Source organism: Klebsiella sp. GFKo11 (assembly GCF_056490265.1).
Window position 1 is genome coordinate 4,127,511 of the sequence record NZ_CM151369.1, and the last position, 230,686, is coordinate 4,358,196.

Consider the following 230,686-nt stretch of genomic DNA (forward strand, 5'->3'; position numbering starts at 1 on the left):
CTGCCACAACCCAACCGGTATCGATCCGACGCTGGAACAGTGGCAACAGCTGGCGCAGCTGTCCGTAGAGAAAGGCTGGCTGCCGCTGTTTGACTTCGCCTATCAGGGTTTTGCTCGTGGTCTGGAAGAAGATGCTGAAGGCCTGCGTGCGTTTGCCGCGCTGCATAAAGAGCTGCTGGTTGCGAGCTCCTACTCGAAGAACTTCGGCCTGTACAATGAACGCGTAGGCGCCTGTACGCTGGTTGCTGCTGACCAGGAAACGGTAGACCGTGCTTTCAGCCAGATGAAGTCCGTTATTCGCGCTAACTACTCTAACCCACCGGCTCACGGTGCTTCGATAGTGGCGACGATTCTCAGCAATGACGCGCTGCGCGCTATCTGGGAACAAGAGCTGACCGATATGCGCCAGCGTATTCAGCGCATGCGTCTGCTGTTCGTAAATACCCTGCAAGAGAAAGGCGCGAGCCGCGACTTCTCCTTCATCATTCAGCAGAACGGGATGTTCTCGTTCAGCGGCCTGACCAAAGAGCAGGTTCTGCGTCTGCGTGAAGAGTTCGCGATTTACGCCGTGGCATCCGGGCGTATTAACGTCGCCGGTATGACACCGGACAACATGGCCCCGCTGTGCGAAGCGATTGTTGCCGTGCTCTAACCTTGTCTTAAAAAAACAAAAGGCCGCATCTGCGGCCTTTTTTACATCCTTCAATCCGGCATCATTACCAGACCGGCATTTCATCCTGCAGAAAAGGGTTATGCAGGCGCTCATAGCCCAGAGTCGACATAGGACCGTGACCGGGAATAAACGACACGTCATCGCCCAGCGGCAATAATTTGCGTTTTATCGCCTCGATCAACTGATTGTGATCGCCGCGCGGGAAGTCGCTACGCCCTACTCCGCCTTTGAAAATCACATCACCAGAAATCAGTAGTCTGGAAGCATCGTCAAAGAAGACCACATGCCCGGGGGTGTGGCCAGGGCAATGCAGCACCTGCAGGGAAATATTCCCCACGCTAACCACATCGCCCTCATTCAACCAGTGATCCGGTTGTAGCGGCTGGCACTCATCCAGACCAAACATCCGGCTTTGCGCGGGTAATCCTTCCAGCCAGAACTCATCTTCTTTTTCCGGACCGATAATCGGCACGCCGTAATGTTGTGCCAGTTCCGCCGCGGCGCCTACGTGATCGAGATGACCGTGAGTGAGCAGAATCTGCATCAGGCTAACACCTGCCGCCGTCACTTCCTGTTTGATTCGCTCAGCGTCACCGCCAGGATCGACCAGAGCCGCCAGCCGGGTTTGTTCACACCAGATCAAAGAACAGTTCTGCGCGAACGCGGTAACCGGAATAATACGATAGTTCATGATGCTCCTTTCGTTACCAGTGCCGTACCGGCCCGGTATCAATATGCACAAAGTTGCTACGTGGGTAATATCCTACACCACCTGTGCGCATAGATAACGCCGCTTTGCGAACATTGCTTAACGAAATGCCTTCAATATGAAAATCCATAGCCTGGCCCTTAGTGTGGTAGCTATGCTTCGCCACACCACGGCTTCGTGCCCGAAGTTCATCATTAGTATCGAGGGAACGATAACCAGAGATGAGCTGGACAGGCTTGTTGGTGCCAATTAATCCCTGCAAGCGATAGAGTTGATCGAACAAACCAGGATCGATGGATTTAATTTTATTCGCGCGGTAGTCGCGGAAAAAATGATTAAGTCTTGCTAATTCATCCTGAATATAGCCTCTGCCATCGAAAAACTCCGCCTTGAGTGATTCACCAGTATGCAGGTTGTTCAGCGTCAAAATACGCGGTCGGGGGGTCGAGAGGGTGGCAAATGCCGGCGCAGGCAGAATGGCAGCAGCACCGAGCGCAGCTCCACCTAACGCCAGCAGTTTGCGGCGATTAGCGTCAAATTTGTCCATGATAATCAGGTCTACAGGTAAATGAATCGTAATATACTTTTCCCGCAATCCGCCTGTTAGCCGCCAGCACGCGCTCACCTCCCTGACAGCCAATAAATATCAGCCACAGAGAATTTGCTGCTTACCGCCACACGCATTTGCAGGATTATATGTATATGCACTTCTGGCGCACGAAAGGCACCTTACCGGGCATTATTGCCAACGTCAAGGTAGCCCAACCCCAGTAAACTCGGGCCTTGCAGACAACAAGGCCCGTTTTCACACAAAGATAGGACAACCGAATCCGTTGAACTACTTCATTTATCTGATTAATTGTTCAGCTTTAGACAGGATTTGTGCGCTGGATCGCGCGGTGAGATCGTAATTGTAAATATCTGTTCGATATTGTGTACGTCCATCCGTACCAACAAAGGCGGTCAAATAATAGAGATTAACCGGGATATTCTGGCGAATATTCACGTAGCGGGTATTGCCCTGCTTGAGCGCATCTGAAATTCGCGCATCGTTCCAGCCAGCATCCTGCAGCAGCATATTCGCCAGCTCCGAAGCTTTATTAACGCGCACGCATCCGGAGCTCAAAGCTCGACCGTCTCTCTGGAACAGATTATGGTTCGGCGTATCGTGCAAATAGATAGCATCCGAACTCGGCATATTAAATTTATAACGCCCCAGCGAATTACGCGCACCAGGTGCTTGCTGGAAGCGGAACGGTAAATTCGATGCCGTTATGGTCTCCCAATCAACCTGCCACGGATCAATCGCTTCTTTACTGTTCCAGCCGCGCATAAGCGTATAACCATGCTGCTCAAGATAGCCTGGATTATTGCGCACCTTCGGCAGGATATCTTTACGCGCCAGCGTCGGCGGCACATTCCACGGCGGGTTAACCACCACGTTGTTCAGCGCGCTGCTCATCATCGGCGTTTTGCGATCCGGACGGCCAACGATAACCCGCGATGCCAGCACCTGGCTGCCATCCTGGTAGTAGACCAGCGAAAACGCCGGGATATTGACCATAATTCCGGTCGACAAATTGCCCGGCAGCAAGCGCAAACGCTGAATATTCAGCGCCAACACGCCAGCACGCTGCGCTGGTGAAACATTGAGCCAATCACGAGTTGCCGGGCCAATGACCCCATCAGCCCCTAAACCTTGCCACGCCTGGAAGCGCTCAACACCTTCAACTAATTGCCGATCGTAAACGCCGCGACCGCTGCTTTTGGCCGTTTTCTCAGCGGATGGACTAACAGCTTCATCGCCAGGCAAAGCAATTTTGGCAGAATCATCCAGCATGCCAGTGCGCTGTAAAATTTCACGCAGCGCGCCTGCATCGTTGCTCCACTCCCCAGGACGCAGCGATGCCTTACTGGTGAGCTGCGGCCATGGACGCGAATCGGCAACCTGGGCTAATAACGCCTGGTGCATAGCAGCATACTGCGGATGCTGTGGCGAAAGACCGGCGATAAACTGCGGTAGCGAACCGTTATCCAGCGCCTGCTGCCACAGGTTAATGACTGATAGCGGCGGCGTCGACATCGTGTACGGTTTAGTACCATACAGCCAGCGATTACCCTGCGTCGGAATACCGCTAATAAAATGCAAATAACCCATCATGGCATCGGATAAGACAACGTCACGCGCCAGGCCGTTGACCGCCGGGTCGGTCAGCAGCTCTACCCATTTAGTGAACTGCGGTTGAAAACCGGCGATAGCGACTTCAGCCAGCTGTTGTTGAAACGCCTGCACCGCCTCACGATTATCCCACATCGGTTTCATGTCCCTGGCCGCATACAGCGATACCAGTGGATTCATAAATACCGGCTGATAACCGGACGGCAGAACGGCCTGAATATCGGCACGACTTTTTATCGCCGCATCGGCGGGAAGCGCCTGCTCACCGGCCATTTTGGCGACCGCTGCAGATTGGCCTTCGCTCTGGCCCAGCGCAGAAGAGAGCTCTCCGATAGTTGCAGAGCTGTCTGTTGGTACAACTTCAGGCTCTTCGGCCTGGACATTGAACAGTGGAGCAAATGCAAAAGCCAGGCTCAGGCTGAGCACCGACAATTGACGACCATACCATTTCTTTAGCAACATCCCTTGCCCCCTGTTAACACATTGCCGCCCGCAAAATTGGGGCTCACTTTCAGTATATGAAGACGAAAACGCTTTTGCCTTCCCAAATGTAAAGAAGTTAAAAGATTATACAATCCTAAAATACAGGAACGGATAACAAAAAGGGCGACATCATGCCGCCCTTTGACTGGTCACCGAATAGACCTACGAAGCATCAGCCGTTCCCGGCAGCGTTTCAGGTAGCTGTGGGGCAAAGCCACGCAGCCCAACGACATGCACATGCTCGTGGTTATTCACCACTTTACGCACCAGTTTGTAAGTCGTCCCTTTTTCCGGGCTGATATTTTCAGGTGCCGCGATAATCAACTGCATTTCCAGACGATCGCACAGCTCGAACAGCGTCGCGATAGAACGGGCATCCAGACGCGCCGCTTCATCAAGGAACAGCAGACGACACGGCGAGATATCTTTGCCGCGCAGGCGCAGGGATTCATCTTCCCAGCTTTGCACCACCATCACCAGAATCGACATCCCGGTACCGATAGCCTCACCAGTTGACAACGCCCCGGACTCCGCACGCAGCCAGCCGTCAGAACCACGGTTAACTTCGACTTCCATCTCCAGATAGTTACGGTAATCGAGCAGCTCCTCGCCAATGGTTTGCGGCGTGCGCTGGCCCATATCTATCTGCGGATTCAGGCGCTGATACAGCTTCGCCAACGCTTCCGAGAAGGTCAGACGGTTGCTGTTAAACAGGTCCTGATGCTGCTCGTGCTGCTCAGACAACACGTCCAGCAGCGTCGAGTGGGTCTCCCGTACATTGACGTTCAGACGCACGCTGTTGACCTGACCGAAGGAGACGCTCTGCAGCCCCTGGTTGAGCATACGAATACGGTTCTGCTCGCGCTGGATGGTCTTGCGGATGATATTGGCCACGCTGCGAGAGCTAATAGCCAGCTTCTGCTCGCGGTTGGTCAGCTCTTCCGTCAGACGGCTGAGTTCAATCTCCATCTGCTCAATCGCTTCGACCGGATCGTCGGTACGGATGATGTCCTGGCGAATACGCTCGCGCAGATGCTGATAGACGGCGACGAAGAACTGAATTTTACGTTCCGGGCGCTTCGGATCTTCAGAAACACGCAGTACATCGCGTAGATGCTCGTTATCCGATACCGCCAGACGCAGCGCGCCGAGCGCCTTATCCGACATTGAACGCAGCTCGTCAGCAGAAAGGTAAGCCAGCTCACGGCGATGCAGACGACGTTCTACGCCGTTGTCTTTCACCAGGCGCATCACCGCGCACCAGCCCGCTTTGGCGCTCACCACCTGTTCGCGCATTTCGCAGTAATCGCGCTCCAGCTTACGCAGCTTGCGGGTCAGGTTGTCCATTTCTGCTTCGCAGAAGGTCAACGCTTTCTCGAGCTGATTACGCCGCGAACGATTGTTGCTGAGCTGAGCATGCAGCTCATCACGACGCAGGCGGGCGCGCTCTTCAGCACCCGCATCAGCGCGTACGCCGATATCCTGCAATTCTTTATGCAGATCGTTGAGCAGCTCTTTTTTGGTGTCGTACGAGCTTTTCAGCGATGCCAGTACCTGGTTGTACTGGTTGAGCTGCGCGGCGTGGGTACGTAGCGCTTCACGAGTTCGGGCGCGTTCCGCTTCCGCCTGCTCAAGACGCTGACGCAGCTTCTCGTTCAGATCGCTATTCCCACTCAGCATCTCTGCTGAATCCGAGTAGCTAAAGTGGGCACGGCGCTGCACCACTTCGGTCAGCGCAAACGCCTGTTGACGCGCATCGCGTTGAGTCTGCTGCGAATACGCGTAATCTTCTTTTAACTGTTCAAACTGTTCCGGGTCGCTCTGGAGAACGGAAACTATCGGCTCCAGTTTCGCCAGTTGGTTTCCATGCTGCTGGACGAAACGCGCGGCTTCCTGCGCTTCATCAAGACGCTCCTGGATTTCATCAACACGATCGGCCAGCGAGTCGTCGGCCAGCAGATTCAGGCGCGGTAGCAGACGGTTGAGCGCCGAAACGCCCTCTTTCGCCTGATCATACTGTACCCGGTTTTGCTGGTTATCGCTCTCGTGCGCGCTAAGCGCCCGTTCCAGCTCGCCGCGACGGGTGTTGAGTTTACGAATTTCTTCTTCCGGATCGTCCTCAAAAGCGACAGCCAGATGATTGCCGATAAAGCGGCTGAACGCCTGATGCAAACGCTGAGTTTTCTGCACATCAAACGACAGCGTCGCAAAACGTTCTGACAGACCTTCACGCTCAGCGTGCAGCGTTTCAACGCGACTTTCGCGCGCGGCGCGGCCAAACAGCGGCAGCGTCGGAAAGCGTGAATAGCGCCACTGGCGATCGGCAATCTTAACGACAACCGCTTTTTCCAGTTCATCAACGCTGAATACGCTGTCATCAAACGACTGCGGATCCCCCTCGATCAGATAGAGATCTTCCGGACAATCTTCCAGCCCTTCCAGCTGTTCAGCAATGCGCGACAGGTCCGGTACCACAATCGCGTGGCGGGACGGTCCGTATAGCGCGGAGTAATACGGTGCATCGTCGAGGCTAACGTCATCATAGATTTCTGACAGCAGCACGCCGCCGAAACGCTCGGCTAACGCATTCAGGCGCTGATCTTCAGAGCCGCCCGGCTGACTGAGACGCTCAATTTCATCGTCGATAGCGCGCTTGCGGGCACCGACTTCGTCACGCTCGACGATGGCCTCGCGTTCACGCTCCAGCAACTGCTGGAGATATTCAGTGACGTCCTGGCTTGATTCAAACTGCTCACCGCTCTGCTCGCAAAGCTGGTTGAGACTGTTCTGCGCTGCCAGCCAGATTGGCGCGCGGCGCATCAGAGTCTGGGTGCGCGATTGCAGCTGCTCCAGTTCCTGACGCAGGGTCATGCGCCGTTCACTGGCGGAAGAGACGCTGTCAGACAACGAAGCAATACGGGCTTCCAATTCCTGATGCAGCGCTTCCAGCTCGTCGATATCGTAGCGTTTGCCCTGACGTTTGCAGAACTCGGTCAGCTGGCGCTCGGCATCCTGCTGCTCACGCAGGCGCTGTTCAAGTTCAGTCAGGCGACTGCGCAGCCCGTGGGCCTGCTCAGCCTGATGCCGCTGATTGACGCCATCGCGCAGGAGTTCGCGTGCTACGTCCCAGGCCTCGTTACGCGCCAGCGGGCCGTTGATCGATGCCACCAGCTGATACGCCTGCTCGAACTGGCTGTGCGCGGTTTGCGCCACGCTCATTTTCTGGTCCAGCGACAGCATTTTCTCCGTCGCTTCCTGCTCTTTCGCCTGGAAGGTTTCCAGCCACTCGTCGGCGCTCTCCGGGGTTAAGTCCGGCAGATGGCAGAGGGCTTTTGCCCGCTCCAGCGCCTGCAGCGCCTGGTTATACTGAATCGCACGAGTCTGCTGCACATCCAGCGCCTGCTGGTAGTCGGCCAGCTGGTTTTTCAGCTCATCCACTTCCAGCTCAGCGGCTTCGGCGCGGGCTTCGTTCTCTTCCTGCTGGTCAGAAGCTTCCGCCACCACTTCATTTTGTTCTTCGAGGCGAATCTGCAGCTCATCAAGATCCGCTTCATAACGCTCGATTTTTTCCTGCTGGCGCAGAGCGGTTTGCACCAGGTTCAGGTGGTCGCTGGCGGCCTGGTAATCGGCTTCCAGATCGCCTTCCGCTCCGTTATGTTCCTGCAGTTCGCGCGCCATATCGACGTGTTTGTACTGCTCGGCGGCAAGCTGGGCGCGGGAAGTAAACAGATCCCGGCGGTATTCCAGCGCTTTGTCGAGATGAATACGTCGCTCGTTGGCGTGGCGCATATAGTCAGCCGCCACGTAGTTGGTGGCTTCGCTGATCAGATGTTTGAACAGATCGCGGTCGGACTGCGTGACGCGAATCGCTTCCAGCGTCATGCGGTTTTCGCGCAACGCTGCTTCCATATCCTGGAACGCTTTACGTACGCCGCTGTTTTCCGGCAGCAGGTAATCGCGCAGCGAACGGGTAATGGTGCTCGAAATCCCTCCGTACAGAGAGGCTTCGATCAGGCGATAGTATTTGCTACGGTCCGAGGCCGAACGCAGGCGACGAGCCACCACGCCCAGGTCAAACATCAGCGAGTGATATTCGGTGATAGAGTTGAACTGCTTGAACTGCACCCCTTCCATCGCTTCGAGTTTATCTTTCAGCTCGTTGAGCGTAACGACACGCGCCTGGCGTTCGTTAAGGGTTTCAGTTAGCAACTGAGTCGGCTGAATGGAGGTCGGCAGGCCCTGAATCGCAAAAGGTTTGATATCGACTTTACGATCGCGACCAGCGACCTGCTGTAGACGAACCCCAACCACCACGCGCTGGTGACGAGAGTTGATAACGTCCAGCACTGAGTAACAAACCCCGGCGCGCAGCTTACCGTGCAGACCTTTGTCGCGCGAACCGCTGGTGGCCCCGGCTTCCGTGGTGTTACGGAAGTGCAGCAGCGTAAGGTCCGGGATCAGCGCCGTAACGAAAGCCGCCATGGTTGTGGATTTACCGGCACCGTTACCGCCCGAAAGCGTGGTCACCAGTTCATCGAGATCAAAAGTACGGGCAAAAAAACCGTTCCAGTTAACCAGCGTCAGCGAGCGAAATTTACCGCGTTCAATCATTACTCTTCCTCCCCGCTATCCGGCTGATTCTCTTCATTCTCATCATTGAGCTGCAGGCGATTTTCCAGCGCCATGGCTTCGCCGTCGCGGATCATGCGCAGCTGCGCTTCGCGTGGATCGTCTCCAGCACGTACGTCAGCCCCGAAGCGGAAGACCGATTCAGTGATGCGGAATTTGCTGCTGTCATGGCCCATAAACCACACCATGCCAAGACGGCGCAGACGGTTAAGCGAGGCGCGCATTTTTTCCTGCAGTTTCTGACGGTCAAGGTCGGAACCAGTGGAGCGATTATTCACCAGCTTCAGCAGTTTCGCTTCATCCGCCAGAGTCAGCAGCTCATCATAAAGCTCCTGCTGGGTGAAGATACCTTCATTCGCCAGACGTTCCGGGCTCAGGTAGAGGTAGCAAAGAATTTTACCCACCATCATATCCAGCTCGGAGAGCACCGAACGCGGGATAAGCGTGGTGGAACGCGGACGCAGGTAGAAAAATCCCTCCGGCGCGCGAATCAGCTCAACGTTATAGCGAGCATAAAACTCTTCCAGGTAATCCTGAAAATCCATTAAAAAGGCGTGATTATCCAGCTCGTCGAGACCGACGTGACGGCCCGCGCGCAGGGCGCTATCCAGCGCCGGGAATAACGGATTAGCCAACGCTTGCGCCAGTTTAACCGGCATCACTTGTTCAATATTTGTCGATGACATGCGCCTGTACCTTGGCTCCGTAATCATTAATCGGCTGCCATTTGGCTGGCAGTCCGGTGAAATCTGCTTGCGCTACGCCCAAACGTACCGCCTGGTCGACAACGATTCGCGCAACGTCAAAGTGGCGCGCACGCGGATACTGCGCCAGATATTCGCGTACCACCAGACCGAGATCCAGCGGCAGGCCTTTATCTTTATAAATCGCCAGTTGAGATTCGATGAGCGCCGCAAGCTGCTCGCGAATTTCGTTAAACTCTTCGTACTCAAGATCCGCAGGAAGTTCCCCGGTTACTTCTTCATCATGCAGCGCCATCTCTTCATCGCGCATATCAAGCAGGCGATCGGCGCTAGCATGAGTGAGTGCCCACGGTGCATCAAAGTAGGTCTGAACCGACTGACGCAGGCGCTGAGCGAAGACGCGGTTCTTATCCATATCAATCGCGGTACGGATAAACTTGTGCACGTGGCGATCGTAGCCAATCCACAGGTCAATAGCCTGTTGGCCCCAACTGACGATACGGTCCAGCTTGCTTTGCAGATCGAAAACCAGGCGATCGACGAAGTTAAGATCGTCGCGGGCCATGGTCGAATCCTGAATGCGCAGCAGGTTTGCCTGCAGCTTATCGCCGGCTGCATCCAGCGTATCCTGCAGTTCACGCAGAGTACCGGAGGTTTCCGACAGCAACAGTTCACAGCTGGAAATCGCCGCCCGCCAGTCTTTGTTCAACAGCTGAGCAATGTCGTCTTTCACCAACTGCTGCTGTTCGTCCATGATTCGTTGGGTGAGATCGATACTGTCGAAAATTTCCGCTACCGAGTATTTCAGCGGTGCGAACACATTACGGTGCCAGTGGAACTCATCGCCTCCCTCTTCTGCAGAGTCAGCGGCACGCTTTAGCTCACCGGCAACGATCGATAGCTGCATCGACAGACGCAGGGTGGAGAACTCACGCTGGCGAATATAGTAATCGGTAATGCCGATGCCTAAAGGCGTCAGGCGATAAATGGCATTGCCTTCGGTAATTTCGCTGGTAAAGCGGTTCAGCAGACGCTGGCGCACCATATCATTAATGGCATTATTGGCACGCTGGCTGATGGTTTCGCTGGTCTGCTCAAACGCATCACTGACGTGGCGGAACGCGTCCACCAGTTCTCCCTCGGTCATTTCCCCTTCCATCCGCTCACCGTTCAGCGTGGCAATCGCCAGCAGGAAAGAGAGTCTGTCGACCGGCAGCGAAATAGAAAAATCATTTTTCCTGGCCCAGGCAACCAGTTCGGGGACTGTCTGGGAAAATTCACTCATAGTTTATCCTTGCATCTGCGGCTTAAGCGCGGTGACATGAATGTAACGACCCAGGCTGATATACGGCTCCTGGCGACAGTAGCGCGTTTCCAGCTCCAGTAGCGCCGCAAACTTGTCGTGCTGTTGGCGTTTTTCACGCAGATAATCATGAAACACTCGCACTCCGGTCTTACCGGTAATCTGCCAGCCAATTTCTTCCAGCCAGCCATAAACCTGCTGCGGATCGCGCGGGTAATCCGGCGATAGCGTGCGTTTTTTCTTTTTCGGCATACCTAATTGCACATAGTCTAAATTTCCGACAACGATATTGCGCATCAATAGACCGTTAGCATTGTAGAACATGAGCGACAACGCGCCGCCGGGACGTAACATTGACCACAGCGTACGCAGCATCGCCTGCGGCTCGGCTACCCATTCCAGCACCGCATGAAACAGTATCAGATCGACAGGACTTTCCAAATGCTGCTCAATATCCTGAGCTGCGCATTGTACAAAATGCATGTTGTCGATCACACCTTTATCGGTAGCAGCCTGTCGGGCACGAGCCACCATTTCGCCGGAAAGATCGCATAATGTGACATGGTGGCCCATTTCCGCCACTTTGATTGCCGTTTGCCCTTCGCCGCCGCCCGCGTCAAGAACCCGCAGTGGTCCCGGCCCCATCTGGCTGAGCAGCGGTTGCAGATCCTGCCAGAGGATCGCCTGCCGCAGCTGGCCCTTGGTGGTACCGTAGATATTGCGCGAGAGCTTATCAGCAATATCATCGAAATTACGATCCTTCACGGATGACTCCACACGCCAACACAAAGCCGCTATTTTGTCATACCCGCGCGGAGAATGGAGCGATCTGTTATAAGATCCGGGCATATCTTTGGTTATATGGTTAAAAAGGAACCATCCGGCATGCTTTTTACGCTGAAAAAGTTTTTAGGCGGCATGATGCTCCCGCTCCCCCTCCTGTTATTGCTTATCGCCCTGGGGATAGCGTTGCTGTGGTTTAGCCGTTTCCAACGCACCGGCAAGCTCTGCGTGAGCCTCGGCTGGCTACTGTTGTTGCTTCTTAGCCTGCAACCCGTGGCCGACAGTTTGCTCAAACCTATTGAGGATAAATACCCGACGTGGCGCGGCGAAGAGCGTGTGCAGTACGTGGTTGTGCTCGGCGGAGGCTACACGTGGAACCCTGAGTGGGCTCCCAGTTCAAACCTCATCAGCAATAGCTTGCCGCGGTTAGCGGAGGGGATCCGCCTGTGGTATGCAAACCCGGGTGCAAAATTGATCTTTACTGGCGGGAGAGCAAAAACTAACCCGATGAGTTCCGCAGAAACCAGCGCCAGAGTTGCAGAGAGTCTGGGCATACCGCGCAGCGAAATTATCGTGCTGGATAAACCCAAAGATACTGAAGAAGAGGCTGCGGCGGTGAAAGAAGCGATTAGCGATGCCCCATTCCTGCTGGTGACCTCCGCCTCACACCTGCCGCGAGCGATGATTTTCTTTCGTCAGGCCGGACTGAACCCTTTACCCGCCCCCGCCAACCAGTTGGCGATCGAGTCACCACTCAATCCGTGGGAACGCGCAATTCCGTCCCCCGTGTGGCTGATGCATAGCGATCGGGTTGGCTACGAAACGTTAGGCCGCATCTGGCAGCGGTTAAAAGGATCCTCAGGCGAGCCAGGGCAAAATTGATTTTGCCGCAAGGTCGAAACGGGCGCGCTCAAAGCGCCCGGTATTCACCAGGTTTTCCACTTCATCCCACAACAGATACAACCAGCGCCGCCAGAGAAAAGCCTCAGCTACCGGCGCACGACGCAGATAGTGCCACAATAGCTGCTCTCCTTGCCCACCATCGGCCAGACGAAATAACTCAAATTCACGCGGAGCCCACAGCATCATGCCCGGCCCCACCATCGCCAGCAGCTGATCGCTACGCGCATCTTTCAGCATGCTGCGCAGCGTAAAGCTACCGTGCACCAGAACACAGTTATCATTAAAGTCTTTAAACAGATCTGCAAGGCATTCGCGAGTACGGAACAAAATACGTTTGTCCTGCATGGTCAGGCCGGTATCCTGATAGAGATTCAGCGTGCTCCATAACACCTCGATCCGTTGGCGATACCAGTGCGGCCAGAGGTTTTCCTGAGTGCTATCAACCATCCCTACGCAACCACCGCTATCCTGCCGATGCCAGGCCAGTAGCGCTTCAACGATTTGCTCCTGCAATTGTTCCCAGCGTTCCGGGGTACGGGTGGGCGCTTCAACCGAAACGCCACGCAGTCGTTCAATCAGCAGGACATCGGGCCCAGGTTGCTCTTCATGCGTCATCACGCCATAGACAACCGGCATGCGTACGGTTCCACTACGCGCCAGAGTCGAGATTTTCCACGCCAGCTGACGCGCTATACCCGGCGTCGTAAAACTACGCGCCAGCAGCGGCATTGGGTTTCCTTGAGCATCATATAGCGACCACAGCGCCGACGAAGGCTTTTCACTGACGCACTCCACGCGGCTTAGTTTTTCACCAAGCAGATGGCTCAGTTCGGTACGCAACTGTTCCATTTCAGATTACCCCTATGAATACTATCGATTTCATAATGAGCGTCTGCTACGGGGTTGTCATCGGGTAAGATCAAAATTGCCGCAAAAAAGTATGGAAAAATGGCCTGAATATATCCCCTCCAGACGGAGGGGATGAAAAGATTAACGCAACTCCGCGCGAACGCGTTCCAGATCTTCCGGCGTATCAACGCCCGTACCTGGAACCACTTCAGCCACCGCAACATGGATTTTTTCGCCGTACCATAGCACGCGCAGCTGCTCCAGCATTTCAATCTGCTCCAGCGGACTTGGCGCCCAGCTGACGTAGCGACGAATAAAACCGGCGCGATAGCCGTAAATACCGATATGGCGCAGCAGAGAGTCGCCGATAGTTTCGCGGGATTGAGCAAAACGATCGCGATCCCACGGGATGGTGGCGCGGGAGAAGTAGAGCGCGTAGCCCGCAGCGTCCATCACGACCTTCACCGCATTCGGATTGAATGCTTCTTCGGAATCATGGATTGGTACCGCTAAGGTTGCCATACCGCTGGTGCTGGCCGCCAGATTTTCAGCGACCTGACGCACTATCGCTGGCGGAATCATCGGCTCATCGCCCTGAATGTTAACGATGATAGTGTCGTCACTAAAGGCGCATTTCTCGACCACCTCGGCAAGGCGCTCGGTACCGGATTGATGATCTTCACACGTCATACATACTTCACCACCAGCAGCTTCAACCGCGCGGGCAACGTCCGGATGGTCAGTAGCAACGATGATACGGTCGGCTCCGGACTCACGTGCACGCTCCAGCACATGGACAATCATCGGTTTGCCATTGATATCCTGGAGCGGTTTTCCCGGCAGGCGAGTCGAAGCAAAACGCGCGGGAATGATAACCACGAAGTTCATGACTGGCTCTCTTCTACGGCAAGCGGACGGGCTTCAGTTTCTAACAGTACAGGAATGCCGTCTCGCAGCGGGAAAGCCAGGCTATCAAGTTTGCAGATCAGTTCTTGCTTATCCTGGCTGTAATACAGCTTACCGTTACAAACCGGACAGGCGATAATTTCAAGTAAACGATGATCCATGATTCCTCCAGATGGACCGAATAGATTCCGCAGAAGCATACCACACGCAGGCTCAGGCGGCGTCAATTTCCCAACCCTGTCGTTGCCCGGTAAAGAGCTCCGCCGGCAGCTGCCCGCAGGCCACCTGCGTCGCGTCCTGCCAGCGGGCGAAATCATCAATCGCCCGTTTTAATCCCTTCTCCAGACCCGATGTCAGCTTGACGCCATCCTCCAGCCACAGTGAGAAAATTTCCAGTACCTCGGTTTTGCGATGCATTTTACTATCCATCCGCCCCACCAGCTTTCCCTGGTGCAGAAGCGGTAAAACAAAATAGCCGAACTGGCGCTTCGGTGCGGGCGTGTAGCACTCCAGCCGATAGCTAAAGTTAAACAGCTGTTCGGCCCGTTTACGATCCCATACGACCGGATCGAAAGGCGAAAGTACGGCGCTATGGCTGGCAGACAGCCTACCGCCAGGTGCTGACTCCAGTTGCGCTAGCGCATCGCGATGGAGCCACATTTCACCCAGCGCTTCTACATTCACCGGTACCACCAGCCCTTCTTCCTGCCATTTCGCCAGCAAACCAGGTAGCGAGGGTTGGCGCAAGCGATAATAATCCGCCAGCCACTGCGGGCGAAAAATCCCCAGGCTACGGGCGCTGTTGCGCAGCATAATGTCTTCTGCCTGCTCTTGCGAAAGCCCATCCCGCTCATCATTCCAGTGCGGCATTACCCGATGCATCAGGTCATAAACCCGCTGAAAATTGCGCCGTTCGACAACCATAACTTCGCCTGCGGTAAATAAACCTTCAAGGTGACGTTTATGCGGTTTCCACTCCCACCAGCCGCTGGTGCCTTTGCGCGGATGCTCGAAATCTGCCGAGCGGACCGGGCCGTTTTCAGCGATATGATTCAGTAATTCCTGAATGCTCTCGGCATGTTCGTCCATCCACTCTTTATGATACTTCCAGCCCATTTTATCCGGCGTCAGCATACGGTGACGTACCAGCGAAAAGTCACTACGCGGTAAAAAGCAGGCCTCATGGGCCCAGTACTCCATCAGTTCACCCGTGCGTAGCGCCTCATCCAGCCAGCCCTGTTGATAGTGACCGAGGCGGCTAAAAAGCACCAGGTATGGGCTACGGGCGACAACGTTAATGGTGTCGATTTGCAGTAAAGACATCTGCTGGATAGTCTGCAAAATATCTTCGGGTCGCGCGCGACGGCGGGGCTTTTTCAGCAGCCCCTGCGCGGCAAGATGGAGATGGCGGGCTTCTTTAAGCGAGAGGGACAATACCGACATGCAGGTTCTCCATTAAGGGCTCCAGCGCAACGGTATGGCAAAACTAACGTTGCGCCAGCGTAACTAAGTCCGTGAGCAGCCGCTGTGCGCGTTCATCAGCCATTATGGCGTCGACGGGTAAATACCACCAGTTAGCTTGTGCAAACTCCCGGCATTTGACCGCGTCTTTTTCGGTCATCAGCAGGGTTTGCTGTGACGTCGCCAGGGCAGCGACGTCGCTTTGATTCAATGCCTGATGATCGGCTAAGGCCACAGTTTTCACTGGCTGCACGCCACAACTCTCAAGCGTGGCAAAAAAACGCGGCGGGTGACCGATTCCTGCCATCGCCACCACATTGTCGAATGCCGCGACGTTTCGACGTTCGCCAGTCAGCAGATTCACCGCCAGTCCAGGACGGAGCTGCATCGGGATCTCTCCCGGTCGGGCCACACCGCCATTAACGATAATCGCATCCACGCTGTGTAAACGTGAGGCGCGCTCGCGCATCGGTCCGGCGGGCAGCCACCAGCCGTTGCCAAAACGGCGCACGCCGTCTATCACCACGATTTCTTTATCACGCGCCAGCTTGTAGTGCTGTAGACCATCATCAGTGACGATAATCTGCAGATCGTTTGCTGCCAGTAAAGCCTGAACCGCATCGCTACGAGATGGAGAGACGGCGACTGGTGCACCGGTACGCTGGCGAATCAGTACTGGCTCATCGCCTGCTTCAACAGTACCGGTATCAGCATTCAACACGAGCGGATAGCTTGCCGCTTTACCGCCGTAGCCGCGAGAAACAACGCCAACGCGAATGCCGCGCTGCTGGAGCTGCTCCACCAACCAGATCACAACCGGCGTTTTACCATTACCGCCGGCGGTCAGGTTTCCCACCACCACGACCGGGACCGGCGCTCGCCAGGCTTTGCGCCATCCCAGCTTATAGCTAAGCCGTATTAACCCGCTCACCAGGCCATACAGCCAGGAGAGCGGCAGCAACAACCACCATAAAGGCGATTCACCGGACCAGATGCGAGCAATCATGCGCCGAATTGCATCTTATGCAGTTGAGCGTAAACGCCCTTATGCTCCAGCAGATCGGTATGGCTGCCGCGTTCAACGATTTGGCCATCTTCCACCACCACGATCTCGTCAGCTTGCTCAATCGTCGACAGGCGGTGGGCGATAACCAGAGAGGTGCGGTTTTTCTGCAGTTCGTCCAGCGCAGCCTGGATAGCGCGTTCGGATTCAGTATCCAGCGCCGATGTGGCTTCGTCGAGAATCAGAATCGGGCTGTTACGCAGCAGCGCGCGCGCGATAGCAATACGCTGGCGTTGTCCGCCGGAGAGCATCACGCCGTTTTCACCGATAATCGTATCGAGGCCATTATCCATTTTGTTAATAAAGTCCATGGCGTAAGCCATGCGTGCCGCTTCTTCAATCTGCTCACGGCTGTACTCTTCGGTACGCGCATAGGCAATGTTATTTGCCACCGTATCGTTGAAGAGATGGACGTTTTGCGACACCAGCGCGACCTGATCGCGCAGGGAAGTCAGCGTGTACTCGCGCAGGTCATGACCGTCCAGCAATATCTGGCCTTCATCGACATCGTAGAAACGCGTGATAAGGCTGGCGATAGTCGATTTACCTGAGCCTGAACGCCCAACCAGCGCCACGGTTTTCCCTTCGGGTATGTTCAGGTCGATATTGCGCAGCGCAGCAACTTCGCGTCCTGGGTATCTGAAGGTGACGTTTTTAAATTCCAGATTGCCCTTCGCGCGCGCGATCTCCAGCTTGCCTTCGTCTTTCTCCTGCTCGGAATCAAGGATAGCGAAAAGCGTCTGGCACGCCGCCATCCCACGCTGGAACTGGGCATTGACGTTAGTCAGCGACTTTAAAGGACGCATTAAAGCAATCATTGAGGAGAAGACAACGGTGATGGTACCGGCAGTCAGCGTCTCCATTACGCTCGGGAAGCTCGCAGCATAAAGCACAAAAGCCAGCGCCAGAGAGGCTATCAGCTGAATGATCGGATCCGAAATAGAGGACGCAGAGACCATTTTCATCCCTTGCAGACGCATCTTGTTACTGACCTTATCAAAACGCTTGGTTTCCACCTTCTGGCCACCAAACATCAGCACTTCTTTATGCCCTTTCAGCATTTGCTCTGCGCTGGTCGTCACCTGACCCATCGTGTTCTGCATATTCTTACTGATGTTACGAAAACGCTTCGACACCACGCGGATAGCGATCGACACAATCGGCGCGAGCACGATAAGAATCACCGAGAGCTGCCAGCTGTAATAGAACATCATGATAAACAGGCCGATAATCGATGCTCCTTCACGCACGACAGTGATCAGCGCGCTGGAAGAAGAGGATGCGACCTGTTCGGAATCATAGGTAATACGAGATAACAACGTACCGGTGGACTGTTTGTCAAAGAAGGAGACCGGCATTCCCATCATGTGGCTGAATAAACGGCGGCGCATCGTCATAACGACTTTGCCTGAGACCCATGAGATACAATAGCTCGAAACGTAGCTGGTAACACCGCGCAGAATCATCAGCCCGATAACCACCAGCGGCATCCATATCAGCACTGAGCGATCCGTTTTACCAAAACCATCATCCAATAACGGTTTAAGAAGCGATAGCATGAAGGTATCACTAGCCGCGTTAAGCACTAGCGCCACTGCCGCAACGATTAGCCCGGGTTTAAACGGCGCTATAATCGGCCAGAGTCGGCGGAAGGTCTGCCACGTGGAGAGATCTTTATCGTTCTGCATTCAATAAACCAGCTTGTGTTGAAATAGCCGCATATTCTACCCGTTCTACGCCTTCCCGCCAAACCACTGATGATACCAACGAGGTAAAACTTGATCCCGTAAGCCATAGATTTGCCAACTATCTGTGGAAAAAACAACCGTAATTTGCCCCTGGTGCGGGGTATCGAACCATTGATAACCCAAGTTCCGATAACGCTGAATCACTTTACTGGAGGGCATACGCCATGCGTTAAAGCGTGAAGCTGAGGCAAGCGCCGCTTCGCCTCCCACGCTCTGAAGTAAAGCTGTCCCTGACGAGGTATTGCTACCGTGATGCGGAACCTGGATAAGTGTAGACGCAAGATGCTGCCAATAGTGGCTGATCATCGCCATTTCCGCAGGGGTTTCGATATCACCCGTAAGCAGAATACTGTGCTTGCCGTCATCAATTCGCACTACGCAGGAACGATTATTTCCCTGCTTTGTCACTCCCGACAGTGGCCACAGAGCACGAAAAGTTAGCCCTCTCCATTGCCAGGTTTCACCGCGCTGACAGGCTAAATGCCCCGCCCAGCCCAACGGGCTACGAACCCATAGTTGCGGCCATGCTTTCTGTATCGAATTCAATCCGCCGCGATGATCGAGATGTTCATGACTCAGAATGATCCCCTCCGGTTGCAAATGATGCCAACGCAGCCAGGGGATAATAATTTGCTGACCACTGTCACCGTCTGGCCACGCCAGCCCGGTATCATAGAGAAGCGCCGCTCCCTGACGTTCAATAACCATAGCCAGCCCCTGCCCCACATCCAGCATCGTCACTCGCCATTCATTAGCGTCGGTATTACGCCCAAAAGGCCGACTCAATAACACAAGACACCCTAAACAAAGCGCAGGTAGCGTCCGCCAGGCATGAAAGCGCCAGGCTATCAATGCCAGCCAGGGTATTATGCTTACGCCAAGCCAGCGAACATCCAGGCCCAACCAACCGGGTGGCAGCTGGCGTAATGACCAGAATAACGCGGCCAGAATCCGGTCCGTCAGTTGCCACAAGGCCATCTCTACAAATATCGGCCCGCAAAGATGCAACAGCATTGCTACCAGAATCAGCGGGACAACAACGAAGGTAACCAAGGGCACAGCAATCAGATTGGCGATGATGGAAGTCATACTGATGCCATGAAAGAGAGCAATTTGGATGGGGATAAGTAAGAACATCAATCCAATCTGCAAATGACACAGCGCAAGTATCTGACGTAGCAACCAATGCCTTTCACGAAGTGAAATCGGCGCCAACTGGTACCAGAATATCAACGCAGCGACGGCAAACGCTGATAACCACAGGCTTTCGGATAAAACAGCTAACGGGTCAGCGAACAAAATCGCGCCAATGCAGCAACACCATATTTGCCACGGCGACCAGCGTTTACCGGATAACCGGAGCCAGCAGCCGACGGCTAATGCGGCGCAGGTACGCAATGCAGGCGGCTGCATACCAGTCAGCCAGGAGTAGAAGATGGCGCATCCCAGGCCAATAAGCAACGGTGCCCGCCAGCCAAGCCAGCGGCATGGGAGAAAGAACTGCAGCCCTCTCAGTAATAACCAACCAAGCGAAGCCCCCAGCGCAATATGTAAACCCGAAATCGCCATCAGATGCGACGTGCCGGTTTCCTGCATCAAGGTCTTAATCTCACGAGGAACGGCCAGACGCTCTCCCATGCCTAATCCTAGTATCACCGACCGCCATGGTAATGTATCAAGTGTTTGGTTTAGCGATGCCAGATAGCGTGCCCGCAAACTACAGCGTCTGTCCCGGGCTTCGGCGGTAAGAAATCGTCCAGTCAGCGGGCGATGCTGCGACAAGGCATAGCGTTGACTATCAAATCCGCCATCGTTGAGTTGTCCGTGAACCGGGCGAGCGCGAAGCGTCATTGCCCAGACCTGACCCGCGCAGGGTGTTTCAGGTAGATAGTTGCCGTAGAGACTCACTCCAGGAGCGGGAAATAGCCGCCGCCCATCCAGACGAACGATCTTTCCCTGATGGACTGTCTGTCCATCGGTTGCGGTAAGTTCAATTTCAACCTGTCGATTTCTGTCTAGTAATGTTTCGGTTGGCCATAACACCTGTCGGGCACTGAGTATCCCCCAAACCAGGAACAACATTATCAACGCGACATATTGCGCAGTGCCGTGACGGCATTGCGCAATAAGTAATGCAAGGGCAATGAGTCCCCAGACAACAAAGCGTCCGGGCAAAACGGGTAACCAGAGCAGCGGTAAGATACCGACAATCACACAGCCAGCGAGTTGTGGTAAACGCATTGACACCTCCTTGTCGGCAGAAGTGTCGCGCCAAATAGAAGATATGTCTTACACGGCGTAGATGAGTTGCATGGTGCTTTCCAGTGAATTTACTCTGTTACCAGAAAACGACCTGTGTTTTGTGAGGAGAGATGGAGAAAATACAAAAAAAAGCACCCGAAGGTGCTTTTTCAACGTTTAAGTATGTTGTCGCCGCTCAGCGAAACTTACTCTTCGTAAATATTGGCGCGGTCGCGTAATTCTTTACCTGGTTTAAAGTGTGGAACGTACTTACCTTCCAGTTCAACTTTGTCGCCAGTTTTTGGATTACGCCCGGTGCGGGGTGCTCGATAATGCAAAGAGAAGCTGCCGAAACCGCGGATTTCAATGCGCTCACCTTGAGCAAGCGTTGAGGCCATATGCTCCAGCATTTCTTTAACAGCATCTTCTACTGCTTTCGCAGGAATGTGAGATTGCTGGCTGGCAAGTCTTTCTATCAATTCTGACTTGGTCATTATTCCTCCGGTTTCCTTCAAGGCAAAGTTATCTAACAGCTTAAACAAGGGCGGCCGTAGCCGCCCTTTGTGCTTGATTACAGGACGAATCCTACAATCTGTCAAGTAAACTCGTCATAATTCAGGTTGTTGTAACCCGAAAGACTAAGATTACTCGCCTTTAGCTGCTTTGAAAGCTTCAGCCATTGCGTTGTTAGAGAAACCTGCTTCTTCCTGTTTGTTAACAGTAGCGATAGCATCTTTCTCATCAGCTTCGTCTTTAGCACGAACAGACAGGCTGATTGCACGGTTCTTACGATCAACGCCAGTGAATTTAGCTTCAACGTCGTCGCCTACGCTCAGAACCAGAGTTGCATCTTCAACGCGGTCACGTGAAGCTTCAGAAGCGCGCAGGTAACCTTCAACGCCGTCAGCCAGTTCTACGGTTGCGCCTTTAGCGTCAACTGCAGTCACTTTACCGTTTACGATTGCGCCTTTCTTGTTCAGTGCAACCCAGTTGTTGAACGGATCTTCTGCGAGCTGTTTAACGCCCAGAGAGATACGCTCACGTTCTGCGTCAACCTGCAGAACAACTGCTGCGATTTCGTCGCCTTTTTTGTATTCACGTACTGCTTCTTCGCCTGCAACGTTCCAGGAGATGTCAGACAGGTGAACCAGGCCGTCGATGCCGCCGTCCAGGCCGATGAAGATACCGAAGTCAGTGATAGACTTGATTTTACCTTCAACACGGTCGCCCTTGTTGTGGGTTTCCGCGAACTGCTGCCATGGGTTGTTTTTGCACTGCTTCAGGCCCAGGGAGATACGACGACGTTCTTCGTCGATATCCAGAACCATAACTTCCACTACGTCACCAACGTTAACAACTTTGGATGGGTGGATGTTTTTGTTGGTCCAATCCATTTCGGAAACGTGAACCAGGCCTTCAACGCCTTCTTCGATTTCAACGAAGCAGCCGTAGTCGGTCAGGTTGGTCACGCGACCAGTCAGTTTGGTACCTTCCGGATAACGCTTAGCGATAGCTACCCATGGATCTTCGCCCAGCTGTTTCAGGCCCAGAGATACACGAGTACGCTCGCGGTCGAACTTCAGCACTTTAACAGTGATTTCGTCGCCAACGTTTACGATTTCGCTCGGATGCTTAACGCGTTTCCATGCCATATCGGTGATGTGCAGCAGGCCGTCAACGCCACCCAGATCAACGAATGCACCGTAGTCAGTGAGGTTCTTAACGATACCTTTGACTTCCATGCCTTCCTGCAGGTTTTCCAGCAGCTGATCGCGTTCTGCGCTGTTTTCGGACTCGATAACGGCACGACGAGAAACAACAACGTTGTTACGTTTCTGGTCCAGCTTGATGACTTTGAATTCAAGCTCTTTGCCTTCCAGGTGCAGCGTGTCGCGCACCGGACGAACGTCTACCAGGGAGCCTGGCAGGAACGCACGAATACCATTCAGCTCAACAGTGAAGCCACCTTTAACTTTGCCGTTGATAACACCGACTACAGTTTCAGCTTCTTCGTAAGCTTTTTCCAGCGTGATCCAAGCTTCGTGACGTTTAGCTTTTTCACGGGACAGCAGGGTTTCACCGAAGCCGTCTTCTACTGCATCCAGAGCAACGTCAACTTCGTCACCAACCTGGATTTCCAGCTCGCCCTGGGCGTTTTTGAACTGCTCTGCCGGAATGGCAGACTCAGATTTCAGACCGGCGTCAACCAGTACGATATCTTTGTCGATAGCAACAACAACACCACGAACGATGGAACCCGGACGGGTTTCGATTGTTTTTAAGGATTCTTCAAATAGTTGAGCAAAAGATTCTGTCATGTTTAATCTTCAGGTTTCATATTTAACGTCCACCTGGCTCCATGCCGGATGGGGTTGTTTAACATACCCGCTAACACTCCATTGCTGCGGGGGTACTGCTAAAATTCGGAGGCTATTGCGCTTCACCGATGAACAATTAAGCGACTGCCAGTTTTTCGCGCGCATATTGTAGCGCTTTTTCAATCACTTGCTCAATGTTTAGTTCTGTGGAATCAAGAACTAAAGCATCGGCTGCCGGGACAAGCGGCGCCACTGTGCGATTACGATCGCGGTCATCGCGTTCTTTTATCTCGGATAAAAGGCGATCAAAGTTAACACTAAAGCCCTTCTCCTGCAACTGAAGCATGCGGCGCTGAGCACGTTCTTCCGCTGAGGCATCAAGGAAAATTTTCACCGGCGCATCAGGGAACACTACGGTCCCCATATCACGCCCGTCGGCAATCAGGCCGGGGAGATCGCGGAAGGCGCGCTGACGGCGCAGCAACGCTTCTCTTACACGTGGGAAAGCGGCCACTTTTGATGCCGTATTGGCCACTTCCTGAGTGCGAATTTCAGCACTAACATCCTCGCCTTCAAGAATCACTTCCAGGCTACCGTTAGTAGAAACAAAACGCACATCCAGATGCGCGGCCAGTGGAACCAGCGCGTCTTCAGATTCAACATCTACGTGGTGATGCAATGCCGCCAGAGCCAGAACACGATAAATCGCCCCAGAATCCAGCAGATGCCAGCCCAGCGTTTCCGCCATTGCCTTGCACAATGTGCCCTTACCCGCACCGCCAGGCCCATCAATGGTGATTACCGGAACAGCTACCGTCATCTTTTTCTCCTTCAGCAAGGCGCATAAATATATAAACGCCGCGCATTATACGCATCTATACGACGGAAAGTGAGTGTTGCTTGCAAATTACGGACAACAGGAAATGGAATGCAGAAGAATTACGCAATTATAGCGGGCTGATGGAGCATCAGCCCGAATTGGGGCAAAGTTTTACTTTTTATCAGCGGCGATGCGGTCGCGAATATGCTGCGCACGTTCAGCTGAAGGCGGATGTGAATCGAACAAAGATTTACTATGTCCGGCGTCAAGGCTGGCCAGTTTGTCGAAGCTTCCCACCAGACCCTGGGTGCTGATCTTACGTTTCTTCATCAGATCGTAAGAGAAATCATCGGCATCCGATTCCTGAGAACGAGAGAAGGCTGAGTTAATCATTCCCTCGGCGATATCACCCAACTGAGATTTAGACAAACTCGCAGCCGCTCCACCAGTTGCTGAAACAGCATCACGCGCGGCGATAGTTGCATAAGCGGTTTGCATCGCTTTACGCGAGTGACCCAGCGCAACGTGACCCAGTTCATGGCCCAGTACGCCCTCGACTTCATTATCGGTCATCATGTCCATCAGACCGCTATAGACGCGCACGCAGCCGTTAGCCATTGCCCAGGCATTCACGTCTGATGTCACGTAAACTTTGTAGTTCACCGGGGTGCCATCGATATTATTGCCTAACGCTTTGGCAATTTTATTCAGGCGTTTGGTGTACTTGCTTGAAGAGCCCGCCAGTTGATTTTCGCCATCCATTTGCTTACAGGCATCATCGGAAAGTGTTTTGACTTCAGCGTCAGAGAGGGTCGCTGCTTTGTAGGCCGTCATCCCGGAATTGACCAGGGCGTTGGTATCCACACCTTGCATATTTTTACAACCTGCCAACAACGTGGCAGAAACAGCTAAAGCCAGCATTAATTTTGTATTTTTCATATCAATCATCCATTGATTTTTCATATTAATTGCTTATAAATCCTATATTTACAAGCACTCAAGGCTAGCATTTAGTTTATCTGCCGACAAGCACGTAAAAAAAACGCCGACCTCCTGGCCGGCGTTTTTATAGGACTTGCGTCATTCAAGCCAGTGTGCTGATACGCGCCAGTTGCTCAAAGTAATCCGGGAAAGTTTTCGCCGTACACTTCGGATCGAGGATCGTGACTGGGGTATCGGAAAGCGCCACTAACGAAAAACACATCGCCATGCGGTGGTCGTTATAGGTACCGATGTCTGCAAACTGCAGCTTCACAGGTGGCGTAATGCGGATGTAATCCTCACCCTCTTCAACTTCAGCGCCCACTTTACGCAGCTCTGTTGCCATAGCAAACAGGCGGTCGGTCTCTTTGACACGCCAGTTATAAATGTTGCGCAGCGTGGTGGTACCTTTCGCAAACAACGCGGCAGTGGCGATAGTCATCGCAGCATCCGGGATATGATTCATGTCCATATCAATGGCGTTCAGCTCGCCATGAGTACAGGCAATAAAATCGTCCCCCCAGGTAACGGTTGCGCCCATTTTCTCCAGCACATCGGCGAAACGAATATCGCCCTGCACGCTGTTACGACCGATACCGGTCACTTTCACCGTACCGCCCTTAATCGCGCCAGCAGCGAGGAAATAGGATGCCGAAGAGGCGTCCCCCTCAACCAGATAGTCGCCTGGTGATTGATACTGCTGATTGCCGCGTACCACAAAACGCTGATAAGACTGGTTTTCAACCTCAACGCCAAACGTCTTCATCAGGTTGAGCGTGATATCAATGTAAGGTTTAGAAACCAACTCGCCTTTAATAGCAATAACGGTATCCTGCGGAGCCAACGGCGCGGTCATCAACAGCGCAGTGAGGAACTGGCTGGAAACGCTGCCGTCAACTTCAACATGACCACCGTTGAAACCACCGCGCAGACGCAGAGGCGGATAGTTTTCCTGCTCCAGATAATCGATTTGCGCACCGCCCTGACGCAGCGCATCAACCAGGTGGCCAATCGGACGCTCTTTCATTCGCGGCTCACCGGTCAGCACAATATTATTGCTACCCAAGCATAACGCCGCCGCCAGCGGGCGCATTGCGGTCCCGGCGTTACCGAGGAACAGTTCCAGCGCCTGGTCAGACTGTAGTGGGCCCCCGTTACCTGTCACTTCGCAACGAGTACGATCGGAGGACAGGGTGTAATGAACTCCCAGGGCGTTGAGGGCATTCAGCATGTGGCGCACATCGTCGCTGTCCAGCAAATTGGTCAGCACCGTAGTGCCATCGGCTAATGCCGCCAGCAGCAAGGCACGATTGGAGACACTTTTGGACCCGGGCAGGTTAATAGTGCCATCTACACGTGCGATGGGTTGTAACGTCAGGGATTCCATTAAACTCAACTCTCAAACAAACAGAATAAAAACCCCGCAGGCTGGCTGCGGGGATGAAAAACAAGGCAACGATTAACCGTGACGGCGTTCGAAGTCCTGCATAAAGTCAGTCAGCGCCTTCACACCGGCCAACGGCATCGCATTATAAATGGAGGCTCGCATGCCGCCCACGACGCGGTGACCTTTCAACGCATGCAGACCGGCTGCAAAAGACTCTTCAAGGAACAACTTGTCAAGAGCGCTATCCGCCAGTTGGAACGGCACGTTCATGCGAGAGCGGTTCGCCACAGCAACGTCATTGCGATAGAAACCACTGCGATCAATCACGCCATATAATAAGTCGGCTTTTTGCTGGTTAATTTTATCCATCACGGCGACGCCGCCCTGCTCTTTCAGCCACTTAAACACCAGGCCTGACAGATACCAGGCAAATGTCGGCGGCGTGTTGAACATCGAGTCATTCTCAGCCAGGATGGAATAGTCAAGAATCGACGGGCAGGCTACGTTGGCTTTACCCAGCAGATCTTCGCGAACAATAATCAGCGTCAAACCGGCCGGACCGATGTTTTTCTGCGCACCAGCGTAGATCACGCCATAACGGCTAACGTCGATTTCACGAGATAAAATAGTCGAAGATAAATCCGCCGTGACTATCACATCGTCAGCAAAGTTCGGCGCTTCTTCGATGGCAATACCATCAATGGTTTCATTCGGGCAGTAGTGCAGGTACGCAGCGCCAGGCGTCAGTTGCCATTCGCTCATTGGTTTAACCGCGCGCAGGCCGTCAACGGTGATTTTGGCGTCGATTACGTTCGGATTACAGTATTTATGCGCTTCTTTAACCGCGCTGGCGGCCCAGTAACCAGCATCAACGTAGTCGGCAACGGTTTTATCGCCAAGCAGGTTCAGTGGGATGCCCGCAAACTGCCCGCGGCCGCCGCCATGACAGAATAAAACTTTGTAGTTGGAAGGAATATTGAGCAGGGAGCGAAAATCCTGTTCCGCCTCTTCAGCCACCTTAATGAACTCCTTCCCACGGTGGCTGATTTCCATCACCGACGTCCCCAAACCGTTCCAGTCGCACAGCTCCTGCTGCGCCAGTTTGAGTACTTCCGCCGGCAGCATTGCCGGGCCCGAACTGAAGTTATAGACCTGAGCCATTTACCCTCACCACGTTGCTATGTTATTTGCCCGCGAACCGTCGCGGGCATAAGTTATTCCTGTGGCTATCGGTTTTATCATTCAGTGACACGTACCGCAACGGCTAAAACTGAACAGTGGCAAAATGCGGCCTTGCTCACACAAAAGAATCTGCCAGCTTGACGTCATATAACCGACATAATTGCTGTCAAGTGACTCTTTTTGCTCGACTGACCTTCGACCATTCTGCATTTGCACAGCGTGGGCATAATTGCTTATCCCCGGCACGAAGCGTAAGGATTGCACTACAGCGGACGCAGGCGTACTCATCATCCTGCGGAACGGTAGTAAAACGCTCAGTAAAGCGTGAAGGTAGAATAGAGAGTCCGGCTTTAACATCCGGATCCGGGTAGTAATAAAGGCTAATTTGTCCGTTGGTTTCCAGAATAGCCAGCCGTACCTGCCCCAGTTGCTCCACGCCGTTGGTGCGAAGCTCCATAAAAAACTCAAATTCGGTCATGTTTTCCGCCTGGAGCTTTTCCCATGCCAGCTCGCCGTTTTCCACCACCACAATCGGCTTACCTTCGAGTAAATCCTCCAGCTTTTCACTGTGCCCCATCAGCCACATGACTAGCCGGTACAGGAGCGCCAGGGTGATAAAAACGGCCAGCACCGGCAGCATGGGGACATCATCATAGAATGCGACATCACCCGCCGCCGAGCCCAGGGTCAGAATAATCAGTACTTCAAACAACGACATCTGTCGAACGCCGCGCCGCCCGGTGATTTTAAGGAAAATAAATACCAGCACGAAGGTATAGAGGCTACGTAACGCCACCTCGGCAAGAAATTCCACTGGCACCTTATCCAGTGCCATACGATGCCAATCAAAAGTCTTCATGGTTAACGCCTGAACAGTTATCGAGTGACATAAGCATAGCCAGACGATGGAGATAGCACCTGTCATCTAAAACCCGTATGATTGCGCGCTTTACGTACGATAAAAGTGATTGCCATGACTCAAACATTTATTACCGGCAAAGATGCCGCCCTGGAAGATTCCATCGCCCGCTTCCAGAAAAAATTGCTCGACCTCGGATTTGATATTGAAGAGGCCTCATGGCTCAACCCGGTACCGCACGTCTGGTCAGTGCACATCCGCGATAAAGAGTGCGCCTTGTGTTTCACCAACGGTAAGGGCGCAACCAAAAAAGCCGCGCTGGCTTCCGCGTTAGGGGAATACTTCGAGCGTCTCTCCACTAACTACTTCTTCGCCGATTTCTGGCTGGGCGACACCATCGCTAACGGCCTTTTCGTTCACTATCCGAATGAAAAATGGTTCCCGCTAACCGACGATGATGAAGTGCCGGAAGGCTTGCTAGATGCCCGCCTGCGTGCGTTCTACGATCCTGACGATCAGTTAACTGCCAGCATGCTGGTGGATCTGCAATCAGGTAATGACGATCGCGGCGTGTGCGGCCTGCCGTTCACTCGCCAGTCTGACGGCGAGACGATTTATATTCCGATGAATATCATTGGCAACCTGTACGTTTCGAATGGCATGTCTGCGGGCAATACCCGTAACGAAGCCCGCGTTCAAGGCCTGTCAGAAGTATTTGAACGTCATATTAAAAATCGCATTATTGCTGAAAGCATCAGCCTGCCGGAAATTCCGGCGGAGGTGATGGCGCGTTATCCGGGCGTTGTGGAGTCGATTAATAAACTGGAAGCCGAAGGTTTCCCGATTTTCGCTTATGACGGTTCACTGGGCGGCAAATATCCGGTTATCTGCGTTGTGCTGTTTAACCCGGCTAACGGAACTTGTTTTGCGTCTTTCGGCGCGCATCCTGATTTCGGCGTCGCGCTGGAACGTACCGTTACCGAGTTACTGCAAGGCCGCAGCCTGAAAGATCTCGACGTATTTACGCCGCCGACCTTCGATGATGAAGAAGTTGCCGAACACGCCAATCTTGAGACTCACTTTATCGATTCCAGCGGTCTGATCTCCTGGGATATGTTTAAGCAGGATGCCGACTACCCATTCGTGGACTGGAGCTTCTCCGGAACGACGGATGAAGAGTTCGCCACCCTGATGGCTATCTTCAAACAAGAAGATAAAGAAGTTTATATCGCCGATTACGAACACCTGAGCGTCTACGCTTGCCGAATCATCGTTCCGGGCATGTCCGATATCTACCCGGCGGAAGATCTCTGGCTGGCGAACAACAGCATGGGTGCACACCTGCGGGAAACTATTCTTTCCCTGCCGGGAAGCGAGTGGGAAAAAGAAGATTATCTGGCGCTTATCGAACAAATGGACGATGAAGGCCTTGATGATTTCACCCGCGTTCGCGAGCTGCTTGGCCTGGCGACTGGCAAAGAGAATGGTTGGTACACGCTACGCATTGGTGAGTTAAAAGCGATGCTGGCGCTGGCGGGAGGTGATATTGAGCAAGCCTTGATCTGGACCGAATGGACCATGGAGTTCAATGCTTCAATATTTAGCGCTGAACGCGCTAATTACTACCGTTGCCTGCAAACGCTACTGTTGCTCAGCCAGGAAGAAGAGCGCCAGCCGCTGCAATACCTGAACGCCTTTGTGCGTATGTACGGCGTTGAAGCAGTAGAAGCCGCCAGCGCCGCGCTTAGCGGCGAAGCTCCTTTCTACGGTTTGCAGACAGTAGACAGCGATCTGCTGGCTTTCCCGGCTCATCAGTCTTTACTGAAGGCCTATGAAAAGTTGCAGCGCGCAAAAGCAGAATTCTGGGTTAAATAACGCCTCTTTATCTATCAGAATGTCAGCATCACGGGGTCAGTTGTGACCCCGTTTTTTTATGCTTTTCGCAAGCCCTCGATTATTTGTGGCAACAAAGTTAATTAATAGTAAAAAATAACGAATAATCGCTGAGAATATTGTTAGTTTTAATAAAAATACCCCATTTTAATTAACCGCTACAGAGGGCAAAAATGAAAAAAATCAACATAATTTGCAAATTTTAAAATTTATTTTTTACATAAAAAACAATAGATTAATTGCATTTTAAGCCAAAACCATACACTGAAAAGGCCTATAGTTCCGGTAGGATATGATCTACATCAAATTCCCTTCTATAATGCTTTGTTAGTATCTCACCGCCAACTTACATAAAGAGAGAGTTAGTGTGAAAGCTGACAACCCTTTTGATCTTTTACTCCCTGCTGCAATGGCGAAAGTTGCCGAAGAAGCGGGTGTCTATAAAGCGACAAAGCATCCGATAAAGACGTTTTATCTGGCTATTACCGCTGGTGTCTTCATCTCTATCGCTTTTGTTTTCTATATTACGGCAACAACCGGCGCCGCTGGGATGCCTTTCGGTGTTGCCAAACTGATTGGGGGCGTCTGCTTCTCACTAGGTTTGATTCTCTGCGTCATTTGCGGTGCCGACCTGTTTACCTCAACCGTACTTATCGTCGTGGCGAAAGCCAGCGGACGAATTACATGGGGTCAACTGGCAAAAAACTGGCTCAACGTCTATGTTGGTAACCTGATCGGCTGCTTACTGTTTGTGTTATTGATGTGGCTTTCAGGCGAATATATGACCGCCAACGGTCAATGGGGACTTAACGTCCTGCAAACCGCCGACCACAAAATGCACCATACTTTTATTGAAGCCGTGTGCCTGGGTATCCTGGCAAACCTGATGGTCTGCCTTGCGGTATGGATGAGTTACTCCGGCCGTAGCCTGATGGATAAAGCCATGATCATGGTTTTACCGGTGGCAATGTTTGTTGCCAGCGGATTCGAGCACAGTATCGCTAATATGTTTATGATCCCGATGGGCATCATAATCCGCGACTTTGCAAGCCCGGAATTCTGGACCGCGGTCGGTTCAACTCCGGAAAGTTTCTCTCACTTAACCGTCATGAACTTCATCACTGATAACCTGATTCCGGTAACTATCGGGAACATCATCGGCGGTGGTCTGCTGGTTGGGTTGACATACTGGGTCATTTACCTGCGTGGCGACGACCATCACTAAGGGTTGTTTCAGGCAGTAAATAAAAAATCCACTTAAGAAGGTAGGTGTTACATGTCCGAGCTTAATGAAAAGTTAGCTACAGCCTGGGAAGGTTTTGCGAAAGGTGACTGGCAGAAAGAAGTCAACGTCCGCGACTTTATCCAGAAAAACTATACCCCGTACGAAGGTGACGAGTCCTTCCTGGCTGGCGCAACTGACGCGACCACCAAGCTGTGGGACAACGTAATGGAAGGTGTTAAACAGGAAAACCGCACTCACGCGCCTGTTGATTTTGACACTTCCCTTGCATCCACCATCACTTCTCATGACGCTGGCTACATCGAGAAAGCTCTCGAGAAAATCGTTGGTCTGCAGACTGAAGCTCCGTTGAAACGTGCGATTATCCCGTTCGGCGGCATTAAAATGGTTGAAGGTTCTTGCAAAGCGTACGATCGCGAGCTGGACCCAATGCTGAAAAAAATCTTCACCGAATACCGCAAAACCCATAACCAGGGCGTATTCGATGTTTACACCAAAGACATCCTGAACTGCCGTAAATCTGGCGTTCTGACCGGTCTGCCGGATGCCTACGGTCGTGGTCGTATCATCGGTGACTACCGTCGCGTTGCGCTGTACGGTATCGACTTCCTGATGAAAGACAAATACGCGCAGTTCCTGTCTCTGCAATCCGATCTGGAAAATGGCGTAAATCTGGAAGCAACTATTCGTCTGCGTGAAGAAATCTCTGAACAGCACCGTGCACTGGGTCAGATCAAAGAAATGGCAGCAAAATATGGCTGCGATATCTCTGCTCCGGCAAAAACTGCTCAGGAAGCAATCCAGTGGACCTACTTCGGTTACCTGGCTGCCGTTAAATCTCAGAACGGCGCGGCAATGTCCTTCGGTCGTACTTCCAGCTTCCTGGATATCTTCATCGAACGTGACCTGAAAGCAGGTAAAATCACCGAACAAGACGCTCAGGAAATGATTGACCACCTGGTCATGAAACTGCGTATGGTTCGTTTCCTGCGTACTCCTGAATATGATGAACTGTTCTCCGGTGACCCGATTTGGGCAACTGAATCTATCGGTGGTATGGGCGTTGATGGCCGTACGCTGGTAACCAAGAACAGCTTCCGCTTCCTGAACACCCTGTACACTATGGGGCCGTCTCCGGAGCCGAACATCACTATCCTGTGGTCTGAAAAACTGCCGCTGAGCTTCAAAAAATACGCTGCTAAAGTGTCCATCGATACCTCTTCTCTGCAGTATGAGAACGATGACCTGATGCGTCCGGACTTCAACAACGATGACTACGCTATCGCTTGTTGTGTAAGCCCAATGGTTGTTGGTAAGCAAATGCAGTTCTTCGGTGCTCGTGCAAACCTGGCGAAAACCATGCTGTACGCAATCAACGGCGGCGTTGATGAAAAACTGAAAATGCAGGTTGGTCCTAAATCTGAACCGATCAAAGGCGATCTTCTGAACTTTGATGAAGTGATGGATCGTATGGATCACTTTATGGATTGGCTGGCAAAACAGTACGTCACTGCGCTGAACATCATCCATTACATGCATGACAAGTACAGCTACGAAGCTTCTCTGATGGCGCTGCACGACCGTGATGTTATCCGCACCATGGCATGTGGTATCGCTGGCCTGTCCGTTGCTGCTGACTCCCTGTCTGCAATCAAATATGCGAAAGTTAAACCGGTTCGTGATGAAAACGGTCTGGCTGTTGACTTCGAAATCGAAGGCGAATACCCGCAGTTTGGTAACAACGACCCTCGCGTAGATGACATGGCGGTTGACCTGGTTGAACGTTTCATGAAGAAAATTCAGAAACTGACCATGTACCGTAACGCTATCCCGACTCAGTCAGTTCTGACCATCACCTCTAACGTTGTGTATGGTAAGAAAACCGGTAACACCCCTGACGGTCGTCGCGCCGGCGCTCCGTTCGGACCAGGTGCTAACCCGATGCACGGCCGTGACCAGAAAGGTGCTGTTGCCTCTCTGACCTCCGTTGCTAAACTGCCGTTTGCTTACGCGAAAGATGGTATCTCCTATACCTTCTCTATCGTTCCGAACGCGCTGGGTAAAGACGACGAAGTTCGTAAGACTAACCTGGCAGGCCTGATGGATGGTTACTTCCACCACGAAGCCTCCATCGAAGGCGGTCAGCATCTGAACGTCAACGTCATGAACCGCGAAATGCTGCTCGACGCGATGGAAAACCCGGAAAAATATCCGCAGCTGACCATTCGTGTATCTGGCTACGCAGTACGTTTTAACTCCCTGACTAAAGAACAACAGCAGGACGTTATCACTCGTACCTTCACTCAGACCATGTAATTCCCTGTCTGACTGAAAACGCGTACAATAAAGGCTCCACGCAAGTGGGGCCTTTTTAGCACTCCCCTCTGCCATAGTCTCTTTTGTCTGCTGTCTATACTCAATGGATAACCGCCAAAACAGACTTAACACAGCCGGTTTGAGCTGTGCATCCACAGGCCCCGAACGGGCCGAATCTGGAGATATCACTGCAATGTCAACTATTGGTCGCATTCACTCCTTTGAATCCTGTGGCACCGTCGATGGCCCGGGGATCCGTTTTATCACCTTCTTCCAGGGCTGCCTGATGCGCTGCCTGTATTGTCATAACCGTGATACCTGGGATACCCACGGCGGTAAAGAGATCACCGTTGAAGAGCTAATGAAAGAAGTGGTGACCTATCGCCACTTCATGAACGCTTCCGGAGGCGGAGTGACGGCATCCGGCGGCGAAGCTATTTTGCAGGCTGAATTCGTTCGCGACTGGTTCCGCGCCTGTAGGAAAGAAGGCATTCATACTTGTCTCGACACTAACGGTTTTGTGCGCCGCTACGATCCGGTTATTGATGAACTGTTGGAAGTGACTGACCTGGTGATGCTCGATCTCAAACAGATGAACGACGAAATCCACCAGAACCTGGTTGGTGTTTCTAACCACCGTACGCTGGAGTTTGCACGCTATCTATCCAATAAAAACATTAACGTCTGGATCCGCTACGTTGTGGTTCCGGGCTGGTCGGACGACGACGACTCCGCTCATCGTCTAGGCGAGTTTACCCGCGATATGGGCAATGTCGAAAAAATCGAGCTGCTGCCGTATCACGAGCTGGGCAAGCATAAATGGGTCGCAATGGGCGAAGAGTACAAGCTAGATGGCGTTCATCCGCCGAAGAAAGAGACCATGGAGCGCGTGAAGGGTATTCTTGAGCAGTACGGCCATAAGGTGATGTACTAAACAAAATATCCCCCGGTAAACTTTGCGTTACCTGGGGATTTTGCAAGTGGCTGGCGTCAGGACATAAAATATTCCGACAGCTTATTCGCCACGCTCTCAATCGAGAAAATACGTTTCTGATGCGCTTTGCGGTACTCAGCATAGCGTTCATCCTGCTCTTCCAGCGCGCTCAGGATCCGATCAGCCACCATCATTGCGCCCGCAATTTCTGCAAATCCGGATTCGCCCTCCCCTTGTAAAGCAACGGCTGCCTGAAGGTTCCAGTCAGACAGGCGGGCTAACGGCGTAAACGTCCCACGCGTTAGCGATAATATTTTAACCCCCTGCTGTTTTGCCAGAGACAGGGCCTGCATCATGTCCGCCGATGCCTGCTCGGTATGAATGACAATAATGCCGATTTTTTGATTATCAGCCAGCAGTGGCATCGCCGCCGGATAAGAGCGATCGACAAAACTTGCCGCTTTACCCATGTTGATTAAATTCATTTGCAGGAACAACGCGACCGGCACCGCCGTGCCTACAGCATAAATAGCAATGTTATTCAGCGAATTAAGCCAGTCTGCGGCGGCTTTCAGCTCCTGATTATCAACAATGGCATTACTGTCGCGGATGCTCGCCAGTACCGGAGCGATCTCTTCATTGCCATTGTCTTCCGAGCGTGCAGCACCCTGCTCCATCGCCAGCGCCGTTCTGAAATCCGAAAAGCCTTTAAAGCCGAAAGCCCGACAAAAACGGGTGATACTCCCCTCACTGGTATCAATGGAGTCAGCCAGTTCTGAAATCGTGTGACGCATCACAAAATCAGGATTTTCCGTAATAAAGCGGCCGACTTTCTCCAGTATCGGGCTTAGCCCCGAAGCTCCATTTCTTATGTTTATCAACAAGTTATTGTCTATCTGGCTCATTTTTTGCCTTATTTGCTCAAAATGCAAACACAGTCACATCTTTCGTCCTGTGGTAAAGATAATAATTATTATCTCATACAAACAAATAAAAATAATTATTTTTACAAACAGGAGAACATCTCATGAAAGGTCTCATAGTCTGTCGTACCGGTATGGGTAGCTCGCTAATGCTCAAAATCAAAGCCCAAAAAATTATCGACAAACATGGCTGGGATATCGATCTGGAACACGATGTCCTTTCGGGTCTGAGGACCTGGCGAGACATTGATTTCGTCATCACTATGCGCGATCTCACCGATGAAGTCGAAGCAGCCGGATTCAGAGCTATCGGCATTACCGATCTGATGAATAGTGAAGAAATGGAATCTGCCCTCACTCGCGTCGTTCAAAGCAACTAACCTCTCCCGGAGGCAATATGGATCTCCTCAGATTTATTGTATTCGACATTCTGGGCGTAACCCCACTTTTAGTTGGCTTTATCGCATTAATCGGCTTGTTAATCCAACGTAAGCCGATTGAAAAAGTCCTTTCCGGCACCTTCAAAACTATCGTCGGCTTTTTGGTGTTCGCCGGTGGTGCCGGGCTCGCGGTGACCTCTCTGGGTAATTTTCAGACGTTATTTAGCGATGGATTTGGTTTAAAAGGTGTTATGCCGCTCGCGGAAGCACTAACCGGGCTGGCGCAAACCAAATTCGCAATGTGCGTGTCGCTTATCATGGTGATCGGCTTTGGCTGGAACCTGTTCTTTGCACGCGTCACGCCGTTTAAATACATCTTTCTTACCGGACAACATAACCTTTATCTCTCCGCGCTGCTTACCGTCACGCTGAAAGCGCTCGGCTATAGCGACATGACGACCATTATTGTCGGCTCCGTGTTATTAGGTCTGGCGGCCTGTCTTTATCCGGCGATTGCGCAACCCTGGATGCGAAAGATCACCGGTAACGATGAGATCGCGATGGGGCACTACGTGACCCTGGCTTACGCCGCGTCCGGCTGGATCGGTTCGAAGGTCGGCGATCCTAAACAATCCACCGAAAAGCTGAACCTTCCCGGCTGGTTGGGGATCTTTAAGGATTACATCGTCTCTGTGTCGATCTCGGTGAGTATTTTCTACTACATCGCCGCGCTCGCTGCCGGGAAAGAGGCGGTAACCGCTGCAGCAGGTGGAATGCACTGGCTAGTTTATCCCCTCTTCCAGTCGCTGACCTTCACCGCTTCGCTGTACATCATTATTACCGGCGTGCGTCTGCTGCTGTCAGAGATTGTTCCGGCTTTCCTCGGCATTTCGGAGAAGTTTATTCCTAACGCCAAACCCGCGCTCGACTGCCCAGTGGTCTTCCCGTATGCCCCCACCGCCACGGTTCTGGGATTTATTTCTTCGTTTATTGGCGGGCTGGTGGTGATGGGCTTTCTCGCGATATTGGGGCAAACCGTCATTATTCCCGTGGCCATTCCTTATTTCTTCATCGGCGCCACCGCAGCGGTATTTGGTAATGCCTCTGGCGGCTGGAAAGGTGCGATTGCGGGAAGCTTCGTCACCGGGATCCTCATCGGCATTGGCCCTGCGCTGATTTACCCGATTATGGAGTCTGTGGGTCTGTCAGGCACCAGCTTCCCGGAAACCGACTTCGTTGCCCTGGGCCTGGTTGTGTACTACATCGGTAAAATGCTGCCATAAGAAGGAAAAAACATGAACATTGATGAACTGAAATCTCATGCGCTCGCCGCTCGCCGCGAGATAGTCACTATGATTTACGAGTCCGGAATCGGTCATCCAGGCGGAGCGTTATCGATCATCGACATTCTGACCTGGATCTATTATCAAGAAGTCGATCTGACAGCCTCTCCGCGTTCGCGAGTGGTGATGAGCAAAGGGCATGCCGTCGCTGCGCAGTACGCCATGCTGTACCAAAAAGGAAAAATCGATCGCAGCGAGTTTAGTACGTTCCGCCAGATTAACTCACGTCTGCAGGGGCACCCCAGCATCAAATCACTGCCGGATGTCGATGCAACAACCGGTTTGCTGGGCCAGGGATTATCTATTGCTTTGGGTATGGCAGCGGCAAAAAAACGGCACAACGATCCCCATCGGGTATTCGCCATTATTGGCGATGGCGAAATGCATGAGGGGCAAATCTGGGAAACCTTGCAGCAGGCCGGGCATATGAAGATGGATAACCTGGTTGCCATTATCGATTACAACGGCTTCTCTTCTCACGATCCGGTCAACGAAGTCATTAACCTCGAACCGCTGGCGGATAAAATCCGCAGCTTTGGCTGGCACGTACTTGAACTTCATAACGGCAATGATATGCATCAGGTGGCCGACACCCTGATGTTATCCCGCCATCTGAAAGGCAAGCCAATTGCCATCGTGGCGCACACCACGAAAGGTTCCGGCGTCAGCTACATGGAAAACAACGGCGACTGGCACTCAAAAACCCCGAGTAAAGAACAGTATCAGCAGGCAATGGAGGAGTTACAGTGATGAAAGCACCCCGTGATGAGATCGGTAATGCCCTGATTGCCCTGAAAGAAAAAGGCTACCCCGTGGTTGCTATCGACAGCGACTTAGCCAGCTCAACGCGTACCGACCAGTTTCAGGCAATCTACCCTGAGGCCTTTTTCGAAATGGGCATTGCGGAAGGTTCCGCTATGAGCTTTGCAGTCGGTCAGGCGCTGGAGGGCTTTATGCCCTTCTATGTCAACTTTGCGATGTTCGTAACCGGAACCGCCTGGACTCAGCTGCGGCAGGCCTGCTATGCCAAAGCGAATATCAAGCTCGTCGGCAGCCATCCTGGCATGGATGATGGCCCGGACGGCGCATCGCATCACGCGCTGGAAGATCTGGCGTTAACCCGCGTACTGCCTGGCTTGACTATTCTGACGCCTGCTGATGCCGAAGAAATTGCCGAAGCCTTTGAACAAGCCGCGAAAATTAATGGGCCAGTCTATATCCGCGTCGCGCGAGAGCCGATGCCGGTTCGCGATAAGAGCGCGATCCCGCGGGTGACCGATATCGCCGCCATCGCCGATAGCGGCAACGATTTCGCCATTATCTTCGAAGGAACCGTGCTCGAGCAGGCTACCGACGGCTACGAAAAACTGCTCGCCAGCGGCAAAAAGGGCAAGCTAATCCATGTGGCTACGCTCAAGCCTTTCAATCAGCAGGCATTTTATCAGCTGGTCGAAGACTGCCCGCTCATCGCCACACTGGAAAATCACAGCGTCAACGGCGGTCTCGGTGGGTTGATTGCTGAAACCATGGCGCAGGCGGCTCACCCTGCCCGTCTTGCACGACTGGGGACGCAGGATACGTTTACTGAATCGGGTAATAGCAGGCAACTGAAAGCGAAATATGGTATCTCGGGCGAGGCGCTGTTGAACGCACTTCGTTAACCGTCACGCGAGCCGATCGCATTGCCGATCGGCTCCGTTATTAAAGAGGTCCAATATGGAAAAAGCGTTATTTTCCGCCTGTCAGTATGCCAGTAACGGTCTGGACTGGCGCAATGCCATTCAGCTCGCCTGCCATCCTTTGGAGCAGCAAGGAAAAATCACCTCGGAATATGCTCAGGCAATTATCAGTGCCACAGAACAGCACGGCCCCTGGTACATACTCAGCCCGGAATTTGCGCTACCGCACGCGCGTCCGCAAGAAGGCGTATTAAGCCAGAGCAGTGTACTTTCGTTGCTTTGTTGCGAAGAAGGCGTTGAATTTCCCGGCTATCCCGGTATACGGCTGATAGTGGTGCTGGCGGCAGCGGATAGCGAACAGCATATTCAAACGATCCAGCGGTTAGTGTGCTGGCTGGATGAGGGGGACAGGCTACAACAATTCACTACGGTTCAGGATAGGGCCCAGTTTGCGGCGCTTATCGCTTCTCACCAATAGTCAGGGGATGTATCCCCTGACTATTGCTTGAATCAGGCATGCGCCACCGGCGTCGGATGATGTCCGGCTTTGCGCAGCAGCGTCAGAAGGTAGATAAAGGAGACGCTGGCAATCATGATAAACAGCAGATTGTCTGAGAAATTTTGCATCAGCATGGCGGTAAGCGTCGGACCAAGCAGGCTACCAACGGTGTAGCTCATCAACAGCGCCTGGTTCATCGCCACCAGCTGATGACGTTCCACTTTTTCACAAGCCCAGGCCATAGCGACTGGGTAGAGCGTGAAGCCGGAAGCGCCAAGCACGAACAGCGCAGGCGCCATTGCGGCCTGGCTTAGCATAGCCAGACAGCCCAGAATCACCACAAAAACCTGGACACGCAGAACCATCAGGCGACCATAGCGATCGGCCAGTCGACCAATGGGCCACTGCCCAACAATACCCGCACTTACCATCACCGCCATCCAGAAGCCGATACCCGAATCGCTGACGCCCTTATGGTTCAGCCATAGCGGCATCAGTCCGTACAATGAACCGAGGACTATGCCGGAGATAATGCAGCCGTTAACTCCGTGACGCGCCTGGCGCAGCCTTAACATTGGCCAGATACGTGCGGGTTCATGCTGCTCATCAGCTTGATTTGCCACGCGGGTGAACAGCAGCGGCAGAATGCCCGCCAGGGCCAGCGCAGTCACCCACGGTAGTACGCTCATCAAATCCGTCGGCAGTTTGCTGACCATTAATTGGCCCAGCACTGTGCCGATATAATAAATCATCATATACGCCGCCAGCAGGCGACCACGGCTACGTGAGGTGCCGCTACAGACCAGCGCGCTCTCAACCACCACCCAAATCATCGCGCAGCCCACGCCCGCGATAAAACGCCAGCTAAACCACGTCCAGAAGCCAATGGTGATACCAAGACCCACGCAGCCAACGGCAAAAATCATCGATGCCAGATAATAGCTACGGTTAAAACCCAGACGCTTAATCACCCATCCGGCCAACAGCGTTCCCACCAGGTTGCCAGTGAAATAGGACGATCCCACCATCCCAACCTGCCAGGTAGGCATATTTTCATGGGCGAGCCAAAGCGGGACGAGCGTATTTAAAACCGCTATCGCCAGGGTCAATAAAAGCAGGCCACAGAGCAACATTTGCACTGGCCGGGTGTAGATGGTCATGGGTATAAACCGTGATGGAGTTCAGATTTCGTGCGCATCATGCCACTGCTGTAAACATTGTCAATCTACCTGAAGTCAGGCCTGACGCGGTTTGCGGGCGAACGATAGAAGTTTTTTATCCAGCGGTTCGACAACAGAATGGTTATTTATATTATTCCATTGTTTTTATTAATTTATTAGAAAATAGAGGAAGGAATATCAGTAGAAATATTTCATGAATCGACCGCACTTTTTATCGCGCCAGAGTACTTATTTCTGGCGCGATAAAGGTCATTAACTGGCGATAGCCATCCCAACGGTCATATGCAGACCGTAGAAGACGCCGCGGCCAATCATCTCACCCACCAGAACCAGCACAAATGCCAGCCCCAGCAGCGGTAAAGCAGGCTGATAGCCTTTGAGCTGCGGTGCAATCCAGCATACTAGCGCCATTACTAGCGCAACGACACGCCAGGCCATCAGCGAACCGTAATCCGGCACCAGCGCCGAGGCCTGCTGAATAGAGCTATGAATGGTGGCCAGCTCGCTCCCCTGCATCAGCACAACGGTCACGCTAACCACCAGCGCCAGCAGAGTCACTGCAGGTAGCAGACGCATCGCCCAACCATCAACGCCCGCAACGCGCAACAGCAGATACCCCAGCAGTGGGCCGCCGATAAACAGCGTCAGGAAGAAGCTAAGCGGCGTCCAGACCGTGTACCAGGTAGGCACCGTATCAATGGTGTTATACACGCGAACCATCATCCAGACGAAGATAACCCCCAGCACCATAGTAATGACCAGCCAGAGGCTACGCAGTCCCGATGGTAGCTTATTGACCACCGCTAACAGCCAGCCAATACCACCAACGGCAAAGAACAGCGCCCCGCTGGCGATTTCGTTGCTGAGCGATGAAGCCCCCACGCGGTTCAACGAATTAAAAGCACGCATCGGCGACCCCAGATGCAGGGTCGAGGCAATAAAGCCAACCCCCATCAGCACCCACAAGCCGAACATGCTCCACACCACTCGCTGCTGCTGCTCTTGCGAAAGGTCACCCTTCATTAGCGCAAGGGCCAGCACAATAAAGCCCCCCACAACGCATTGACCAAAGACCGTGAAAATCATCAACGGCCATTCATGCCATCCACTCCCCATTTCACACCTCCTTCGGGTTGGCCAGATAGCCGGTGGTATCACCACACGGACGGCTGTTGGCGTTAGGTTTTATTACAATGCTCGGCTTAGTGAAATGCGCGGCAGGTAGCGGCGCAACGGCAGCCAACTGACCGTGTTTTTTACGCAGTTCTTCAATAGGGCCAAAATCGAGCGCGCGCAGCGGACAAGATTCCACGCAGATCGGTTTTTTGCCTTCAGCTACGCGTTCATGGCAACCATCACACTTGGTCATATGCCCTTTCGCCGCATTGTACTGTGGCGCACCGTACGGACAGGCCATATGGCAATAGCGACAGCCAATACACACATCTTCATCCACCACCACAAAGCCATCGTCACGCTTGTGCATCGCACCGCTTGGACAAACCTTGGTACAGGCCGGATCCTCACAATGGTTACAGGCGATAGAGAGATAGTAGGCAAAAACGTTTTGCTGCCAGACGCCGTTATCTTCCTGCCAGTCGCCACCGGCGTATTCGTAAATGCGGCGGAAGCTCACATCCGGCGTGAGATTTTTGTAGTCTTTACAAGCCAGTTCGCAGGTTTTGCAACCGGTGCAACGGGCGGAATCAATAAAAAATCCATATTGAGTTGTCATCGGTCACTCCTTACAGCTTTTCAACCTGGACAAGGTTGGTATGCGATGGGTTGCCTTTCGCCAGCGGCGACGGGCGTTGGGTGGTCAGCACGTTAATGCTGCCCGCCTGATCCACGCGACCTGCATCCGGGTTGTACCAGGCCCCCTCTCCCAACGCGACAACGCCAGGCATCATTCGCGGTGTCACTTTAGCTTCGATATGCACTTCACCACGGTCGTTGAAAATGCGGATACGTTCGCCATTGGCGATCCCGCGTTTCTTCGCATCGAGTGGGTTAATCCACATCTCCTGACGGCAAGCGGCTTGCAGTACATCAACGTTGCCATAGGTTGAGTGGGTGCGCGCTTTGTAGTGGAAACCGGTAAGTTGTAGCGGATAATTTTTAGTCAAAGGATCGTTATAGTTTTCGAACCCTGGGCTATAGATCGGCAGCGGATCGATAACGTCTTCTTCTTTTAGCTCCCAGGTCGCGGCAATCTCCGCTAGCTGTGCAGAGTAAATCTCTATTTTCCCTGACGGAGTGGTTAACGGGTTAGCCACTGGATCCTCGCGGAAAGCCTTGTAGGCTACGTGATGCCCTTCAGGATCGCGCTGTTTGAACATTCCTTGTTTACGGAATTCATCAAACGGCAATAGCTCAGGAATCGCTTTACGGGATTGCTCATAGAGATGACGTAACCACTCTTCCTGAGTACGCCCTTCCGTAAACTGTTGCTCAACGCCCATGCGTTTTGCCAGTTCCGTCGTCATGTCGTAGATGGTCTTGCACTCAAAGCGAGGTTTGATCGCCTGGTCGGCAAAAATAACGTAAGACATGTTGCCGCAGGAAGCATCCAGGGCAAAATCCATCTGTTCCGAAGCCGTACAATCCGGCAGCAGAATATCGGCATATTTCGCCGACGAGGTCATATGGCAATCGATGACCACGATCATCTCGCACTTTTTGTCATCCTGCAGGATCTCATGGGTGCGGTTAATTTCTGAGTGCTGGTTAACCAGGCAGTTACCGGCATAGTTCCAGACCATTTTGATGGGCACATCGAGCTTATCTTTGCCGCGCACGCCGTCGCGCAGCGCGGTCATTTCGGTCCCGCGTTCAATAGCATCGGTCCACATAAACATGGAAATGCTGGTCTCGATCGGGTTGTTCAGCGTTGGCATGCGCTCAAATGGCAGCGAATATGAACCTTCACGTGCACCGGTATTCCCGCCGTTGATCCCTACGTTGCCCGTCAAAATTGCCAGCATAGAGATTGCGCGGGAAACCAGCTCACCGTTGGCGTGACGCTGCGGGCCCCAGCCCTGAGAAATGTAGGCAGGCTTGGCACCAGCAATCTCACGCGCCAGTTGCACAATACGCGCCTGCGGGATGCCGGTAATCGTCGACGCCCACTCAGGGGTTTTCGCAATACCATCTTTGCCCTGACCGAGAATATAGGCCTTATAGTGGCCATTGGCTGGCGCACCTTCCGGCAACGTTTTCTCGTCATAGCCTACGCAGTACTTATCCAGGAAAGGCTGATCAACGAGATTTTCGCTAATCATCACCCACGCTAGCGCGGAAATCAGTGCGGCATCAGTACCAGGTCGGATGGGGATCCACTCGTCTTCACGTCCGGCGCCGGTATCGGTGTAGCGAGGATCGATAATGATCAGCCGGGCATTAGATTTCTCTCGCGCCTGCTCCAGGTAGTAGGTCACCCCGCCGCCGCTCATTCGGGTTTCACCGGGGTTGTTGCCAAACAGCACCACTAGCTTACTGTTTTCGATATCCGAAGGGCTATTGCCATCAGCCCAGCCGCCGTAGGTGTAATTCAGGCCCGCGGCAATTTGTGCGGTAGAGTAGTCGCCGTAATGATTGAGATAACCGCCGCAGCAATTCATCAGGCGGGCAATCAGGGTTTTCCCCGGTGGCCAGGAACGCGTCAAGGTACCACCCAGTGTTCCGGTACCGTAGTTCAGATAGATCGATTCGTTACCGTAGTCTTTAATCAAGCGCTGCATATTGCTGGCAATAGTATCGAACGCTTCCTCCCAACTGATGCGCTCAAACTTACCTTCACCACGTTTGCCAACGCGCTTCATCGGATATTTCAGGCGATCGGGATTATAGACGCGCCGACGCATCGAGCGACCGCGCAGACAGGCGCGAACCTGGTGCAGACCATCATAGTTATCATCGCCGAGATTATCGGTCTCGACATATTTGATTTCGCCATCAACCACATGCATACGCAGCGGACAGCGGCTACCACAGTTAACCGTACAGGCGCTCCAGGTGACCGTTTCGCTAACAGGAATTTGGGTGTCCGCAGCACAGGCAATGCGCGCGAAGGGTAAGGTAAAAGCGCTACTGGCCATCGCCAGCCCGCCAATCGCCGTGGTTTTCATTAAACCACGCCGGCTCACCTCGGCAGCCAGTAAAGCATCGGGGGTTTTGGTTTTCATAGATACTCGCTTTGGTTGCTCACAATTAACTGAAAACCGCTATATAGATTAATATATAACGAAATTAGCCTTTATTAGTTTTTTATACTGGTTAATCCAAAGGGAGTATCTTCGTATTCACTGAGGCGATTATTGCCCGGTATCAAGAAGGGGGTAAAAAAAAAGCGCCTGAAGGCGCTTTTAGGACGATTATCGAAAATCAGCCGATGAATTCGAGGCCGCGCATATATGGGCGCAGAATTTCCGGGATCTCAATGCGGCCATCAGTCTGCTGATAGTTCTCCATCAGGGCGACCAGCGTGCGTCCGACCGCCAGGCCAGAGCCGTTCAGCGTGTGCACCAGGCGAGTTTTCTTATCAGACTTGCTGCGGCAGCGAGCCTGCATGCGACGCGCCTGGAAATCCCCGACGTTGGAGCAGGAAGAAATTTCGCGGTAGGTGTTCTGCGCCGGAACCCACACTTCCAGATCGTAGGTTTTGCATGCACTAAAGCCCATATCACCAGTGCACAAAGCCACTTTACGATACGGCAGACCCAGCAATTGCAGAACTTTTTCCGCATGCCCGGTCATTTCTTCCAGCGCTACCATTGAATCTTCCGGACGCACGATCTGTACCATTTCAACTTTGTCGAACTGGTGCATACGAATCAGGCCGCGAGTGTCACGACCGTAGGAGCCCGCTTCGGAGCGGAAGCACGGCGTATGCGCGGTCATTTTGATCGGCAGATCGTCTTCGTCGATGATCTCATCACGAACCAGGTTGGTCAGCGGGACTTCCGCCGTCGGGATCAACGCGTAGTTGCTGCTGTCCGCTTCTTCTTCCAGCGGACGAGTGTGGAACAGGTCACCGGCGAACTTCGGCAACTGACCCGTACCGTACAGCGTCTCCTGGTTAACCAGGTACGGAACATAGTTTTCACTATAACCGTGCTGTTCAGTGTGCAGGTCCAGCATAAACTGCGCCAGCGCGCGATGCAGGCGAGCCAGTTGGCCTTTCATCACCACAAAACGGGAACCGGTCAGCTTCACGGCGGCGGCAAAATCCAGGCCTCCGTGCATTTCGCCCAGCGTCACGTGATCGCGAACGTCAAAATCAAACTCACGCGGCGTACCCCAGCGGCTAACTTCAACGTTATCGTTTTCATCGCGACCGGCCGGAACATCGTCGTGCGGGATATTAGGGATAGTCAGCGCGATATCACGGATTTCCGCTAGTAGTGTATCCAGTTCGGCCTTCGCAGCATCGAGCTGTTCACCGAGCTTATTCACTTCCAGGCGTAATGGCTCGATATCTTCCCCACGCGCTTTCGCCTGGCCTATGGATTTCGATCGGGAGTTGCGCTCCGCCTGCAGGTTTTCAGTTTGAACCTGCAGAACTTTACGACGCTCTTCCAGAGCGCGAAGTTTATCTACATCCAGCTTATAGCCCCGGCGTGCCAGTTTTTCTGCGACTGCGTCTGGCTCGGTACGCAGCAGATTGGGATCGAGCATGCTTATCCTGTGCTTATCGAATTAATAAAGAAAAATGGCCGCAGATGCGACCACGGAAATATTGTGACAACCTTACCGCAACGCCCCAATTATCGGTAGCGTTTTATCGGGCTATTTTGATCCTGTTCGGTTAACCAGGCGAGCTTTTCGCCTATTTTGCCTTCCAGGCCCCGGTTTGTCGGCTGATAATAGCGTGTTTGTGCCATTTCCTGCGGGAAATACTGCTCTCCCGCGGCATAAGCATTGGGTTCATCGTGCGCATAGCGATACTCTTGCCCGTAGCCCATTTCTTTCATCAGTTTAGTTGGTGCATTACGCAAATGCACCGGTACATCATAGTCAGGGCGCTCGCGAGCATCAGCCATCGCCGCTTTAAATGCCGTGTAAACCGCGTTGCTTTTTGGCGCGCAGGCAAGATAGACAATCGCCTGCGCAATCGCCCGCTCGCCTTCAGCCGGGCCGACGCGGGTGAAGCAGTCCCAGGCGGAAATGGCGACCTGCATCGCCCGCGGGTCGGCATTGCCGACGTCTTCCGAAGCAATCGCCAGACAGCGCCGAGCCACATACAGCGGATCGCCACCGGCAGTAATAATTCGTGCATACCAGTACAGGGCCGCGTCCGGTGCGCTCCCGCGAACCGATTTGTGTAGTGCGGAGATTAAATCGTAGAAACGGTCGCCTTTATTATCGAACCGCGCGCTGCGTTCTCCGGCAATTTCAGTCAACAACTCAACGTTCAGCACTCGATTACCGGAAGCATCGGTTTCGGCCATATCGGCCATCATTTCCAGAGTATTCAGCGCCCGGCGCGCATCACCGTTTACCAGATCGGCAATGGCCTTGCGCGTCTCGTCCGGCAGAACGATATTTTGCCCGCCGTAGCCGCGCGTCTTGTCACTCATTGCCTGGTGAAGCACCTGCTCAATATCATCGCTGGTTAACGATTTCAGCAAATAAACACGTGCGCGGGATAGCAGTGCAGAGTTGAGTTCAAAGGAAGGGTTTTCCGTTGTCGCGCCGATAAAGGTGATGGTCCCGTCTTCAATATGCGGCAGAAAAGCATCCTGCTGGCTTTTATTGAAACGGTGAACTTCGTCGACAAACAGGATCGTGCGGCGGCCTGCGTTGCGGTTTTGACGCGCCCGCTCGATGGCCTCACGGATCTCTTTCACGCCGGAGGTCACTGCCGAGATGCGTTCTACGTCGGCGCTGGCATAGCGGGCAATGACCTCAGCCAGCGTAGTTTTTCCGGTACCCGGCGGTCCCCACAGGATCATGGAGTGCAGATGACCGGCTTCAATTGCCCTCGGCAACGGCTTACCGGTTGCCAGCAGATGCTGCTGGCCAATGTACTGTGCTAAATTTTCTGGCCGCATACGGGCGGCCAGTGGTTGAAATGCGTTGTCGGAAAAATCGAGCGACAGATTGCCCACATTCGCCTCTACTTACGTTGATCGTCCACCGTAACCCCTTGCGGCGGCGTAAAGGTGAACTTAGATGCGTCGATAGCACCATTTTGTTGCGATTTCAGCTGATAGCTGCTGCGTTGATCGTCCTGTTCCACGGCGCTGAACTGATGAATCGTACCGTCACGGCCGACGTTGATGGTGAACTGCTTCAGGTTACCACTGCCGTTTTTCGGCGTCAGAACAAAATCATCACCATTCTGTTTGATGTTGTAGTTCTGCCAGTCGCTGGACTGGTTACGGGCAATCAGCATAAACGGCGTGTTGCTGGTGGCGTCTTTCAGCCAGGTGGCGGTAGCCTGCTCGACAAATGGGTTGTAGAACCACAGGGTTTTACCATCAGAAACCAGCACGCTTTCATCCGGCTGAGTCATATGCCAGTTGAATAGATTTGGGCGCTTGACCCACAGGTCACCCTGCCCGTCCTGCACGGCATTGCCGCTACCATCGGTCACTTTCTGCGTGAAGCTGGAGTGGAAACTGCTCACTTTATCAAGGCGGCTTTTTAAATCGCTGGCGGCATCCGCCCATACCTGGCTTACGACAAAACCGGACAGTAATGCACAGGTGATTGCGAGTTTTTTCATTGTTATTCCTTAATGTGCGTCACTCCCGACGCGGGAGCCTCTTCTGCTCCTAATGTAGGACCACCAACGGCGGCGTAACAGCAGAACAGGCTGATTTTCACTTATTTACCCAACTTTGCCGTTACTCGAAAGGCGGCGGAGCCAGCACTTCACGGTTACCATTATGACCTTGTTCGCTAACAATGCCCTGAGCTTCCATCTGTTCGATGATACGCGCAGCACGGTTATAGCCGATGCGGAACTGACGCTGCACCCCGGAAATAGAGGCTTTGCGTTTTTCCGTTACAAAGTTGACGGCCTGATCGAATAGCGGATCAAGCTCTTCGCCGCCCTCGTAGCCACCGCCGCTGCCTTCGCTCTCGCTATCGGAGGTAATTCCATCAACATACTGCGGACGTCCACGAGCTTTCCAGTCCTGAACCACAGCATGCACTTCCTCGTCGCGAACAAAGGCACCATGAACACGCACTGGGATCGTCGAGTTTGGTGCCGAATAGAGCATATCACCCATACCCAGCAGTGATTCCGCTCCGCCCTGGTCAAGGATGGTGCGCGAGTCAATTTTACTCGACACGGTAAAGGCAATACGCGTCGGAATGTTCGCTTTGATAAGGCCGGTAATAACGTCAACTGAAGGACGCTGGGTCGCCAGTACCAGATGAATCCCTGCGGCACGCGCCTTCTGCGCCAGACGAGCAATCAGCTCCTCCACTTTCTTGCCAACGGTCATCATCAAGTCAGCAAATTCATCGACCAGAACCACAATATAAGGCTCTTTTTTCAGCACCGGATGGGTGGCATCCATGCTATCGCCGGGTTTCCAGTACGGATCAGGAATTGGCCGTCCCATGCGTGCGGCTTCAGCAATTTTCTCGTTGTAGCCCGCCAGGTTGCGCACGCCCAGAGCAGACATGAGCTTATAACGACGCTCCATCTCATTAACGCTCCAGCGCAGTGCGTTGGCTGCATCTTTCATATCCGTAACGACTTCCGTCAACAGATGCGGGATCCCTTCATAAACCGACAGCTCTAGCATTTTCGGGTCGATCATGATGAATTTCACATCTTCCGGCTGCGCTTTATAGAGCATGCTGAGGATCATGGCGTTGACCCCGACCGATTTACCGGAACCGGTGGTACCGGCGACCAGCAGGTGCGGCATTTTTGCCAAATCAGCGGTAACCGGATCGCCTGCAATGTCTTTACCCAGAACAACGGTCAGCGGCGAAGGATTGTCGCGGAATTTCGCACAATCCAACACTTCGCGCAGGTAAACGGTCTGACGCTTTTTGTTCGGCAGTTCCAGACCCACGTAAGGCTTGCCTGGAATAACTTCCACGACGCGCACAGCGGCGGTAGACAGCGAACGCGCCAAATCTCGCGACAAGTTGGAAATTCGCGCTGCTTTCACCCCAGGAGCCAGATTCAGCTCAAAGCGGGTGATAACCGGGCCTGGCGAGTAGTTCACCACATCGGCTTTGATACGGAAATCAGCCAGACGTGCTTCGACCAGCCGCGCCATTTGCTCCAGCGCGAAAGTATCGACTGGCTCAACTTCAGACGGCGGCGGCGTCAGCAGATCTAAAGACGGCAGTAACGTAGTCGGTTTTTGTAGCGGACGGCTATCGCCATTACGCATCAACAGCGGATGAATCAGACTTTCCTGCGGCTGTGGTACTGGCTGTTGCGCCACATGACTCTGAGGCGCAGGCTGCTGCGGATAACCACCGGGAACCTGCGTCATCTGAGGAGCCATTTGCGGATGCTGTACCGGTTGCTGTTGAACCGGCTGATAAACCTGCTGCTGCACAGGCTGAGGCGGCATCTGTTGCTGAGGCATCTGCGGATGTGCCGCATGATGTACAGGTTGTTGATGCTGGATTGGCTGCTGATACTGATGAGCAGGCTGTTGCACTTCCGGCATCGGCGTGAACATCGGCTCGCTCGGCGTATCATCAACTAACGCTTTCATCGGCGAAAATTCATAATCTGCCGGAGAGAACGGATGAGAACCCGGTGGTTGTTCGCTTGCATAGCGCTGCTGCTGAGTCGCAGCAAACTGACGAGCGAGTTCGGCCTCAGCGACAGAATCTTCATCATCGTCTACTTCATCTGCAACGTCAGCACCGTAGGTTTCGCTATAACGCTGGTTTTGAGAGGCGGCAAACTGACGCGCCAGTTCACCCTGCTCAAGTTCAGCAACTTCTTCATCGGTTAATGGCTCATCATCGTAGTGCTGGTGCTCAGCCTGACGAGCACGTTCCTCAGCCATTCGTTGCGATGGCAGTTTAATGCCATAGGAGGCGAGCTCACGACGCGTTGGCACACGAACACGATTTGGGCGCGGCAATTTCGGACCTATGCCCTCTTTTACCTGCACGCGAGGACCACCAGAGACGGGGCTAAATAACGGCGCAGCGCTGGACGCCGCAGATGCGGCGGAAGCCACCACAGAGCTAGCGGCACCTGCGCCAGTTGCTTGATGGACGCCTGCAGCCAGCGTGCTGACTGCTGCGGCATCAACCGGCGATGGCGTTGGCGGAGCGATCGGTTTTGTCGCTACCGGACTAACAGGCTCTGGAATGGGCTGATACCACGCTGCAAGCTGTTCACGTTCACGCGCGCGCTTCTCTTCAACCTCTTCAAAGTAATACATAGGCGGACGCTGCGGCTTCACTTCCTCTTGCGGGGCCTCAGGCTCCACGACAGGAGCGGGAGCGTACGGCTCAGGCTGATAAGCTGGTTGCTGCATCGGGGCCTGTTCCGGCTGATATGCATGCTGCGGCTGGTAAGCGGGCTCAGGCTGATAAGCTGGCTGCTGCATCGGGGCCTGTTCCGGCTGATATGCATGCTGCGGCTGGTAAGCGGGCTCAGGCTGATAAGCTGGCTGCTGTATTGGGGCCTGTTCCGGCTGATATGCATGCTGCGGCTGGTAAGCGGGCTCAGGCTGATAAGCTGGCTGCTGCATCGGGGCCTGTTCAGGCTGATATGCATGCTGCGGCTGGTAAGCGGGCTCAGGCTGATAAGCTGGCTGCTGCATCGGGGCCTGTTCCGGCTGATACACGTTCTGCGGCTGGTAAGCGGGCTCAGGCTGATAAGCTGGCTGCTGCATTGGGGCCTGTTCCGGCTGATACGCATGCTGTGGCTGGTAAGCAGGTTCGGATTGATACGTTGGCTGGGCCTCATGTCCTGCCACCGGTTCAGCCCACGGTTGCGGCGCGCTGGTTGCCAATGCAGCGGTTGCAACCGGGTCGGCAACGCTGTGGCCATTCAGTAGCGGATCGTATGGGTCAAAATCACCCGGCCGTGCCGCGCTAGCGCCAGAAAATAGTACATCATCAGCATCCGCCGGACGCGCAGCGCTGGATCCAGAGAAAAGTACGTCTTCAGCCGCCACGGGTGCGCCGCTAGCGCTGTACTGAACGTCTTCTTCGGCATCATCCATACGCCTGCCGGAGAACAACGCCGCATCGGTCTTGCGCCCCATCGGGTTGGAAAACTTCTCAGCCAGGCGCTGACGGCGTGCTAAAGCGCTACGTAAAATTCGTGCACGACGCGACTCTTGCGGTTTCGCAGAATCATCGTCTTCATATTCATCTTCATCATCTTCATATTCCCCTTCATCGACCCAGGTATCGTCGCGACGGGTACGGTTGCTGGCGAAAGTTAACACCGAAAGGATCGCGCCGCCTAGCTTTTCAGCGATGCTAACCCAGGACCAGCCGGTAAACAGCGTCAGACCAGCCGCCCAGATGCATAGCAGCGCGATCGTCCCACCGCTGCTGTGGAGCAACGGCTTTAACGTGGTGCTCAGCAGGCTACCAATCACGCCACCAGAGGCGAAATACCAGATATCATCAGCATTAATGGCCGCCAGCCCACACGAGGTGAGGATCAGTGCTAATGCGCCAATCAAGCGTAATGACACGGCGAAGTAGTCGATATATTCGTCGTTTTCCTGATGACGCCATGCAAACCAGCAGCCACCGATGATGATGACCGGGATGGTGTATGCCATTACGCCAAAAATGAAAAATAGCGTATCGGCAAGCCAGGCGCCTGGTATCCCACCTATGTTATGAATAGGTTCATGCCATGCAGTTTGTGACCAGCTCGGATCCGAGGGATTAAAGCTGAGTAAGGCCGCCATCAACCAGATGGCAAAAAGGGAGCAAAGAATGAGTAACGCCTCAAGGAGTCGACGCCCACTACTAAGCTTTGTAAATTTGACTTCTTTGTCTTCAGTGTATTCCTGGCTCAAGAAAGGCTCTCCAGGTATCAGGCTGTTTCCTGCCTGCAGCTAAAACGGACAACAGTGCCGGGTCTCCCCGGCACTGTTGCTGTATGGATTAACAGGAGTGTAATCAAACTACGTCGATTTTGCACCTGTTCCGTGTTAGCGCGTCTTGATTACCAGACGATTACTTTGCTTGACTTCTTCCATTACCACGTAGGTACGGGTGTCATTTACGCCCGGTAGGCGCAGCAAGGTCTCGCCCAGTAACTTACGATACGCTGACATATCCGGTACGCGGGTTTTCAACAGATAGTCGAAATCTCCGGATACCAGATGACACTCTTGAATTTCTTCAAGTTTTTGCACAGCGGAGTTAAATTGCTCAAACACATCCGGCGCGCCACGATTCAGAGTAATCTCAACAAATACCAGAAGTGATGCATCCAGATAATGCGGGTTGAGCAGCGCTGTATAGCCCTGAATAAAACCCTGTCTTTCCAGTCGACGCACACGCTCAAGGCAAGGCGTCGGAGAAAGTCCCACCCGTTTAGAAAGCTCGACGTTGGAAATACGCCCGTCTTTTTGCAATTCATTCAAAATATTACGATCGATGCGGTCGAGATCTTTGCCAGGGCGCTTCTTGCTATCTACCATTATTATTGTCTCTCTGTATTCCTTCCCTACTCCTGTTCTGACCCTGGCCTTCACTGCCAGAGTCCATCCTGTTATTACCCGTACGACATTGGGTAACCCAGGGGTACGTGAGAAGTCCGTTGCCTGAAGGCAGCCACCGACATCACGCATGGCGTCTGTCCACACCATGCGTAGATTTCGCTGACCCGGATAAAAATGGCATTTGCGTGCATGAAAATTCGCCACACGCGAAACACTGCTTTTCTTCTTCCATGAATGTTTTCGCAAAAGCACAGGGGATTGTCAAAGCAAAACATCGATTTTTAGTACAAGATGCCAGATATTCATTATCCTCCCCCGTTGATTCTCATGTTTTCCTCTTATAATTGTCCCGCTGACAGTAGAATTAGTTATATTCTTCGTTCGTTAAATCGCCAATTCATCGGCAGCTTCTATTGCACATATCGTTAACAAAACCGCTGCGCTCTTTTTTTACGACAACAAATTCCCTACAATCCAGCACATGTATGCCAATAAATTACGGGGTTCTCATGGGCACGGCCAAACACAGTAAACTGCTTATTCTTGGTTCTGGACCTGCGGGATATACCGCTGCGGTCTACGCAGCGCGCGCAAATCTTCAGCCGGTACTGATTACCGGGATGGAAAAAGGCGGTCAGCTGACCACCACGACGGAAGTGGAAAACTGGCCTGGCGATCCAAGCGATCTGACCGGACCGCTGCTGATGGAGCGCATGCACGAACACGCAACCAAGTTTGAGACCGAAATTATTTTCGATCATATCAACAGCGTCGATCTGCAAAACCGTCCATTCCGCCTGGTGGGTGACAGCGGCGAATATACCTGCGATGCGCTGATTATCGCTACCGGTGCGTCTGCGCGCTATCTGGGACTGCCATCCGAAGAAGCCTTTAAAGGCCGCGGCGTTTCCGCCTGCGCCACCTGCGACGGCTTCTTCTATCGCAACCAGAAAGTTGCCGTTATCGGCGGCGGCAATACCGCAGTAGAAGAAGCACTGTATCTGTCTAACATCGCTTCCGAAGTCCACCTGATCCACCGCCGTGACGGCTTCCGTGCGGAAAAAATCCTTATCAAGCGCCTGATGGATAAAGTGGCAAGTGGCAATATCGTGCTGCATACCCACCGTACGCTAGAAGAGGTGACGGGCGATCAGATGGGCGTGAGCGGTCTTCGCCTGCGCGATACGCAGAATACTGACAATGTTGAATCGCTGGAAGTCGCGGGGCTGTTCGTCGCTATCGGCCACAGTCCGAACACAGCAATTTTTGCAGGTCAACTGGAGCTGGAAAACGGCTACATCAAAGTTCAGTCCGGTATCCACGGTAATGCAACTCAGACCAGTATTCCGGGCGTCTTCGCTGCCGGTGACGTGATGGATCATATCTATCGTCAGGCCATTACTTCAGCCGGTACAGGCTGTATGGCCGCGCTGGATGCCGAGCGTTATCTGGATGGTTTAGCCGACGCTTGTAAATAATCTTTACAAGTCAGTAACAAAGGTAAAGAAGGCGACGAAAAGTCGCCTTTATTTTTGCCCCGTTGTAACATTGCCGAGCCCAAAAAACTCATAACTACACCTGCTAAGCGCGCAATGAATAAAACCCGTCAACAAGAGTTAACCCGTTGGTTAAAAGATCAAAGTATTATCTCCCGTCGCTGGTTGATGATTTCCCGTGCACTCGGTGTCATTAGCGGTCTGCTGATCGTTGCCCAGGCCTGGTTCCTCGCGCGGATACTCCATCGTATGATCATGGAAAATATCCCCGCCACGGCGCTGTTGCTGCCCTTTACGTTGCTAGCGCTGACCATCGTGCTTCGTGCCTGGGTGGTATGGCTGCGCGAACGAGTCGGCTTTCAAGCTGGGCAACACATCCGCGTTGAGATCCGCCGCCAGGTTCTGGATCGTCTGCAGCAAGCAGGCCCGGCATGGATTCAGGGCAAACCCGCGGGAAGTTGGGCCACGCTGATTCTTGAACAAATTGACGATATGCATGACTACTATGCGCGTTATTTGCCACAGATGACGCTGGCAGCCTGCGTGCCGTTATTAATTGTCATCACCATTTTCCCGATTAACTGGGCTGCGGCGCTCATTCTGCTGGGTACCGCGCCGCTTATTCCGCTGTTTATGGCGCTGGTGGGAATGGGGGCGGCTGATGCCAATCGGCGTAACTTCCTTGCTCTGGCGCGATTAAGCGGCCATTTCCTCGACCGCCTGAGAGGGATGGAAACGCTGCGAATTTTTCATCGCGGCGAAGCAGAAACGGACAATATTCGTGAAGCCTCCCAGGATTTCCGCCAACGGACGATGGAAGTGCTGCGTCTGGCCTTTCTCTCTTCCGGCGTACTGGAGTTTTTCACCTCGCTCTCTATCGCTCTCGTCGCTGTCTACTTTGGTTTCTCCTACCTTGGGGAGCTCAATTTTGGCCATTACGGCGTCGGCGTGACCTTAATGTCCGGCTTTCTGGCGTTAATTTTGGCCCCAGAATTTTTCCAGCCGCTGCGCGATTTAGGCACTTTCTATCACGCAAAAGCACAGGCCATTGGCGCTGCGGATAGCCTGAAAACCTTTATGGAAGCACCGCTGGCACAGGCCGAGCGTGGTGAAAAAGTATTGAGCGACAATGAAATGGTGAGCCTTGAAGCGCGCGATCTGGTGATTAAATCGCCTGAAGGTAAAGTGCTGGCCGGGCCGCTGAACTTTTCATTGCGCGCAGGTGAGCGCGTGGTCCTGGTTGGTCAAAGCGGCTCCGGCAAAAGTTCTCTTCTCAATACCTTGACTGGTTTTCTTCCCTATGAGGGGTCTCTCAAAGTCAATGGCGTTGAGCTACATACCCTGGACGCCGACCGCTGGCGGCGCCTTCTGAGCTGGGTTGGACAAAACCCACAGTTACCCGCTGCAACGCTGCGCGAAAACGTTCTGTTGGCATGGCCCGAAGCCACAGAGGCCCAGCTTCAACTGGCGCTGGATAAGGCCTGGGTCAGCGAATTTGTCTCTCTCCTGCCCCAGGGCATTAATACTACTGTCGGCGATCAGGCCGGTCGTTTGTCTGTTGGGCAAGCCCAGCGTGTCGCAGTTGCGCGCGCGCTGCTGGTTCCTTGCCGTATGCTGCTGCTGGATGAACCCGCCGCCAGCCTTGATGCGCATAGTGAACAACGAGTGATGCAGGCCCTCACCAATGCCTCAACCCAACAAACCACGTTGATGGTGACCCATCAACTGGAAGGCCTGGCAAATTGGGACGCCATCTGGGTTATGCAGGATGGCCAAATTGTCGAGCAGGGCCGTTATTCGCAGTTGGCAACCGCAGGTGGCCCTTTTGCTACCCTGCTCGCTCACCGTCAGGAGGAGATTTAAATGCGCGCATTATTGCCTTACCTGGCGCTCTACAAACGGCACAAATGGCTGCTGATGCTCGGCGTTGTACTGGCGATCGTTACGCTGCTGGCCAGCATTGGTTTGCTGACGCTCTCGGGCTGGTTCCTGTCGGCATCCGCCGTTGTCGGCGTGGCAGGCATCTACAGTTTTAACTATATGCTGCCTGCCGCTGGTGTACGCGGCGCGGCTATTATTCGTACCGCAGGACGCTACTTCGAGCGTCTGGTCAGCCACGACGCCACCTTCCGTGTTCTCCAGCATCTGCGCGTATTTACCTTCAGTAAACTTCTGCCGCTCTCCCCCGCCGGACTGGCTCGTTTTCGTCAGGGCGAACTGCTCAACCGGGTCGTTGCCGACGTCGATACTCTGGACCATCTCTATTTGCGCGTGATATCGCCGCTGGTGGGTGCCCTGGTGGTGATCCTGGTGGTAACTGCGGGTCTGAGCGTACTGGATGTGCCGCTGGCCCTGACCCTCGGCGGCATTATGCTGATCACCCTACTGGTACTGCCACCGCTGTTCTATCGCGCCGGTAAACCCGCAGGTGAAAGTATGACCCAGCTGCGTGGCCAGTATCGACAGCAGCTCACTGCATGGCTTCAAGGCCAGGCTGAACTGATGCTGTTCAATGCCAGCGATCGCTACCGGGAGCAGATGGAGAAAACCGAAGTCCGCTGGCAGGATGCACAGCGTCGCCAGGCAGAACTTACCGCACTCTCCCAGGCGTTAATGCTGCTGATTGGCGGAATTGCGATCATCGCTATGCTATGGCTCGCCTCGGCGGGCGTCGGCGGTAATACTCAGCCTGGCGCGCTAATTGCCTTGTTTGTCTTCTGTGCGCTGGCGGCATTCGAAGCGTTAGCGCCAGTAACCGGTGCATTTCAGCATATGGGACAGGTTATCGCCTCGGCAAAACGCATCACGCAAATTACCGAGCAAGAGCCGGAAGTGACCTTTACGCAAGGTGAAGGTCAGAAGCTGGAGCAGGTCGCGTTAACCTTAAATCAGGTTACCTTCAGCTATCCACAGCAACCCTCCCCTGCGCTGGATAATGTTTCACTGCAGGTCAAGGCCGGGGAACATATCGCCATTCTGGGCCGCACCGGCTGCGGTAAATCGACTCTATTACAGCTACTGACCCGCGCCTGGGATCCGGCTCAGGGTGAAATTTTACTCAACCATCAGCCGCTAACTCAGCTTGATGAGACAACGTTGCGTCAGGCAATGAGCGTCGTGCCGCAGCGCGTGCATCTGTTTAGCGCCACGCTGCGTGACAACCTGCTGCTGGCATCGCCGCAGTCCAGCGATGCACAGCTTTCAGAAACGCTGGAGCGCGTTGGCCTGGGGAAATTACTGGAAGACAGCGGCCTCAATAGCTGGCTGGGTGAAGGCGGACGTCAACTTTCCGGCGGCGAATTGCGTAGGCTGGCTATCGCCAGGGCCCTGTTACATGATGCGCCGCTCATGCTGCTTGACGAACCAACCGAAGGCCTCGACGCGACGACAGAAAGCCAAATCCTTGATTTACTGGCCGAAGTGATGCGTGACAAAACCGTGTTGATGGTTACCCACCGACTGCGCGGATTGGCGCGTTTTAATCAGATAATAGTCATGGACAACGGCAAAATTATTGAGCAAGGTAGTCACGCAGAACTGCTGGCTGAACAGGGGCGTTACTACCAGTTTAAGCAGCGCCTGTAGGCTACTATTGAATCATCGCCTAATGTGTTGAGGTAAAAATGCGGCTGGTTCAGCTCTCTCATCATTCCATCGCCTTCCCTTCGCCGGAAGGCGCACTGCGCGAACCCAATGGCTTATTAGCGCTAGGCGGCGATCTCAGCCCGGCGCGTTTACTTATGGCCTATCAGCGCGGTATTTTTCCCTGGTTTTCGCCCGGCGATCCCATTTTATGGTGGTCGCCAGACCCTCGTGCGGTACTGTGGCCGGAGAAATTTCACCTCAGCCGCAGCATGAAGCGCTTTCACCAGCGCTCACCGTATCGTGTCACTCTGAATCACGCTTTTGGGCAGGTGATTGAAGGCTGCGCCGACTATCGCGATGAGGGGACATGGATAACGCCCGCTATCGTTCAGGCCTATCACCAACTTCATGAGCTAGGCCATGCCCACTCTATTGAAGTATGGCAAGGAGATGAGCTGGTCGGCGGTATGTATGGCGTAGCGCAGGGCGCACTCTTTTGCGGTGAGTCGATGTTTAGCCGTGCGGAAAATGCCTCTAAAACCGCGCTGCTGGTATTTAGCCAGGCGTTTATGCAGGATGGCGGAAAATTAATTGATTGCCAGGTGCTCAATAATCATACGGCCTCGTTGGGCGCGGTAGAAATTCCCCGCCGCGATTATCTGGATTATCTCTCTGTACTGCGAACTTATCGTCTTCCAGAGCGATTTTGGGTGCCTCGGATGCTATTTGCGGGCGAAGTATAAATGTTTTCAGCACATTTTTTGTTGGGATGGTATAATTGCGCGGTAGAGTAGCTTCTGCCTGTTGCCCCGCCGCCGTTTGGGAATAATAAGAGTCAGATAACGCCCATCGTTCTGTCACTCCCCTTTACGTTTGCGCCTGTCATGCGGTTTATCCGCGTGAATTCCGGGCAATACGCCAAAACTACTTCGGCGATTTGACGTAAAACTTTACTTACTTGCTGAACTTCGGCATTATCTTGCCGGTTCAAAACTACGGTAGTGATACCCCAGAGGACTAGATGGCCAAAGAAGACAATATTGAAATGCAGGGCACCGTACTTGACACGTTGCCTAACACAATGTTCCGCGTAGAACTGGAAAACGGTCACGTGGTAACTGCGCATATTTCCGGTAAAATGCGTAAAAACTACATCCGCATTCTGACGGGCGACAAAGTGACTGTTGAGCTGACCCCGTACGACCTGAGCAAAGGCCGCATTGTCTTCCGTAGTCGCTGATCGTTTTCGCCCCTAAGGCGCCAGATGCTGAAGGCCGGGATATTTCCCGGCCTTTTCATTTCTGCTATTCAAGCCTCATTTCCTCACCCTCAGTTTTTGTCAGTTGTAATACCGATTCCGGAATCGCGATATTTGCGCTTTTTCCAGACTGCCTGTACGGCAGTGAACACCGAAAACTGACACCGGCAATGCTGAATGCTTTTCTAAGCTGCCTTTACGGCAGTGAACGCGCTGCTGGGCCGGGTGTCGGTTAACGGCACTTTCTAAGCTGCCTGTACGGCAGTGAACTCAGGATTGTTTCCAAATTCTTTGCGAATTTTTTTCTAAGCTGCCTGTACGGCAGTGAACTCTCGTGAATGGGCGATCCGTTGTACTCACGATTTCTAAGCTGCCTGTACGGCAGTGAACGGCCTCGTAAAACGAGAATCTGGCATTGTTGGTTTCTAAGCTGCCTGTACGGCAGTGAACATATCTTGATACAGCCGCCGCCGCTCTCGGGCTTTCTAAGCTGCCTGTACGGCAGTGAACTACCAGGGGCGCGCATACTACTGGAGCGGCGATTTCTAAGCTGCCTGTACGGCAGTGAACGAAGACGATAGCCAGGTGAAGCGTATGTCCGTTTTCTAAGCTGCCTGTACGGCAGTGAACAGAGCTTCAGCTTGTTTACGGAGGGTTTCTGGTTTCTAAGCTGCCTGTACGGCAGTGAACTGGAGCAATTTAGCAACAACCATTTGATTTAAATAAAAAACACCCACATTTACCCAATAAACCCTTTTCTGACCAGTGCATAGCTGTCATTTAAAATCAACAACATAGCATCACGTTCTAAAAAAGGGTTTTCTGATTACCCAGCGAGGAATTCTGCGTAGCGCCGGTTGATTCCCATCCCTCGCCAACGGCAGCGCTAAAACCAGGGGATAGTCGCGACGTTACTTAGCCCGTAGCTGCTAAATTTTCCTGACACGCGCAGCCCCCTCAGTTCACCGTGACAAACAAACAGCGGGAACATCTGTCCATTAGAGAGACTTTTCATATTCAGCCACGGAAGCGTTGTCGACTGTTCCCGCATGGTAAGCAATCGCGCATCCGCTTCATCCTGCGTCAGCCAGCCTTTTTTCACTGAACGGCGCATTAGCCGTTCGGGGCTGCTTTTTACCTGCACCCGGCTGACGCATCGCCAGCCTTTTATCTCGGGTACCGGCATCACTCTCCCGCTCTGACAATAATCATTTAGCCCCTTGCGCCAGAGCGTTTCTTCAAGCTCAGACAGTGCAGATTCCTCACCATGTAAGCGTAATAATGGCCCTGGTTTTATTGAGAATTCAGGAAAACTTACGCCAATATCACCCCGACCACTGGCCCCTAAAGCACGGTGTAGCTTTGCAAATAGGGCGGCCATAAGCATCTCCTCGCCAAATTCAGGGTCAGGTAAAACGCGGATATCCATGAAATAGTCCACGGCGGCTCCTTATTCGCTTTTCTCACCAAATACGCCACCGCGGATGAGAACCGCCATCACGTAATGCTGTTGTTCAACATCCGGCTTAACGCCCTTTGTCACCCAATTATCCAGCAGGGTGTAAAAATCCATCTTATCCTTCGGCTGACGACAGGCTACACCGCGGCTGGTCACCGAGCCGTACGGCTCCACCGCAATCGCCCCCAGTTCGTCAACTTTAGGGTGCCAGGTATCAATGGTGCGCAATGCATTACCGATTTTTTGCGAGTGGATCCCGGCAATACCCGCAACCTGATACAGCACACGGCTTTTACTGCTGTTGCTATCCAGCACCAGCTCTTGTGATGGGAAGACCTCTTGTCCTGCCCCCAGACGAACCTGAGCGGTGACCGTTAGCATTACCCATTCCTGGCCACGAAGCCCTTTTTCAATTAACGCAGAGAGAGAGGTGACCGCCGCATCGTCCTGCCCGAACTCACGCAGCGAGTAGTCATGACTGTTAAATACCCACGTCTGCTCTTGCGCGCTCACGCTAACCTGAACCTGTTCAGCGCCAATACGGTTGCGCCACAGAAAACGTCCGTTGGCGAGGTTAGCGGCGTAACGACGAGCCAGTTCAGCAAACCCCTGCTCGCTCACGTAGCCCTCAATCACCTGCTGAAGCGCATCCTGGTAAGCCATGTCGTTACATACTGATGGCGTAGATAAATTGCCCAGCACGCGTAGGGTAAAAACCACTTTCAAGGTGTCGGCATCGGCGGGTAACGCTGCCGTGTCTACACGCTGCAGGTTTGCTTTTTGGATCTCAGCATCCAATTTTGTCGGATCGCTGGCGATCGCATTTTTAAGTCGGTTCGAGATGGTTCCGCGAACCGCTTTTTCCTGAACGTCGATCGGTTTCCAGCATTCACTCTGCCAGTTCCCCGCATACATCATTGCATCGGAGGTAGCGAGCTTGCGCTCAAATGCCAGTACGGAAGCCGTTTTTACAGATACAGGGGCCTTTGCCATAGTTATGTCCTTATTCGAAATCGTCGTCTTCATTGAACGTAAAATCATCAGCAACAGGCGTAGCAGAACAGTAGTAGCCTGTGTCCTTCGTGCGATAGCGCCAGAAAAGCGGCTGAATATCGGCTACGCGATGTAGCCCGCGCCATTCACCTACGCCATAAACGGCCTCAGCGAACGCAAAGGGCGTCGTCGTATCGCGAACGTTGCCAACCTCGCCGGGAGCATACAGTTGAGAAATGCGCTGATACCCGCACATCAGCGGTACCAGGTAGCCCGGCATGGGTTTGGGTTGATAGTCCCAGCGCGCACTATCCCCTTCTGCCAGCGGTACGGCTTGATATTTGATTGCGGCAAAATCCAGCCAGGCATCCAGTAAAGTGCTTTCCGGGTGCTGCTGTCGTCGTGCATCATGATGCTCCATCAACCATTCGCTGCGATCGTAGAGCGCAAAACCCGGCATTAGCCGCCAGAGGATCTGACGCAGTTGCTGTTCATTATCAGGTGCATGAAATATCTGCGGATCGCGCATACTGACAATGCTTCCCCCCGCCAGCTTCTGGCTCTGACAGAGCATTTTCAGGTCTGAACACAGTGCAGTTTTGCCATAATCGCCATTGGTTATCTCCCCCTGACACTCAATCAGCAGGGAGACCGTGAGGTGCATTCGCCCCTCTTCGTTAAAAGAGGCCGTTTTTCCCTCTTTGGTCAGCGGGTTGCGGGTTAACGCAAACTGGTAGTCCCGCCCGGAGGTATAAGCCTGGACATGTTGTTCATGACTGATAACCGCACAGCCTGTGAATCGCACGCGATACCCGGCGTTAACCTTACGGGAAAGTGCGTGAACGTAGCCCAGAAAGTGGGTCATCGCCGGGAAACCCCAGGTCAGTCCGGATACCGCATTGGCATTCTCAACACGTACATGGGGCAATAAAACCAGGTAACTCATTTCAGCGCCTCCTGCACAATAGCTTCCATTTCGCGCATCCGCTTGCGAAATAGCGATTGGGTTCGCCATTCCCGACGTTCCACAATACCGACATCCAGACGCGCTTTGTTCAGACGCTGATTCAGCCAGCGCGCAAAATCATCCGCGACATGTAATTGCCAGTCACCTTTTTCACGCTCAAGGCGAAAGGTTTCGTCTATTTCACCGCGCCAAGGATCGAGCCAAAGCTGCTGATGAAGGGGTAAATCAGGGCTGTTGTCGCTCCAGCCCTGCCACTCTTCCTGCTGGAAAGTGGAGGCATGCATAAACAGCAGATCGATAAGTTCGTCGACGTATCTCGCTCGTGCACCGCGAATATGGCGATTATTTTTATCGGCATTCTCTTTCAACAGAAAAACCATTTGCGAAACAATCCCGGATGCAGCGCGGTTAAAGACCCCGCGTAGCGCAAAGAGATTAGCCATATTTTTCGGCGCGCTTTCCAGCGTCCTCCACTTAGGCGGTTGCGACGCCAGCAGCCAGACCCGCCCACCGCGCGAGCTGTTTAGCGCAGAAATATTCTGCGGCTTGGTGCCGCCAAAATGCATTTCGGCAAGATTGGTATAGCGCACATCGGGCTGCTCATGCCATTTGCCAGCCCGGTGAGCCTCACGCACCGCTTTTGCCTCTTCGCCAAATCGCGCTGCGACCATCTTTTCATGCATCGCCTGGGCCAGAGACGTGGCAAACAGCGGGGACAACAGGTGATAACCCTCACCAACGGGAAAATAGATCTGTTTGGCGAGTTTATGCGAAGAGGGTTGAGCCGGAATTAACGCCTGATTAAACCCAGCAACCCACTGCGCCAGTTGAGCTTCGTTTTCGGCAAAAGCCATCAGCGGACGATGTTCACCGCGTTTCAGGCACGCCAGCAGCGAGTCGCCATCCACATTGGTTTGCAGCAGTTTTGCCACATCCAGGGCTGCTGCGTTTCCGACCGCATCGGCGGAGAGCTGAGGTAACGCTGCGGTGCTTAAATAGCCCTCATCGCCCGGCGTTTTGCGGTAAATGCTGCTGCTTTTTGAGTCGCCGTGGGTGAACTTCGCCGCATGGGTGACAAGGCTGATTTGCCCTGCCCGTCTTGCCGCATCCGTTAGCCAGCTGCGCGGCTGATATTTTACTTCAAGGTCTTGGCGCTCCTGCGCAATCGCGCTGGCGTCTTCACCCTGAGCCAGCCGTTTTGCCGCCTCTTTTTCGAAGGCTTCTAATTTGGGTTGCCTTCGAGAGGCGATGTAGTCGGTAATAAAGGTGGTCAGTGCTTCGTTTGTCATAACTGCTCCTGACATCGTTAATGTATATCCCTGTAAACACCCAGCCACGGGTGATAATTCCAGTCGCTGATAGCGTCCTCCTCATGACTCACTGGTACCCGAATCTCGCCAAACATGGCTCCCACGCGGTCAATTTCAACGTCCTGCGCTTCTGCCAGCGCCAGCATCACCTCTCTGTAATCCACGCTCCCCCAGCAGGCTACGCCGTCGGCATATTCCTGGGCCTGAAATACAAATTTATCAGAGGCTTTGACGCTGCCGTCTTCAGCGAAATAAGCAAAGCAGGGCTCACTCTCCTCATCATCCATATAAAGGAAAAATGGGGCGTCCGGCTGCGACTGACGAAACGGCGTTTTGCGCTGCATCCAGCCGCTCCAGGTCACAGGCTCACGCCACCAGCTTGCTGCAATCACCTGCCGACTTTTGCTGCTCAGTAATTCATTCTTTAGCCGTTTATGTTCCAGCCCAGCCAGTTGGTTTTCACCCTTTGCAGGCAAAATTCTCGGCAGCGCGTTAATCGTTTGATAATCCTGCAGCGGCAGCAGTTCGCGCAGATCGTAGCTCATTAGCAGATGGGTTTTATTTTCAAATCCCGGCTTGCAGAAGGCGGGGGACTGATTGCGTAAGGTCCGAATATTGTGGCTCAGGATCGCCAGATTCTCCCTCTCAGGAACCTGGCGACGGTGGCGCTGAACACGACCGGCAAACTGAATGATGGAACGCATCGAGCTGGGCTCAATAATGCCCCAGCTGGCGTCCCAATCGCGCCCGACCTCCATGACGGATGTCCCTAGCACCACGAAAAGATGATGTTTTTCAGGGTGGCTGCGAAGCGCTTTTTCAACAGCCGGGTGCTGCCAGAGCAAATCGGGCTGGTGGCGAGTAAAAGCATCGTCCAGGCACGTTTCGATAGCTGAACGGACCGCCAGCGGATGCCGACTGTGATATACACAATAATGAATACAAACGTCTTGTGGGGAAGGCATCGCAAAAAGCGCTTTTGCTACCGCCACCAGCGGATTGATATTCGCCAGACGCACCAGACCCAGCGATACGGTTTTACCGCTTTTGTGCAGTTCCTTGTGCGCCTGATGAAGGCTCAACATTTGCGTATGGATGGCTTGTGCAACGCTCGCAATAACATCAGCAACCTCAGAAGATTCCTGGCATACAGGTGCAATCCGGCCAAAATGCAGCCTCGGTTTCGCCGCCAGCATCTTTGCACGTTGTCCAATAAACGTTTTATGCGTCTCGCTAAAAGCCCGCCCATCAGCTATCTGCTCAGCACACGCATTTTTCTCATCAAACCAGGCACAGCAGAGATTGACGGGCCTGTCGCTAATCCCGCAGGACGCTTGCCAGATTTTTCGCCCAGCCAGATACGCGGCAAACAGCGCCTGGATCAGGTCCGGCGGCAGCGTAGCCGATAACAGCAGCACGCGGCTTCCCAGCATCCCGGCCCAGTTCACCAGGCGGCAGACCGCATGAAGATCGGCAATATCAAAATCATCTGGCTCGTCCAGCACCAAATCGCTGGTCAGCAACCGCAGCATCCCGGGAAGCTGCTTTCCGCCCCGCACGCCTTCCGTCGCCGGGATCAGGTGATCGAGAGTGGTAACCAGCACGGGCGCACTGACCAGCGCCGATAATTTATCGTCGCCGCTCAGCCATTTTTCCAGAACCCCTGGCTGTGTACTGCCCGCATACTGCACATACTGTCGCTCCTCAGACAAACTTTCCGCCGAGGCGCTACCCCGGTCGGGTTCCGTTCGCTGCTTCTGCTGCCATAATTGCGTTACCGCCGCCGAACCGATCAGCACCGCCAGGTCGTCGTCATCCAGTTTCAGACGACTACGCAAAGCATCTCCGGTCTGTAGCGTCAACGTTCGCAGCCCCAGCGCGACGGTAAAGCGGCAGCCTTCCTGTTCATCCGCTAGCGCATACATAATTCGCGCATTGGCGAACGTTTTTCCGCAGCCGGTAGAGGCCATATTGACGCCAACAAATCCTTCTTCCCGGCTCCGCTCACGCAGCGCGACGGCCACGTCCCACGCTTTATTCTGCCAGTGGAATAGCGGATTTGCCGCCCGTTCCCGGAAGCCTTTGTGCCGCGCAATGGCCGGAAGTGAGGAACGAACGCGCATCAGTTGCCGCCCCAAAAGTAACGCATGATGTGCCACACCACAAAGATGCTCATCCACCCGCTGTTTCAGCGCACCGCTGTTACGATCGCTGTTGGCCCAGATACAATATTTCGGATCCTGCCATCGTGGCTGTGGATCGCTGGCGGAATAAAAGTGATCGGCCAGCATCAGACAAAAACGCGCCATATGCAGCGTGAACAGCCGATCCATCTGCCCCCAGTGCTGCAATGCCACAGCATTTTTAGCGCGTCGGGCAATCTGCCTGGCTTTTTCTCGCCAGGTGAGACTTTGCAACGGCGTTCCCTGCATAAAGGTCCAGACCTTACGAAAGTCGATTTCTGACCATTCGTCGCCGTCATGATTCAGGGCATTCCAGTCAGCGTTAAGCTGGTTCTCCAGCCAGCGGCCGCAATCCTCCGACGACTCGTGGCACTTACTGCGTAAATTTTCGGGCAGACGATGATGGGACAACATCAGCCAGGCAATCACTTTCGCCAGCGGAGGAAGCGTGCGGAAAGGACTGTCGGAAAAGTGCGGATTATCTTTACGCAGCCTGGCGAGTAGTTCAGCGTCATCATCCGGCGAAAGCGTTTCAAGTTTAGCCAGCCATTGCTCATCATCTTGTTCGCCGACAAATGCCTGAAACAGACGAACAGAAACCCATTCATGCCGGTAAGGCTGGAAGCTTTTAGCACTTTTACCCGTCAGGCTTTCCTGAAAACAGCGACCCGATTTACCAAAATCATGAAACAACCCGGCAATAGCGGCCAGCAATGCGATACTTTCGGTGCATTGCCAACGCTGGCCCTCATCAGAAACCCAGCGCGAAGAGGTGGTGCGATGAGTCGGTACTCTCCCCTGCGCATTAAAACGACGGGAATTGCCGACGATCCACATTAGCTCAGACTGCCCGCTCTTTTTTATCCAGTGGCAGGCAACCGCCGTATTGCGTCGCGCGGTTTTGCGTAGCAATTTGCGAAGGGTTGTGAGCCCTTCCATCGTGATAGCAGTTTGCCAGGCGCTGCTTCCCATACGCTCAGCAAACTGATCGATAATACGACAACTCTCTTCTCTGGCCTTCTTCGTGCATTGCGAGATAATCAGTACATTCATTCTGTACTCCCGCTCACTTCGGCCGCGGTTTCCTGAAGCGCGGTAATCATTAAATCAAGCGCGTCTGCCTGCTGAAAATGATTAATGCAGGCCTGCCTGAAAGCCTTATCATCATCACCCTGCATGGCGGAGATAAATGCCTGCGACATCACCAGCGCATCTTTTATTAAATCGGCAATATCAAAGACCAGCCCGCCGCGCCGGGTTTTGCCATGCATAACGGCCAGACCGTGAGGGATACCGGTGACCCACGCGGCGACGGCTGCAAGTCCATAGGCCAGGTAATTCCCCTGATCGAGGAAACGATTCGCCAGATCAATACCACCACCGCGTTTTGCGCGTTTAAAATCGCTATAACCAACGGCCTGACTCACGAGCTTATATAAGGCCTTTGTTAGTTGCGCTTCCTGCAGCATCAACGCAGTATGATCGGTGGCCTCATCCATTCCGATACGCGCACGTTCAGTTAATATTAATAATCTCTCATTATCGATAGAGAACATTTTTTCGCGCTGCATTCGGTTGCCAGACCAGTGTTTTTTAATTTGTGCGAGACGGATATTTTGAAAACATTTCGCCGCCTGTAAGCGCTTTGACTCCGTAAACCAGAATGAGACCCAGCGCTGCAAATACTCCGTTGGTCGATATTCACTTTGTGGCGATAGCCAGGAAACATCAATATCGACTTCATTTGCCGCATATAACGGTGTTCCATCCGTACCGCAAAACCCCACCATGACGCCCGCGCGGGCGAATTCAAGCATTGCCGCCTGGCTTACCGATGTTCCCATCCCTAGCATAATTGCCGTGGTGTTCGCGATCGGGATATTCCAGTAATAAGATTCGCGCCCCTCGCTGGTGACATATTCCACCCTACCCCCATTGACCTGCACCCGACATTTTTCCAGGTAGTAAATATTGGCGCGTTTTGAATGAAGAATCGTTTTTAAATCAGAGGGGGCAATATATTTCGCGGTCATAGTCACGTCCTGTGGCTCAATGTCGATGACTGTTTATAAAAACAGTATATTAGATATAATATTTTGACATTAATCCCAAATTTGAAAATAAATTATTATTTTTAGTTCCCGATTCGGGGATGGAAATTGGGTTTTTATGGCTGCCTGTGCGGCAGTGAACTTCCTCAAACCGGCACATGGTTATTGCAGAAATTTCTAAGCTGCCTGTACGGCAGTGAACCCTGACGTGCTCGTGGGCGGTACGCCGTGCCATTTCTAAGCTGCCTGCACGGCAGTGAACTTTCAGCGCCCGGCCAAACGCCTGAGTGATTATTTCTAAGCTGCCTGCACGGCAGTGAACTGCTTTTTTTACAGACATAGAGCACCGCATCATTTCTAAGCTGCCTGCACGGCAGTGAACAAGAATCCCCGATAGTGTAAAAGCCGATTTTTTTTCTAAGCTGCCTGCACGGCAGTGAACACCGTAGGGGATGAATATACCTTCATGCCTGGTTTCTAAGCTGCCTGCACGGCAGTGAACTGGACAGACCACGCCCTACCATATTGTTATTACTGAAATTAATCAACAAACCCCTCTATAACCCTAATTTTCCCCCATGATCCCCCTCTATTTAAAAATCAAAGAGTTAAAAAAACGCCAATAAAAAGGGTCCAGTGCACAGGCGTAAAAAAACCGGCCCTCGGCCGGTTCAGATTGCTGACAAAGTTCGTTCTTGTGGAATTGCCCGGTGGCGGCTAGTGCCTTACCGGGCCTACGGAAAGTGCATAACTTGATGATATTGGTGGTTTTGTAGGTCGGGTAAGGCGCTAGCCGCCACCCGACAAGAATACGGCACCTTATCTAAATCATCAGTCTCAACCGGCCCTGAGGCCGGTTTCCCGTGTTTAACACAAGAGCATGTTAATGCGCCGCTTCCGGTTTGTGCTTCTGCGCACTCTGGAACTCGTAGGTCAACGCGTTTTTCTCTTTATCCAGCTCAACGGTCACCTGGCCGCCGTCAACCAGTGAGCCAAACAGCAGCTCGTTGGCCAGCGGTTTCTTCAGATTGTCCTGAATCACCCGCGCCATCGGACGTGCGCCCATAGCCCGGTCGTAGCCTTTCTCTGCCAGCCAATCACGAGCTTCCTGGCTGACTTCCAAAGACACGCCTTTCTGATCCAGTTGAACCTGCAGCTCGACGATAAACTTATCCACCACCTGATGAATAACCGTCGTAGACAGATGATCGAACCAGATAATGTTGTCGAGACGGTTGCGGAACTCCGGCGTAAATATCTTCTTGATCTCATCCATCGCATCCGGGCTATTGTCCTGATGGATAAGGCCAATGGATTTACGCTCGGTTTCACGCACCCCGGCATTGGTGGTCATCACCAGCACCACGTTGCGGAAATCCGCTTTGCGACCGTTATTATCCGTCAGCGTTCCGTTATCCATCACCTGCAGCAGCAGGTTAAAGACGTCCGGGTGCGCTTTTTCGATTTCATCAAGCAGCAGCACCGCGTGCGGATGTTTGATAACCGCATCGGTCAGCAGCCCGCCCTGATCGAAGCCAACGTAGCCCGGAGGCGCACCGATTAAACGGCTGACGGTATGACGTTCCATATATTCGGACATATCAAAACGCAGCAGTTCAATACCCAGCGACTTCGCCAGTTGCACGGTCACCTCGGTTTTCCCAACCCCGGTCGGCCCGGCGAACAGGAAAGAACCAACAGGTTTATGATCATGACCCAGTCCGGCGCGCGCCATCTTGATGGCTTCGGTTAACGCTTCAATCGCCTTATCCTGGCCAAAGACCAGCATTTTCAGACGATCGCTGAGGTTTTTTAGCGTATCGCGATCGCTGCGGGAAACACTCTTCTCAGGAATACGCGCAATGCGCGCCACCACGGATTCGATATCCGCCACGTTGACCGTTTTTTTACGCTTGCTGACCGGCATTAAGCGCGCACGCGCACCGGCTTCGTCAATCACGTCAATTGCCTTATCCGGCAGATGACGATCGTTAATATATTTCACCGCCAGCTCGACCGCCGCACGCACCGCTTTCGCGGTATAACGCACGTCGTGGTGCGCTTCGTACTTCGGCTTCAGGCCGTTGATAATCTGCACCGTCTCTTCCACGGAAGGTTCGGTTATATCAATTTTCTGGAAACGACGCGCCAGCGCGCGATCTTTTTCAAAGATATTGCTGAACTCCTGGTAGGTCGTCGACCCCATAACCCGAATTTTACCGCTGGAGAGCAGCGGCTTAATCAGGTTAGCGGCATCGACCTGCCCGCCAGAAGCGGCGCCCGCACCGATAATGGTGTGGATTTCATCAATGAACAGAATGCTGCTGGTATCTTGTTCCAGCTGTTTAAGCAGCGCTTTGAAACGTTTTTCAAAATCGCCGCGGTATTTGGTGCCTGCCAGCAGTGAGCCGATATCCAGCGAGTAGATAGTGCAATCAGCCATCACTTCCGGTACGTCACCCTGCACGATACGCCAGGCAAGCCCTTCAGCAATGGCGGTTTTACCGACACCGGATTCCCCCACCAGCAGCGGGTTGTTTTTACGACGACGGCACAGTACCTGAATAGCGCGTTCCAGCTCTTTCTCGCGACCGATCAGCGGGTCGATACCGCCAACGCGGGCAAGCTGATTGAGGTTGGTGGTGAAGTTTTCCATACGATCCTCCCCGCCTGCTTGCTCTTCGCTGCTGCTGGGCTGGCTTCCGCTGTTATCGGAAGACTGGCTCGGCTCGTCTTTACGCGTACCGTGAGAGATGAAGTTCACCACATCAAGTCGGCTGACTTCATGTTTACGCAGCAGGTATGCCGCCTGGGATTCCTGTTCGCTGAAAATCGCAACCAGCACATTGGCGCCGGTGACTTCGCTACGACCAGAAGACTGAACATGGAAAACGGCACGCTGCAACACGCGCTGGAAGCTCAGCGTCGGCTGAGTATCGCGCTCTTCTTCCGTTGCAGGCAGAACGGGTGTGGTCTGTTCGATGAAGGCTTCAAGTTCCTGACGCAGCGCGACCAGGTCCACGGAACACGCTTCAAGCGCTTCGCGGGCCGAAGGGTTGCTAAGCAGCGCCAGCAACAAGTGCTCGACGGTCATGAACTCATGACGGTGCTCGCGCGCTCTGGCGAAAGCCATGTTTAAACTGAGTTCCAGTTCTTGATTGAGCATAGGCACCTCCCCCAATTTTCGTTGCCTGAATTCAGGCTTTTTCTAGCGTACACAACAACGGATGCTCGTTCTCCCTCGCGTATTCGCTCACCATCGCAACTTTGGTTTCCGCGACTTCTGCGGTAAACACGCCGCAAATCGCTTTACCTTGATAGTGAACTGTAAGCATCAGTTGCGTTGCACGTTCAACATCATAAGAAAAGAATTTTTGTAACACGTCAATAACAAACTCCATTGGAGTGTAGTCATCATTGACCAATATCACTTTATACATAGATGGCGGTTTAAGCGCATCTTTAACTTCGTCCTCTACTAGCTGATCGAAGTCTAACCAGTCTCTCTTACTCATCGTCAGTGTTCATCATCGGTTGCTGTTGCCAACAGGCGGCCGCCTGTCGATGACCAGAGGCTATGCACATCACAAATCTACAATAGATCATAGATAACTATCATCTATTACTTCCATCCGCGATGTCTGTCACATTCCCCGGCAATAGCGTTAACTGCTTCAAATTTTGACGCATTTTTCACCGTCCCCCAACGTCAATTGCTTGACGCATTTCCTGATTTCTCTAAATTGTAGTGGCGAGAGTTGGCGAGCAAATGAACAACTCGTCACTCCACTACCGGTTCATTCCATCTTACCTATAAGATTTACGAAGGATGTCGAAGTATGGAAATGGGTACTGTTAAGTGGTTCAACAATGCCAAAGGGTTCGGTTTTATTTGCCCTGAGGGCGGCGGCGAAGACATTTTCGCCCATTACTCCACCATCCAGATGGATGGTTACAGAACGCTAAAAGCCGGACAAGCCGTTCGGTTCGATGTTCACCAGGGGCCAAAAGGTAATCACGCCAGCGTGATTGTCCCTGTAGAAGTAGAAGAAACGGAAACGGCCGCATAACTCTTTTGCTTCATTGTGTACATCCCGCCAGTAAAATGCCAGTCCTTCTGACTGGCATTTTTTTATCACTACTCGCGGGCCAGCGCATCAACAGGATCCAGTCGCGCGGCGTTGCGCGCCGGTAGCCAGCCAAATAAAACCCCGGTCAGCGTTGAACATAAAAATGCGGTTAATAACGCCAGCGGTGAGAAACCAATCTCCCAGCCGGGTAAAAACAGTTGCAACACAAAGGCTATCAGCAATGATAGCGTCACGCCCAGCGCGCCGCCGACCAGGCAAACCAGCACCGCCTCAATCAAAAATTGTTGCAGCACATCGCTGGCTCGCGCCCCGACCGCCATACGGATGCCAATTTCTCTCGTGCGTTCAGTCACCGAGACCAGCATGATGTTCATCACGCCAATCCCGCCGACCACCAGCGCAATCACCGCCACCAGCGTCAGAAACAGCTGTAATGTATGTGTGGTCCGTTCTGCGGTTTTCAAGATGTTGTCCATATTCCAGGTGAATACATCTTTTTTGCCGTGACGGAGCTCCAGTAAACGCAATAGCTGCTGCTCGGCAATCGTGCTGTCATAACCATCCCGCAGGCGCACGGTGATTGAGTTTAGCCAGGACTGTCCCATGACCCGGCCAGCCATTGTGGTATAGGGCAACCAAACGCGCAAAATTTTATTGCTGCCAAACATCGACTGTTTTTCTGCTGCGACGCCAATCACCGTCGCGGGCATATTGCCCACCAGAATGACTTCACCAACCACCTGAGCTTTATGCGGAAACAGCTGTCGACGCGCATTACTATCAAGCACCACCACCTGCGCGCGGCTATTTAACTGCAGCGCATTGAAGGTGTTACCTTCGCTAAAGGTCATGCCGTAGACGTTAAAATACTGCGCTCCCACGCCCTCTGCACTGGCGGCGACGTCAATATTGTTTGCCCGCAGGCGTAGGCTTTTTGATACCGCAGGCGTCGCCGAACTGACCCACGGCTGTTTCTGAATCGCCAGCAGGTCATCGTACTTCAACGCTTGCTGATAACGAGGGTCGTCGTCGCCAAAATCTTTACCGGGATAGACATCGATAGTGTTGGTGCCAATAGCACGAATATCCGCCAGCACCATCTGTTTGGCCGCATCGCCCACCACCACAATTGACACGACTGACGCAATGCCGATGATGATCCCGAGCATCGTCAGCAGGGTGCGCATTTTATTCGCCGCCATCGCCCGCCAGGCCATCACCAGCGCCTCACGAAAGCCGCTGCTGAACTGACGCCATGCCGAAGGCTCAGCCGCTGTGCGCTGGCGCAGCACGCCGCTTTGCGCGAAACTCAGGGCGGGAGGATTACGCACGATTTCGCCATCGTGGATTTCGATAACCCGCTCCGCCTGCGCCGCCACCTGCGGGTCATGGGTGACGATAATCACCGTATGTCCCTGCGCTTTCAGCTGGTGAAGGATCCCCATGACTTCTTCACCTGAACGACTGTCCAGGGCGCCAGTAGGTTCATCCGCCAGGATCACTTCGCCGCCGTTCATTAAGGCACGAGCAATACTCACTCGCTGCTGCTGGCCACCGGAAAGCTGCGAAGGCTGATATTCGGCCCTGTCGCCAAGCCCCAGCCGCACCAGTAGCTCATGAGCCCGGGCAAGGCGCGCTTTACGCTCCGCTCCGGCATAGACTGCCGGAACCTCCACGTTCTGTGCCGCAGTCAGATGTGATAACAGATGATAACGCTGGAAGATAAAACCAAAATGTTCCCGCCGCAGACGCGCCAGCTCATCGCCGTTAAGGCGGGCGACATCCGTCCCCGCCACCTGATAAGTGCCGCTGGTGGGCTTATCCAGACAGCCCAGAATATTCATCAGCGTGGATTTACCAGACCCGGATGCCCCGACGATCGCTACCATCTCTCCGGCGGCAATGCTCAACGTGATGCCTTTTAGCACATCGACGCTGCCTCCCCCGGATGGATAGCTGCGGCGGATATCACGCAGCTCCAGCAGCGCCGTCATTTCGCCGCTCCAGCCGCGCCTTCGCCGATAATCACTTCATCGCCCTCTTCCAGCCCTTTTACCACCGCCACATCGGTGTCATTACGCGCGCCAATGACGATTTCACGCTCTTTGGCTTCACCGTTTCGCAGCAAACGCACGTGGTAGCGGTTATCGCCGATGGCATCCCCTAGCGCACTCAGTGGAATCGTGATCACGTTTTTCACTTCAGAGAGCTGGATATGCACCTGAGCGGTCATCTCCAGGCGCAGAATACCCTGCGGGTTCGGTACTTCAAAACGGGCATAATAGAAAATGGCGTCATTGACCTTTTCCGGGGTCGGAAGAATATCCTTCAGCGTTCCTTCATAGCGAGTGAGCGGGTCGCCCAGCACGGTAAACCAGGCCTTTTGTCCCGGCTTAAGATGAATCACATCCGCTTCGGAAACCTGCGCTTTCACCAGCATGGTGCTGAGGTCTGCGAGAGTCAAAATATTCGGCGCCTGCTGGGCGGCGATGACCGTCTGCCCTTGTAGAGTGGTGATTTGCGTCACTTCCCCGGACATGGGCGCCAGAATTTTGGTGTAGTCGAGGTTAGTTTTCGCTGTATCCAGCGTTGCCTGATTGCGCTGAATTTGCGCTTCAATCGTGCCGATTTGCGCCTCTTTTACCGCTAAATCAGTCGCCGCAGTATCCAGGTCCTGGCGTGAAACCAACTGCCGTTGCGCCAGCTGCTGCTGGCGGCCCAGAGTGACTTCAGAGAGCTTACGTTCAGCCCGCGCCTGATTTAGCTGCGCCCGCAGCTCCATCAGCGTCGCCTCAACTTCTTTAATCTGGTTTTGCGCCTGCTCCGGGTCGATAACCCCCAGCAGTTGATCTTTTTTCACCTTATCGCCAATCTCGACGCGCAGCGTTTGTAGCTGCCCGCTCACCTGCGCGCCAACGTCCACTTTTTGTAACGCATCCAGCTTACCCGTCGCCAGTACGCTCTGCTGCAGGTCGCCTTTACGCACTACCAGCGTTTGATACTGCGGCAACGGCGCATTCAGTATTCGCCATCCCCAGATGGCGAGGGCCAGCACGACTATCGCCAGCAGCCACCAGACTTTCCTGCGCTTTCCATTTAATTTCATAAAAATTCCCGATGTTTTAACCCGCAGATCCAGACGACGATTCTATCGAAACCTGCAAACAACATAACTCTCATTTTTAGCTGTGCTTAATTTTTGTTTAACTGGAGTTGAAGCAAAGATAAGAAGAAGGGAGTGCCGGACGGGTGCCCGGCACCGATAAAACAGGTTAATCTGCCCGCCCGCGCGCCAGCCATAGGACGCGAGAAAACATTTTTTTCAGCAGCGCAGGGATAGCATCAACGCCGCGACGCCCGGCCTCCATTGCCACTTCAATCGCCAGATCTGGTTTTGACGAACGATGAATAGCTTTGGTTATCACCCGCCGCATGTTCATAGGAATATTCATCGGCAACTGCGCCACCCGGTGATAAACGTTATCAAACCCCTGGCGATACATAAAATGTTCCATATCCATCGCCGGTAACGTCGTCAAATGATCGCGCTCAAGAGTCCTGTCGTCGTTCAGCAGCCCACGAACCGTCGCGGCATATTTCTTCCCAGCCTCATCACCATCTACCAATACATGCCACTCAATTCCCATTCGCCGGGCGAATTTGATTAGCGGTTTTAACCCCGACTGGGCAAACTCAATGACCTTGACGCCTTCCGCATCAAAGTGATGACCACACTGGCGGGCCAGCTCGTTGATAACCCAAGTTTCCGTCTCCCCTTCTACCAGCAGCCAGCAGCGGGCAAACAGCGACGAGGAACGATTAAAACGGATATGAAACGCGATGCGCCGACTGTCTTCGGCATTCATTCCGCCAGGGCCAAGCCGCCAGGCGGCTACCCGAGAGGATTCGCGCACCAGACGACAAACGTGCTCGACGGGCGTTAGCGACAGCAGTTCGCCGGAATTAGTGGTAGTTATCCGCTGCAACGGCAGCAAGTTCAGCAAATGCCAGGCGACAGACAGCATGATGGGATGTAAACGGGTTTCAGGGTCCTCAACCAACAGCAGCGGTCGCGCGTCGCGATCGAGCCTTACCGTGCCTTTTGCCTGCAATAGGGTAGAAAACAAACCCAGCAAAATCACCCGATGGCTGCGGCCACCAGGTTTGTCGATCATGCGGTTAATAATATCCAGATAGCGCCAGCTGCGCTGTTCATCATGTGAATGGCGACGCATCAGACGGTTACGCGATTGCGCGCTGCTTTGCTCGGCGAAATAGTGTTCCAGTAACTGCACCATCGCCGAGAGGCCCTGACGTATCTGGCCATCTGTTAAATTTTGCGGATGATGAACCAGTTCACGAGAGAGAAAATCAAGCTGGCGAGCGGTAATCTCAATCTGCGGCGAATGCGGTACGGTGTCGTTATGGATCCGCCGCATAAAACGCGCGTCACGCAGGCGCAGCACCGGCATCAGTCGTACCAGGTGACGGGCCAGCTCATCGATATCGTCCAGATCCAGCGCTTCCCCTTCGCCGTTAATAAAGCTACGCAGGGTCATGACGCTATCGTCATCGGCAAGCTCCCCTTCCAGGCGATAGAAAACCCGCTGGTAGCCATCATCGCAGGGTACCCAGCAGTCGCTTAGAGGGCGATAGCGCCGAACACGGTGGCGACCAGGTTCATTTTCACGGAAAGTCAGAATGATATGCAGGTGACGCTCGCGCCCCTGAACATCTCCGGGCGGAAACCAAAAATCCTCGCGGACAAAATGGTAGAGATCAAACTCCGGCGACAAGAGCAGCGTCAGAGCGTCCAGCAGGCTCGATTTACCCCATGCGTTTTCGCCAATCAGTACGTTGTTTTGCTCAAGCATCAACGATAAGCGATTGATACCGCGAAAACCGACAATTTCGACGCGCTCAAGATGCATATATCCTCCGCTCGGTGGTCACTTTCTCCTTCAGTTATCAGCAGTATAGCGAGGCAAGCGGGAACATGACACTCCCGGAGCGTCTGGGGACTCCATCTCCCCGGCTTAAGAATTCAGAATGTGATTCTGCAGATATCACTTATTTCAGAAAATAATTCATCATTAAAAACCGTTATTTTAATCATTTTTGCTCTACACTTTTAAGAATTCACCATGGCAAAAGGAATACCATCACCTTGTTCTAAATCAAATTACATCAATTTATTTAACTAGTCCCCGGATGGCAATCGTCCCTAGAATAGCGACGCTTTATTTTAATCGTGATTCTTTGTGTCGATAAATAAAGGCCGGCACGATAGTTCGTGCTTGTTTATGTTTTTTATTGAGGTGGTTATGTTTAGAAAATTAGCAGCAGAATGCTTTGGTACATTCTGGCTGGTGTTCGGTGGTTGCGGTAGCGCTGTTTTGGCTGCAGCATTCCCGGAGCTGGGAATTGGTTTTGCCGGTGTCGCACTGGCCTTCGGTTTAACCGTATTAACCATGGCGTATGCCGTCGGTCATATTTCCGGCGGGCACTTTAACCCGGCGGTGACTTTAGGGTTATGGGCCGGTGGTCGTTTTCCGGCCAAAGACGTTATTGGTTATATTATCGCCCAGGTTGTCGGCGGTATTATCGCCGCCGCTATTCTGTATGTTGTCGCCAGCGGTAAAGCCGGCTTTGACGCCGCCGCCAGCGGATTCGCGTCTAACGGTTATGGCGAACATTCTCCAGGCGGTTTCTCTATGCTTTCCGCCATTGTTATTGAGATTGTCCTGACCTGCGGTTTCCTGCTGGTTATTCACGGTGCGACAGATAAAAATGCACCGGCTGGATTTGCCCCTATCGCTATTGGTCTGGCGCTGACCTTAATTCACCTGATCAGTATTCCAGTTACCAATACCTCCGTTAACCCGGCGCGTAGCACCGCGGTAGCTATTTTCCAGGGCGGTTGGGCATTGCAGCAGCTGTGGTTATTCTGGGTCATGCCGATTATTGGCGGCATCCTCGGCGGCGTGCTCTATCGCACCCTGCTGGAAAAACGCAATTAATTTCCCCCCAGGCCCGGCATTGTCGGGCCTTTCTTTCTTTCGACTACTTTACTCAGTCCGGGGATTTGGGTAGTGTCAGTGACGCTATTTTCATTCTGCAAGGACCATGTCGTTCATGTTTTCGGGATTACTCATCATTCTACTGCCGTTGGTCGTAGGCTACCTTATTCCTCTCCATCAGCCGTCCGCCCTTAAACTTATCACACGACTTCTGAGCTGGATTGTCTACGTTATCCTCTTTTTCATGGGGATTAGCCTCGCCTTTCTCGATAATCTGGCCAGCAACCTGCTGGCGATCCTGCATTATGCAGCGGTCAGCGTGGTCATTATTATGCTGTGCAATATTGCAGCCCTGATGTGGCTGGAGCAGAAAATGCCGTGGCAAAATAAGCATCGCCAGGAAAAATTACCCTCGCGTATCGCCATGGCTCTGGAATCCCTTCAACTGTGCGGCGTTGTGCTGGTTGGTTTCCTCGTTGGTCTGAGCGGCCTGTCTTTTTTACAACACGCCACCGAGGCCAGCGAATATACGCTGATCTTCCTTTTATTCCTCATCGGCATTCAGCTACGAAATAATGGAATGACGCTGCGGCAAATTGTGCTTAATCGTCGCGGCATGATTGTCGCGGTAGTGGTGATGGTCAGCTCATTATTGGGCGGCGTCATCAACGCCTTTATTCTCGACCTGCCGCTGAAAACTGGTCTGGCAATGGCTTCCGGATTCGGCTGGTATTCCCTCTCCGGGATCCTGCTGACCGAATCCTACGGGCCGGTAATTGGCAGCGCCGCATTCTTTAACGATCTCGCCCGAGAGCTGCTGGCCATTATGCTTATTCCCGGCCTCGTTCGCCGTAGTCGTTCAACAGCATTAGGTCTGTGCGGCGCGACGTCAATGGACTTTACGTTGCCGGTATTACAGCGTTCCGGCGGCGTGGAAATCGTCCCGGCTGCGATTGTTCACGGCTTTATCCTCAGCCTGCTGGTGCCAATTTTGATGGCATTGTTCTCCGCTTAATACTCCTCTGGCGGTAGGTCTCTACCGCCAATTTTGCGCTAAATCAATATCCCTGTAAGTTGTATCAGAAATACCTTTTCTCTACGCTCGCTCGGGCATAACCTTAAACATGTATATTAAATATAACTTTAAAAAAGGTGTGACCATGTTTTGTGTGCAATGTGAACAAACCATCCGTACCCCGGCAGGGAACGGCTGCTCTTACGCGCAGGGTATGTGCGGGAAAACAGCCGAAACGTCCGATCTGCAGGATCTGCTGATTGCTTCTCTGCAAGGCCTGTCCGCATGGGCGGTTAAAGCTCGTGAATACGGCATCATCGACCATGAAATTGATAACTTTGCGCCGCGTGCCTTCTTCTCCACGCTGACCAACGTTAACTTCGACTCCCCGCGTATCGTTGGTTACGCTCGTGAAGCTATTGCCATGCGCGACGCGCTTAAAGCTCAGTGTCTGAACATTGATGCCAACGCCGTGGTCACCAACCCAATGGCCGACCTGCAGCTGGTCAGCGACGATCTGGGCGACCTGCAGCGTCAGGCGGCAGAATTTACCCCAAATAAAGACAAGGCGGCGATTGGCGAAAACATTCTCGGCCTGCGCCTGCTGTGCCTGTACGGTCTGAAAGGCGCGGCAGCTTACATGGAGCACGCGCACGTTCTCGGGCAGTACGACAACGATATCTACGCCCAGTACCACAAGATTATGGCGTGGCTGGGCACCTGGCCTTCCGATATGAACGCTCTGCTGGAGTGCTCAATGGAAATCGGCCAGATGAACTTCAAAGTGATGAGCATTCTGGACGCGGGTGAAACCACCAAATACGGCCACCCGACACCAACTCAGGTCAACGTCAAAGCGACCGAAGGTAAATGCATCCTGATCTCTGGTCACGACCTGAAAGACTTGTACAACCTGTTGGTACAAACCGAAGGCACCGGCGTTAACGTCTACACCCACGGTGAAATGCTGCCAGCGCACGGTTACCCAGAACTGCGTAAATTCAAACATCTGATCGGTAACTACGGCAGCGGCTGGCAGAACCAGCAGGTAGAATTCGCTCGCTTCCCGGGCCCTATCGTGATGACCTCTAACTGCATCATCGACCCAACCGTTGGCGCGTACGATGACCGTATCTGGACCCGCAGCATCGTCGGCTGGCCGGACGTAAGCCACCTGGAAGGCGATGACTTCGCGCCGGTTATCACCCAGGCGCAGCAGATGGCGGGCTTCCCGTACAGCGAAATTCCGCACCTGATTACCGTCGGTTTCGGCCGTCAAACTCTGCTGGGCGCTGCTGATACGCTGATTGACCTGGTGAGCCGCGAAAAACTGCGTCATATCTTCCTCGTCGGCGGTTGCGACGGCGCGCGCGGTGAACGTAATTACTTCACCGACTTCGCCACCAGCGTACCGGACGACTGCCTGATCCTGACCCTGGCCTGCGGTAAATACCGTTTCAACAAACTGGATTTCGGCGACATCGAAGGCCTGCCGCGTCTGGTGGATGCAGGTCAGTGTAACGATGCTTATTCAGCCATCATCCTTGCGGTCACCCTGGCGGAAAAACTGGGCTGCGGCGTGAATGACCTGCCGCTGTCTCTGGTGCTCTCCTGGTTTGAGCAGAAGGCAATCGTGATTCTGCTGACCCTGCTGTCCCTGGGCGTAAAAAACATCGTCACCGGCCCGACTGCACCTGGCTTCTTCACTCCGGACCTGCTGGCAGTTCTCAACGAGAAATTTGGTCTGCGTTCCGTGACCACCGTTGAAGAAGACATGAAGCAGTTGCTGAGCGCATAAGGAGTATTAGCATGACTTTGCCAACCAATCAGTGCCCATGGCGGATGCAGGTCCATCACGTTCACCAGGAGACGCCGGACGTCTGGACAATTTCGTTACTGTGCCACGATTACTACCCGTATCGTGCCGGACAGTATGCGCTGGTCAGCGTGCGTAACTCGGCGGAAACCCTGCGTGCTTACACCCTCTCTTCAACGCCGGGCGTTAGCGAGTACATTACGCTGACCGTTCGCCGGATTGACGAGGGTGCCGGTTCGCAGTGGCTAACCCGAGACGTGAAGCGCGGCGACTATATCTGGCTGTCTGATGCGATGGGTGAATTCACCTGTGAGGATAAAGCAGAAGACAAGTTCCTGATGCTGGCTGCCGGCTGCGGCGTAACGCCGATTATGTCAATGCGCCGCTGGTTGGCGAAGTACCGCCCACAGGCCGATGTGCAGGTGATCTTCAACGTGCGTTCGCCGCAGGATGTGATTTTTGCCGACGAATGGCGTCAGTATCCGGTCACTCTGGTGGCGGAAAACAACGCAACCCACGGCTTTGTTCCCGGTCGACTAACCACTGAGCTACTGCAAAGCGTGCCGGATTTAACCTCACGTACCGTAATGACCTGCGGCCCGGCACCGTATATGGACCTGGTCGAAAAAGAAGTGAAAGCGCTTGGCGTGACGCGCTTCTTTAAAGAACAGTTCTTTACGCCAGTAGCCGAAGTCGCCACCAGCGGCCTGAAGTTCACCAAGCTTCAGCCAGCGAAAGAGTTCTACGCGCCGGTTGGTACCACGCTGCTGGATGCACTGGAGAGTAATAAGGTTCCGGTGACCGTTGCCTGTCGCGCGGGCGTTTGCGGCTGCTGCAAAACGAAAGTGGTTTCCGGCGAGTATACGGTCAGCAGCACCATGACGCTGACCGATGCGGAAGTTGCCGATGGCTATGTGCTGGCCTGCTCCTGTCACCCGCAGGGCGATTTAGTCCTGGCTTGATTATTCACGTTAACGATAGTGCCCACGCTACCCGGCGAACCGTCGGGTAGCATTTTCCCTTCTAAACGACTAACACCTGTGCGCCCTTTTGAAATTGCCCGGCGGCGCTTCGCTTGCGCGGGCCTACAGGTAATGCATAATATTTTGATATTGCTTGTTTTTGTAGGCCGGATAAGGCGCTAGCCGCCATCCGGCAAAGATGCGAGCACAATGGTTTGTCATTGCATTGGCTAATGCTGCCTGTACGGCAGTGAACAAGAAACCGGAGAAACAAAAATTGCGAAGTTTCTTCTAAGCTGCCTATACGGCAGTGAACGCGCTTTAGCCACGCCACCCGCCGCGATACGCCTTCTAAGCTGCCTATACGGCAGTGAACGGTGATCTTCAGCTTTTAGGGCCAAATTCTACCTTCTAAGCTGCCTATACGGCAGTGAACGACGTCTGTTTCTGCTGCTTCGGGGTAATCCGCTTCTAAGCTGCCTATACGGCAGTGAACTCCAACCAGACTCTTCTACCTTATTGTTTAATAAAACAATAATCAATAAAAACCCCTTTTCACCCTTTTTCTAAACACCCTCAAACAAGAATTAAAAATCAATAACTTATAAAACCGTTCAAAAAGAGGGTCTGAGGGAGCATAAATAAAAACCCTGGCATACGAGACGCAGCCAGGGTGATGGAAAAGACTCGATCGAACCTACCGCCAGGCCGAATTTCCTGCCACGGCGTAACGCCCCGCGCCCAGAAACGCCACCGCCAGCGCGCCGATAAAGAAATAGACCAGACTCTCAATGGCCCAAGCCCCTACCGCGTCCAGCGCGAAGGTTTTGCCCGTCCCGACCATCAGCCAGGCGACGACCATTGTAAACGCCAGCACCAGCGCCGCCGGACGCGTCAGAATTCCCAGAATCAACAGACAAGGTGCAACCACCTCGCCCACTAATACGCCATAAGCGATAAAACCCGGCAATCCTTTTGCCACCAGCATATTGCTGATTCCCCCTACGCCATCAAATAACTTATGCAACCCGTGAAACAGCATTAGCCCGCCGACGGCAAGTCGTAACAAGAGTTTGCCGAAGTCGTCATGGGATAGCATTTTATTAACTGAATTTAACAGCGATTTAACCATTTGAAATGATTCCTGTTTACCACTTTATGTGTACACACATTATCGGAATTTTCGCCTAATGAAACCAGCTGAAATTGAGGGGCAGCAGCGGGCGTAACGGCCAAATTCATCTAAGCTTGTAAGCGTTATCACAAAAAGGAGATGGAGAACCATGAAACAGACCGTGGCGGCATATATTGCTAAAACTCTTGAACAGGCTGGCGTTAAGCGTATTTGGGGCGTTACCGGAGATTCTCTCAATGGTTTAAGCGACAGCCTGAACCGGATGGGAACCATTGACTGGATGCCCACGCGCCATGAAGAAGTTGCCGCCTTCGCCGCCGGAGCGGAAGCGCAGCTGACCGGCGAGCTGGCGGTGTGCGCCGGTTCCTGCGGGCCGGGCAACCTGCACCTGATTAACGGTCTTTTCGACTGCCATCGCAATCACGTACCGGTGCTGGCTATCGCCGCCCATATTCCATCCAGCGAAATCGGCAGCGGTTATTTCCAGGAAACCCACCCACAGGAGTTATTCCGCGAATGCAGCCACTACTGTGAGCTGGTCTCCTCCCCGGAGCAAATCCCGCAGGTGCTGGCTATCGCCATGCGCAAGGCGGTAATTAACCGCGGCGTATCGGTCGTGGTGCTGCCTGGCGACGTGGCGCTAAAAGCCGCGCCGGAAAGCGCCAGTAGCCACTGGTATCACGCGCCGCTGCCAGAAGTGATCCCGCAGGAAGAAGAGCTCAAAAAACTGGCCCAGTTGCTGCGCTACTCAAGCAATATCGCCCTGATGTGCGGCAGCGGCTGCGCCGGCGCGCATAAAGAGCTGGTGGAGTTCGCCGCGAAGCTAAAAGCCCCCATCGTCCACGCCCTGCGCGGGAAAGAGCATGTGGAATACGACAACCCCTACGATGTCGGCATGACCGGGCTGATCGGCTTCTCCTCCGGTTTCCACACCATGATGAACGCCGATACTCTGGTGCTGCTCGGCACCCAGTTCCCCTACCGCGCCTTCTATCCGACGGACGCCAAAATCATTCAGATCGATATCAATCCGGGCAGCATTGGCGCGCATAGCAAAGTCGATATGGCGCTGGTCGGCGATATTAAATCCACCCTCAGGTCGCTACTACCGCATCTGGAAGAGAAAACCGACCGCAAGTTCCTCGATAAGGCGCTGGAACACTATCGCGATGCACGTAAAGGGCTTGATGATCTGGCGAAACCCAGCGAGAAAACCATCCACCCGCAGTACCTGGCGCAACAGATTAGCCACTTTGCCGACGACGACGCCATTTTTACCTGCGATGTCGGTACGCCAACCGTCTGGGCCGCGCGCTATCTGAAGATGAACGGAAAACGCCGCCTGCTGGGATCGTTCAACCATGGATCAATGGCCAACGCCATGCCGCAGGCCATCGGTGCGAAAGCCACGGCTCCGGAACGTCAGGTGGTCGCGATGTGCGGCGACGGCGGCTTTAGTATGCTGATGGGGGATTTTCTCTCGCTGGCGCAGATGAAGCTGCCGGTGAAAATTATCATCTTCAATAACAGCATTCTCGGCTTCGTGGCCATGGAGATGAAAGCCGGAGGCTATCTCACCGACGGTACCGAGCTACACGACACCAACTTTGCCCGCATCGCCGAAGCCTGCGGTATCAAAGGCATTCGCGTAGAAAACGCGGCGGACGTTGACGAAGCGCTGCAAACCGCCTTCAGCACCGACGGCCCGGTGCTGGTGGATGTGGTCGTCGCCAAAGAAGAGCTGGCGATCCCGCCGCAAATCAAGCTGGAGCAGGCCAAAGGTTTCAGCCTGTATATGCTTCGGGCGATTATCAGCGGACGCGGCGACGAAGTACTCGATCTGGCGAAAACCAACTGGCTGCGTTAACTCGAGGTTGCGGGCGTTTATCCACTGACGAAACGAAACGTCAGCGGGTAGCGCTCGCTATTGGCCCATCCTCGCGTAAATTCAAACGGAACGTTATCTTTGCGCCGGGATGCCAGACGCTCAACGCGCATGCAGGGCTGGCCGGAAGGGATATCCAGCTTCTTCGCCATATCCGCCTCCGGTAAGCAGGGGAAATAGCTCTCCTGCGCCGCGATGCTCAGCAAGTAAAATCGTTCGCCCAGCACGTTATACAGCCCCGTGGTTTCCACTTCCTCACGCTGTAAATCTGGAAACAGCGCCAACGGCAGGCAGGTCTCTTCATAGAGCGCAGGAAGACTATTCGTAAAGCGCAGACGCACCATAAATATCACAAAATCACTGGCCGAAAGATGCAGCTTTCGTTGCTGTTCGGCATTCGCCAGCTGCTGCGTAAACGTGAGGATAGAGGTACTGGCTTTCAGGCTATGCTGGGCCATATTCTCCGAAAAGCTCAGCGGCTGATGGCGTCGGGCTTCAATCGGCGGACAGGTGACGCGCGTCCCGACCCCCTGTTTTTTTACCACATACCCTCTTTCCGCCAGCATCTCTACGGCCGCCCGCAGCGTCGCCCGCCCACCGCTATACTGCCCCACCAGCTCACCTTCGCTGGGCAGCATGTCGCCCACTCTAAACTCCCCGCGTTCTATCCGTCCTTTCAGATCCAGAGCTATTTGAACATACAATGGGTTAGCACTTTCCAGTTCGTCCACGTTCCTCTCCCGCCCACACGTCTTAATTATCGAATTTCGTTATGCCAGAGATCCACACTCATCGCATGCTGAATTAACACCCACTTTTTGATGAAAATGTGATCAATCCTATGGACGCCAGTATACCCGATTCTCTATCTTGTTCAAACATTCGGATGTTTGAATGTTTGAACAAATACCGCAATACAGGAGGCACCGTGAATACCTCGATCATTGATACCGAAGAGATCAGTTTCCAGATTATTGCCTGCGCCGGTGATGCGCTTAGCAAAATGCATCAGGCGCTGGCGTGCAGCAAGGCACAGCAGTTTTCTGAAGCCACCCGCTTGATGCAGGAGGCCAACGCAAGCCTGAATGAAGGCCACAATTCGCATACGCGTTTACTGGTCGCCGAAAGCGAAGGTGCCTGCGCAAGCTATTCCACTCTACTCGCCCACGCACAGGATTCGCTCATGAATGCCCTGCTGGCACACACCCTTTTCCAGGAATTTATCGAAATCTATCAGCACCTAAACGGAGCCCGCGATGAATCTTTCAACGTTAACGCATCTTAATATTCTGCTGGTTTGTAACCTGGGCGCGTCTACCGGCGTCATGGTGAGTAAAATGCGCGCGATCGCCGCCGATAGCGAAAAGTTACGCGCCATTAAGATCAATATTGAGGCCCATCCGGCCGGATTACTGGTCGAGAAAATCAGCGAGTTTGACGTCGTGCTGCTGGGGCCGCAAATCAAACACCGCCTGGCGGAACTGGAAGCGATTTGCCGTGAACACCAGCGGCCGATTGGGGTTATCGACGTCCGGGATTACGGCACTGTAAACGGCGGCAATATTCTGAAAACCGCCATTCTGCTGCGCCTGGGTCAGGAGATAAACGCATGAGCCGGGCAAACACCTTTATCACCTGGCTGGAGCACTGGTTAACGCCGATAGCGGCCCGGATAGAACGCCAGCGGCATATCTCCTCCATCAAAAATGGCATGATCGCGCTGATGGCGGTATTAATGGTCGGCTCCATCTCGCTGATGCTGATGGGAATTGGCGGCATGTTCCCTCAGGATAGTGCCGTCCGCCTGTGGTTCAACCATTACAACGACCTGATTAGCCTCCCTTTTCAGTTTACCTTTGGCCTGCTGTCTATTTATTGTGCCGCCTCGGTAGCCTGGCATCACGCCCAGCAAATGCAGGTCCCGATTCTGCCCGCGATCACCGGTTCGATGATGGCGACCCTGATGCTGAACGTGAGCATCGTCGATGGCAAAATGGTGACGGATTACCTCGATTCACGAGGACTATTCGTCGCGCTGATCGCCTCACTCGGCACCGTTGAGCTAATGGCGCTATTTATTCGCAAGCGCATCACCATTCGCATCAACGGCCTGCCCGCAGGTATCGCACAAACATTTGAATCGATTATCCCACTGCTGGTTTCGCTGATCGCCGCCACCGTAGTGCATGGGGTGGTCGCTAATCTGTCCGGAGGGTTGATCCTGCCGCAGGTGCTGATGAGCCTGCTGGCCCCGGCCTTCAACAGCATCGATACCCCGCAGGCCGTCTTTCTGATCTCGTTTCTGGAGATGATTTTCTGGTTTATCGGCCTGAACGGCTACGCCATTATTGTCGGCGTGGTTCTGCCCTTTATGACCCAGTACCTGGCGGAAAATGCGGCTGCATTCGCCGCGGGCGCGCCGATCCCACACGTGTTTGCGCCGAATTTCTGGGATTATTTCCTCGGTTTTTCCGGCTCAGGCATCACTGGCGCATTGGTCATTTTATCGTTGCGCAGCCGTTCGCAGGAGCTACGCGCCGTCGGTAAAGCCGCCGTGGTCCCGGCTATTTTTACTATCTCCGAACCCGTGGTTTTCGGCCTGCCCGTCGCCTGGAACCCGTGGTTCTTTATCCCCTTTGTGCTGGGTACGCCGACGATTGGCGTCATGAGCTGGTACATCTTCCATTGGGGTTGGGTTCGCCCGCCGGTCACCAACGTCGGCGCAACGCCCATTCCGCTGGCGCAGTACCTCTCAACCATGGACTGGCGCGCGGTTATTCTGGGATTTGCTATCCTCGGCATCGCTACCCTCGTCTACTACCCCTTCTTTCGGCTTTACGAACGCAGCCTGCTGCAGAAAACGCAGCAGCAGGATAGCCGTCAGGCAGCCTTCGACAGCCTGGACCTGGATTTTTGATTGAGAAATAAGGACCTGAGAATGCATATTTATCACCAAGACACGGCGGTTCAACTGGCGCAAGCCATCAGCTTACGCATTGCGGCACAGCTACAGGAGCGGCCCGATAGCCTGTTATGTCTGGCGGGGGGAGAAACCACGCTGCCCGTGTTTCGCGCCTGCGTCGCCGCACAGCAGGCTGGCCTGGCGGATTTTAGCCGCTGCCGCTTTGTCAGCCTTGATGAGTGGATCGGCCTTGGCCGCGAGGACGTCGGCAGCTGCCTGCAAACGCTGAGCGATGAGTTATTTCAGCCTCTGGTGTTAAGGAACGAACAGATTGTGTTCTTTGACGGTCAAGCGGCGGATTTGCAAAATGAATGCCGAAGAATCGACGCGGTCATCGCCGCCCATGGTGGCCTGGATCTGGTTGTGCTCGGGGTGGGCATGAATGGTCATATCGGTTTCAACGAACCGGGCGTCAATGGCGAGCAAAACAGCCATATCGAACCGCTGGATGAGGTCACCCGCACCATCGCCCCGAAATATTTCAACCGTCCGCAGCCGGTCACGCAGGGCATCACTCTGGGCATTCAGCAACTGCGCACGGCGCGACAGATTTTGCTGATGATCACCGGTGATCACAAAACTGACATTGCTGAACGGTTTATCAACACGCCGGTTGGCCCACATTTCCCCGCCAGCCTGCTGCGTGATTTACCGCAAACAACCTTCTGGACGGACAGGGTTATTCCTCGCGCCAACATCACTCAGGAGGCGATACGATGAAACAGATAGCGCTGCGCGGCTGGCGCGATGGCAAACCGTTCACCTTCTCCTGTAGCCAACTGGTGCTGGGCTCGGCGAACTGCTTATGTAAGGATCGCCGGGAGGAAGCCTTTGCCCTGCTGGACGCCTTCTTCGCCGCTGGCGGTAACACGTTTGATGTCGCACGCCACTACCGCGCCAGCGAGACGGTATTAGGCGACTGGATTGCACAACGCGGCCTACGCGAGCAGGTGCGGATAGCCACAAAAGGCGGTCACCCCACGCGCGAGGAGCCCGATCGCTCACGCATTTATCCACCCGCTATCGATGAAGACATCTTCACCAGTCTTGAACAACTGCAAACGGACTATATCGACCTGTATGCCCTGCATCGGGACGATCCCGGCGTCGACGTTTCATCGTTAATGTCCTGCCTGCATGAACATGTCCTTAAGGGCAGGATCCGCGCTATTGGCGTGTCAAACTGGTCTCAGGCGAGGATCACCGAGGCGCAGAATTTTATTGCGCGCCACGGACTTACGCCATTGAGCTTTAACAGTCCGCAGTTAAGCCTTGCGCAAAGCCGGGTCCCCCGCTGGCCAGGATGTGTTAGCGCCGACCCGCAGATGCAGCAGTGGCATCAGCAAACGCAGCTCCCGCTGATTGCCTGGTCATCGCAAGCCGGCGGGTTTTTCTCCGGGCTTTACGGGCCGGATCGGCTCCCTGAGGAGCAGGAGATGGTCGACGCTTTTTGCTTTGATGACAACTGGCAACGGTTGAGCCGCGCTCAACAGCTGGCACAGCATAAAAACGTCAACGCCATCAATATCGCCCTCGCCTGGGTACTGGCCCGCCCCTTCCCCTGCGCGGCAATCATCGGCCCTGAAACCCCCGCTGAATTAGCGGATTGCCTGCGCGCGGCGGCGTTAACGCTAACGGCAGAGGAACTTAACTGGCTGGAAACAGGAGACAAAGCATGAACAACGGAAAATTTGCCGTACAGCTCTATACCTTGCGTCACGCGCTCACTGAGGACTTCGCCGGGACATTACGTGAAGTTAAAAAAATGGGCTGGAAAGCGGTGCAAATAGATGGCCTGCGCGGGCACAGCGCGGAGGAAGTCAAAGATGCCTTGCGCGAAACCAATCTGAAGGTCGCGGGAATGCATATCAGCCCGCAGAGAATGGTCAATGACCTGGATGCGGTCGTTTACGAAGGGTTGCTGTTCGGCACAAAGACCATGTTTTGTCATTATCTCGAACCGGAGCGACAAAATGAATCGGGCTACAGGGAGATTAAATCACAGCTGCTGGGCGTCGCCGATAAGCTCGCGAAGCTCGGCTGGCGCGTTGGATACCACAATCACGAGTTTGAGTTTCAGTCGCAGGTGGATGGGCTCGTCGCCCACGACTATCTGATGGCGCCGGAAAATAATCGCTGTCTGTATCCGGAGATTGACACCTACTGGGTCAAATATGCCGGGTTCGATCCGCTTAGCTGTATCGAAAAATATCCATACCGCATCCCCATCCTGCATCTGAAGGATATCTATGCCGACCCGGCACTCGGCTACCCGGAGTCGTTAGCCGAAATTGGCCGTGGAAGTATTGATTTCCTGCCCATCCTGCAATGGGGTGAGCGTTACGGCGTTGAATATTACGCCGTTGAACAGGATATCTGCCCTGGCAACCCGCTCGATAGCCTGGCCATCAGCCTGGAGAATTTACAGCGACTGGCACAAAAATGCGCCTGACCGAGGAGTGATATCGTGAATTATCTACAAGCACATATTCGCATTCGCAACCCTGGCGGCCTGCATGCCCGCCCTGCGGCGCAGTTAGTCAAAACCGTTAAGGCACTGGATTTCCCGGTGGAGATTGCCCATACGCGGCATCCGGAGCGCTTCGTCAATGCGGGCAGTTTAATGAAGCTCCTCGGCCTCGGCGTCAGCCGCGGGGATGAGATAATCCTGCGCCTGCCCGCCGGAAAAGCGGCGGAAATGGTCAATTTGCAGGCGTTGATTAATGCCGGGCTGGGGGAGAATATCGATTAAACAGACTTTTCCTTCTCCAGAGTGGCGTAAGCCTGGAACTTCCGGTACAAATTGAAGACAACTCTCGAGAAGGAATTTATATGATTGATTTACGAAGTGATACCGTCACCCGCCCGGGCCGCACCATGCTGGAAGCGATGATGGCCGCCCCGGTCGGGGACGACGTTTATGGCGATGACCCGACGGTAAATGAACTTCAGCGCTACGCCGCAGAACTGGCGGGCAAAGAAGCGGCTATCTTCCTGCCGACCGGCACCCAGGCCAACCTCGTGGGCTTACTCAGCCACTGCCAGCGCGGCGAAGAGTATATCGTCGGCCAGGGCGCACATAACTATCTCTACGAAGCCGGCGGCGCAGCGGTGCTCGGCAGCATCCAACCGCAACCAATCGACGCCGCTGCAGATGGCTCCCTGCCGCTGGATAAAGTCGCCGCGAAGATTAAGCCGGACGATATCCATTTCGCCCCCACTCGCCTGCTCACCCTTGAAAACACCCATAATGGCAAAGTGCTGCCGCGTGAATATCTTAAAGAAGCATGGGAATTCACCCGTGAACGCGGCCTGGGGCTGCACGTTGACGGTGCGCGTATTTTCAACGCCGTAGTGGATTACGGCTGCGAGCTGCGCGATATCACGCAGTACTGCGATTCATTCACTATCTGCCTGTCAAAAGGCCTCGGTGCGCCGATAGGCTCGCTGCTGGTGGGGAGCCAGGAGTACATTCACCGCGCTATCCGCTGGCGAAAAATGGTCGGCGGCGGGATGCGCCAGGCGGGGATTCTGGCGGCGGCGGGTCTGTATGCCTTGCAGAATAACGTCGAGCGTTTAAAAGAAGATCACGACAACGCCGCATGGATGGCGGAGCAGCTGCGCGCTATCGGCGCTGACGTTATGCGCCATGATACCAACATGCTGTTTATCCGCGTCGGCGAAGAGCATGCCGCGCTGGGTGAATATTTGCGCGAGCACGGCGTGTTGATCAACGCCTCAACGGCCGTGCGTCTGGTGACGCATATTGACGTGAATCGTCAGCAGCTTGCCGAGGTGGTGAACCACTGGCAGGCGTTTCTGAATCGTTAAGGAGTCCGGCGTGTCGCAACGAATTCTGGTGCTTGGCGCCAGCGGTTATATCGGCCAGCATTTGGTTAAAAGGCTCAGCGAGCAAGGTTTTCCGGTGCTGGCGGCGGCACGCCATATCGACAGGCTCAAAAAACAGAACCTCCCCGGCGTCGAGTGTCATCAGCTCGATTTAAACCAACCAGACGCGCTCCCCGCTCTGCTGGCGCAGGCCGATACCGTCTACTACCTGGTTCACGGAATGGGTGAAGGTGGCGACTTTATCCGTCATGAGCGTCAGGTTGCGCTGAACGTGCGCAACGCCCTACGCCAGGTCCCGGTCCGCGAAGTGATTTTCCTGAGTTCGCTTCAGGTTGCGGAACAAGAGCAATCCGACCATCTGCGCGCCCGCCAGGTCACCGCCGACCTGCTACGCGAATCGAGCGTTCCGGTGACTGAAGTCAGGGCGGGCATTATCGTCGGGGCGGGTTCCGCCGCCTTCGAAGTGATGCGCGATATGGTTTACAACCTGCCGGTACTGACGCCGCCGCGCTGGGTGCGCTCGCGCACAACCCCGATTGCGCTGGAAAATTTGCTCTACTATCTGGTGCAGTTGCTTAATCATCCCGCCCACGAGCATCGTGTTTTTGAAGCCGCCGGGCCGGAGGTTTTAAGCTATCAGCAGCAGTTCACCCGTTTTATGGCGGTTAGCGGCAAGCACCGTCTGCTGATCCCCATCCCCTTCCCGACCAGCTGGATTTCGGTGTGGTTTCTCAACGTCATTACTTCGGTGCCGCCCACCATCGCCAAAGCGCTGATCCAGGGTCTGAAGCATGATCTGATCGCCGACGACCACTCTCTGCGGGCGCTCATTCCCCAACCGCTCATCTCCTTCGATGAGGCAGTGCGCCGCACGCTGAAAGAAGAGGAGCAACTGGTGAACTCCAGCGACTGGGGCTACGATGCGCAGGCCTTCGCCCGCTGGCGGCCGGAGTACGGTTACTTCCCGAAACAGGCGGGCTGTACCGTTAACACGCCTGCCAGCCTGGACGCGCTGTGGAAGGTGGTCAACCAAATTGGCGGCAAAGAGGGCTACTTCTTCGGTAACGTCCTGTGGAAAACTCGCGGCGCGATGGATTTACTAGTCGGCCATCGGCTGGCAAAAGGCCGCCCGGAAAAAGAATATCTGCAGACCGGCGACGCGGTGGACAGCTGGAAAGTGATTATCGTCGAGCCGGAAAAGCAGCTCACGCTGTTATTTGGCATGAAAGCCCCCGGCCTTGGTCGCCTGAGTTTTACCCTGCGCGATAAAGGCGATCATCGCGAGCTGGACGTTCGCGCCTGGTGGCATCCGCACGGTATGCCAGGCCTGTTCTATTGGCTGCTGATGATCCCAGCGCATCTGTTTATTTTTCGCGGCATGGCGCGGCGCATCGCCCGGCTGGCGGAGCAAATCACCGACACCCCGGGTTGATGACAAGCCCGTTTTAACTAACGTGCCCGCATTTTTGCCGGGCGGCGGCTAGCGCCTTGCACGGCCTACGGTTCACAACTGTCTGCGGGCCGGTTGCCCTGGCTGGCTACGGGCTTGATGTCATACGCGGATCGCGTAGGCCCGCCCCCGGCAATTCTTTGCTCGCAATCGGCTATACCCTAAATAATTCGAGTTGCAGGAAGGCGGCAAGTGAGCGAATCCCCAGGAGCTTACACTGGTAAGTGACTGGGGTGAACGAACGCGGCCAACACACATGCAACTTGAAGTATGACGGGTATATATGTAGCGAATTCTTTCATGATTCCCATTGCATCGCAGTCAGAATCACGGAAAAATGCGCACGAAATTCTTTTGTGGGACAGTGGATCGATATGAAGGTACTGGTTACCGGTGCGACCAGCGGATTAGGCCGCAACGCGGTGGAATATCTGCGTAACAAGGGCATCAGCGTCAGAGCGACCGGACGTAACGAAGCGATGGGCAAGCTTCTGTGCAAAATGGGCGCCGAGTTCGTTCCCGCAGACTTAACCGAGCTGGTCTCCTCGCAGGCCAAAGTGATGCTCGCCGGTATCGATACCCTGTGGCACTGCTCCAGCTTTACCTCGCCGTGGGGCACCCAGCAGGCCTTCGATTTAGCCAACGTTCGCGCCACCCGTCGCCTCGGTGAATGGGCGGTCGCCTGGGGTGTGCGCAACTTCGTACATATCTCTTCGCCATCGCTCTATTTTGATTATCACCATCATCGCGATATTCAGGAAGATTTTCGCCCAAACCGGTTCGCCAACGAGTTTGCCCGCAGTAAAGCGGCAAGCGAAGAGGTGATCAATTTGCTGGCCCAGGCTAACCCGAATACCCGTTTTACGATTTTGCGCCCGCAGAGCCTGTTTGGCCCGCATGATAAGGTGTTTATACCGCGCCTGGCGCAGATGATGCAGCACTACGGCAGCGTTCTGTTGCCGCGCGGCGGCAGCGCGCTGGTGGACATGACCTATTATGAAAACGCAGTGCACGCGATGTGGCTCGCCAGCCAACCGCAGTGCGACCGTCTGCCTTCGGCTCGCGCCTACAACATCACCAACGGCGAACCGCAAACCCTGCACAGCATTGTGCAGAAGCTTATTAATGAGCTGGGGATTAAGTGCCGCATCCGTTCGGTCCCTTATCCAATGCTGGATATCATCGCCCGCAGCATGGAGCACTTTGGCAATAAGTCAGCTAAAGAGCCCGCATTCACCCACTACGGCGTCTCTAAGCTGAACTTTGATTTCACTCTCGACATCACCCGCGCCCAGCAGGAGCTAGGCTACCAGCCGGTGGTGACAATGGATGGAGGCATCATCCGTACCGCCGCATGGCTAAAAGACCACGGTAAACTGCACCTCTAACCCCGCCCGTACTTTTCCAGCAGCGCTTCAGCAATCGCCAGCGTTTGGGCATCGGCAACGCCATCCCAGCGCGCGGGGCGGAAGTGCATCTGGAATGCCATAATCACCCGCTTCTGCTGCGCTGGGGTCATTTCCGGCGTCACCTGATAGCCGTAGCGCGACAGCACGTCCAGCAGCTCTGCCGTATCCACTGGTTCGTATGACGGGCGGCCTTGCAGATAAAACGCCACCCGCTGCGCATCCGGCCATGCGCCTATCCCCTGCTCCGCCAGCCTGTGCCACGGGAAAAGCGGCCCCGGATCGTCTTTACGCTGCGGGGCAATGTCTGCATGGGCAACAACGTTCTGCGGCGCAATGTGGTAGCGGGCGATAATATCTTTCGCCAACGGGATCAGGGCGTCAATCTGCGCCGGATTAAACGGCGTGAAGCTTTTTACCCCTGCCGTTTTTTGCCAGCCGCGATTCTCCAGCTCAATACCAATCGAAGTATCGTTAATGCGCGTACTCCCACGCCAGAAACTAATGCCCGCATGCCAGGCCAGATCTTCTTCCGGCACCAGTTGCCAGATCCGCGGCTTGCCGTTATGCCGCGGCGGTTTCTCTGGGATCAGGTAGTGGGAACTCACCTGATTATCCGTTAGCGTCGCCAGCGAAACGTCAAAATCATCGGCGGTGTAGTGAATCACCAGCACCTTGATGCGCGGATAAGCCGCCTGCGCCGGGTGGCGCGTATCCAGCTGATAGCCGTCGCGATCGATAATCCCTTTTTCCGAGGCGCAGCCCGCCAACAGCAGCGCGAGCAGGACGCCAGCCCGGCAAATTCTCATCGCCGGGTCTTCACCGCGGTGCCGCTGACGCTCACCATCAGCATGCTGCTGTCTTTACCGACGGTTTCGTAATCAATATCGATACCGACTATCGCATCCGCACCCAGTGATTTCGCCTGCTCGCTCATCTCTTCGAAAGCGATTTCCCGCGCCTTACGCAACTCTTTCTCATAGGCACCAGAACGACCGCCGACGATATCGCGAATGCTGGCGAAAAAATCGCGGAATACGTTGGCACCGAGAATCGCTTCCCCCGTGACGACGCCGCAGTATTCAATAATGGGCTGACCTTCCAGGGTCGGGGTAGTTGAGAATTGCATGATGAAACTCCTTCTTTAGCGTTCAATGCGTTAGCTCTAAGGGTCAAGCACAATCCCTATCTGATACACTATGCTTGAAAAGATATTCTAACGTAGTGAGCTTATAAGGAAATCATCATGCGCTACAAAGTTCTTGCATTAGTCCTCCCCTGCGCGCTGGCGCTCAGCGCCTGTACCACCGTCACGCCTGCCTACAAAGATAACGGCACCCGCAGCGGCCCTTGCGTCGAAGGCGGTCCGGATGACGTGGCGCAGAAGTTTTATGATTACCAGGTGCAGAATCGCAACAGCGATCTGACGGCGCTGCGTCCGTATCTGAGCGACGATCTGGCAAAATTGCTGAACGACGCGCGTCAGGACCCGTCAAACAATTCCCTGCTGCAGTCTAACCTGTTCTCCAGCAGCACAACGCCTGCCGACAGCGCCGATGTCGCCAGCGCCTCCACGATCCCTAATCGCGATGCACGTAATATTCCGCTGCGCGTTGAGCTGAAACAGGGGACGCAAAGCTGGAAAGACGAAGTACTGATGATTCAGGAAGGCCAGTGCTGGGCCGTTGACGACGTCCGTTACCTCGGCAATAACTCCCACGCGCCAGCAGGTAGCCTGCGTCAGAGTCTCGAAAAACGCTGAGTTGGGCGTTGAACTGACTCTGCCAGATTAATAACCCCGGTAAAATGTCGGTATTCCTTCCAGTAATACCGACATTTACTCCCCTCGCCTTCACGAAGCCATATTTTGTGCTACCTTTAAATGTAAACGTGGTTTACATTTAACTTTTAACGCATAAATATTGCATAACTATTCTGCCAAAGGTACTATTTGCGGCCTCAATTGCTATTTGTATCAGACTGCCCAGATGAGTATTAAACTAAACGGCATTAACTGCTTCTACGGCGCACACCAGGCGCTGTTCGACATCACGCTGGATTGCCCGCAGGGGGAAACGCTGGTGCTGCTCGGCCCTAGTGGTGCCGGTAAAAGCTCGCTGCTTCGCGTACTCAATCTGCTGGAGATGCCGCGTTCCGGTACCCTGCACATTGCCGGGAATCATTTCGACTTTACCAAAGCGCCTTCTGACAAAGCCATTCGTGAGCTGCGCCAGAACGTCGGTATGGTTTTCCAACAGTACAATCTGTGGCCGCATCTGACCGTGCAGCAAAACCTGATTGAAGCCCCCTGCCGTGTACTCGGCTTAAGCAAGGATCAGGCTTTGGCCCGCGCCGAAAAGCTGCTCGAACGTCTGCGCCTGAAACCCTACAGCGATCGCTATCCACTGCATCTTTCCGGCGGCCAGCAGCAGCGTGTCGCCATAGCCCGCGCGCTGATGATGGAACCGCAGATTCTGCTGTTTGATGAACCAACGGCGGCGCTCGATCCAGAAATCACCGCTCAGATCGTCAGCATTATTCGCGAACTGGCTGAAACCGGCATCACGCAGGTTATCGTCACCCACGAGGTGGAAGTGGCGCGTAAAACCGCGAGCCGCGTGGTGTACATGGAAAATGGCTATATCGTCGAACAAGGGGATGCTGACTGCTTTACGCATCCGCAAACCGACGCGTTTAAAAACTATCTTTCACATTGATGTTTTCGGGGAAATGACGATGAAAAAAGTACTGATTGCCGCTCTTCTTGCGGGCATGAGCCTCTCCGCCACCGCAGCCCAGACCATTCGTTTCGCCACCGAGGCTTCCTATCCTCCGTTTGAAGCGATTGATGCTAATAACAAAATCGTCGGATTCGATGTCGATTTGGCCAACGCGCTGTGTAAAGAGATTGATGCCACCTGCACCTTTACCAACCAGGCTTTCGACAGCCTGATCCCAAGCCTCAAGTTCCGCCGTTTCGATGCGGTAATGGCCGGGATGGACATCACCCCTGAGCGTGAAAAACAGGTGTTGTTCACCACGCCATATTACGAGAACTCAGCGCTGTTCGTCGGTCAGCAGGGTAAATTCACCAGTATCGATCAGCTTAAAGGCAAAAAAGTCGGCGTCCAGAACGGCACTACTCACCAGAAATTCATCACCGATAAGCACCCGGAAATCACCACCGTCCCTTACGACAGCTACCAGAACGCGAAGCTGGATCTGCAAAACGGTCGCATTGACGCCGTCTTCGGCGATACCGCTGTCGTCACCGAATGGCTGAAGAGCAATCCGAAGCTGGGAGCAGTGGGCGACAAAGTCACCGACAAAGACTACTTCGGCACCGGTCTCGGCATTGCGCTGCGCCAGGGCAATACCGAGCTGCAGCAGAAATTCAACGCTGCGCTGGAAAAAGTGAAGAGCGATGGGACTTACCAGTCTATCTATAACAAATGGTTCCAGAAGTAACGCTGAATGAACGAATTTTTTCCATTAGCAAGCGCCGCCGGGATGACCGTCGGCCTTGCCGTTTGCGCCCTGATCATCGGTCTGGTGCTGGCGATGCTGTTTGCCGTCCTCGAGTCGGTGAAGCTGCGTCCCGTCGCCTGGCTCGCAACCGGCATTGTCACCCTTTTGCGCGGACTACCAGAAATTCTGGTGGTTCTGTTTATCTATTTTGGCTCCTCGCAGCTGCTGCTCATTCTTTCTGACGGCTTTACGATCAATCTCGGCTTTGCGCAGATCCCTGTGCAGATGGAAATTGAAAACTTCGACGTCAGCCCGTTCCTCTGCGGGGCCATTGCCCTCTCTCTGCTCTACGCCGCTTATGCGTCGCAGACCCTGCGCGGGGCGCTAAAAGCAGTCCCTCAGGGACAGTGGGAATCCGGTCAGGCGCTGGGGTTATCCAAATCCGCCATTTTCTTCCGTCTGGTGATGCCGCAGATGTGGCGGCACGCGCTGCCGGGTCTCGGTAACCAGTGGCTGGTGCTGCTGAAGGATACCGCGCTGGTGAGCCTGATCAGCGTCAACGACCTGATGCTGCAAACCAAAAGTATCGCCACCCGTACTCAGGAGCCGTTTAACTGGTACATCATCGCGGCGGCAATCTATCTGGTCATCACCCTGTTAAGTCAGTACATCCTCAAACGTATTGACCAGCGTGCGACGCGCTTCGAAAGGAGTCCAGGCTGATGCTTGATTATTTACCCGAACTGTTGAAAGGACTGCACACCAGCCTGACGCTGACTGCGGCATCCATCGCGGTGGCGCTGATTTTGTCGCTGATTTTTACCATCGTCCTGACGCTCAAAACGCCGGTGTTGGTATGGATTGTTCGCGGCTACATCACGCTATTTACCGGCACGCCGCTGCTGGTGCAGATCTTCCTGATTTACTACGGCCCGGGCCAGTTCCCGTCGCTGCAGGAATATCCGGCAATCTGGCACCTGATTTCCGAGCCATGGCTCTGCGCGCTGATTGCCCTTTCGCTGAATAGCGCCGCTTATACCACGCAGCTGTTTTATGGTGCTATTCGCGCTATTCCTGACGGTCAGTGGCAATCCTGCGGCGCGCTGGGGATGAGCAAAAAGGATACCCTGGCGATTCTGCTGCCGTACGCTTTTAAGCGCGCCCTCTCCTCTTACTCCAACGAAGTGGTGCTGGTGTTCAAGAGTACCTCTCTGGCCTACACCATCACGCTGATGGAAGTTATGGGCCATAGCCAGCTGCTCTATGGACGCACCTATGACGTGATGGTGTTCGGCGCTGCCGGGATTGTCTATCTCATCGTCAACGGCCTGCTGACGCTGCTGATGCGGGTGGTTGAACATAAAGCATTGGCATTTGAGCGACGCAACTAACCGCTCCAGCGAAATGCATAATTAGCAAACCGAGGACGGACAAGCCCAATGACTTGTCCGTCTTTTTTTATTCATATTAAAATAAATATCCATTTTTATTGCATATAAATTCATTAAATGGCATTGTTAGACCCAGCCGCAAATACGGCACAACATCATAAGATTGACCGACGGGAGTTTGACGATGAAAAAGTTAGTTCTGGCTGCACTGCTTACCTCTTTCGCCTTTGGCGCCGCCGCCGCAGAAAAAATCAGCTTTGGCGTTTCAGCGACTTACCCACCGTTTGAATCGATGGACGCCAACAACCAGATCGCCGGTTTCGACATCGACCTGGCAAACGCGCTATGCAAACAGATGCAGGCCGAGTGTACCTTTACCAACCACGCTTTTGACAGCCTGATCCCGGCGCTCAAATTCAAGAAATATGATGCGGTGATTTCCGGTATGGACATCACACCGGAGCGCAGCAAGCAGGTGGCGTTTACTGACCCGTACTACGCCAACTCCGCGCTGGTTATTTCGAAGAAAGATGCCTTCCACTCTTTCGACGATCTGAAAGGCAAGCGCATTGGCATGGAAAATGGCACTACGCATCAGAAATACCTGCAGGATAAACATCCTGAAGTGAAAACCGTGGCCTATGATAGCTACCAGAATGCATTTATCGACCTGAAAAATGGCCGTATCGATGGCGTGTTTGGTGATACTGCCGTGGTCAACGAGTGGCTGAAAACCAACCCACAGCTGGGCGTAGCGACGCCGAAAGTGACCGACCCGCAATACTTTGGCACCGGCCTCGGCATTGCGGTACGCCCGGACAACAAAGCGCTGCTGGAAAAACTGAATAACGCACTGAAGGCGATTAAAGCCGACGGGACCTACCAGAAAATCAGCAACCAGTGGTTCCCGGAGTAATCCTTCCCGGAGGCGGCGCGGTGCGCCTGTCCGGGCTACCCAGCCCGCAGGCGACTGTGAACCTGTAGCCCGGGCAAGGCGCATCAAGCGCCGCCCCCGGGATGATAATGTGCAACCACACGACCTGGACAGAGCCGGTCAACAAACCAAGAACCTTAAACCGGCAGGGTGAACTGGAAACAGGCCCCTGCCGATACTTCCAGAAGGCGTATATCGCCGCCGTGTAGCTGTAGCATCCTGCGCACAATCATCAACCCTAACCCTCCCCGCAATGCGCTTTGTGCGCCCGGCTCAAGTACCGAAGGCCGTTCAAACAACGTTGCCCGTAGCTCACCAGCCACTCCCGGCCCGCTATCCGCGACCTCAACGATAAACTCCGGCCCTGAACGATGCGCCGTCAGGCGAATCACGCCGCCTTCCGGGGTGTGCCGCAGGGCGTTATCGAGTAGATTAGTCAGCACCCTTTCGATCATCGACAGGTCCGCGACAACCGGCGGCAAACCCTCCGACAGCTCCAGCTGCAAAGCAATTTTTCGCGTGGCGATCGTCAAATCGAACTTTTGCGCCACGTCCTGCACCAGCTCAGCCAGCGCAAACTTCTCCGGCTGCGGCTTAATCCCCCCGTGCTCCAGGCGGGCCAACTCAAACAGCTGCTGAGAAAGATGGCGAACTTTATTCCCCTGACGTAGCGCGATGTTCAGATACTGTTTGTTCTCCTCCACCGTGAGTCGATCGGCCTTAAGGGTCAATGTTTCCAGATAGCCCAGCAACGAGGTCAGCGGCGTGCGCAGGTCGTGAGAGATATTGGCGACGAATTCGCGACGCTGGCGATCGCTATCAGCCAGGCGATCCCACTGCCCGGCAATCTGGCGGGCCAGCTCGATAAAACGGTTGTATAGCACGGCGACTTCATTGCCCGGATTCGCTTCCGGCGTTTGCGCCGCCAGCGCTTTAATCGCGCGAATGCTGTCTTTTTCATCCGTCGCCACCAACGCGGTAAGCTGGCGCACCGGGCGCGTTACCCAATACCAGGCAAGGCCGCCCGCCAGCAGGCCAAGGGCAGCCACCAGCAACAGGGTCCACGATAACAGGCTCCACAAGGTTTTCTGCCAGGCGTTTGCCGCCAGTTCATTAAAGGTTTCACCCTGTAAAATGATATACAGATAGCCGCGCAGCTGGCCGTCCTGCCTTAGCGGCGCGACGCTAAACACTTTTTGCTGGTCGATACTGCGCGGGTCGTCGCCATAAATCGGCCACGTGCCGCCGGAGAGAAAAGTTTGTACCGGGGCCAGACCAATACGCTGGCGCTTGATATGACCCGGCGGCGCAGCGTCGGCCAGCAGCTCGCCGTCGGGTGAAACCAGATACAGCTCGACGCTTGGGTTAAAGGTCATCAGCCGGTCGAAAAGTGGTTTCAGCATCTGGCGGTCAACCTGCCCCTGGGAGTCCAGTAGCGGTTCGCGGGCGGCAATTTGCTGCGCCAGTCCGGCAGAGAGGCGCTGCACCATCGCATTACCATATTGCGCGCTGCTGTAAAGCTGGATCAGGCACACGGCGATGGCGCAGAGCAGCAGCAGCGAGGTAAAAACCAACGCCAGGCGCTGGCTGAGGCTGAGACGGTGGATCATGACAGCGCCTCTTTGCGCTCCACGGCGAACTTATAGCCTTTTCCCCAGACGGTCAGGATGATGTCAGGTTCAGCCGGGTCGCGCTCAATTTTGGTACGCAGGCGGTTGATATGGGTATTGACCGTATGCTCATAGCCGTCATGCTGGTAGCCCCATACCTGGTCAAGCAGCGCCAGGCGGGAAAAGACCTCGCCCGGGTGGCGGGCAAAGTAGTACAGCAGGTCAAACTCTCGCGGCGTGAGATCGATCGCCTCGCCGCGCAGCTTCACTTCGCGGGACAAGGGGTCGATGCTCAGACCATGGCTGACGATGCGCCCGGCATCCATCAACAGATTCTGGCCCATCGCCTCCTGGCGGCGAAACACCGCTTTCACTCTGGCGGTTAGTTCGAGAATTGAAAAGGGTTTAGCAAGGTAATCATCCGCACCCATTTCCAGCCCCTGCACGCGCTGGGTTTCGCTGGCGCGAGCGCTGATAATAATCACCGGCAGGTAACGAGTTTGCAGGCGAATGCGCCGACAGATTTCCAGACCATCAACGTTGGGCAGCATCAGGTCGAGAATCACCGCATCCCAGCTCTCTTTCTCCAGCCGCTGTAGCGCCTGCGCCCCGTCCGCCTCGTGGACAATCTGATACCCCTCATCCTGCAGATTGAGGCGCAGCAGCGCGGCAATATCGTCATCATCTTCAACCAACAGAATTTTTTTTGCCACCGCAGCGCTCCGCTATTCTTACGTTCTGATTAGCCAAGCTTACCCGATCTTCGCCTGCTGAAGAGTTCACATTTTAGTTATACTTCGCGAACCAGCAGGGTCAGTACTTCATAGTGGGCGGTATGGGGAAACATATCGAACAGCTGAACGCGCTCAACTCGGTAGCCGGTCAGGCGGGCGATATCTTTCGCCATCGTCCGGGCGTTACAGCTGGAGTAGATGATAAATCCGGGTGCCATGCGGCTTAAATAGTCACACAACTCGTTGCCGATACCACGACGCGGCGGATTCACCAGCACCAGATCGGGAACTTCCCCTTCGCCAGTGGCGAACTGCGTGGAGTCGAGCGCCTGAAAATGCAGGTTATGCAAGCCAAGCTCCGCTGCCGACTGCTTCGCGCAGGCGATGGCCTCTGGAGCGATTTCAATTCCGGTCAAGCGCATCTGCGGCGTAGCGCAGTGCAGGCCAAAACCGCCGACTCCGCAGAACAGATCCCACATATGGTTGACCGGCAGCCCGCGCACCCAGTCGCGAGCGGTGGCGTACAGCTGGCTGGCAACCACAGGGTTAGTCTGAAAGAAACTTTGCGGACGGATCCACAGCGGCACGCCGTTGAAATTTTCCGCCAGCGCCTGCTGGTCAGTAAGGAAAATTTCCTGCTCCCCTTCCATAATCGCCATATGCACCGGCTGAATGTTGGCGGTAATCACTTTCAACTGCGGCAACTGAGCCTGTAGCTCCGGCAGCGCGGCGCGCAGCTGGTCAAGTTTGGCCTCTGAGCGCAGGACAAAGCGCAGCATCATGCTGCTGTCCTGCTGGCTTTCGGTAAGCAGAATATACTTCAGCTCGCCGCGTTTGCGGGCAACGTTATAGGGCGTGAGTCCGGCGCGGGCGATAAACGGTTTAAGCGCGGCAAACACTGGCGCAAAACTTTCGGGATATAGCGGGCAATCGGTGAGATCTTCCGGGGTACCATCGCGGTGCAGCATGCCAAGGAGCGGACGCTCAACGCTGCCGCTGACCACCATTTTGGCTTTATTGCGAAACCCGGCTTCCGGGCCACAAACCGGTGCGCACCAGTTAGCTACCGGAATCTCCGCCAACAGCCTATGCAGGTCGGCCATTTTATCGGCGAGCTGTTGCGGTACCGGTAGTTCCAGCCACTGACAGGAGCGACAGCGGCCCGCGTCATAAAGTGCGCAGTGCATAAGAAGACCTTCAAAAAAACAGGGGCGGGGATTGTATCACCGTTACTGTAAACGGAAAAAGCGTCGACACGGGGCCGGGACAAACAGCAGCACCAGCACCAGCAAATCCGGCAGTTTTTGCATCATCAGCGAGCGGAAGATTTCGCGCTTCGATTCTCCGGCGATGCTAAATAGCTCGGGATAACCGTAACCCAGCGATGCGGCCCACAGATAGCCGATGACGATAACCTGAGTCAGCAGATACAGCCAGCGCGCCCAGTTACGCCCTTTTACCAGCGAAAACGCACACCAGATTTCAACGAACACCAGCACCAGACTTGAGAGAAAGACCAACGTCAACGGCCATGTCTGCACGCTGCGATGGATAAATTCCGCGATCCCTCTGACGCCAAGCTGATTGAGGATCATCAACAGATCCAGACCACGGATCAAAATAATGGCGAAAGCCGCCACCTGCACCAGCGCAGGAACGTTAAGACGAGCATGAGACGAGTGCGTTTTTGTAAACAATCCCAACGTAAAGTCTTCCATGAAAACGGCGCCACAAATGCGGCGCCGATGTTAACTCTATTGCAGATATTATACCCTAAATAATTCGAGTTGCTTAAAGGCGGCAAGGGAGGGAGTCCCCAGGAGCATAGATAACTATGAGACTGGGGTGAGTGAGCGTAGCCAACACATAAGCAACTTGAAGTATGACGGGTATAGGCGGTTCAGCCCCTTCTTGCACGCTGGATATCGCGCACCCGCTGCTTTTCTGCGCGCGCCATCAAATACCAGGCGATAAAACCGACAATTCCGACCACGCCGAGGATTAAGGTCGCCAGGGCGTTAATCTCCGGGTTCACGCCCATACGTACGCTGGAGAAGACCAGCATCGGCAACGTCGTCGCGCCCGGCCCGGAAACAAAGCTGGCAATTACCAAATCGTCCAGAGACAAGGTAAACGCCAGCAGCCAGCCGGAGACCACTGCCGGCATAATCATCGGCAGCGTAATGACGAAAAAGACCTTCAGCGGCGCAGCCCCCAGATCCATTGCCGCCTCTTCGATAGAGTGGTCCAGCTCGCGCAGACGCGACGAAATCACCACCGCCACATAAGCGGTACAAAAAGTGACGTGCGCCAGCCAGATGGTCAACATTCCGCGATCCGACGGCCAGCCAATAGAGTGCCCCAGCGCCACAAACAGCAGCAGCAGCGACAAACCGGTTATCACATCAGGCATCACCAGCGGCGCGGTAATCATAAAGGCAAAACCGTTTGAACCGCGAAAGCGACCAAAACGCACCATCACCACCGCGGCAATGGTACCGAGGATCACCGCCGCCGTCGCGGCGCAGGCGGCAATGGTCAGGCTCAGTCCCACCGCGCTCATCATCGCATCGTCATGAAACAGCTCGCGATACCAGCGCGTCGACCACCCGGCCCAGACCGTCACCAGCTTCGAGCTGTTGAACGAGTAAATCACCAGCATGAGCATCGGCGCGTACAGGAAGGTAAAGCCAAGCACCAGAATTAAAATTCGCCACGGCGAACGGACTACCGGCAAATCACTCATCCGTGTTCTCCTCCCTGTTTTTGCTGATGCTTGTGGAACCACATGATCGGTACGATCAGCAGCAACAGCATCACAATCGCTACCGCCGAGGCCACCGGCCAGTCACGGTTATTAAAGAATTCCTGCCACAGCACGCGGCCAATCATAATGCTGTCCGGGCCGCCCAACAGTTCCGGAATCACGAACTCCCCTACCGCCGGAATAAACACCAGCATCGACCCGGCGATAATGCCGCCTTTGGTCAGCGGAACAATGACCTGGAAGAAGGTTTTCAGCGGACGTGCCCCCAGATCCAGCGACGCCTCGACCAGTGAGTAATCGATACGCGTCAGAGCGGTATAAATCGGCAGCACCATAAACGGCAGATAGGCGTATACAATGCCGATATAGACCGCAAGGTTGGTATGCAGGATCTCCAGCGGCTGATCGATAACCCCCAGCCACAACAGGAAGTTATTCAGCACACCGTTGCTTTTCAGCAGTCCCATCCAGGCATAGACGCGGATCAAGAACGACGTCCACGATGGCAGGATAACCAGCAGCAGCAGGATGTTGCGCGTCGATGGTTTACTGTGCGCGACCGCCCACGCCAGCGGATAGCCCATCAGCAGGCAGCAAAACGTCGAGATCCCCGCCACCTGAAGCGACTGCAAATACGCTTCGAAATAGAGCGGATCGTCGGTAAGCTGCAGGAAATTACCAAGATTCAGCGTCAGCGTCAGCTGGCCGTCAGCCCATTCCAGCAGATCGGTATAAGGCGGGATCGCTCGCGCCATTTCCGCCAGGCTGATTTTAAACACAATCAGGAACGGCAGCAGAAACAGCAAAATCAGCCACACGTAAGGTAGCGCAATCACCAGTTTGCGCCCGTGAGCCATTTGCAGGCGCGCCAGCCACAGCGCAAAACCGCCCGGCTTTTTCGCGCCTGACGGAGGTTCTAATGTACTCATCGCCCTCTCCTTACACCGTCAGCACGACGCAGCTATCGGCGTCCCAGCACAAACGAACCTCATCGCCCCACGTCGGCGCACCTTTGCGGTAGCGGTGTTCGTTTTGTAACTGGGCGCTGATCATCTGCCCGCTTTTCAGGCGTACATGGTAGATAGACAGGTCGCCGAGATAGGCGATATAGATAACTTCGCCCACCGCAAAGTTGTAGCCATCCGCAGGCGGATCTTCGCAGAGCATGATTTTTTCCGGGCGCAGAGCTACCCACACAGGGACGTTATCCACCACGGAGGCGTCAGGGTCTACTTTCAATGGATGCGTCAGACCCGGCGAATCCAGCACCAGTCCATCTTCCTGACGCTCTTTCACCAGCCCTTCGAAGACGTTGACCGAACCGATAAACTCCGCGCTATAGCGGGTGGTTGGATGCTCGTAAATCTCCTCCGGCTCGCCAATTTGCACAAACTTGCCGCGGTTCATAATGGCGATGCGTCCCGCCATAGTCATCGCTTCTTCCTGATCGTGGGTCACCATCACGCAGGTGACGCCGACGCGCTCGAGAATATCGACCACTTCCAGCTGCATTCTGTCGCGCAGCTTTTTATCCAGCGCCCCCATCGGCTCATCGAGCAGCAGCAGCTTCGGTCTTTTCGCCAGGCTACGGGCCAGCGCCACGCGCTGGCGCTGGCCACCAGAGAGCTGATGCGGTTTGCGCTTCGCGAACTCCTGCATATGCACCAGCGCCAGCATCTCCTGCACCCGACTGGTGATTTCCGCTTTCGGTAATCTGTCCTGCTTGAGGCCAAAGGCGATATTCTGCTCGACCGTCATATGCGGAAACAGCGCGTAGGACTGAAACATCATGTTGATAGGCCGCTGATACGGCGGCACCCGCGCCAGGTCGACGCCATCGAGAACAATCTGCCCAGCTGTTGGCTGTTCAAAACCCGCCAGCATGCGCAGCAGGGTCGATTTACCGCAGCCGGATGCGCCCAGCAGGGCAAAGATTTCGCCTTTGTAAATGGTGAGATTGACATCGTCGACGGCGTGCTGCCCATCAAACGACTTGGTTAAATTACGAATTTCCAGTAGCGGGGTCAGCGCTTTGGGGGCTTTTGCCTGCGGGCGGGGGATTGCGTCATTCACGGGGTGTTCTCCGGCAGAAATCAAAACTGGTGCAAACGCACTGTTATGGTGCGTATCGCCGGGCAGCGCTAACGCTTGCCCGGCCTACGGGTTTTGTAGGCCCGGTAGCATTAACGCCACCGGACAACGGTATTAAAAGTCGTTATTTCCCGCTTTTCACTTTTGTCCATGCGCGAGTACGCACACGGTCGATTTTTGGATCCTGTACTTTCAGGGTGAACAGCTTGGCGAATACGTCAGCTGGTGGATAAATTGCCGGGTTATTACGAATCTCTTCGCTAACCAGCGGCGTAGAGGCTTTGTTACCGTTAGCGTAATAAACGTGATCGCTAATATGCGCAATAACATCCGGACGCATCAGATAATTAAGGAACTGATAAGCCTCATCTTTATTTTTGGCATCCGCAGGCATGGCGAAGACATCAAAGAACGCCAGCGCCCCCTCCTTCGGAATAAAGTAGGAGACATTTACGCCGTTCTTCGCTTCTTTCGCCCGATTAGCCGCCTGCCATACGTCACCCGCCCAGCCGATAGCAACGCAGATATCACCGTTGGCAAGGTCATTGATGTACTGCGAGGAGTGGAAATAGCGGATGTTCGGACGCAGCTTAAGCAGCAGGTCGGTCGCCGGGCCAGTGTAATCATCGGCTTTACTGCTGTTCGGATCTTTGCCGAGATAGTTCAGCACGGTGGCGAAAATCTCTTCAGGAGCATCAAGGAATGAGACGCCGCAGCTTTTCAGTTTCTCCAGGTTTTCCGGCTTCATCACCAGATCCCAGCTGTCCAGCGGTACATCTTTGCCCAGCACGGCTTTGACTTTATCCACGTTGTAGCCAATACCGGTAGTCGCCCACAGGTACGGTATCGCGTATTTATTGTCCGGGTCGTGCTTCGCCACCAGCTTCAGCACTTCAGGATCGAGATTTTTCCAGTTGGGGAGCTTGCTCTTATCCAGCGGCTGGAAAACCCCTGCCGCCAGCTGTCGTTCAAGGAAGCTCGCTGACGGCACCACCAGGTCAAAGCCGGTGCTGCCCGCCATGAGTTTGCCTTCCAGCACTTCGTTGGAATCAAAAACGTCGTACACCACTTTAATGCCGGTCTCTTTTTCAAAATTCGCTACCGTATCCGGCGCAATATAATCAGACCAGTTATAAACATGCAGGGTTTTTTGTTCAGCTGCGAGCGAACCGGCAGAAACGGCCATCAGCGCACCCGTAACCAGACCTGTTAACCATTTTTTACCAAAGGCGGTCATATCTCTTATTCCTTCTCAATGCCCGTTAACAAGCGGGCTGAATATACGCACTTGTTTGCATGCAATAATCATGCATATTTTTTCATTGCCTAAGAAAAGGAGAGAGGACCTCTCCCGGAATGGTTGCCCGCAACTGGAAGCATCGTCAGAATAACTGTAGCCAGAATAAGAGGCTATAGCCCAGGTAAAAAAACGCCTTTTATCAATTTTTTATGCAATAACGGTCTACGTGATAAGCCGAAAGCGGCAGAATGGCGGTGAAAAATTCTTTAAAGAAAGGTTAATGGCAGAATAAAAGCGGGAAATACGCAGCCGCTATGGCAGTGGCTGCGCTATTTTTCGACAGGCTTAGTGAAGAAAATGGTACTGGATATTCTCAGCAACGGGCTCTTCTTCCTCAGGCTTATACAACACCTGATTGGCGCTGGCTTCGAGCATAACCATTGAAATCTGTTCTTCGCTCTGACGGAAAAACCACGCGAACTGATCAAAGGTAATACCGACACCGACGATCAGCGCCTGGCACACCACCAGTTTCGGCAGATTATCATCCTGAATATCGAGAAAAGCCTTCACGGTCAACGAACTGGCGTTAATCGCTGAAAGATCGGCAGAGAGCGGCAGCAGCGCAGAAGGCTTAACTTCCGCCAGTGCGGAAAAGAGTACCACGTTGTCCACCAGGTCGAGTTTGGCATCAAAAATGCCTTCGAAATTCTGCATATGCGGCAGATGTAGCGCCTGGCAGGAATCACACTCAAAAAAGCTGATGCCCAATTCGTCGAGCCATTGACGTAACGTATCAAGACCCGGAACGACCAGTGAATCCATATGACCTGTGACCTCTTGCTGTGAAAAAATGCGACGCCATAGCTTACGCAAAAAAAGCGTCGTGTACCATGACGCTGTCGTGAAAGGAAACTAACCTCCCATTTTCAGACAAAACCCCGGTGTTGCCTGATGCTCAATCCAGTCAATCATTCGTCCGGCAATATCCGCCCCCGTTGTGGTTTCAACGCCCTCCAGGCCTGGAGAAGCATTCACTTCCATCACCAGCGGGCCGCGCGTAGCACGCAAAATATCGACGCCCGCCACATCCAACCCCAGCGTTTGCGTGGCTTTAATCGCCATTTCTCGCTCCTGCTCGCTGATGGTCGCGACCGTCGCCACGCCACCGCGATGCAGATTAGAACGGAAGTCGCCCTCCTTCGCCCGGCGTTCAATCGCCGCCACCACTTCATTGCCCACCACCAGGCAGCGCACATCTCGACCTTTCGCCTCGGCGATATACTCCTGCACCAGAATATGGGCGTTCAGACCGCGAAACGCGTCAATCACGCTCTCCGCCGCCTGGCGGGTTTCGGCCAGCACCACACCGATGCCCTGCGTACCTTCCACCAGTTTTACCACCAGCGGCGCGCCGCCCACCATCGCGATCAGGTCGCTGGTATCATCCGGTGAATGGGCAATCCCGGTGAGCGGCAGGTCAATCCCCTGACGCGCCAGCAGCTGTAGCGAGCGCAGCTTGTCACGGGCGCGCGTAATAGCGACAGACTCATTCAGCGGATAGCTGCCCAGCAGCTCAAACTGACGCAGCGCGGCGGTGCCGTAATAGGTGATCGCTGAACCGATGCGAGGGATCACAGCATCGAAATGCGGTAGCTGGCGGCCTTTATAGTGAATCGATGAGGCCACCGGACTGACGTTCATATAGCAAGAAAGTGGATCGAGGATTTCGACCTGATGACCGCGTTTATGCGCGGCTTCACGCAGGCGTCGACATGAATAAAGCGTTCCATCCCGGGATAATATGGCAATTTTCACCCTGTACCTCTGCGAAAAGACCCGCTTTGGCGGGCCTTTGATAGCTAACAACGACTCAAATTTACGCTGACCTTGCAAAATCGCCTGGCGTCAGGCCGGGGCAGTTTACACGCAATCAGCGCGTAGCCCATCCCTGCTTATGCAGATATTCAAGAATAAACGGGCGACTCTCTTTAACAATAGTACGACGGATATGGTCGCTCCAGGTATCACGACGCGTGTTGCTCCCACGTGACAGATAATACTGCGCCAGCTGCTCGTCATATTCGCTAAGTACCGCATCGTCTAGCGGCTGATAGCTGTTTTCGTGCACCAGCATCTCCGATGGCATGCGCGGTTTTACGTCCGGGTTATCCGCAGGCCAGCCAAGGCACAGGCCAAACAGCGGCAGTACGTGCTGCGGCAGCTTCAGCAGTTCGGTCACTGCATCAATATTGTTGCGCAAGCCGCCGATATAGACACCGCCCAACCCCAGAGACTCTGCCGCCACCAGCGCATTCTGCGCCATAATTGCGGTATCAACGCAACCCAGCAGCAACTGTTCCGCCAGTCCCAGTTGGGCATCGGGGCAAATTTGCAGATTGCGGTTAAAGTCGGCGCAGAACACCCAGAATTCGGCAGCCTGCGCCACGTGCTTCTGACCGCCGCTCATTGTCACCAGCTGTTGACGCAGCTGTGGATCGATAACACGAATGATTGAGGTACATTGTAAAAAACTGGAGCTGGAAGCCCCCTGTGCACCGGCAATAATCGCAGCGCGCTGTTCATCACTGATAGGCGCGTCGGTAAAATGGCGAATAGAACGGTGGCTACGCAGCAGCTCAATGGTCGGCGTCATCTCGTTTTTCTCTGTCAGACAAGGAAGAAGGTGGGGTTTTGGTTTGCGTCAACTGCGGGGCAATCACTTTCGCCACCCGCCACATTAACGCCACGGCGGCCGGGAGCATCAGCAGGATCCCCGCGAAGATCATCAATAGCGCAGCCGTCGGGCTGGAAAACGGCGCGGGTAGACTGACGTACTGATTGAGCGAGAGCCAGGCCAGCGTCAACAACACCATGCCGAGAATCTCAACCACCAGCACGCTTTTTGGCAATGCAGCGGGCGATCGCATAACACTCCTCCGGTCCAAATAATTCGCACAACCCAGCGATAACGGGTCACGCAACAGGGCCAGTATAGCGGTTTCATCGCCAGAGTATTTATCAAACATAGCCCTAAACCATCGAAGCAAAAGGCAGAACCTTCTTTCCCTCGTCGGCATAACGCGTCATGATACGCCCCATTCGCCATCAGGCTGAGATTTAAGGAGAGAAACGATGTTTACCGTAATTTTTGGTCGTCCAGGTTGTCCGTATTGCGTTCGCGCCAAAGAACTGGCTGAAAAGTTGACCAATGAGCGTGATGATTTCAACTATCGCTACATTGATATCCACGCCGAAGGCATCAGCAAAGCCGATCTGGAAAAAACCGTGGGCAAGCCGGTAGAAACCGTACCGCAGATTTTTGTCGATCAGAAACACATCGGCGGCTGCACGGATTTTGAAGCCTGGGCGAAAGAGAATTTGGGACTGTTTGCCTGAGACGGCTCAATCTTCTGATGAGTGCTTGCGTCTGGTATCAAGCCAGGCGCAAATAAACAGAAAGCATAATGCGCCAAGCGCGCACCAGAACACCGCACTAAACAACCACGCCAGCTCCTGCCAGAAAGAACGCTGAGTCACAAAGAAAAGCCGCATTACCACCAGACAAATGGGGGCCGCCAGCATCGCGCCGATAAGGGGACGAATAACCCGCTGTCCAGGTGAGAGGCAGCTTGCCGCAGCGCCGGGGAGTAAAAAAAACAGTAGCCCGAGCTCCGGATTACCGGTAGCCCGAAAGGCACCTTTCATATGTAACAGCAGCGATAAACAAACCACAATAAATAGAAAGAACCCACAGATAATACCGGCCCAAGCACGCTCAGATTTCACTACATCCTCCTGATTTTGCCTCTAACCAACTTCCACTTCGTCCAGTCAGATAAAGATTCTGGCAGTCCATTCCAATTAAAGATCCCGCCAGTGCAAAAACGATTGTTACTAGCCGAAGCCTCCAGGAAGGATTAAACTATCGACTATATTTTGCTGGTTATAACGGGATGCCAGAATAGCGTTCGTGACAGCGCGAGCACTGGAGCAACCTTAGACCAAATAACCATTTCCTTCAACAACTTACTAGTAAATGAGAAGTTGGCTTTCGTGAATATAAACGTCGCAGATTTGTTAAACGGGAATTACATCCTGTTATTGTTCGTTGTTCTTGCATTAGGTCTTTGCCTCGGGAAACTGCGTCTCGGGTCAGTACAACTTGGTAATTCCATTGGCGTTTTAGTCGTTTCGTTATTATTAGGCCAGCAACATTTTAGTATTAACACTGATGCCCTAAATCTCGGCTTTATGCTGTTTATTTTTTGTGTCGGCGTGGAAGCGGGTCCCAACTTTTTTTCTATTTTTTTTCGCGATGGGAAAAATTACCTGATGCTGGCTCTGGTGATGGTCGGTAGCGCAATGCTGATCGCCATGGGTCTGGGTAAGCTGTTCGGCTGGGATATCGGCCTGACGGCCGGGATGCTCGCCGGGGCAATGACCTCAACCCCGGTGCTGGTCGGCGCTGGCGATACGCTACGCCACTTCGGCATGTCCAGCGAGCAGCTCGCCGCCTCACTCGATCACCTGAGTCTTGGCTACGCTCTGACCTACCTGGTTGGCCTGGTGAGCCTGATTGTTGGCGCTCGCTATATGCCCAAACTACAGCACCAGGATTTGCAAACCAGCGCCCAGCAAATCGCCCGTGAACGTGGCCTCGATAACGATTCCCGGCGCAAGGTCTATCTGCCGGTGATCCGCGCCTATCGCGTCGGCCCGGAGCTGGTGGCATGGGCAGACGGCAAAAACCTGCGCGAGCTGGGTATTTATCGCCAGACCGGCTGCTATATCGAGCGAATTCGCCGTAACGGCATTCTCGCCAACCCAGACGGTGACGCGGTGTTGCAAATGGGCGATGATATCGCGCTGGTAGGCTACCCGGATGCCCATGCCCGTCTCGACCCGAGCTTTCGTAACGGCAAAGAGGTCTTCGACCGCGACCTGCTGGACATGCGCATCGTCACCGAAGAGATCGTGGTGAAAAATCACAATGCCGTTGGCCGTCGTCTGGCGCAGCTGAAGCTGACCGATCACGGTTGCTTCTTAAACCGCGTGATCCGCAGCCAAATCGAAATGCCCATTGACGATAACGTGGTGCTTAATAAGGGCGATGTGTTACAGGTCAGCGGCGACGCGCGTCGCGTTAAAACTGTCGCAGACCGTATCGGCTTTATCTCTATTCACAGCCAGGTGACTGACCTGCTCGCCTTCTGCGCCTTCTTCATCGTCGGCCTGATGATCGGCATGATCACCTTCCAGTTCAGTTCGTTCAGCTTCGGCATCGGTAACGCCGCCGGTCTGTTGTTTGCCGGGATCATGCTCGGCTTCCTGCGAGCTAACCATCCGACGTTCGGCTATATCCCCCAGGGGGCGCTGAATATGGTGAAAGAGTTCGGATTGATGGTGTTTATGGCCGGTGTCGGCCTCAGCGCGGGCGCGGGGATTAATAACGGCCTGGGCGCCGTCGGTGGCCAGATGCTGGCAGCGGGTCTCATCGTCAGCCTGGTGCCGGTGGTTATCTGCTTCCTGTTTGGCGCGTACGTCCTGCGCATGAACCGCGCAATGCTATTCGGCGCGATGATGGGAGCCCGCACCTGTGCGCCGGCGATGGAAATTATCAGCGACACCGCGCGCAGCAACATTCCGGCGCTGGGATACGCCGGGACCTATGCTATCGCTAACGTGTTGTTAACCCTGGCAGGTACGCTAATTGTCATCATCTGGCCAGGGCTACAGTAAATTTTTCAGAAAAAAACGCATATTCTCAGAACTTTTTTTGCTGGCATCAGTCATAAGTAGTGCCACTGCTTTTCTTTGATGTCCCCATTTTGTGGAGCCCATCAACCCCGCCACTTAGGTTCAAGGTTGATGGGTTTTTTGTTTTCTGCGCCCCGCTCACTCCCCCGCCAACCTCCCTACCATCAGTCGAATGGCTTCTCTCGATAGCGGCGCTCTGTCGGTCACGAAATGTAGCGTCATACCCTCAATGAAGGCATCCAGCCCGCGGGCCGTTGCCGGTTCAAACCATTGCTCTAGGGTTTGCTGGCTGCGTAACATCCAGTTCTGCATCACTGCTTTTAAATTCGGCTGGCTGCTGCAAAAGGCGTAAAGCTGGTACATCAGTTCCATATTGCGCGCGGTGGTAACCTGGGCGCTAAAAATTAGCTCAGCAATGGCGTCACACGCCTCTTCACGGTTGCTTACGTTCGCGAAGAACTGCTGATACTGTACCGACATCTGGCCGGTAAATACGCTGAATGCTTCTTCGACCAGCGCCTCAATACCGCTGAAATAGTAAGTCAGCGAGCCCAGTGGAACACCGGCACAGCTGGCGATTTTGCGATGCGTGACCGCATGAATTCCATGTATAGCAATCGTGTCCAGCGTCGCCTGCAAAATGCGCTCCCGACGCTGTGGGTCGTTCGGTCGACGAGCCATAAGTTTCCCTCTTTTATTCAAATGGACGCATACTCTCACAGCACGCGCTTAAGATATCCCTCAGGCTGAATCGAGTCATTGAGGTCAATAAAAAAGCGGCCAGCAGCAAGCAACCTATATGTACAAATGTACACAACCTTGCTACTGTTGTCTCCATCTCTTCACTCACGGGCATTTACGGATGACAGCACAAACCTCCCGCAGAGCCCTCCAGCTACGGCTGTGGGCGCTCTTCATGTTCTTTTTTATTCCCGGATTACTCATGGCCTCATGGGCAACCCGCACGCCAGCGATACGCGATTTGCTGACGCTATCCACGGCGGAAATGGGGATTGTATTATTTGGACTATCGATAGGTTCAATGAGCGGCATTCTCTGCTCCGCGTGGCTGGTCAATCGTTTCGGCACCCGTAAAGTCATTCGCGCCACCATGTCCTGCGCGGTGGTAGGGATGCTGGTGCTCAGCGTCGCGCTGTGGTTTACATCAGCCGTTCTATTTGCTCTTGGGCTGGCTATCTTTGGTGCCAGCTTTGGCTCAGCCGAGGTGGCGATTAACGTTGAAGGCGCTGCCGTTGAACGTGAAATGAATAAAACCGTCCTGCCGATGATGCATGGCTTCTACAGCTTCGGCACGCTGATCGGTGCAGGAGTTGGCATGGCGGTCACCGGTTTCGGCCTGCCCGCCGCGCCGCATATTCTGCTGGCGGCGCTGGTGGCTATCCTCCCTATCGCCATCGCCATTCGCGCCATCCCCGACGGTACCGGCAAAAATGCTGCGGAAGCCGCACGCCACGAAGGAAAAGGACTGCCGGTCTGGCGTGATACCCAACTGTTGCTCATTGGGTTAATCGTGCTGGCAATGGCCTTTGCCGAAGGTTCCGCCAACGACTGGTTACCGCTGCTAATGGTGGATGGTCATGGCTTCAGCCCAACCTCCGGCTCTTTGATTTACGCAGGCTTCACGCTCGGAATGACCATCGGTCGCTTTACCGGCGGTTGGTTTATCGACCGCTACAGCCGGGTAACCGTCGTTCGCGCCAGCGCGGTGATGGGCGCGCTGGGCATTGCGCTGATTATTTTTGTCGATAGTCCGTGGGTCGCCGGCATTTCCGTGCTGTTATGGGGCCTCGGCGCTTCGCTGGGCTTCCCGCTGACTATTTCCGCCGCCAGCGATACCGGGCCCGATGCGCCGAAGCGTGTTAGCATCGTGGCGATCACTGGCTACCTCGCCTTCCTCGTCGGCCCGCCGCTGCTGGGCTTCCTTGGCGAACATTTCGGCCTACGCAGCGCGATGATGGTCGTGCTGGCGCTGGTCCTGGTGGCAGCACTGGTCGCCCGCGCGGTGGCGAAACCACAACCTGAACCTGTTTTGGAGAACAGTTAATGAGCATCAAATTGATTGCGGTAGACATGGATGGCACCTTCTTAAGCGATGCCAAAACCTATAACCGCCAGCGCTTCCTTGCCCAATACCAGCGAATGCGTGAACAAGACATCCGCTTCGTCGTGGCCAGCGGCAACCAGTATTACCAGTTGATTTCGTTCTTCCCTGAGGTAGCCAATGAGATTGCTTTTGTCGCCGAAAACGGCGGCTGGGTGGTCAGCGCCGGGGACGACGTGTTTAACTGTCAAATACCAAAGGCGCATTTCAATACCGTCATCGATCATCTGCAAACGCTGACTGATATTGAAATTATCGCCTGCGGTAAACGCAGCGCTTACACCCTCAATCAATATAACGATGAACTGAAGGCGATCGCAGCGAAGTAGTATCATCGCCTTGAACTGGTCGACGACTTCAATCAGATTGATGATGTGATTCTGAAATTCGGCCTCAACGTACCGGATCACTTAATCCCGCAGATGCAGCCGAAACTGCACGCTGCGCTGGGCGACATGGTCACTGCCGTCGCCACCGGCTACGGCAGCATTGACCTGATTATTCCTGGCGTACACAAAGCCAACGGCCTGCGTATTTTGCAAGAGCGCTGGGGCATTGAAAACCATGAAGTCGTCGCGTTCGGCGACGGCGGCAACGATATTGAAATGCTGCAACACGCCGGTTTCGGTTTTGCGATGGCAAACGCCGCCGCCCCGGTGAAAGCCGTTGCTAGATATGATGCGCCGCACAACAACGAGGAAGGCGTGCTGCATATTATTGATAAAGTGCTTAATCGCGAAGCGCCGTTCGCCTGAGGAATGACCCGCTGCGGCGCTTAACGTCGCAGCGGGTGATTTTGAAAGTCACTGAGGATCGTGGGAGCTTCCCACGCTCTTATCCTTCAGGAAGTAGACCGTCATTGCCAGCCACAGCACCCCGCTCAGTAAGTTTAACAAGCTGAAAATCCCGCTACCGCCAGATTCATAAGCATGCTTACTAACTTCAATGCCAACGGTAAAGATCAGCATCTGCAGCATCCCCATCGCCGCAGACACCGTCCCCTTACTCATCTCGCTGGCAAATAGCGTCAGGCGCACCAGCCCGGCGTTGGCCAGACCAATCCCGAACGCGTAAACGCTCAGCCCTGCGGTCATCCACAGATAGGCGTGGGTTGAAGCCACCGTCGCCACCGCGGAGATCAACAGGCCAATCATAATCGGCCAGCCGCCGAGAATAATTAGCGAACGCACCGTTTTGCGTGAAGTCTGGCGCGCCAGCACCAGATTACCGGCAATCAACGCGCCAAAAATCGGTACCTGTAGCAGGCCATATTCATAGCTGGTCGCCTTCTCGCCGCTGATAATAATCACTGGCGATTGGGCAATCCAGGCCAGCAACGGCAGGCTGACAAAACCGGTCGCCAGCGCTCCGGCTACAAAACGCAGGTTTTTCAGCACCTCACGGTAATCGCGCCCCAACTCTTTTACCGACAGTTTCTCGCCCATCCGGGTGGCGGTTTCCGGCATCGCCCGCTGTAGGCCAACGAAAGCAATAGCCGCCAACACGGCGAACAGGACAAACATCATTTCCCACGGCAGAACGTGAACCCAGGCAGCCCCCACCAGCGGCCCGAGAAGCGGCGCAATCAGCGCAACGTTGGCCATCAGGGCAGTAATTTTGATACAGACCGCCTCTTCGAAAGACTCCTGAATCGCTGCATAGCCCACTGCGCCGATAAAACAGAGGCTAATGCCCTGCAAAAAGCGCAGCAGCGTAAACTGCTCAATAGTTTGCGCCAACAGCGTCGCCAGGCAGGTCACGATAAACCACACAACGCCGGTCAGCATCACCGGACGACGGCCGATACGGTCCGACAGCGGCCCCAGCAGCCACTGTAAAAACATACCGCCGGCCAGATAAGCGGTCATCGAGGTCGGAACCCACTCATTGCCAACGCCGAACTCTTCCACCACCGAGAGCATTCCCGGTTGGATCATGTCGTTGCCGATATAAGTGGAAAATTCGTATAGCACCAGGCACAGCGGAAACAGCAAGGCCTGACGTCCGAGGCGCTTGCCCGAAAGCGAATAATTCTGCATGAAATCTCTTATTTAAATAAAACCGCGCAAAGTTTAATGAAAGTCGAGCCGGTGAGATAGCGAATTGTGAGCGACAACGAAAAATAGCGCCACTCAGGTAACAACATCGCCATCAGCAAATGAAAAGCCAACTGTATATATTTCGTTTATGTTTCAATTAGATTACAGGCTATATACTCTCCATTGCAGTCTGTTAACGAGGGCACAAATACGTATAAATTCGTAACAAACTGATAATTAAGACAATACTGCTTTACCTCATCGCCACCCTTTTTTAAGGTAGGCGGCTTATTGCTGACGGATTAAAGAGCCTGGATGTATGCTGGAAAATATCAACTACGCGCTGTTTGCATTGCTCAATGCAACGCCTGACTCCCCGTGGTGGGCGATTGAAGTGGCGACTTTTATTGCCAAAGACCTGATTATTCTTGTGCCATTACTCGTATTAGCCCTATGGCTGTGGGGGCCCAATCAGCGCCAGTTGGTATTTAAGGTCATGATGGCGTTAGCTATTAGCCTCACGCTTTCATGGATATTCGGCCTTCTCTTTCCACACGAACGTCCGTTTGCGGCTGGTGTCGGTTATAACTTCCTGCACCATTCGTCGAATAACTCTTTCCCGAGCAACCACGGCACTATCTGCTTTACCTTTGCGCTGGCCTTTATGTTCTGGCATCGACTGTGGTCTGGCGCATTGCTCCTCGGTATCGCCTGCGCAATCGCCTGGTCCCGGGTTTATCTCGGCGTCCACTGGCCGATGGACATGCTGGGTGGACTGCTGACCGCCATGAGCGCCTGCCTTAGCGCCCAGCTATTGTGGCATAGCGGAGGGCATAGCCTTTACCAGCATCTACAGCGGCTGTACCGCCTGTTTTTTTCGTTGCCAATCCGCAAAGGCTGGGTGCGCGGATAATCTTATTCCTGAGAAACCCATCGCGTAGTCACGGCGCTATTCCACCGCGTGACTAACCCTCTTTCGGCAGGTAAAATCGCCGCTGACGCCCTGTCGATGCAGGGCGCTTTGAGCTTAGAGGGAATATGGAAACTCGTCGTGACGAACGCATCAGCCAGCTTATTCAGGCACTCAAGCGCAGTGATAAACTCCATCTAAAAGAAGCAGCAACCCTGCTTGGTGTGTCAGAAATGACCATTCGTCGCGATCTCAATGGTCATAATGGTCCGGTGGTGCTGCTCGGCGGTTACATTGTGCTGGAGCCGCGTAGCGCCACGCACTATCTGTTAAGCGACCAAAAAACGCGCCTGGTCGATGAGAAGCGACGCGCCGCCCGCCACGCCGCCAAACTGTTAGAACCTCATCAGATGGCCTTTTTCGACTGCGGAACGACCACGCCGTGGATCATCGACGCCATCGACAACGCCCTACCCTTTACTGGCGTGTGCTATTCGCTCAATACCTTTCTTTCCCTTCAGGATAAGCCCCAGTGTCGGGCGATTTTATGCGGCGGCGAATTCCACGCCAGCAACGCGATTTTTAAACCGCTGAGCCTTCAGGATACGCTGAGCCATCTTTGCCCGGATATCGCGTTTTATTCAGCGGCCGGAATTGACTGCGAGCAGGGCGCAACCTGTTTTAATCTGGAAGAGCTTCCGGTCAAACACTGGGCGATGAAAAGCGCTCGCTACCACGTGCTGGTGGTCGATCACAGTAAATTCGGTAAAGTTCGGCCGGCGAGAATGGGCGATTTAGCGCAGTTTGATGTGATTGCCAGCGATGTTTGTCCGGATGACGACCTACAGGCGCTGGCGAAAGAAAAACAGATTTCACTACTCTACTAACCGCGCCCCGCAGGGCGCGGCCTGCATCTTAAGAGAACCAGCTACCGAACCAGCCGTGCAGTTTCATCAGCACGAAATCAACCATCCGGCTAAAGAAGCCACCTTCGTTTACCGCTTCCATCACTATCAGCGGTCGCTGCTCAATGGTCTTATCATTGAGTTTAAAGTCGATAGTACCCACGACCTGGCCTTTGGTCAGCGGCGCGGTCAGCTGCGTTTCGTTCAGGGTGTAGCTGGCCTTCAGGTTTTTCAGCTGTCCTTTCGGCAGCGTAATGGAACCGGCCTCGCCCGCGCCTAACTTCGCTTCGCTGCTATCACCAAACCAGACGCGTTGGGTAATAAAGGTGGCATCCGGTTTAATCGGCGTTACGGTTTCATAGAAGCGGAAGCCCCAGGTCAGCAGTTTTTCTGACTCATTAAAACGGATGCGGTCAGTTTTAGTTCCAAGTACCACGGCAATCAGGCGCATATCATTGCCCTGCGTTGCGGAGGAAACCAGGTTATAACCCGCACCTGCGGTGGTCCCTGTTTTCACGCCGTCGGCATTAAAACTGGTGCTCCACAGCAGCCGGTTGCGGTTTGGCTGACGAATTTTGTTAAAAGTGAACTCTTTTTCTTTATGAATGGCGTACTCTTCCGGCACGTCATGGATCATCGCTTTAGTCAGCAGCGCCATATCACGAGCGGTACTGAACTGCCCCGGCGCATCCAGACCGTGCACGGTCATAAAGGTGGTATTAGTCAGGCCCATCTTCTGCGCATAACCGTTCATCAGGCTGACAAACGCATCCTGACTTCCCGCCACGTAGTCGGCAATCGCGATGCTGGCATCGTTGCCGGACTGAATGATTACGCCCTTATTCAGGTCTTCGACCGAGACCTGCATGCCCGGCTTAAGGAACATCACCGACGAACCGCGCAGCGCCGGGTTACCAGTTGCCCACGCATCACGCCCGATGGTCACCATGTCGGTGGACTTAATCTTACCCGCCTTTAACGCCTGACCGACGACGTAGCTGGTCATGATTTTGGTCAGGCTCGCCGGGTCGAGTTTTTCATCAGCATTGCCTTCGCTGAGCACTTTGCCGCTGGCATAGTCCATCAGGATCCAGGCTCGCGCGTCAATCGACGGCGCATCGGGGAGTTGTTCCGCAGCCTGCACCGCAGGCGCAACGAGAAGTAAAAGCGCGCAGCCTGCCGCGAGGCCGCGAAGGGAAAAAGCATCATGCGTCATAAGAGCCACCCAAGTATCCTTTCCAAACAAAAATATGCCGCAACACTCTTTCGGCGCCGCAGCAGCCGGTGAGTAAAGCGTACAAATGACCTTAAAGAAACAGCGAGTTGGTAAAGTTTTTAAAGTTTACGCAATAACCTCACGCCCTGCCGCAAACAGAGCAATTTTTTTGATCGTGGTTGCCTATATATTAACTTTATTCCAACATGAATGCTCATCACGCTGCAATGGCGGCTAAATAAAAGGCAGGAGCGGATATGATTACGCTATGGGGCAGAAATAACTCGACCAATGTGAAGAAAGTGCGCTGGGTGCTGGAAGAGCTCGATCTCCCGTATCAGCAAATTCTGGCGGGACTGGAGTTCGGCCTGAACCATGACCCGGCGTATCTGGCCATGAACCCCAATGGCCTGGTGCCGCTGTTAAAAGATGAGTCCACCGACATCGTGCTTTGGGAATCGAATACTATTATTCGCTATCTGGCCGCGCAATATGGTCAGAATCGCCTGTGGGTAGAGTCGCCGGCATTGCGTGCCCAGGGTGACAAATGGATGGACTGGTCCAACGGTTCGCTCTCTCCTGCTCATCGGCCCATTCTGATGGGGCTGGTCAGAACACCGCCGGAAAAGCGCGATCCCGCCGCAATTGAAGCGGGCATTGTCGCCTGCGAGGCGCTGTTCGCCATTCTTGATGATGAACTGGCGCAGCATCCGTGGCTCTCGGGAGATGCCTTCGGCCTGGGCGATATTGCCGTCGCGCCGTTCGTATACAACCTGTTGGAAAGCGTAAAAACCTGGCAACCGCGCCCGCACCTGCAGCGCTGGTATCAGCAGATTAACGAGCGTCAGGCCTGGCGCAATGTGGTAATGATCCCTGTCACCTGATTTAGCCTGCCGGACTCACCTTCAGCAGTTCGCCGTTGGACTCGTCGGTTAACACATACAAATAACCGTCGGGTCCAACGCGCACATCACGGATGCGCTTCCCGCGATCGGCCAAAATGCGTTCCTCTTCAGTGGCTTTATCGCCATCCACCTTCAATACAATCAGCGACTGATCCTTCAGCGCACCGATAAACAACCGGTGTTGCCACTGCGGGAAGGTCGCTGCGTCGTAAAAAGCCATCCCGCTCACCGCCGGAGATTTTTCCCAAACAAACAGCGGAGCTTCAGTTCCAGCCACCGCCTTGCCTTTGGCTTCCGGTATCGGCAGACCGCTATAATTGATGCCGTGCGTCGCCAGCGGCCAGCCGTAGTTTTTCCCCTTTTGCGGGATATTAATCTCATCACCACCGCGTGGACCGTGTTCATTCAGCCACAGCGTATCGCTCCACGGATTCATCGCCATCCCCTGCGGATTACGAATACCGTAAGACCAGATTTCCGGCCTGACGCCCGACTTACCGACAAAAGGGTTATCAGTGGGGACTTTGCCATCAGCCGTCAGACGGACCACTTTTCCCTGAAGCTTATCCAGATCCTGAGCTGTCGAACGCTGGTTATTTTCCCCAAGTCCGATAAACAGATACCCGTGGCCGTCAAACACCATCCGTCCGCCGAAATGGTTGCCGATAGAGAGTTTTGGCTGTTGGCGGAATACGACCTGGAAGTTTTCCAGACGCTTGAGATCATCGCTTAATCGCCCATAGCCGACGGTGGTCCCCGCTTTGCCATCATCGCCGCCTTCGGCATAGCTCAGCCAGACGCGTCGCGACTGGGAAAAGTCTGGCGCTAATACAACGTCCAGCAACCCACCCTGACCGTTGGCCCATACCTGCGGAACGCCAGATAACGCCGAAGACAGCCCTTTGTTCGGTTGCCAGAGCTTAAGCTCGCCGCCGCGCAGGGTTATCAGTATGCCTTTATCATCAGGCAGAAAGGCCAGCGCCCACGGGTGTTCAAGCTGATTCTGCAACACCTCTACGCGCTCCTGGGCGGCAAAGGTTGCGGCGGGTAACAACAACGCGGTAAGGGCTATCAGGTTGACGGTCTGGCGCATGGCACTCTCCTTTTGTCAGCAATGGGATAAGGGTAGCCAGCGTGGGGAGGCGGGAAGAGATTTTTACATAACATTAATCAGGGGGAGCAGGCTCCCCCTTATCTCAGGCAGGGTGAATAGGCGCAGAATCATTCAATTTATGAATATTTAGCGTCAATACTGCCAGGCAGCGTTCCAGCTTATCTACGTTAATCGCAATGTAGGATGGGCAATCATGATGCCCGGTCATCAGGCATACCGCCGCAGAGGCGATGGCTTCACCCGCAAGTCGCAGGGCTTCCTTCTCCTCCGGCGCGATGGCGTGCTGCAAGCGCGGAGCGCGTTCACGCATTTCATGACACAGTTCAAACAGGTTATCACGCAGATGGTCATTTTCGCTGACCGACATATAGCCTTTCGCTTTTCGCAACTGCAAATAAGCATCAAGATCAATATTGGCATTAATCAGCTTATTCATAAGGTTACGATATAGTTTGTCAACAGTCATCATAGCTCCTCCTCTGTCGTCCTTTACCATAACTATAATATGGTCATTTTTCGTACAAAACGATGAGAGAGATCAATAAATACCAGTCCATTAACATCATTTACAATGTTACAACGATAGGTAAAATCCTTCCCTGCGTTCAGACAGCCCCCAAAGCAAAAAACAATAAAAATGTTATACGCTCTCATAAAAATACAATTTTCAATCTGGCGATGAACAATCATTTATTGCAGCAATGATCACAAAACAGCGTAATGCTTATTGCCTGAAAAGCCTGCCGGGTGTCATATCATGCCAATAAATGTATTACGTATAACATTCAAAAACAACAGCAAGCAGCTCGATCCTGTTTGCAACCTTTATCTCTATCGCTTGAAGGAACTGAAATGATTACGCCCGGCAAAAGAAACTATATCTTGTTGAGTCTTTTCGATTTCCTCTATCTGTTCGCCTGGTCATCGACCATGGCGTTTTTTGTTATCTGGACCACTCAACACCTCGGGATTAGTGCGACCAAAACCGGCCTGCTCTATTCGGTCAATGCCTTTATCGCCTTGCTGATGCAGCCCTTCTTCGGTTTTATTTCCGACAAGTTTGGCCTGAAAAAGCGGCTGATCTGGATCCTGGTCGCAATGCTGCTGCCGGTTGGCCCGTTCTTTATCTATTTATATGCGCCGCTGCTGGTACACAGCTTCTGGCTAGGGGCACTGCTTGGCGGGGTATACCTGGGGATTATTTTCAACTCCGGCTGCGGGGTGATTGATTCGTATATCGATAAAATCTCGCGCCGCTATCAGTTCGAATATGGTCGCGTGCGGATGTGGGGATCGTTAGGCTGGGCGGCTGCAGCGTGGATCGTCGGCAAATATATCGACAGCAATCCGAACCTTGCTTTCTGGCTGGCCAGCTTCGCCATCGTTATCGCGGCAATCTGTTTTATGCTGACTAAGGTCGAATTGACCGAAGCGGAAATGCAAAAAACCAGCGCGTTGAAAGTTTCGCATGCCCTGGAACTGGCGAAGAACGGTCAGTTCTGGATGCTGTTGGTGTTTACCCTTTTCGTTACGCAAATCTACGACACCTATGACCAGCAGTTCGCTCAATACTTTTCTCTGCAGTTTCCGACGCCGGAAGAAGGCAACCGTTGGTACGGGATTCTGGCTTCCATTCAGGTGTGCGGCGAAACGCTATTTTTATGCCTGATGCCGTGGTTTGTTAACCGCACCGGCGCGAAGTGGGCGTTGATCATTGCCGGGCTGATTATGTCAGTGCGTATCGTCGGCTCTGCTATCCCGCTTGGTCCGGTGTGGATCGGCGCGGTCAAAATGATGCATGCGCTGGAAAAACCGCTGATTCTGGTTTCGGTGTTTAAATTTATCGCCGCCAACTTCGACAACAAGCTGTCATCGACGGTCTACCTGCTGGTGCTGTTTGTCGCCTCTATCGCCACCGCGATTTACTCACCATTGGCGGGATATTTGTACGACACCATTGGCTTTGCGCACACGTATTACATTCTGGGCGGCATCGCCGGGCTGTTTACACTGATCTCGATATTTACCCTTCGCGATAACCGGGAGCCGACCTCCCCCGGAACAGCGCCAGGTACAGGGGTGACGCAAGCGCAGTAATTTTCGCGCCCGGGATATTATCCCGGGCTTTTTCATCATTAAGCATGTCGTTGCTATACTCTTTTCCCCAAAGATCTGTAAAATCCCTGCCCTGACCATTCCAATAATTGAACACTTTTTAAGCTATGAGCAATGTCACCCATCAGCCGAAAATCGGCTTTGTCTCTCTGGGCTGCCCGAAAAATCTCGTGGACTCAGAACGTATCCTGACTGAACTGCGCACCGAAGGTTACGACGTGGTTCCTTCCTACGATAACGCCGATATGGTTATCGTTAATACCTGCGGCTTTATCGATAGCGCCGTGCAGGAGTCGCTGGAAGCGATTGGCGAAGCGCTGAAAGAAAACGGCAAAGTGATTGTCACCGGTTGCCTGGGCGCGAAAGAAGATCAGATCCGTGAAGTCCATCCGAAGGTGTTGGAAATTACCGGCCCACACAGCTACGAGCAGGTGCTGGAACACGTCCACCACTACGCGCCGAAGCCAAAACATAACCCGTTCCTGAGCCTGGTGCCGGAACAGGGTGTTAAGCTGACGCCGCGTCATTACGCCTACTTAAAAATTTCTGAAGGCTGCAACCATCGCTGCACCTTCTGCATTATCCCGTCAATGCGCGGCGACCTGGTCAGCCGTCCGATTGGTGAAGTGCTGGCGGAAGCCAAACGCCTGGCCGATGCCGGGGTCAAAGAGCTGCTGGTGATTTCTCAGGACACCTCCGCCTACGGCGTTGATGTCAAGCATCGCAGCGGCTTCCATAACGGTATGCCGGTGAAAACCAACATGGTAAGCCTGTGCGAAGAGCTGGCTAAGCTCGGTATCTGGGTGCGCCTGCACTACGTCTACCCGTATCCGCATGTTGATGATGTCATCCCGCTGATGGCGGAAGGCAAAATTCTGCCGTATCTGGATATTCCGCTGCAGCACGCCAGCCCGCGTATTCTCAAAATGATGAAACGCCCTGGCTCCGCTGACCGTCAGCTGGCGCGTATCAAACAGTGGCGCGAAGTCTGCCCTGAGCTGACCCTGCGCTCGACCTTTATCGTCGGCTTCCCGGGCGAAACGGAAGAAGATTTCCAGATGCTGCTCGATTTCCTGAAAGAGGCCCGTCTCGACCGCGTTGGCTGCTTCAAGTACAGCCCAGTGGAAGGTGCGACCGCTAACGAACTGGCGGACCAGGTACCAGAAGAGGTTAAAGAAGAGCGCTGGAACCGCTTTATGCAACTTCAACAGCAGATCTCCGCCGAGCGCCTGCAAGAGAAAGTGGGCCGCGAAATTATGGTCCTGATCGATGAAGTTGATGAAGAAGGCGCGATTGGCCGCAGCATGGCGGATGCCCCGGAAATCGACGGCGCGGTCTACCTGAATGGCGAAAGCAAAGTTAAACCGGGTGACGTTGTGCGGGTGAAAGTTGAGCACGCTGACGAATACGACCTGTGGGGCAGCCGGGTTTAATTCCTTCCTCTGAATGTGTCCCGGATTGCGGCGCTAACGCGCCTTATCCGGGCAACAAAACCACAGAGGATTAACATTCCCGGAGGCGGTGCTGCGCACCTGTCCGGGCTACAAAACCCTCGAACGCCTACCCCTTTATCTTCGGATCCAGCGCATCGCGCAGGCCGTCCCCTAGCAGGTTAAACGCCAGCACCGTCAGAAAAATGGCAATCGCCGGGAACAGCGCCACATGCGGAGCCATCACCATATCCGCTCGCGCCTCGTTCAGCATCGCGCCCCACTCAGGGGTCGGCGGCTGCGCGCCCAGACCGAGGAACGACAGGCTGGCGGCAGAGATAATGGATACCCCGATGCGCATGGTGAAATAGACCACAATCGACGATACCGTGCCGGGCAAGATATGGCTAAACAGGATATTAGCGTCGCTGGCGCCGATACTGCGCGCCGACTCGATAAAGGTCTGCTGCTTAAGTACCAGCGTGTTGCCGCGCACCAGACGTGCAAACGCCGGGATCGAAAAGATCGCCACCGCGATAATCACATTCGACATCCCGCTTCCCATCACTGCCACCACTGCGATCGCCAGCAGAATACCGGGGAACGCAAACAGCACGTCGCAGATGCGCATAATGATGCGATCCCACCAGCCTTCGTAATATCCGGCCAACAGCCCAAGCACGGTGCCAATGACCGCACCGATCAATACCGCGAACACCCCGGCAGCCAGCGAGATCTGCGCCCCCACCAGCACCCGACTAAAGATATCCCGCCCTAATGAATCGACACCGAACCAGTGCATCATTGACGGGCCGTCGTTAAGCCGATCGTAGTCAAAGTAGTTTTCCGCGTCGAACGGCGCAATCCACGGCGCAACGACCGCAACCGCAATCAGCAGCAGAACAAATATCCCCGCTCCCATCGCCACCGGCTGGCGACGAAAACGTCGCCAGAACTCATGCCACGGCGTGCGTATCTGCCCGGGTTTAATCCCTGGCATCGCGTTGATAACCGCTTGTCTTCTCCAGTTGAGCAATCGCACCTTACTTGTACCTGATAGCCGGGTTAATGGCGGCATAGAGTACGTCCACCACTAAATTGATAAGAATAAACTCCAGCGAAAACAGCAGCACTTCCGCCTGAATCACCGGATAGTCGCGCATCTCGACGGAGTCCACCAGCAAACGCCCAAGCCCAGGCCAGTTAAAGACCTTCTCCACCACGATAGACCCACCGAGCAGAAAGCCAAACTGTAACCCCATCATGGTGACTACCGGGATCATCGCATTGCGCAGGCCGTGCTTAAGCACCACCAGCGTCTCGCTAACCCCCTTCGCCCGGGCAGTACGCATGTAGTCTTCATGCAAAACATCGACGAACGAAGCGCGGGTAAAGCGCGCCATCACCGCCGCAACCGCCGCTCCGAGCGTCAACGAAGGCAGAATATAGTGCCGCCAGCTGTCGGCGCCCACCGTCGGCAGCCAGCCCAGCTCAACGGAAAACACCTGCATCAGCAGCATGCCGAGCGCAAACGCCGGGAACGAGATCCCGGTCACCGCCAGCGCCATACCTAAACGATCCGGCCAGCGGTTACGCCAGACTGCCGCCACAATTCCCGCCGCCATACCAAACACCACCGCCCAACTCATGCTAGCGAGCGTTAGCCAGAACGTCGGCATAAACCGGCTGGCGATTTCGCTGCTTACCGGACGGCGCGAAGCCATCGAGGTGCCGAAATCTCCCTGCAAAATATTGGTGATATAGTGCCAGAACTGCACGTACAGCGGCTGATCGAGCCCCAGTTGCTGGCGGACCATTCCAACCACCTGCGCATCGGCTTCCGGCCCGGCAATTAGCCGCGCCGGATCGCCGGGCAGCATATGCACGAACAGAAACACCAACACCGCCACAATCAGCAGCGTAGGGATCAGCCCCAGCAGGCGTTTAATCACATAATTGAGCATGCTTCTCCTTGCGTGAAGTCCCCGCGGCCTGCGCCCGGGGAACCGCAGCTATCTACTTAAGATCCGCCTGTTCAAAGCTAAACCCGGTATCCGGCTGGATATAAAAACCAGTCAGGTTTTTACTGTGCGCTGAGACCAGTTTTTCCACCACCAGCGGCACCCACGGCGACTCTTTCCAGATAGTATCCTGCGCGTCTTTATACAGCCGCGTTTTTTCCTTCACGTCGGTCGTTTTCAACGCCTCGTTGAGGTCTTTATCGACCTGAGGATTGCTGTAGAAAGCCGTGTTGAACAGGGTCGGCGGCCAGTTTTGCGAAGCAAACAGCGGCGACAGCGCCCAGTCGGCTTCACCGGTTGAGGCCGTCCAGCCGGTATAGAACATCCGCACGCCGCTCTCTTTCTGCCCTTTACCTTCCACTTCCGCTGCGCGCTGGCCCGCATCCATCGCCGTCAGCTGCGCCTTGATGCCCACCTGCGCCAGCTGCTGCTGGGTAAATTGCAGCACTTTCTGCGCCGTGCTGTGATTATGCGACGACCATAGCGTGGTGTTGAAACCGTTAGGATATCCCGCTTCTTTCAGCAGCTCACGCGCTTTAGCCGGGTCATACGGCCACGCGGTGTAGCTTTCAGCATAGGCAATAGATGGCGGCACCACGCCGGTCGCCGGGGTGGCATAGCCCGCAAAGGCCACTTTCACCAGCGCCTGACGGTTGATGGCGTAGTTAATCGCCTCGCGCACTTTCGGATTATCAAACGGTTTTTGCGTCACGTTCATGCTGATATAGCGCTGCATAATTGACGGGCTGGCCACCAGTTCCAGCTTGCTGTTTTTCTCCAGCAGCGGCGCCTGCTCGTAAGGGATCGGGAAAGCAAATTGCGCTTCACCGGTCTGCAACATTGCCGCACGGGTATTGTTATCCACCACCGGACGCCAGGTAATGGAATCCAGCTTCGGCAATCCCTGCTGCCAGTAACCGGCGAACTTCGTCACTTTAACAAAATCGGTCTGGTTCCAGGTATCAAGCTGATAAGGCCCGGTACCCACCGGATGAAAACCAATCTCTTTACCGTATTTCTTCAGTGCTGCCGGGGAAATCATCGCCGTCGCCGGGTGGGCCAGGATATTAATAAACGCCGAGAAGGGCTGCGTGAGGGTGATTTTCACCGTTGTCGGATCTACCGCTTCGGTGCTGGCGATATTCTTATACAGGTTATAGCGCTTGAGATGATTTTCCGGGTTACTGGCGCGATCGAGGTTAGCCTTCACCGCTTCGGCATTAAACTCGGTACCGTCCTGGAACTTCACGCCCGGATGCAGCTTAACGGTATACACAAGCCCGTCCGGGGAAACGGTGTAGCTCTCCGCCAGCACATTCTGCAATTTCATCTCTTTATCAAGGCCAAATAGCCCTTGATAGAAGGACTTAGCCACCGCCTGCGACAGCGTGTCGTTAGCATCGTATGGGTCGAGGGTCGTGAAGTTAGAACCGACCGCTACCACTATATCTTTTGCGGCAAAGGCCGGAGTTGTCGCCAGCGCCGAAGCGACGCCCAGCGCCAACAGCCATTTGCCTGAAACGCGTTGAGTCATGTTGTTCTCCTGAAATGCTGCGTTATTGGTGTCGTTGTTATCGTGCCAGTACGTCAGCGGCGGGTTCTCTGGCGACAAAATGTCCCGGGCCTACCTGTTGTAACGGCGTACTGATCCCCTCTTCTCCCCGCTTGTAGATATTGCCCGGCAGCTCGTCAGAGAGCAGCACACGCTGCGGGTGACGATGCGCCGGGTCGGCAACCGGTACGGCAGCCATCAATTTACGGGTATAGGGGTGCTGCGGGTTTTCAAACACGGCGCGCCGCGGTCCAATCTCGACAATCCGCCCGCGATACATCACCGCCACGCGGTGGCTGATACGTTCAACCACCGCCATGTCGTGGGAAATAAACAGAAACGCGATGCCCATTTCGCGCTGTAAATCGAGCATCAGGTTGATAATTTGCGCGCGAATCGACACGTCCAGCGCCGATACCGATTCGTCGGCGATAACCACCTTTGGATTGAGCGCCAGCGCGCGGGCAATACAGATGCGCTGCCGCTGGCCGCCGGAAAACTCGTGTGGATAGCGCCATGCGTGCTCCGGCTCCAGCCCGACGCGCTCCAGCAGCCAGGCCACTCGCTCTCTCGCGGCATCACCTTCCAGCAGCCGATGCACGCGCAGCGGCTCCATAATCGAATACCCCACCGTTTGCCGTGGGTCGAGAGAAGCGTAAGGATCCTGGAAGATAAACTGAATATCACGGCGCAGCGCCTGAAGCTTACTGCCTGCCAGCGTATCAATACGCTGACCGTTAAACGTAATACTCCCACCCTGGGTTTCCACTAGCCGCAGCAGCGCCCGGCCAGTGGTTGATTTACCACAACCGGACTCGCCCACCAGGCTTAAGGTTTCGCCGGGCCATAAATCAAAGCTGACTTTTTCCACCGCATGTACCTCGCGGGTAACGCGGTTGAGAATGCCGCTGCGTAGCGGAAAGCGCGCCACCAGATCGCGGACTTTAAGAATGGGTTCTCCAGCAACAACGGTATTCAGACCCTCTTCCGGCGCGCTTTGGTTGAAGAGTGGGAAGCGACGCGGCAAATCGCTGCCGCGCATCGCACCCAATCGCGGTACCGCCGCCAACAGCGCCTGGGTATAGGGATGTTTTGGCGCACGGAAAATCTCTTCGACGCTGCCTGTTTCCACCGCTTCACCGCGATACATCACCAGCACCCGGTCGGCAATATCGGCGACCACGCCCATATCGTGGGTAATAAAGATAACGCCCATCGCCATCTCTTTTTGCAGGACGGCAATCAGCTGTAAAATCTGCGCCTGAATAGTCACATCCAGCGCGGTCGTGGGTTCGTCGGCAATCAGCACCGCCGGGCGGCACGACAGCGCCATGGCGATCATCACGCGCTGACGCATCCCACCGGAAAGCTGATGCGGATAGCGCGACAGCATCGCTTCAGCTTCCGGGATCCGCACCTGATCGAGCATCTTTTTGGCCTCACGCAGCGCCTCATCATGCTTCAACCCCTGATGCAATCGTATTGATTCAGCGATCTGCTCACCGATGGTGAACACCGGGTTCAGTGAGGTCATCGGCTCCTGAAAAATCATCGCCATATCCGCACCGCGCACGCTGCGCATATCGGCATCAGACTGTTCGCTAAGTTCAATCACCTGTCGGTTGCGGCGACGTAGCAGCAGCTGATCGCTGCGCACTTCGCTGGTCGCCGAATCAAGCAGACGCATCAGCGCTAGCGACGTTACCGATTTACCCGATCCAGACTCACCGACAATCGCCAGCGTCTCGCCGCGCCGTAGTGTGAACGAGAGGTGACGAACGGCAGAAAAAGCCTGCTGCTGCTGAGTAAACGAAACGTTCAGATCGCGTACCAGCAGAACATCATTAGCATCGATTTCCAGACTATGCGGCAACGCCCTTTCCTCTTATTCGCGATAAATTCCAATCGTGGGCGTATCGCCCGCGTAGCACCAGGCACGGTACATACCTTCGCTATTAAATGGCAATACTACGTTGCCTTCTCTGTCGACCGCAATCAGACCGCCGCTGCCGCCCAGCACCGGGAGTTTCTCCATCACCACCCGCTCGCACGCGTCGTGCAAACTGAGATTGCTGTACTCCATCAGCGCCGAAATATCATAGGCTGCCAGGGTGCGCATAAACACCTCGCCGGTACCGGTACAGGAGACGGCAACGCTGGCGTTATTGGCATAGCAGCCAGCTCCCGGCAGCGGGCTATCGCCGACGCGTCCCGGCAGCTTATTGGTCATTCCGCCGGTGGAGGTTGCCGCCGCGAGATTACCCACCAGATCCAGCGCCACCGCGCCGACGGTGCCCATTTTATGTCGCTCATCCAACGGGGCAGCATGGTGATCGAGCACGATATCATCGCCCTCCTGCGCCTGACGTAGCTGCAACAGGCGCTCAGGAGTCGAAAACAGATCATTATCCACCCGTTCCATGCCGTGGGAAGCGGCAAAGTGTTCCGCCCCTTCACCAATCAGCAGGACGTGCGGACTTTGTTCCAGCACCAGACGCGCCGCCAGCACCGGATTGCGTAAATGCTGAACTCCGGCCACCGCTCCCGCCTGTAAACTGTAACCATCCATGACGCAGGCATCGAGTTCATGAGTGGTATCGCGGGTAAATACGGAGCCTATACCGGCGTTAAATAACGGACACTCCTCCAGCAGTCGCACCGCTTCAGTTACCGCATCCAGCGCGCTGGCCCCGGCCGCCAGCATTTTTTGCCCGCTATCGACAATCGCCGACAGCGCCGCCACGTACTCCCGCTCGCGTTCCGGCGTCAACTGCGCGCGGGTAATTGCCCCGGCGCCGCCATGAATTGCTATAACCGCCTTGCCCATTACGCCATTCCTTAACGATAAAGTGTATATACACACCATCATTCGAGATGCATCGAGGCGGCAAGAGAAGAAATCCCCGGGAGCATAGATAACTATGTGACTGGGGTTTCTGAGCACAGCCAACAAAGAGGCAGCTTGAAGGATAACGTGTATAAATATCATTATCTTGCTGACTGTCCTATACCATTTTTGAATATAGAAAGAGCAAGCAGTGATGTAAAGCTTGTCGCCAGGTGGCGATATAGCCTGCTTATCTTTTCTGCCATATACCCGTCATACTTCAAGTTGCATGTGCGTTGGCTTTGTTACTCGGCTCATCCATGAGCCTCGCCCTAACGGGCCGCCGGATACGGCGTTCAAATCTGTTCCAGACAGATTTGTCGATCACCCCAGTCACTTACTGAAGTAAGCTCCCGGGGGTTCCCTACGTCGCCGCCTGCCTGCAACTCGAATTATTTAGGGTATAATAGGCGTTTTCGATGTTTGCCCGCAGGAGAAACCCATGGATTTTACCGCCGGACTGATGCCACTCGACACAGCCCTGACCCAGATGCTCAATCGCATTACGCCGCTGAATGCGACGGAAACCGTACCGCTGTTGCAGGCCTTTTCGCGCGTGACCGCCCATGATCTCGTTTCGCCTCTCGACGTTCCTGGTTTTGATAACTCGGCGATGGACGGTTACGCCGTTCGCCTGGCTGAACTCACCGATGGCGCGGTGCTACCGGTGGCAGGCAAGGCTTTTGCCGGTCAGCCTTTTAACGACGTCTGGCCCGCAGGCACCTGTATCCGCATTATGACCGGCGCGCCGGTACCGGAAGGCTGCGATGCGGTGGTGATGCAGGAGCAAACCGAACAAACCGACGGCGGAGTGCGCTTTATCGCTCCGGTAAAAAGTGGGCAAAATATTCGTCGTCGTGGCGAAGATATTGCCAACGGCGCGGTCGTCTTCCCTGCGGGAACCCGCCTGACCGTCGCCGAACTACCGGTGCTGGCCTCTTTGGGCATTGCTGAGGTTGAAGTCATACGTAAAGTACGGGTCGCCGTTTTCTCTACCGGTGATGAGCTCCAACTGCCGGGCCAGCCGCTCGCTGACGGGCAGATTTACGACACCAACCGCCTGGCGGTACACCTGATGCTGCAAGAGCTGGGCTGTGAGGTCGTTAACCTCGGCATTATTCCCGACGACCCGGCCAAACTGCGCGAAGTCTTTATTCAGGCTGACCAGCAGGCCGATGTGGTGATTAGCTCCGGCGGCGTCTCCGTCGGCGAAGCAGATTACACCAAAGAGATCCTCGAAGAGCTGGGGGAAATCGGCTTCTGGAAGCTGGCTATCAAGCCGGGCAAACCTTTCGCTTTCGGCAAGCTCAACCACAGCTGGTTCTGCGGTCTGCCGGGTAATCCAGTCTCCGCTGCGTTGACCTTTTATCAGCTGGTGCAGCCGCTGCTGGCAAAACTCTCCGGCAACGTCGGACAGACCCAGCCGATGCGCCTGCGCGTACGCGCCGCTTCACGGCTGAAAAAATCGCCGGGGCGCCTCGATTTTCAGCGCGGCGTACTGCAACGCAACCCGGACGGTGAACTGGTCGTTAGCAGCACCGGTCATCAGGGTTCGCACATCTTCAGTTCATTCAGCCTCGGCAACTGTTTTATCGTCCTGGAACGCGAGCGCGATAACGTTGAAGCGGGTGAATGGGTAGAAGTTGAGCCCTTTAACCATCTTTTCGGGGGGCTGTAATGGGCGTGGAGCTGAGCGATGCAGAGATGCTGCGCTACAACCGGCAAATCATCCTGCGCGATTTCGATTTTGACGGCCAGGAGCAGCTAAAAGCCTCCTGTGTGCTGGTGGTTGGCCTTGGCGGATTGGGCTGCGCCGCCGCGCAGTATCTGGCGGCAGCTGGCGTTGGCCAGCTTACCCTGCTTGATTTCGACACCGTGTCGCTCTCTAACCTCCAGCGCCAGACTCTGCACAGCGATGCCACCATCGGCCAGCCGAAGGTCGACTCCGCCCGCGCTACGCTTGCGCGCATTAACCCTAACGTTCAGCTCACGCCGCTAAACGCGCTGCTGGATGAAGAAGCGCTGTGGGCGCAAATCGCCGCCCACGATCTGGTGCTCGACTGTACCGACAACGTCACCATTCGCAACCAGCTCAATGCCGGGTGTTTCCGGCATAAAACCCCGTTGGTCTCCGGCGCGGCGATTCGCATGGAAGGGCAAATCAGCGTCTTTACATATCAGGAAGATGAGCCCTGCTACCGTTGCCTGAGCCGTCTGTTTGGCGAAAACGCCCTTACCTGCGTCGAAGCCGGAGTGATGGCGCCGCTGGTCGGTACCATTGGTTCGCTTCAGGCAATGGAAGCCATCAAGGTTCTGACCCGCTACGGCAGTCCTGCTACGGGTAAAATAGTTATGTACGACGCCATGCGCTGCCAGTTTCGCGAAATGAAACTGATGCGTAATCCACAGTGTGAGGTATGTGGTACACCTTAACCCTTCTCCGGCGGGCCTTGCCGCCGGATTATTTGTGACCGCTCGCAACTTTTTTGCTCCCGCTTTTATCCCCCACTCTGCTTGTTGATTTACATCAATACAACTTTCATTCGAAAGTAATTTAATCTTCATATGCAAAGAAGAGGATAAATCATGATCTTCAACATTCAGCGTTACTCCACCCATGACGGCCCAGGGATCCGCACCGTCGTATTCCTTAAAGGGTGTTCATTGGGCTGCCGCTGGTGTCAGAACCCGGAAAGCCGCGCCCGCACGGCGGATCTGCTGTATGACGCGCGCTTGTGTCTTGACGGCTGTGACCTCTGCCAGCAGGCGGCGCCGGACGTTATTACCCGCAAACTGGATGGCCTGATTATCCATCGTGAAAAGCTCACCGATGCACATATCAGCAAGCTGCGCGACTGCTGTCCGACTACGGCGTTGACGGTCTGCGGCGAAGAGAAAAACGTCGAAGAGATTATGGCGAAGGTATTGCGCGATAAACCGTTCTACGATCGCAGCGGTGGCGGCGTCACTCTCTCCGGCGGCGAGCCGTTTATGAACCCGGAGCTGGCCCGCCAGCTGTTTGAAGCCAGCCACAACGCAGGGATTCATACCGCCGTCGAAACCTGTCTGCACGTACCATGGAAATACGTCGAACCCTCTTTACCCTTTATCGACCTGTTCCTCGCCGACCTTAAGCATGTCAATGAAGCTATTTTCCAGCAGTGGACCGACGGCAGCGCTCGCCGGGTGCTGGATAATCTGCAACGCGTGGCGCAGGCCGGGAAAAAAATCATTATTCGCGTGCCGCTGATTCAGGGCTTTAACGCCAATGAAAGCGATATTACCGCCATAACCGATTTTGCCGCTGACCGCTTAAAGGTCGGCGAGATCCACTTCCTGCCGTATCACACGCTGGGAATGAACAAATACCAATTACTCAGTCAGCCCTATACCGCTCCGGACAAACCGCTTGCTGCCCCCGAGCTGCTCGCCTTCGCGCAGCACTATGCTCAGAGCAAAGGTTTAACGGCGACTCTACGAGGATAACCTTATGACAACGTTGAAACTGGATACCCTAAGCCCGCGCATTCAGGCACATAAAATGGCGCTGGTGCATATCGTCAAGCCGCCGGTCTGTACCGAGCGCGCCCAGCACTACACTGAAGCCTATCAGCAACATCTGGATAAGCCGATCCCAGTACGCCGCGCGCTGGCGCTGGCCCATCACCTGGCAGAACGCACTATCTGGATCAAACATGACGAACTGGTTGTCGGTAACCAGGCAAGCGAAGTCCGCGCCGCGCCAATCTTCCCGGAGTATACGGTTAGCTGGATTGAAAAAGAGATCGATGACCTGGCCGATCGCCCCGGCGCAGGCTTTGCGGTCAGCGAAGAGAACAAACGCGTACTGCACGAAGTGTGTCCGTGGTGGCGTGGCCAGACCGTACAGGATCGTTGCTACGGGATGTTCACCGATGAGCAAAAAGCGCTGCTCGCAACCGGGATTATTAAAGCCGAAGGTAATATGACCTCCGGCGATGCGCACCTGGCTGTCAACTACCCGCTGCTGCTGGAAAAAGGCCTTGACGGAATGCGCGCTAAAGTCGCCGAACGCCGTACTCGCATCAACCTGACGGTACTGGAAGACCTGCACGGCGAGCAGTTCCTGAAAGCCATTGATATCGTGCTGGAAGCAGTGAGCGAGCACAGCAAGCGCTTCGCTGAGCTGGCGCGCAGCATGGCGGCGACAGAGACCCGTGAATCCCGTCGCGACGAGCTGCTGGCGATTGCCGAGAACTGCGACATCATCGCCCATGAACCGCCGAAAACCTTCTGGCAGGCGCTGCAACTGTGCTATTTCATCCAGCTTATTCTGCAGGTCGAATCCAACGGCCACTCGGTCTCTTTTGGCCGCATGGACCAATATCTCTACCCGTACTACCGCCGCGACGTCGAGCTTGAGCAGTCTCTGGACCGCGAGCACGCCATTGAGTTGCTGCACTGCTGCTGGCTGAAGCTGCTGGAAGTTAACAAAATTCGCTCCGGTTCGCACTCTAAAGCCTCCGCCGGTAGCCCGCTGTATCAGAACGTTACCATCGGCGGTCAAAATCTGGTAGACGGCGTAGCGCAAGATGCAGTGAACCCGCTCTCCTATGCGATTCTAGAATCCTGCGGTCGCCTGCGTTCTACGCAGCCAAACCTCAGCGTGCGTTACCACGCGGGCATGAGCAACGACTTCCTCGACGCCTGCGTGCAGGTGATTCGCTGCGGCTTCGGGATGCCGGCGTTCAACAACGACGAAATCGTTATTCCGGAATTTATCAAACTCGGCATTGAGCCGCAGGACGCCTACGATTATGCCGCTATCGGCTGCATCGAAACCGCGGTCGGCGGTAAGTGGGGCTATCGCTGCACCGGGATGAGCTTTATCAACTTTGCCCGCGTGATGCTGGCGACGCTGGAAGGCGGCCGCGATGCCACCAGCGGTGAAGTTTTCCTGCCGCAAACGCACGCGCTGTCGAAAGGTAACTTTGATAACTTCGACCAGGTGCTGGCCGACTGGGATACGCAGATCCGCTACTACACGCGCAAATCTATCGAGATTGAGTATGTGGTCGACACCATGCTGGAAGAGAACGTGCACGATATTCTCTGCTCGGCGCTGGTTGATGACTGTATCGAGCGCGCGAAGAGTATCAAACAGGGCGGCGCTAAATATGACTGGGTTTCCGGTCTGCAGGTCGGTATCGCTAACCTCGGCAACAGCCTGGTAGCGGTGAAGAAACTGGTGTTCGATCAGGGCGTCATTGGACAGCAAGAGCTGGCAAAAGCGCTGGCTGAAGACTTTGAAGGCCTGACCCACGAGCAGTTGCGCCAGCGCTTAATCAACGGCGCGCCGAAATACGGCAACGACGAAGATAGCGTTGATATTCTGCTGGCCCGCGCTTACCAGACCTATATCGATGAGCTGAAGCAGTATCACAACCCGCGCTATGGTCGCGGCCCGATTGGCGGCAACTACTACGCCGGGACCTCCTCCATCTCCGCTAACGTCCCATTTGGTGCGCAGACCATGGCGACGCCGGATGGCCGCAAAGCGCATTCCCCGCTGGCGGAAGGAGCAAGCCCGGCTTCCGGTACCGACCATCTGGGGCCGACTGCGGTTATCAGTTCGGTGGGTAAGCTGCCAACCGGTTCAATTCTGGGCGGCGTGCTGCTGAACCAGAAGCTGAACCCGGCAACGCTGGATAACGAGTCCGATAAGCAGAAACTGATGGTGCTGCTGCGCACGTTCTTCGAGGTGCATAAAGGCTGGCATATTCAGTACAACATCGTGTCGCGCGAGACGCTGCTGGAAGCGAAGAAACATCCTGACCAGTATCGCGATTTAGTGGTCCGCGTGGCCGGGTACTCGGCGTTCTTTACCGCCCTGTCGCCGGATGCGCAGGACGATATTATCGCCCGTACCGAGCATACGCTGTAAGTTAAATCCCCCGGAGGCGGCGCGTTGCGCCTGTCCGGGCTACCCGACGGCACAAGCCCCGTAGCCCGGACAGCCGGTAGCCCGGGTAAGGCGTTTACGCCGCAACCCGGGGATTTTCTCCTGCACATTGGTGAACGCAAACTTTCATTCGAAATAAATTTGTGCTCCACATCACATTGTAATTAGAATGTTGCTGGTCGAAGTTAAGCCAGGAGCATTTGTTATGATTGTTAAAGTTATCGTCACCGATATGGACGGAACTTTTCTCAATGACGCCAAGCAGTATGACCGCTCGCGTTTTCTCGCGCAGTTCGCGCAACTCCAACAGCAGGGTATCGAATTCGTTGTCGCCAGCGGCAACCAGTACTACCAGCTGATCTCATTTTTCCCGGAAATCCGCGAGCAGATCTCCTTCGTTGCCGAAAACGGCGCGCTGGTATATGAACACGGTCAACAGCTGTTTCACGGCGAACTCACCCGCCACGAATCCCAGATAGTGATTGGTGAATTGCTCAAAGACCCGCAGCTCAACTTCGTCGCCTGCGGCCTTGAAAGCGCTTACGTCAGCGACCGGGCCCCCGACGCCTTTGTGACGCTGATGTCAAAGCACTACCATCGCCTGCAGCGCATCAGCAACTACCACGATATTGACGATAAGCTGTTTAAGTTTTCGCTTAACCTGCCGGATAGCGAAATCCCGCTGCTTATCGACAAACTGCACGCCTCGCTGGATGGCATCATGAAGCCGGTCACCAGCGGCTTTGGCTTCGTCGATTTGATTATCCCTGGCCTGCATAAAGCCAACGGCATCAGCCGCCTGCTGAAGCGCTGGAACATCTCCCCGCAGGCCTGCGTGGCCATTGGTGATAGCGCGAACGATACGGAAATGCTGAAACTGGTGAAATACTCCTTCGCGATGGCCAATGCCGCCGAAAGCATCAAAGCGGTGTCCCGTTTCGCCACCGATGACAACAACCATGACGGCGCGCTAAATGTTATTCAGGCCGTCCTCGACCATGCTCCCCCTTTCAACGAATGATCTCTCACCGGGGCATTTCTGCTCCGGTTTTCCGTTTTGTGCACCTCCGCATAATTTTAAACTTGCATTAACTTAATTTTAACTTAAATTAACGTTTGTAAGATTTATTACTTTCGAATGAAAGATGAGAGGTCATCATGGCTGTTACCCATACCTGTGAAACACTACCCGCCGACCATAAAGCGGCAATCCGCCAGATTAAGCAGGAGCTGCGCGCGCAGATCGGTGACGTGCAGGCGGTGTTCGATCGGCTGACGGCGCGCATCACCGCACGCCTGGAGGAAATTGACGCCCTCAAAGCCAACGGCCAGGATGTCTGGCCGGTCATTCCGTTCAGCGATATTGCGCAGGGCCAGGTAACGGATGCCCAGCGCGAAGCTATCAAGCGTCGTGGCTGCGCGGTCATCAAAGGTCATTTCTCTCGCGATCAGGCGCTGGCGTGGGATAACTCAATGCTGGAGTATCTCGACCTCAACCATTTCGACGACGTCTATAAAGGCCCCGGCGACACCTTTTTCGGCTCGCTGGATGCTTCGCGCCCGGAAATTTATCCGATTTACTGGTCACAGGCGCAAATGCAGGCTCGCCAGAGCAACGAAATGGCTGCCGTGCAATCTTTCCTCAACCGCCTGTGGACTTTTAACCGCGACGGTAAACAGTGGTTCGACCCGGATGTCAGCGTGATTTATCCGGACCGCATTCGCCGCCGCCCGCCGGGAACCACGTCGAAAGGCCTTGGCGCACATACCGATTCCGGCGCGCTGGAGCGTTGGCTACTGCCAGCTTATCAGCAAGTCTTTGCTGACGTCTTTAATGGCAATATCGACGCTTACGATCCGTGGGATGCGGCGCATCGTACTGAGGTGGAGGAGTATACCGTCGATAACACCACCAAATGCTCAGTGTTCCGTACCTTCCAGGGCTGGACCGCGCTCTCCGATATGATCCCCGATCAGGGCCTGCTGCACGTGGTGCCAATTCCTGAAGCGATGGCCTATGTGCTGTTGCGCCCTCTGCTCGACGATGTGCCGGATGATGAACTGTGCGGCGTCGCACCGGGCAAGGTGCTGCCTATTTCGGAAAAATGGCATCCGCTGCTGATTAAAGCCTTAAGCCCTATTCCAGCGCTAAATGCAGGCGATTCGGTGTGGTGGCACTGCGACGTAATCCACTCGGTCGCGCCGGTGGACAACCAGCAGGGCTGGGGCAACGTGATGTACATCCCCGCCGCGCCGATGTGTGAGAAAAACCTCGCCTATGCGCATAAGGTCAAAGTGGCGCTGGAGAAAGGCGCTTCGCCGGGAGATTTCCCGCGTGAAGATTATGAAGCCGACTGGAAAGACCGCTTTACCCTGGATGATTTAAATATCCACGGCAAGCGGGCGCTGGGGATGGTTGATTAATCGTCATATAGCCCCTTTGGTTCCACGGCGGTGCGGCGGTTACCAGCACGTATCCGCCGTACCGAATCACGTACCGCCAATGTGCCATGCAGCAATAAAGAACCGTGCGGCGCATCAGGACGAATCAACTTCTGCTGTAGTAAATGTACCGCTTCAACCCCCAATTCATCGCGCGGGACATGTACGGCGGTTAGCGGCACATCCTGAATCGCTGCCAGATTAAAGCCGTCGATACTCATGACGGAAATATCCTGCGGCACGCGTAAACCGCGTTTTTGTAAGGCAGCGATAGTACCTGCCGCCATAAAATCACCGCCAACCAGAAATGCCGTCGGTAGCGGGCTATCGCCGCGTTGATCCAGCCACTCGCCAACTTTTTCTTCGGTATCCCTGGCACTGAAATTGGCCACATCGATCAAATCCATGCTATCAACAAAGCTCAAATTACGCGCGCGCCATGCCTGCTTGATCCCCAGCAAGCGCAGCTCCATGGAATAGCGACGCAGGCACATCACATTCATGATCGCCTGATGTCCCATATCAAACAGATAGCGGGCGGCAAATTGGCCAATCAGTCGATGATCCGGCGCCACGGAAGGTATGCGCATTCCCGCATCGTGACAGTTAATCATCACGCAAGGTTTCGCCAGATCGGCCGCCAGATCGTGAATATGCGGATCGTCAATACCCAGCAAAATAGCGGCCTGGGTCGATACTTCATGCATGCGATGCAAAAACAAATTGGCATCGCTGTCATTCTCTTCCAGAGCGCAATAGCGCAAATGAACCTCGTGCGGCATCAGCGCGGTATTAATGCTCTGAATAACGCGATAGTAGTAAATGTCCGTCCGCTCATCAAAAGCCCGCTGCGGGGCGAATACCACCAGATTATTAAGCAGCATTCTTCCGGCGGCGATACCTTCCATGACTCCCAGTTCGCGAGCGCAGTCCAGTACCTTCTGCCGCGCCTTCACGCTGGTGTTCGCTTTACCTGCCAGCACACGCGATACGGTACTGACCGACAGCCCTGTACGCCCCGCTATTTCGCTCACTTTGAGCTTTTTGTCCATTTTGTGATCGCGCTCTAATTTGATTATGAAAAAATTTTCATATTCAGAATGTGAATATTTTTAAGCGAATTGGCGATGAATTACTGCGATCCCGATCGTTCCATGAAAAAATTTGCAGAATTGCCGCTATTGCCCACCCTCTTTCTCCCTTAGCCTGAATTGGTCCACCAACTTTCAAAATTAGTCAACCAATGATGGTGGAGCAAAAACATTAGCAAACAACGAAATACAAACGTTTAGCGATCACTCAGGAAGTGGGTTGGTCAATTTTCCTACTATATGTCTCGTGGAGAGTTCTATGAGCCAAGGCCTCAATAATGATATGGCGGCGAGTAAATCACGCCGCATAGTGAAGAATCTACGCTGGTGGGTGCTGGTGCTGTTTTTACTGGGCGTTACCGTTAACTACATCACACGCAACTCGTTGGGGATTATCGCCCCGGAATTAAAAACCTCTCTCGGTATTACTACCGAGCAGTACTCGTGGATAGTCGGCGCTTTTCAACTGGCATACACCATTTTCCAGCCGCTATGTGGTTGGCTCATCGACGTGATTGGTCTCAAGCTCGGCTTTATGATCTGTGCCACGCTGTGGGCTATCGCTTGCATTGCCCATGCTGGCGCGGGGAGCTGGCTGCACCTGGCAATTCTGCGTTTTTTCATGGGTGGCGCTGAAGCGGCGGCGACGCCAGCAAACGCCAAAACGCTAGGTGAGTGGTTTCCAAAATCCGAGCGTCCGATCGCGGCAGGTTGGGCTGGCGTCGGCTTCTCCGTCGGCGCAATGTTGGCGCCGCCAATTATCTACTTCGCACACGCTTCATTCGGCTGGCAGGGCGCATTCATGTTCACCGGTGGGCTGGCGCTTTTGTGGGTCGTGCTTTGGTGGGCGTTTTATCATAACCCGGAAAAACACCCGAATCTTAGCCAGGACGAACTGAAGTATATTCAGCAGGATAACGAAGCACCGGCCGTGAAGCTACCGTTCCTCACCGCGCTGAAAACCGTTGGTAAAAACAAACGTTTTTACGGGATTGCGATCCCTGCGTTTATGGCGGAACCGGCCTGGGCAGTCCTCAGTTTCTGGGTACCGCTGTATCTGGCAAAAGAACACGGCATGGATCTGAAACAAATCGCGATGTTCGCCTGGCTGCCATTTCTCGTCGCTGATATCGGTAGCGTCGCCAGTGGTTATCTGACCAGGTTGTATACCCGTTGGTTTGGCTGTACACGAGTTAACTCAGTAGTTGCCAGCTCGGTTACCGGCGCGTTTCTAATGATTTCACTGGGTCTCGTCGCCATTACCCGCGATCCCTATATCACCATCGTACTGATCTCAATCGGCGGCTTCGGCCATCAGATAATCTCCTGCATGCTTAGCGCCCTGGTTGTGGAATCGTTTGATAAAGGCCAGATGGCAACCGTCAACGGGATGCGCGGATCCGCCGCCTGGATCGCCAGCTTCCTGTTCTCTTTATTAATCGGAGTGACTGCCGACAAAATCGGCTTCAATCCGCTATTTATCGCCATGGGTTTCTTTGACCTGATTGGTGCCTTTTTCCTGGTAGCATTTATTGCTGAACGCCGCGCCAAGCGCGCTTGAAAGTGGATATAAATGATGAAAACGCTCAAACACTGGACATTGCAACAACAACTGGCACATCACGTTGAACTGACCGTCGATGGAATGCACACGCTATGCCTGTATGTGCTGGAAGAAAACCTGTTCCGCGTATTGCTAAAACGAAAAGGCGAGCTGGCGCTGGAACGCACCTGGAGTATTGCCCCGGAGCAGGATGTCCCCTGGGAAGGACGCCAGCGCGAGGATCTCAGCGGTTTTACTCTACCTGACTGGGTTCTCACACAGCAGGACGGCATCCTGACCATCGCCACCCAACAGCTACGCGTCACGGTGCACCAGCCGCTGTGGCTGGAGTGGAGTTATCGGGACGATGCCGGTCAATGGCAATCGTTGGTGAATGACCGCCCAACCAGCGCTTATTTGGTTAACGCCCACGGCGACGGCGTGGCGCACTACCAGAGTCGCCGCAAAGACGAACGTTTTTACGGCCTTGGAGATAAAGCAGGCGATCTGCAACGTACCGGTAAGCGTTACGAAATGCGTAACCTCGACGCAATGGGCTACAACGCCGTGAGCACCGACCCTTTGTACAAACATATTCCTTTTACCATCGCTCAACGCAGCGACATCAGCTATGGTCTGTTCTACGACAACCTAAGCAGTAGCTGGCTGGATCTGGGCAACGAAATCGACAACTATCACACCGCTTATCGCCGTTGGCAGGCAGAAGCAGGTGATATCGATTACTACATGTTTACCGGTAAGCGCGTGTTGGATGTGACTAAAGCGTTTGTACGCCTGACCGGTAAAACCTTATTCGGACCAAAATGGAGCCTCGGCTACAGCGGTTCCACCATGCATTACACCGATGCCCCTGACGCACAAAACCAGCTGATGAACTTTATCCGCCTGTGTGATGAGCACGCTATTCCGTGCGATTCGTTCCAGCTCTCATCCGGCTATACCTCAATCAACGGTAAGCGCTACGTATTTAACTGGAACTACGACAAAGTGCCGCAGCCAAAAGTGATGAGTAAGGCGTTCCACGATGCCGGGCTTAAGCTAGCGGCCAATATTAAACCTTGTCTGCTACAGGACCACCCGCGCTATAACGAAGTCGCCGAAAAAGGGTTATTCATTCGCGACTCAGAAAATGATGCCCCGGAACGGTCCAGTTTTTGGGATGACGAAGGTTCTCACCTTGACTTCACCAATCCGCAGACCGTCGCCTGGTGGCAGGAGGGAGTCACCACCCAACTGCTGGAGATGGGAATTGACTCAACGTGGAATGACAATAACGAGTTTGAGGTATGGGATGGAGAGGCGCGCTGTCACGGCTTCGGCCACGAAATTGCCATCAAGCATATCCGCCCGGTTATGCCTTTATTGATGATACGCGCCTCGCTTGAAGCCCAACAGCGTTTCGCGCCGGAAAAACGACCATACCTGATCTCTCGTTCCGGCTGCGCCGGAATGCAGCGTTATGTTCAGACCTGGAGTGGTGATAACCGGACCAACTGGGACACATTGCGCTACAACACTCGTATGGGGCTTGGGATGAGTTTATCTGGCCTCTACAACCTCGGCCACGACGTTGGTGGTTTTTCCGGTGATAAACCTGACGCCGAGCTGTTCGTTCGCTGGGTGCAGAATGGGGTAATGCATCCACGCTTTACTATCCATTCCTGGAATGATGACCAGACGGTAAACGAACCATGGATGTATCCGGCCATCACGCCAGCAATTCGCGGTGCGGTTGAACTGCGGTATCGTCTGCTCCCGTACCTTTATACCCTGTTATGGCAGGCGCATGCCGATGATGAACCGATGCTACGCCCAACGTTTCTCGACCACGAGCACGATCAACAGACCTTTGAAGAGTGCGATGACTTTCTTCTCGGTCGCGATATCCTGGTCGCCAGCGTAGTCGAACAAGGCCAGCGTCAGCGCCGCGTCTGGTTACCAGACAACGAATCCGGCTGGTACGATTTTTATAGTAGCGAATGGTTCTCTGGCGGTCAGTGGATAATGCTTGATGCGCCGCTGGAAAAACTACCGTTGCTGGTGCGGGCTGGGGCTGGCTTGCCGATGAGCGAGCGCATTACCTACGTCGATGCGCATAAAGATGATAGCCGCGAACTGAAGCTGTTCCCGCTGAAAGGCGTGGGTTCAGCCAACGGACTGTTGTTTGAAGATGATGGCGAAAGCTGGGGCTATAAAGAAGGCAATGCGCTGTGGCTGGAGTGGGAGATGGTGTGTGATGGTGCGACTATCAACCTGAAGGTCAACGCTAGTGGGGATTATCGTCCGGCGTGGAAAATGCTGAAAGTGTCATTACCGGCGGGAGAAAAACGCCGACTGCTGGTGAATGGTGAAGAAAGGAACGAGTGGCTGGTGTAGTGCGATCTGGAGCCCCAAGACTGCCCTTCTCCCACCGGGAGAGAGAACAGGAGCAATAGGCTTTTTTCGCGCTACCGTCGGAGGCACAGCAACGCCTCCGGGAAATTCAACCACTCTGCGCTCTGCTCCCGGGGGCGGCGCTTGACGCGCCTTGCCCGGGCTACAAGTTCACCGCCGTCTGTGGGCCGGTAGCCCGGATAAGGCGCGCTAGCGCCGTCATCCGGGGCAAACAACGGGAGAATTATTCGACGCCTTTACTGCGCAGATAATCTTCGTAGTTACCGGTGAAGTCCACCACGCGCTCAGGCGTAATTTCGATCACGCGGGTTGCCAGCGAACTGACGAATTCGCGGTCGTGGGAAACGAAGATCAGGGTGCCCTGATACATCTCCAGCGCCATGTTCAGCGATTCAATCGATTCCATATCCAGGTGGTTGGTCGGTTCATCCATGACCAGGATGTTCGGCTTCTGCATCATCAGCTTACCGAACAGCATACGGCCCTTCTCACCACCGGAAAGTACTTTTGCAGGCTTCTTGATATCGTCCTGGCTGAACAGCAGACGGCCGAGGAAGCTGCGCACCACCTGCTCGTCGTCACCTTCCTGTTTCCACTGGCTCATCCAGTCAAATACCGTCAGGTCATTTTCAAATTCGTATTCATGATCCTGCGCGTAGTAACCAATCTGCGCGTTTTCGGACCATTTAACGGTACCGTTATCCGGCGTCAGCTCACCGACCAGCGTTTTCAGCATGGTAGATTTACCCACGCCGTTGGCGCCAAGAATGGCAATCTTCTCGCCCACTTCCAGCAGCAGATTGAATTTTTTAAACAGCGGGTTGTTATCAAAACCTTTCGCCAGCTCTTCGACTGCCAGCGCATTACGGAACAGTTTCTTGTCCTGCTCAAAGCGAATGAACGGGTTCTGACGGCTGGAGGCTTTCACTTCATCAAGCTTGATTTTATCAATCTGACGGGCGCGAGAAGTCGCCTGGCGTGATTTAGAAGCGTTGGCGCTAAAGCGGCTGACGAAGGATTGCAGATCGGCAATCTGCGCTTTTTTCTTAGCGTTATCAGACAACAGACGCTCGCGAGCCTGAGTAGCGGCAGTCATGTATTCATCATAGTTACCGGCGTACACGCGCAGCTCGCCGTAGTCGAGATCCGCCATGTGGGTACAAACCATGTTGAGGAAGTGACGGTCGTGCGAAATGATGATCATGGTGCTGTCGCGCTCGTTCAGCGTCTGCTCCAGCCAGCGAATAGTGTCGATGTCGAGGTTGTTCGTCGGTTCATCGAGCAGCAGGATGTCCGGATTAGAGAACAGCGCCTGAGCCAGCAGCACACGCAGTTTCCAGCCGGGAGCAACTTCGCTCATCGGACCGTAATGCTGTTCCACCGGAATGCCGACGCCCAGCAGCAGCTCACCGGCGCGCGCTTCGGCAGAATAGCCGTCCATCTCGCCGTACAGCACTTCGAGGTCAGCCACTTTGTAGCCGTCCTCTTCGCTCATCTCCGCCAGAGCGTAGATACGATCGCGCTCCTGCTTCACTTCCCACAGCTCGCCGTGGCCCATGATAACCGTATCCAGCACGCTGAACTCTTCAAACGCGAACTGATCCTGACGCAGTTTACCGATACGTTCGTTTGGATCGAGGGAGACGTTGCCAAGCGTCGGTTCCAGATCGCCGCCGAGGATCTTCATAAAGGTCGATTTACCGCTACCGTTGGCGCCAATCAGGCCGTAACGGTTGCCGCCGCCAAATTTGACGGAAATGTTTTCGAACAGCGGCTTACTGCCGAACTGCATGGTGACGTTGCTGGATACTAGCACGGGGTTATCCTGAAAATAGAGAATGAGAAGTGTGATGAACCAGACATTATGCCAGCAAATGCTTCACTTTTCACGGGTCGTAATAAAATCGTAGCGGACGCTTGTGTTAGGGTCATTGTCATATTGCGCGGTTACACTGCTTGATGCGTAATTTTTCTCCATAAATTCGGAAGGAACCTATGACCACTCTCTCCCGCCATCCGGCTTTCTTATCGCTACAGGGCGGTATCAACTTTCGTGACCTGGGCGGTCAGCGTACCGCCGACGGTCGCCGCGTGCGTTCAGGTAAACTGCTGCGCTCGGGCTCGTTGCATATGATGACCCACGATGACTTAAGTCATCTGGATACTATTCCTCTTAGCCGGGTAATTGACTATCGCGACCCGGCTGAAGTGAATCGTAGCCCCGATAAGCTGAACGAACTGGCGCACTATCTCAACGCTCCCGCCAACCCGCACGTTCGCGACGTCAATGCGAAAGTGACAGAGCTGAATGCCTCGACGCTGAATGCCCTGAACGGCGAGCAGTTTATGATCGAACTTTATCGCCAGCTTCCGTTTAATAACGCCGCCTATCGCCAGCTCACCGGATGGCTGATGGAGCCTTTCGATGGCGCGCTGCTGCAGCACTGCGCGGTGGGTAAAGACCGTACCGGCGTTGGATGCGCCCTGACGCTGCTGGCCCTCGGCTGTGATATCCATACGGTGATGGAAGAGTACCTGCTCACCCACGGCATGCTGACCCAGGTCGAAGATTTTATGCTTGAATCGCTCGGCGATGAGCTGACCACTCGCGGGCGGCAAAATCTGGCCGAAATGATGACGGTGCAGGAGTCATATCTCGCCGCCGCGCTCGGCGCAATTAATGAGCGATATGCCAGCGTTGATAGCTGGCTGGAAAAGGAGTATCAGCTCACGCCGCAGGCGCGAGAAGCGCTTCAATCAAGACTTCTGGAGGGGTAGTCCCCTCCGGCCTGGATGCCACAAATTGCGACAACAACCAACGCCCGCAGGCTACACTCAAAACAGCACGGGGAAAAAAATGTGATTTCGTACACATCTCATTTACCTGTTTGCCGGAATGCACATATAATGCGCTCCCATCGACTCCCTGTTTAATCTGACAAAGGCCTGTGTGGCATTGTTTTCGCCAACGACATAAAGAATATGAAATTATCGACTCTCTTCGCGGCAGCCTTCGCCATCGTGGGCTTTTGCAACACAGCTTCTGCTGTAACCTATCCACTGCCTACCGATGGCAGCCGTCTGATTGGCCAAAACCAGGTCATCACCATCCCGGAAGGCAACAAGCAGCCGCTGGAATACTTTGCCGCCGAATATCAGATGGGCTTATCCAACATGTTGGAAGCCAACCCTGGCGTGGACACCTTCCTGCCAAAGGGCGGTACCGTACTGAATATCCCGCAGCAGCTGATTTTGCCGGACACCGTGCATGAAGGTATCGTTATCAACAGCGCGGAAATGCGCCTGTACTACTATCCGAAAGGCACCAACACTGTGATCGTGCTGCCTATCGGTATCGGTCAGTTGGGTAAAGATACGCCGATCAACTGGGTGACTAAAGTTGAGCGTAAAAAAGCGGGCCCGACCTGGACCCCAACCGCCAAAATGCACGCTGAATATATTGCCGCAGGTGAACCGCTGCCAGCCGTTGTCCCGGCAGGTCCGGATAACCCGATGGGCCTGTACGCGCTGTATATCGGCCGTCTGTACGCCATCCACGGTACTAACGCCAACTTCGGTATCGGTCTGCGCGTGAGCCACGGCTGCGTGCGTCTGCGTAACGAAGATATCAAATTCCTGTTTGACAACGTGCCGGTCGGCACCCGCGTTGAGTTTATCGATGAGCCGGTAAAAGCCACCACCGAGCCTGACGGCAGCCGCTTCATTGAAGTTCACAACCCGCTGTCCACCACAGAAGCACAGTTCCAGGACGGTGAAATCGTGCCGATTAACCTGACCAAGTCAGTGCAGGCCATTACTGGACAGACGGATGTTGATCAGAGCGTGGTTGATCAGGCCATTCAGAACCGTTCCGGTATGCCGGTGCGCCTGAACTAAGCTGATAAGAAAAAACAGAAAGGCGGGCCTGGTGCCCGCCATTTTTTTATCCGTTATTGACCAGAATAATGCCGCCATGATCGTAGCGGTAGTGGCAATGGGCATACTCCAGCGGAGTCCCATCCTCCAGATAGATAACCTGCTCAACCTCTAAGACCGGATCGCTCACCTCGCAGTTGAGATGCTCCTTATCCAGATCTTGCGGTTTTATCGCCCGCACTACGCGATACGACCCCATCATTTTTAGCCCCAGCGCCTCCTGCACGTAGCGAAACACCGAGCTTTCCAGATGACTTTTATTCAGGCCGGGCACCAGCGCAACGGGCATCACGGTCAAATCCAGCGATACGGGTTCGTCGTTGAGCAGGCGCAGACGAACGAAATCATAGACCGGGGCGTCGGCGTCGATCAGCAGCGACGTTTGCTCTTTCTCGCTGGGAAAACGCAGCTCAAAGCGAATCACCCGGCTGGTCACTTCCCCTAAATGTTCCCAGGTTTTCGTCGCGCCAAAATAGTCGCTGCCTGGCAGCTCCCATTGCGAAAGCTGGAGAAAATTCTTGCGCACAAAGGTGCCCTGCCCCTTACGGGTGTAGATAAGTCCTTCGACGATAAGCTGACGCATCGCCTGCTGGATGGTCATCCTGCTGGTGCTGAATTCCGCCGCTAACGCGAACTGGTCGGGTAATGGCGCGCTGGCCGGATACTGCTGGCTGATGATGCGCTTTTTAATTTCCCGCGCGATATTCAGATATTTGGCCGTCATTGCCCGATCCTTTTGCTTTGCTGATGGTGGCTGGCGGGCAGAATACACTATCTGCCCGCCTGACGCGCCGTTACATCTCTTCGCCGTTGCTGTGAATAGCCCGCTTCAGCCAGGCATAGCTTTTCTTCGGCACGCGTTTGAGGTCTTTCAGATCGTGGTTTTCACGATTCACGTAAACAACCCCGTAGCGTTTACGCATATCGCCCTGTGAGCTGAGAATGTCGATCAATCCCCAGCCCAGGTAGCCAATCACCTGCGCGCCATCCTCAAACATCGCTTCTTTCATGGCGTTGATATGATCGCGATGATAGGCAATGCGATAATCGTCAGCCACTTCGTTTTCGCCATCCCAGGATTCAATCACCCCAATACCATTTTCAATCGGGAACACCGGCAGCCGCCAGTCGTTGTAGTAGCGGGTGATGATCATGCGAAAGCCCACAGGGTCAATCTGCCAGTTCCACTCGGTGGCCTGCAGATATTCATTCTTTTTATCACCAAACTGCATGTAGTTGTTCACCGGGGTGCCCGGCGGAATCGCATCGCTGTCGAGGGCTTTACTGGCATAGTAGCTAAAGGCCAGATAGTCGATTTTTACCGTCGCCATCAGCGCCAGATCGTCCGGCAGATAAATATCGTCGAAGCCTTCGCGGGCCACGACATGCATCACTTCCGGGCTGTAGCCCTCCCCGGCGTATGCGCGCAGCAGGTTCTGGTTTAGGAACTCATCAAGCTGCTGGGCGCAGAGCATATCGCGCGGTTTGCAGGTCGCCGGATAAACCAGCGCGTGGGCCAGCATACCGCCCATCAGGCACTGCGGTTTGCTCTGGTGCAGATACTGCGTCAGATGGACGTGGGCCATCATCACATGGTGCTGAATCTGATAGAGCTCGCGCAGGGTTTTCTCTCCGCGCATATAGCCTGAAATCTGAAACGCGTCCGGCATATGGTAGAGATTCTGTTCATTAAAGGTCAGCCACCACTTCACCTTATCGCCAAAGCAGTCGATCATCTTCTGCCCGTAGCGGATAAAAGCCTCCATTACGCGGCGGTCGGTGAAACCGTTGTAGCGCTCCGCCAGCGACAGCGGCATATCGAAGTGATAGAGACAGATCATCGGCTCGATGCCGCGGGCGATCAGCTCATCAATAAACTGGTGATAGAAGTCGATACCCTCTTCGTTGAATTCGCCATCGCCTTGCGGGCATACGCGGCTCCAGGCAATCTGGAAGCGGTAGCAGTTCATCCCCAAATCTTTCATGAGGTCAAAATCTTCCCGGTAGCGGTGGTAGGAGTCGGTGGCGATCTTCCAGTCGGAAGCAAATTCCGCAGGCTGACGGATATCGTAGACCGACATCCCCTTACCACCTTCATTCCACGCCCCTTCGGTTTGCATACTGGAGACCGAGTTACCCCATAGAAAATCTGCCGGTAGTGTTTTATTCATGATTCGCACCTTATGACTAGTCATATTAATTTCATGACTAGTCATATAAACGAATTTACGTTATCAAGCAAATTTGCGGATCGTTTTTGTGAGTGTTGCATATAAAAAAAGCCAGATCGTGGTCTGCACGATCTGGCTTATAGAAAGCGGAGGAAATGGAACGTTACTGCTGCGCGAGCTGACCCCGACGGTATTCACCCTGGCGCTCCAGCATCCAGCCCGGATACTCCCGCGGCAGCGCGCTGACCACATCCAGCTGTTCCAGTTCGACGTCACTGAGGTGAATCGCGGTTGCCGCGAGGTTGTCTGCCAACTGATCCGCACGCTTCGCGCCGATGATCACGCTGCTCACCGCCGGTTGATGCAGCAGCCAGGCCAGCGCGATTTGCGCCACTGAAACGCCTTTAGCCTCGGCGATTCCACGCATCACATCGATGCAGTCAAAAGCTCGCGTCTTGTTCACCGGTGGGAAATCAAATTCCTGACGGCGACCGCCGCTTGCGGACTGTCCATCGCGATCATATTTCCCGCTGAGCAGGCCGCCCGCCAGCGGGCTCCAGACCATCAATCCCAGCCCTTCGCTTTGCATCATCGGCACCAGTTCACGCTCAAGATCGCGCCCGGCGATGGTGTAGTAAGCCTGCAACGAGGCAAAGCGCGCCAGCCCAAGCCGCTCGGAGATCCCCAGCGCTTTAGCGATTTGCCATGCCGCCCAGTTCGACACGCCGATATAGCGGACGTGACCCTGCTGCACCAAATTATCCAGCGCATACAGCGTCTCTTCGATAGGCGTTGCCGGATCGAAACCGTGCAGTTGATAGAGATCGATATGATCGAGCTGAAGGCGTCGCAGGCTCTCTTTTACGCTGCCAATAATGTGATAGCGCGAGCTGCCGCGTGAATTGACGCCCGCGGTGCCGGTTTCACCAAATACTTTGGTGGCCACCACCACGTTTTCCCGCGGCACTTTCAGATTCTTCAGCGCCTGGCCGGTGATCTCTTCCGAACGCCCTTCAGAATAGACGTCAGCGGTGTCGATAAAGTTAATCCCCGCATCCAGCGCGCTGCCCACCAGCTGTTCCGCTTCCGCCTGACGCAATTGACCCACTTTCCCCCACAGGCCACCTTCTCCGCCGAAGGTCATGGTGCCCAGGCACAGCTCAGAAACAAACAGGCCGGTGTGGCCCAGTTTTTGATATCGCATAGAACTCTCCTTAATCAGGATGATTAACTGCCGGGAATAGTTATACCCCGGAGTCGAAGAGTGCGAATGTGGCGTTCCTGTTTGTTTCTTGCCCAATTCTCTGAAAATCAGCGTTGCAGTAACCCGTAGCCCACCAGCGCCGCCCACAGCAGCATGGGTAGAGAATAGAGATGGAAGCGCCACCAGATACGGCGATCGCCCGCCATGCGCAGCGCAATCAGGTTCGCCAGAGAGCCCGGCAGCAGGCCAAAACCGCCCACGTTGACCGCCCAGGCCAGCAGCACCGAAGGCGGAACGTAGTTAAGCAGTAAAATAGTCGCCGGAACGTTGCTGATAAACTGCGACAAGCCAATCGTCGTCAGCCATAACCCTCCGGCAGAAAGCTGTCCGACGCCGTTGAGCGCATGCTGTAGAACCGGGAGCTGGGTCAGCAGGTGAACGTCAATGAACATCGCCATAAAGACCAGCAGCAGCGACCAGTCGACGTTAATAATCACCGCCCGCGCCAGCAGCAGAAAACCCAGCGCAATCAGCACCAGCCCCCACAGCTCTTGCTTCAGCTCTAAGGCGGTCAAAAAGACCAGATAGAACGCCAGGCAGCCCCAGACCAGCTTCGGCCGCCATGAAGGCGATCTGTCGCTACTCTGATAGTTAAGGGGCTTCGCAGGAAAACAGAACCAGCACAGCGCCAGCAGAGTGATCATCATCGCCGCCGCCAGGGGTAGCATTTGACCGATGAAAGCCGGGAAAGAGAGGCCGGAACGCCCCCACAGCAGGATGTTTTGCGGATTGCCGATAGGTGTCAATAAAGACCCGGCGTTGACCGCCAGCGCTTCAAAAATAATTAATCGGCTGGTTGGAATAGCGCACCATTTTTTTAACGTCAGCGTAAGCGGCACGACGATAAACAGCGCGACATCATTGGTTAAGAAAGTGGAAAGTAGCGCGGCGGCCAGCACCATAAAAATGGCTAACTGGCGCTCGGTCACAAAACGGCGCGCCATTTTGCGGCCGAGCACATCAAAGTAGCCGCTAAGTTCGATGCCTTTGGTCAGTAGCATCAGCCCGCTAAGAGTAATAATCGTGTGCCAGTCAATGGCGTGAAGCCAGCTTCTGGGTGCAAACGGGACAAAAAAGCTTAAAACAACGCCAACAATCAGCAGCAGATGTAAAAAGCGGTCGCGGGCCAACGACTGAACAAAGACGAGATTCATTCCCCTTGCGACCCCTGCTTAAGGGTAAACTGTTTAAACATCGCCAGCGTCTCTTCGCTAACATGGTGCTCCATCCCTTCGGCATCGCGACGGGCTATCTCCGGGCTGACCCCAATCACCAGTAAAAAGTTTTCGACGATCTGGTGACGTTCACGGCTCTCGTGCGCCAACTTCTCGCCTTCAGGAGTTAAAAAGATCCCTCGCCACGGGATCTGTTCGATCAGCCCAACGCTCGCCAGACGTTTTAACATCTTCGCAACCGTTGGCTGCGAAACGCCAAGACGTGCGGCCATATCTACCTGACGAGCCTCACCCACTTCGAGGATCAGATCCGAGATAAGCTCGACGTAGTCATCAATTAACTCCCGACGATGCGCCTCGCGCACCTGACGAAACCCTTCAACGTGTTCTTCGACATTCACTAGCTGCGTCACTTTTTTAGTTATTGGCTTACCTGCGCGACGGTTCATTGTGCTTCCTCATTCCTGTGACGCATCAAGCATCATCTAAAAGGACCCCCATTGTAATGGATCGTGCACAGAGAACAAAAATTTAACGTTTTAGCCATAGCTATACAATATAGCCTGTGCTATATCTGTATGTAATACACACATCCTTCAAGGAGCGAAGGACGAAATTACAGGAGGTCACCATGAACGAATTCAAGAGGTGCTTAAACGTGTTTACTCATTCCCCTTTTAAAGTTCGGTTAATGCTTGTCGGTATGCTGTGCGATCTGATCAACGGCAAACCTCAGCAGGATAAACCGAAAAAATAATGCGGCGTCGCGGTACGCCGCTTCATTTTTCTGCCACAATTCCCCGCCAAACTGTCTGGTTCCTCCGTATTTCTGCGACTTTTTTCAAGTTTTGTAAGCATCCTCCCAAAACAATCTGTTATGGATAGTTGACCTTAACATTTGCAAGCCCTATCTTTTGTCAGCCCTGCCACTACTGCGGCTCGCAGAGACCCTCTTCAGGCACTGTCCAGCAGGTTTTACCCCTTGATGCCAGGGGACGCACATGGCTCTTTTTTGATTGTTTATTATGAATGTCACGCTGAAAGAAACGCTGGTCGCCCGCGGAGTGGTACTGAACCCATGGACAGGATTCTACTTTTTACAATCGCTGTTTATTAACCTGGCGCTTGGCTACGATTTTAGCCTGCTCTATACCGTTGCTTTTACCTGCGTACTGCATCTGCTATGGCGGAGCTTTCCGCGTGCGCAAAAAGTGGTGATTGGCGCTTATTCGCTGTTAGCAGCCATGTACTATCCTTTTGGCCAGGCCTACGGCGCGCCAAATTTCAATACGCTGCTGGCGCTGCATGCCACCAATATTGAAGAGTCCACCGAGATCCTGACCATCTTTCCGTGGTACAGCTATCTATTAGGCGTGTTCATCTTTGCGCTCGGCGTGATTGCCGTGCGCCGCAAACCGCAAGCGTCAACGCGCTGGGGTAAAATCGACACCCTCGGCCTGCTATTCTGCATCGGCATTTTCTTCCTGCAACCGGTGCAAAACCTCGCATGGGGCGGCGTCTTTAAGGTTATCGACACCGGCTATCCTGCCGTGCGCTTCGTGAAAGATGTGGTGGTGAATAATAATGAAGTGCTGGATGAACAAGCGCGGATGGCCCAACTGGCGAACATAAAAGATAGCTGGCACGTGCTGGCGGTGAAGCCAAAATATCATCTGTACGTGGTGGTCATCGGAGAAAGCGCACGCCGCGATGCGCTCGGCGCCTTCGGCGGCCATTGGGATAACACGCCGTTTGCCAGTTCGGTAAAAGGCTATCTATTTAACGACTACATCGCCGCCAGCGGTTCAACGCAGAAGTCGCTCGGTTTAACGCTCAACCGCGTCGTCGATGACAAGCCGCAGTTTCAGGATAACTTTGTCACCCTCGCCAACCGCGCCGGTTTTCAGACCTGGTGGTTCTCGAATCAGGGACAGATTGGCGAATACGACACGGCAATTGCCAGTATCGCCAAACGCGCTGATGAAGTGCAGTTCCTCAAAAATGGCGATTTTGAAGCCAATAAAAATACCCAGGATGAGCAGCTCTTGAAACTTACCGCACAGGTGCTTGCCACCCGTCGTACCCAGCCGCAGCTGATTGTCCTGCATCTGATGGGCTCGCACCCGCAGGCCTGCGATCGCACCAAGGGAAAATACACCGTTTTCGTTCAGTCGAAAGAGACCTCCTGCTATCTCTACACCATGACGCAAACCGATACGCTGCTGAGCAATCTTTATAGCCAGCTACAAAACTCCGGCGACACTTTCTCGATGACCTATTTTTCAGATCATGGTCTGGCGTTCAAGGAGCGTGGGAAAGAGGTGCAGTATCTGGCGCACGATGATAAGTATCAGCAGAACTTCCAGGTGCCGTTTATGGTGCTGTCCAGCGACGATAAAGCGCATAAGGTCATTAAAGCGCGGCGCTCGGCCAATGATTTCCTCAGTTTCTTCTCGCAGTGGACCGGGATCAGCGCTCAGGAGATTACCCCGCGCTATCGTTTTATCTCCGAGCAGAAAGCCGGGGCGACGTACATCACCAACTTCCAGCTGAAGAAAGTGGACTACACCCATTTGGGCACCGACGCTTTCACCGTCAATTAAGTCTGGCGACCTGAAATCGCAGGCAAAAAAAATCCGCCCCTCGAGGCGGATTTTTTACATCACCGAAGTGATTAGAAGCGGTAACCTACGCCAGCAATCCAGGTGCCAACGTCAACGTTACGAATGCGAGACTGCTCGTAGGAGAAGTCCAGAGCAACGTTTTCGATCGGGTTGAACTGCAGGCCAGCACCGTAAGAGAAACCGTAGTCGCTCATATCAGATTTGTTCGGGTAGCTGTTGTCCTGGAATTTACCGTAACCAACACCCACTACACCGTAGATGCTTGCCCAGTCATTCAGACGGTAAGCCGGACCAGCGGTGATACCGTAGTACTGGCCTTTCTTGTAAACGCCATCTTCGGTACGATCTTTAGCGGTATAGGTGAAAGAACCGATAACGCCCAGCGGGTTATTGTCTTGCTCGTAGCGGTATTTCAGGTTGAAACCACCTGCTTTGTTCGCTTCGCCCTGCATGTCGCTCTGAGCGTAACCACCGGTAACGGTAGACGTTGCAGCGAAAGCAGTGGTGCCTACGGATGCAGCCAGTACAACGGCCAGTGCTGAAAAACGTGCAATTTTATTCATAACCACCTCAAATGTGTTTCTAATAAGTCCTAAGTCTTAAATATATCAAAAACTTTTGGGAAACTCTTTTCACTTTACACTGTCTAACGTACTTTTTCATGTAACTAAAAGTTTCCACACTTCTATAACAAACTGGAAAACAACCTTTTTTAGCGGATACATACATATTAAGGCTCACAAAGCGCCCGATATGCATCCAGATTATTCCTAATCATCTGGTGAATTTATCTTCGCATCTCATCTCATTGTACTGCTCCCGGGGCGGATTATTTCAACATTAGCTAAACCGCCGCCGGGTAATTCCTTTACACTGGAACCTTTACCGCGTTTGACAAAATTTGACAGGAGAAAGGATGCCCGGCTCGTCCCGCAAAGTACCGGCATGGTTGCCGATACTGGTTATTATCATCGCCATGATTTCCATCCAGAGCGGCGCATCGCTCGCGAAATCGTTGTTCCCATTAGTGGGTGCACCTGGCGTCACCGCCCTACGTCTGGCCCTGGGAACCTTAATCCTGGTGGTGGTCTTCAAGCCCTGGCGCCTGCGTTTCGCCCCGGAGCAGCGTTTACCGCTGCTGTTATACGGTCTGTCGCTTGGCGCCATGAACTACCTGTTTTATTTATCGATTCAACATATCCCGCTGGGAGTTGCGGTCGCGCTGGAGTTTACCGGGCCGCTGGCCGTGGCATTGTTTGGCTCTCGCCGCCCGCTGGACTTTGTGTGGGTGGCTCTGGCGGTGCTCGGACTGTGGTTCCTGCTGCCGCTGGGGCAAGACGTTTCGCAGATAGATCCGATGGGCGCGCTGTTGGCGCTTGGGGCAGGAGCCTGCTGGGCAGTCTACATTCTCACCGGCCAGCGTGCCGGGGAAGAGCACGGCCCGGCAACGGTGGCGATGGGTTCGCTTATCGCCGCAGTGGTTTTCGTGCCAATAGGGATGATTCAGGCCAGCGATACGTTATTTCAGTGGGCCCTACTGTTGCCAGGGCTCGGGATCGCTATTTTGTCGACCGCTCTGCCCTACTCGCTGGAGATGATCGCCCTTACCCGCATGCCCAGCAAAACATTTGGCACGCTGATGAGCATGGAACCGGCCCTTGCCGCGCTTTCCGGGATGGTGTTTCTTGGCGAGATGCTAACCCTCGTGCAAACGCTGGCGCTGGGAGCAATTATCCTCGCCTCGATGGGCTCCACTTTGACGATGCGTCGGGAAAGTAAAATAAAAGAAGTCGACATTAACTGATCGCAGGCTCTGCTTGATGACAACCCATCACGCAGAGCCTTAGTTGTCTGATTTATAAGATATAAAAACCGTCCAACAGACCTGTGCTATCAAACCGATAGAGACTACCGACACTGCAAACATCATATCCGTTGCTATACTTAATCCCGCAAGTTATTGGGACGAGACGCTCCGCATAATTCAAATTTGAAGTATGACGAGTACAAATATCAAGAGGATATGAAACTATGAGTACCGCAAAACTGGTTAAAACTAAAGCAACGAATCTGCTCTATACCCGTAACGACGTCGCAGATAGCGCGAAGAAGGCGACCGTTGAGCTGCTGAATCGCCAGGTGATCCAGTTCATTGACCTGTCGCTGATTACCAAGCAGGCTCACTGGAATATGCGCGGTGCAAACTTCATTGCCGTTCATGAAATGCTGGACGGCTTTCGCACCGCGCTAGTCGACCATCTTGATACCATGGCTGAACGTGCCGTACAGCTTGGCGGCGTGGCGCTGGGGACCACTCAGGTCATCAATAGCAAAAGCCCGCTGAAAAGCTACCCGCTGGATATCCATAGCGTGCAGGACCATCTGAAAGAGCTGGCCGATCGCTACGCCATCGTCGCTAACGACGTGCGTAAAGCCATCGAAGAAGCAAAAGATGAAGATACTGCCGATATCTTTACCGCAGCTTCCCGTGACCTGGATAAATTCCTGTGGTTCATCGAAGCCAATATCGAGTAATGCCAACTGCCGTCAGCCCCGCTGGCGGCTTTTTTTTGTTCCACCACCTCAATCGCCTTAATGCACCACATCAGTGCGCAAAAGTGTTCAAATTACGCACCAAAGTAAATCAATTGTAATAATCACCTCACACAATCGTTACGGCGAGATTGTTTTCCCCTCTGATTTTGCGTTAAAAATGCTCTTGTTATGCGATGTGCTTATGATGCACCAAAACAACGCCCCACAATGGTGCAATTAGCGTTATCCGTTATCAAAAGCGTGCAATGAGATTCATCCTGGTTGTTGTAAAACAACAAGTTGTAAAACTGGCACGATTTTTTCATAAGACTATTCGTTCTCGCAGGGGATCATCCCGTGGATAAAAAAGGAAATGCTATGAAGTCTGTATTTAAAGTTTCACTGGCTGCACTGACCCTGGCTTTTGCGGTTTCTTCTCACGCCGCTGATAAACTGATTGTCGCGACCGATACGGCATTTGTTCCGTTCGAATTCAAGCAGGGCGATAAGTACGTTGGTTTCGACGTCGACTTGTGGGCTGCAGTCGCCAAAGAGCTGAAGCTGGACTATACCCTGAAGCCAATGGACTTCAGCGGCATTATTCCGGCGCTGCAAACCAAAAATATCGACCTCGCGCTGGCGGGAATTACCATCACTGAAGAACGTAAAAAAGCAATCGACTTCTCTGATGGCTATTACAAAAGCGGTCTGCTGGTGATGGTCAACGCCAATAATAATGACATCAAAGATGTTAAAGATTTGAACGGTAAAGTGGTGGCAGTGAAAGGCGGTACCGGCTCCGTTGACTACGCGAAAGCCAATATCAAAACCAAAGATCTGCGTCAGTTCCCGAACATCGACAACGCCTATATGGAACTGGGCACCGGTCGCGCTGATGCGGTACTGCACGATACGCCGAACATTCTTTACTTCATCAAAACTGCGGGCAACGGCAAGTTCAAAGCGGTCGGTGATTCACTGGAAGCGCAAGACTACGGTATCGCCTTCCCGAAAGGCAGCGACGAACTGCGTGAAAAAGTGAACGGCGCGCTGAAAACGCTGCGTGAAAACGGCACTTACAACGAAATTTATAAAAAATGGTTCGGTACTGAACCAAAATAATAATGAGCGTTTTCTCTTCCAGGCCTGCTGATAAGCAGGCCTGAATGGTTTTCTCAGAGGGTCTACCTCTGTTTTCGACACGGTAACAGGAACACATTTATGCAGTTTGACTGGAGTGCCATCTGGCCCGCCATTCCAATTTTGCTGGAAGGCGCCAAAATGACGCTGTGGATTTCTGTCCTCGGCCTGGTCGGCGGCCTGATAATCGGCCTGGTGGCTGGTTTCGCCCGCTGTTTCGGCGGTTGGATAGCCAATCACACCGCGCTGGTTTTTATCGAAATCATTCGCGGCACCCCGATTGTGGTGCAGGTGATGTTTATCTACTTCGCCCTGCCGATGGCGTTTAGCGATTTACGTATCGATCCGTTCTCTGCAGCGGTAGTCACCATTATGATTAACTCCGGTGCCTATATTGCAGAAATCACCCGCGGCGCGGTGTTGTCCATTCACAAAGGCTTTCGCGAAGCGGGTCTGGCGCTCGGCCTTTCACGTCGAGAAACCATCCGCCACGTGATCCTGCCGCTGGCGCTGCGCCGTATGCTGCCGCCGCTGGGCAACCAGTGGATTATCAGCATCAAGGATACTTCGCTGTTTATCGTCATCGGCGTTGCCGAACTAACCCGCCAGGGCCAGGAAATCATTGCCGGTAACTTCCGCGCGCTGGAAATCTGGAGCGCCGTTGCCGTCATTTATCTGATCATCACCCTGGTGCTGAGCTTTGTTCTGCGTCGTCTCGAAAGAAGGATGAAAATCCTGTGATTGAATTTAAAAACGTTTCCAAGCATTTTGGCCCAACTAAAGTGCTGCATGATATCGATCTGAAGATCAACCAGGGCGAAGTGGTGGTCATTATCGGGCCGTCCGGGTCCGGTAAATCAACCCTGCTGCGCTGTATCAACAAACTTGAAGAGATTACCAGCGGCGAACTGATCGTCGATGGCCTGAAGGTCAACGATCCTAAAGTCGACGAGCGACTGATTCGTCAGGAAGCAGGCATGGTGTTCCAGCAGTTTTATCTGTTCCCGCATTTGACGGCGCTGGAAAACGTCATGTTTGGCCCGCTACGCGTTCGCGGTGCCAGTAAAGCGGCGGCGGAAAAACTGGCAAAAGAGCTGCTGGAGAAAGTGGGGCTGGCGGAGCGCGCGCACCACTATCCTTCTGAGCTTTCCGGCGGTCAGCAGCAGCGCGTGGCGATTGCTCGCGCGCTGGCCGTGAAGCCGAAAATGATGCTGTTTGATGAGCCAACATCTGCGCTGGACCCCGAACTGCGCCACGAAGTGCTGAAAGTGATGCAGGATCTGGCCGAAGAAGGCATGACCATGGTCATCGTCACCCACGAAATTGGCTTTGCCGAAAAAGTGGCTTCGCGCCTGATCTTTATCGATAAAGGGCGTATTGCGGAAGATGGCGATCCGCAGGTACTGGTTAAGAACCCGCCAAGCCCGCGCCTGCGCGAGTTTTTGCAGCACGTAGCCTGATGCCCAACGGCTCTCCCCATTCGTGGGAGAGCCGCTTTCCAGAATCATCCCAACCTCCCCCTCCAGATCTCGTCTTCTATACTTATCGGTTTGAGATGCAATGGAGGTGCCTGTGCTGCGGATTCTGTTACTGCTCGCCATGCTGTTTACCACCCCGCTATTCGCCGCAACGCTGCCCGGTGTGCCGGCTGCCACGACTGACCAGCCCGGCAGCAGCGAACCCGATCTTGAGCAGAAGAAAGCCGCCTACGGCGCGCTGGCCGACGTGCTCGAAAACACCGATGCTCGTCAGGAGCTTATCGACCAGTTGCGTAAAGCCGCCGCCACGCCGCCGCCCGCCAGCACGCCAAAGCTGACGCCGCCCGAAGTCGAAGATGAGACCACGGTGCTGGAAAACGTTACCCAAATCAGCCGCGAATACGGCGAGCAGCTCTCGTCACGTTTCTCCCAGCTCTGGCGTAACATCACCGGTTCTCCGCATAAACCCTTCAATTCAGAAACGTTCAGTAACGCCGCCTGGCACTTTTTACTACTGGCAGGGCTGGTTTTTGCCTTCTGGTGGCTGGTGCGCCTGGCGGCCTTGCCTCTGTATCGTAAAATGGGCCACTGGGGACGGCATAAAAACCGCGATCGCAGCAACTGGCTCCAGCTCCCCTCAACCATTGCCGGGGCTTTTATCTTTGACCTGCTCCTGCTCGCGCTAACCCTATTCGTCGGCCAGCTTTTAAGCGATCGCCTCAACGGCAATAATTCCACTATCGCTTTTCAGCAAAGCCTGTTTCTCAACGCTTTCGCGCTGATTGAGTTTTTCAAAGCCCTTCTGCGGGTTATTTTCTGTCCACGGATCCCTGAACTACGGCCGTTCAATCTCAGCAATGAGGCAGCGAAATACTGGAATTTGCGCCTGAGCGCCCTGAGTAGCCTGATTGGCTACGGCCTGATCGTCGCGGTTCCCATTATTTCCAATCAGGTCAACGTCCAGGTTGGCGCGCTGGCCAACGTCATGATTATGCTGTGTATTACCCTGTGGGCGCTGTACCTAATTTTTCACAATAAGGCATTGATTACTCAGGGGCTTATTCAGCTTGCCGATCGTTCATTGGCCTTCTTCAGTTTGTTTATCCGCGCCTTTGCCCTGATCTGGCACTGGCTGGCGTGCGCCTACTTTATCGTGCTGTTTTTCTTCTCGCTGTTCGACCCCGGCAATAGCCTGAAATTTATGATGGGCGCGACGTTACGCAGTCTGGCGATTATCGGCGCTGCTGCGCTGGTTTCTGGCATCTTGTCGCGCTGGATTGCCAAAACCATCACCTTATCGCCAGAAACCCAACGCAATTACCCCGAGCTGCAAAAGCGGCTTAACAGCTGGATCTCCGCTTCGCTAAAAGTCGCGCGGATATTAACGGTCTGCGTGGCGATCATGCTGCTGCTCAGCGCCTGGGGGCTGTTCGATTTTTGGAGCTGGATCCATAACGGTAGCGGGCAAAAAGCGGTAGACGTTCTGATTCGCATCGCGCTGATCCTGTTCTTCTCGGCGATTGGCTGGACGCTGCTCGCCAGCCTGATAGAGAACCGCCTGGCGTCGGATATTCACGGTCGCCCGCTGCCGAGCGCCCGCGCCCGGACGCTGCTGACGCTGTTTCGTAACGCCCTGGCGGTGGTGATCAGCACCATTACAGTGATGATCCTGCTTTCGGAAGTGGGGGTGAACATCGCCCCGCTGCTGGCCGGTGCCGGGGCGTTGGGCCTCGCGATTTCGTTCGGTGCGCAAACTCTGGTCAAAGATATTATTACCGGGATTTTTATCCAGTTTGAAAACGGCATGAATACCGGCGATCTGGTCACTATTGGGCCGTTAACCGGTACGGTGGAACGAATGTCGATTCGCTCGGTCGGCGTGCGCCAGGATACCGGTGCCTATCATATTATTCCGTGGTCTTCGATAACCACCTTCGCCAACTTCGTGCGCGGCATCGGTTCAGTGGTCGCCAACTATGATGTCGACCGGCAGGAGAGTCTGGATAAGGCCAATCAGGCATTGAAAGAGGCGGTAGCGGAAGTGATGGCACAGGAAGAGGTTCGCGGGCTGATCATTGGCGAACCGTCTTTCGCCGGACTGGTGGGTTTGAGTAACACCGCCTTCACCCTGCGGGTCACCTTCACCACCCTGCCGTTGAAGCAGTGGACGGTTCGTTTTGCCCTCGATACCCAGGTGAAAAGACATTTCGACCTCGCTGGCGTTCGCGCACCGGTGCAGACTTATCAGGTGCTACCAACACCGGTCGGCTCCTGCGGAGCCGACGTTATAGCAGATTAAAACGGACGGCGGCGTTTGGCTTCGTCCATAAAGGTCCAGGCGATAAAGCGGCTTTGCTTGTTCCCCTGGGCCATCTCTTTTTTCACCACTTTTACCGCGCCGACGTCGGTCAGCGCGCGATACAGCAGCGGCAAATTGTCACCACGGGAAACCAGTGAGGTAAACCACTTCACCTGACGGCCAAACTGCTGGCTCTCCTGAATCATCTGGGTGATAAAGGCTACCTCGCCTCCCTCGCACCACAGCTCCTGCTGCTGGCCGCCAAAGTTGGTTACGCTATCTTCGCCCAGTCCCAGATTGCGACGTTTGCGCTCGCCGCCTTCCCGCGCGCTGGCGGCGGAATCATGGAACGGCGGGTTGCACAGGGTCGCGTCGTAAGTTTCGTTTTTATGAATAATGCCGGTCAAAATCGCTTTGGTATCTTTTTGGCGACGCAGGCGAATCTGGCGAGTCAATCCAGGATTACCGTTGACGATAGCCTGCGCGCTGGCGAAAGCCTCAGCATGCGTTTCACTGCCGGTAAAACGCCAACCGTATTCGTGTACGCCAATTAGTGGATAGATGCAGTTTGCGCCGACGCCAATATCAAGAATGCTGGCCTGCAAGGGAATAGTCCCGGTGTCCAGCGCCAGCAAATCGGCGAGGTGATGAATGTAATCAGCTCTTCCCGGCACCGGCGGGCAGAGAAAGCCCTCAGGAATATCCCAGTGTTTCACCGCGTAAAAATGCGCCAGCAGCGCTTTATTCAGCGCCTTCACCGCCAGCGGGTTGGCAAAGTCGATGGTCTGCTCGCCCACCGGATTGAGGATGATAAAGGCCTGAAGCTCAGGGTGGGCCTGGCACAATGCGGGCAAATCGTAGCGTTGGTGGTGGCGGTTACGCGGGTGTAACCCCGGTTTCTGGGCTTTCATGGCAATCTCCTTTGAACAGCCGCGTAAGATACCCGTTGACGGCGGTGCGGTAAATAAGTGAGTCTGGATATCTACTCTTTCGTCATGGGTGTCGTATGTACTTCTATCAACCTTCGCACGGACACGGTCTGCCGCACGACCCGCTTAATGCCATTATCGGGCCTCGGCCCATCGGCTGGATCGCCTCGCTGGATAGCAGCGGGCAGCGCAATCTCGCACCCTACAGTTTTTTTAACTGCTTTAACTATCGGCCACCAATTATCGGTTTTGCCAGCAGCGGCTGGAAAGATAGCGTGCAGAATATCGTCGAAACTAAAGAGTTCGTCTGGAACCTGGCCACTCGTCCTCTGGCGGTAGCGATGAACGAAACGTCCGCCAGTATACCGCGTAATGAGGATGAATTTTCACGCGCCAGGCTCACGCCCGCTGCCAGCCGTATTGTCAGCGCCCCACGGGTTGCCGAAAGCCCGGTGAACTTCGAATGTCGCCTCTCGCAGTGCATCCAGCTGACCACCGCCGACGGCATGGCGGTTGAAAGCTGGCTGGTGCTGGGCGAAGTGGTGGCGGTGCATATCGACGAGTCGCTGCTGGAGGAAGGGATTTACCAGACCGCTAAAGCCCAGCCGATTTTGCGCGCCGGAGGCCCCAGCGCTTATTACGGCATCGATGAAAGCTTGCGCTTTGATCTTGTTCGTCCGGACGCACGCTAACGCCTTCATCCTGAACTACGCGATCTGCAATATAGGGCCCACATCCAGGTTGGGCTCGTTCTGCTTTTATCCTCGCCCATAGCGCCCCTTCTTTATGTAGAAAAAATGCAGTCAATGTAAATAAATGTATTTATTTTTTTATAAATGAGTGATAAAAATTCGGCCGTTGTTTGATAATGATTATCACAATCATTATCAAAAGCATTGCTTTTGTTAAAAATCACCTGCAGTGGTCGGGGCGAAGCATCGCTTCGTCTGCGGTCGTTATGGCCTAATTAAAACTATAAGTCACTTATTGATATGGAAAAAAATAACAATTTGCCGTTCAGCAGTTTCAACTCACTGACAATCTTCACCGGTTTATGCCTGAGTCTCTCTCCGACCGGTCAAGTGCTTGCAGCGGACAGCACTGAAAAGAATGCTGGCGAAACGCTGGTGGTCGAAGCGCAAACTCCATCGCTGTATGCGCCGACCCACTCCGCCGATCCTAAGTTTTCTCGTCCGATCGCCGATACCACGCGAACGGTCACCGTTGTCTCTGAGCAGGTGATGAAGGATCAGGGCGTCACCAACCTCACCGATGCGCTGAAGAACGTTCCCGGCGTGGGCGCGTTCTTTGCTGGTGAAAATGGCAACTCCACCACTGGCGACGCCATTTACATGCGCGGAGCGGATACCTCCAACAGTATTTACGTCGACGGTATTCGCGATATCGGCAGCGTCAGCCGCGATACCTTCAACACTGAACAGGTTGAGGTCATCAAGGGGCCGTCTGGTTCCGACTACGGTCGCAGCGCGCCGACCGGTTCAATCAATATGATCAGCAAACAGCCGCGTCTGGACTCCGGTATCGATGCTTCCGCAAGCGTAGGTAGCGCCTGGTTCCGTCGCGGCACGCTGGATATCAACGAGACCATTGGCGAAACCAGCGCGGTGCGCCTGAATCTGATGGGTGAAAAAACTCACGATGCAGGCCGCGACAAGGTGAAAAACGAGCGTTACGGCGTGGCGCCATCGGCGGCGTTCGGTCTTGGCACTGAGACCCGCTTGTACCTGAACTATCTGCACGTGACCCAGCACAATACACCAGATGGCGGCATTCCAACTATCGGTCTGCCAGGGTATTCCGCCCCCAACGCCAGCACCTCGGCACTGAATCACTCCGGTAAAGTCGCCACCAGCAACTTCTACGGCACCAATTCCGACTACGATGATTCCACCACCGATACCGTGACGATGCGCTTCGAACACGATCTGAGCGACACCACGACCATTCGGAACACGACCCGCTGGTCTCGCGTGAAACAGGATTATCTGATGACCGCGGTGATGGGTGGGGCGACGAACATCACCCAGCCTAACCCTGACGATGTTGGCACCTGGACCTGGTCACGTCTGGCAAACACCAAAGACACCAGCAACAAGATCCTCACTAACCAGACTAACCTGACCTCGAAGTTCTACACCGGCTCCATCGGCCATGACGTCAGCACCGGTGTGGAATTCACCCGCGAAACGCAGACCAACTACGGGGTTTATCCGCTAACGCCGCCGGCGGTGAACATTTATCACCCGAACAGCGATATCTCCATCGGCGGCCTGGACCGCAGCGGCGCCAACGCCAACGGGCAAACGGATACCTTCGGCGTTTATGCCTTCGACACCCTGCAAATTACTCAGGACTTCGAACTTAACGGCGGAATCCGTCTGGATAATTACCAGACCAAATACGATAGCGCGAGCCTGTGCGGCGGTACCGGACGCGGTGCTATCGCCTGCCCGACGGGCGTAGAGAAAAATACGCCGGTCACCACCGTCGATACCTCCACCAGCGGTAACCTGGTGAACTGGAAAGCCGGTGCGCTGTATCATCTGACCGATAACGGCAATATCTACGTCAACTACGCCGTTTCTCAGCAGCCGCCGGGAGGCAGCAACTTCACCCTCGCGCAAAGTGGTACCGGCAACAGCGCCAACCGTACCGACTTTAAACCGCAGAAAGCAAAAACCAGCGAAGTCGGAACCAAGTGGGAGCTCATGGACAAGCGCCTGCTGCTGACCGCCGCCCTCTTCCGTACTGATATTGAAAACGAAGTCGAACAGAACGACGACGGCACTTATTCACAGTACGGTAAGAAACGCGTGGAAGGCTATGAGATCTCTCTGGCCGGTAATATTACTCCTGACTGGCAGGTTATCGGCGGTTATACCCAACAGCGCGCCAGCATTAGCGAAGGCGCGAATACCGCCCAGGATGGCACCAGCGCGCTACCGTATACGCCAGAGCACGCCTTTACCGTCTGGAGCCAATATCAGGCCACTGAGGCTATCTCCGTTGGCGCTGGCGCACGCTACGTCGGCAGTATGCATCGCGGCAGCGACGGCGCGGTCGGTACGCCGTCCTATACCGAAGGCTACTGGGTAGCAGATGCCAAGGTGGGTTATCGTATTAACCGTAATCTCGACCTGCAGCTGAACGTCTATAACCTGTTTGATACCGACTATGTCGCCTCTATTAATAAGAGCGGCTACCGCTATCACCCGGGGGAACCACGGACCTTCTTGTTAACCGCCAATATGCATTTCTGATCCACGATGGGGCGGCAACGCCCCGTTTCTTCAGGAGACAAAATCATGATGTACCATATCCCCGCTGTCCTTAGCCCACAGGAAGTGGACTATTTCACCGCCCGGCTCCAACAAGCCGATTGGGTTGACGGCCGCGTAACTACTGGCGATCAGGGCGCTCAGGTCAAAAATAACCAGCAGGTAGACACCCGCAGCAGCTTGTATGGCGAACTTCAGGCAACGGTCGTCGCAGCGCTGAATCGCAGTTCGCTGTTTTTTGCCGCCGCGCTGCCAAAAACCCTTTCCAGCCCGCTGTTTAACCGCTATCAGCAGAGTGAAACTTATGGATTTCACGTTGATGGTGCGGTGCGCAGTCAGGCCCAGGGCGGCTGGATGCGTACCGATCTCTCCGCCACCCTCTTTTTATCCGCCCCGGAAAGCTACGAGGGCGGCGAGCTGGTGGTTAACGACACCTACGGCCAGCACTCGGTTAAGCTCCCGGCTGGCGACCTGGTACTCTATCCTTCAAGTAGCCTGCACTGCGTCACTCCCGTTACAGTGGGTACCCGCGTGGCCTCATTCTTATGGGTTCAATCCATGATCCGCGACGATAAGCACCGCGCCATGCTGTTTGATCTGGATGGCAATATTCAGAAGTTAAAAAGCCGCCACGGTGAAAGCGACGAAGTGCTCTCTCTGCTTAATCTGTACCATAACCTGCTGCGCGAATGGTCAGAGATCTAAGCCTTGTCTGGTCATTTTTTATCCCCATATTCTCTATACTGACAGTCAACGAGATAACGAGGTGAACCATGGCATCAGGCTGGGCAAATGACGACGCCGTGCAGGAGCAAATCGACAGCACCATTAATGATGCCATCGCGCGGGCGCGAAATGAGCTTTCATCGGGTGAAAGCAACAAATTTTGTGAAGAGTGCGGAGAGCCGATTCCGGAAGCGCGTCGGCAAGCGGTTGCGGGGGTGAGATACTGCGTAAAGTGCCAACAAGATAAAGATTTACATAACAATACATTTTCAGGATATAATCGCCGTGGTTCTAAAGATAGCCAGCTTCGCTGACCGTCATTTACCGTTCATTACCGCAGATCGCGTTATCTTTTCGCGCACGTTTTTTGGCAAACTGAGTGGCAAAATGTGCCCTTACCGCCCCCTGAACTTCGCTTCAACCCGTTTTCTCTTCGCGGGCTAAAATAATTTATTAATATTCAATAAATTAATAATCGTTCAAAAAATTAGATTGAGATTGTTAATTTCCTTCGATTTTATCTCTCGCTCAAAACCGTGATACTTCTCACATCGACGAAACATCGTCACCTGTACAAGACAACCTGCGAGAGATTAATTATGAAAACTATCAAATATGCTGCCGCCGCCATCGCCCTTTCCGCTCTGTCCTTTGGTGCTTTCGCCGCTCAGCCGGTAACATCGGCCCAGGCAGAAAGCATGAACAAAATCGGTGTGGTTTCCGCTGAAGGCGCAACGACGCTGGATGGTCTGGAAGCTAAACTGGCAGAGAAAGCCGAAGCAGCTGGCGCAACCGGCTACAGCATCACCTCTGCTAACACCGCGAACAAAATTAGCGGTACCGCGGTTATCTATAAATAATCGCCACAAATTCCTGTAGCAAGTAAGACCCTGTAATGCCACTGTTTCAACCCTGTAAGACCCTTTAATACCCTTGCCTTGCCCGTCCATCCCACTGGACGGGCTTTTTTTTAATCAACAAGAATAATTTTCAACGCAAACAGCATTGCAACCGCAATGACGCACAGATTCAGCTCACGCCATCTTCCACAGAAGATCTTCATAATGCAGTAAGCCAGAAAACCAAGCGCAATCCCCTCGGTGATAGAGAACGTGAAAGGCATCATTACCGCCGTAATAAAAGCCGGAACTGACTCGGTAAAATCATCCCAGTCAATACGGGCGAGGCTGGATGTCATCAACACGCCAACGAAAATTAAGGCTCCAGCCGTTGCATATCCCGGCACTATTTCAGCCAGCGGCGAAAAAAACATCACCAGCAAAAACAAAACGCCGACAACCACCGCTGTAAGACCGGTCCTGCCTCCTACCGACACACCAGCCGTACTTTCGATATAAGCGGTCACCGATGAAGTACCAATAAAAGCACCGGCCACTGAGCTCAAACTGTCAACATACAGCGCCTTATGCATATTAGGGAACTTACCATCTTTGCCAATTAAACCCGCTTTATCCGTCACGCCGATTAGCGTCCCTGAAGAATCAAATAGATTAATCAGCATGAATGAGAAAATAATACCGGCCAGATCCAGCGATAAGGCACCTCGTATATCCACTTCGCCGATCACCCCGCTGATACCAGACGGTGTGGAATAAACACCATTAAAATGAACATCGCCAAAAAATAAACCACAACATGATGTGACGACAATTGAAACCAGCACTGCAGCATGGAAATTTCGTGAAGAGAGAACGGCAATAATAAAAAAACCAACAATCCCTAATAACACGCTATGCGAACTCAAGTCGCCAATGGCAACTAACGTATCTTTATTTGCAACAATGACTCCTGAATTTTTCAGCCCCATCATTGCAATAAACAACCCTATTCCACTGGTGATACCTATGCGCAAACTTATTGGGATGTTTGCAATCATCCAGTAACGAATGCGAAAAAGCGTTAATAAAAACAACCCCACAGCGCCCCAGAATATTGCGCCCATCGCGGTCTGCCAGCTCATCCCCATCGCCCCGACAACCACAAAGGCGAAAAAGGCGTTTAGCCCCATTGCGGGTGCCAGCGCAACAGGAAGATTTGCAATAAGTCCCATGGCAATGCTACCAATACCGGCAATCAAACAGGTGGTGACAAAAACGACCTTCGCATCCATATGCGCCGCAGCTAGAATTTGTGGATTAACAAAAACGATATAAACCATCGTTAAAAACGTAGTGAGCCCAGCGATCGCCTCGGTGCGCACACAGGTATTATGCTGCTGTAGTTTAAAAAAACGGGAAAGACTGCTAGTACTCTGATGAGTGTTTTCGCTGTGTTCATTTTTCATGTTTTTCATCCGCTGATGAAGAATAACTTCATGATACATCCACTGACTTTACTCTTTTTAAATCATACCTAACTCATAATTCAGTGATAGCTATCACATCGTAAAAATCTATTTATCGATAAAATAAAAAACCACCACAGATGATAAAATGATAATTAAAGAATCAATTTGATAAATCAAAATGAGAAAATAAAATGATAAATAGAATTAACTTTAAATATCACCAGATTAGTCGTCAAAACAGACAAGAATTACTCGCCGTATCACGTGGAGAGGGTGCTGCAGATTATATTATTGATAATGTCACTGTACTTGATTTAATTAATGGCGGGAGTTTCGCAGGCCCCATAGTGATAAAAAACCAGCATATTGCCGGTATTGGCCCAGAGTATGCCGATGCTCCGGCTCACCAGCGTGTCGATGCCCGCGGAGCAACAGCAGTACCTGGCTTTGTTGATGCCCATTTGCATATTGAATCGAGCATGATGACCCCCGTTGCTTTTGAAACGGCAACTCTGCCGCGCGGCCTGACAACCATCGTTTGCGATCCCCATGAAATCGTCAATGTGATGGGGGAATCCGGCTTCGCCTGGTTTATTCGCTGCGCCGAACTGGCACAACAAAATCAGTATATTCAGGTTAGCTCCTGCGTCCCTGCCCTGAAAGGTTGCGATTTAAACGGTGCCGATTTTACCCTTGAACAAATGCTCCGCTGGCACGACCATCCTCTGGTCACCGGGCTCGCGGAGGTAATGGACTATCCCGGCGTTATCGCCGGAGAGCGCGAAATTGCGGATAAAATAGACGCGTTCCGTACTCTGACGATAGACGGTCATTGCCCGGGACTGAGCGGTAAAGCGCTTAATGCATATGTTGCTGCTGGCGTCGAAAACTGCCATGAAAGCTATTCTCAACAAGAGGGCCGTGAAAAGCTACGGGCTGGAATGGGGTTAATGATCCGCGAAGGGTCCGCTGCGCGAAATCTCGATTCGCTCGCGCCGTTAATCAATGAAATGAACAGCCCACAATGTATGCTTTGTACCGACGATCGTAATCCCTGGGAAATTGCCCATGAAGGCCATATCGACGCGCTTATCCGCCGCCTTATTAACCAACATAATGTGCCGCTGCATGTCGCTTACCGTATTGCCAGCTGGTCAGCCGCACGCCATTTCGGCCTGAAACATCTCGGACTGCTGGCACCGGGAAAACAAGCGGATATCGTCCTGCTTAGCAATCCTCAGCAAGTTGAGGTACAGCAAGTGTTTATTAAGGGAATGCCTGTCGATGAACACGCATTACTGCGCGCCGAGTCTGCAACGTTAGCAAAAACGCATCCCCCCTTAGGCAACACGGTTGCACGCCAGCCGGTATCAGCCACCGACTTTTCCTTCGATTTCACTCCCGGCAGGCGCTATCGCGTGATTGAGGCCATTCCTAACGAGCTGATCACCGGCAATGGAGAGAGCCTGTATACCGGGGAAGGATTTGATCGAGAAGATATCTGCTTTATCAGCGTCCTGGAACGTTATGGCAAGCAAACCCCGCCCGCCTGCGGTCTACTAAGCGGCTTTGGTTTGCGCGAAGGGGCGCTGGCGGCAACCGTCAGCCATGACAGCCATAACATCGTTGTTATTGGACGTAGCGCGCAAGAAATGGCCACAGCGGTAAATCAGGTTATCTCCACCGGCGGCGGATTGTGCGTCGTGCATCATAACCAGGTAGCGGCTCATTTACCGCTACCTGTCGCCGGATTAATGAGCACCGAAACGGCACAAACGCTGGCGCAGCAAATAGGTTCTCTCAAAGCTGCAGGTAAACTCTGCGGCACTCTTCCCGACGAACCTTTTATCCAGATGGCGTTTTTATCACTACCGGTTATCCCAGCGCTCAAGCTAACCAGCCAGGGGCTCTTTGATGGCAGTAAGTTCGATTTCACGTCGCTGGAAATCACTGAGTAAACAGAGCCGCCCACAATGGCGGCGATGATTACCAGTGCTCAGCCACTTTTGCCAGTCCCTGTTCCAGAGTGGCTGCTTCCCCGGCAGCCACCAGGCAGCAGGCCAGCTGGATTCTCAGCGACAGGGGTAGCGGTTCGCTCCCTGTCACACAGAGTTCAATCCAGCGCGCGGTAATCTCCGGGTCTTTTGACTCTGGTAGCGCAACAGCCTGCGCTGTCCCCATATCCTGACGCTCGTTCAGTACACGCGTTCCAGCGGCATCAATCAGGCTAATCTGCGGGCAGCGTTGTGGGTTAGCATAGACTTCGCCTTCAGTACCGTGCATCAGCAATGCCCGTCCGCCGATTTCAGTAAAGAATTTCGCCACTCGGGTGACGTATTCCGGATGAGAGACGCTCGACAGACGCAGCGCCGCATCTTCCGCGAACGGCGTCGCCAGCTTGGCCAGCGTGTGCGCACTGTTGCGCACGCCCATACGCCAGCGTATCGCTAACTGTTTCTCCAGCGCTGGACATAGCACACCTATCGGAATGTAAACCGGCTGATGGCTGTCCAATCGCGCCTGGGCCTGACCCGCGTGTCGCGTGACAGGAATCCCCATCAGTTCGAAAATCGTTTCTGTGAGCACGCGGGTTGGATCATGACTCACGCCGTGCACCACCACCGGGAAACCGAGTTTGTGCAGCAGGATGGCGATCAGCGGGGTCAGGTTTGCCTGTTTGCGCGCGCCGTTATAGCTGGGGATGACAATCGGCATAGGTTTGCCTGGCGGCGGCGTCAGGCGTAACGTCTGCTGCTGCATCGCCTCGTAGAAGCCCTTCATCTCCGCTTCGCCTTCACCCTTGATGCGCAGGGCGATAAGGATGCCGCCCAGCTCGAGCTCGGGTACTTCGCCGCTAAGCATCCGCGAATAGAGCGCGCGGGCCGTTTCGACATCCAGGTCACGGGCGTGGTTCTTCCCCCGCCCAACTTCTTTAATGATCTTGCTGTAGTCCATCGAAGGCTCCTTTGAGCTTCTCACATCGTCGACATTGCACCATTAACGCCGTTTGCGACGCGTCGGTTTTGCTTTAGTTTTTACTATAACCTCAGGGACGGCAGGCTGCTCTATCGGAAATACGGGTAATGCATTCAATAAGCGTTGGCCGTAGTTTTTGGTCAACAGTCGCTTATCGTAAATCACCACTTCCCCCCAGCAGCTATGGCTACGGATCAGGCGACCCACCTGCTGAATCAGGTTGAAGGAAGCACTCGGCAGACTTTGAACTTCGAACGGATAGCGATTGAGGCTTTTGAGCCACTCGCCTTCGGTAATCACCACCGGGCTGTCTATCGGCGGGAAGGCAATTTTGTGGATGTGAACCTGGCTCAGCAGCTCGCCTTTTAAATCGAGCCCTTCGGCAAAGGATTGCAGCCCGACCAGTACGCTTCGTTCCCCACCTTCAACGCGCTTACGGTGCAGTTCCACCAGCCGATAGCGCGGCTTATCACCCTGCACCAGAAGCAGCAAGCGCAAATCGGTCACGTGCTCAAGAAAACGCTGCATCGCTCTTCCGCTGGCAAACAGCACCAGCATGCCAAGATGCTTTTTACTCTCAACCTGCTCGCGAAAGTAAGCCGCCATCTCGGCGATATGCTGTTCTTCGTGGTCAATAAGCGGTTCGTAGTGCATCTGCGGGATGACAATTTTACCCTGTTCGACGTGGTTAAACGGCGAATCCAGCGCCACAAAGCGGTCTCCCGCCTTCTCTTTCAGTCCGCTCATCTCTTGCAGGCGAGAAAAGCTATTCAGCGAACGTAGCGTCGCCGAAGTGACAACAATATGCGGGACGCTGCGCCAGAGCAGCCTTTCCAGCTGATCGCTGACGCGGATCCCCACACAGTGGAACCAGATATGCATCTGACCGTCACGCAGGTCGCGGGTGGCCCATTTGGTCACCGGCGCGCCTGAAGACTGCGCCAACGATGCCAGACGCCACAGTTTGCTCTGACTCTCAAACATCCCCAGCGCGCGGTTCATCTGCAGCAGAACCCGGTGTAGACGCACCACATCATGACTGCCTGTTTTTTCGCCAAGATCGTTGAGGAACAGCTCCGCCAGCCCGCGCAACGTTTCCGTCAGCTTCGCCAGCCGCTGGCAGATCTCCATAACTTCCTGCGGCAGCTCGCCCATCGGAAAGCGGTGTTCCGCTTCCTGACCCGCAGGCATATACAGGTTAAGAATATTATTTAGCGAGGAGATAAGCTCAAACAGCTCCTCGCAGTGCGCGTTCAGGCGCTCAGGATTCGCCAATGGCGGTGTGGTTTTAGGCCGGAACTGTTCCATGCAGGTGGCAACCAGTTTAGTGAACAAATCCAACTGCAGGCGATACCACGGAGCGGTGATTTCAGCGCTCATTTCCAGCGCATCGCGGGCGACATCCGGCAGGTGGTGGCCTTCATCAAGCACCAGCAGTAAATTCTTCGGATCCGGCAGTACCGCCTCGCTCTCCATTGCCGCCATGACCAGCGCATGGTTTGCCACCACCACTTCGGCTTCCTGAATTTCTCGCCGGGCGACGAAAAATGGACATTCGCGATAATAGTGGCAATTGCGATTCAGGCAGCTGGCTTTATCGGTGCTCAGACGGCTCCACAGCGAATCATCTATGTTTTTATCGGTGTGATCGCGCAGGCCATCCCATTTATAACTATCAAGATCCGTTTTAAGCGTCGCGCACAGCTTCTGTTCTGCCTGGTTATTCGGTGTGAGGTCGTCATCAAGGAAGGCGAGCAGATCCTGCTGTGTCGGGTCCGTACTGGCGAGAGCGGCCAGGTTACGCGTACAAACGTAGCGCCCACGACCAAAGGCAGCGGTAAATCGCAGGTCGGGAATAATTTTACGCAGCAGCGGCAGGTCTTTGCTGTAGATCTGGTCCTGCAGCGCTACGTTGGCGGTGCTGACTACGAGCGTTTTTTGCTCTTCACGGGCAATCGCGATGCCGGGGATCAGGTATGACAAGGTTTTGCCGACGCCAGTGGGAGCCTCAATCGCCAGATGTCGTCCCTCTTCCCCGGCAAGCGTCTTCGCGACATCGGCGATCATCTGCCGCTGCGGGGGACGGGGAATAAAGTCCGGAATCTGTTCCTGGAGCGCCTTATACCAGGCGGCGATTTGCGCTTTTAGCGCTGCGGTCAAAGCCATGAGAGAACCTGAATACTGTATAAACAGCCACTATTGTGCCATTTTTGACAGGGCGGAGGTATCCCTTTTTCGGTAAACAGGAAGCCGACTCGCAGAACAGGATAAAAACCAATAACGCTCTTTTCGCCAGTGCAGTGAGTCGTTTACGATGGCTTATCCGTATCCATTTTATGAATAATTAGTAACGACGCTATTTTCAGTCTGCACTTAGCGTTTTTTTCTAATTCATACTGTAAACATCAGATATTGGTCTTCCACATTAGAAGCCCGAATGTGAAAAAATGATAAAGAATTAATCAAACGTTCTAAATACATTCCGAAAAGAGTATAAAAAGAGACAATGAAAATAATCTAACTTTTTGATTAATCTTATATTTAAGATAATCTACATTCATAAGATATTATATCTTAACCACTAATCCGTATACTAACTTTCAGAGTCTACAGGGCCTGTTAATTATTGAGGATGTTTATGGTTGCTTTTTTCATGTTAGTGGTTTCTGTGATACTCCTTGTGGTTGCTGGCTACAATTTTGTCAGCTATTGCAAAAATCGCAAGAATGGTTCACTACCGAAAGTGAAGCACGGTAAAAGATAAATTTTAATCTGATGGTTATTGATGAGTGAATTTTAAAATTGCAGGATCAGAAGCAGTACAAAGGCTGACTGCGGCAGATTAACATGCCGCAGCCAGAACAACATTATTCAGCCGACGCCGGTTTGCGCGGGCGACGACGCCGTGGAGGTTTACCGTCTGCAGTACGTGCTTTCGGCGCTTCACCATCGTTGCGGCGCGGAGCAGACTGCTGGCTACGCCCCTGGTTCTGGCCGCTGCGGCCCTGGCTTTGGCCACCACGACTCTGGCTTTGACCACCGCGGCCACCGCCACGCTGCTGCTGGCGACCGTTCTGAATCGGCTCGGCTTTGATGGAAGGATCCGGTTCATAGCCCGCGATGGCGATACGTGGGATCTCTTTTTTCAGCAAGCGTTCGATATCATGCAACAGCTTATGCTCGTCAACGCAGACCAGCGACAGCGCTTCGCCAGTTGCAGCCGCGCGACCGGTACGGCCGATGCGGTGCACATAATCTTCCGGTACGTTTGGCAGTTCGTAGTTCACTACGTGCGGCAACTCTTCGATATCCAGACCGCGAGCGGCGATGTCGGTTGCCACCAGCACGCGGATGCCACCGGATTTAAAGTCAGCCAATGCGCGAGTTCGCGCGCCCTGGCTTTTGTTACCGTGGATTGCGGCGCTGCGAATACCATCTTTATTAAGCTGCTCTGCCAGATGGTTTGCGCCGTGCTTGGTGCGGGTAAAGACCAGCACCTGCTGCCAGTTACCTTCGCCGATCATCTGCGACAGCAGCTCGCGCTTGCGTTTTTTATCAACAAAATGCACTAACTGGCTCACCTGCTCAGAGGCGGTGTTACGGCGGGCAACTTCAATTTCCAGCGGGTTATGCAGCAGTTTTTCCGCCAACGATTTAATGTCGTCAGAGAAGGTTGCAGAGAACAGCAGGTTCTGGCGTTTCGCAGGCAGTTTCGCCAGCACGCGGCGAATATCGTGAATAAAGCCCATATCCAGCATACGGTCGGCTTCATCCAGTACCAGCACTTCAACCTTATCCAGGCTGACGGCATTCTGATGTTCAAGATCCAGCAGACGTCCCGGCGTGGCCACCAGAATATCGACGCCGCTGCGCAGCTTCATCATCTGCGGGTTAATGCTTACCCCGCCGAAGACGACCAGCGAACGAATATTCAGATACTTGCTGTAATCCCGTACGTTCTCGCCAATCTGTGCTGCCAGCTCGCGCGTTGGAGTCAGGATCAAAGCGCGCACCGGGCGACGACCTTTAGCATGCGGTTCTTGTTGGATCAGATGCTGAAGCAGCGGCAACGTAAAGCCTGCCGTTTTACCGGTGCCGGTCTGGGCGCTGGCCATCAGATCGCGACCCTGTAATACCGCAGGAATAGCCTTCTGCTGGATAGGGGTTGGCTCAACATAGCCCTGTTCAGCGACCGCGCGCAGGATTTCAGGATTCAGGCCAAGGGAATCAAAAGACATAACAACTCCGAACCGCCCCGGCCCGTCACAGGCGTAGTCTTCAGGGAGATTATTGCGAAAGAGATGGCAAAAACCACAATGCCATGAAGTGGCGCAGTCTAGCAGATTTTGTGACGAACCGCATAAAATATCCCCCAGCGTTTTATCTGCAAAATAATGCTCGCTTGCGCTGCGATGAATTAAGTATTCACCATTCTGGACAGTTTCGCGAATTGGTCATACTCTTAATCAATCGATTGATTAACTTTATTAGCGCGATGACAACGACCCCCATTACCAGCAAAGGCGAGCAGGCTAAAAGCCAGCTTATCGCTGCCGCTATCGCCCAGTTCGGCGAATACGGCCAGCACGCCACAACCCGCGATATCGCCGCCCAGGCCGGACAGAATATCGCCGCTATCACCTACTATTTCGGTTCGAAGGACGATTTGTACCTCGCCTGCGCCCAGTGGATTGCCGACTTTATCGGCAATAATTTTCGCCCCCATGCGCAGGCGGCAGAGGAACTGCTGGCCCAGCCCGCTGCGGATAAAGCCGCAATGCGTACTCTGATTCTACGCGCCTGCCAGAATATGATTTTACTGCTGACCCAGGAAGACACGGTCAATTTGAGCAAATTCATCTCCCGCGAGCAGTTGTCGCCGACGCCCGCCTATCAGCTCATCCACGACCAGGTCATTGCTCCGCTACACTGCCACCTAACCCGTTTAATCGCCGCTTATACCGGCCTTAACGCAGACAGCACGCAAATGATCCTTCACACCCACGCGCTGCTGGGGGAAGTTCTCGCGTTTCGTCTTGTTCGGGAAACGGTGCTGCGTCGCGCCGGTTGGGCTGAGTTTGATCAAGAAAAAACCGAGCAAATCATTCAGGTCATCACCTGCCACGTTGATTTCGTTCTGCAAGGATTATCGCAAAGGAGTCTGGAGTCATGAAAAAACCGCTCATCGTCGTTCTACTGCTTCTCCTGATGGCTGCTGTGATCGGCGGCGGCTGGTGGTGGTATCAAAGCAGCCAGCAAAAAGCGCTCACCCTGTATGGCAACGTGGATATTCGTACCGTTAACCTGAGCTTCCGGGTGGGAGGACGGCTGGCGTCGCTAAGCGTCGATGAGGGCGATGCGATTAAAACCGGGCAAACGCTGGGCGAGCTGGATCGCGCCCCTTATGAAAATGCCCTCCAGCAGGCGCAGGCCAACGTTTCTACGGCCCAGGCGCAGTACGACCTAATGATGGCGGGCTATCGCTCGGAAGAAATTGCCCAGGCTGCCGCCGCGGTTAACCAGGCCCAGGCGGCTTACGCCTATGCGCAGAACTTCTATCAACGCCAGCTGGGGCTGCGTAAAAGCAGCGCTATCTCCGCGAATGACCTTGAAAACGCGCGCTCCTCACGCGACCAGGCACAGGCCACGCTGAAATCAGCACAGGATAAACTGCGCCAGTACCGCGCCGGTAACCGTCCGCAGGAGATAGCCCAGGCCAAAGCCAGCCTCGAACAGGCTCAGGCCGCGCTGGCGCAGGCGAAACTCGACCTGCACGATACCACGCTAACCGCGCCGTCCGACGGCACCCTGATGACCCGCGCCGTGGAGCCAGGCAGTATGCTCAGCGCAGGCGGCACGGTGATGACGCTATCATTAACCCATCCGGTTTGGGTACGCGCCTACGTCGATGAAAAAAATCTCGGCCAGGCCCAACCGGGGCGCGAAGTCTTGCTCTATACCGATAGCCGTCCGAATCAACCTTACCGTGGCAAAATCGGTTTTGTCTCCCCGACAGCCGAATTTACGCCGAAAACTGTTGAAACCCCGGACCTGCGCACCGACCTGGTTTATCGCCTGCGGATTGTGGTCACCGATGCCGACGGCGCGCTGCGTCAGGGGATGCCGGTGACCGTCGCTTTCAGCAACGGAAACAGCCAATGAGCGAAGACGTTATCACGCTGCGCGGTCTCACCCGGCGTTTCGCCGGCATGGACCGCCCGGCCGTCGCGCCGCTGGACTGCACCATTCACTCCGGCTATGTGACCGGGCTGGTTGGCCCCGATGGCGCGGGGAAAACCACCCTGATGCGTATGCTCGCCGGTTTGCTCAAAGCCGACAGCGGCAGCGCACAGGTCATTGGTTTTGACCCCATTGCCGACGATAGCGCCCTGCACGCGGTGCTCGGTTATATGCCGCAGAAATTTGGCCTGTATGAAGATCTGACGGTGATGGAAAACCTGACCCTCTACGCCGACCTGCGCAGCGTCACCGGCGAAGCACGGGAGAAAACCTTCGCCCGGCTGCTGGAGTTTACCTCTTTGGGCCCCTTTACTGGCCGTCTGGCGGGCAAGCTCTCCGGCGGTATGAAGCAGAAACTCGGCCTCGCCTGCACCCTCGTCGGTGAACCGAAAGTGCTGCTACTGGACGAACCCGGCGTCGGCGTTGACCCCATCTCACGCCGCGAACTGTGGCAAATGGTCCACGAGCTGGCGGGCGATGGGATGCTGATCCTCTGGAGTACCTCCTATCTCGACGAAGCCGAACAGTGCCGCGACGTGCTGCTGATGAACGAAGGCCAGCTGTTGTATCAGGGCGCGCCCAAAGAGCTGACGCAGACCATGGCTGGACGCAGCTTTTTGATCTCCAGCACCGAGGAAAATAACCGCCGCCTGCTACAGCGGGCGCTGAAGCTGCCACAGGTGAGCGATGGCGTGATTCAGGGCAAATCGGTGCGCCTAATCCTCAAAAAAGAGGTCAATATCCGCGAAGTGCAAAACGCAGCCGACATGCCGCCGCTGGAGGTAGCTGAAACCGCGCCGCGTTTTGAAGATGCGTTCATCGACCTGCTGGGCGGCGCGGGTACGGCTGAATCGCCGCTGGGGAAAATTATCCACACCGTGGAAGGCTCCCATGACGACACGGTGATTGAAGCGCAAACCCTGACCAAAAAATTTGGTGATTTTGCCGCCACCGACCACGTCGATTTTCAGGTCAAGCGTGGAGAAATCTTCGGACTCCTCGGCCCTAACGGCGCGGGCAAGTCCACCACCTTTAAGATGATGTGCGGCCTGCTGGTCCCCACCTCCGGCAAAGCACTGGTGCTGGGGATGGACCTCAAAGTCAGCTCTGGCAAGGCACGCCAGCATCTGGGCTATATGGCACAGAAATTTTCGCTGTATGGCAACCTCACCGTTGAGCAGAACCTGCGCTTTTTCTCCGGCGTTTATGGCCTGCGCGGCAAAGCGCAGAACGAAAAAATCGCCAGCATGAGCGAGGCGTTTGGCCTGAAAAGTATCGCCCGGCAGGCCGCCGACGACCTGCCGCTCGGCTATAAGCAGCGCCTGGCGCTGGCCTGTTCGCTGATGCATGAGCCGGATATTCTGTTTCTGGACGAGCCAACTTCGGGCGTCGATCCCCTTACCCGCCGCGAGTTCTGGCTGCATATCAACAGCATGGTGGATAAGGGAGTGACGGTAATGGTCACCACCCACTTTATGGATGAGGCGGAGTATTGCGACCGTATTGGTCTGGTCTATCGCGGCAAACTTATCGCCAGCGGCACGCCGGACGATCTCAAAGCCATGGCGGCGGATGATGAACAGCCTGACCCGACGATGGAACAGGCATTTATTACCCTCATCCATGACTGGGATAAGGAGAACGCCAGTGAGCGCTAAAATCCTGGCATGGCGGCGCGTGCGCGCCCTGTGCGTCAAGGAGACGCGGCAGATCGTCCGCGACCCCAGCAGTTGGCTGATTGCGGTGGTGATCCCGCTGCTGCTGCTGTTTATCTTTGGCTACGGTATTAACCTCGACTCCAGCAAACTGCGGGTCGGCGTATTGCTGGAACAGCAGAGCGAAGAGGCGCTGGATTTCGTCCATACCATGACCGGTTCGCCCTATATCGACGCCACCATCAGCGACAACCGCCAGCAACTGATTCAAATGATGCAGGCCGGGCGGATCCGCGCGCTGGTGGTGGTGCCGGTGGATTTTGACCAGAAGATGGCCCGTCCCGGCGACAATGCGCCAATCCAGCTTATCACCGACGGCAGCGAACCGAATACCGCCAACTTCGCCCAGGGCTATATCGAAGGCATCTGGCAAATCTGGCAACAGCAGCGGGCGGAAGATCGGGGTGAAACCTTCGAGCCGTTGATTGATGTGCAGATGCGCTATTGGTTTAACCCGGCCGCCATTAGCCAACATTTTATTATCCCCGGCGCGATTACCATCATCATGACGGTGGTCGGCGCTATCCTGACCTCGCTGGTGGTGGCCCGCGAGTGGGAGCGCGGCACCATGGAGGCGCTGCTGTCGACCGAGATTACCCGCGCCGAGCTACTGCTGTGCAAGCTGATCCCCTACTATTTCCTCGGCATGCTGGCGATGCTGCTGTGCATGCTGGTGGCGGTGTTTATTCTCGGCGTGCCGTTTCGCGGTTCGCTGGTGATTCTGTTTTTTATCACCAGCCTGTTTTTGCTGAGCACGCTGGGAATGGGGCTGCTGATTTCCACCATTACCCGCAACCAGTTTAACGCCGCCCAGGTGGCGCTGAACGCCGCATTTCTGCCGTCGATTATGCTATCCGGGTTTATTTTCCAGATAGACAGTATGCCAGCGGTGATCCGCGCGGTGACCTACGTGATCCCGGCGCGCTATTTTGTCAGCACTCTGCAAAGCCTGTTTTTGGCGGGCAATATTCCCGTAGTGCTGCTGGTGAACACGATGTTTTTAATCGCCTCAGCGGTAATATTTATCGGCCTGACGTGGATAAAAACCAAGCGGCGTCTGGATTAACTTTCCTGCACGCTTTCCCCGGGGGCGGCGCAAGCGCCTTGCCCGGGCTTCCAGGGCCGCAGGGGTTTGAATTTGTAGCCCGGACAGGTGCGCCAGCACCGCCTCCGGGGATCACAAAGAGAGAATAGTTATGTTTCATCGCTTATGGACACTAATCCGCAAAGAGCTGCAATCGCTGTTGCGCGAACCGCAGACGCGGGCGATTTTAATTATGCCGGTGCTGATTCAGGTACTGCTGTTTCCGTTCGCCGCCACGCTGGAGGTGACTAACGCCACCATCGCTATCTACAACGAAGATAGCGGCAAGCATGCGGTGGAGCTAACCCAGCGCTTCGCCCGCGCCAAAGCCTTCACCCATGTCCTGCTGCTGAAAAGCCCGCAGGAGATTAGACCCACCATCGATGAACAAAAAGCGCTGCTGGTCGTGCGCTTCCCGGCAGATTTCTCACGTAATCTCGACACTAACCAAACCGCCCCGCTCCAGCTTTTGCTCGACGGACGTAACTCCAACAGCGCGCAGATTGCCGCCAATTACCTCCAGCAGATCGTTAAAAACTATCAGCAGGATCTGCTGGAAGGTAAAGTGAAGCCGAACAACAGCGAGCTGGTAGTGCGCAACTGGTATAACCCGAACCTCGACTATAAATGGTTCGTGGTTCCGTCGCTGATCGCCATGATCACCACCATCGGCGTGATGATCGTCACCTCGCTATCCGTAGCCCGCGAGCGTGAGCAGGGCACTCTCGACCAGCTACTGGTTTCACCACTGGCGACCTGGCAGATTTTTATTGGCAAAGCGGTTCCTGCACTGATTGTCGCCACTCTTCAGGCGAGCATCGTGCTGGGGATCGGCATCTGGGCCTATCAAATCCCCTTCGCCGGATCGCTACTGCTGTTTTACTTTACGATGATTGTTTACGGGCTATCGCTGGTAGGATTCGGGCTGCTGATTTCATCGCTGTGCTCCACGCAGCAGCAGGCATTTATTGGCGTGTTCGTCTTTATGATGCCGGCGATCCTGCTGTCCGGATACGTTTCGCCAGTGGAGAATATGCCAGTATGGCTACAGAATTTAACGTGGGTAAACCCCATTCGTCACTTTACTGATATCACTAAGCAAATCTATCTGAAGGATGCGAGTCTGGAAATTGTGTGGGGAAGTTTGTGGCCGCTATTGGTCATAGCGGCCACTACCGGCTCAGCGGCGTATGCGATGTTCCGCAGAAAGATCGCGTAATTTTTTATCTTTCGCCAGCAACGAAACCACTGCCGGGCCTGCCAGTATCACCAGCCCGGCGAGGGCCAGCAGCAGGTTATTGTGCAGCACGCGCGACAACAGCCATAGCGCGATAACCGCCGCACCGAAGTACCAGGTGGTGGTGAGCTCTTCAAGAAAATCACCTACATCACGCCAGCGCTCTTCGTGATGACGCTGCAAAAATAGCATCGACAGTAACGTGACGCCGTACAGCACGCACAAACCTAGTCCGACGCGAACCAGCGCGCCGCTCATCCAACCCATCACCAGTACTGCCACGACCAGTAGATGCAACATAATCTGCCAGCAACTAAGACCCGTTGCGACGCGTACACGTTGTTGCCACTTCATGGCTTCTCTCCTGAAGGATTTTTCTCTGCTACTCAGAGTACCGCACTTTACGGAAAATTCCGTATCACCGCATCTTTTTGTGACCTCTACTACACTATTTCATTCAGGAAAGTGACATTGACTGGAGAAATATGGACGAACAAACGCCGCGATTTTCGTTGAACGTGCTAACAATTAACACCCATAAAGGCTTTAATGCGTTTAATCGCCGCTTTATTTTGCCTGAATTGCGCGAAGCGGTACGCAGCGTCAATGCCGATATCGTTTGCTTGCAGGAGGTGATGGGGGCGCATGAAATTCATCCGCTGAATATTAAGAACTGGCCGGAGACCCCACACTATGAATTCCTTGCCGACACAATATGGAACGATTTCGCCTACGGGCGTAACGCGGTCTATCCACAAGGGCATCATGGCAATGCGGTGCTCTCGCGTTTTCCCATCGCGCATTACCAGAATCTTGATGTATCCGTCGGCGATAGTGAAAAACGCGGTCTGCTCTACTGCCGCATCGTACCGCCAGAAAGCGGGATAACCCTTCATCTGATTTGCGTGCATCTGGGACTGCGCGCGAATCAGCGCCAGGCTCAGATGACCATGCTGGCGGATTGGGTGAACAGTTTGCCTGCGGGCGACCCGGTGGTGGTCGCAGGTGATTTTAACGACTGGCGACAGCAGGCTAATCGGCAGCTAAAAGCCCAGGCCGGGCTGGAGGAGATCTTCACCCGCGCCAGAGGGCGTCCGGCGCGTACTTTCCCGGTCAACTTCCCGCTGCTGCGCCTCGATCGCATCTACGTCAAAAATGCGCACGCCAGCCAGCCGAAGACGCTAGCCCTGAAACAGTGGCGTCATTTGTCCGATCATGCACCGCTTAGCGTGGAGATACATCTGTGAAATGCAGCTGGCAGGAAGGAAACCGCATTCAGCTATTAGAAAACGGCGACAATTATTATCCGGCGGTCTTTTCCGCGATTGGCCGCGCACAGCAGCGGGTCATTCTCGAATCTTTTATCTGGTTTGAGGATGACGTCGGCAGGCAGCTCCATGCCGTGTTGCTTAAGGCCGCCCAGCGCGGGGTGCGCGTTGAAGTGCTGCTGGACGGTTACGGCTCGCCCGATTTAAGCGATGATTTTGTCGGCGAGCTAACCTCGGCGGGGGTCATTTTCCGCTACTACGATCCGCGCCCGCGCCTGCTCGGTATGCGCACCAACCTGTTTCGCCGGATGCACCGAAAAATCGTCGTTATCGACGACGTTGTCGCCTTTGTCGGCGGAATTAACTACTCTGCAGAACATATGACCGACTACGGCCCGGAGGCCAAACAGGATTACGCCGTTCAGGTTGAGGGCCCGGTGGTGCTCGATATCCTGCAATTTGAACTTGAAAACCTGCCCACCAGCGAAGCCACGCGCCGCTGGTGGCATCGTCGTCGGCATAAGCCTGAAATCAACCGTAATCCCGGCGAAGCCCAGGCGCTATTTATCTGGCGAGATAACCAGGAGCACCGCGACGATATCGAACGTCACTATCTGAAGATGCTGACCAGCGCGCGCCGGGAAGTGATTATCGCCAACGCCTACTTCTTTCCAGGCTATCGGCTGCTGCACGCCATGCGCAACGCCGCCCGCCGCGGCGTTAGCGTTAAATTAATCGTGCAGGGTGAGCCGGATATCCCGATAGTCAAATTTGGCGCGCGCCTGCTCTATCACTATCTGGTGAAGGGCGGCGTGCAGATTTTCGAATATCGCCGCCGCCCGCTACACGGCAAAGTGGCGCTGGCGGACGACCACTGGGCCACCGTCGGCTCCAGCAACCTCGACCCGCTGAGCCTGTCGCTGAATCTGGAAGCCAACCTGATTATCCACGACCGCGAATTTAACCAGACGCTGCGCGACAATCTCAACGGCCTGATTGCCAACGACTGTCGTCAGGTTGATAAAAGCATTTTGTCGAAGCGGACCTGGTGGCGGCTTGGCGTTAGCGTGCTGGCGTTCCACTTCCTGCGCCACTTTCCGGCCTGGGTGGGCTGGCTACCGGCCCACACTCCGCTCCTGTCGCGCGTTCAGCCGCCGGTACAGCCAGAAATAGAAACCCAGGATCGCGTAGAGACGGAAAACCAGGAGGTGAAGCCCTGATGGCGAAATCGCACCCTCGCTGGCGGATGGCGAAAAAAATCCTCACGGTGCTGTTTTTTATCGCCGTTGCGGTGCTTCTCGTGGTTTATGCGCAAAAAATTAACTGGCAGGAAGTGTGGAAAGTTATTCGCGATTACAACCGCACGGCCTTGCTCAGCGCGATAGGGCTGGTTATCGCCAGCTACCTGATTTATGGCTGTTATGACCTGCTCGGGCGCGTGTATTGCGGCCATAAGCTGGCAAAGCGCCAGGTGATGCTGGTGTCATTTATTTGCTACGCCTTTAACCTGACGCTGAGCACCTGGGTGGGCGGTATCGGCATGCGCTACCGGCTCTACTCGCGTCTGGGCCTGAGCGGGGGAACCATTACCCGCATCTTTTCGCTGAGCATCACCACCAACTGGCTGGGCTATATTCTGCTCGGCGGCATCATCTTTAGCGCCGGAATGGTACAAGTCCCCGAACGCTGGTATATCAGCCAACAATCGCTGCAAATTCTGGGCATCGTTTTGCTGCTAATTTCCGCGTTTTATCTGTGGGCCTGCGCTTTTGCTAAAAAGCGTCATCTGACGATAAAAGGCCAGCGCCTGGTGCTGCCTTCCTGGCGATTCGCGCTGTTGCAGATGGCAGTTTCCACCCTGAACTGGATGGCGATGGGGGCAATAATCTGGCTGCTGTTAGGCCAACAGGTTGACTACTTCCTCGTGCTCGGGGTGCTGTTGGTAAGTAGTATTGCCGGGGTTATCGTGCATATCCCCGCCGGGATTGGCGTACTCGAAGCGGTATTTATCGCCATGCTCTCGGGGGAAGATATCTCGCGCGGGGCGATTATTGCCGCCCTGCTCGCTTATCGTGCGCTGTACTATTTTATGCCGCTGCTGCTGGCAACGGTGGCTTATCTACTGTTGGAGAGTCGGGCGAAAAAGCTGCGGCAAAAGAATGAGCGCAAGCTGGCGGGAGAGTAGTGGAAATTCCCCGGTCGCGCTGACCGGGGCTACAGTTTCATGCGGTTTGTTCACGGGTCCGCCGCTCTCTGCAATCCGGGAAGGGTTTAGCGGCGGTTGCCGAAAATACGCAGCAGCATCAGGAACAGGTTGATAAAGTCCAGATACAGCGTCAGAGCGCCAAGAATCGAGTATTTACGCAGCATTGACGCATCGCGAACATCAATCTGCTCGCCAATGTTTTTCAGCTTCTGGGTGTCATAAGCCGTTAAGCCGACGAAGATAACCACCCCGATATAGGTCACTGCCCACATCAGCGCTTCGCTCTTCAGCCAGAAGTTGACCAGTGATGCCAGTAAAATACCAATCAGCCCCATAAACAGCATATTGCCGAAGCCGCTGAGATCGCGTTTGGTGGTATAACCGTAGAGGCTCATCGCGCCAAACATACCGCCTGCGACCACAAAAGTGCTGGCGATTGACGAGTAGGTATAGACGATGAAAATGCTGGATAGCGTTAATCCAGTTAGCGCCGAATAGAGCATAAACAGCGTCGTCGCCATCCCGGCGCTGAGCCGTTGCACCATGCCAGAGAGCACGAAGACCAGCCCCAGCTGTGCGATAATCAGCCCGTAAAAGGTGATTTTGCTGGAAAACACAAACATCATGACCGCTGGGGTATTAGCGGCAAACCACGCGATAAACGCCGTGAGCAGCAGCCCGACCGTCATCCAGCCATAAACCTGCGCCATATAAGTTTGCAGGCCGCTGCGGCCCTGCACGATTGAATCGGAACGAGGGTATCTGTCCATGACTATCTCCTGATTAACGAAATTTATCCTCTAAGCGTACCACACTACCAGCGTTCTGCCGCCTGTCTGTCGCTATCCCGCGCATCGACCCAGCGCTCCCCTTCCGGCGTTGCTTCACGCTTCCAGAACGGGGCTCGAGTTTTCAGATAATCCATAATGAATTCCCCGGCCGCAAACGCACTGCTGCGATGGGCACTGGTGACGCCGACAAAGACAATTTCTTCGCCGGGCCACATCTCCCCGATGCGGTGAATCACCGTTACCCGCCCCAGCGGCCAGCGCTCGCGCGCCAGTTCGACAATTTCCGCCAACGACTTTTCGGTCATACCGGGATAGTGCTCAAGAGTCAGCGCTTTCACGCTATCGCCCAGGTTATGGTTGCGTACTTTGCCGGTGAAAGTCACCACCGCGCCGTCTTCATCGCGTTCAGCAAGCCAGGGATATTCGTCGCCAACCTTAAAACGCTCATGGCTGACCACAATACGGGTTTGCGTCATCTTAACCTCCGGTAACCGGCGGGAAGAATGCCACTTCATCACCAGCTACCAGCGGATGATCAAACGAGGTCAGCGTCTGATTCACCGCCGCCAGCAGCTTGCCCTCTTCCAGCGCCAGCGCCCAGCGGTCGCCACGCGCAACCAACTGTTGGCGAACGGCTTCAACCGTGGAAAGCCCGTTCGACTCGAGAGTCAGGGAATCGGTGCCGAGCAGTTCGCGCACCTGAGCAAAAAATAGAACGTTAATCATGGGCATCTTCCACTCTGAAATCGCCGGACTTGCCGCCGCTCTTCGCCAGCAGGCGCACCGGACCAATCACCATATCTTTCTGCACCGCTTTGCACATATCGTAAATCGTCAGCGCGGCGACGGAAGCGGCAGTCAACGCTTCCATTTCCACGCCGGTTTTACCGGTCAAACGGCACAAAGATTCGATGCGCACCCGGTTATGTTCCGGCTGCGCCTGTATATTGACTTCAACTTTGCTCAACATCAGCGGGTGGCACAGCGGGATCAGCTCCCAGGTACGTTTGGCCGCCTGGATCCCGGCGATTCGCGCGGTGGCGAAAACGTCGCCTTTGTGATGGCTGCCGTCGATAATCATGGCCAGCGTCGTCGCCTGCATTTCAACGTAGGCCTCGGCGCGCGCTTCGCGAACCGTCTCCGCTTTCGCCGAGACATCAACCATGTGCGCTTCGCCCGCGGCGTTAATATGGGTCAGTTGCGACATAAATTACTTCTTAAGATGAGAGATAAAGTTGCACGGACGGGTGCGGGCATCGAGCTGCGGCGTAATAATATTGTCCCACGCGGTATGGCAAGCTTTGGTTGAGCCGGGCATCGCGAAAATCAGCGTGCGGTTCGCCACCCCGGCAACGGCACGGGATTGCAGGGTCGAAGTACCAATCTCTTCAAAAGAGAGCATGCGGAATACTTCGCCGAAGCCTTCAACTTCGCGGTCAAACAGCGGCAGCAGCGCTTCCGGTGCCTGATCGCCCTCGGTAAAACCGGTGCCGCCGGTGATCAACACCACCTGCACGTCATCGCTGGCGATCCATGCCGAGACCTGGGCGCGAATAGCATAACGGTTCTCTTTAACTATCGCCTTATCGACGACGGTGTGCCCCGCTTCCTGCGCCGCGTCACGCAGCCAGTGACCGGAGGTATCGTCCTCTTCGCCACGTCGATTTGAAACGGTAAGAATTGCAATACGGGTCGGGATAAACTCAGCGCTGGCCTGACTCATCTGTTCGCTCCTTAAAATGAATTATCCGCCGATATACGAGAGGTTCTGCGTAATACCGGTGTTGCCCTGATGCAGGAAATGGGTTTGTTTTTTATGCGTTAACGCTTCAGAAATCCGCGCTTCCAGCTCGGCCTGCTGCGCTTCTTCAGCGAGCAGATCGCGCAGATCAACGCCACCTTCGCCAAACAGGCACAGGTGCAGTTTGCCAACGGAAGAGACGCGCAGGCGGTTGCAGGTGGCGCAGAAATCTTTCTCATACGGCATGATCAGGCCGATTTCACCGGCATAATCCGGATGGCAAAAGACCTGCGCTGGGCCGTCGCTACGCTGGCGGATCTGATGGATCCAGCCGCGGCGCAGCAGCTCGTCGCGCAGCACCATGCCTGAGATATGATGGCGGCGGAACAGGTCGCTACCCTCGCCGGTTTCCATCAGCTCAATAAAACGCAGTTGAATGCGGCGCGGCTGGATCCACGCCAGAAAGGTGTCGAGCTGGTGATGGTTAACGTCGCGCATCAGCACGGTGTTGACTTTAACTTTCTCAAAGCCAGCAGCAAAAGCGGCATCGATGCCGTCCATTACCTGGCGAAATTTATCCTGGCCGGTAATGGCGTGAAACTGGCGGGCATCGAGGCTATCCACGCTGACGTTAATCGCCGTCAACCCAGCATCGCGCCAGTTTTCAACATCGCGCGCCAGCCGATAGCCGTTGGTGGTCACCGCAATCTGACGAATAGAGGGATTTTCCCGCACGGCGGCAATAATGTCGGTAAAATCACGACGTAGCGAAGGTTCACCACCGGTCAGGCGCACCTTTTCCGTGCCGAGTGCTGAAAATGCACGCGTGACGCGACGAACTTCATCGACGCTGAGAAAGCCTTTATTGGTGACGGCGCCGGGCTTGTAGCCATCGGGCAGACAGTAGGTGCAACGAAAGTTACACACGTCGGTAATAGACAGGCGCAGATAGTAAAACTTCCGCGCAAATGCATCGGTAAGCTGTGAAGCCATAGACACCTTTCCAAATACGGGAGACGCGGTCATTTCTTTCCGCGCCCTGGCGACAACCGGAGCTGTCACGGCCAAAGCACCATATCTTGCGACACAGGCACAGAGGCTAGAGTGTTAGTGGGTTACACCAAATAGTAGCGCGTTAAGTGTGGTTTCGCCATACCCACATTTCGTTATGTAATGATGTATATAGCGGATATATATAGCTTTTTTTACGCTAAGTTAGTGAGAACACAGCGTAATCCCTCGTTCTGCTATTCGCCCTCCACCCGATACAAAACCGTCAGGTATTTTATAGTTACCCAGCAAAAAGTGATATTCTCGCCGCAGAAGCAAGGAAAGAGACTTATTCAATGAAAATAATAAGTTAACAGTTAACAATCGGTCTACAAAGGACGCAACATTACGATGAGCCGATCTCTTCACGTTATCCTGGCCATGCTCACGCTTTGTAGCAGCTCCATTTTCGCCGCCGAGCCGTGTACCGGCAAACTTGAGCATGCCGAGACCGGACATGACAACAGCAAGCTTATTTTGTCCTCAGCGAAACTGATTGAGGGCACGGAAAGAAAAGCCATTCTGGACGCCCTTCGTCCACAGGCTGCAAGCCAGGCCGGACAGGCGGTACGTATAAAAGTCGATCGCTTAAATATCAGCAACGAATGGGCCATTCTGGTCGGGGAAATCGTCGCACCTGAGGGGCAAAAGCTCGACTGGTCGCTGGCGAAAGATTGCGAAGCCGAGCTTGATAAAATGCTGTGGGTCATCCTGAATAAAACCGCCGGGCAGTGGCGCGTAAAAGAGATGACGATTTGTGCGTCAGAACCGCCCTGGTGGTATTTCAACGATGCTGACCTCACTCTACCCTGCGAGGTTTATGACGGACTGGAATCTCCTGAGGAGGGCCAGCCTTTTGACGATCTGGCGGCACGTTGCAGAGCACTCAAAACCAATACCTCCGTGACAGAAAATCGCAATAAAATCAGCCCCTTACGCTAAGCTTAATGATGACAAGGCCTTCCGGGCCTTGTCATCCCGCGTCATTATCGTCGATATACAACACTACCTGCTTTTCAAAGTCGCCATCGCCGTATTCAAGGTAGTGGTGTAGTGTTAACAGCCCCCGGCGTTTCACTAGCCGCCATTTGCAGTAATGTCCTTCCCATTCATCAACAGGCGCACCGAACAGCAGAGTCAGGCGCGCCTTTAAATCCTGATAATGCTTTTTGATGTTATCGGCGTAGTCAGACTCCAGAAACTCATACTCTCCCCACTCATCTTCTGTGTAATAGACGTCGGCAAGCGTGATAATTGCACCAAACTTTATGTCATCCTTTTCGACTCTGTCAGCGTCAAAGTCATACTCCTCGCCTGCGAACTGCGCCCCGCTGCCGCTAATTTTATTCACCAGCACAAAAGGACGGGGCCTGGCCGCAATCAGCGCGTTAACCGCATCACCAAGCGTTGCGCCAGGGTAAATTTCTGCCGGTGAAATACTAAAGAAGAGATAAGGCATCCAGACTTTCTGATCATCGAAGATGCGGATAACCTGCTGTTGAGCATTTTTCAGAACAGCGGTTTGCCGAGCCCGATCAAACGAAAGCGTCGCTACCGTCTTCCCTTCGGGGTCCACATACTCAAGCTCATGGCGGGAGATAATAAACACCGTCGTATTGCTGCTGGCAAAACCAACAATAGCGTTTTGCGTATCGACGACCGGTTCCATCCACCGTCGCTGATGAATAAATTTACCCTGCGCCGTCAGAATGCCCCATTGCCCTTCGACTGTTCTCACGATAGCTGCGCCCACCGGGTAAAAATCGGTACCGTAGCTCAATAACGTCGAAGTCAGTGATTTACCATTCCCGAGATGGCTATAGCTGACGTAGAGACCACCTTTACCGCCGATCCGGACGATGCCGTGAGCGATTTTCGGTACCTCTGTCGTTTCAATTTCCAGCACCCGTTCGCCGTGAGCATTGTAAAATGTGCACAGCTCTTCGCCGCGCCAGCGCTGGGCACAACAAAAACCGCCAGTATCATAGTGAGAAATAAGATCGTAAACAGGCTCGACAACCCAGCCCCCGCGTTTATCAATCAGCCCGTACTGGCCTGATTCATCTGAAAAAGGGGCGATACCCTGGTCTGAAAAACTCTCGCCATTTCCTTCGCGAATCGAAAAGGTAAACTCACCGCAGGTGTTAATGTAGCCCGTGAAAATACGGTTTCCCGCCAGACGATGAAAGCAGGCCATGCCGCTGAGGCTGAATTCATCAAACCACTCCCTTTCAAGAGCCTCTGCGTGGGGTAACTGAATCTCCGACCGTTCGCCGTTGACGTTCAACAGCAGGAATTGACCTTGTTGAGTCTTGCCGATGGACAAGCCACCCACCGTCGGGGTCAGGGTGTGGTAAGTGCAAGGAATGACCTGCTCACCCGCACGGTTGACGATCCCCCATCTACCGCCGTCGCAAACCCGCGCCACTCCATCGCGATTAAACGCGCGAACATCATCGAAGCGTGGCGCAATAATCCACTCCCCGGTGACAGAGATAAGCCCCGACTTGCCATTTCCCTGCTTAATTGACAGCCAGGGCACACCACCGTCCGCAGGCGCGCCCTGATAATCGCAATGTGAGTACAGAAACGATTTCTCTTCTCCATGACGATTCAGGTAAACCCTAATTTTTGGCTGGCCATACCGAACGGGGATATCCAGCTCAGACAGTGTTTCCATAATTAACTCAGGTCGATTCAGTTGAAAATACAGAAGAGTTTCTGTCGCCAGGCGGCAGAGAATTAACTCACGCCGGGAAAGCGGGCTGAATTACCGGCTAATATTATCACTGTGTGACACCCCCACTTTTAGCAAATAGCCATGTCCAGAGCGTGCTACACAATAGATGTCATAGGCCGGGCATCGTTTTTTAACAAGAGATCGGTTACTGTGAGCCCGATTAATTGATAGAAGGGATTTTTATGCGCAATCGTACTTTCGCCGATCTTGATCGCGTTGTGGCTCTGGGCGGCGGACATGGGCTGGGCCGGGTAATGTCATCACTCTCCTCCCTTGGCTCACGCCTGACCGGAATTGTCACCACCACCGATAACGGCGGTTCCACAGGGCGAATTCGCCGCGCGGAAGGTGGCATCGCCTGGGGAGACATGCGCAACTGTATTAATCAGCTTATTGCCGAACCCAGCGTGGCGTCGGCGATGTTTGAATATCGTTTTAGCGGTAACGGTGAACTGTCCGGGCATAACCTCGGAAATCTAATGTTAAAGGCGCTCGATCATCTGAGCGTGCGGCCTCTTGAAGCGATCAATTTGATCAGAAATCTGCTCAAAGTCGACGCGCTGCTGATTCCCATGTCGGAACAACCGGTCGACCTGATGGCGATTGACCACGAAGGGCATGAAGTATACGGCGAAGTGAATATTGACCAGCTCGCCTGCGTGCCGCGCGAACTGATGCTCTCCCCACCGGTTCCCACCACTCGCGAAGCGATAGAGGCTATTGCCGAAGCCGATTTAATTCTTATCGGACCAGGTAGCTTCTATACCAGCCTGATGCCCATTATCTTGCTCGATGAGATGGCGCAGGCGCTGCGCCGCACGCCCGCACCGATGGTGTTTATCGACAACCTCGGTAAAGAACATAGCCCTGCCGCCAGCCTGGCGCTGGCGGACCGGGTGGCCATTATGGAGCAACATATCGGCAAGCGGGTGATTGACGCGTTAGTGATCGGCCCGAAAGCGGACACCACAGGTATTGAACATCGGGTGGTTATCCAGACGCCGCTGGACGCCAGCGATGTCCCTTATCGCCACGATCGGCAGCTATTACGCAGCGCGCTGGAAAAAGCGATCCAGGAGTTAGGCTAATTCTCAAGGCAGCGTTATTCTGGCCACCAATCCAGCCAGGCTTAAAATCTTAAGGTTGTCTTAAAAAAACATCGGCAACATAGCGACCATCTCTTTACGTGGACGTCGCTATGTCACTATTTTCTTTACGTCGGCCGGTGGTTAGCCGTACAACCTATCTGATTCTGTTTGCCTGCTATATTGGGCTGGTACTGAATCTCGCCTTCTATCGTCAGGTATTTACCCTGCTGCCGGTCAACGGCCTGCACAACTGGCTGGTGTTCCTCAGCATGCCGATAGTGGCAATTAGCGTGATGAACATCATTACCACCATCGCCTCGTTCCTGAAGCTTGACCGTCTGGTTATTAGCCTGTTTATCTTGCTGAGCGCCTCGGCTCAATATTTTATCTGGACCTTCGGCGTGGTGATAGATCGGGGAATGATCACCAATATTTTCGATACCACCCCCGCCGAAAGTTTCGCCCTGCTCTCCAGCAAAATGGTTCTGATCCTCGGCCTTTCCGGGGTTCTGGCGGTAGCTGTCGCCTGGTGGGTTAAAATTCGTAAACCGCAAACGTTATGGCGCGGCGTCGCCGTGCGCCTGCTCAGCATCGTGGTTTCAGCACTGTTGATTATTCTGGTCGCCGCGCTGTTTTATAAAGATTACGCATCGGTGTTTCGCAATAACAAAGAGCTGGTGAAATCTTTGAGTCCGTCGAACAGTATTGTGGCGATGAATTCCTGGCATGCACATAACAGAATGGCCAATCTGCCGCTGGTAAAAATTGGCGAAGACGCCGTGCAGAAGCCGGAAATGCGCAACGGAGCGAAGAAAAACCTGACCATTGTCGTGTTAGGCGAAACCTCAAGAGCGGCGAATTTTTCGCTCAACGGCTATTCCCGCGAAACCAACCCGCGTCTGAAGCAAGATAACGTGGTCTATTTCCCGAATACCACTTCCTGCGGCACCGCCACGGCAGTTTCCGTGCCGTGCATGTTCTCTAATATGCCGCGTGCCCACTATGATGAAGAGTTGGCGCAGCATCAGGAGGGAGTGCTGGATATCCTGCAACGCGCAGGAGTTAAGGTACTGTGGAGCGACAACGATGGCGGCTGCAAAGGAGCCTGCGACCGGGTTCCGAACCAGAACGTGACCAGGCTCAATCTGAGCGATCAGTGCATTGATGGCGAGTGCTACGATGAAGTGTTGTTCCATAATCTGGAGAGCTACATCGACGGTTTGCAACAGGACGGGATTATCGTTTTGCATACTATCGGCAGCCACGGTCCGACCTATTACAATCGCTATCCGCCGCAGTTCAAACAGTTCACACCGACCTGCGACACCAATGAGATACAGGGTTGCACTCAGCAGCAGCTCACCAACACCTACGACAATACGATTTTGTATGTCGATTATGTGGTCGATAAAGCGATAAAATTACTGCAGTCGAAGCAGGATAAATTTACCACCAGCCTGGTGTACCTCTCGGACCACGGCGAATCGCTGGGGGAAGATGGGGTTTATTTACACGGTCTGCCGTGGTCCATTGCGCCTGATACGCAAAAGCATGTACCGATGCTGCTATGGCTGTCGCCGGATTATCAACAGCGCTATGGCGTATCCGGACAGTGTTTGCAGCAAAAAGCGAAAACACAACCGTATTCGCAGGATAATCTCTTCTCCACCCTACTCGGCCTGCTCGGGGTCCAGACCCATGAGTATCAGGCAACAGATGATATTTTAACGCCATGCAGAGAGGCAGGCCGATGAAAATTTTAGTCATTGAAGACGATGCGCTCCTGTTACAAGGATTAATTCTGGCGATGCAAAGCGAGGGCTACGTGTGCGACGGCGTGTCGACAGCCCACGAAGCGGCACTCTCTCTGGCCAGCAACCATTACAGCCTTATCGTTCTCGATTTGGGGCTACCGGATGAGGACGGCCTGCATTTCCTGGCGCGCATGCGTCGGGAGAAGTTTAGTCAGCCAGTGCTGATCCTCACCGCCCGCGATACCGTTGATGACCGCATCAGCGGCCTGGATACCGGCGCGGATGACTATCTGGTAAAACCTTTCGCTCTTGAAGAGTTGAACGCGCGCATTCGTGCCCTGCTGCGTCGCCACAACAATCAGGGGGATAATGAGCTGACCGTGGGTAATTTGCGCCTGAACGTCACCCGCCGTCTGGTCTGGCTCGGCGAGCAGTCTCTTGATTTAACGCCGAAAGAGTACGCCCTGCTCTCACGCCTGATGATGAAAGCGGGCAGCCCGGTACACCGCGAAATTCTCTACAACGATATTTATAGCTGGGATAACGAGCCGGCCACCAACACCCTGGAGGTGCATATTCACAATCTGCGCGATAAGGTGGGTAAAGCGCGGATCCGCACCGTCCGGGGTTTCGGCTATATGTTGGTCAACAATACTGAAGTGGAATAACGATATGTCGCTGTTCGTTAATGCAAACTGGACCATGCGCCATCGACTGCTGCTGACTATCGGCGCTATTCTGGCGGTTTGTCAGTTGGTTAGCGTGTTCTGGCTGTGGCATGAAAGCCAGGAACAGATCCAGCTACTGGTGGCCAGCGCCATTGAGGGGCACAACAACCAAAAGCATGTTGAGCATGAAGTCCGGGAAGCGGTCGCCAGCCTATTGATCCCAAGCCTGTTGATTATCGGCCTGGCGCTGTATATCAGCCTGCTGGCGGTCAAACAAATCACCAAGCCGCTGTCACGACTACAAGAAGAGCTGGAGAGTCGTACCCCAGACAATCTCCAGCCGATTACGCTGAAAGAGTCGGTGCCGGAAGTTACCGCAGTGACGAGCGCAATCAATCAGCTGGTTTCTCGCCTGAATCTGACGCTGGATCGCGAGCGCCTGTTTACCGCCGACGTCGCCCACGAACTGCGCACGCCGCTTGCCGGGCTGCGTCTGCATCTGGAGCTGCTGGCCAAAGTCCATAGCGTCAGCGTAGACCCGCTAATTCAGCGGCTCGATCAAATGACCAACAGCATCAATCAATTGCTTCAGCTGGCGCGCGTCGGCCAGTCATTTTCCGCCGGGAGCTATCAGCAGGTGGCGCTGAAAGAGGATGTTGTCGAACCGCTACAAGATGAGTTACAGGCGATGCTGGCGCAGCGGCAACAAAAGCTGGTGCTTGACGAAGGAAGTGGTGAGGCGATTGTGTCAGGCGACGCTACGCTGGTGCGGGTGATTTTACGTAACCTGGTGGAAAACGCGCATCGTTACAGCCCTGCCGGGTCGACGATTCGCGTGTCGATAAAGCCTGGCCTGACGTCAATTCTGGCGGTGGAAGATGAAGGTCCGGGAATTGATGAAGCAAAAAGCGGTGAATTGAGCAAAGCGTTTGTACGCATGGACAGCCGCTACGGTGGTATTGGTCTGGGGCTCAGTATCGTAACCCGCATCGCCCAGTTACACGATGCCCAGTTCTTTTTACATAACCGTCAACCCGGCCCAGGAGTTCGCGCCTGGGTGCTCTTCCCTAAAACGTCCCGTCAGAACGTCAGCACCCACTGATGGAAGAAGGCAACGACAATAACAAAGGCGCAGGTAACTGCCAGGTATTCGCGGAAGATTAATTTTTGCATGGCGCTATCCTCAGTAGATTGAGGATAGTTTCGCCGAACAATATTAAGCCAACATTAAGGGCCACGGAAAAACGGGATTGAACCCGTGACTGAAAATCCCGGGCCGCAGATGGCTATAAACCTGTAGCACGGGCAAGGCGCGTCGAGCGCCGCCCCTAGGATGAAGCCACCCGCAGGCATCTGATCCAGCATATTTCCCGGAGGCGATGCTGCGCATCTGTCCAGGCTACCGGACCTCAGACGGCGGTGAACCCGTAGCCCGGGCAAGGCGCGTCGAGCGCCGCCCCCGGGATGAAGCCACCCGCAGGCATCTGATCCAGCATATTTCCCGGAGGCGATGCTGCGCATCTTTCCGGGCTACCGGACCTCAGACGGCGGTGAACCCGTAGCCCGGGCAAGGCGCGTCGAGCGCCGCCCCCGGGATGAAGCCACCCGCAGGCATCTGATCCAGCATATTTCCCGGAGGCGATGCTGCGCATCTGTCCGGGCTACCGGGCCTCAGACGGCGGTGAACCCGTAGCCCGGGCAAGGCGCGTCGAGCGCCGCCCCCGGGATGAAGCCACGCGCAGGCATCTGATCCAGCACATTTCCCGGAGGCGATGCTGCGCATCTGTCCGGGCTACCGGCCCGCAGACAACTGTGAACCCGTAGTGAACCCGTAGCCTGGGCAAGGCGCGTCGAGCGCCGCCCCCGGGATGAAGCACGCGCAGACATCTGATCCGGCACATTTCCAAGAGGCGATGCTGCGCATCTGTCCGGGCTACCGGCCCGCAGACGGCTGTGAACCCGTAGCCCGGGCAAGGCGCGTCGAGCGCCGCCCCGGGATGAAGCCACGCGCAGGTATCTGATCCGGCACATTCCCCGGAGGCGATACTGCGCATCTGTCCGGGCTACCGGGCCTCAGACGGCGGTGAACCCGTAGCCCGGGCAAGGCGCGTCGAGCGCCGCCCCCGGGATGAAGCCACGCGCAGGCATCTGATCCAGCACATTTCCCGGAGGCGATGCTGCGCATCTGTCCGGGCTACCGGACCTCAGACGGCGGTGAACCCGTAGCCCGGGCAAGGCGCGTCGAGCGCCGCCCCCGGGAGGAAGAATTTCGCAAACGGCTACGACGCAGCGATAAACAGATCGCGCAGCTGATGAAGCTGGTCGCGAATTTGCGCCGCCTCTTCGAACTCCAGGTTTTGCGCATGCTGCATCATCTGCCCTTCCAGCTCGCGAATTTTCTGCTGTAGCGCTTTCGGCGTCAGGGTCAGTTCCACCGCATCAGCTTCAACCGGCGAGCGGAACTTGCCGCGTCCCTTGGTTTTGGTTTTCGCAATATTCTGACCCAGCGCCAGAATATCAACCACTTTCTTATTGAGTCCCGTAGGCGTAATACCGTGCTCTTCATTGTAACGTTGCTGCTTCTCACGACGACGCTCGGTTTCATCAATCGCTCTGGCCATCGACGCAGTTATCCTGTCGCCGTAAAGAATCGCTTTACCGTTGATGTTACGCGCCGCGCGGCCAATAGTCTGAATCAGCGAGCGCTCCGAGCGCAGGAAGCCCTCTTTGTCGGCATCCAGAATAGCCACCAGCGACACTTCCGGCATGTCTAAGCCTTCACGCAACAGGTTGATCCCGACCAGCACGTCAAACTCGCCCAGACGCAGGTCGCGGATAATTTCCATACGTTCCACAGTGTCGATATCTGAGTGCAGGTAGCGCACCCGCTCACCGTGCTCTTCCAGATACTCAGTTAAATCTTCCGCCATCCGCTTGGTCAGGGTGGTGACCAGCACGCGCTCGTTAATCGCGGTGCGAATACGAATTTCCGAGAGCAGGTCGTCCACCTGGGTTCCCACCGGACGCACTTCAATCACCGGGTCAAGCAGCCCCGTCGGACGGACTACCTGGTCCACCACTTCGTCGCCGGATTTATCCAGCTCATAGGCCCCAGGCGTTGCCGAAACATAAATGGTCTGCGGCGCGAGGGCTTCAAACTCTTCAAACTTCATCGGACGGTTGTCCAGCGCCGACGGCAAACGGAAGCCGTACTCCACCAGCGTCTCTTTACGCGCCCGGTCACCACGATACATGCCGCCAATTTGCGGAATAGTGACGTGGGATTCATCAATAACCAGCAGGCCATCAGCAGGCAGGTAGTCGAATAGCGTCGGTGGCGGCTCGCCCGGCCCGCGCCCCGAGAGATAGCGCGAGTAGTTTTCAATCCCTGAGCAATAGCCCAGCTCGTTCATCATTTCGAGATCGAACTGGGTACGCTGACTCAGGCGCTGCTCTTCCAGCAGCTTGTTGTTCTCCAGCAGCACCTTGCGCCGGTCAGCCAGCTCAACTTTAATCTCTTCCATCGCCTGGACGATACGTTCACGCGGGGTGACGTAGTGCGTTTTGGGATAGACGGTATAGCGTGGGATCGTCGATTCCACGTGGCCGGTCAGCGGGTCGAACAGCGACAGGCGCTCAACTTCCTCATCGAATAGCTCGATACGCAGCGCGATATCGTCAGACTCCGCCGGGAAGATATCGATAACTTCGCCGCGAACGCGGAAGGTACCGCGCTGGAAGGCCTGATCGTTGCGGGTATATTGCAGTTCGGCCAGACGACGCAGAATGGCGCGCTGGTCGATTATCATGCCGACCGTGAGGTGCAGCATCATCTTCAGGTACAGGTCCGGATCGCCCAGACCGTAGATAGCGGAAACCGATGCCACCACCACCACATCGCGACGCTCAAGCAGCGCTTTGGTCGCCGACAGGCGCATCTGTTCAATATGTTCGTTGACCGACGCGTCCTTCTCAATGAAGGTATCCGAGCTCGGCACATAGGCTTCGGGCTGATAATAATCGTAGTAAGAGACGAAATACTCCACCGCGTTCTCCGGGAAGAACTCTTTCATCTCGCCGTAAAGCTGCGCCGCCAGCGTTTTGTTAGGTGCCAGCACCATCGTCGGGCGTTGTAGATCGGCAATAACGTTGGCGATGGTAAACGTTTTACCCGAACCGGTTACGCCGAGCAGCGTTTGATGCGCCAGGCCATCTTCCAGCCCCTCTTCCAGGCGACGAATGGCTTCCGGCTGGTCGCCAGAGGGACGGAAAGCAGAATGCAGCTTGAACGGTTTACTCATCAATCAGGACCTGAAGAAGGGTTGAACGGCAGGTGTTTAATTCTACCCTTCAGTTCAACTTTTGCCAATAAATAATACTGGATATAAAAACAGTATCATACTATCGTATATCTCCAGATTTGTCTTTTTTACCGCCATCGCGGACGAAAAAAAGCCGCCTTGCGGGATAATCCACCAATCAGTAGGGTTATCCCCAGAAACTTTTGGCATTTAACATTTGTCAAGCAAGGGGATGAATCTTTTGTGGCAGTCGGTGACACTTTTTTTACAGCCATTGATTTTATTTAATTAATTGATATTTAACAAAATTTAAGAAAAGATGGGTTTCGCGTCAATTTGCCCGCAGGCCGCGTAATCTCTAGCTTACCGCAAGTTCTCTAACTCTAATGCACAAGGTTATCCACAGGAATAGTGGATAACTGTCTGCAGCCCATGACCTGTGCCACCCGGCCGAAATCACTGAATGGGGCAAAACACCTGCTAAAAAAATTTATTGAATTTTTTTTGCGATTTATCGGCAAAGAATAGCTGGATTTTCTATTATTTTTTGCACCACATTTCAGCGCTCTGGCACCGGGAAAGTGCAAGGTCTGCCGTAACCCTCTTCCTTTTCACCATGCCGCCCCTGTATTTGTCAGCAAATACCGAGAGTTCTTTTTCCTGGCAAGGGATTTGCAGAATCTTCTTGTCGCCCGCTATCCCAGGAAAGGAGAAAACGTCTATGTTGAGTCTACGTGCCGTGAACCACTATTACGGAAGCCAGCACACGCTGTGGAATGTTGACCTTGAGCTCAGGCCGGGGAAATGTACTTGCGTAATGGGGCGTGAGGGGATGGGGAAAACCACCCTCGTTAACTGTATTACCGGGCACCTCCCGGTGGCCAGCGGAAGTATGACCTGGCAGGACGCGGGGGCTGCGCCCTATGACCTGATGCCGCTCTCCGCGCAATCGCGTAGCGCTATCGGTATCGGCTACGTCCCGCAGGACAAACGCATCTTTTCGCAACTGAGCGTGGAGGAGAATCTGCATATTGCCCTCGCGGCAGGCGGCGAATCCGCGTCAGCGGTGGCCGGGGAGATTTACGATCTGTTTCCGGAACTCTATACGCTGCGGCAAAGCAAAGGCATTACGCTAACGGCTGATGATCAGTACCAGTTGGCGCTGGCCCGGGCGCTGATAACCCGCCCGCGCCTGCTGATCCTTGATGAACCCTCGCGCGCTGGCGGGCAACGTTTTCTGCACAAATTAGGCGACCTGCTGGTTCGTCTGAACCGCGATATCGGCCTGACGGTGCTGATCGCCGAGCAGCACCTGCCGTTTATTCGCCGGGTCGCGGACAGTTTCTGCCTGCTGCACTGCGGTCGCAGCGTCGCCCAGGGGGATGTTATCCAGCTGGATGCGCCGCTGCTGGCGCAGTGGATGACGCCCGATCCAGCACGCTGAGATCGAGATAGTGGCCGAGATCCTCGCGCTGTGCCACATCCGCCAGCCACGGGATCTCACCAAGAAACGGCGCGGGCAGTACACGTTTTAGCGTCGCCAGATACTCAAGGTGGCGCTTGCCCGGCGGCTGGATATCGTTAGCTATCCATCCCGCCAACGGCAGCCCGGCCTGAATCACCGCCTGAGCGGTGAGCATCGCATGGTTAATGCACCCCAGCTTAACGCCCACCACTAAAATCACCGGTAACTGCTCTTGCTCTACCCAGTCGGCAAAGGTCAGCGTTTCTGAAAGCGGCGTAAACCAGCCCCCAGCCCCTTCGACTAACACCCAATTCGCCAGCCCTTCCAGCTCGCGTAAACCGGCCGAAAGCGCTGCGGCGTCAATTGGCCTGCCCTCATCGGCGCTGACAATATGCGGCGACGTCGGCTCAGCAAAGGTGAATGGATTGACCTGCTCGTAGCGTAGCGCTACCTGACTATTGCGCTGTAGAGCCAGCGCATCGTCGTTGCGCAGCCCTTGCGCCGTGTTTTCGCTGCCGGAAGCGACCGGTTTATAACCCGCGCTATTGAATCCTGCGCGATTGGCCGCCTGTAGCAGAGCGCAGCTGGTGACGGTTTTACCGACTTCGGTGTCGGTTCCGGTCACAAAGAAGCGTTTAATCACGTTCGATGACTCCTGTAAAAAGATGGTACGTCAGCGGGCATAACCCCTGCTGCTGCGGCCAGGCCAGTTGAAGCTGGCGCAGTTTGCCACGACTGAGCGGTGTGGCGCTGCGGCCCTGATGCAAATGGGTCGCGCCAATGCCTTTAAGCGAACGCATCGCGCTGAGCGCATCGGCAAACGGCAGAGTGATGGCATGGACATGACCGGTAGCGCGGCGACCAACCAGCGTCTGGCGTACCGCCTGCTCGCTGAGAAAACGGTTAGCATGCGGCTGTTCATCAATAGCTCGCCACGCCTGATTCAGCTCCGGCAGCGAACCTGCCAGCAAAGTGCTAAACGCCACCCGACCGCCGGGTCGCACGACCCGATACAGCTCATTAATGGCAGTGGCAAGATTGTCGCACCACTGAACCGCAAGGTTGCTCCACGCCAGGTCGACGCAGCTCTCCACCAGCGGTAGCGCTTCGATATCCCCTTCGACGTAGCGATCCGCGCTGTCTCCGCGCCGGGCTTGCGCCAGCATCTCAACGGAGAGATCCAGCGCCGTCACCCGGCACCCGGCCTCGCGCCAGAAGCGGCTTATGCTGCCGGGGCCACAGCCCGCATCCAGTACCTCGGGGAAGGTTTTTATATCGAGCTGCTCCAGCAGCCGGGAGGCGCTCAGACGTTGCAATTCATCATGCTGAGAGTAATGGCCCGCCGCGCGACCAAACGCCGCTGCTACCGCGCGTTTATTCACCGCCATCATGCAGCACCTCCAGCAGGCGGGCGATATCGGCGGATTCATGGGCCGCCGTCAGCGTCAGGCGCAAGCGCGCGCTACCAACAGGGACTGTCGGCGGACGGATGGCCGTCACCCAGCAGCCCTGTTCACGTAGGCGCGCCGCCAGCCGCAGCGCACGGGCATTGTCGCCGACGATCAACGGCTGGATTGCGCTGATGGATTGCGTGAGTTCACCAGGATAGTCGGCCATTTGGCGGCGAAAATCGGTAATATGACGGGCCAGCTTCTCCCGCCGCTGCTGACCGTCGTCGCTACGAATCACGCCCAGCGCAGCGCTGAGGGCCACCGCCTGCGCCGGAGGCATGGCGGTGCTGTAAATCAGATGACGGGCAAACTGCAACAGATAATCCGCCAGCGCCTCGCTGCACAGTACCGCCGCGCCGCTCACGCCAAAAGCTTTGCCGAAGGTAACAATCAGCAGATCCGGATGTACCTGCTGGCTATCGCAACTGCCTCGCCCCTCTTCGCCGACCACGCCGATGCCGTGCGCGTCGTCCACCAGCAGGAGCGCCTCAGCCGCCCGCGTCGCCCGCTGGATATCCGTCAGCGGAGCGCTATCACCATCCATACTGAAAATCCCTTCGGTCACCACCAGCTGTTGACCGGATAGCGGTTTCGCCAGCAGCTCTTCAAGATACCGGGCGTCATTGTGCTGAAAGCGCCGCAGCTGTGCCGGACTGAGATTAGCGGCTTCAAGAAGCGAAGCATGGCTGAGGCGATCGGCAACAATCCGATCTTCTTTGCCCGCCAGCGCGGCAATCACCGCCTGATTGGCGGCAAAGCCTGAAATAAACAACAGCGCGCGCGGGTAGCCCAGCCAGTCGGCAAGCTGCTCTTCCAGTGCGCAATGCGCCTCGCTATAGCCGCTGACGTGACCGGAGCCGCCGCTGCCGACGCCATAGCGCTCCGCGCCTTCCTGCCAGGCTTTGACGATCTCCGGATGCTGGCTGAGGCCAAGATAATCGTTACTGGAAAAATTGAGCCAGCGCTGGCCTTCGCGGGTGAGCCAACGACCGGCTCCCTGCGTCACCGGCTGACGGCACCGCAGAGCGTCCGCCGCCTGCCGCTCTTCCAGCGCCTGCTCAATACGCTGCTGCCAGCTCATAGCGCCGCCGCGTTGTAGTATTCCTCGGTATCAGGATTCATCAACACCTGCTCCAGGCGCTGCTGCTGGGCGTTATCGCCTTCCAGCACCGCGGTTTGCTGCGGGTTAATCCCCAGTTTGCGGAACAGCTGCAGATCTTTGTCCTCTTCCGGATTGGGCGTAGTCAGCAGCTTGCAGCCGTAGAAAATCGAGTTGGCCCCGGCCATAAAGCACATCGCCTGGGTTTGTTCGTTCATCTGCTCGCGCCCGGCGGAGAGGCGCACGTGCGAGGTCGGCATCATGATACGTGCGATGGCGATAGTGCGAATAAAATCAAAAGCATCAACGTCGTCGTTATCCGCCATTGGCGTGCCTTTGACCTTCACCAGCATGTTGATCGGCACGCTTTCCGGCGGGGTCGGCAGGTTAGCTAATTGCAGCAGCAATCCGGCGCGATCTTTGACCGTTTCGCCTAAGCCGACGATACCGCCAGAGCATACTTTGATTCCGGCACCACGCACTTTGTCGAGGGTATCGAGGCGCTCCTGGTAGGTGCGGGTAGTGATGACATTGCCGTAAAACTCCGGCGAGGTATCGAGGTTATGGTTGTAGTAATCCAGACCGGCACCGGCCAGGCGCTGCGCCTGGCTGTCGTTAAGGGTACCGAGCGTCATACAGGCTTCCAGCCCCATCTCCTTCACCCCTTTCACCATCTGCTCGAGGTACGGCATATCGCGATCGTTAGGGTTCTTCCACGCCGCCCCCATGCAGAAGCGGGTTGAACCGGCATTTTTCGCCTGCCGCGCCGACTCCAGCACCTGCTCGACCTCCATCAGGCGTTCTGATTCGAGACCGGTTTTGTAGCGCGCGCTTTGCGGGCAGTATTTGCAATCTTCCGGGCAGGCACCGGTTTTAATCGACAGCAGCGTGCTGACCTGAACCTGACGCGGGTCGAAGTGCTGACGGTGGGTCTGCTGTGCTTCAAACAGTAAATCCAGGAAGGGTTTATTAAACAACTCAGTAACTTGTGACATTGTCCAGCGGGTGTGGTGAGCCATTAGCCTCTCCAAAAAAGTCGTACACCTCCTATTTCACACAGCCTCTTTGTTGGCTGCACTCGCTCACCCCAGTCACATAGTGAACTATGCTCCTGGGGATTTTCTCGCTTGCCGCCTCGACGCTGCGCGAAATATTTTGTGTACGTTTCATTGTAAGTTCAGTGTAGACTTGTAAACCTAAATGTTTTCAAAATGGTTTACAAGTCGATTATGACAATGGACGATCTCGCTTTCGATCGGCGCCACATCTGGCACCCTTACACTTCAATGACTTCCCCACTGCCGGTCTATCCGGTGGTGGCCGCCCACGGCTGCGAGTTGACCCTTGCCGGTGGCGAGCAGTTAGTTGACGGCATGTCGTCCTGGTGGGCGGCGATTCATGGCTACAATCACCCGCGGCTGAACGCGGCGATGAAAGCGCAGATTGACCAGATGTCGCACGTGATGTTTGGCGGGATCACTCACCCTTCCGCCGTCGCGCTGTGCCGCCAGCTCGTGGCGATGACCCCGGAATCTCTTGAATGCGTGTTCCTCGCTGATTCCGGTTCCGTTGCCGTTGAAGTGGCGATGAAAATGGCGCTCCAGTACTGGCAGGCAAAAGGTGAGTCGCGTCAGCGCTTTCTCACCTTCCGCAACGGCTATCACGGCGACACCTTCGGCGCGATGTCGGTCTGCGATCCGGATAATTCGATGCACAGTCTGTGGCAGGGTTATCTGCCGGATAACCTGTTCGCCCCGGCGCCGCAAAGCCGCTTCGATGGTGAATGGGATGAGCTGGATATGGTGCCGTTCGCTCGTCTGATGGCCGCCCATCGCCATGAAATCGCAGCGGTTATTGTGGAACCGATTGTCCAGGGCGCAGGCGGAATGCGGATGTACCATCCCGAGTGGCTCAAGCGGATCCGCAAAATGTGCGACCGCGAGGGCATACTGCTGATTGCCGATGAGATTGCCACCGGGTTTGGCCGCACTGGCAAGCTGTTCGCCTGCGAGCACGCAGGCATCGCGGCAGATATTCTGTGCCTCGGCAAAGCGCTAACCGGCGGCACCATGACCCTCTCCGCCACGCTGACCACCCGCCAGGTAGCGGAAACCATCAGCAACGGTGAAGCGGGCTGCTTTATGCACGGCCCGACTTTTATGGGCAACCCGCTGGCCTGCGCGGTAGCGGCGGAGAGCCTGCATCTGCTGGCAAGCGGTGAGTGGCAACAGCAGGTGGCGGCGATTGAAACACAGTTGAAAGCCGAGCTGGCCCCGGCAAGAGAATCCGCGCTGGTTGCCGATGTCCGCGTGCTTGGGGCGATTGGCGTGGTCGAGACCCGCAGGCCGGTGAATATGGCAGCGCTCCAGCGCTTTTTCGTCGACCAGGGCGTGTGGATCCGCCCATTCGGACGCCTGATCTATCTGATGCCGCCGTATATCATTACCCCAGAACAGCTGACCCGTCTGACCCACGCGGTTAACGCCGCAGTACAGGAAGAAACATTTTTTAGCGAATAAGAGACGGTAATGATTCGCCTCACACGCTACACTTCTTTGCTAATCAGTAGATTAACCTGAGGAGAGACGATGAAATTGATCAGTCATGATTTGCAGGATGGCGCAAAGCTGCCCAATCGTCATGTATTCAACGGCATGGGCTACGATGGCGATAATATTTCGCCGCATCTGGCGTGGGATGATGTCCCGGCGGGAACCAAGAGCTTTGTGGTGACCTGTTACGATCCTGATGCGCCAACCGGATCCGGCTGGTGGCACTGGATTGTGGCCAACCTTCCTGCCGATACCCGAGTGTTACCGCAGGGAGCCGGTTCCGGTCTGGCGGACCTGCCTGAAGAGGCCATTCAGACCCGTACCGATTTTGGTCAGGCGGGATACGGCGGCGCGGCGCCACCGAAGGGCGAGACCCACCGCTATATCTTCACCGTCCACGCGCTGGATGTTGATAAGATTGATGTTGACGCGGGTGCCAGCGGTGCGATGGTCGGCTTTAACGTCCATTTTCACAGCCTCGCCAACGCATCAATTACCGCGATGTATAGCTAACGATCCCGGAGGCCCAGGCTACGGGTCCGCGCGATTTGCGGGTTTTGTAGCCCGGACAGGTGCACAGCACCGCCTCCGGGAAGATTGACTACTCCGTCACCGCCAGCACGGCGTTTTTTCTGACCCGCGCGAACCACACCACCGTCAGCAGGCCGAGCCATACCAGACCGGCGATCAGCGCAATCCGCGTCTCCTCCACCATCCCCAGCACTGCGATCACCAGCCCCATAAACAGCAGGGTCAGCAGCGGCGCAACCGGCCAGAACGGTACCGGGAAAGCGATGTTACGACGCTCTTCTTCAGACAAACTACGACGCATTGCAAAGTGTGCCAGCAGGATCATCAGCCAGACCCACACCGTGGCGAAGGCCGCCAGCGAGGCGATCAGCACAAATATCTGCTCCGGCATCAGATAGTTCAGCACCACCGCTGCCAGCAGCGCCACCCCCATCACCACCACCGTCATCCACGGCACGCCGTTGCTGGCGATGCGCTGGAAGCTCTTCGGTGCCAGCCCCTCTTTCGCCATGCCGTACATCATGCGCCCCGCGCCGAAAATATCGCTGTTAATCGCCGAAATACTGGCGCTGATCACAATGATATTAAGGATGGTGGCTGCCGCCGGGATGCCCAGGCCATCAAAAATCAGCACGAACGGACTGCCCCGCTCGCCGAAGCTATTCCACGGGAAAATCGCCATCAGAATCGCCAGGGTGCAAACATAGAACAGCACGATACGCAGCGGGATAGTATTAATCGCCTGCGGGATCACCTTCTGAGGGTTCTTCGCTTCCGCCGCGGTCACGCCGATAATTTCCACGCCGCCGAAGGCGAACATCACTATGCCGAGCGAGGCGATAATGCCCTCCCAGCCATTAGGCGCAAAGCCGCCGTGGCTCCATAAATTTTCCAGCCCGGTTGCCGGGAAAGCGTTACCGAAACCGAAGAAAATAATGCTGCCGCCCGCCACAATCATGGCAATAATCGCCACAACTTTAATCAGCGACAGCCAGAACTCCATCTCGCCGAAAACGCGTACGCTGCACAGGTTCATGGCGCCGATAAAAAAGATAATGCTCAGCACCCAGATCCAGCGCGGAACATCGGGGTACCACAGCCCCATATAGATGCCGAAGGCGGTGACGTCCGCCAGGGCGACAATCACCATTTCGAAGGTGTAGGTCCAGCCGGTAATAAACCCGGCCAGCGGGCCAAGATACTGGCGCGCGTAGCTGCCGAAGGAGCCGGAAACGGGGTTACGCACCGCCATCTCCCCGAGCGCGCGCATAACGATAAACACCGCCGCGCCGCCGATCAAATAGGCCAGCAGTACCGCCGGGCCGGCGGCCTTAATCGCCGATGCTGAACCATAAAACAGCCCGGTACCGATAGCGGAACCAAGCGCGATGAAGCGAATGTGACGGGCGTTCAGCCCGCGCAGCAGGTGTGGCTTGTTCTGTTGTTGCATATGCAAGTGTCCTGATAGTTTTTATACGACGACAAATATGCGTGTAGGGTGACCGGGAGGAGAGATCCTCCCGGCGCAGGTACAGAGAACAGCGATGGTTTAGTGTTGGTCTGAGAGCACGCCAGGCAGCAGCCGCGTCAGGTGACGCTCCGCCAGAAGCGCAATAGCGTTTTCAATATCCGGGGCAAAGAAGCGATCTTCGGTGTAGTGCGTGACTCGCTCGCGCAGCAGGTGGCGCGCCTCTTCCAGCAGCGGACTGCTGGCCAGGCCTTCGCGCATATCCAGCCCCTGCACGGAAGCCAGCCACTCAACGGCCAGCACGCCGCGCGTGTTTTCCGCCATCGCCCACAGGCGACGACCGGCAGCCGGAGCCATCGAGACGTGGTCCTCCTGGTTAGCTGAAGTCGGCAGGCTGTCCACGCTGTGCGGATGCGACAGTGCTTTGTTTTCGCTGGCCAGCGCCGCGGCGGTAACCTGGGCAATCATAAAGCCGGAGTTGACGCCGCCGTTTTTGACCAGGAACGGCGGCAGCTGCGACATATGGCTGTCCATCATCAGGGCGATACGGCGCTCCGAAAGCGATCCGATTTCGGCAATCGCCAGCGCGATATTGTCCGCCGCCATCGCCACCGGTTCGGCGTGGAAGTTACCGCCGGAAATCACGTCGTTTTCGCTGGCAAACACCAGCGGGTTATCGGAGACCGCGTTGGCTTCAACCAGCAGCACTTCCGCCGCCTGGCGAAGCTGGGTCAGGCAGGCACCCATCACCTGCGGCTGGCAGCGCAGAGAGTACGGGTCCTGAACCTTGGTGCAGTTATGGTGCGACTGCGAAATGGCGCTATCGTCAGTCAACAGATGGCGATAGAGCGCCGCCGCGTCAATCTGCCCGCGCTGACCGCGCGCTTCATGAATGCGCGGGTCAAACGGACGACGCGATCCCAGCGCCGCTTCGGTGGTTAACGCGCCGCAGACTACAGCGGATGCAAACAAATCTTCGGCTTCAAACAGGCCGCGCAGGGCAAACGCCGTTGATGCCTGAGTGCCGTTGAGCAGCGCCAGTCCCTCTTTTGCCGCTAGGGTAATCGGCTCAAGGCCCGCGATGCGCAGCGCCTCCGTTGCCGGTAGCCATTCGCCGCCGCGCACCCGCGCTTTTCCTTCGCCCAGCAGCGTTAAAGACATATGCGCCAGCGGCGCGAGGTCGCCAGATGCGCCGACCGAGCCTTTCGCCGGGATCCACGGCGTCACGCCCTCATTCACCAGACCTATCAGCGCCTGAATCACGCTCAGGCGGATCCCGGAAAAGCCGCGCGACAGGCTGTTAATTTTCAGCACCATAACCAGACGCGCCAGGTCATCATCCAGCGGTTCGCCAATCCCCGCCGCATGCGACAACACCAGCGAACGCTGAAGATTTTCGAGATCTTCGGTGGAGATGCGGGTTTGCGCCAGCAGGCCAAAACCGGTGTTAATGCCATACGCGGTGCGGCCTTCCGCCAGAATCGCGTTGACGCAGGCGACGCTATCGTCAATGGCTGCAAAGGCGCTCTCGTCGAGGCTGATGTTGAGCGGCTGGCTATAGACATCGCGCAGCTGCGACAGGCTGAGTTGACCCGGAATCAGTGTTAAAGCGTTCATTTAGCATGCCCCTGCGTTGCTGCCACCATCGGAAGATTCAAACCTTGTTCTGCTGCGCATTCAATAGCAATGTCGTAGCCCGCATCGGCATGGCGCATCACGCCAGTCGCCGGATCGTTGTGCAGGACGCGGGCAATGCGCGCCGCCGCTTCGTCGGTACCATCACAGACGATAACCATGCCGGAGTGCTGCGAGAAGCCCATCCCTACCCCGCCGCCGTGGTGCAGCGACACCCAGGTCGCACCGCTCGCAGTATTCAACAACGCGTTGAGCAGCGGCCAGTCGGAAACCGCATCGGAGCCATCGCGCATCGACTCCGTCTCGCGGTTCGGGCTGGCGACGGAACCGGAATCAAGATGGTCGCGGCCAATGACGATTGGCGCAGAGACTTCACCACTGCGCACCATTTCGTTAAACGCGAGGCCCAGCTTCTGCCGCCACTCCAGCCCCACCCAGCAGATACGCGCCGGTAAGCCCTGGAAGCTGATGCGCTCGCGGGCCATATCCAGCCAGTGATGCAGATGCTTATCGTCTTTCACGATCTCTTTGACTTTAGCATCGGTTTTATAGATATCCTGCGGGTCACCGGACAGGGCGACCCAGCGGAACGGACCGATGCCCCGGCAGAACAGCGGGCGAATATAGGCGGGAACGAAGCCTGGGAAGTCAAAGGCGTTACCAACGCCCATCTCCTGGGCCATCTGGCGAATGTTGTTGCCGTAGTCAAACGTCGGCACGCCCATTTCGTGGAAGGCCAGCATCGCCTGCACGTGGTCGGCCATTGAACGCTTCGCCGCCAGGATGGTGCCCTGCGGGTCTGATTCGGCTTTCACCTGATACTCTTCCCAGCTCCAGCCTTTCGGCAGATAGCCGTGCAGCGGGTCGTGGGCGCTGGTCTGGTCGGTCACCATATCCGGGCGCACGCCGCGTTTGACCATTTCCGGTACGATGTCTGCCGCATTACCGCACAGGGCGATAGAGATCGCCCGGCCTTCAGCGGTGTATTTTTTGATGCGCGCCAGGGCGTCATCCAGCGAAGTCGCCTGTTCATCAACGTAGCGGGTACGCAGGCGGAAATCGATACGGCTCTGTTGGCATTCAATATTCAGCGAGCAGGCACCCGCTAAGGTTGCGGCCAGCGGCTGCGCGCCGCCCATGCCGCCCAGGCCCGCTGTTAATACCCAACGCCCCTTCAGGCTGCCCTGATAGTGCTGGCGACCGGCCTCAACGAAGGTTTCATAGGTACCCTGCACAATGCCCTGGCTACCGATATAGATCCAACTGCCGGCGGTCATCTGGCCGTACATTGCCAGACCTTTGGCATCGAGTTCATTAAAGTGTTCCCAGGTCGCCCAGTGCGGAACCAGGTTGGAGTTAGCGATCAGTACGCGCGGCGAATTTTCGTGGGTTTTGAATACGCCCACCGGCTTGCCGGACTGCACCAACAGGGTCTCATCGCTCTCCAGATCTTTCAGCGCCTTCACGATGGCGTCGTAGCATTCCCAGTTGCGCGCCGCGCGTCCAATACCACCGTACACCACCAGCTCATGCGGGTTTTCGGCGACATCCGGGTCGAGGTTGTTCATGAGCATACGCAGCGGAGCTTCGGTCAGCCAGCTCTTCGCATTTAACGTTGTGCCACGCGGTGCACGTACGTCCTGCTGGCGGTATTTGCTTTGCGACATCGGGGGTTTCTCCTGACAATTAACGTTGTGTACGTAGATACATATACTTGTCTATACAAGCATACGCAAGCCAGGATTTAACACAAATGATACATTTTTGTTATATTGCGTCAGCAATCACATTTTGCCAACGCGCGTAAAGATCAGGAACCAAAGTGGCCCTGCAGGCGATAGCGGCTACCGGGAAAAAGCAGGCGCGCATGGGAGACGATATGGGTGGTGGACCAGGTACGGCGGCGAATCAGCAGGCACGGATCGTGGGCATGGATATGCAGCAGCACGCACTCCTCCGCGGTGGCCTGCACTGCTTCAACGATGTGCTCCCCCTCGGTTAAGGGGGCAATCAGCGACAAATAGTCGTGAGGCGTAGTGGTGGTATAGTCCTGGCGCAGATAGTCCGGTACTACGGCGGCGTTAACGCAGCGGTCTTCAATCTGTACCGGAACATCATTTTCAAAATGCACCATCTGCGAATGAAAAATCCGCGTACCGACCGCCACGTTCAGCGCCGTGGCCTGAATTAGGTCGGCCTGAGTCTCCTCCAGCAGCAATACCTGACAGCGGTGCTGATGGTGGCGGGAGGCAATTTCGTCGGCGATGCTGCGTACTTCAAACAGCGCCGACTGCCCTTTAGGCTCCGCCACGAAGGTACCAACGCCCTGAAGTCGCACCAGCAGGCCCTCGTCGGTCAGCTCGCGCAGCGCCCGGTTGATGGTCATGCGGCTGAAGCCAAACTGCGCCACCAGCTCCGCCTCCGAAGGAATACGATCGTGCACACGCCAGACGCCGCTGTGGATCTTTTCGCTGATCGCCTGTTTCACCTTTTCATAGAATGGCGCGGGTGCGGAACGAGGTTGCGGTGAGAACATAGCCGGGCTTTCCTTGTGCTAATGGGCGGCGAAACGTCCAGAATATACCGAATCGCTAATGCCACCAATGGGCGATTTGCCATGCCAGACGCGCTGCCGCGCGGGCTCCTTGACTATCGATATCATATTGCGGATTAAATTCTACTAAATCCACCGCCTGGAGCTTACCGCTGCGGCACAGCGGCTCAACAATGCGCAGCAGCGTTGCCAGCGGGATACCGAGCGCAGCAGGCGCGGAGACCGCCGGCATTTCACGCGCGGGCATCACATCCAGATCAATAGTCAGATAAAGGCGATCGTAACAAGCGATATTACGCGTGATTTCCGGGATAACTCGCGCCTCAAAAGATGCGAGAACATCGAGATCCTCAATAATCATCACCTCGCGGCGGGCGGCCTCATCCCACAGCGCCTGGGTATTGGCGGCGCGGCTTACGCCGATACAGGTGTAATGGAAGCCTCGCTGCTGCGCTTCACAGGCCAGCGCCAACTGGCGGAACGGCGTACCGGAGCTGGCCTGGTCGGCAAAACGCAAATCAAGGTGCGCATCGAGGTTAATGATGCCGACTTTCTCGTCAGGAAACGCATCCAGCACCCCGGCACCGTGGCCGAAAGCCGTCTCGTGCCCGCCGCCTAATACCAGCGTGCGTTTGCCTGCGCGTTGACAGGCAGTAACCGCTTCGCGCAGCGCCTGCTGAGCCTCTTCCAGTCCCTCACCCACTGCGCTGATGGTTCCCATATCAACGCAGCGGTCATGCCCCTGGTGACTGGCCATGTTCGCCAGCGCCCGGCGCAGGGTTTCAGGTCCCTTTTCGGCCCCGGTGCGCCCTTTATTGCGCCGGACCCCTTCATCGCAGGCGAATCCCAGCAGGGCAATATCACCCACCAGCGCTTCAGGTGCAAAACGTTCAGCCCGCGCGATGGTTTGAAACAAGCGTAGTGCGTTAGCCGCTTCCGCGCTGTCATCGCGCCCCTGCCACAGTGCTGCGGGCGTAGATTGCCAAAGCTTCATGCGATTTCTCCTCGAACGACGCGCTGCCACAGCGGGCTGCGCCCCGGTTCATAAACCATTTCCACCGGATGTTCGGCATCCCAGATAGCAAAATCGGCAACAAAGCCTGCGGCCAGCTGCCCGTGGCTCGCCTGACGGCCCAGCGCCTGCGCCGCATGTCGGGTAACCCCTGCCCACGCCTCCTCCGGCGTTAAGCCAAATTTCACACAGGCCATATTCATCGCCAGATGCAGGCTGGCAAAGGGGCTGGTGCCAGGGTTGTAGTCCGTCGCTACCGCCATTGGCACGTGATATTCACGCAGCAGCTCAACCGGCGGTTTACGGGTTTCGTTAAGAAAATAGAACGCGCCGGGCAGGAGCACCGCCACGGTGCCGCTGCGGCTCATTGCCGCGACTCCCTCTGGCGTCAAATATTCAATATGGTCGGCGGAAAGGCCTTTATAGCGGCTCACCAACTCAGCGCCGCCCAGCGAAGAGAGCTGCTCAACGTGCCCTTTAACCGGAATCCCCAATGCCTGGGCCGTACTGTAAACCCGCTCGGTTTGCGCCGGACTAAAACCGACGTTTTCACAAAAGGCATCGACGCTTTCGAACAACCCCTCTTCCCACAGCGTGGGCAGAATCGCTTCGCAAACCAGATTAATGTAGCCATCCGGGTCGCCTTTATATTCCGGCGGCGTGGCGTGAGCGGCGAGCAGCGTTGGCGAAATCTCGACGGCATGGTTTGCGGCGAGCTGTTGCACGACACGCAGCATCTTGCGTTCGTTTTCAAGGTCTAACCCGTAGCCGGATTTAATCTCCAGAGTGGTGACGCCTTCACGCAGCAGCCGCTCCAGACGCCGTCGGGCCAGTTCCAACAGTTCCGCTTCGCTGCTTTCCCGGGTAGCGCGCACCGTTGAGTTAATACCGCCGCCGTTGGCGCTAATAGTCTGGTAGGAAACACCATTGAGGCGCTGCTCCCACTCCTGCGCCCTACTACCGCCGAATATCAAGTGAGTATGGCAATCAATTAACCCCGGCGTCAGAAGTCTGCCACCGAGATCGATACTTCGCCCTGCGGGCGCCTCGTTATCGGCAACAACGGCCTCAATGCGACCATTGCGCACCAGCAGCGCATGATGCTCCAGCAGGCCATAAGGTTGTGAGTGGTCAGGATTCAGGGTAGCGAGACGGGCGTTTCGCCAGATTACACGTTCGGAGGTGGCTTCAGTCATAGCGGTCAACTTGTCATGGGTTGTATAGACATTTATTTTGATCCTGCGTGAAATGTCAACAAAAGCAAGGATGAATGTTATTTATTTGTGACCAAACGCGACCCATTCCCGGTTCCTGCTATACAAAAGCAGCAACTTTTTTGCGCTATGTCTTCCCGTTTCGCTTAACTTGGTATAAAACAGCAGGCTTTAAAGGACTTATACCCGTCATACTTCAATTCAGGGTATATCTATTTGATTGATTCTTGCCCGGAGCAACATGAACACATTTTCCGTTTCCCGCATGGCGCTGGCGCTGGCCTTTGGCGTGACGTTGTCCGCCTGTAGCTCGACGCCTGCCGATCAACAGCCCTCAACGCAGACTGCGCCGGGCACGGCTTCTCGTCCTGTTTTAACCGCTGATGAGGCGAAAAACTTCTCAACGGCGAGTTATTTCCAGTCTCTGGATCCTAACGCCCAGGCCTGGCACCCGTCTGCCATTAGCCTGCCGGCGCAGCCTGATTTTGTCGTCGGGCCTGCGGGAACCCAGGGCGTGACCCACACCACTATTCAGGCCGCGGTTGACGCAGCGATTACCCGTCACTCCAACCGTCGCCAGTTTATTGCCATCATGCCGGGTGAATATACCGGCACCGTGTATGTTCCGGCGGCCCCGGGCGCGCTGACTCTGTACGGCACCGGCGAGAAGCCGCTCGACGTCAAAATCGTCCATCCGATTGATTCAGAAATCGATTCGACCACCTGGCGTCACCTGGTCAATCCGGGCGGCAAATATATGCCGGGCAAACCAGCGTGGTATATGTTCGACAACTGCCAGAGCAAACGTACCGCGACTATTGGCGTAATGTGCTCGGCGGTATTCTGGTCGCAGAATAACGGCCTGCAGTTGCAGAACCTGACGATCGCCAACGATCTCGGCGACAGCGTTGACGCGGGCACCCACCAGGCCGTCGCTCTGCGCACCGATGGCGATCAGGTGCAGATTAACAACGTCAATATCCTTGGTCGTCAGAATACCTTCTTTGTGACCAATAGCGGCGTACAGAACCGTCTGCAGGATAACCGCCAGACCCGTACTCTGGTCAGCAACAGCTATATTGAAGGCGATGTCGATATTGTTTCCGGCCGTGGGGCAGTGGTGTTTGATAATACCGATTTCCGCGTTGTGAACTCGCGTACCCAGAAAGAAGCCTACGTTTTCGCGCCAGCAACCCTGAAGAGCGTGACCTACGGGTTCCTGGCGATCAACAGTCGCTTCACTGCTTACGGCGATGGCGTAGCACAGTTGGGTCGCTCTCTGGATGTTGACGGCAATACCAACGGCCAGGTCGTTATCCGCGATAGCGTCATTAATGAAAGCTTTAATATGGCCAGACCGTGGGCCGATGCCGTGGGTTCAAACCGTCCGTTTAGCGGTAATACCGGCACTGCCGATGACAAAGGCAACCCGCAGCGCAATCTGAACGATGCTAACTTCAACCGCATGTGGGAATACAATAACCGCGGCGTGGGAAGTTTTGTTGTCGCTGAGCCGAAGCAGTAACGGTTATAAACTTGAAGGGGGAGCCATTCCCCCTTTTCTCTCCGCTCCCTTCAGGCTCTATCCCCTTTTCCCTTCCACCACCATCGTCAGGATAGTTCATCCTGGTTGCTAAATCTCCACGCTGTACAAGTTTTTAATCATAAAAATGACAATAAAAACAATCACCTATAATTTAAAAACAAAAAACATAATCTATAAGTACAAAATAACCTGCAAAAACTGTACAAGTACAAAATCATGACTATAGTTAAAACGTAAGTTTTAATTTCTCTGCATTACAGCATCCTTATGACTTAAAAATTGCACACCATTTCTCTTGATATGGTGAAAAACTGAATAACAAAGATGATTGTTATCAATCGGCTTTGTTGGTTGATTAATTATTGAATGCAGCCTGAGATATATCATGCAGATTAAAAACACTATTCCCGCAGAGTTTATTCCTAACTCTGCTTTGCTAAAAAACATCGAGCATATGGTGCAGATTAAGAACGAAACGGTGAGTAATGAGCGTTTAATCATTGAGGTTCAGCACCGCCTGAATATAGAGAAAAATGAAATTCTCGCTGATTTGTATATGCAAATACTACATATGTTATACGGAAAAAATCATCACTAAGCGCGACTTTTAGCAGGCAAACATACAGCAACTAACGACCCAGGCTCGGAGGACAAATGAATAACGACAAACCAGATTTCTTTTATAATCATTACGATCTTTGGATTAACAATAACCTTCTCCGTCAGGGTTTACAGCTTATTCTTGATTCACTATCACCGGGCTGTTTTCATGGCAAATACGTTTTCTTCACCAGCGACAACTATTATTCTGTGTTAAATCATAAGTATGACCAACGGAGGGTTCGCTTTGTTCTGCTTACGGATGGTAATGACTTAAACTTCTTAAGTGAAATTCCAATGTTCAGAATCTCCGCGCGCTCCACGCCAGCTGAGATAAAATCGTTTATTCTCCGACCAACATTGTATGGTAAAAAACCGGATGGCGAATCCGAGGGTATTATTCTTACCAGCCGTGAGAAAGCGGTTATCCGCTTAATGAATGATGGTGAAGCGATGGTTAATATCGGAAAGTCACTGAACTTGCATATCAAAACGATTTATCAAATCCGCCTGACGTTGATTAAAAAATTAGGCTGCTCTGGGCGCACAGATTTTTTTAACATTAGCCGTAGCGAAACGTTCAAAGCCTGGTCACAGCTCAATTCTTGATATTTTATCGTTAGGCCGAGTTAAAATATCTAAAAAAGCAAAAGCGGCGGAATATAAAAACAAAACGCATGTTCCGCTGCTGGCTTCAATTCCCCTATTAATCCCCATGAAACTCGATGGTAAACCCCTGACTTTGCCAGTGGCTGAGTAATTCCGCCTGCAAAGGAGATAATGCACGGCCGGTCCAGACAAAAATGTGCTGTCCAGGGAACAGTTCCGGGCGAGGAGAATCAAGCGGTTCAGCCAGAACGTTAACATGCCAGGCACGCTGCGACAGCCGCCACGCTTCTAACCAGAGCCGGGTACGATCTTCATTACCCCAGCCAACCAACAACGTCTCTTTACCGACTTTTTTACGCGATTCGGCAAGGAATGACGCCACGCTATCGATCAAAATTCCATCCAGCATGCTGCTAATGGCCAGCGACGTGTTTTGATCAAGATTTAATTTCTGCCGCACGGGCACAAAAAGCTGGTCTATAAGACTATCCACGGGATATTCGTGGCTAAGAGACATAATTCTGGCGCGTAATTTCGAGGGTTGTACAACTCGCAGAAGAGTCATCATCTCGTCCTGGAGTAAAGCTGAACCATCGTGCGCCGCAGGTTGATGACCTTCCAGTAACGCCTTGACCTTACCGACAGAGACTCCACGTTCAATCCAGCGCTTGATCTCCTCAATACGCTGAACGTCTTCATCGTCAAACTGACGGTGTCCCCCCTCGCTTCTCTGCGGTTTCAGCAAGCCGTATCTTCGCTGCCATGCACGCAAAGTAACGGGGTTAATTCCGCAACGTTCGGCAACTTCACCGATACTGTAATAAGCCATTAGCGCCCTCTTAACATGCCATACTTTCCTGGCTAAATTAACGAATTTAGCCAGACTGTACAATTAACTTTTCTTGTACAGTTAAAATATAACAGGTTGGACGACAATATGTAGGTCAAAAAGGAAGTATGAATGATTTATCTGGCGTTTTCAGACTATGGGTACCAGCAAATTTTAAAGAATTTCCCAGGATGATTTTTTTTCGGGCCATGCGACCGCAGGAATTCCGCCCAAACACGGACTGGCAAACAAATTACCCTGAAAATGCGCGATTCCCGCCGACTCGAGCCACATCCACTCTTCTGGTCGCTCGATTCCTACCGCCGAGACGGCAATTTCCAGCGAGTTACAGCATTTAATAATGGCCTGCACTATAGCCTGCCTTGGCCCGTGCTTATGGATATCTTTGACCAGTTGACGATTGATCTTTATGCGATCCGGCTGAAACTGAGCCAGTAACAAAAGCCCGGCATACCCGGCACCAAAGTGATCGATAGCGACGCGAATACCCGCGGACTTGAGCTTACGAATAGAATCAGTGAATTCATCAATACGTGAGATAGCTTCACTCTCGGTGAACTCAACAATAATCTGCTCTGAAATCAAACCATTCGCCTTGATTTCATCTAAAAGAAACTCAACAGCGCCGGGAACATTCACCAAAGTCATTGGTAAGAGATTAATAGACAACGTGCATCCACGCAGACGCAAACGTCCCGCCATGGCAAACGCCACCCGCTTACTGTGGAGGTCCGCCTTATAAATATCCTCTCGCGAGAGTCCATCAAAATAAACCTCTGGCGATCCACCGCAGGCGGTGCGCAGCAACGCCTCAACGGAAACAACTTCTTTAGCAAACGGGTCGATCACTGGCTGAAAAGCAAAACTGCACTCGGCCTGTGCGAACGGGACTTCAGGATAAAAAGCTGTGCTATCCGTTACAAAGCCCCAGCTTTCCGGCGCGGGAATTTCGTAATAATTATCCTTTTCCGTCGCTTCCACGAAGGTACGAAAAAAGTGGAGAGCCCGGTCATCGTAAGTTAGCTGATATTTAGTGGTCCCTTTATCCAACACCATTTGCAGAACGTCATCGCGGTCATACTCTCGTAAATCAAAGAGCTCCATACCAATGTTGCCAAATCTACGCGTCGGACCATGATCGCTAAGCAGTTCAACAAGATTATGGTGGCGCGAGTCCCCACAGATATGACGATAAATTTCCAGAACCTTCTCTTCAGGTCCTTCTAATAGCTGAAAAAAATGAGTGCCGTTAAAAAGTAAAATCCCGGACACGTCCATCTGGCTATTTTTTACATTTGCTTCAGCAACCATGCTTTCGAGCGATTTAACTGACACGTTGTCGCAGATATGACTGCGATAAATGATGGTAGTGAGCATGAAATTCCCGACAGGAGAGAGAAAAGATATTGAGATATTACAGTAGCAGATCCGATGTCCTGCGTCCTGTAAAAAAGACAAATATATTAACAAATATTTCACATTAAACCGTTCTTTTGATTGACCTTCTTCTCCAGCCAACACCTGTACAGAATGCACATCCCCCAGATAGTATGCGCTCTGTGAGGGTAAAATTAAAAATATATATAAATCAATTAGCTATATCAAAAAATCAAAAAACTAACATTTTTATTTCATTTTTTGTGTACAAGTTACCGATCATTGTATAACTTTAATAGCAACTTAACTGATGATTGAACTGACAGGAGCACATATGCAGCAGAATAGTTATATTCCTGACACAGCTAGCGCTATTGCCCATTATTTCAATAAAGCCTCTTTGCCTTCACAGCAGGAAACGCTGGGACAAATCGTGATGGATATCCTTTATGAAGGCCGAAATCTGAATCGTAAATCTCTGTGTACCAAGTTACTGAGTCGCCTTGAAGTTGCTTCTCAACCTGAAGAAGAGAACCACTATCAAACATTAATCGGCTTGCTCTTTGAGCGACAAGATTAAGCGTGCCAGCAGTAATCTGGTGAATTAAGTCGACACTGAAGAGTCTGGTTTCACGGATGATGCCAATACTTAATCAGCGCATCGACTTCAAACCAAATCTCCAGTTATGGAGACGACGGTAATCAGAGATACAGTTATGAATAGTGGTGAGATTGAACACTTAACAGATGTACTGATTGGAGAGGCTGTCCTCTCTCTACTCAAAAAAAAGGGGCCGATCAATACTCTGGCTCTGGTAAATAAACTCCAGTCGATGCAGGTCGGTGAAACGGATAAAAAACGGCGAGATACAATTGGGCATATTATTGATGAAATCAATAATATGGTAGCTCTTCGAGGTAAGAAAAAGTCTCTGGGTACTTCAGGTGCGAAAAATTATTGGGATGACCCAAATGCTTTATTGGGTTCATCTTCGCAATCTGGTACAGGTAAAATGCACTGACCATTAATGGTCGATTCTTTAATTAACAAAGTTGAGAATATGATGAGACAGACTATGCATCAGCAATCAGATATCTACGCAGGCCTGAACGATACCGCACTCTCTGAATATTTCCGCAATGCAGGCGACAGGCTGATCGATGAATCTGCAGTGATGTCCCTGGCCATTAGTAGTATCCTTGCCACTGAAGGGCATCTCAGTAATAAGGCTATTATATTCTGGTTAATTAATGCCCTTGAGACGACCAGCGATGTGGTGACCGCAGATGTTATCCGTAAGACGCTGGAAATCGTCGTAAGTTATACCATGGATGATATCTAAGATAGCAACAGGAATTAATGAAACAAGGAAGTCCGCTATTGTTAATAGGTGGAATAACGGTTAAACAGGACCTGAGGATAGAAATAAAACCCGCCTGTAGTATAATTCCGCCTAAAATTCGGCTCCTGTTGCCAGGAATAAAATCCACAACAGGAGACGGATATTAAATAAATATATGCAATATTTAATCAGCCTTTTTATAAGGCTGAATATAAAAACACATCACCACGCGCTAAAGCACCGCAGCCAGACGCCTGACGCCATCGACCAGGACCTCCGGCGGATGGTTGGCAAAACCGAATAAAATCCCCTCTCTCGCCATCGCCCGCTGACAGTATCGCTCAAAGGTCTGTACACCTAAGCCTATCCGACGAGCCTTGTCTTCCAACTCTTTGGCTTTTATACCATTCAGCAGCCAGCAGACTAAATGAACGCCCGAGTCCGTCGGATGAACCGCCATACGTCCAGGAAAATAGTGCTCAATCGCCGCCTCCGGCGCACTTTTGCGCTCAAAACAGGCTTTGCGGATACGACGAACATGGCTGGCGTAGTGCCCCTCACTGAGAAAACGCGCCAGAACCGCCTGTTCCAGATAGCCGCTACTAAGATCGGTGTAATACTTGGTGATGGCAAACTGTTCGCGTAAATGCTCAGGCACCACCAAAAAACCAAGGCGAAATTCCGGGTACATCATCTTAGAGAATGTCCCGGAATAGATAACCCGCTGATGTTTATCTAGCCCCTGCAAAGCCTGTAATGAACGGGCGGCGTAGCGAAACTCACTGTTGTAGTCATCTTCGAAAATCCAGGCCCGATGGGCTTCTGCCCATTCCAGTAAGGCAAGCCTTCTCGGCAGGCTGAGAGTTCCGCTGAGCGGAAACTGATGCGAGGGCGCGGTATAGACCAGTTTCGCCCCTGGGTAGTGCAATATTCCATCCTGAATATCCATGCCATCGCTATCAACACGAACAGGCCGGACGGAGACACCTCTGGCGGCGAATGCACCGCGAGCGCCGTTGTATCCAGGGTCATCCAGCCAAACCTCATCACCAGGTACCAGCAATGCCTGAGTGGTGATCGTCAGCGCCTGTTGAATACCATTGACGATAATAATTTGATCTTCATGACAATTTACCCCACGAGTCGCCTGAATATAGTGACTGATGGCTCGTCGCAACGGTAGATATCCGTAAGGCGTGGTGTGCATTCCCAGTTCACGATGCGACTGTCGCCAGACGCGCCCCAGCAATCGTCCCCATAAAGCGTGAGGAAAGAGATCGGTACAGCCGATACCCACCGCAAAAACCCGGTTCATCCCCCCACTCTCCTGGCTTTCGGACCATGAGGGTATCAATGCCGAGATATCGGGGTTGAGCTGCCCGATAGCAGATGCCGCCGCTTCAGGCGCCGCTGGTGAATAATGCTCGCTTATGAAGTTATCCGGGATATGTTGGCAGACAAATGTGCCCGCGCCCTTGCGCGTCACCAGATACCCCTCATCCATCAGGCGATCGAAACCCGAGATAACCGAGTTCCTGGAGATCGCCATCATCTCAGCCAGCGCACGGCTTGAGGGGACTTTTGAACCCGCCGTCAAACGACCGTCAAGGATAGCGTTACGCAGGGCGTGATAAACCTGATCTTTGATGATCCCGCGTTGTAATAACAGGTCCTGAAAGAGAGGTGCAACTGGTTTTGCCATAGCTATGAGGGATATCTTGAAGGTAAAAGTGGATCCTACAAATATATAGAAAGTGTCACTTTTTAGGAACCATAAGAACTTCTAACATGGCGCTCAGTGAGGACAAAACACCCATTTTTAAAAAATAAGGACCACTATGAATTTATCTCAAATCACCATCGAACCCGCGACCGAGAGCGACTTTGCCCAGTGGTTGCCGCTGTGGAAAAGCTACCAGGTATTTTACCGCGTCGATATCCCGGAAGCCGTGACGCAATTAACCTGGAGCCGTTTTTTAAATCCCATTGAACCGATGTTTTGCGCCGTAGCAAAGCATGAAGGAGCGATAGTTGGGCTGGTGCATTACCTGTTCCATCGCACTACCTGGGCCGAAAGCGACTACTGCTATCTGGAAGACCTGTTCGTTAACCCAGAGGTTCGGGGCAAGCATATCGGCAAACAGTTGATTGAATATGTTCAGCAGCAGGCGCGCAAACGCCACGCTGCCAGCCTGTACTGGCACACCCATGAAACCAACCTTCGCGGCCAGCGTCTGTATAACTGGGTGGCGGATAAAAGCGGCATGATTGAATATCGGATGCGGGTAAAATAGCCGTTGCATCTGGCATAAAAAACCTCGCCTGGGCGAGGTTTTCAGTCATAACCCACAGCCTTAGTATGCGTTAACCACTACCCACATAGGACCCTGGCCGACGGCATAGCGCCCTTTTTCTTGCAACAGGCCCTGCTCACCTTCGATTTCATACACCGCGACATGATGCGATTTCTGACCAGCAGCAATCAGGTATTTACCGCTGTGATCGAGGTTAAAGCCACGCGGTTGTGCTTCGGTTGGCTGATAGCCTTCAATGGACAACACGCTGCCGTCTTCGGAGACGCTGAAGATGGTGATAATGCTGGCGGTACGATCGCAGGCGTAGAGGTGACGACCATCCGGGGTGAGATGGATATCCGCCGCCCAGCGAACACCGGTGAAATCAGAAGGCATCATGTCCAGCGTCTGCACGCACTCGATTTTGCCGTACGGATCTTTCAGCTCCCAGACGTCAACAGAGCTATTAAGCTCATTGACGCAGTAACCGTACTGCTGGTTCGGATGGAACACCATATGACGCGGACCCGCGCCTTCAACGGTGGTCACTTCAGCCGGTTCCTGCGCAACGAGGAAACCATCATCACTCAGGGTAAACAGGCAGATACGATCCTGCTTCAGCGCCGGAACCCATAAGGTGCGGTTATCCGGGGAGATATTTGCCGAGTGGCACCCTTCCAGACCTTCAATAACGCTCACCGTTTCACCCGGCAGGCCATCGGTCAGCGGCGTGACGCTTACGCAGCCCGAATTATAAGAGGCGCTAAAGACAAAGCGTCCCTGATGATCGGTAGAAATATGCGTCGGGCTACCCGGCAGCGCGGCTTCGCCGGCAAAGGTCAGAGCGCCATTATCGGGGGCAATGCGGTAAGCCAGTACGCGAAACTCCGGACGCACGCCGACGTAGAGATACTCTTTGTTCGGGCTCACCACCATCGGCTGCACCTGACCTGGGGCGTCAACAACCTGCACCAGCGTCAGTTTCCCCTCAACGTCCAGATTCCAGACGTGGATCTGCTGGCTTTCCGGACTGGCGGTATAAACGGTTTGTTTCATGAATACTCCTTTCCTCACTGCTCGTGGAAATTTCATTTTTCAGACTAACGACGCGCTGAAAAACACAATACGCATACACTACATGATTCAGGTTGCCTCGCAGCAGCCAGAAGGATCAAGTGTATCGACTCTTTTAGCGGTAGATGCTGAAAAGTTTGCCCGAATGGCACAGCGGTGTACCATCATAGCCTGCTCACTTTTCACCATTAACCGGAAACAACACATGACCTCACGCGTGATTGCCCTGGATTTAGACGGCACCCTACTGACCGGAAAAAAAACAATCCTTCCCGCCTCGCTCGACGCACTGGCTCGCGCCAGAGACGCGGGATACCAGGTGATCGTCGTCACCGGCCGACATCACGTCGCTATCCATCCTTTTTATCAGGCACTGGCTCTGGATACACCTGCAATTTGTTGTAATGGCACTTATTTGTATGATTATCATGCAAAAAAGGTTCTGGAATCCGATCCGATGCCAGTCGACAAAGCCCTGAGCCTGACGGATATGCTGAACGAGCATGATATCCACGGCCTGATGTACGTTGATGACGCCATGCTTTACGAACAGCCGACCGGACACGTCGTGCGCACCGCCAACTGGGCGCAATCTCTGCCGGTCGAACAGCGTCCGGTATTCACTCAGGTCAACTCGCTGGCGCAGGCAGCCCGCGAAGTTAAGGCCGTATGGAAATTCGCGCTGACCGATGAAGATACCGCTAAGCTACAGCGCTTTGCCCAGCATGTTGGTCAGACGCTGGGTCTGGAATGTGAATGGTCATGGCACGATCAGGTTGATATCGCCCGCGAAGGCAACAGCAAAGGCAAACGCCTTGCGCAGTGGGTGGCGGCACAGGGCTTGTCGATGCAGGACGTGATCGCTTTTGGCGATAACTACAACGATCTGAGCATGCTGGAAGCCGCCGGTACTGGCGTGGCGATGGGCAACGCGGTCGATGACGTCAAAGCGCGCGCCAACGTGGTGATTGGTGAAAACGAAACCACCAGCATCGCCGACTACATCAACCGCCATCTGCTGTAATCAGGCGGCGATCGACACGCTTTTAATTTGCGCGTACAGCTGCTGGCCTGGGGTTATGCCCAGGTCATCACGGGCCCAGGGGCTGATACGCGCCCACAGCGTACGACCGCTAATCTCAAGCCTGACCTCAACCTGACCGTTACTTTCGATGCACTGCATCACCTGTGCGGGCAAAATATTACGGATGCTGGTTTGCTGCCCTGGCTGCAGGACCAGTGACACATCCGAAGCCTGAATGCGAATCCGCGCCGCTTCACCCTGCGGCCTGTCGAGCTGATTGACCCATATCTGCTGGTCGCCGAGCGCCAGAGCGGTCATCGCATACTGTGGATGCTGAGCGGCAATGGTCACATTGAGAATGGTGCTTTGCTGATCCTGCGGTAGCCAAGGGTGCATTATGCTGCTGCTCCACACCGCTTCCAGGTCACCAAAAGCTTTCACTTTCCCTTCTTCCAGCACCAGCACTTTATCCGCCAGATGCTGAATCTCATCCAAT

201 protein-coding genes, 1 pseudogene, 2 CRISPR repeat arrays and 1 riboswitch (2 of these 205 only partly in view) are annotated in these 230,686 nt (G+C 54.2%); of the genes and pseudogenes, 96 read left to right on the forward strand and 106 right to left on the reverse strand.

Annotated features, from left to right (window positions below; all coding sequences use genetic code 11):
* Nucleotides 1–652 carry the 3' portion of an amino acid aminotransferase gene (locus AC07P6_RS20110; protein WP_181482816.1) on the forward strand. Its footprint begins 539 nt before the window's first position, so 652 of the gene's 1,191 nt are visible here — the last part of the coding sequence; its start codon lies beyond the left edge, outside the window; it ends in the stop codon at nt 650–652.
* A gap of 64 nt (nt 653–716) precedes the next feature.
* Here the strand turns inward: AC07P6_RS20110 and AC07P6_RS20115 are convergent, their stop codons facing one another.
* The 7 genes from AC07P6_RS20115 to cmoM form a co-directional block, all read right to left on the reverse strand.
* Nucleotides 717–1,364 carry an MBL fold metallo-hydrolase gene (locus AC07P6_RS20115; RefSeq protein WP_478314375.1) on the reverse strand — a complete coding sequence of 216 codons (648 nt, stop codon included), beginning with the start codon at nt 1,362–1,364 and terminating at the stop codon, nt 717–719.
* Nucleotides 1,365–1,377: 13 nt separating this feature from the next.
* Entirely contained in the window at nt 1,378–1,929 is a 552-nt protein-coding gene (gene mepK, locus AC07P6_RS20120; RefSeq protein ID WP_110275398.1) for a peptidoglycan L,D-endopeptidase MepK, read from the reverse strand.
* A gap of 300 nt (nt 1,930–2,229) precedes the next feature.
* Nucleotides 2,230–4,023, reverse strand: coding sequence for a L,D-transpeptidase (ldtD, locus tag AC07P6_RS20125; RefSeq protein WP_478314377.1), 1,794 nt, complete (start codon nt 4,021–4,023; stop codon nt 2,230–2,232).
* A gap of 183 nt (nt 4,024–4,206) precedes the next feature.
* Entirely contained in the window at nt 4,207–8,655 is a 4,449-nt protein-coding gene (gene mukB, locus AC07P6_RS20130; protein WP_478314379.1) for a chromosome partition protein MukB, read from the reverse strand.
* On the reverse strand, nt 8,655–9,359 hold the full coding sequence (gene mukE, locus AC07P6_RS20135) for a chromosome partition protein MukE (protein WP_110275138.1): 705 nt from the start codon (nt 9,357–9,359) through the stop codon (nt 8,655–8,657). The genes mukB and mukE overlap by 1 nt, the downstream gene beginning before the upstream one ends.
* Nucleotides 9,340–10,662, reverse strand: a complete 1,323-nt coding sequence (gene mukF / locus AC07P6_RS20140; protein ID WP_142512458.1) for a chromosome partition protein MukF — start codon at nt 10,660–10,662, stop codon at nt 9,340–9,342. The genes mukE and mukF overlap by 20 nt, the downstream gene beginning before the upstream one ends.
* 3 nt (nt 10,663–10,665) lie before the next feature.
* The gene (gene cmoM / locus AC07P6_RS20145; protein WP_181482820.1) at nt 10,666–11,445 is read right to left on the reverse strand and encodes a tRNA uridine 5-oxyacetic acid(34) methyltransferase CmoM; all 780 of its coding nucleotides are present in this window, start codon (nt 11,443–11,445) and stop codon (nt 10,666–10,668) included.
* 120 nt (nt 11,446–11,565) lie between these two features.
* Here cmoM and elyC point away from each other — a divergent pair, with 120 nt between their 5' ends.
* On the forward strand, nt 11,566–12,345 hold the full coding sequence (gene elyC, locus AC07P6_RS20150; RefSeq protein ID WP_434659476.1) for an envelope biogenesis factor ElyC: 780 nt from the start codon (nt 11,566–11,568) through the stop codon (nt 12,343–12,345).
* Here elyC and AC07P6_RS20155 read toward each other — a convergent pair.
* The 14 genes from AC07P6_RS20155 to AC07P6_RS20220 all read right to left on the reverse strand — a co-directional run bounded on the left by AC07P6_RS20155 (nt 12,322) and on the right by AC07P6_RS20220 (nt 28,181).
* Nucleotides 12,322–13,215 (reverse strand): YcbJ family phosphotransferase, encoded by an 894-nt coding sequence (locus tag AC07P6_RS20155; RefSeq protein ID WP_434659478.1) that lies wholly within the window; start codon nt 13,213–13,215, stop codon nt 12,322–12,324. The genes elyC and AC07P6_RS20155 overlap by 24 nt on opposite strands.
* Before the next feature lie 141 nt (nt 13,216–13,356).
* On the reverse strand, nt 13,357–14,103 hold the full coding sequence (kdsB, locus tag AC07P6_RS20160) for a 3-deoxy-manno-octulosonate cytidylyltransferase (RefSeq protein WP_478314381.1): 747 nt from the start codon (nt 14,101–14,103) through the stop codon (nt 13,357–13,359).
* Nucleotides 14,100–14,282 carry a protein YcaR gene (ycaR, locus tag AC07P6_RS20165; RefSeq protein ID WP_110275150.1) on the reverse strand — a complete coding sequence of 61 codons (183 nt, stop codon included), beginning with the start codon at nt 14,280–14,282 and terminating at the stop codon, nt 14,100–14,102. The genes kdsB and ycaR overlap by 4 nt, the downstream gene beginning before the upstream one ends.
* A 52-nt stretch (nt 14,283–14,334) precedes the next feature.
* Complete coding sequence (locus AC07P6_RS20170; protein ID WP_478314383.1) at nt 14,335–15,564, reverse strand: winged helix-turn-helix domain-containing protein; 1,230 nt, start codon at nt 15,562–15,564, stop codon at nt 14,335–14,337.
* A gap of 43 nt (nt 15,565–15,607) precedes the next feature.
* Nucleotides 15,608–16,588 carry a tetraacyldisaccharide 4'-kinase gene (gene lpxK / locus AC07P6_RS20175; RefSeq protein ID WP_304257656.1) on the reverse strand — a complete coding sequence of 327 codons (981 nt, stop codon included), beginning with the start codon at nt 16,586–16,588 and terminating at the stop codon, nt 15,608–15,610.
* The gene (gene msbA, locus AC07P6_RS20180; protein ID WP_110275156.1) at nt 16,585–18,333 is read right to left on the reverse strand and encodes a lipid A ABC transporter ATP-binding protein/permease MsbA; all 1,749 of its coding nucleotides are present in this window, start codon (nt 18,331–18,333) and stop codon (nt 16,585–16,587) included. The genes lpxK and msbA overlap by 4 nt, the downstream gene beginning before the upstream one ends.
* A 45-nt stretch (nt 18,334–18,378) precedes the next feature.
* Nucleotides 18,379–20,634 carry a ComEC family protein gene (locus tag AC07P6_RS20185; RefSeq protein ID WP_478314385.1) on the reverse strand — a complete coding sequence of 752 codons (2,256 nt, stop codon included), beginning with the start codon at nt 20,632–20,634 and terminating at the stop codon, nt 18,379–18,381.
* Nucleotides 20,635–20,840: 206 nt separating this feature from the next.
* Complete coding sequence (gene ihfB / locus AC07P6_RS20190; protein ID WP_004100704.1) at nt 20,841–21,128, reverse strand: integration host factor subunit beta; 288 nt, start codon at nt 21,126–21,128, stop codon at nt 20,841–20,843.
* A 150-nt stretch (nt 21,129–21,278) separates the two neighbouring features.
* Nucleotides 21,279–22,952 carry a 30S ribosomal protein S1 gene (rpsA, locus tag AC07P6_RS20195; protein ID WP_110275160.1) on the reverse strand — a complete coding sequence of 558 codons (1,674 nt, stop codon included), beginning with the start codon at nt 22,950–22,952 and terminating at the stop codon, nt 21,279–21,281.
* A gap of 136 nt (nt 22,953–23,088) precedes the next feature.
* Nucleotides 23,089–23,772 carry a (d)CMP kinase gene (cmk, locus tag AC07P6_RS20200; RefSeq protein ID WP_110275162.1) on the reverse strand — a complete coding sequence of 228 codons (684 nt, stop codon included), beginning with the start codon at nt 23,770–23,772 and terminating at the stop codon, nt 23,089–23,091.
* A 171-nt stretch (nt 23,773–23,943) separates the two neighbouring features.
* Nucleotides 23,944–24,711, reverse strand: coding sequence for a metalloprotease LoiP (gene loiP / locus AC07P6_RS20205; protein ID WP_304257646.1), 768 nt, complete (start codon nt 24,709–24,711; stop codon nt 23,944–23,946).
* A 145-nt stretch (nt 24,712–24,856) separates the two neighbouring features.
* Nucleotides 24,857–26,140 carry a 3-phosphoshikimate 1-carboxyvinyltransferase gene (aroA, locus tag AC07P6_RS20210; RefSeq protein WP_434659488.1) on the reverse strand — a complete coding sequence of 428 codons (1,284 nt, stop codon included), beginning with the start codon at nt 26,138–26,140 and terminating at the stop codon, nt 24,857–24,859.
* 72 nt (nt 26,141–26,212) lie between these two features.
* Nucleotides 26,213–27,301 (reverse strand): 3-phosphoserine/phosphohydroxythreonine transaminase, encoded by a 1,089-nt coding sequence (gene serC, locus AC07P6_RS20215; RefSeq protein ID WP_112214638.1) that lies wholly within the window; start codon nt 27,299–27,301, stop codon nt 26,213–26,215.
* A gap of 187 nt (nt 27,302–27,488) precedes the next feature.
* Complete coding sequence (locus tag AC07P6_RS20220) at nt 27,489–28,181, reverse strand: DUF421 domain-containing protein (protein WP_182237612.1); 693 nt, start codon at nt 28,179–28,181, stop codon at nt 27,489–27,491.
* Nucleotides 28,182–28,295: 114 nt separating this feature from the next.
* Between AC07P6_RS20220 and ycaO the strand changes: the two genes are divergently transcribed.
* The 4 genes from ycaO (at nt 28,296) to pflA (ending at nt 34,567) form a co-directional block, all read left to right on the forward strand.
* A complete protein-coding gene (ycaO, locus tag AC07P6_RS20225) occupies nt 28,296–30,056 on the forward strand; it encodes a 30S ribosomal protein S12 methylthiotransferase accessory factor YcaO (protein WP_478314387.1) in 1,761 nt (586 codons plus the stop codon).
* Between the two features lie 385 nt (nt 30,057–30,441).
* Nucleotides 30,442–31,299, forward strand: coding sequence for a formate transporter FocA (gene focA / locus AC07P6_RS20230; protein WP_110275170.1), 858 nt, complete (start codon nt 30,442–30,444; stop codon nt 31,297–31,299).
* 51 nt (nt 31,300–31,350) lie between these two features.
* Complete coding sequence (gene pflB, locus AC07P6_RS20235; RefSeq protein ID WP_182237608.1) at nt 31,351–33,633, forward strand: formate C-acetyltransferase; 2,283 nt, start codon at nt 31,351–31,353, stop codon at nt 33,631–33,633.
* A gap of 193 nt (nt 33,634–33,826) precedes the next feature.
* Nucleotides 33,827–34,567 carry a pyruvate formate lyase 1-activating protein gene (gene pflA, locus AC07P6_RS20240; protein WP_110275174.1) on the forward strand — a complete coding sequence of 247 codons (741 nt, stop codon included), beginning with the start codon at nt 33,827–33,829 and terminating at the stop codon, nt 34,565–34,567.
* 56 nt (nt 34,568–34,623) lie between these two features.
* On the opposite strand, the gene AC07P6_RS20245 is transcribed toward pflA, so the two are convergent.
* Nucleotides 34,624–35,472, reverse strand: coding sequence for a MurR/RpiR family transcriptional regulator (locus AC07P6_RS20245; RefSeq protein WP_478314389.1), 849 nt, complete (start codon nt 35,470–35,472; stop codon nt 34,624–34,626).
* Nucleotides 35,473–35,594: 122 nt separating this feature from the next.
* Here AC07P6_RS20245 and AC07P6_RS20250 point away from each other — a divergent pair, with 122 nt between their 5' ends.
* The 5 genes from AC07P6_RS20250 to AC07P6_RS20270 are packed head-to-tail and all read left to right on the forward strand — an operon-like array spanning nt 35,595 to nt 39,370.
* Nucleotides 35,595–35,870 (forward strand): PTS sugar transporter subunit IIB, encoded by a 276-nt coding sequence (locus AC07P6_RS20250; protein WP_181482836.1) that lies wholly within the window; start codon nt 35,595–35,597, stop codon nt 35,868–35,870.
* A 17-nt stretch (nt 35,871–35,887) separates the two neighbouring features.
* Nucleotides 35,888–37,153: a PTS ascorbate transporter subunit IIC gene (locus tag AC07P6_RS20255; RefSeq protein WP_478314390.1), complete on the forward strand. Its 1,266-nt coding sequence runs from the start codon at nt 35,888–35,890 to the stop codon at nt 37,151–37,153.
* A gap of 12 nt (nt 37,154–37,165) precedes the next feature.
* Nucleotides 37,166–37,963 (forward strand): transketolase, encoded by a 798-nt coding sequence (locus tag AC07P6_RS20260; protein WP_478314392.1) that lies wholly within the window; start codon nt 37,166–37,168, stop codon nt 37,961–37,963.
* The gene (locus AC07P6_RS20265) at nt 37,963–38,874 is read left to right on the forward strand and encodes a transketolase family protein (RefSeq protein WP_434659499.1); all 912 of its coding nucleotides are present in this window, start codon (nt 37,963–37,965) and stop codon (nt 38,872–38,874) included. Before AC07P6_RS20260 ends, AC07P6_RS20265 begins: the two co-directional genes overlap by 1 nt.
* A gap of 55 nt (nt 38,875–38,929) precedes the next feature.
* Nucleotides 38,930–39,370 (forward strand): PTS sugar transporter subunit IIA, encoded by a 441-nt coding sequence (locus AC07P6_RS20270; RefSeq protein WP_478314394.1) that lies wholly within the window; start codon nt 38,930–38,932, stop codon nt 39,368–39,370.
* 32 nt (nt 39,371–39,402) lie between these two features.
* Here AC07P6_RS20270 and AC07P6_RS20275 read toward each other — a convergent pair whose 3' ends face one another.
* The 9 genes from AC07P6_RS20275 to lrp all read right to left on the reverse strand — a co-directional run bounded on the left by AC07P6_RS20275 (nt 39,403) and on the right by lrp (nt 53,192).
* On the reverse strand, nt 39,403–40,551 hold the full coding sequence (locus AC07P6_RS20275; protein ID WP_478314396.1) for an MFS transporter: 1,149 nt from the start codon (nt 40,549–40,551) through the stop codon (nt 39,403–39,405).
* Nucleotides 40,552–40,824: 273 nt separating this feature from the next.
* Nucleotides 40,825–41,688, reverse strand: coding sequence for a dimethyl sulfoxide reductase anchor subunit family protein (locus tag AC07P6_RS20280; protein WP_478314398.1), 864 nt, complete (start codon nt 41,686–41,688; stop codon nt 40,825–40,827).
* A gap of 1 nt (nt 41,689) precedes the next feature.
* Entirely contained in the window at nt 41,690–42,307 is a 618-nt protein-coding gene (locus AC07P6_RS20285) for a DMSO/selenate family reductase complex B subunit (RefSeq protein WP_478314400.1), read from the reverse strand.
* Between the two features lie 10 nt (nt 42,308–42,317).
* On the reverse strand, nt 42,318–44,756 hold the full coding sequence (dmsA, locus tag AC07P6_RS20290) for a dimethylsulfoxide reductase subunit A (protein ID WP_478314402.1): 2,439 nt from the start codon (nt 44,754–44,756) through the stop codon (nt 42,318–42,320).
* Between the two features lie 199 nt (nt 44,757–44,955).
* Nucleotides 44,956–46,248 (reverse strand): serine--tRNA ligase, encoded by a 1,293-nt coding sequence (gene serS / locus AC07P6_RS20295; RefSeq protein WP_182237590.1) that lies wholly within the window; start codon nt 46,246–46,248, stop codon nt 44,956–44,958.
* A gap of 89 nt (nt 46,249–46,337) precedes the next feature.
* Nucleotides 46,338–47,681, reverse strand: a complete 1,344-nt coding sequence (rarA, locus tag AC07P6_RS20300) for a replication-associated recombination protein RarA (RefSeq protein ID WP_182237588.1) — start codon at nt 47,679–47,681, stop codon at nt 46,338–46,340.
* An 8-nt stretch (nt 47,682–47,689) separates the two neighbouring features.
* Nucleotides 47,690–48,301 (reverse strand): outer membrane lipoprotein periplasmic chaperone LolA, encoded by a 612-nt coding sequence (lolA, locus tag AC07P6_RS20305; protein ID WP_110275200.1) that lies wholly within the window; start codon nt 48,299–48,301, stop codon nt 47,690–47,692.
* 121 nt (nt 48,302–48,422) lie between these two features.
* Entirely contained in the window at nt 48,423–52,562 is a 4,140-nt protein-coding gene (gene ftsK / locus AC07P6_RS20310) for a DNA translocase FtsK (RefSeq protein WP_478314404.1), read from the reverse strand.
* A 135-nt stretch (nt 52,563–52,697) separates the two neighbouring features.
* Nucleotides 52,698–53,192, reverse strand: coding sequence for a leucine-responsive transcriptional regulator Lrp (gene lrp, locus AC07P6_RS20315; RefSeq protein WP_002439523.1), 495 nt, complete (start codon nt 53,190–53,192; stop codon nt 52,698–52,700).
* Nucleotides 53,193–53,722: 530 nt separating this feature from the next.
* Between lrp and trxB the strand changes: the two genes are divergently transcribed.
* The 5 genes from trxB to infA all read left to right on the forward strand — a co-directional run bounded on the left by trxB (nt 53,723) and on the right by infA (nt 59,534).
* Nucleotides 53,723–54,691 carry a thioredoxin-disulfide reductase gene (trxB, locus tag AC07P6_RS20320; protein WP_182237584.1) on the forward strand — a complete coding sequence of 323 codons (969 nt, stop codon included), beginning with the start codon at nt 53,723–53,725 and terminating at the stop codon, nt 54,689–54,691.
* A 114-nt stretch (nt 54,692–54,805) separates the two neighbouring features.
* A complete protein-coding gene (cydD, locus tag AC07P6_RS20325; protein ID WP_434659513.1) occupies nt 54,806–56,572 on the forward strand; it encodes a heme ABC transporter permease/ATP-binding protein CydD in 1,767 nt (588 codons plus the stop codon).
* Nucleotides 56,573–58,294 (forward strand): heme ABC transporter ATP-binding protein/permease CydC, encoded by a 1,722-nt coding sequence (gene cydC / locus AC07P6_RS20330; protein WP_434659515.1) that lies wholly within the window; start codon nt 56,573–56,575, stop codon nt 58,292–58,294.
* A gap of 38 nt (nt 58,295–58,332) precedes the next feature.
* Nucleotides 58,333–59,037 carry a leucyl/phenylalanyl-tRNA--protein transferase gene (aat, locus tag AC07P6_RS20335; RefSeq protein WP_478314405.1) on the forward strand — a complete coding sequence of 235 codons (705 nt, stop codon included), beginning with the start codon at nt 58,333–58,335 and terminating at the stop codon, nt 59,035–59,037.
* A 278-nt stretch (nt 59,038–59,315) separates the two neighbouring features.
* Complete coding sequence (gene infA, locus AC07P6_RS20340; RefSeq protein ID WP_002211347.1) at nt 59,316–59,534, forward strand: translation initiation factor IF-1; 219 nt, start codon at nt 59,316–59,318, stop codon at nt 59,532–59,534.
* A gap of 140 nt (nt 59,535–59,674) precedes the next feature.
* Nucleotides 59,675–60,242: direct repeats of the CRISPR family, unit length 28 nt; unit sequence TTTCTAAGCTGCCTGTACGGCAGTGAAC.
* Between the two features lie 196 nt (nt 60,243–60,438).
* Here infA and cas6f read toward each other — a convergent pair.
* From cas6f to clpS, 8 genes are all read right to left on the reverse strand, one after another.
* The gene (gene cas6f, locus AC07P6_RS20345) at nt 60,439–60,993 is read right to left on the reverse strand and encodes a type I-F CRISPR-associated endoribonuclease Cas6/Csy4 (protein WP_478314407.1); all 555 of its coding nucleotides are present in this window, start codon (nt 60,991–60,993) and stop codon (nt 60,439–60,441) included.
* 9 nt (nt 60,994–61,002) lie between these two features.
* Nucleotides 61,003–62,004, reverse strand: coding sequence for a type I-F CRISPR-associated protein Csy3 (csy3, locus tag AC07P6_RS20350; protein WP_478314408.1), 1,002 nt, complete (start codon nt 62,002–62,004; stop codon nt 61,003–61,005).
* A 10-nt stretch (nt 62,005–62,014) separates the two neighbouring features.
* On the reverse strand, nt 62,015–62,950 hold the full coding sequence (csy2, locus tag AC07P6_RS20355; protein ID WP_478314410.1) for a type I-F CRISPR-associated protein Csy2: 936 nt from the start codon (nt 62,948–62,950) through the stop codon (nt 62,015–62,017).
* On the reverse strand, nt 62,947–64,260 hold the full coding sequence (gene csy1 / locus AC07P6_RS20360; protein WP_478314412.1) for a type I-F CRISPR-associated protein Csy1: 1,314 nt from the start codon (nt 64,258–64,260) through the stop codon (nt 62,947–62,949). The genes csy2 and csy1 overlap by 4 nt, the downstream gene beginning before the upstream one ends.
* A 17-nt stretch (nt 64,261–64,277) precedes the next feature.
* Complete coding sequence (gene cas3f, locus AC07P6_RS20365) at nt 64,278–67,517, reverse strand: type I-F CRISPR-associated helicase Cas3f (RefSeq protein WP_478314414.1); 3,240 nt, start codon at nt 67,515–67,517, stop codon at nt 64,278–64,280.
* Nucleotides 67,514–68,497, reverse strand: a complete 984-nt coding sequence (cas1f, locus tag AC07P6_RS20370) for a type I-F CRISPR-associated endonuclease Cas1f (RefSeq protein ID WP_478314416.1) — start codon at nt 68,495–68,497, stop codon at nt 67,514–67,516. Before cas1f ends, cas3f begins: the two co-directional genes overlap by 4 nt.
* A gap of 192 nt (nt 68,498–68,689) precedes the next feature.
* Nucleotides 68,690–69,017: direct repeats of the CRISPR family, unit length 28 nt; unit sequence TTTCTAAGCTGCCTGCACGGCAGTGAAC.
* Between the two features lie 381 nt (nt 69,018–69,398).
* Nucleotides 69,399–71,681, reverse strand: coding sequence for an ATP-dependent Clp protease ATP-binding subunit ClpA (gene clpA, locus AC07P6_RS20375; protein WP_181482853.1), 2,283 nt, complete (start codon nt 71,679–71,681; stop codon nt 69,399–69,401).
* 31 nt (nt 71,682–71,712) lie between these two features.
* A complete protein-coding gene (gene clpS, locus AC07P6_RS20380; protein WP_112214662.1) occupies nt 71,713–72,030 on the reverse strand; it encodes an ATP-dependent Clp protease adapter ClpS in 318 nt (105 codons plus the stop codon).
* Between the two features lie 324 nt (nt 72,031–72,354).
* Here clpS and cspD point away from each other — a divergent pair, with 324 nt between their 5' ends.
* Complete coding sequence (gene cspD, locus AC07P6_RS20385) at nt 72,355–72,585, forward strand: cold shock-like protein CspD (RefSeq protein ID WP_110275216.1); 231 nt, start codon at nt 72,355–72,357, stop codon at nt 72,583–72,585.
* A 68-nt stretch (nt 72,586–72,653) separates the two neighbouring features.
* On the opposite strand, the gene macB is transcribed toward cspD, so the two are convergent.
* The 3 genes from macB to AC07P6_RS20400 all read right to left on the reverse strand — a co-directional run bounded on the left by macB (nt 72,654) and on the right by AC07P6_RS20400 (nt 77,537).
* A complete protein-coding gene (macB, locus tag AC07P6_RS20390) occupies nt 72,654–74,600 on the reverse strand; it encodes a macrolide ABC transporter ATP-binding protein/permease MacB (RefSeq protein WP_478314418.1) in 1,947 nt (648 codons plus the stop codon).
* Nucleotides 74,597–75,712, reverse strand: coding sequence for a macrolide transporter subunit MacA (macA, locus tag AC07P6_RS20395; protein ID WP_434659532.1), 1,116 nt, complete (start codon nt 75,710–75,712; stop codon nt 74,597–74,599). Before macA ends, macB begins: the two co-directional genes overlap by 4 nt.
* 166 nt (nt 75,713–75,878) lie before the next feature.
* Entirely contained in the window at nt 75,879–77,537 is a 1,659-nt protein-coding gene (locus tag AC07P6_RS20400) for an ATP-dependent endonuclease (protein WP_478314420.1), read from the reverse strand.
* A gap of 393 nt (nt 77,538–77,930) precedes the next feature.
* Here AC07P6_RS20400 and aqpZ point away from each other — a divergent pair, with 393 nt between their 5' ends.
* The 4 genes from aqpZ to hcr all read left to right on the forward strand — a co-directional run bounded on the left by aqpZ (nt 77,931) and on the right by hcr (nt 82,419).
* Complete coding sequence (gene aqpZ / locus AC07P6_RS20405) at nt 77,931–78,626, forward strand: aquaporin Z (RefSeq protein WP_181482857.1); 696 nt, start codon at nt 77,931–77,933, stop codon at nt 78,624–78,626.
* A gap of 115 nt (nt 78,627–78,741) precedes the next feature.
* Nucleotides 78,742–79,641 carry a LysO family transporter gene (locus tag AC07P6_RS20410; protein WP_182237567.1) on the forward strand — a complete coding sequence of 300 codons (900 nt, stop codon included), beginning with the start codon at nt 78,742–78,744 and terminating at the stop codon, nt 79,639–79,641.
* Nucleotides 79,642–79,786: 145 nt separating this feature from the next.
* Nucleotides 79,787–81,439, forward strand: coding sequence for a hydroxylamine reductase (gene hcp, locus AC07P6_RS20415; RefSeq protein WP_142512443.1), 1,653 nt, complete (start codon nt 79,787–79,789; stop codon nt 81,437–81,439).
* An 11-nt stretch (nt 81,440–81,450) separates the two neighbouring features.
* Nucleotides 81,451–82,419, forward strand: a complete 969-nt coding sequence (gene hcr, locus AC07P6_RS20420; RefSeq protein WP_478314422.1) for an NADH oxidoreductase — start codon at nt 81,451–81,453, stop codon at nt 82,417–82,419.
* Between the two features lie 697 nt (nt 82,420–83,116).
* Here the strand turns inward: hcr and AC07P6_RS20425 are convergent.
* Nucleotides 83,117–83,551 (reverse strand): DoxX family protein, encoded by a 435-nt coding sequence (locus AC07P6_RS20425; RefSeq protein ID WP_182237561.1) that lies wholly within the window; start codon nt 83,549–83,551, stop codon nt 83,117–83,119.
* Nucleotides 83,552–83,702: 151 nt separating this feature from the next.
* On the opposite strand from AC07P6_RS20425, the gene poxB reads away from it, so the two are divergent.
* Nucleotides 83,703–85,421 (forward strand): ubiquinone-dependent pyruvate dehydrogenase, encoded by a 1,719-nt coding sequence (gene poxB / locus AC07P6_RS20430; protein WP_434659539.1) that lies wholly within the window; start codon nt 83,703–83,705, stop codon nt 85,419–85,421.
* A gap of 17 nt (nt 85,422–85,438) precedes the next feature.
* Here poxB and AC07P6_RS20435 read toward each other — a convergent pair whose 3' ends face one another.
* Nucleotides 85,439–86,170, reverse strand: a complete 732-nt coding sequence (locus AC07P6_RS20435) for a GntR family transcriptional regulator (RefSeq protein ID WP_304257556.1) — start codon at nt 86,168–86,170, stop codon at nt 85,439–85,441.
* Nucleotides 86,171–86,367: 197 nt separating this feature from the next.
* Between AC07P6_RS20435 and AC07P6_RS20440 the strand changes: the two genes are divergently transcribed.
* The 10 genes from AC07P6_RS20440 to AC07P6_RS20485 all read left to right on the forward strand — a co-directional run bounded on the left by AC07P6_RS20440 (nt 86,368) and on the right by AC07P6_RS20485 (nt 95,088).
* Nucleotides 86,368–86,724: a PTS lactose/cellobiose transporter subunit IIA gene (locus AC07P6_RS20440; protein WP_434659542.1), complete on the forward strand. Its 357-nt coding sequence runs from the start codon at nt 86,368–86,370 to the stop codon at nt 86,722–86,724.
* Complete coding sequence (locus AC07P6_RS20445; protein ID WP_182237557.1) at nt 86,696–87,052, forward strand: PTS sugar transporter subunit IIB; 357 nt, start codon at nt 86,696–86,698, stop codon at nt 87,050–87,052. Before AC07P6_RS20440 ends, AC07P6_RS20445 begins: the two co-directional genes overlap by 29 nt.
* Nucleotides 87,049–88,356 carry a PTS sugar transporter subunit IIC gene (locus tag AC07P6_RS20450; RefSeq protein ID WP_434659544.1) on the forward strand — a complete coding sequence of 436 codons (1,308 nt, stop codon included), beginning with the start codon at nt 87,049–87,051 and terminating at the stop codon, nt 88,354–88,356. The genes AC07P6_RS20445 and AC07P6_RS20450 overlap by 4 nt, the downstream gene beginning before the upstream one ends.
* A 21-nt stretch (nt 88,357–88,377) precedes the next feature.
* Entirely contained in the window at nt 88,378–89,121 is a 744-nt protein-coding gene (locus AC07P6_RS20455; protein WP_478314426.1) for a glucosamine-6-phosphate deaminase, read from the forward strand.
* On the forward strand, nt 89,118–90,080 hold the full coding sequence (locus tag AC07P6_RS20460) for an aldo/keto reductase (protein WP_478314428.1): 963 nt from the start codon (nt 89,118–89,120) through the stop codon (nt 90,078–90,080). Before AC07P6_RS20455 ends, AC07P6_RS20460 begins: the two co-directional genes overlap by 4 nt.
* Nucleotides 90,077–90,853: a sugar phosphate isomerase/epimerase family protein gene (locus tag AC07P6_RS20465; RefSeq protein WP_434659550.1), complete on the forward strand. Its 777-nt coding sequence runs from the start codon at nt 90,077–90,079 to the stop codon at nt 90,851–90,853. Before AC07P6_RS20460 ends, AC07P6_RS20465 begins: the two co-directional genes overlap by 4 nt.
* A gap of 15 nt (nt 90,854–90,868) precedes the next feature.
* Nucleotides 90,869–91,153: an HPr family phosphocarrier protein gene (locus AC07P6_RS20470; protein ID WP_434659552.1), complete on the forward strand. Its 285-nt coding sequence runs from the start codon at nt 90,869–90,871 to the stop codon at nt 91,151–91,153.
* Nucleotides 91,154–91,233: 80 nt separating this feature from the next.
* Nucleotides 91,234–92,232, forward strand: coding sequence for a low-specificity L-threonine aldolase (ltaE, locus tag AC07P6_RS20475; protein WP_478314430.1), 999 nt, complete (start codon nt 91,234–91,236; stop codon nt 92,230–92,232).
* A 10-nt stretch (nt 92,233–92,242) separates the two neighbouring features.
* Complete coding sequence (locus tag AC07P6_RS20480; protein WP_434659556.1) at nt 92,243–93,682, forward strand: SDR family oxidoreductase; 1,440 nt, start codon at nt 92,243–92,245, stop codon at nt 93,680–93,682.
* 392 nt (nt 93,683–94,074) lie between these two features.
* Nucleotides 94,075–95,088 carry an NAD-dependent epimerase/dehydratase family protein gene (locus AC07P6_RS20485; protein WP_304257531.1) on the forward strand — a complete coding sequence of 338 codons (1,014 nt, stop codon included), beginning with the start codon at nt 94,075–94,077 and terminating at the stop codon, nt 95,086–95,088.
* Here the strand turns inward: AC07P6_RS20485 and AC07P6_RS20490 are convergent.
* Nucleotides 95,085–95,915, reverse strand: coding sequence for an N-acetylmuramoyl-L-alanine amidase (locus AC07P6_RS20490; RefSeq protein WP_434659558.1), 831 nt, complete (start codon nt 95,913–95,915; stop codon nt 95,085–95,087). The genes AC07P6_RS20485 and AC07P6_RS20490 overlap by 4 nt on opposite strands.
* Nucleotides 95,912–96,235, reverse strand: a complete 324-nt coding sequence (locus AC07P6_RS20495) for a heavy metal-binding domain-containing protein (RefSeq protein WP_110275247.1) — start codon at nt 96,233–96,235, stop codon at nt 95,912–95,914. The genes AC07P6_RS20490 and AC07P6_RS20495 overlap by 4 nt, the downstream gene beginning before the upstream one ends.
* Before the next feature lie 117 nt (nt 96,236–96,352).
* On the opposite strand from AC07P6_RS20495, the gene AC07P6_RS20500 reads away from it, so the two are divergent.
* From AC07P6_RS20500 to artJ, 6 genes are all read left to right on the forward strand, one after another.
* Nucleotides 96,353–96,868, forward strand: a complete 516-nt coding sequence (locus tag AC07P6_RS20500; RefSeq protein ID WP_304257526.1) for a lipoprotein — start codon at nt 96,353–96,355, stop codon at nt 96,866–96,868.
* A 226-nt stretch (nt 96,869–97,094) separates the two neighbouring features.
* Nucleotides 97,095–97,823: an arginine ABC transporter ATP-binding protein ArtP gene (gene artP, locus AC07P6_RS20505; RefSeq protein ID WP_112214677.1), complete on the forward strand. Its 729-nt coding sequence runs from the start codon at nt 97,095–97,097 to the stop codon at nt 97,821–97,823.
* Between the two features lie 19 nt (nt 97,824–97,842).
* Entirely contained in the window at nt 97,843–98,574 is a 732-nt protein-coding gene (gene artI / locus AC07P6_RS20510; protein WP_110275253.1) for an arginine ABC transporter substrate-binding protein ArtI, read from the forward strand.
* Between the two features lie 6 nt (nt 98,575–98,580).
* Nucleotides 98,581–99,297: an arginine ABC transporter permease ArtQ gene (gene artQ, locus AC07P6_RS20515; protein WP_182237543.1), complete on the forward strand. Its 717-nt coding sequence runs from the start codon at nt 98,581–98,583 to the stop codon at nt 99,295–99,297.
* Nucleotides 99,297–99,965, forward strand: coding sequence for an arginine ABC transporter permease ArtM (gene artM / locus AC07P6_RS20520; protein ID WP_110275257.1), 669 nt, complete (start codon nt 99,297–99,299; stop codon nt 99,963–99,965). Before artQ ends, artM begins: the two co-directional genes overlap by 1 nt.
* Nucleotides 99,966–100,149: 184 nt before the next feature.
* Nucleotides 100,150–100,881, forward strand: coding sequence for an arginine ABC transporter substrate-binding protein ArtJ (gene artJ, locus AC07P6_RS20525; RefSeq protein ID WP_182237541.1), 732 nt, complete (start codon nt 100,150–100,152; stop codon nt 100,879–100,881).
* Between the two features lie 155 nt (nt 100,882–101,036).
* Here artJ and AC07P6_RS20530 read toward each other — a convergent pair whose 3' ends face one another.
* The 12 genes from AC07P6_RS20530 to AC07P6_RS20585 all read right to left on the reverse strand — a co-directional run bounded on the left by AC07P6_RS20530 (nt 101,037) and on the right by AC07P6_RS20585 (nt 112,271).
* Nucleotides 101,037–102,509, reverse strand: coding sequence for a sensor histidine kinase (locus AC07P6_RS20530; protein ID WP_478314433.1), 1,473 nt, complete (start codon nt 102,507–102,509; stop codon nt 101,037–101,039).
* Nucleotides 102,506–103,222, reverse strand: coding sequence for a response regulator transcription factor (locus AC07P6_RS20535; protein ID WP_434659565.1), 717 nt, complete (start codon nt 103,220–103,222; stop codon nt 102,506–102,508). Before AC07P6_RS20535 ends, AC07P6_RS20530 begins: the two co-directional genes overlap by 4 nt.
* A 77-nt stretch (nt 103,223–103,299) precedes the next feature.
* The gene (rlmC, locus tag AC07P6_RS20540) at nt 103,300–104,430 is read right to left on the reverse strand and encodes a 23S rRNA (uracil(747)-C(5))-methyltransferase RlmC (RefSeq protein ID WP_434659567.1); all 1,131 of its coding nucleotides are present in this window, start codon (nt 104,428–104,430) and stop codon (nt 103,300–103,302) included.
* A 42-nt stretch (nt 104,431–104,472) separates the two neighbouring features.
* A complete protein-coding gene (locus AC07P6_RS20545) occupies nt 104,473–104,961 on the reverse strand; it encodes a YbjO family protein (protein WP_110275267.1) in 489 nt (162 codons plus the stop codon).
* Between the two features lie 182 nt (nt 104,962–105,143).
* Nucleotides 105,144–105,989: a putrescine ABC transporter permease PotI gene (potI, locus tag AC07P6_RS20550; protein WP_181482879.1), complete on the reverse strand. Its 846-nt coding sequence runs from the start codon at nt 105,987–105,989 to the stop codon at nt 105,144–105,146.
* On the reverse strand, nt 105,986–106,939 hold the full coding sequence (gene potH, locus AC07P6_RS20555) for a putrescine ABC transporter permease PotH (RefSeq protein ID WP_181482880.1): 954 nt from the start codon (nt 106,937–106,939) through the stop codon (nt 105,986–105,988). Before potH ends, potI begins: the two co-directional genes overlap by 4 nt.
* Nucleotides 106,940–106,949: 10 nt before the next feature.
* Complete coding sequence (gene potG / locus AC07P6_RS20560) at nt 106,950–108,083, reverse strand: putrescine ABC transporter ATP-binding subunit PotG (protein ID WP_181482881.1); 1,134 nt, start codon at nt 108,081–108,083, stop codon at nt 106,950–106,952.
* Nucleotides 108,084–108,225: 142 nt separating this feature from the next.
* Entirely contained in the window at nt 108,226–109,338 is a 1,113-nt protein-coding gene (gene potF / locus AC07P6_RS20565) for a spermidine/putrescine ABC transporter substrate-binding protein PotF (RefSeq protein WP_112214684.1), read from the reverse strand.
* Between the two features lie 348 nt (nt 109,339–109,686).
* Complete coding sequence (locus AC07P6_RS20570) at nt 109,687–110,166, reverse strand: type III secretion system chaperone family protein (RefSeq protein ID WP_110275402.1); 480 nt, start codon at nt 110,164–110,166, stop codon at nt 109,687–109,689.
* Nucleotides 110,167–110,256: 90 nt separating this feature from the next.
* Nucleotides 110,257–111,159: a 30S ribosomal protein S6--L-glutamate ligase gene (gene rimK / locus AC07P6_RS20575; RefSeq protein ID WP_434659571.1), complete on the reverse strand. Its 903-nt coding sequence runs from the start codon at nt 111,157–111,159 to the stop codon at nt 110,257–110,259.
* Nucleotides 111,160–111,274: 115 nt separating this feature from the next.
* Nucleotides 111,275–111,997 (reverse strand): nitroreductase NfsA, encoded by a 723-nt coding sequence (gene nfsA, locus AC07P6_RS20580; protein WP_478314436.1) that lies wholly within the window; start codon nt 111,995–111,997, stop codon nt 111,275–111,277.
* Nucleotides 111,981–112,271, reverse strand: coding sequence for a YbjC family protein (locus AC07P6_RS20585; protein WP_181482886.1), 291 nt, complete (start codon nt 112,269–112,271; stop codon nt 111,981–111,983). The genes nfsA and AC07P6_RS20585 overlap by 17 nt, the downstream gene beginning before the upstream one ends.
* Nucleotides 112,272–112,476: 205 nt before the next feature.
* On the opposite strand from AC07P6_RS20585, the gene AC07P6_RS20590 reads away from it, so the two are divergent.
* A complete protein-coding gene (locus tag AC07P6_RS20590) occupies nt 112,477–112,740 on the forward strand; it encodes a GrxA family glutaredoxin (protein ID WP_110275282.1) in 264 nt (87 codons plus the stop codon).
* A gap of 6 nt (nt 112,741–112,746) precedes the next feature.
* Here AC07P6_RS20590 and ybjM read toward each other — a convergent pair whose 3' ends face one another.
* Nucleotides 112,747–113,130 (reverse strand): inner membrane protein YbjM, encoded by a 384-nt coding sequence (gene ybjM, locus AC07P6_RS20595; protein WP_110275284.1) that lies wholly within the window; start codon nt 113,128–113,130, stop codon nt 112,747–112,749.
* A gap of 267 nt (nt 113,131–113,397) precedes the next feature.
* Between ybjM and AC07P6_RS20600 the strand changes: the two genes are divergently transcribed.
* Nucleotides 113,398–115,083, forward strand: coding sequence for an aspartate:alanine antiporter (locus AC07P6_RS20600; RefSeq protein WP_112214733.1), 1,686 nt, complete (start codon nt 113,398–113,400; stop codon nt 115,081–115,083).
* A gap of 156 nt (nt 115,084–115,239) precedes the next feature.
* Here the strand turns inward: AC07P6_RS20600 and AC07P6_RS20605 are convergent, their stop codons facing one another.
* Complete coding sequence (locus AC07P6_RS20605) at nt 115,240–115,782, reverse strand: TetR/AcrR family transcriptional regulator (protein WP_181482888.1); 543 nt, start codon at nt 115,780–115,782, stop codon at nt 115,240–115,242.
* Nucleotides 115,783–115,963: 181 nt separating this feature from the next.
* Here AC07P6_RS20605 and AC07P6_RS20610 point away from each other — a divergent pair, with 181 nt between their 5' ends.
* Both AC07P6_RS20610 and AC07P6_RS20615 read left to right on the forward strand, forming a co-directional pair.
* Complete coding sequence (locus AC07P6_RS20610) at nt 115,964–117,166, forward strand: MFS transporter (RefSeq protein ID WP_478314438.1); 1,203 nt, start codon at nt 115,964–115,966, stop codon at nt 117,164–117,166.
* Nucleotides 117,166–117,978 (forward strand): annotated as a pseudogene (locus AC07P6_RS20615) (Cof-type HAD-IIB family hydrolase). The gene AC07P6_RS20610 and the pseudogene AC07P6_RS20615 overlap by 1 nt, the downstream one beginning before the upstream one ends.
* Before the next feature lie 48 nt (nt 117,979–118,026).
* Here the strand turns inward: AC07P6_RS20615 and AC07P6_RS20620 are convergent.
* Nucleotides 118,027–119,262: an MFS transporter gene (locus AC07P6_RS20620; protein WP_182237533.1), complete on the reverse strand. Its 1,236-nt coding sequence runs from the start codon at nt 119,260–119,262 to the stop codon at nt 118,027–118,029.
* A gap of 319 nt (nt 119,263–119,581) precedes the next feature.
* Between AC07P6_RS20620 and ybjG the strand changes: the two genes are divergently transcribed.
* Together ybjG and deoR are read left to right on the forward strand one after the other, a co-directional pair.
* Nucleotides 119,582–120,175 (forward strand): undecaprenyl-diphosphate phosphatase, encoded by a 594-nt coding sequence (gene ybjG, locus AC07P6_RS20625; protein WP_182237531.1) that lies wholly within the window; start codon nt 119,582–119,584, stop codon nt 120,173–120,175.
* Between the two features lie 125 nt (nt 120,176–120,300).
* Nucleotides 120,301–121,059 carry a DNA-binding transcriptional repressor DeoR gene (gene deoR / locus AC07P6_RS20630; protein WP_110275304.1) on the forward strand — a complete coding sequence of 253 codons (759 nt, stop codon included), beginning with the start codon at nt 120,301–120,303 and terminating at the stop codon, nt 121,057–121,059.
* A gap of 28 nt (nt 121,060–121,087) precedes the next feature.
* On the opposite strand, the gene dacC is transcribed toward deoR, so the two are convergent.
* Entirely contained in the window at nt 121,088–122,293 is a 1,206-nt protein-coding gene (gene dacC / locus AC07P6_RS20635) for a serine-type D-Ala-D-Ala carboxypeptidase (protein WP_182240706.1), read from the reverse strand.
* A 257-nt stretch (nt 122,294–122,550) separates the two neighbouring features.
* On the opposite strand from dacC, the gene AC07P6_RS20640 reads away from it, so the two are divergent.
* Nucleotides 122,551–123,177 (forward strand): glutathione S-transferase family protein, encoded by a 627-nt coding sequence (locus tag AC07P6_RS20640; protein ID WP_478314440.1) that lies wholly within the window; start codon nt 122,551–122,553, stop codon nt 123,175–123,177.
* Nucleotide 123,178: 1 nt separating this feature from the next.
* Here AC07P6_RS20640 and AC07P6_RS20645 read toward each other — a convergent pair whose 3' ends face one another.
* Complete coding sequence (locus tag AC07P6_RS20645; RefSeq protein ID WP_478314442.1) at nt 123,179–124,291, reverse strand: PQQ-dependent sugar dehydrogenase; 1,113 nt, start codon at nt 124,289–124,291, stop codon at nt 123,179–123,181.
* A gap of 103 nt (nt 124,292–124,394) precedes the next feature.
* Nucleotides 124,395–124,778: a biofilm formation regulator BssR gene (gene bssR / locus AC07P6_RS20650; protein WP_182240702.1), complete on the reverse strand. Its 384-nt coding sequence runs from the start codon at nt 124,776–124,778 to the stop codon at nt 124,395–124,397.
* A 389-nt stretch (nt 124,779–125,167) separates the two neighbouring features.
* On the opposite strand from bssR, the gene AC07P6_RS20655 reads away from it, so the two are divergent.
* Both AC07P6_RS20655 and rimO read left to right on the forward strand, forming a co-directional pair.
* On the forward strand, nt 125,168–126,409 hold the full coding sequence (locus AC07P6_RS20655) for an oligosaccharide MFS transporter (RefSeq protein ID WP_181421831.1): 1,242 nt from the start codon (nt 125,168–125,170) through the stop codon (nt 126,407–126,409).
* Nucleotides 126,410–126,534: 125 nt separating this feature from the next.
* Entirely contained in the window at nt 126,535–127,860 is a 1,326-nt protein-coding gene (gene rimO, locus AC07P6_RS20660; RefSeq protein ID WP_434659583.1) for a 30S ribosomal protein S12 methylthiotransferase RimO, read from the forward strand.
* A gap of 127 nt (nt 127,861–127,987) precedes the next feature.
* Here rimO and gsiD read toward each other — a convergent pair whose 3' ends face one another.
* From gsiD to iaaA, 5 genes are read right to left on the reverse strand one after another with little or no spacing between them, the layout of a single operon-like run.
* On the reverse strand, nt 127,988–128,899 hold the full coding sequence (gene gsiD / locus AC07P6_RS20665) for a glutathione ABC transporter permease GsiD (protein ID WP_110275315.1): 912 nt from the start codon (nt 128,897–128,899) through the stop codon (nt 127,988–127,990).
* Nucleotide 128,900: 1 nt separating this feature from the next.
* Complete coding sequence (gene gsiC / locus AC07P6_RS20670; protein ID WP_110275317.1) at nt 128,901–129,821, reverse strand: glutathione ABC transporter permease GsiC; 921 nt, start codon at nt 129,819–129,821, stop codon at nt 128,901–128,903.
* 52 nt (nt 129,822–129,873) lie between these two features.
* Nucleotides 129,874–131,412 carry a glutathione ABC transporter substrate-binding protein GsiB gene (gene gsiB, locus AC07P6_RS20675; protein WP_181482895.1) on the reverse strand — a complete coding sequence of 513 codons (1,539 nt, stop codon included), beginning with the start codon at nt 131,410–131,412 and terminating at the stop codon, nt 129,874–129,876.
* A gap of 37 nt (nt 131,413–131,449) precedes the next feature.
* The gene (gsiA, locus tag AC07P6_RS20680; RefSeq protein ID WP_478314445.1) at nt 131,450–133,303 is read right to left on the reverse strand and encodes a glutathione ABC transporter ATP-binding protein GsiA; all 1,854 of its coding nucleotides are present in this window, start codon (nt 133,301–133,303) and stop codon (nt 131,450–131,452) included.
* Nucleotides 133,304–133,315: 12 nt separating this feature from the next.
* A complete protein-coding gene (iaaA, locus tag AC07P6_RS20685) occupies nt 133,316–134,257 on the reverse strand; it encodes a beta-aspartyl-peptidase (protein ID WP_434659588.1) in 942 nt (313 codons plus the stop codon).
* 502 nt (nt 134,258–134,759) lie between these two features.
* Between iaaA and moeA the strand changes: the two genes are divergently transcribed.
* The 6 genes from moeA (at nt 134,760) to AC07P6_RS20715 (ending at nt 142,682) form a co-directional block, all read left to right on the forward strand.
* Entirely contained in the window at nt 134,760–135,995 is a 1,236-nt protein-coding gene (moeA, locus tag AC07P6_RS20690; RefSeq protein ID WP_110275329.1) for a molybdopterin molybdotransferase MoeA, read from the forward strand.
* Nucleotides 135,995–136,750, forward strand: coding sequence for a molybdopterin-synthase adenylyltransferase MoeB (gene moeB / locus AC07P6_RS20695; protein ID WP_434659592.1), 756 nt, complete (start codon nt 135,995–135,997; stop codon nt 136,748–136,750). The genes moeA and moeB overlap by 1 nt, the downstream gene beginning before the upstream one ends.
* Before the next feature lie 153 nt (nt 136,751–136,903).
* Complete coding sequence (locus AC07P6_RS20700; protein WP_181482900.1) at nt 136,904–137,803, forward strand: glycyl-radical enzyme activating protein; 900 nt, start codon at nt 136,904–136,906, stop codon at nt 137,801–137,803.
* Nucleotides 137,804–137,807: 4 nt separating this feature from the next.
* Nucleotides 137,808–140,240: a formate C-acetyltransferase/glycerol dehydratase family glycyl radical enzyme gene (locus tag AC07P6_RS20705; RefSeq protein WP_434659594.1), complete on the forward strand. Its 2,433-nt coding sequence runs from the start codon at nt 137,808–137,810 to the stop codon at nt 140,238–140,240.
* Between the two features lie 223 nt (nt 140,241–140,463).
* On the forward strand, nt 140,464–141,279 hold the full coding sequence (locus AC07P6_RS20710; protein ID WP_478314447.1) for a Cof-type HAD-IIB family hydrolase: 816 nt from the start codon (nt 140,464–140,466) through the stop codon (nt 141,277–141,279).
* 137 nt (nt 141,280–141,416) lie between these two features.
* Nucleotides 141,417–142,682 (forward strand): DUF1479 domain-containing protein, encoded by a 1,266-nt coding sequence (locus AC07P6_RS20715; protein WP_478314449.1) that lies wholly within the window; start codon nt 141,417–141,419, stop codon nt 142,680–142,682.
* Here the strand turns inward: AC07P6_RS20715 and AC07P6_RS20720 are convergent.
* Entirely contained in the window at nt 142,679–143,752 is a 1,074-nt protein-coding gene (locus AC07P6_RS20720; protein WP_478314451.1) for a LacI family DNA-binding transcriptional regulator, read from the reverse strand. The two genes, AC07P6_RS20715 and AC07P6_RS20720, sit on opposite strands and share 4 nt — an antisense overlap.
* 298 nt (nt 143,753–144,050) lie before the next feature.
* Between AC07P6_RS20720 and AC07P6_RS20725 the strand changes: the two genes are divergently transcribed.
* Both AC07P6_RS20725 and AC07P6_RS20730 read left to right on the forward strand, forming a co-directional pair.
* Nucleotides 144,051–145,352: an MFS transporter gene (locus tag AC07P6_RS20725; RefSeq protein WP_478314453.1), complete on the forward strand. Its 1,302-nt coding sequence runs from the start codon at nt 144,051–144,053 to the stop codon at nt 145,350–145,352.
* A gap of 15 nt (nt 145,353–145,367) precedes the next feature.
* Complete coding sequence (locus tag AC07P6_RS20730) at nt 145,368–147,731, forward strand: glycoside hydrolase family 31 protein (RefSeq protein WP_478317043.1); 2,364 nt, start codon at nt 145,368–145,370, stop codon at nt 147,729–147,731.
* Nucleotides 147,732–147,972: 241 nt separating this feature from the next.
* On the opposite strand, the gene AC07P6_RS20735 is transcribed toward AC07P6_RS20730, so the two are convergent.
* A complete protein-coding gene (locus tag AC07P6_RS20735; protein WP_182237404.1) occupies nt 147,973–149,565 on the reverse strand; it encodes an ABC-F family ATPase in 1,593 nt (530 codons plus the stop codon).
* Nucleotides 149,566–149,744: 179 nt separating this feature from the next.
* Here AC07P6_RS20735 and AC07P6_RS20740 point away from each other — a divergent pair, with 179 nt between their 5' ends.
* Entirely contained in the window at nt 149,745–150,527 is a 783-nt protein-coding gene (locus AC07P6_RS20740) for a tyrosine-protein phosphatase (protein ID WP_478314455.1), read from the forward strand.
* Nucleotides 150,528–150,731: 204 nt separating this feature from the next.
* On the forward strand, nt 150,732–151,646 hold the full coding sequence (gene ldtB, locus AC07P6_RS20745; protein WP_110275345.1) for a L,D-transpeptidase: 915 nt from the start codon (nt 150,732–150,734) through the stop codon (nt 151,644–151,646).
* 46 nt (nt 151,647–151,692) lie between these two features.
* On the opposite strand, the gene AC07P6_RS20750 is transcribed toward ldtB, so the two are convergent.
* The 5 genes from AC07P6_RS20750 to mntR all read right to left on the reverse strand — a co-directional run bounded on the left by AC07P6_RS20750 (nt 151,693) and on the right by mntR (nt 156,744).
* Nucleotides 151,693–152,409, reverse strand: a complete 717-nt coding sequence (locus AC07P6_RS20750) for a GntR family transcriptional regulator (RefSeq protein ID WP_304257234.1) — start codon at nt 152,407–152,409, stop codon at nt 151,693–151,695.
* Nucleotides 152,410–152,479: 70 nt separating this feature from the next.
* On the reverse strand, nt 152,480–153,856 hold the full coding sequence (locus tag AC07P6_RS20755; protein WP_478314457.1) for a glycoside hydrolase family 1 protein: 1,377 nt from the start codon (nt 153,854–153,856) through the stop codon (nt 152,480–152,482).
* Between the two features lie 163 nt (nt 153,857–154,019).
* Nucleotides 154,020–155,060: an aldo/keto reductase gene (locus AC07P6_RS20760; protein WP_478314459.1), complete on the reverse strand. Its 1,041-nt coding sequence runs from the start codon at nt 155,058–155,060 to the stop codon at nt 154,020–154,022.
* Between the two features lie 107 nt (nt 155,061–155,167).
* The gene (locus tag AC07P6_RS20765; protein ID WP_182237396.1) at nt 155,168–156,274 is read right to left on the reverse strand and encodes an anion transporter; all 1,107 of its coding nucleotides are present in this window, start codon (nt 156,272–156,274) and stop codon (nt 155,168–155,170) included.
* On the reverse strand, nt 156,271–156,744 hold the full coding sequence (gene mntR, locus AC07P6_RS20770) for a manganese-binding transcriptional regulator MntR (protein ID WP_110275353.1): 474 nt from the start codon (nt 156,742–156,744) through the stop codon (nt 156,271–156,273). The genes AC07P6_RS20765 and mntR overlap by 4 nt, the downstream gene beginning before the upstream one ends.
* Before the next feature lie 182 nt (nt 156,745–156,926).
* Here mntR and mntS point away from each other — a divergent pair, with 182 nt between their 5' ends.
* Both mntS and AC07P6_RS20780 read left to right on the forward strand, forming a co-directional pair.
* Nucleotides 156,927–157,052, forward strand: a complete 126-nt coding sequence (gene mntS / locus AC07P6_RS20775; protein ID WP_304257225.1) for a manganase accumulation protein MntS — start codon at nt 156,927–156,929, stop codon at nt 157,050–157,052.
* 268 nt (nt 157,053–157,320) lie between these two features.
* Nucleotides 157,321–158,898 (forward strand): phosphoethanolamine transferase, encoded by a 1,578-nt coding sequence (locus tag AC07P6_RS20780; RefSeq protein ID WP_182237392.1) that lies wholly within the window; start codon nt 157,321–157,323, stop codon nt 158,896–158,898.
* 71 nt (nt 158,899–158,969) lie between these two features.
* Here the strand turns inward: AC07P6_RS20780 and ompX are convergent, their stop codons facing one another.
* The gene (gene ompX, locus AC07P6_RS20785; RefSeq protein ID WP_110275359.1) at nt 158,970–159,482 is read right to left on the reverse strand and encodes an outer membrane protein OmpX; all 513 of its coding nucleotides are present in this window, start codon (nt 159,480–159,482) and stop codon (nt 158,970–158,972) included.
* Between the two features lie 353 nt (nt 159,483–159,835).
* Here ompX and rhtA point away from each other — a divergent pair, with 353 nt between their 5' ends.
* The 6 genes from rhtA (at nt 159,836) to ybiO (ending at nt 166,371) form a co-directional block, all read left to right on the forward strand.
* On the forward strand, nt 159,836–160,723 hold the full coding sequence (gene rhtA / locus AC07P6_RS20790) for a threonine/homoserine exporter RhtA (RefSeq protein ID WP_142513193.1): 888 nt from the start codon (nt 159,836–159,838) through the stop codon (nt 160,721–160,723).
* Nucleotides 160,724–160,950: 227 nt separating this feature from the next.
* The gene (gene dps, locus AC07P6_RS20795) at nt 160,951–161,454 is read left to right on the forward strand and encodes a DNA starvation/stationary phase protection protein Dps (protein ID WP_110275363.1); all 504 of its coding nucleotides are present in this window, start codon (nt 160,951–160,953) and stop codon (nt 161,452–161,454) included.
* Between the two features lie 378 nt (nt 161,455–161,832).
* A complete protein-coding gene (glnH, locus tag AC07P6_RS20800; protein ID WP_110275365.1) occupies nt 161,833–162,576 on the forward strand; it encodes a glutamine ABC transporter substrate-binding protein GlnH in 744 nt (247 codons plus the stop codon).
* Nucleotides 162,577–162,675: 99 nt separating this feature from the next.
* Entirely contained in the window at nt 162,676–163,335 is a 660-nt protein-coding gene (gene glnP, locus AC07P6_RS20805; protein ID WP_182237390.1) for a glutamine ABC transporter permease GlnP, read from the forward strand.
* Nucleotides 163,332–164,054 (forward strand): glutamine ABC transporter ATP-binding protein GlnQ, encoded by a 723-nt coding sequence (gene glnQ / locus AC07P6_RS20810; RefSeq protein WP_112214715.1) that lies wholly within the window; start codon nt 163,332–163,334, stop codon nt 164,052–164,054. Before glnP ends, glnQ begins: the two co-directional genes overlap by 4 nt.
* 139 nt (nt 164,055–164,193) lie before the next feature.
* On the forward strand, nt 164,194–166,371 hold the full coding sequence (ybiO, locus tag AC07P6_RS20815; RefSeq protein ID WP_478317046.1) for a mechanosensitive channel protein: 2,178 nt from the start codon (nt 164,194–164,196) through the stop codon (nt 166,369–166,371).
* Here the strand turns inward: ybiO and rlmF are convergent.
* Complete coding sequence (gene rlmF, locus AC07P6_RS20820; RefSeq protein WP_478314462.1) at nt 166,368–167,282, reverse strand: 23S rRNA (adenine(1618)-N(6))-methyltransferase RlmF; 915 nt, start codon at nt 167,280–167,282, stop codon at nt 166,368–166,370. The two genes, ybiO and rlmF, sit on opposite strands and share 4 nt — an antisense overlap.
* Before the next feature lie 95 nt (nt 167,283–167,377).
* On the opposite strand from rlmF, the gene AC07P6_RS20825 reads away from it, so the two are divergent.
* The 5 genes from AC07P6_RS20825 to ybiJ all read left to right on the forward strand — a co-directional run bounded on the left by AC07P6_RS20825 (nt 167,378) and on the right by ybiJ (nt 172,185).
* Complete coding sequence (locus tag AC07P6_RS20825) at nt 167,378–167,992, forward strand: flavin reductase family protein (protein WP_478314464.1); 615 nt, start codon at nt 167,378–167,380, stop codon at nt 167,990–167,992.
* 300 nt (nt 167,993–168,292) lie between these two features.
* Nucleotides 168,293–170,581 carry a catecholate siderophore receptor Fiu gene (locus AC07P6_RS20830; RefSeq protein WP_478314466.1) on the forward strand — a complete coding sequence of 763 codons (2,289 nt, stop codon included), beginning with the start codon at nt 168,293–168,295 and terminating at the stop codon, nt 170,579–170,581.
* 45 nt (nt 170,582–170,626) lie between these two features.
* Nucleotides 170,627–171,304, forward strand: a complete 678-nt coding sequence (gene ybiX / locus AC07P6_RS20835; RefSeq protein WP_478314468.1) for a PKHD-type hydroxylase YbiX — start codon at nt 170,627–170,629, stop codon at nt 171,302–171,304.
* Between the two features lie 68 nt (nt 171,305–171,372).
* On the forward strand, nt 171,373–171,639 hold the full coding sequence (locus tag AC07P6_RS20840) for a DksA/TraR family C4-type zinc finger protein (protein WP_112214722.1): 267 nt from the start codon (nt 171,373–171,375) through the stop codon (nt 171,637–171,639).
* 285 nt (nt 171,640–171,924) lie between these two features.
* Nucleotides 171,925–172,185, forward strand: coding sequence for a DUF1471 family protein YbiJ (gene ybiJ, locus AC07P6_RS20845; protein WP_112214723.1), 261 nt, complete (start codon nt 171,925–171,927; stop codon nt 172,183–172,185).
* Between the two features lie 110 nt (nt 172,186–172,295).
* On the opposite strand, the gene AC07P6_RS20850 is transcribed toward ybiJ, so the two are convergent.
* A complete protein-coding gene (locus AC07P6_RS20850) occupies nt 172,296–173,630 on the reverse strand; it encodes an NCS2 family permease (RefSeq protein ID WP_434659617.1) in 1,335 nt (444 codons plus the stop codon).
* A gap of 194 nt (nt 173,631–173,824) precedes the next feature.
* Here AC07P6_RS20850 and adeD point away from each other — a divergent pair, with 194 nt between their 5' ends.
* Entirely contained in the window at nt 173,825–175,591 is a 1,767-nt protein-coding gene (gene adeD, locus AC07P6_RS20855) for an adenine deaminase (protein WP_434659619.1), read from the forward strand.
* Between the two features lie 28 nt (nt 175,592–175,619).
* Here adeD and ybiB read toward each other — a convergent pair whose 3' ends face one another.
* Together ybiB and dinG are read right to left on the reverse strand one after the other, a co-directional pair.
* Nucleotides 175,620–176,588, reverse strand: a complete 969-nt coding sequence (gene ybiB / locus AC07P6_RS20860) for a DNA-binding protein YbiB (protein WP_478314471.1) — start codon at nt 176,586–176,588, stop codon at nt 175,620–175,622.
* 42 nt (nt 176,589–176,630) lie between these two features.
* The gene (gene dinG / locus AC07P6_RS20865) at nt 176,631–178,775 is read right to left on the reverse strand and encodes an ATP-dependent DNA helicase DinG (protein WP_434659623.1); all 2,145 of its coding nucleotides are present in this window, start codon (nt 178,773–178,775) and stop codon (nt 176,631–176,633) included.
* 487 nt (nt 178,776–179,262) lie between these two features.
* On the opposite strand from dinG, the gene AC07P6_RS20870 reads away from it, so the two are divergent.
* The gene (locus AC07P6_RS20870; protein WP_434664163.1) at nt 179,263–179,373 is read left to right on the forward strand and encodes a small membrane protein; all 111 of its coding nucleotides are present in this window, start codon (nt 179,263–179,265) and stop codon (nt 179,371–179,373) included.
* Between the two features lie 103 nt (nt 179,374–179,476).
* Here the strand turns inward: AC07P6_RS20870 and rhlE are convergent, their stop codons facing one another.
* A complete protein-coding gene (rhlE, locus tag AC07P6_RS20875; protein WP_478314473.1) occupies nt 179,477–180,847 on the reverse strand; it encodes an ATP-dependent RNA helicase RhlE in 1,371 nt (456 codons plus the stop codon).
* 257 nt (nt 180,848–181,104) lie between these two features.
* Between rhlE and cecR the strand changes: the two genes are divergently transcribed.
* From cecR to AC07P6_RS20900, 5 genes are all read left to right on the forward strand, one after another.
* Nucleotides 181,105–181,782, forward strand: coding sequence for a transcriptional regulator CecR (gene cecR / locus AC07P6_RS20880; protein WP_304260873.1), 678 nt, complete (start codon nt 181,105–181,107; stop codon nt 181,780–181,782).
* Nucleotides 181,779–182,771: a secretion protein HlyD gene (gene hlyD, locus AC07P6_RS20885; protein ID WP_478314475.1), complete on the forward strand. Its 993-nt coding sequence runs from the start codon at nt 181,779–181,781 to the stop codon at nt 182,769–182,771. Before cecR ends, hlyD begins: the two co-directional genes overlap by 4 nt.
* Complete coding sequence (locus tag AC07P6_RS20890) at nt 182,768–184,507, forward strand: ATP-binding cassette domain-containing protein (protein WP_434659641.1); 1,740 nt, start codon at nt 182,768–182,770, stop codon at nt 184,505–184,507. Before hlyD ends, AC07P6_RS20890 begins: the two co-directional genes overlap by 4 nt.
* Entirely contained in the window at nt 184,473–185,630 is a 1,158-nt protein-coding gene (locus AC07P6_RS20895; RefSeq protein ID WP_478314477.1) for an ABC transporter permease, read from the forward strand. Before AC07P6_RS20890 ends, AC07P6_RS20895 begins: the two co-directional genes overlap by 35 nt.
* Before the next feature lie 130 nt (nt 185,631–185,760).
* Nucleotides 185,761–186,867: an ABC transporter permease gene (locus AC07P6_RS20900; protein ID WP_478314479.1), complete on the forward strand. Its 1,107-nt coding sequence runs from the start codon at nt 185,761–185,763 to the stop codon at nt 186,865–186,867.
* On the opposite strand, the gene AC07P6_RS20905 is transcribed toward AC07P6_RS20900, so the two are convergent.
* The gene (locus tag AC07P6_RS20905) at nt 186,829–187,239 is read right to left on the reverse strand and encodes a YbhQ family protein (protein ID WP_181482931.1); all 411 of its coding nucleotides are present in this window, start codon (nt 187,237–187,239) and stop codon (nt 186,829–186,831) included. The genes AC07P6_RS20900 and AC07P6_RS20905 overlap by 39 nt on opposite strands.
* Before the next feature lie 131 nt (nt 187,240–187,370).
* Between AC07P6_RS20905 and AC07P6_RS20910 the strand changes: the two genes are divergently transcribed.
* From AC07P6_RS20910 to AC07P6_RS20920, 3 genes are read left to right on the forward strand one after another with little or no spacing between them, the layout of a single operon-like run.
* Nucleotides 187,371–188,132 (forward strand): endonuclease/exonuclease/phosphatase family protein, encoded by a 762-nt coding sequence (locus tag AC07P6_RS20910; RefSeq protein ID WP_182237365.1) that lies wholly within the window; start codon nt 187,371–187,373, stop codon nt 188,130–188,132.
* Nucleotides 188,129–189,373 (forward strand): cardiolipin synthase ClsB, encoded by a 1,245-nt coding sequence (gene clsB / locus AC07P6_RS20915; protein WP_478314481.1) that lies wholly within the window; start codon nt 188,129–188,131, stop codon nt 189,371–189,373. Before AC07P6_RS20910 ends, clsB begins: the two co-directional genes overlap by 4 nt.
* Complete coding sequence (locus AC07P6_RS20920; protein ID WP_304257190.1) at nt 189,373–190,338, forward strand: lysylphosphatidylglycerol synthase domain-containing protein; 966 nt, start codon at nt 189,373–189,375, stop codon at nt 190,336–190,338. Before clsB ends, AC07P6_RS20920 begins: the two co-directional genes overlap by 1 nt.
* Nucleotides 190,339–190,424: 86 nt before the next feature.
* Here AC07P6_RS20920 and AC07P6_RS20925 read toward each other — a convergent pair whose 3' ends face one another.
* The 6 genes from AC07P6_RS20925 to moaA all read right to left on the reverse strand — a co-directional run bounded on the left by AC07P6_RS20925 (nt 190,425) and on the right by moaA (nt 193,884).
* The gene (locus tag AC07P6_RS20925) at nt 190,425–191,129 is read right to left on the reverse strand and encodes a Bax inhibitor-1/YccA family protein (protein WP_110276765.1); all 705 of its coding nucleotides are present in this window, start codon (nt 191,127–191,129) and stop codon (nt 190,425–190,427) included.
* 44 nt (nt 191,130–191,173) lie between these two features.
* Entirely contained in the window at nt 191,174–191,626 is a 453-nt protein-coding gene (moaE, locus tag AC07P6_RS20930; RefSeq protein ID WP_110276766.1) for a molybdopterin synthase catalytic subunit MoaE, read from the reverse strand.
* A 1-nt stretch (nt 191,627) separates the two neighbouring features.
* On the reverse strand, nt 191,628–191,876 hold the full coding sequence (moaD, locus tag AC07P6_RS20935) for a molybdopterin synthase sulfur carrier subunit (RefSeq protein WP_478314483.1): 249 nt from the start codon (nt 191,874–191,876) through the stop codon (nt 191,628–191,630).
* A complete protein-coding gene (gene moaC, locus AC07P6_RS20940) occupies nt 191,869–192,357 on the reverse strand; it encodes a cyclic pyranopterin monophosphate synthase MoaC (RefSeq protein ID WP_478314485.1) in 489 nt (162 codons plus the stop codon). Before moaC ends, moaD begins: the two co-directional genes overlap by 8 nt.
* Before the next feature lie 3 nt (nt 192,358–192,360).
* A complete protein-coding gene (moaB, locus tag AC07P6_RS20945) occupies nt 192,361–192,873 on the reverse strand; it encodes a molybdenum cofactor biosynthesis protein B (protein WP_478314487.1) in 513 nt (170 codons plus the stop codon).
* A gap of 21 nt (nt 192,874–192,894) precedes the next feature.
* The gene (moaA, locus tag AC07P6_RS20950) at nt 192,895–193,884 is read right to left on the reverse strand and encodes a GTP 3',8-cyclase MoaA (RefSeq protein ID WP_478314489.1); all 990 of its coding nucleotides are present in this window, start codon (nt 193,882–193,884) and stop codon (nt 192,895–192,897) included.
* Nucleotides 193,872–194,010: riboswitch (molybdenum cofactor riboswitch) on the reverse strand. Its footprint overlaps the gene before it by 13 nt.
* A 282-nt stretch (nt 194,011–194,292) precedes the next feature.
* Between moaA and AC07P6_RS20955 the strand changes: the two genes are divergently transcribed.
* Complete coding sequence (locus tag AC07P6_RS20955) at nt 194,293–194,883, forward strand: hypothetical protein (protein ID WP_478314491.1); 591 nt, start codon at nt 194,293–194,295, stop codon at nt 194,881–194,883.
* Between the two features lie 31 nt (nt 194,884–194,914).
* Here AC07P6_RS20955 and AC07P6_RS20960 read toward each other — a convergent pair whose 3' ends face one another.
* On the reverse strand, nt 194,915–196,621 hold the full coding sequence (locus AC07P6_RS20960; protein WP_478314493.1) for a WG repeat-containing protein: 1,707 nt from the start codon (nt 196,619–196,621) through the stop codon (nt 194,915–194,917).
* Nucleotides 196,622–196,863: 242 nt separating this feature from the next.
* Here AC07P6_RS20960 and yvcK point away from each other — a divergent pair, with 242 nt between their 5' ends.
* The 4 genes from yvcK to pmrB all read left to right on the forward strand — a co-directional run bounded on the left by yvcK (nt 196,864) and on the right by pmrB (nt 201,293).
* Entirely contained in the window at nt 196,864–197,769 is a 906-nt protein-coding gene (gene yvcK, locus AC07P6_RS20965) for a uridine diphosphate-N-acetylglucosamine-binding protein YvcK (RefSeq protein WP_181482941.1), read from the forward strand.
* Nucleotides 197,770–197,879: 110 nt separating this feature from the next.
* A complete protein-coding gene (gene eptA / locus AC07P6_RS20970; protein ID WP_478314495.1) occupies nt 197,880–199,523 on the forward strand; it encodes a phosphoethanolamine transferase EptA in 1,644 nt (547 codons plus the stop codon).
* Nucleotides 199,520–200,191, forward strand: coding sequence for a two-component system response regulator PmrA (pmrA, locus tag AC07P6_RS20975; RefSeq protein WP_304257176.1), 672 nt, complete (start codon nt 199,520–199,522; stop codon nt 200,189–200,191). Before eptA ends, pmrA begins: the two co-directional genes overlap by 4 nt.
* Nucleotides 200,192–200,195: 4 nt before the next feature.
* Complete coding sequence (gene pmrB, locus AC07P6_RS20980; RefSeq protein WP_478314497.1) at nt 200,196–201,293, forward strand: two-component system sensor histidine kinase PmrB; 1,098 nt, start codon at nt 200,196–200,198, stop codon at nt 201,291–201,293.
* Nucleotides 201,294–202,470: 1,177 nt separating this feature from the next.
* On the opposite strand, the gene uvrB is transcribed toward pmrB, so the two are convergent.
* Nucleotides 202,471–204,492 carry an excinuclease ABC subunit UvrB gene (uvrB, locus tag AC07P6_RS20985; RefSeq protein WP_110276775.1) on the reverse strand — a complete coding sequence of 674 codons (2,022 nt, stop codon included), beginning with the start codon at nt 204,490–204,492 and terminating at the stop codon, nt 202,471–202,473.
* A gap of 721 nt (nt 204,493–205,213) precedes the next feature.
* On the opposite strand from uvrB, the gene AC07P6_RS20990 reads away from it, so the two are divergent.
* Nucleotides 205,214–205,936 (forward strand): ABC transporter ATP-binding protein, encoded by a 723-nt coding sequence (locus tag AC07P6_RS20990; RefSeq protein ID WP_110276777.1) that lies wholly within the window; start codon nt 205,214–205,216, stop codon nt 205,934–205,936.
* On the opposite strand, the gene bioD is transcribed toward AC07P6_RS20990, so the two are convergent.
* The 4 genes from bioD to bioB are packed head-to-tail and all read right to left on the reverse strand — an operon-like array spanning nt 205,878 to nt 209,526.
* A complete protein-coding gene (gene bioD / locus AC07P6_RS20995; protein WP_478314499.1) occupies nt 205,878–206,600 on the reverse strand; it encodes a dethiobiotin synthase in 723 nt (240 codons plus the stop codon). The two genes, AC07P6_RS20990 and bioD, sit on opposite strands and share 59 nt — an antisense overlap.
* Entirely contained in the window at nt 206,593–207,348 is a 756-nt protein-coding gene (gene bioC, locus AC07P6_RS21000; protein ID WP_434659663.1) for a malonyl-ACP O-methyltransferase BioC, read from the reverse strand. Before bioC ends, bioD begins: the two co-directional genes overlap by 8 nt.
* Nucleotides 207,332–208,489 (reverse strand): 8-amino-7-oxononanoate synthase, encoded by a 1,158-nt coding sequence (gene bioF / locus AC07P6_RS21005; RefSeq protein ID WP_478314501.1) that lies wholly within the window; start codon nt 208,487–208,489, stop codon nt 207,332–207,334. The genes bioC and bioF overlap by 17 nt, the downstream gene beginning before the upstream one ends.
* Entirely contained in the window at nt 208,486–209,526 is a 1,041-nt protein-coding gene (gene bioB / locus AC07P6_RS21010) for a biotin synthase BioB (protein WP_478314503.1), read from the reverse strand. The genes bioF and bioB overlap by 4 nt, the downstream gene beginning before the upstream one ends.
* 210 nt (nt 209,527–209,736) lie before the next feature.
* Between bioB and bioA the strand changes: the two genes are divergently transcribed.
* Nucleotides 209,737–211,026 carry an adenosylmethionine--8-amino-7-oxononanoate transaminase gene (gene bioA / locus AC07P6_RS21015; RefSeq protein WP_478317048.1) on the forward strand — a complete coding sequence of 430 codons (1,290 nt, stop codon included), beginning with the start codon at nt 209,737–209,739 and terminating at the stop codon, nt 211,024–211,026.
* Between the two features lie 69 nt (nt 211,027–211,095).
* The gene (locus AC07P6_RS21020; protein ID WP_478314505.1) at nt 211,096–211,572 is read left to right on the forward strand and encodes a kinase inhibitor; all 477 of its coding nucleotides are present in this window, start codon (nt 211,096–211,098) and stop codon (nt 211,570–211,572) included.
* 88 nt (nt 211,573–211,660) lie between these two features.
* Here AC07P6_RS21020 and AC07P6_RS21025 read toward each other — a convergent pair whose 3' ends face one another.
* The 6 genes from AC07P6_RS21025 to hutI form a co-directional block, all read right to left on the reverse strand.
* A complete protein-coding gene (locus AC07P6_RS21025; protein WP_478314507.1) occupies nt 211,661–213,040 on the reverse strand; it encodes an amino acid permease in 1,380 nt (459 codons plus the stop codon).
* A gap of 99 nt (nt 213,041–213,139) precedes the next feature.
* A complete protein-coding gene (gene hutH, locus AC07P6_RS21030) occupies nt 213,140–214,675 on the reverse strand; it encodes a histidine ammonia-lyase (RefSeq protein ID WP_478314509.1) in 1,536 nt (511 codons plus the stop codon).
* Complete coding sequence (hutU, locus tag AC07P6_RS21035; protein WP_228727468.1) at nt 214,672–216,360, reverse strand: urocanate hydratase; 1,689 nt, start codon at nt 216,358–216,360, stop codon at nt 214,672–214,674. Before hutU ends, hutH begins: the two co-directional genes overlap by 4 nt.
* Before the next feature lie 143 nt (nt 216,361–216,503).
* On the reverse strand, nt 216,504–217,229 hold the full coding sequence (locus AC07P6_RS21040; RefSeq protein ID WP_434659673.1) for a histidine utilization repressor: 726 nt from the start codon (nt 217,227–217,229) through the stop codon (nt 216,504–216,506).
* 55 nt (nt 217,230–217,284) lie between these two features.
* Nucleotides 217,285–218,241, reverse strand: coding sequence for a formimidoylglutamase (hutG, locus tag AC07P6_RS21045; RefSeq protein WP_478314511.1), 957 nt, complete (start codon nt 218,239–218,241; stop codon nt 217,285–217,287).
* Nucleotides 218,238–219,536, reverse strand: coding sequence for an imidazolonepropionase (gene hutI / locus AC07P6_RS21050; RefSeq protein ID WP_434664168.1), 1,299 nt, complete (start codon nt 219,534–219,536; stop codon nt 218,238–218,240). The genes hutG and hutI overlap by 4 nt, the downstream gene beginning before the upstream one ends.
* Before the next feature lie 178 nt (nt 219,537–219,714).
* Between hutI and AC07P6_RS21055 the strand changes: the two genes are divergently transcribed.
* The 3 genes from AC07P6_RS21055 to AC07P6_RS21065 all read left to right on the forward strand — a co-directional run bounded on the left by AC07P6_RS21055 (nt 219,715) and on the right by AC07P6_RS21065 (nt 222,228).
* Complete coding sequence (locus AC07P6_RS21055) at nt 219,715–220,998, forward strand: putative acyl-CoA thioester hydrolase (RefSeq protein WP_478314513.1); 1,284 nt, start codon at nt 219,715–219,717, stop codon at nt 220,996–220,998.
* A gap of 406 nt (nt 220,999–221,404) precedes the next feature.
* Complete coding sequence (locus AC07P6_RS21060) at nt 221,405–221,617, forward strand: hypothetical protein (RefSeq protein ID WP_182237329.1); 213 nt, start codon at nt 221,405–221,407, stop codon at nt 221,615–221,617.
* 56 nt (nt 221,618–221,673) lie between these two features.
* A complete protein-coding gene (locus AC07P6_RS21065) occupies nt 221,674–222,228 on the forward strand; it encodes a LuxR C-terminal-related transcriptional regulator (protein ID WP_181482957.1) in 555 nt (184 codons plus the stop codon).
* 97 nt (nt 222,229–222,325) lie between these two features.
* Here AC07P6_RS21065 and AC07P6_RS21070 read toward each other — a convergent pair whose 3' ends face one another.
* Both AC07P6_RS21070 and AC07P6_RS21075 read right to left on the reverse strand, forming a co-directional pair.
* The gene (locus AC07P6_RS21070) at nt 222,326–223,057 is read right to left on the reverse strand and encodes a MerR family transcriptional regulator (protein WP_478314515.1); all 732 of its coding nucleotides are present in this window, start codon (nt 223,055–223,057) and stop codon (nt 222,326–222,328) included.
* A gap of 174 nt (nt 223,058–223,231) precedes the next feature.
* Nucleotides 223,232–224,455 carry a diguanylate phosphodiesterase gene (locus tag AC07P6_RS21075; RefSeq protein ID WP_478314517.1) on the reverse strand — a complete coding sequence of 408 codons (1,224 nt, stop codon included), beginning with the start codon at nt 224,453–224,455 and terminating at the stop codon, nt 223,232–223,234.
* Between the two features lie 334 nt (nt 224,456–224,789).
* Between AC07P6_RS21075 and ycgZ the strand changes: the two genes are divergently transcribed.
* From ycgZ to AC07P6_RS21090, 3 genes are all read left to right on the forward strand, one after another.
* Nucleotides 224,790–225,035 carry a regulatory protein YcgZ gene (gene ycgZ, locus AC07P6_RS21080; RefSeq protein WP_181482960.1) on the forward strand — a complete coding sequence of 82 codons (246 nt, stop codon included), beginning with the start codon at nt 224,790–224,792 and terminating at the stop codon, nt 225,033–225,035.
* 136 nt (nt 225,036–225,171) lie between these two features.
* Nucleotides 225,172–225,477 (forward strand): hypothetical protein, encoded by a 306-nt coding sequence (locus tag AC07P6_RS21085; protein ID WP_478314519.1) that lies wholly within the window; start codon nt 225,172–225,174, stop codon nt 225,475–225,477.
* A gap of 54 nt (nt 225,478–225,531) precedes the next feature.
* On the forward strand, nt 225,532–225,798 hold the full coding sequence (locus tag AC07P6_RS21090; RefSeq protein WP_110276842.1) for a biofilm development regulator YmgB/AriR family protein: 267 nt from the start codon (nt 225,532–225,534) through the stop codon (nt 225,796–225,798).
* Nucleotides 225,799–226,030: 232 nt separating this feature from the next.
* Here AC07P6_RS21090 and pdxR read toward each other — a convergent pair whose 3' ends face one another.
* Nucleotides 226,031–227,500 carry a MocR-like pyridoxine biosynthesis transcription factor PdxR gene (pdxR, locus tag AC07P6_RS21095; RefSeq protein WP_478314521.1) on the reverse strand — a complete coding sequence of 490 codons (1,470 nt, stop codon included), beginning with the start codon at nt 227,498–227,500 and terminating at the stop codon, nt 226,031–226,033.
* Between the two features lie 136 nt (nt 227,501–227,636).
* Here pdxR and AC07P6_RS21100 point away from each other — a divergent pair, with 136 nt between their 5' ends.
* Entirely contained in the window at nt 227,637–228,092 is a 456-nt protein-coding gene (locus AC07P6_RS21100) for a GNAT family N-acetyltransferase (RefSeq protein ID WP_181482963.1), read from the forward strand.
* Between the two features lie 60 nt (nt 228,093–228,152).
* Here AC07P6_RS21100 and pgl read toward each other — a convergent pair whose 3' ends face one another.
* Nucleotides 228,153–229,148, reverse strand: a complete 996-nt coding sequence (gene pgl / locus AC07P6_RS21105; RefSeq protein ID WP_478314523.1) for a 6-phosphogluconolactonase — start codon at nt 229,146–229,148, stop codon at nt 228,153–228,155.
* Between the two features lie 223 nt (nt 229,149–229,371).
* Between pgl and AC07P6_RS21110 the strand changes: the two genes are divergently transcribed.
* Nucleotides 229,372–230,190 carry a pyridoxal phosphatase gene (locus tag AC07P6_RS21110; protein WP_304257135.1) on the forward strand — a complete coding sequence of 273 codons (819 nt, stop codon included), beginning with the start codon at nt 229,372–229,374 and terminating at the stop codon, nt 230,188–230,190.
* On the opposite strand, the gene modC is transcribed toward AC07P6_RS21110, so the two are convergent.
* A protein-coding gene (modC, locus tag AC07P6_RS21115; RefSeq protein WP_478314525.1) for a molybdenum ABC transporter ATP-binding protein ModC crosses the window boundary here: on the reverse strand, nt 230,191–230,686 show its 3' end. Its footprint extends 563 nt past the window's final position; 496 of the gene's 1,059 nt are visible here — the last part of the coding sequence; its start codon lies off the right edge, out of view; the stop codon is at nt 230,191–230,193.

Coding starts and splice junctions, on each gene's coding strand:
- AC07P6_RS20115 (WP_478314375.1), bottom strand. CDS start 1,364: ATGAACTATCGTATTATTCCGGTTACCGCGTTCGCGCAGAACTGTTCT.
- mepK (WP_110275398.1), bottom strand. CDS start 1,929: ATGGACAAATTTGACGCTAATCGCCGCAAACTGCTGGCGTTAGGTGGA.
- ldtD (WP_478314377.1), bottom strand. CDS start 4,023: ATGTTGCTAAAGAAATGGTATGGTCGTCAATTGTCGGTGCTCAGCCTG.
- mukB (WP_478314379.1), bottom strand. CDS start 8,655: ATGATTGAACGCGGTAAATTTCGCTCGCTGACGCTGGTTAACTGGAAC.
- mukE (WP_110275138.1), bottom strand. CDS start 9,359: ATGTCATCGACAAATATTGAACAAGTGATGCCGGTTAAACTGGCGCAA.
- mukF (WP_142512458.1), bottom strand. CDS start 10,662: ATGAGTGAATTTTCCCAGACAGTCCCCGAACTGGTTGCCTGGGCCAGG.
- elyC (WP_434659476.1), top strand. CDS start 11,566: ATGCTTTTTACGCTGAAAAAGTTTTTAGGCGGCATGATGCTCCCGCTC.
- AC07P6_RS20155 (WP_434659478.1), bottom strand. CDS start 13,215: ATGGAACAGTTGCGTACCGAACTGAGCCATCTGCTTGGTGAAAAACTA.
- kdsB (WP_478314381.1), bottom strand. CDS start 14,103: ATGAACTTCGTGGTTATCATTCCCGCGCGTTTTGCTTCGACTCGCCTG.
- ycaR (WP_110275150.1), bottom strand. CDS start 14,282: ATGGATCATCGTTTACTTGAAATTATCGCCTGTCCGGTTTGTAACGGT.
- AC07P6_RS20170 (WP_478314383.1), bottom strand. CDS start 15,564: ATGTCGGTATTGTCCCTCTCGCTTAAAGAAGCCCGCCATCTCCATCTT.
- lpxK (WP_304257656.1), bottom strand. CDS start 16,588: ATGATTGCTCGCATCTGGTCCGGTGAATCGCCTTTATGGTGGTTGTTG.
- msbA (WP_110275156.1), bottom strand. CDS start 18,333: ATGCAGAACGATAAAGATCTCTCCACGTGGCAGACCTTCCGCCGACTC.
- AC07P6_RS20185 (WP_478314385.1), bottom strand. CDS start 20,634: ATGCGTTTACCACAACTCGCTGGCTGTGTGATTGTCGGTATCTTACCG.
- ihfB (WP_004100704.1), bottom strand. CDS start 21,128: ATGACCAAGTCAGAATTGATAGAAAGACTTGCCAGCCAGCAATCTCAC.
- rpsA (WP_110275160.1), bottom strand. CDS start 22,952: ATGACAGAATCTTTTGCTCAACTATTTGAAGAATCCTTAAAAACAATC.
- cmk (WP_110275162.1), bottom strand. CDS start 23,772: ATGACGGTAGCTGTTCCGGTAATCACCATTGATGGGCCTGGCGGTGCG.
- loiP (WP_304257646.1), bottom strand. CDS start 24,711: ATGAAAAATACAAAATTAATGCTGGCTTTAGCTGTTTCTGCCACGTTG.
- aroA (WP_434659488.1), bottom strand. CDS start 26,140: ATGGAATCCCTGACGTTACAACCCATCGCACGTGTAGATGGCACTATT.
- serC (WP_112214638.1), bottom strand. CDS start 27,301: ATGGCTCAGGTCTATAACTTCAGTTCGGGCCCGGCAATGCTGCCGGCG.
- AC07P6_RS20220 (WP_182237612.1), bottom strand. CDS start 28,181: ATGAAGACTTTTGATTGGCATCGTATGGCACTGGATAAGGTGCCAGTG.
- ycaO (WP_478314387.1), top strand. CDS start 28,296: ATGACTCAAACATTTATTACCGGCAAAGATGCCGCCCTGGAAGATTCC.
- pflB (WP_182237608.1), top strand. CDS start 31,351: ATGTCCGAGCTTAATGAAAAGTTAGCTACAGCCTGGGAAGGTTTTGCG.
- pflA (WP_110275174.1), top strand. CDS start 33,827: ATGTCAACTATTGGTCGCATTCACTCCTTTGAATCCTGTGGCACCGTC.
- AC07P6_RS20245 (WP_478314389.1), bottom strand. CDS start 35,472: ATGAGCCAGATAGACAATAACTTGTTGATAAACATAAGAAATGGAGCT.
- AC07P6_RS20250 (WP_181482836.1), top strand. CDS start 35,595: ATGAAAGGTCTCATAGTCTGTCGTACCGGTATGGGTAGCTCGCTAATG.
- AC07P6_RS20255 (WP_478314390.1), top strand. CDS start 35,888: ATGGATCTCCTCAGATTTATTGTATTCGACATTCTGGGCGTAACCCCA.
- AC07P6_RS20260 (WP_478314392.1), top strand. CDS start 37,166: ATGAACATTGATGAACTGAAATCTCATGCGCTCGCCGCTCGCCGCGAG.
- AC07P6_RS20265 (WP_434659499.1), top strand. CDS start 37,963: ATGAAAGCACCCCGTGATGAGATCGGTAATGCCCTGATTGCCCTGAAA.
- AC07P6_RS20270 (WP_478314394.1), top strand. CDS start 38,930: ATGGAAAAAGCGTTATTTTCCGCCTGTCAGTATGCCAGTAACGGTCTG.
- AC07P6_RS20275 (WP_478314396.1), bottom strand. CDS start 40,551: ATGACCATCTACACCCGGCCAGTGCAAATGTTGCTCTGTGGCCTGCTT.
- AC07P6_RS20280 (WP_478314398.1), bottom strand. CDS start 41,688: ATGGGGAGTGGATGGCATGAATGGCCGTTGATGATTTTCACGGTCTTT.
- AC07P6_RS20285 (WP_478314400.1), bottom strand. CDS start 42,307: ATGACAACTCAATATGGATTTTTTATTGATTCCGCCCGTTGCACCGGT.
- dmsA (WP_478314402.1), bottom strand. CDS start 44,756: ATGAAAACCAAAACCCCCGATGCTTTACTGGCTGCCGAGGTGAGCCGG.
- serS (WP_182237590.1), bottom strand. CDS start 46,248: ATGCTCGATCCCAATCTGCTGCGTACCGAGCCAGACGCAGTCGCAGAA.
- lolA (WP_110275200.1), bottom strand. CDS start 48,301: ATGAAAAAACTCGCAATCACCTGTGCATTACTGTCCGGTTTTGTCGTA.
- lrp (WP_002439523.1), bottom strand. CDS start 53,192: ATGGTAGATAGCAAGAAGCGCCCTGGCAAAGATCTCGACCGCATCGAT.
- trxB (WP_182237584.1), top strand. CDS start 53,723: ATGGGCACGGCCAAACACAGTAAACTGCTTATTCTTGGTTCTGGACCT.
- cydD (WP_434659513.1), top strand. CDS start 54,806: ATGAATAAAACCCGTCAACAAGAGTTAACCCGTTGGTTAAAAGATCAA.
- cydC (WP_434659515.1), top strand. CDS start 56,573: ATGCGCGCATTATTGCCTTACCTGGCGCTCTACAAACGGCACAAATGG.
- aat (WP_478314405.1), top strand. CDS start 58,333: ATGCGGCTGGTTCAGCTCTCTCATCATTCCATCGCCTTCCCTTCGCCG.
- infA (WP_002211347.1), top strand. CDS start 59,316: ATGGCCAAAGAAGACAATATTGAAATGCAGGGCACCGTACTTGACACG.
- csy3 (WP_478314408.1), bottom strand. CDS start 62,004: ATGGCAAAGGCCCCTGTATCTGTAAAAACGGCTTCCGTACTGGCATTT.
- csy2 (WP_478314410.1), bottom strand. CDS start 62,950: ATGAGTTACCTGGTTTTATTGCCCCATGTACGTGTTGAGAATGCCAAT.
- csy1 (WP_478314412.1), bottom strand. CDS start 64,260: ATGACAAACGAAGCACTGACCACCTTTATTACCGACTACATCGCCTCT.
- cas3f (WP_478314414.1), bottom strand. CDS start 67,517: ATGAATGTACTGATTATCTCGCAATGCACGAAGAAGGCCAGAGAAGAG.
- cas1f (WP_478314416.1), bottom strand. CDS start 68,497: ATGACCGCGAAATATATTGCCCCCTCTGATTTAAAAACGATTCTTCAT.
- clpA (WP_181482853.1), bottom strand. CDS start 71,681: ATGCTCAATCAAGAACTGGAACTCAGTTTAAACATGGCTTTCGCCAGA.
- clpS (WP_112214662.1), bottom strand. CDS start 72,030: ATGAGTAAGAGAGACTGGTTAGACTTCGATCAGCTAGTAGAGGACGAA.
- cspD (WP_110275216.1), top strand. CDS start 72,355: ATGGAAATGGGTACTGTTAAGTGGTTCAACAATGCCAAAGGGTTCGGT.
- macB (WP_478314418.1), bottom strand. CDS start 74,600: ATGACGGCGCTGCTGGAGCTGCGTGATATCCGCCGCAGCTATCCATCC.
- macA (WP_434659532.1), bottom strand. CDS start 75,712: ATGAAATTAAATGGAAAGCGCAGGAAAGTCTGGTGGCTGCTGGCGATA.
- AC07P6_RS20400 (WP_478314420.1), bottom strand. CDS start 77,537: ATGCATCTTGAGCGCGTCGAAATTGTCGGTTTTCGCGGTATCAATCGC.
- aqpZ (WP_181482857.1), top strand. CDS start 77,931: ATGTTTAGAAAATTAGCAGCAGAATGCTTTGGTACATTCTGGCTGGTG.
- AC07P6_RS20410 (WP_182237567.1), top strand. CDS start 78,742: ATGTTTTCGGGATTACTCATCATTCTACTGCCGTTGGTCGTAGGCTAC.
- hcp (WP_142512443.1), top strand. CDS start 79,787: ATGTTTTGTGTGCAATGTGAACAAACCATCCGTACCCCGGCAGGGAAC.
- hcr (WP_478314422.1), top strand. CDS start 81,451: ATGACTTTGCCAACCAATCAGTGCCCATGGCGGATGCAGGTCCATCAC.
- AC07P6_RS20425 (WP_182237561.1), bottom strand. CDS start 83,551: ATGGTTAAATCGCTGTTAAATTCAGTTAATAAAATGCTATCCCATGAC.
- poxB (WP_434659539.1), top strand. CDS start 83,703: ATGAAACAGACCGTGGCGGCATATATTGCTAAAACTCTTGAACAGGCT.
- AC07P6_RS20445 (WP_182237557.1), top strand. CDS start 86,696: ATGAATCTTTCAACGTTAACGCATCTTAATATTCTGCTGGTTTGTAAC.
- AC07P6_RS20450 (WP_434659544.1), top strand. CDS start 87,049: ATGAGCCGGGCAAACACCTTTATCACCTGGCTGGAGCACTGGTTAACG.
- AC07P6_RS20455 (WP_478314426.1), top strand. CDS start 88,378: ATGCATATTTATCACCAAGACACGGCGGTTCAACTGGCGCAAGCCATC.
- AC07P6_RS20460 (WP_478314428.1), top strand. CDS start 89,118: ATGAAACAGATAGCGCTGCGCGGCTGGCGCGATGGCAAACCGTTCACC.
- AC07P6_RS20465 (WP_434659550.1), top strand. CDS start 90,077: ATGAACAACGGAAAATTTGCCGTACAGCTCTATACCTTGCGTCACGCG.
- ltaE (WP_478314430.1), top strand. CDS start 91,234: ATGATTGATTTACGAAGTGATACCGTCACCCGCCCGGGCCGCACCATG.
- AC07P6_RS20485 (WP_304257531.1), top strand. CDS start 94,075: ATGAAGGTACTGGTTACCGGTGCGACCAGCGGATTAGGCCGCAACGCG.
- AC07P6_RS20490 (WP_434659558.1), bottom strand. CDS start 95,915: ATGAGAATTTGCCGGGCTGGCGTCCTGCTCGCGCTGCTGTTGGCGGGC.
- AC07P6_RS20495 (WP_110275247.1), bottom strand. CDS start 96,235: ATGCAATTCTCAACTACCCCGACCCTGGAAGGTCAGCCCATTATTGAA.
- AC07P6_RS20500 (WP_304257526.1), top strand. CDS start 96,353: ATGCGCTACAAAGTTCTTGCATTAGTCCTCCCCTGCGCGCTGGCGCTC.
- artP (WP_112214677.1), top strand. CDS start 97,095: ATGAGTATTAAACTAAACGGCATTAACTGCTTCTACGGCGCACACCAG.
- artI (WP_110275253.1), top strand. CDS start 97,843: ATGAAAAAAGTACTGATTGCCGCTCTTCTTGCGGGCATGAGCCTCTCC.
- artQ (WP_182237543.1), top strand. CDS start 98,581: ATGAACGAATTTTTTCCATTAGCAAGCGCCGCCGGGATGACCGTCGGC.
- artM (WP_110275257.1), top strand. CDS start 99,297: ATGCTTGATTATTTACCCGAACTGTTGAAAGGACTGCACACCAGCCTG.
- artJ (WP_182237541.1), top strand. CDS start 100,150: ATGAAAAAGTTAGTTCTGGCTGCACTGCTTACCTCTTTCGCCTTTGGC.
- AC07P6_RS20530 (WP_478314433.1), bottom strand. CDS start 102,509: ATGATCCACCGTCTCAGCCTCAGCCAGCGCCTGGCGTTGGTTTTTACC.
- rlmC (WP_434659567.1), bottom strand. CDS start 104,430: ATGCACTGCGCACTTTATGACGCGGGCCGCTGTCGCTCCTGTCAGTGG.
- AC07P6_RS20545 (WP_110275267.1), bottom strand. CDS start 104,961: ATGGAAGACTTTACGTTGGGATTGTTTACAAAAACGCACTCGTCTCAT.
- potI (WP_181482879.1), bottom strand. CDS start 105,989: ATGAGTGATTTGCCGGTAGTCCGTTCGCCGTGGCGAATTTTAATTCTG.
- potH (WP_181482880.1), bottom strand. CDS start 106,939: ATGAGTACATTAGAACCTCCGTCAGGCGCGAAAAAGCCGGGCGGTTTT.
- potF (WP_112214684.1), bottom strand. CDS start 109,338: ATGACCGCCTTTGGTAAAAAATGGTTAACAGGTCTGGTTACGGGTGCG.
- AC07P6_RS20570 (WP_110275402.1), bottom strand. CDS start 110,166: ATGGATTCACTGGTCGTTCCGGGTCTTGATACGTTACGTCAATGGCTC.
- nfsA (WP_478314436.1), bottom strand. CDS start 111,997: ATGACGCCGACCATTGAGCTGCTGCGTAGCCACCGTTCTATTCGCCAT.
- AC07P6_RS20585 (WP_181482886.1), bottom strand. CDS start 112,271: ATGCGATCGCCCGCTGCATTGCCAAAAAGCGTGCTGGTGGTTGAGATT.
- AC07P6_RS20590 (WP_110275282.1), top strand. CDS start 112,477: ATGTTTACCGTAATTTTTGGTCGTCCAGGTTGTCCGTATTGCGTTCGC.
- AC07P6_RS20605 (WP_181482888.1), bottom strand. CDS start 115,782: ATGGCTCGTCGACCGAACGACCCACAGCGTCGGGAGCGCATTTTGCAG.
- AC07P6_RS20610 (WP_478314438.1), top strand. CDS start 115,964: ATGACAGCACAAACCTCCCGCAGAGCCCTCCAGCTACGGCTGTGGGCG.
- AC07P6_RS20620 (WP_182237533.1), bottom strand. CDS start 119,262: ATGCAGAATTATTCGCTTTCGGGCAAGCGCCTCGGACGTCAGGCCTTG.
- ybjG (WP_182237531.1), top strand. CDS start 119,582: ATGCTGGAAAATATCAACTACGCGCTGTTTGCATTGCTCAATGCAACG.
- deoR (WP_110275304.1), top strand. CDS start 120,301: ATGGAAACTCGTCGTGACGAACGCATCAGCCAGCTTATTCAGGCACTC.
- dacC (WP_182240706.1), bottom strand. CDS start 122,293: ATGACGCATGATGCTTTTTCCCTTCGCGGCCTCGCGGCAGGCTGCGCG.
- AC07P6_RS20640 (WP_478314440.1), top strand. CDS start 122,551: ATGATTACGCTATGGGGCAGAAATAACTCGACCAATGTGAAGAAAGTG.
- AC07P6_RS20645 (WP_478314442.1), bottom strand. CDS start 124,291: ATGCGCCAGACCGTCAACCTGATAGCCCTTACCGCGTTGTTGTTACCC.
- bssR (WP_182240702.1), bottom strand. CDS start 124,778: ATGACTGTTGACAAACTATATCGTAACCTTATGAATAAGCTGATTAAT.
- rimO (WP_434659583.1), top strand. CDS start 126,535: ATGAGCAATGTCACCCATCAGCCGAAAATCGGCTTTGTCTCTCTGGGC.
- gsiC (WP_110275317.1), bottom strand. CDS start 129,821: ATGCTCAATTATGTGATTAAACGCCTGCTGGGGCTGATCCCTACGCTG.
- gsiB (WP_181482895.1), bottom strand. CDS start 131,412: ATGACTCAACGCGTTTCAGGCAAATGGCTGTTGGCGCTGGGCGTCGCT.
- iaaA (WP_434659588.1), bottom strand. CDS start 134,257: ATGGGCAAGGCGGTTATAGCAATTCATGGCGGCGCCGGGGCAATTACC.
- moeA (WP_110275329.1), top strand. CDS start 134,760: ATGGATTTTACCGCCGGACTGATGCCACTCGACACAGCCCTGACCCAG.
- moeB (WP_434659592.1), top strand. CDS start 135,995: ATGGGCGTGGAGCTGAGCGATGCAGAGATGCTGCGCTACAACCGGCAA.
- AC07P6_RS20700 (WP_181482900.1), top strand. CDS start 136,904: ATGATCTTCAACATTCAGCGTTACTCCACCCATGACGGCCCAGGGATC.
- AC07P6_RS20705 (WP_434659594.1), top strand. CDS start 137,808: ATGACAACGTTGAAACTGGATACCCTAAGCCCGCGCATTCAGGCACAT.
- AC07P6_RS20710 (WP_478314447.1), top strand. CDS start 140,464: ATGATTGTTAAAGTTATCGTCACCGATATGGACGGAACTTTTCTCAAT.
- AC07P6_RS20715 (WP_478314449.1), top strand. CDS start 141,417: ATGGCTGTTACCCATACCTGTGAAACACTACCCGCCGACCATAAAGCG.
- AC07P6_RS20720 (WP_478314451.1), bottom strand. CDS start 143,752: ATGGACAAAAAGCTCAAAGTGAGCGAAATAGCGGGGCGTACAGGGCTG.
- AC07P6_RS20725 (WP_478314453.1), top strand. CDS start 144,051: ATGAGCCAAGGCCTCAATAATGATATGGCGGCGAGTAAATCACGCCGC.
- AC07P6_RS20730 (WP_478317043.1), top strand. CDS start 145,368: ATGAAAACGCTCAAACACTGGACATTGCAACAACAACTGGCACATCAC.
- AC07P6_RS20740 (WP_478314455.1), top strand. CDS start 149,745: ATGACCACTCTCTCCCGCCATCCGGCTTTCTTATCGCTACAGGGCGGT.
- ldtB (WP_110275345.1), top strand. CDS start 150,732: ATGAAATTATCGACTCTCTTCGCGGCAGCCTTCGCCATCGTGGGCTTT.
- AC07P6_RS20750 (WP_304257234.1), bottom strand. CDS start 152,409: ATGACGGCCAAATATCTGAATATCGCGCGGGAAATTAAAAAGCGCATC.
- AC07P6_RS20755 (WP_478314457.1), bottom strand. CDS start 153,856: ATGAATAAAACACTACCGGCAGATTTTCTATGGGGTAACTCGGTCTCC.
- AC07P6_RS20760 (WP_478314459.1), bottom strand. CDS start 155,060: ATGCGATATCAAAAACTGGGCCACACCGGCCTGTTTGTTTCTGAGCTG.
- AC07P6_RS20765 (WP_182237396.1), bottom strand. CDS start 156,274: ATGAATCTCGTCTTTGTTCAGTCGTTGGCCCGCGACCGCTTTTTACAT.
- mntR (WP_110275353.1), bottom strand. CDS start 156,744: ATGAACCGTCGCGCAGGTAAGCCAATAACTAAAAAAGTGACGCAGCTA.
- mntS (WP_304257225.1), top strand. CDS start 156,927: ATGAACGAATTCAAGAGGTGCTTAAACGTGTTTACTCATTCCCCTTTT.
- AC07P6_RS20780 (WP_182237392.1), top strand. CDS start 157,321: ATGAATGTCACGCTGAAAGAAACGCTGGTCGCCCGCGGAGTGGTACTG.
- ompX (WP_110275359.1), bottom strand. CDS start 159,482: ATGAATAAAATTGCACGTTTTTCAGCACTGGCCGTTGTACTGGCTGCA.
- rhtA (WP_142513193.1), top strand. CDS start 159,836: ATGCCCGGCTCGTCCCGCAAAGTACCGGCATGGTTGCCGATACTGGTT.
- dps (WP_110275363.1), top strand. CDS start 160,951: ATGAGTACCGCAAAACTGGTTAAAACTAAAGCAACGAATCTGCTCTAT.
- glnH (WP_110275365.1), top strand. CDS start 161,833: ATGAAGTCTGTATTTAAAGTTTCACTGGCTGCACTGACCCTGGCTTTT.
- glnP (WP_182237390.1), top strand. CDS start 162,676: ATGCAGTTTGACTGGAGTGCCATCTGGCCCGCCATTCCAATTTTGCTG.
- ybiO (WP_478317046.1), top strand. CDS start 164,194: ATGCTGTTTACCACCCCGCTATTCGCCGCAACGCTGCCCGGTGTGCCG.
- rlmF (WP_478314462.1), bottom strand. CDS start 167,282: ATGAAAGCCCAGAAACCGGGGTTACACCCGCGTAACCGCCACCACCAA.
- AC07P6_RS20825 (WP_478314464.1), top strand. CDS start 167,378: ATGTACTTCTATCAACCTTCGCACGGACACGGTCTGCCGCACGACCCG.
- AC07P6_RS20830 (WP_478314466.1), top strand. CDS start 168,293: ATGGAAAAAAATAACAATTTGCCGTTCAGCAGTTTCAACTCACTGACA.
- ybiX (WP_478314468.1), top strand. CDS start 170,627: ATGATGTACCATATCCCCGCTGTCCTTAGCCCACAGGAAGTGGACTAT.
- AC07P6_RS20840 (WP_112214722.1), top strand. CDS start 171,373: ATGGCATCAGGCTGGGCAAATGACGACGCCGTGCAGGAGCAAATCGAC.
- ybiJ (WP_112214723.1), top strand. CDS start 171,925: ATGAAAACTATCAAATATGCTGCCGCCGCCATCGCCCTTTCCGCTCTG.
- AC07P6_RS20850 (WP_434659617.1), bottom strand. CDS start 173,630: ATGAAAAATGAACACAGCGAAAACACTCATCAGAGTACTAGCAGTCTT.
- adeD (WP_434659619.1), top strand. CDS start 173,825: ATGATAAATAGAATTAACTTTAAATATCACCAGATTAGTCGTCAAAAC.
- ybiB (WP_478314471.1), bottom strand. CDS start 176,588: ATGGACTACAGCAAGATCATTAAAGAAGTTGGGCGGGGGAAGAACCAC.
- dinG (WP_434659623.1), bottom strand. CDS start 178,775: ATGGCTTTGACCGCAGCGCTAAAAGCGCAAATCGCCGCCTGGTATAAG.
- AC07P6_RS20870 (WP_434664163.1), top strand. CDS start 179,263: ATGTTAGTGGTTTCTGTGATACTCCTTGTGGTTGCTGGCTACAATTTT.
- rhlE (WP_478314473.1), bottom strand. CDS start 180,847: ATGTCTTTTGATTCCCTTGGCCTGAATCCTGAAATCCTGCGCGCGGTC.
- cecR (WP_304260873.1), top strand. CDS start 181,105: ATGACAACGACCCCCATTACCAGCAAAGGCGAGCAGGCTAAAAGCCAG.
- hlyD (WP_478314475.1), top strand. CDS start 181,779: ATGAAAAAACCGCTCATCGTCGTTCTACTGCTTCTCCTGATGGCTGCT.
- AC07P6_RS20890 (WP_434659641.1), top strand. CDS start 182,768: ATGAGCGAAGACGTTATCACGCTGCGCGGTCTCACCCGGCGTTTCGCC.
- AC07P6_RS20895 (WP_478314477.1), top strand. CDS start 184,473: ATGACTGGGATAAGGAGAACGCCAGTGAGCGCTAAAATCCTGGCATGG.
- AC07P6_RS20900 (WP_478314479.1), top strand. CDS start 185,761: ATGTTTCATCGCTTATGGACACTAATCCGCAAAGAGCTGCAATCGCTG.
- AC07P6_RS20905 (WP_181482931.1), bottom strand. CDS start 187,239: ATGAAGTGGCAACAACGTGTACGCGTCGCAACGGGTCTTAGTTGCTGG.
- AC07P6_RS20910 (WP_182237365.1), top strand. CDS start 187,371: ATGGACGAACAAACGCCGCGATTTTCGTTGAACGTGCTAACAATTAAC.
- AC07P6_RS20920 (WP_304257190.1), top strand. CDS start 189,373: ATGGCGAAATCGCACCCTCGCTGGCGGATGGCGAAAAAAATCCTCACG.
- AC07P6_RS20925 (WP_110276765.1), bottom strand. CDS start 191,129: ATGGACAGATACCCTCGTTCCGATTCAATCGTGCAGGGCCGCAGCGGC.
- moaE (WP_110276766.1), bottom strand. CDS start 191,626: ATGACGCAAACCCGTATTGTGGTCAGCCATGAGCGTTTTAAGGTTGGC.
- moaD (WP_478314483.1), bottom strand. CDS start 191,876: ATGATTAACGTTCTATTTTTTGCTCAGGTGCGCGAACTGCTCGGCACC.
- moaC (WP_478314485.1), bottom strand. CDS start 192,357: ATGTCGCAACTGACCCATATTAACGCCGCGGGCGAAGCGCACATGGTT.
- moaB (WP_478314487.1), bottom strand. CDS start 192,873: ATGAGTCAGGCCAGCGCTGAGTTTATCCCGACCCGTATTGCAATTCTT.
- moaA (WP_478314489.1), bottom strand. CDS start 193,884: ATGGCTTCACAGCTTACCGATGCATTTGCGCGGAAGTTTTACTATCTG.
- AC07P6_RS20955 (WP_478314491.1), top strand. CDS start 194,293: ATGAGCCGATCTCTTCACGTTATCCTGGCCATGCTCACGCTTTGTAGC.
- AC07P6_RS20960 (WP_478314493.1), bottom strand. CDS start 196,621: ATGGAAACACTGTCTGAGCTGGATATCCCCGTTCGGTATGGCCAGCCA.
- yvcK (WP_181482941.1), top strand. CDS start 196,864: ATGCGCAATCGTACTTTCGCCGATCTTGATCGCGTTGTGGCTCTGGGC.
- eptA (WP_478314495.1), top strand. CDS start 197,880: ATGTCACTATTTTCTTTACGTCGGCCGGTGGTTAGCCGTACAACCTAT.
- pmrA (WP_304257176.1), top strand. CDS start 199,520: ATGAAAATTTTAGTCATTGAAGACGATGCGCTCCTGTTACAAGGATTA.
- pmrB (WP_478314497.1), top strand. CDS start 200,196: ATGTCGCTGTTCGTTAATGCAAACTGGACCATGCGCCATCGACTGCTG.
- uvrB (WP_110276775.1), bottom strand. CDS start 204,492: ATGAGTAAACCGTTCAAGCTGCATTCTGCTTTCCGTCCCTCTGGCGAC.
- AC07P6_RS20990 (WP_110276777.1), top strand. CDS start 205,214: ATGTTGAGTCTACGTGCCGTGAACCACTATTACGGAAGCCAGCACACG.
- bioC (WP_434659663.1), bottom strand. CDS start 207,348: ATGATGGCGGTGAATAAACGCGCGGTAGCAGCGGCGTTTGGTCGCGCG.
- bioF (WP_478314501.1), bottom strand. CDS start 208,489: ATGAGCTGGCAGCAGCGTATTGAGCAGGCGCTGGAAGAGCGGCAGGCG.
- bioB (WP_478314503.1), bottom strand. CDS start 209,526: ATGGCTCACCACACCCGCTGGACAATGTCACAAGTTACTGAGTTGTTT.
- bioA (WP_478317048.1), top strand. CDS start 209,737: ATGACAATGGACGATCTCGCTTTCGATCGGCGCCACATCTGGCACCCT.
- AC07P6_RS21020 (WP_478314505.1), top strand. CDS start 211,096: ATGAAATTGATCAGTCATGATTTGCAGGATGGCGCAAAGCTGCCCAAT.
- AC07P6_RS21025 (WP_478314507.1), bottom strand. CDS start 213,040: ATGCAACAACAGAACAAGCCACACCTGCTGCGCGGGCTGAACGCCCGT.
- hutH (WP_478314509.1), bottom strand. CDS start 214,675: ATGAACGCTTTAACACTGATTCCGGGTCAACTCAGCCTGTCGCAGCTG.
- hutU (WP_228727468.1), bottom strand. CDS start 216,360: ATGTCGCAAAGCAAATACCGCCAGCAGGACGTACGTGCACCGCGTGGC.
- AC07P6_RS21040 (WP_434659673.1), bottom strand. CDS start 217,229: ATGTTCTCACCGCAACCTCGTTCCGCACCCGCGCCATTCTATGAAAAG.
- hutG (WP_478314511.1), bottom strand. CDS start 218,241: ATGAAGCTTTGGCAATCTACGCCCGCAGCACTGTGGCAGGGGCGCGAT.
- AC07P6_RS21055 (WP_478314513.1), top strand. CDS start 219,715: ATGAACACATTTTCCGTTTCCCGCATGGCGCTGGCGCTGGCCTTTGGC.
- AC07P6_RS21060 (WP_182237329.1), top strand. CDS start 221,405: ATGCAGATTAAAAACACTATTCCCGCAGAGTTTATTCCTAACTCTGCT.
- AC07P6_RS21065 (WP_181482957.1), top strand. CDS start 221,674: ATGAATAACGACAAACCAGATTTCTTTTATAATCATTACGATCTTTGG.
- AC07P6_RS21070 (WP_478314515.1), bottom strand. CDS start 223,057: ATGGCTTATTACAGTATCGGTGAAGTTGCCGAACGTTGCGGAATTAAC.
- AC07P6_RS21075 (WP_478314517.1), bottom strand. CDS start 224,455: ATGCTCACTACCATCATTTATCGCAGTCATATCTGCGACAACGTGTCA.
- ycgZ (WP_181482960.1), top strand. CDS start 224,790: ATGCAGCAGAATAGTTATATTCCTGACACAGCTAGCGCTATTGCCCAT.
- AC07P6_RS21085 (WP_478314519.1), top strand. CDS start 225,172: ATGAATAGTGGTGAGATTGAACACTTAACAGATGTACTGATTGGAGAG.
- AC07P6_RS21090 (WP_110276842.1), top strand. CDS start 225,532: ATGCATCAGCAATCAGATATCTACGCAGGCCTGAACGATACCGCACTC.
- pdxR (WP_478314521.1), bottom strand. CDS start 227,500: ATGGCAAAACCAGTTGCACCTCTCTTTCAGGACCTGTTATTACAACGC.
- AC07P6_RS21100 (WP_181482963.1), top strand. CDS start 227,637: ATGAATTTATCTCAAATCACCATCGAACCCGCGACCGAGAGCGACTTT.
- pgl (WP_478314523.1), bottom strand. CDS start 229,148: ATGAAACAAACCGTTTATACCGCCAGTCCGGAAAGCCAGCAGATCCAC.
- AC07P6_RS21110 (WP_304257135.1), top strand. CDS start 229,372: ATGACCTCACGCGTGATTGCCCTGGATTTAGACGGCACCCTACTGACC.